We start from the raw sequence: 228,043 nt of genomic DNA, 5'->3' as shown, positions 1-228,043 counted from the left end.
CCCGTGCGCCCATGGCCTTGCCGATCTCCACCGCCGCCAGGCCGACGCCGCCGGAAGCGCCGAGTACCAGCAGGGTCTCGCCGGCCTTGAGGTTGGCGCGCTGCTTGAGGGCATGCATGGAGGTGCCGTAGGTCATGCCGAAGGCGGCGGCGGAATTGAAGTCGATACCCTTGGGAATCGGCATCACATTGTAGGCCGGTGCGGCCACCTGCTCGGCGAAGCTGCCCCAGCCGGTCAGTGCCATGACCCGGTCGCCCGGCTTCAGGTGGCTGACCTTCTCGCCCACGGCGGCGACGACGCCCGCTGCCTCGCCACCCGGGGAGAAGGGGAAGGGCGGCTTGAACTGGTACTTGCCCTCGATGATCAGGGTGTCGGGGAAGTTGACCGCGGCGGCGTGAACCTCGATCAGCACTTCGTTCTTCTTCGGTTCGGGGCTGGCCACCTCCTCCAGCACCAGGGTGTCGGCGGGACCGAAGGCTTTGCACAGGACGGCTTTCATCAGGGGACTCCTTGGCTGGGGCACCGGCCCCGGGCATCTGGCCTTGCAGTGTAGGTAGGGGGTGCTGTGGGTCAATCAGCATGGCTGTGCCTGATGGGCCTGCATAAACGCGGGTCTTGGGGACGGCCTCGGCTGTGGCTATGCTAGGCGCCATTCGAGTCGAGGATGATCCAGGTGAAAAGACTGACTGCGTTGTTGCTGGCCCTGACCCTGCCCCTGCTGGCCGTGGCCGAGGAGGAAACCAAGGAGGGCGAGGCGCCCAAGGTGGCCTACATCGACCTGGTGCCTTCGTTGGTGGGGAACTACGGCGCGGGCCCGCGCCTGAAGTACTTCAAGGCGGACATCTCGCTGAAGGTCACCGGCACCGAGGCCCAGGACAAGGTCACCCGCCACGAGCCGCTGATCCGCAATCAGTTGGTGATGCTCTTCTCCCAGCAGACCGATGACACCCTCGGCTCCTCGGAGGCCAAGGAAAAGCTCCGCCAGGAGGCGCTCAAGCAGGTGCAGCAGGCGCTGAACGGCGAGGAGGGCGCTGCGCTGGTGGACGATCTGCTCTTCAACAACCTGATCGTTCAGCCCTGACCGCGATCCCACTGGCAGGTGCGATTGCGTCCCTCGCGTTTGGCCCGATAGAGCGCGGCGTCGCTGCGTGACACCAGTTCGTCGGGCTGGTCCTCCCGGGCGGGCTCCGAGACGGCGATACCAATGCTCAGGGTGAGTCGGCCAAAGGGGCTGTCCGGGTGCTCCACCGCCATTTCCTCGACATTCGCCATCACGCGCCTGGCGACGTGCCAGGCGCCATCCTCACCGGTGTTGGCGAGGATGATGGCGAATTCCTCCCCGCCATAGCGGCAGGCCACGTCGCCCTCCCGCTGAAGGCTTTTCTGCAGCGCCCTGGCCAGTCGCCTCAGTGCGTCGTCGCCCGCCTGGTGGCCAAGGCGATCGTTGAATGCCTTGAAATGGTCGACATCCAGCATCAGCAGGGCCAGCGGGGCCCCCACGCGCCGCAGGCGGCGCCATTCGCCGTGCAACTGGCGGTCGAAGTAGCGCCTGTTGTAGAGGCCGGTCAGCCCGTCCAGCTGCGACAGGCGTTGCAACCGCGCTTCCAGTTCAAGTCGTTCTCGGTTGTCGCGGGAGACGCCGATCAGGTACTCGTTGTCGTTCAGTCGCACCAGTTGGGCATTGATTTCCGCCGCCTGGAAGCTGCCGTCGGCGCGGCGCATCTCCCGCTGGAAGATGCCTGACTCGCCCTCGAGCCGGGCCTGGCGCACCAGTTCCAGCCAGGTGTGGAACCCGGGCAGCAACCGCTCCGGGTCTTCCTTGAGCATCTGGCGGAAGGCGTCGGCGCTGTAGCCCAGGCTGGCGTGGGTGGCCTGGTTCATGTGGAGGATCTCGCGGCTGGCGAGATCGAAGATGAACAGCCCGTCCTGGCTGGAGTCGGTGAGGTCCAGTACCAGTTGCAGGCGCTGGCGACTGTCCCGCAGGTCCTGCTCCACATGCTCGCGCTGCGCGATCTCCTGATTGAGCCGTCGGTTACCGGCATGCAAGGCGCTGGCGCGTCGGGCGTTCTCCTGGGCGAGGTACAGCGCGGCCACCAGCAGCAGGCTGGTCAGCAGGCTGGCGCCGAGCACCACCTGGGGCAAGGGTGAGCTCAAGGCTTCCACCAGCGTTCGTGTGGGCGCGAGCTGCAGGGCGAAATGGCTGTTGTTCAACAGGTGCAGGGGGACGCGTTGGCTCAGCTCGGGCAGGCTGTCGGGTCGGTCCTGTCGGTAGATGGCCTGGTCGGACTCCAGCAGCACGACGCTGAAGTCGTGGCTGTCGAGGCTATCCAGCAAGTGGTCCATCAGGGCGTCGACGCGGAACACGCCTTGGAGAAAACCGTCGAAGGCGCGGGGGCGCTGGGCTGTAGCAATGTAGAGCGGGGTGTAGAGGATCAGGCCGCGCCCGCCCTGGACCAGGGGGAAACTGTTGGACAGGCGCGCCTCGCCACTGTCGCGGGCCTGCATCGCAAGTGGGTAGTTGGCGTGGGAGGGACTGAGACGGAAACCGATGGCCGCTTCGTTGCCCTTCTCCGGCCGCACCCAGCGCATGTGCAAGTCGGGCCCCATCCACTGGATGGACTGGTAGCCGAGGAAGTGCTGCAGGGCGAACTCGGCTTCCAGGTTCCATTCGTCCCTGGGCAGGCGGCCGCGGTGGTTCCACAGCAGGGCCAGCCGGCGCAGGCTTTCCACCTCGTCGGTCAGGTTGCTCTGCAGTTCGCCGGCCAGGGCGCGGGCCTGGAAGCTGACACGCTCCCGAACACGCTCCTGCTGGGCGTCATCGAGCTGTTTCCAGAGCAGCAGGCTGGTGCCGCAGAGCGTCAGGAACAGCAGGATGAGCGTCGACCGGACCAGCCAGGCGGGATGAGAGTGCGGCATGAATGCGCCCCGAGGGATTCGTTACCGTCATAGCACAGGGCCATGCGTGACTCAACGCAGGCCCAGCACGCCGGCCCATTCTTCCTCGGTCACCGGCATCACCGAGAGGCGACTGCCCTTCTGTACCAGGGGCATGCCGTGCAGAATCGCCTGGGCGCGGAGCACGGCCAGGGGGATGACCTTGGGAAAGGCTTCCACGAACTCCACATCCAGGGCGCTCCAGGGATTCTTCTCCGGCGTGGCCTTGGGATCGTGGTAGTGGCTCTGGGGGTCCAGGGCCGTGGGGTCCGGGTAGGTGTCGCCGACGATCCGGGCGATGCCGGCGATACCCGGCTCGGGGCAGCTGGAGTGATAGAAGAAGAACAGTTCCCCGGGCCGCATGGCGCGCATGAAGTTGCGCGCCTGGTAGTTGCGCACGCCATCCCAGCGCGCCGTGCCCAGGCGTTGCAGGTCATGGATGGAGAGTTCGTCGGGTTCGGATTTCATCAACCAGTAAGGCATGAACTTTGCTCCTGTATGTCCGTCCTTGAGTGGGGCATCCCAATATGTGGGCGGGCCGACGGCCGGTTGGCGTCATAAATTGCGTGTTCGCTCACGTTGCCGGAGAATGCCGCGCTTTATGCTGCTGCCGCCGTACGGTCCAAATCAGAACAACAATCCGCCATTCGGTCATCGCGCGAAGTTTGCCTGCAAGGGGGAGGCATTCGATGAAACGCAAGCCAGACATCCTCTGGGTATTGGTCATCATTTTCGGCCTGGGTGTGGTTACCACCGGTTACACCCAGAGCCTCTGGGAGCGCCAGAGCAGCGCGCCCGCCAACCTGACCCAACAGCCCTGATCCAGACGCTCGGTACCGCAGGGATCGCGGTGCCCTCGTCAGTCCCCGCGATACCAGCGCCTGTCCGTCACCGTTGCCTGCAGGGGAACGTCCCACGCGGCCAGTTCCAGCCTGTCCACTTTCTGGCATTCATGTGCCAGGCCGATCAGCGAGGGCGAGCGCCAGGTCTTCCGGCGTGCAAGATAGGCCAGGCTTCGGTCATAGAAGCCGCCTCCCATGCCGAGGCGTCCGCCGCACTCATCGAAGCCCACCAGGGGCAGCATGACCAGGTCCAGTGCCCAGATCTTGCGCTGCTGCGCTGCATTGGCGCGGGGCTCCAGGATACGGAAGCGATTTTTACGCAGGCGCTCACCCGGTAGCAGGCGCTGGAACACCATCTTCTCCCGCGGCCAGGCGTTGAGTACCGGCAGGTAGGTGCGCTTGCCACGGCGCTGGGCTTCTCGCAGGAGCGGACGCGGGTCGATTTCGCCATTGGCGGGCAGGTAGAGCGCCACATGTCGGGCGCGGCGATACAGCGGATGCTGGGCGAGCTGCCGGTAGAGGTTCCTGGCGGCTTGTTTCTGCTGTTGCGGGGTGAGTGCGCGGCGGGCCTGGCGAAGCAGGCGGCGCAGGCTCTGGCGGGAATGGGAACCGGCGCAGATCATGAAAAAAATAGACTCCCCGGTCGTGCCGCTGTCGGGTTAGCCCTTGAACCCTAAAGTTCAAGGTGGAGGTTGCAGGAGGCGTTAAGGCTTTCCGTCAGGCGGACATGCACACCGGCCTCAACTTGCAACCCCCGTGGTTGCATTTATCGGCTCAGGGACATCACCGACTGGCCAACACACCAGGGAGCTGGCGGCGAGTATACCCCAAGATCCGTTCCGGGAACTGCTATGCGTCGGCCCGGTTGGGACAAATCCGGACCTGGCGCGTCACATGTCCGCAGGCGTGGTCAGGCGTCGCGCGTCTCCGGGTCGGCGGCCAGGGCGCTGTCGACGCGCGCCAGCAGGTCGCGTACGCGCTCGCCGTTGGACGTGGCTTCCCTGTCCAGTCGTTGCTGCTTGTGCAGCAGGTCGTGGGTGATGTTGAGGGCCGCCATCACCGCGATGCGGTCGGCGCCGATGACCTTCCCGCTGGAGCGGATCTCGCGCATCTTGCCGTCCAGGTAGCGCGCGGCGCTTTCCAGGTTGGCGCGCTCGTCCGCCGGGCAGGCGATGCAGTATTCCTTGTCGAGGATTTGGACGGTGACGGTATTGGACTGGGTCATGAATCCTGCTCCAGGGCTTTAAGGCGCGAAATCATCGCTTCGACCTTGAGCCGGGCCATTTCGTTCTTTTCGATCAGATGAGCGCGCTCTTCACGCCAGGCCTTCTCGCTGGCAAGCAGGAGCCGGTTCTGGGCCTTGAGCTGCTCGACACGCTGGATCAGGAGCTCCAGCTTGGCTGTCAGTGCATGCAGGTCGGCATCTTCCATGGGCTGTCTACTTGTGGGGAGTGACCGGGACTATATAGGACCGTCGCCAAGTGGGGTCAAACCGGCCGGTGTCGGCATGTTGCACCGAACGGGCGTCGATGCTGCCTTCACCGCGCCGTGCTGCTAGGATACGAGGCCGTCATTCTAGTGATTGCGCCGCTTGGCGCCTAGCCACCCTATATGTCCAGTTCGAATTCCCCTTACAACGCTTTCGCCGCGCTTCTGGCCGCCTCCGGCCAGCCGGTCTCTCCCGCCGAATTGCATGGCCTGCTCCTCGGCCGCAGTTGCGCCGGGGCCGGCTTCGAGCCCGGCCCCTGGCTCGAGGACGCCGCCGAACTCCTGGGCGTCGAGCCCCAGGACAGCCTGCGCCAGGCGCTGATCGGTCTCCAGGAAATGGTCAAGGGCGAGCTGACCGGCAGCGAGATGGCCGTGATCCTGCTCCTGCCCGGCGACGATGCCCCCCTGGCCGAGCGCGCCACCGCCCTGGGCCAGTGGTGCCAGGGCTTCCTCGGCGGCTTCGGCATCACCGCCCGAGAGGGCGCGCTGTCCGGCGAAGCCGTGGAGGTCCTGCAGGACCTCGCGTCCATCGCCCAGGTGCAGAGTGCCCTGGAAGACTCCGACGACGGCGAGAGCGACTACATGGAGGTGATGGAGTACCTGCGCGTCGCCCCGCTGTTGCTGTTCGCCGAATGCGCCAGGCCCACCACCCCGGCTGCCGCCAAACCCTCGTTGCATTGAACCCGAGTGGCGGGCGCCCTGCCCGCCCTGAAGGAGCGCGCATGACCCGTATCCCGAAGGCCGAATACGCCCGCCGTCGCAAGGCCCTGATGGCGCAGATGGAAGCCAACAGCATCGCCATCCTGCCCGCCGCGCCCGTGCACATCCGCAACCGCGACGTCGAGCACGTCTACCGCCAGGACAGCGACTTCCAGTACCTCAGCGGCTTCCCGGAGCCGGACGCGGTGCTGGTGCTGATCCCCGGTCGCGAGCATGGCGAGTACGTGCTGTTCTGCCGTGAGCGCGATCCGGAGCGCGAACTCTGGGACGGCCTGCGTGCCGGCCAGGACGGTGCCATTCGCGACTTTGGCGCCGACGACGCCTTCCCCATCGGCGATATCGACGACATCCTCCCGGGCCTGATCGAGGGGCGTTCGCGCGTCTACTACTCCATCGGCACCAACCACGAGTTCGACCAGCACCTGATGGAGTGGGTCAACACCATCCGCTCCAAGGCCCGCCAGGGCGCCCAGCCGCCGAAGGAATTCGTCGCCCTGGACCACCTGCTGCACGACATGCGCCTGTACAAGTCGGCAGCGGAAGTGAAGGTCATGCGCGAGGCCGCCGAAGTCTCCGCCCGCGCCCATGTGCGGGCCATGCAGGCCGCGCGGCCGGGGCTCTTCGAGTATCACCTGGAGGCCGAGCTGGAATACGAGTTCCGCAAGGGCGGGGCGAAGATGCCGGCCTACGGCTCCATCGTCGCCGCCGGCAAGAACGCCTGCATCCTCCATTACCGCGAGAACGACGCCCCGCTGAAGGATGGCGACCTGGTGCTGATCGACGCCGCCTGCGAGCTGGACTGCTACGCCAGCGACATTACCCGCACCTTCCCGGTCAGCGGGCGATTCAGCCCCGAGCAGAAGGCCATCTACGAGCTGGTGCTCAAGTCCCAGGAGGCCGCATTCCTGGAGATCGCGCCGGGCAAGCACTGGAACGAGGCCCACGAGGCCACCGTGCGGGTCATCACCGCCGGCCTGGTGGAGCTGGGCCTGCTCAAGGGCGACCTGGACGAGCTGATCGCCAGCGAAGCCTACAAGCCCTTCTACATGCACCGTGCCGGCCACTGGCTGGGCATGGACGTGCATGACGTCGGCGAATACAAGGTGGGCGGCGAGTGGCGCGTGCTGGAGCCCGGCATGGCCATGACCGTCGAGCCCGGCATCTACATCGGCGCCGACAACCAGGACGTGCCGAAGAAGTGGCGCGGCATCGGCGTGCGTATCGAGGACGATGTGGTGGTGACCCGGACCGGCTGCGAGATCCTGACCGGCGGCGTGCCCAAGACCGTCGAGGAGATCGAGGCGCTGATGGCCGCCGCGCGGACCCAGGCCGCCTGACATGCATCGAAGCCAAGTCGCGATCATCGGCGGGGGGCTCGTCGGCGCCAGCCTCGCCCTGGCGCTGCAGGCCGGTGCCCGGGCCAGGGGCTGGAAGATCGTCCTGATCGAACCCTTCGCCCCCGGCGACAGCTTCCAGCCCAGTTACGACGCCCGTTCCTCGGCGCTGTCCTTCGGCAGCCGGCAGATCTACGAGCGCCTCGGGCTCTGGCCGTCCATTTCCCAGCGGGCCGAGCCCATCCTGCAGATCCATGTCTCCGACCGCGGCCGCTTCGGCGCCGCGCGCCTGGCGGCCCTGGAAGAGGGCGTCCCCGCCCTCGGCTACGTGGTGGAGAATGCCTGGCTCGGCCGGTGCCTCTGGCAGGCCCTGGACCGGGACGTGGTGAGCTGGCACTGCCCGGCGGAAGTGGTGGGCATGCAGGCCCTGGAAGGGGGCTACCGGCTGACCCTGGACGACGAGACCCAACTGGACTGCGACCTGGCGGTGCTGGCCGATGGCGGCCGATCCGGCCTGCGCGAGCAACTGGGTATCGGCGTGCGTCGCCGGGCATACGGCCAGAGCGCGCTGATCGCCAACGTCAGCCCGCTGGAGGCCCATCGCGGGCAGGCCTTCGAGCGCTTCACCGACGAAGGTCCCATGGCCCTGTTGCCGTTGCCGGAAAACCGCTGCGCCCTGATCTGGAGTCGCCCCGGCAACGATGCCGAACGCCTGGCACGCCTGGACGAGCGGCGCTTCCTCGACGAACTGCAGGAGACGTTCGGCTACCGCCTGGGCGCCTTCCAGCAGGTGGGCGCGCGGCATCTCTACCCGCTCGAACTGGTGGAAGCCGAGGAGCAGGTCCGCTCCAGCCTGGTGGTGCTGGGCAACGCCGCCCACAGCCTGCATCCCATCGCCGGCCAGGGCTACAACCTGTCCCTGCGCGACGCCCAGGCGCTCGCCGAGGGCCTGCTGGCCAGCGACAAGGCCATTGGGGATATCGCGACGCTCCAGGGCTACCTGCAGCGCCAGCGCCAGGACCAGCAGCTCACCGTGGGTTTTTCCGACCAGGTGACCCGACTCTTCTCCACTGCCGAGCCCTTGCTGGCCACCGGGCGCAACCTGGGCCTGCTGGGCCTCGACCTGCTGCCCCCGGCCAAGCGCTGGTTCGCCCGCCAGGCCATGGGCCTGGGAACCCGCCCGGACTGATGGGCATGCACCTCAACAGGGAGCCTCAAGGCTGATATGGAATTGCGCGCGGATCTGATCATCGTGGGAGCCGGCATGGTGGGGAGCGCCCTGGCACTGGCCCTCAAGGACAGCGGCCTGGACATCCTGCTGATCGATGGCAGCCCGCTTTCGGTCAAGCCCTTCGACCCGGCGTCCCCGTTCGAGCCCCGTGTCAGCGCCCTGTCCGCCGCCAGCCAGCGCATCCTCCTGCGCCTGGGCGCCTGGCCGGGCGTCCTCGCCCGCCGCAGCAGCCCCTATTCGGACATGAGGGTCTGGGACGGCACCGGGACCGGCAGCATCCACTTCGCCGCCGGCAGCGTGCATGCCGAGGTGCTGGGACACATCGTCGAGAACCGCGTGATCCAGGACGCCCTGCTGGAGCCCCTGCACGACAGCGGCATCGGCCTGCTGCCCGGGGCGCGCCTGGAGCGCCTGCGCCGTTCCGGCGACCACTGGCTGCTGACCCTGGTGGATGGCCGCGAACTGCGGGCGCCGCTCGTGGTGGCCGCCGACGGCGCCCATTCCGCCGTACGCCGCCTGGCCGGTTGCGCCACCCGCGAATGGGACTACCTGCACCACGCCATCGTCACCAGCGTGCGCTGCACCGAACCCCACCAGCGCACCGCCTGGCAGCGTTTCACCGATGACGGCCCCCTGGCGTTCCTGCCCCTGGATCGTGACGGTGAACACTGGTGCTCCATCGTCTGGTCCACCACGCCGGCCGAGGCCGAGCGCCTGATGGCCCTGGACGACGGGGCCTTCTGCGAGGCGCTGGGCCGAGCCTTCGAGTGGCGACTGGGCCCGATCCTGGGCGCCGACCCGCGCCTGTGCATCCCCCTGCGCCAGCGCCATGCCAAGCGCTACGTCGAGGAAGGGCTGGCGCTGATCGGCGACGCCGCCCATACCATCCACCCGCTGGCGGGGCAGGGCGTCAACCTGGGCTTCCTCGACGCGGCGGTGCTGGCGGAAGTCCTGCTGCATGCCGCCGGCCGGGGCGAGCGACTGGCCGACGAGCGCGTGCTGGGCCGTTTCGAACGCCGCCGCATGCCCCACAACCTGGCCATGATGGCCGCCATGGAGGGCTTCGAGCGCCTGTTCCAGGCCGATCCGTTGCCCCTGCGCTGGCTGCGCAACAGCGGCCTCAAGTGGGTGGACGGCATGCCCGAGGCCAAGGCGTTGTTCGTGCGCCAGGCACTCGGCCTGACCGGCGACCTGCCGAAGCTGGCCGAGGCCTGAGCGCCAGGCCGGAAAGCCGGAAAGCCGGAAGTAGCTGGCCATTTGATACACACGCCGACATAAAAAGCCTTAACGGATGTAACTGAGGTTGACTATCATTCAGGCCCTCTCCGTCATCAATGAGGCTCCAGCAATGCGGGTACGTCAGTCCCTTTTCGCGCTCCTCGCGCTGACCGCGGCCGCCACCTCGGCCCAGGCCGCCAATGAAGAAGTGGTCGTCTATTCCTCGCGGATCGACGAATTGATCAAGCCGGTCTTCGATGCCTACACCGCCAAGACCGGGGTGAAGATCAAGTTCATCACCGACAAGGAAGCGCCGCTGATGCAGCGCATCAAGGCCGAAGGCGACAACGGCGTGGCCGACCTGCTGCTGACCGTGGATGCCGGCAACCTCTGGCAGGCGGAACAGATGGGCATCCTGCAACCCTTCACCTCCCCGGTGATCGACGCCAACATCCCGCCGCAGTACCGCGCCGCCAGCCACGCCTGGACCGGCCTGTCCCTGCGCGCACGGACCATCATCTACTCCACCGAGCGGGTGAAGCCGGAAGAGCTGTCCACCTACGAGGCCCTGGCCGACAAGAACTGGGAAGGCCGCCTGTGCCTGCGGACCTCGAAGAAGGTCTACAACCAGTCCCTGACCGCCACCCTGATCGAGACCCATGGCGCGGCCAAGACCGAGGAAATCCTCAAGGGCTGGGTGAACAACCTGGCCACCGACGTGTTCGCCGACGACAACGCCGTGATCCAGGCCGTGGACGCCGGCCAGTGCGACGTGGGCATCGTCAATACCTACTACTACGGCCGCCTGCACAAGGAGAACCCGGACCTGAGGGTTAAGCTCTTCTGGCCGAACCAGGCGGATCGTGGCGTCCACGTGAACCTCTCCGGCATCGGCCTGACCCGGCACGCGCCGAATCCCGAGGCTGCCAAGGCCCTGGTGGAGTGGATGACCACCGACGAGGCCCAGGGCCTGTTCGCCGGCATCAACCAGGAGTTCCCGGCCAACCCGAAGGTCAAGCCGTCGGAAGAAGTGGCCGCCTGGGGCAGCTTCAAGGCCGACAGCATTCCGGTGGAAGTGGCCGGCAAGCGCCAGGCCGAAGCCATCAAGCTGATGGACCGCGTCGGCTGGAACTGATCCGCGCCGCCTGAGCCGCTGGAGGCTGAACGGGGCACCGGCTTGATGCCAGGTGCGTTTTCGTTCAGCCTTCGGCGCTTTCAGCGCTTTCCCACGAGGCTGTCGTGTCCCATCCCGTCCAGCGCCGCTGGTACCCCATCAGCTTTGCCGTCGCCATCCTGGTCCTGTTGCCCCTCAGCGTCCTGGTGCTGTCCTGGGGCGAGGTGGATGGCGAGATCTGGTCCCACCTGTGGGACACCCAGATGCCGCGCCTGCTGGGCAACACCCTGGTACTGGTGACGGGCGTATCGGTCGGTGTGACCCTGCTCGGCGTCAGCCTGGCCTGGCTCACCAGCCTCTGCGAGTTTCCCGGCCGGCGCTGGCTGGACTGGGCGCTGATGCTGCCCTTCGCCGTGCCGGCCTATGTGCTGGCCTTCGTCTTCATCGGCCTGTTCGATTTTTCCGGCCCCGTGCAGACCCTCCTGCGCGAATGGTTCGGCACGGGTCTGAGACTGCCCCGGGTACGCTCCACGGGCGGTGTGATCCTGGTGCTGGTGCTGGTCTTCTACCCCTATGTCTACCTGCTGGCGCGGGCGGCCTTCCTGGCCCAGGGCAAGGGCCTGATGGAAGCGGCGCGGGTGCTCGGCCAGTCGCCCTGGCAGGCCTTCTGGCGGGTGGCGCTGCCCATGGCGAGACCCGCCATCGGCGCCGGCCTGGCCCTGGCGATCATGGAAACCCTGGCGGATTTCGGCGCCGTCGCGGTGTTCAACTTCGACACCTTCACCACCGCCATCTACAAGACCTGGTACGGCTTCTTCAGCCTCTCCAGCGCCGCGCAACTGGCCAGTCTGCTGCTGCTGGGGGTATGCCTGGTGCTCTACGGCGAGCGCCGCGCCCGAGGCGCCAGCCGGCCGACCAGCGAGCGTCCCCGGGGCAAGGCCCTCTACCACCTGCATGGCATCAAGGCCCTCGCCGCCACCGCCTGGTGCTGCCTGGTGTTCGCCTGTGCGTTCGTCATTCCCATGCTGCAACTGCTGGTGTGGTTCTGGCAGCGTGGCCGCTACGACCTCGACGAGCGCTATGCCGGGCTTATCCTCCACACTCTTTACTTGGGCGGCATGGCAGCGTTGCTGACCATTTGCGTGGCGCTGCTGCTGGCCTTCGCCCGCCGCCTGGCTCCGACCCGCCCGGTGCGTGCGGCGGTGGCACTGGCCAACCTGGGCTATGCGCTGCCCGGCTCGGTGCTGGCGGTGTCGATCATGCTGGCTTTCAGCTACCTCGACAGCCACCTGGTGATACCCCTCTCGCACTGGCTGGGTGGTGCCGGCAAGCCCCTGCTGCTGGGCAGTCTCGGGGCGCTGTTGCTGGCCTACCTGGTGCGCTTCATGGCGGTGGCCTTCGGGCCGCTGGAGAACGGCCTGGCGCGCATCCGCCCGTCGCTGCCCGAGGCGTCCCGCAGCCTCGGCGTGGGGGGGCCGGCCCTGTTCTTCCGGGTCTACCTGCCGCTGCTGCTGCCGGGCACGCTGAGCGCCGCGTTGCTGGTGTTCGTCGACGTGCTCAAGGAGATGCCGGCCACCCTGCTGATGCGTCCGTTCGGCTGGGACACCCTGGCGGTTCGGATCTTCGAGATGACCAGCGAGGGCGAGTGGGCCCGCGCGGCGCTGCCGGCCCTGACCCTGGTGCTGGTGGGGCTGCTGCCGGTAATCGGCCTGATCCGCCGTTCCGCGCGTCGCGTCGGTCACTGAGCCAGTCGCCGCGACGCACCGGTCGGGATGTCGGAGGCGCCGCCCGGGCGGAGTGTCCAGTCTCCAACCTTGCGGCTACAATGCGCGCCATTCGTTGCGGCCCACCCCCATCCCGCCTGTGGATAACGTCCGCCGCATCTTCGCCAAGCCCGGAAGGAGAAACCCATGGGACAGCGCACTCCGTTGCATGACCAGCACCTGGCACTGGGAGCCAAGATGGTCGATTTCGGCGGCTGGGACATGCCGCTGCACTACGGCTCCCAGGTCGAGGAGCACCATCAGGTGCGCCGCGACTGCGGGGTCTTCGACGTCTCGCACATGACGGTGGTGGACCTGGCCGGAAGCCAGGCCAAGGCCTGGCTGCAAACCCTGCTGGCCAACGACGTCGCGCGCCTGCAGGCCCCCGGCAAGGCCCTGTACAGCGCCATGCTCAACGAGCGCGGCGGGATCATCGACGACCTGATCGTCTACCTCACCGAAAGCGGCTACCGCCTGGTGGTCAACGCCGCGACCCGGGAGAAGGACCTGGCCTGGATGCAGGCCCATGCCCAGGGTTTCGACGTGCGCCTGACCGAGCGTTCCGACCTCGCCATCCTCGCCATCCAGGGCCCCAGCGCCCGCGCCAGGGTGGCCGAGCTGGTAAGCACCGAACGTGCCGCCCTGATCCATGAGCTGAAACCCTTCCAGGGCCTGCCCGAGGGAGACTGGTTCATCGCCCGCACCGGCTACACCGGCGAGGATGGCCTGGAGCTGATGTTCCCCGCGGACCAGGCCCCCGGCTTCTTTACCGAACTGGTGGGTGCCGGCATCGCCCCCATCGGCCTGGGTGCCCGTGACACCCTGCGCCTGGAGGCCGGCATGAACCTCTACGGGCAGGACATGACCGAGGACGCGTCCCCGCTGGTCTCGAACATGGCCTGGACCATCGCCTGGGAGCCCGAATCCCGCGACTTCATCGGCCGCGAGGCCCTGGAGTCCGAACGGGCCGCCGGCGTCGCCAGCAAGCTGGTGGGCCTGGTGCTGGAAGAACGCGGTGTGCTGCGTGCCCACCAGGTGGTCCGGGTGGAGGGTGTTGGCGAGGGTGAAATCACCAGCGGCAGCTTCTCCCCGACCCTGAACAAATCCATCGCCATGGCACGGGTGCCGATGGCCACCGGCGAGCGCGCGGAAGTGGAAATCCGCGGTAAATGGTTCCCGGTGCGCGTCGTGCGACCAAACTTCGTGCGCAATGGCAAAGCCTTGATCTAAATTTTCAGGCGGGCCATCCGCCACCGTCTCTGAGGAACTCGACATGAGCAACATTCCCGCTGAACTGCGTTACGCCCCCAGCCACGAGTGGGCCCGACTGGAAGCCGACGGCACCGTGACCGTGGGCATCACCGACCACGCCCAGGAAGCGCTGGGAGACGTGGTGTTCGTCGAGCTGCCGGAAGTCGGCAAGACCCTGGCCGCCGGTCAGGAAGCCGGCGTAGTGGAGTCGGTCAAGGCCGCCTCCGACATCTACGCCCCCATCGGTGGTGAAGTGATCGCGGTGAACGACGCCGTCAGCGACGTCCCGGAAAGCGTCAACAGCGATCCCTATGGCGCCTGGTTCTTCAAGCTCAAGCCCAGCGACGTCGCCGAGCTGGACAAGCTGCTCGACGCCGGCGCCTACAAGGCCGCAGCCGACGCCGATAGCTGATTCACCCGCTATCCTTCAGAAAGCCTCGCTAGTCGAGGCTTTTTGTTTTTCTGCCGCGGCAAAATGAGGTCCTGCCATGTCCCAGATGCCCTCGCTGTCCCAGCTCCAACAGCCCGACGCCTTTCTCCGTCGCCACCTGGGCCCGGACGAGACCGAGCAGCAGGCGATGCTCCAGGCCCTGGGCCTGGCCAGTCGTGACGAGCTGATCGTGCAGACGGTGCCGCCGGCCATTCGCCTGAACCGGCCCCTGGACCTGCCGGAGGCCCTGGACGAGCAGCAGGCCCTGGCGAAGCTGCGTGGCTACGCCGAGCAGAACCAGCTCTGGACCAGCCTGATCGGCATGGGCTACTACGGCACCCACACGCCGACGGTGATCCTGCGCAACCTGCTGGAGAATCCCGGCTGGTACACCGCCTACACCCCCTACCAGCCGGAGATCGCCCAGGGCCGGCTGGAGGCGCTGCTGAACTTCCAGCAACTGACCATCGACCTCACGGGCCTTGACCTGGCCAGTGCCTCGCTGCTGGACGAGGCCACCGCCGCCGCCGAAGCCATGGCCCTGGCCAAGCGGGTGGCCAAGTCGAGGAGCAACCTCTTCTTCGTCGATGAGGACTGTCATCCACAGACCCTCTCGGTGGTACAGACCCGCGCCGAGGCGTTCGGCTTCGACCTGGTGGTGGGCCCGGTGGACAAGCTGGCGGAACACCAGGTGTTCGGTGCGCTGCTGCAGTATCCCGACACCCACGGCGAGATCCGCGACCTGCGGCCCCTGATCGAACACCTGCACGGCCAGCAGGCACTGGCCTGCGTCGGCACCGACCTGCTCGCCCTGCTGCTGCTCACGCCCCCCGGGGAACTGGGGGCGGACGTGGTGTTCGGCTCGGCTCAGCGCTTCGGCGTCCCCATGGGCTACGGCGGACCCCATGCGGCTTTCTTCGCCACCCGCGACGAATTCAAGCGCGCCATGCCGGGGCGCATCATCGGCGTGTCCAAGGACGCCCGGGGCAACGTCGCCCTGCGCATGGCGCTGCAGACCCGCGAGCAGCACATCCGCCGCGAGAAAGCCAACTCCAACATCTGCACCGCCCAGGTGCTGCTGGCCAACATCGCCAGCTGCTACGCCGTCTATCACGGCCCCGAGGGCCTGAAACGCATCGCCCAGCGGGTCCACCGCCTCACCGCCGTGCTTGCCGAAGGGCTGGCGCGACGGGGAATCCAGCGGGACAACGCGCATTTCTTCGACACCCTGACCCTGGACGTCGGCGGCAGCCAGACCGCCATCATCGAGTCGGCCAGGGCGGCCAGGGTCAACCTGCGCATCCTCGGTCGCGGCAAGCTGGGGGTGAGCCTGGACGAGACCTGCACGGCCGAGACCGTGGAGCGGCTGTTCTGCATCTTCCTCGGCGCCGACCACGGGCTGTCCGTCGCCGAGCTGGACGCGGGCGTCATAGTGCCCGGCATTCCCGCGGACCTCGTGCGCACCAGCGACTACCTGCGCCACCCGGTGTTCAATGCCCACCACAGCGAAACCGAGATGCTGCGCTACCTCAAGCAGCTGGAGAACAAGGACCTGGCCCTGAACCAGGCGATGATCCCCCTCGGTTCCTGCACCATGAAGCTCAACGCCACCAGCGAGATGATCCCCATCACCTGGCCGGAGTTCGCCAACCTGCACCCCTTCGTCCCCCTGGAACAGGCCCAGGGCTACCGGCTGATGATCGAGGAGCTGGAGTCCTGGCTCTGCGCCATCACCGGTTTCGACGCCATCTGCATGCAGCCCAACTCCGGCGCCCAGGGCGAGTACGCCGGGCTGCTGGCGATCCGGCGCTACCACGAGAGCCGGGGCGAGGGGCACCGCAACATCTGCCTGATCCCGGCCTCCGCCCACGGCACCAACCCCGCATCGGCGCAGATGGCCAGCATGCGGGTGGTGATCGTCGACTGCGACGAAGCCGGCAACGTCGACCTGGACGACCTCAAGCGCAAGGCGGCGGAGGCGGGTGGCCAGCTGTCCTGCCTGATGGCCACCTACCCCTCGACCCACGGCGTCTACGAAGAGGGCATCCGCGAGATCTGCGAGGTGATCCACAGCCAGGGTGGCCAGGTGTACATGGACGGTGCCAACCTCAACGCCCAGGTGGGCCTGGCGCGGCCGGCGGACATCGGCGCCGACGTCTCCCACATGAACCTGCACAAGACGTTCTGCATTCCCCACGGGGGCGGCGGGCCGGGCATGGGGCCCATCGGCGTGCGCGCGCACCTGGCCCCCTTCGTCGCCAACCATCCGGTCATCGAACTCAAGGGACCGAATCCGGAGAACGGCGCCGTCAGCGCGGCGCCCTGGGGCAGCGCCAGCATCCTGCCCATCAGCTGGATGTACATCGCCATGATGGGCCCGGAGCTGGCCGACGCCACCGAGGTAGCCATCCTCGGCGCCAACTACCTGGCCCAGGCCCTGGGCGGGGCCTTCCCGGTGCTCTACAGCGGGCGCAACGGCCGCGTGGCCCACGAGTGCATCCTCGATCTGCGGCCGCTCAAGGCGGAGACCGGGATCACCGAGGAGGACGTGGCCAAGCGCCTGATGGACTACGGCTTCCATGCGCCGACCATGAGCTTCCCGGTGCCGGGCACCCTGATGGTCGAACCCACGGAAAGTGAGAACAAGCACGAGCTGGACCGCTTCATCGAGGCGATGCTCAGCATCCGCGCGGAGATCGCCAAGGTCCAGGCCGGTGACTGGCCGCCGGAGGACAACCCGCTGAAGCGCGCTCCCCATACGCTGGCGGATGTGGTCGGAATCTGGGAGCGGCCCTACTCCATCGAGGAGGCGGTGGTGCCCACCTCCCACACCCGTGCCCACAAGTACTGGCCGACGGTGAACCGCGTGGACAACGTCTTCGGCGACCGCAACCTGTTCTGTGCCTGCGTGCCCGTGGATGACTATCGGGAGTGATGAGCGGCGCTGGGTAGGCGATCACCCGTCCGGCGTGGGGCTTTTTCGGAAGCCGGCTCCGCGCCGTTGACCTGCTGCGGGTGGCTGGCCATCGTAGGCCCCGCACTGTCCCCACGCCGGCGCTCCTCGGCCGGGACGTGCGTTCCACAGGCTACCAGTTGGGGGTAGCTGCTCCGTGAGCCCCGTCGCAATGACGGGGCTTTTTTAGTGCGCGCAGAAGCGCATTCATTGCCGACCGGTTTCAGCGTTCGCTGGCGAGGATGGCGCTGGCGAGCTCGGCGTCGCTGGCCTGCAGGTCGGGATGTTCATTGCGGATGCGCTGCAGCGCGGCTTCCAGGTAAGGGCCCCGGATCTCTCCATCGCTGGCGACGAAGCTGCTGGCATCGTCACGGGCGGCGACTATCAGCTTGTCGTCCTTGAAGGTGAGATAGGTGGAGGCGGTGGTGGCGCCTGACGAGATCACGTCGCGCCAGAAGTCGCTGTCGGCCAGGGCGGAGCCGGCCGGCAGGGCGATCATGACGAATGCAGCGGTGTACAGACGAGTGCGCATGGAATTGGCTCCGTTCGCGGTGGACCTGAATGATCAGATCAGACCGGTCCTGCCGGAGTTCCACCTCATTGCGCGCCGGCCGTCGATGCTACTCCCGTCGCAGTTCCGGATCGTCCGGGTTCTGTTGCTCCAGTTCCGCCAGCAAGGCCTGGACCTTCTGGATCTGGCCGGCTTCGCGCCAGTAGCTGATGAGGGCCAGGCGTGCCTCGCGGTTGGCCGGGTCCCGTTCCAGCAGCGCCTCCAGGCGATGACAGGCCGCTTCCAGTTGTCCGCTGTCATGCAATGCCACGGCGTAGCTGTAGTCGTAGACCTTGTTGCTCGGCTCCAGCTCCACGGCTTCGGCGAAGGCCCGCGTGGCCGCCGGCAGGTCACCCCGGCGCAGCAGCATCACGCCATTGGCGTGCCGCAGCAGGGCGGATCGCGGATGGCCGGCGAGGGCCTGCTCCAGCAGGGCGCGGCCCTCGTCCCAGCGGTAGTTGTTGTCCAGCCATTGCACCAGCGCCACCTGCGCTGGGAGGTGCTCGGGGTCCCGCTGCACGGCGGTGCGCAGGCGGCCCTCCACCGCATCGGCACGGCCGTTGGCCTGGTAGAGCTGGGCCAGCGCCAGGTTGGCTTCGGCGCGGTCCTGTTGGCTGAGCAGCGCGGCTTCGTACTCGCCGATGGCTTCGCTCCAGGCGCTCTCGTAGTTGCCCAGTCCCGTGGCTCGCAGCCCCAGCAGCTCGCGGGCCGCGCCTATGCGCACGGCGCGAATCGGGTCCGAGAGCAGGGGAGCCAGCAGGTTGCGTCGTTGCTCCGGCGGTACCAGCGCCGCCACCGCGCGGACCGCGCTTTCGCGTACCAGTGGTGCGGGGTGGTTGAGGTCCCGGGCCGCCGCCGCCAGGGCGCGCTCGCTGGGGTAGTGGGGCAGTTCCGCCAGCAGGGTGGCGCGGCGGATGGCGGGCAGCCCCTCGGACGCCAGTTGCTGGAACAGCGCCCGCGACGCTCCGGGGCGGCCGTTGCGGATCAACCAGAGGCTCTCGTCATAGCGTGGCGCGGCGGAGGGCACCTCGCCGTACCAGCGCCGGAACTGTTCGGCCAACAGGTCCCCGTTGCGCTCGGCATGGCAGCCCAGGCAAGCGTCCGTGGTGCCCAGGCGCAGCGCCCGGGCCGGATCGGGCAGGCTGAAGCCGTGGTCGTGGCGGTTGTCGATGCCCATGAAGCGGCGGGCCGGCATATGGCAATCGATGCACTGGGCGCCGGCCTGGCCTGGGCGGTGATGGTGGTGCGTCGGGCTGTCATAGTCCTTCGCCTTGAGTCCCTGGCCATCGACCCCGGCGATCCGCGCCTTGCCCTCGGGGTTGTGGCACTGCAGGCAGAGTCCGTTGCCCGTGACCTTCAGGTTGCCGCGATGGGGGTCGTGGCAGGTGCTGCAGCGCACGCCCTTGGCGAACATCCGGCTCTGGGCGAAGGGGCCGTACTGGTAGACGTCCTCCCGGGCCTTGCCGTCCAGTTCGTAGAGTTCCCGGGTCAGGGTACTGGGCAGGTAATCGTCCATCAGTCGCCGCCCCTGGGGTGGGCCATCGCCCAGCGGCGTACGGCGGGCATGGCAACGGGCGCAGGTCTCCAGGCTGGCGATGCGGTCGGCACGGGCCAGGTCGACGGCGAACCCGGCATTGCGCAGGCCGGACGTGTTCTCCAGCCATTGCAGGTGGCGCGAGGCCGGACCGTGACAGGCCTGGCAGCCCACGCCCAGGCTGCTCCAGTGGCTGTCGAAACGACCGCTGGCGGGGTCGAAGCCCCGCTGGAATCCGGTGCTGTGGCAGTCCATGCACTGGGCGTTGGCGTTCTGCTGCGGGCGCATCCAGTGCTCGGGGTCGTGAATCTCCATGCCCTGGCCAGGGTAGGGCTTGAACCAGGCGCCCCGCTCCAGATCCCAGGCCAGGGAGAAGGCCTGCAGGCGCCCTCCAGGCAGTTCGAGGAGGTATTGCTGCAAGGGCGCGACACCGATGACGTAGGCCACGCGGAAATCCGCCGGCTTGCCGTCCTCCCCCGGCGTGTTGACCCAGAAAGCACCGTCGCGGCGAAAGAAGCGGGACGCCTGCCCCTCGATCTGGACAGGGGCGTCGTCGAAGTCCGCCAGCACGCTGGTGTCGTCGGCCACGCGCAGGGCCAGTTGGTGATGGCTGCCCTGCCAGTCCTTCGCCTGCTGGCCGTGGCAGCCGGCGCAGGCGGCTTCGTCGACGAAGCGGGCGGGCTGTGGCTCGGCCCCTGGCGCTACGGCCTTCGACGGTGCGTCGGTGCCGGCCAGGTACAGCCAGAGGCCAAGGCCGGCCAGGAGCAGCAGGCCGGCCAGGACGGGAACGATGGGGCGGCGCCCGGGCGGGTTGGTGGGGTGAGGCTTGGACATGCAGACGTCCGCTGTGCTGGCAAGCGTGCTTCAGGGTGCCGTGCAGGTTCGATGAATGCCCCGGAGGCCGTCAAGGGTGGCGTCACCGCCTGGTCAGGCCGGCTCCACCCGGAGGAGCACGCCGTCCTGGCCGATGACGCGTACCTGGCTGCCGGCGGGCAGGTCGGGTCCGGTCACCAGCCAGAGGGAGTCGCCGGCGCGGATCTTGCCGCGGCCGCCGCTGATGGCTTCGTGCAGCGCGAACTGGCGACCGATGAACTCCTGGCCGCGCTGGTTCAGCCCCGGCTGGGCCGAGGGCTTGGCGGCGCTGCGCTGGCGGCGCCACCAGTAGACCGCGGTCACGATGGAGAGCACACCGAAGAGCAGGAACTGGATGGCCCAGTGCAGTTCCGGGGCGATGAAGGTGATCACCCCGACACAGGCCGCCGCCACGCCGATCCACAGCAGGTAGCCGCCCGCGCCGAAGACCTCGAGGATCAGCAGCAGTGTGCCGAGGGCCAGCCAGTCCCAATAGGTGAGGTTCTGCAGGTAGTTCCACATGGCCTCAACCCTTGCGGCCGTCGAAGGTGGCGCGGACGATCTCGCCGATGCCGCCCACGGCCCCGATCACCTGGCTGGCCTCCAGGGGCATCAGCACCACCTTGCTGTTGTCGGCGCTGGCCAGCTTGCCCAGGGCCTCGACGTATTTCTGCGCGACGAAGTAGTTGACCGCCTGCACATTGCCCTGGGCGATGGCCTCGGACACCACGCGGGTGGCCTCGGCTTCGGCCTGGGCGGCGCGCTCCCGCGCCTCGGCCTCGAGGAAGGCGGCCTGGCGCTGGCCCTCGGCCTTGAGGATCTGCGCCTGCTTCTCGCCCTCGGCGGTGAGGATCTCCGCCTGGCGACGGCCCTCGGCCTCGAGGATCTGGGCGCGCTTCAGGCGCTCGGCCTTCATCTGGCTGGCCATGGCTTCCACCAGGTCCGCCGGCGGGGTGATGTCCTTGATCTCGATGCGGGTGACCTTGATGCCCCAGGGCGCGGTGGCCTCGTCCACGGTGCGCAGCAGGCGCTCGTTGATGGCGTCCCGCTGGCTCAGCATGGCGTCCAGTTCCATGGAGCCGAGCACGGTGCGGATGTTGGTCATCACCAGGTTGCGGATGGCGTGCTCCAGGTCGTTGACCTCGTAGGCCGCCTGGGCGGCGTTGACCACCTGGAAGAAGCACACGGCGTCGATGGTGACGATGGCGTTGTCGGCGCTGATGGCTTCCTGGGGCGGAATGTCCAGCACGCTTTCCATCACGCTGAGCTTGCGACCGATGCGGTCCATCACCGGCACGATGATGTTCAGGCCGGGTTTCAGGGTGTTGGTGTAGCGGCCGAAGCGCTCCACCGTCCACTCGAAGCCCTGGGGCACCACCTTGAAGCCCATGAAGACGATGGCGATCGCCAGGGCGACGAAAAGGATGACGACACTGCCGATTTCCATGGGAATCACTCCGTTTGCTGGCTGTAGTTCTTCTGTCGGTCGGGGCCCCTCCGCCCCGACTGACAAGCATTTCATTTCTGTTCGCTTTGTGGCGTGACCCGCAGCACTTCTTCGATGGTCGTGAGTCCCGACGCCACCTTTTGCGCACCGGACAGGCGCAGGCTGCGCATGCCTTCCTTGAACGCCGCGCGGCGCAGGGCGATGAGGTCGGTGTCGGCGGTGATCAGCGGCTTGATGGCGTCGGACAGGAGCATGATCTCGTAGACGCCCGCGCGGCCCCGGTAGCCGGTATCACGGCATTCCAGGCAGCCCACGGCGCGGTGGGCGCCGGTGGGCAGCGGTGCGCTCCAGGGTTTGGTCAGGCCGTTCCAGTCGTCCTCCGACAGCGTCATGGGCGCCTTGCAGTGGGGGCAGAGGGTGCGCACCAGGCGCTGGGCCATGACCCCCAGCAGGGTGGCCCGCAACAGGTAGTAGGGCACGCCAAGCTCAAGCAGGCGGGTGATGGCGCTGGGGGCGTCGTTGGTGTGCAGGGTGGAGAGCACCAGGTGACCGGTGAGGGCGGCCTGGATGGCCATCTCGGCGGTTTCCAGGTCGCGGATCTCGCCCACCATGATGATGTCCGGGTCCTGCCGCATCAGGGCGCGCACGCCGCTGGCGAAGGTCAGGTCGATGTTGTGCTGCACCTGCATCTGGTTGAAGGCGCCCTCGATCATCTCAATGGGGTCTTCGATGGTGCAGACGTTCACCTCGCTGGTGGCCAGCTGCTTGAGGGTGGTGTAGAGCGTGGTGGTCTTGCCCGAGCCGGTGGGGCCGGTGACCAGGATGATGCCGTTGGGCTGGTTGGTCATGCTCTGCCAGCGGCGCAGGTCGTCGGCGGAGAAGCCCAACTGGTCGAAGCTTTTCAGCAGCACCTCGGGGTCGAAGATCCGCATCACCATCTTCTCGCCGAAGGCGGTGGGCAGCGTGGACAGGCGCAGCTCCACCTCGCCGCCGTCCGGGGTCTTGGTCTTGACCCGGCCGTCCTGGGGCTTGCGTTTCTCCGCCACGTTCATCCGTCCGAGGCTCTTCAGGCGGCTCACCACCGCCATGGTGACCTGGGGCGGGAACTGGTAGACGGTGTGCAGCACGCCGTCGATGCGGAAGCGCACCGTGCCCTGCTCGCGGCGGGGCTCGATGTGGATATCGCTGGCGCGTTGCTGGTAGGCGTACTGGAACAGCCAGTCGACGATGTTGACGATGTGGGCGTCGTTGGCGTCCGGCTCCTGGTCGCTGGAGCCCAGCTTGAGCAACTGCTCGAAGTTGCCCACGCCGCTGATCTTCTGGTCCGTGGCGCTGGCGCCGCTGACGGACTTGGCCAGGCGATAGAACTCCAGGGTGAACTTCTGGATGTCCACCGGGTTGGCCACCACGCGCTTGATGGGGCGCTTGAGCACATGGGTGAGGTTGGCCTCCCAGCCCTGCACGAAGGGCTGGGCGCTGGCGATGGTCACCGACTGGCTGTCGGCGGCCACGGCGAGGATCTTGTGGCGCTGGGCGAAGGCGTAGGACATCAGCGGCGTGATCGCGGCGACGTCGATCTTCAGCGGGTCGATGCGCAGGTAGGGCTGGCCGGCGTGTTCCGCCAGCCACTGGGTGAGGGTCTCCAGGTCGAGTTTCCGGCCCGGGCGGTGGAGGTCGTCCACCTGCTGGCTGGCCAGGAACTCCAGGGGATGCTGCTGGTTGTTCACCGCGCTACGGCGAATGGCCAGGCAATGCTCGGCCTGGTCCTGGCTCAGGCGGCCCTGGGCTACCAATTCGCGCATCAGGTCGTTGAGGTCCAGCCAACGGTCCTGGGCGGGTGAGGCAAAGGCGGACATGCAAGCTCCTCGGTCACGCTGCTCAGTCTGGAAGAGTAGTCAATCGCTCTTCCCATGGGACGGCAAGCATGCCCGAATCGCCACTGTCGAGCTAAGCGCTGGATCAAGGAACCGGCGCGCGTTCCAGCTCCACCGAGAACACGGACACCTGCGAGCGCATCTTCTGTGCGATCACCTCGGCGCGGTGGGGCGTCAGCCCGGGTTGGCGAAGCTGCACCAGCAGGTCGTTTCCCACCCGGTTCACTTCCAGCCAGCGCGGCACCAGCTGCAACTGGGCGAAGTAGGCGAGCAGGCGGCCGAGCACGTCCGCCTCGGCCTCGGCGAGGATGGCGAACTGCATTTCGCAGGCCTCATGCAGGGCGCGGCCGGGGTGCCAGTGGTCGTCGCGCAGAAGGGGGGCGGGCTGGAGGCTGAGCATGGGGAACTCCTCGTTGGGCGTGGCGATAGTTTTCCAGCACCGCCGAGGATTTTTCTGCCTGATTCGCGTGATTCGCGGCAGGCTTTGGATAGACTTTTCCGGTAATCACCTGATTGGGGAAAAATTATGTCCATCACCCTGGACGCCTACGACAAGCGCATCCTCGACCTGTTGCAGGAGGACGCGAGCCTTTCCACCGCCGAGATCGCCGAGCGCGTGGGGCTGTCCCAGTCGCCCTGCTGGCGGCGCATCCAGCGGCTGAGGGACGAGGGCGTGATCCGTCGCCAGGTGACCCTGCTCGACCGGCGCAAGGTGGGCCTGAACGCGCAGGTCTTCGCCCAGGTGAAGCTCAACGCCCACGGCCGCTCCAACCTCACCGAATTCGCCGAGGCCATGCGCGGGTTCCCCGAGGTGCTGGAGTGCCATGTGCTGATGGGGTCGGTGGATTTCATGCTGCGCATCGTCACCCGCGATATCGAGGCCTACGAGCGCTTCTTCTTCGAGAAGCTGTCCCTGGTGCCGGGCATCCAGGAGGTGAACTCCATCGTCGCCCTGTCGGAGATCAAGTCCACCACCCAGCTGCCGCTGGGGGCCTAGGTCGCTCAGTGGGTCAGGCCATACGTGATGAACCACGCGCAAGCGGTCCACCATCGAGGCGAGACATGGCGCAATTGGCGGGTGAAAAAGCGCCATCTACCTGCAGGTGGATATCAGTTGCTCGCCTGGGTGGAATCCTTTGCGGCCAAGGGCCTGATGGTCGTACACCACAACCCTGACTCGGGGGTGCCCTCGCCACTGAAAATGAACTGCGGCCGGCCGCTCGCCTGGATCGCCTGGGCTGCCACGGCGTACAGCCAGAAACGTCCAGGTTCCTGAGTCAGCATCTCGCTGCCCAGCCAAAGCGTCAGGCCCATGCCCAGCAGCAGTAAGAGCACCAGCAATCCGAACCACAACCAAGCGCGTGGCAGCGCGGGTCGCTGTGCGGGGGCGGGAATCTTGTCCAGTCTGACCGGCATGGCTAACGCACCTTCAGGTCTGTCAGGGAAGACAACGGCAGGTTGCCACGCGCGCAGCGGTGCTCATGAGAGGCCACTGGGACGTCGATACCACAAAAATCTGGATTGCCCTCGGCAATCTCCTTTAAGCCGCGATCCAATTCGTGTTCTCCCTTGAGCGCTCTGCCACCTGGAAGGACGCAAATGCCAGATATGTCCATCCGCCTGCAGTCCCATCCTCGGTGCCGCTTAGTTCACCCAGCAGAGCTGTTCGATTAGCTGCTTCTCCACCAGCCAGTTGCCGTGCAGTTGGGCCGTGGATGGGGTTCGGGCAACTGCCTGGGTGCTTATTCGGGTGGCGCCAATGCTACCGTTCATCATGTGCATGGAGCCGACACTAACGATGTCGATGAAGCGTGGAGTCTGTGCGCAAAAAATTTTGATTTAATTATTGGCCGAATAATGCAGGCCCTGTGTGAGCCAGCCGCAAGAAAGGGCTTGGGTTGTGCGAGTTCTTCCTAAGGTTGAATCGAGTTGAAGTAATTTTCTGCTTCTAAGTAGTTTTTGCTCATGCAGGTACTGTATTGAGAAATTTCTGCATCAGTTCCTTTTGATTCATATGTTTCAAGTTTGCATTTCTTTTCAATCATGCCCTGCCATGCAGTGTCAAGTTCAGTGATTAATTTCTGTTTTTCGGGGTTATCCTTGATTGACGTTGATATAGCCTTTTTTAATGAGGCATGTGCTGCACTCATCTGATCCAATGAAGCTCTATTAATATCTTCAAGCTGATTTATCTCAAGCTCGCTAAAGGTTGCACAGCTGAGGTTGGGGAGAAGTAAAAAAAAGGCAGCAGCTCTAATTTCGGCTTTCATAGTAATTAATTCTTCTCTGGAATCTTTCTTGTGGGACGTTAGGCCAGTGTGCTCGTTCGGATAGGGCTCTACCGAATGCTATTGCGTCGCCCAGATAGGCGGCACTTTGAATATGGGATCTAGCTGTAGGTGTGTAGTCGCCACGATATCGGAGGTCTATAAGTATTTCTTTTATGCGATCTGGAATATCACTCCACGCTTTCTCAGGGTCAATATTCGGATTTGCATGATAGGCGCGAATTGTTGCTGCTTTCTGGCATATCCGCTTCACGTCATCCTCTAGACGCTTGTATGTGGTTATGAATAAATTGTATTGCTGTTTTCTTGTTATTTGTATGAGTAGAATTTCACGACTTGCTGTTTCAAGTCTATTTTTGGCGGCTAAGGAAGTTAATCCCTGTGAATCAACCAGCCAGGTCTTTAATGGCTCAATTACTCCCGCCTGATCAAGATCAAGCTCAGAAGACATTTGCTGTCCTAAGTCATAACCCCGGCCTATAGTCACGCCCGACACTCCGCCAGGCCAATGCACCACGCGACTAAAATATCTGTGCAATGGATTTGACTCATCTTCTACATCATTACCTTCGGTATCAAAGGTCAATTGACCAAATGGAACTTTTAACCACCGCAGGTCGTTTTCGTCATTCCCGGCATTAAAGTGTCCCATCAATCCCACCGGATGCAGATGCCAGACATGCCCGTTTACCGGCAGCCCCAACCTCGGTGCCACTTCGTTCCACCAGCAGAGCTGTTGGATACGCTCTTTCTCCGCCAGCCAGTTGTGGTGTGGTGATGAGCTGCTATGGCCGAAGAGATCGTCCAGCGCATCCCACTTGCCCGGCCGCCAGTGCCATTCGCTTTCGCTGTAGATCGCCAGGCGGGAAATCGATTGCGCCAGCGCTGGCAAGTGGAGGGCCTGTTGCAATTCCTCGGCGGTCATCACCTCGTGGCGTTCGCGATCTACCAGGTCGAACAGTCGGCTGCGGATCGGGCCTTGGTCGGAGAGATCGGCCAGCCGTGCGGCGCGCGCCCGGTCCCGTTCGCTGGGCAGGATGCCTTGCACGTTCAGCGCATAGGCCTGGCAGCTTTCCAGGGAGTCACCGTTGAGGATGGCGGCGTAGCCGCTCCAGTCCCAGGGGCTGTGCCAGTGGGCGTGGTCATCCTCGACCTGGACCCAGCCTGCGAGTAACTGGCCTTCACTGCCGTGCAGCAGGTCGTCGAGGCGGTACCAGGTAAAGCCGGCGTGGCCGTCTCGAGCGGGAATGCGGATTTTGCTGTCGGCGCCCAGCCCCTCGAGCAGTTGCTTCGGCAGGTGCAGGTCGGCGCTGCTGGTCGGGGTGCCCGTATTCGCCCTGGGTGGGGTGGTGGCGCTGAAGTGCGTTTGATGCGGCACCACGGGAGTGCCCTGGGGCAGTTTCAACCAGGTCCGCGCACTGGCCGGCAGGTGTTGCGCCCAGGCGCGGCTGACGTCGAGGAAGGTCTGAACGCTTTCGCTGCTGAACATTTCCAAGTGCAATTGCCGCCGGGGCAGGGCGTCGCCGTGGTCTTGATAGGCGCCGAGGTGGCCGATCAGTTCGCCAGCGCGTATGGGTACCGGCAACTCGAGGACACAGATCTCGTTCAGGGCCTGGGGTTCGCGCTCGCCCAGCAGTGAGTCGAAGTGGACGTACTGATTGACCCACTCCAGCTTGCGGTAGTTGCCGGTGCCGCTGACGGCGACTTCGGTGCCGTTGGGCAGGGTCATCAACGGCTTGCCTTCGACGCTGGCGCTGGGACGGACGTTGAGCGTGCCATCGTCCCGCCAGGTGGCGATGCGGTAATCGCCTCTGGGCAGGGGTTCGAGAAAGCTGGAGTCGACATAGCCGAGCAGGGCGCCATCTTGCAGCAGTTGCCGAGGGCCGGGAATGTTCTCCAGCTTGCGGTAGCTGCCGGTGCCACTGAGGGTGACCTCGGTACCACGGGCCAGCCCGGAGATCACCGCACCACCATTTGGCCCGATGCGGCAGCGCAGCCAGTGGAGGCCCTCCAGTCCGGGCACGAAATCCTTTTCCGTGTCCTTGACCCGGCGGGTATTGCTTTCAGGCCAGAAGGCCGGTCGCTTCAGGGTCTGGTCCTGCCGATACGCCGCCCAGTCTTCCAGATGCATGTACAGGCTGTAGAGGGTCAGGCTTGGCGGGGCGCTGAGGCCAGAGATTTCCGGTGCCTGCAGGCGGTGTCGCACGAGGACGAAGTTCCGTGAGAAGGGACGCTCCACCTGCGCATCATCGAACAGGTAACGGGTGCTGGGAGACCGGGTATCGATACGGTAAGCGACCACCTCTCCGTCGGCCACACAGCGCACCTGGGACTGGTCCAGGATGCCGGCAGTGCCCGCATCGAAATGCACACCTAGGTGCCAGAAGCCGTTGCGCCCGAGGGGGTAGTAGCCGCGCTCGGCATTGGCCAGTAGGGTGAGCTGGCGCAGCGGGTTGCCTCGGTCGCCGAAGGGGTGGCTCCAGTGCTGGATGGCCGGCAGGTGGGCGCTGGCGGGATCGGTGACCCAGTAGTTGGGCAGCGGTAGACAGAGAGGCTCGGGGGTTTGCAGTCCTGCGTTCCGACGCTCTTCTGCCTTCCTGCTGGCATTGATTGCATTGGCAGCATCGACCATCCGCTGGGCCAGGCTCCGAGTGTCCATGTCAGATCCTCGTACGGTGTCCTTGACTGAAACGGAGGAGCTTGCGGTCCTGCTCGATAGCAGCGCTATCAGATAGGTCTGAAAAGGTGCATGAGAATGCGTTATTGGGTGTCAGGGGGTGAGCAAGAGTCGATTTGATGCGCGCTGGCCTTTAGGGCGAAGGGCAGTGATGGGGGCAGCTTGAGAGGCGATCTACGAAATCTGGTCGTCCTCGCTCACCACCGGCTCCTTCGCCTGCCGGCTTGCCTGTTGCGGGGGCGTGAGGCCCATTGAGAGGTAGATGCTGGTCAGGCCCTCCACGCCCATGTCCGCCGGGCGCAGCCACTCAACGGGGACGTAGATCAGCCCGCCGCCCACCGGGATGGGGGCGGTGGGAACCAGGATGGCGCAGTAGGGCCGGCCGTCGATCTCGACGGTGTCCGGATTCGGCTGCAGGGCCAGCACCGCCGCGCCGTCGCCGCCGAAGACGCACCAGACCGGGCTCATGGCGGCGATGTCGGCGTTCTTGCTGCGGTCCAGCAGGCCGACGAAACGATCGGCCAGGCTGTAGAGGCTGCCGATCAGCGGCGCCCGGCGCAGGGTCATGTCCAGCAGCCAGCCGAGGGGGCGGCGCAGACCCAGCTGCACCGCCAGTCCCAGGGGATAGAGACTGCCCAGCAGCACCAGGGTCCCCACCAGGTAGGCCAGCGCCGGGTTGCTGGCGAAGGGCTGGCCGAGGGCGCCCAGGAGCTGGCCGATCACCGTGGAGGGGCCCACCAGGGTGTTCAGCAGGCTCAGCAGCCAGGCCAGCAGCGCCAGGGTCAGCACCAGTGGCAGCAGGGCCAGCAGGCCGGTGAGCCAGGTGGTGACCAGGGATTGGACGCTTTGCCTGAACATCCCGCGACTCCTCGGTGATCGCTATCAGCGGGTCAGCGCTTTCCAGCCGCGCAGGCTGATCAGGGTCTGGGCCTGCTCGCTGCGGGCGGCCAGGACTTCGGCGTCCAGCGGCGCCGTGGCCAGTTCGGCGAGCTTGGCCAGCTCGCCGTAGGCGCGGTCGACCTCGAGGGTCTCCAGGACCTGCCGTGCCAGGCGCAGCCAGACCAGCAGGCGTTCCAGGCGCGGCAACTGCTCGGCCAGGTCTTCCGGCTGGCGCTTGTACAGCTCGGGCTTCAAGGCCTGGCCTTCCTCGGCGAGGAAACGCTGCAGCCAGTTGCCCAGCGCCGCCTGGCCCTGGCGGGTGCCACGGGCGTTGCGCTCGACGGTCCAGGCGCGGCCCAGCAGCCAGCGCGAGGCCTTGAGGGAGAACAGGCCCCAGCGGGTGCCGGCCAGTTCGTCGGCGAACTGCTGCGGCGCGGCGTGGCGGGCGGCTTCGTCGTGCTCGCCGGCCAGCAGGCGGGGGCGCCAGTCGGCCAGCAGGGCGTCCAGGGCTTCCCGCAGGTCGTGGCTGCTGGCGCGCGGCGCCGCCTGGCCGAGGCTGCCCAGCAGGGCCCGCAGGTCGGCCAGTTGCCGGACCCAGTCGGCCAGCAGTTTCCAGTGGCCATTGAAACGGTACTGCTCGGCCAGGCGCTGGCTGGCGCCCAGCAGGTGCCAGGCGAGGGCGGCGAAGGCGTCGTCCAGGGAGGTTTCGGCGGTCAGCTCCGGCAGCGGCAGGCCGAGGTGGTAGCTGTCGGCGTCATGCAGGCGGTAGCCGCGCTCGGCCTTGCTGATATCGCAGGGCATCAGCGGCAGCTCGGCGGCCAGTTCGGCGGCCAGTTCCAGCAGGGCGTCGGGCTCGCCCTGGCGCAGTTCCAGTTCCAGCTCGCAGATTTCTTCTTCCTGCTTGCCGGCGATCACCTTGCCCAGGTCCAGGGCGGCCTCGATCACCACCTTGGCCTTGCCCCGGCCCCAGGCGATCTCGGCGCGGTCACGGTGGAAGTCGGTGGTGAAGATCGGCCCCAGCTGTTTCTTGTCGAGCTCGGCGAGGCTGGCGGGCCAGCAGTCGTCGGTGAGTTTCTTCGGGTCCAGCTTGGCCTTGGTCAGGTACCAGTCCCACTCGTTGCGCTCGGACAGCCCGGCCACGCTCTGGCCACGGGTCTTCAGGGTCTGGATGAACTGGTCGCCGTCGCGACGCAGGCGCAGCGCCACCCGGGCGCGGGCCAGGTCGCGCTCGGGGGTGTCGTAATACTGGTTGAAGAGTTCACGGCGTTCCCAGCCGGACTTGTTGCGCTTCTTCAGCAGCGGATGGTTGCGCAGGGCTTCCAGTGTCTCGCGGCTGGCGCGAAGCTTGATTTCGGTCTCTTTGTTCATCGCCGGGATCTGTCAGTCGCAGCCGAGTTGGCTGCCGGGGCGGTGAAGTTTACAGGACAGGTCCGCCGCGCGCCGTAGCGGTTTCACCGGGCGTGGCCTTGTGCCTATGATGCTGTCTTGTCCGAGGAGGTCCCCGATGTCCGTTCCAGACCTGAAATCCCAGTTCGCCGCCCTGGTCGCCACCTCGTCGGTGAGCTGCACCCAGCCTGGCTGGGATCAGTCCAACCAGGCGGTGATCGACCTGCTGGCCGGCTGGCTCGATGACCTCGGCTTCCGTTGCGAGGTGCAGCAGGTCGCCCCCGGCAAGGCCAACCTGGTGGCCACTTTCGGCAGTGGCCCCGGCGGCCTGGTGCTGGCGGGCCACAGCGACACCGTGCCTTTCGACGCCGCCCTGTGGAAAACCGACCCGCTGAAACTCAGCGAAGTGGGGGACCGCTGGTACGGCCTTGGCAGCTGCGACATGAAGGGCTTCTTCCCCCTGGCCATCGAAGCGGCTCGCGGACTGCTGGACAAACCCTTCCGCCAGCCGCTGATCATCCTCGCCACCTGCGATGAGGAGAGCTCCATGGCCGGCGCCCGCGCCCTGGCGCAGGCCGGCAGGCCCCTCGGCCGCGCCGCGGTGATCGGCGAACCCACGGGCCTCAAGCCGATCCGCCTGCACAAGGGCGTGATGATGGAGCGCATCGATATCCTCGGGCAGAGCGGCCACTCCTCCGACCCCAGTCTCGGTCACAGCGCCCTGGAGGCCATGCACGCGGTGATGAGCGACCTGATCGCCCTGCGCGGCGACTGGCAGCGGGAGTTCCGCAACCCGCAGTTCAGCGTGCCCCATCCCACCCTGAACCTCGGTTGCATCCACGGGGGCGACAACCCCAACCGCATCTGCGGCCAGTGCAGCCTGGAGTTCGACCTGCGGCCGTTGCCGGGCATGGAGCCCGAGACCCTGCGGGCGGTGATCCGCCAGCGCCTGCGCCCGGTGGCCGAGCATTACCGGGTGAAGATTGACTACAAGCCGCTGTTCCCGGCCGTACCGCCCTTCGAGCAGACGCCGGAAAGTGATCTGGTACGCCTGGCCGAACGTCTTACCGGCCACAGTGCGCAAGCGGTGGCCTTCGGCACCGAAGCCCCGTATCTTCAGCAGCTCGGTTGCGAGACCCTGGTGCTCGGCCCCGGCGACATCGCCTGCGCCCACCAGCCGGACGAGCACCTCGAACTGTCACGGATCGAGCCTACCGTTGCGCTGTTGCGCCAGCTCATCCAGCATTACTGCCTGTGAACCATCCAGCCCCCGGAGGATGTCCGTCGATGTTCCTGCGACGACGATAACGCGCCGCTTCACCTTCGCTCCCCTGCGGAGCCGTACCCGTTATCTCGCACTTATCCACAGGCTCACGGAACCATGCCCGATTACGTCAACTGGCTGCGTCACGCGTCTCCCTATATCAACGCCCACCGGGACTGCACCTTCGTGGTCATGCTGCCCGGCGAAGGCGTCGCCCACCCGAATTTCGGCAACATCGTCCATGACCTGGTGCTGCTCCACAGCCTGGGCGTGCGCCTGGTGCTGGTACATGGTTCGCGCCCACAGATCGAGGCACGCCTCGCCGCGCGTGGCCTGACGCCCCATTTCCATCGCGACCTGCGGATTACCGACGGCCCCACCCTGGAGTGCGTGATCGATGCCGTGGGCCAGTTGCGCATCGCCATCGAGGCGCGCCTGTCCATGGACATGGCGGCCTCGCCCATGCAGGGCTCGCGGTTGCGGGTGAGCAGCGGCAACTTCGTCACCGCCCGGCCCATCGGCGTGGTGGATGGTGTGGATTACCACCACACCGGCGAAGTGCGCCGGGTGGACCGCAAGGGCATCGGTCGCTTGCTGGACGAGCGCACCATCGTGCTGCTGTCGCCCCTGGGCTACTCGCCCACCGGGGAGATCTTCAACCTGGCCTGCGAGGACGTGGCCACCCGCGCCGCCATCGACCTGGGCGCGGACAAGCTGGTGCTGTTCGGCAGCGAGCGGGGGCTGATCGACGAATCCGGCCGGCTGGTGCGCGAGCTGCGCCCGCAGCAGGTGCCGGCCCACCTGGCGCGACTCGGCAACCACTATCAGGCCGAGCTGCTGGATGCCGCCGCCCAGGCCTGCCGTGCCGGGGTCAAGCGCAGCCACCTGGTGAGCTACGCCGAGGACGGCTCCCTGCTCACCGAGTTGTTCACCCGGGACGGCGGCGGCACCCTGGTGGACCAGGAGCAGTTCGAGTCCCTGCGTGAAGCCACCATCGAGGACGTGGGCGGCCTGATCGACCTGATCACCCCGCTGGAGGAACAGGGCATCCTGGTGCGCCGTTCCCGCGAGGTGCTGGAGCGGGAGATCGAGCAGTTCACCATCGTCGAGCGCGACGGCCTGATCATCGCCTGCGCGGCGCTCTATCCCATCGCCGACTCCGAGGCCGGCGAGCTGGCCTGCCTGGCGGTGAACCCCGAGTACCGCCATGGCGGCCGTGGCGACGAGCTGCTGGAGCGTATCGAGGAGCGCGCACGGGCCATGGGCCTGAAGACCCTCTTCGTGCTCACCACCCGCACCGCCCACTGGTTCCGCGAGCGCGGCTTCCAGCCCAGCGGCGTCGAGCGCCTGCCGGCCGCGCGGGCATCGCTCTACAACTTCCAGCGCAATTCGCAGATTTTCGAGAAAGCGCTCTGAGCCCGGCCCGGATGCAGGGCGGGAGCGACGTCATTCGCGAATGAAATCGCTCCCGGCTAGGGCCTGCCCGGTCAGTGGCTGGCCAGCCCCAGGATGCTCGCCTGGTAGGCGGCGACGAAGGTGTCGAAGTCGACGTCCGGCTCGGCTTCCAGGCGCGCCTGCTCTGCCAGGGACTCCCGGGCCAGGGCTTCGAAGCGGGCCTGGTCCTCGGCGGCCAGGGGGTGGCTGCGGAAGTGGTCGGCGTGCTCGCGGCTCTTGCGCAGGGCGAACTGGCTGAAGCTCTCGCCGTTCTGGCGCAGTTCCGCCAGTACCCGGGCCGAGGGGGTCAGGTCCGGATCGGCCACCTTGGCGCGCTGGGCGGACAGGGCCGCAGCGTGCTCCTGGCTGCCCTGGGCCGCGTCCAGGACTTCGGCGGTCCGGGCGATGCGGTCCAGCAGGTCGTTGGCCCAGTCGGTGAGGCCGATGGCCTGGCCGTTGCGCAGCAGCGTCAGGCCGGGACGGCGGCCTTCCTTGACCACGCGCTGGAAGTTGTCGGTGGCGCTGCGGCACTCTTCACCGGCCATGGGCGGGCTGTCCTGCAGGGCGCAGAACAGCAGGAAGGCGTCGAGGAAGCGGGACTCCTCCAGGTCGATGCCCAGGGGCAGGTAGGGGTTGATGTCCAGGCAGCGCACCTCGACGTACTGCACGCCACGGGCCATCAGGGCCTGGATCGGGCGTTCGCCGGTGCAGGTGACGCGCTTGGGGCGGATCGACGAGTAGTACTCGTTCTCGATCTGGATGACGTTGGTGTTCAGCTGCACCCACTCGCCATTCTGCTTGGTGCCGATCTCGGCATAGGGCGGATAGGGGGTGGAGACCGCCTGGCGCAGGCTCGCCAGGTAGCTGTCGAGGCTGTTGTAGCAGGGGGTCAGCCCCGCCTGGGCATTGTTCTGGTAGCCCAGGTCGCTCATCCGCAGGCTGGTGGCCCAGGGCAGGTAGAGGGTCTCGGCGTCCAGCGTGTCGAGGTCGTGGGGCCGATCGCGCAGGAAGCTCCGGTCCAGGGCTGGCGCGGCACCGAAGAGGTACATCAGCAGCCAGCTGTAGCGACGGAAATTGCGGATCAGCGCGATGTAGCGCGCGGACTGGTAGTCGCGGTCGTCCTGGGGATCGCCTTCGGCCTGCTTGAGCAGGGGCCAGAGGGCGTCGGGCAGGGAGAAGTTGTAGTGGATGCCGGCGATGCACTGCATGGTCTTGCCGTAGCGAACGGCCAGGCCCTTGCGGTAGACGTACTTCAGCCGGCCGATGGGCGAGCTGCCGTAGCGGGCGATGGGGATCTCTTCCTCGCTCGGCAGGCGGCAGGGCATGGACGGGCTCCAGAGCAGCTCGTCGCCGAGCTTGCCGACGGTGAAACGGTGGATCTTGTCCAGGTCCGCCAGGGTCGTGGCGGGATCGGTCTCGGCGGGGGTGATGAACTCCAGCAGGGATTCCGAATAGTCCGTGGTGATCTGCCCATTGGTCAGGGCCGAGCCCAGGGCGCGGGGGTGCGGCGTCAACGCCAGCTGGCCATTGCCATCGACCCGCAGGCATTCACGTTCGATGCCGTGCAGGCAGCGGGTGAGCAGGGGCAGGTTGGCGCGCTCGCCGAGCAGGGCCAGGCGGCGGGAAAGAAGATCGCTCAATTTGGAATCCTTCACGCATCGGTCGCCCCAATATGGGGGTGGACCAAGCTGTCTACAAGAGGCGGACTACACCGCCGGAGGAAATACCTTTGCCACCGGCGGCGCATGCTGTCGTTTCGTCCAGAATAGAGCCTTGTCGTCCCCCGCCGTTACAGCTGAGCGAAGGTGCCTTGTCCCTTGGCGACCAGCCTGTCGTCCTGCAGCACATCGGCTTCCACCACCAGGGTGCGCTTGCCGGCGTGCAGCACCCGCGCCCGGCAGATCACCTCGCCTTCCGCCACCGGGCGGATGTAGTTGATCTTGCACTCCAGGGTGGCGCTGCGACGGTCGAAGCCGTGGGTGCTGGAGCAGGCCAGGCCCATGGCGATGTCCAGCAGGGAGAAGATCGCCCCGCCGTGCATCACCCCGCCGCGGTTGCGCAGGTGCTCGGCCATGGGCAGCCGGGCCTCGGCCACGCCCTCGCCCAGGCTCACCGCCTCGATGCCGAGGTGGTGGCTGTAGGCGCTGCCGGTCTGCAGGTCGGACAGGTCCATGGTCACTTCTTCTTCAGTTGCTTGGCGTTGGCGAACAGCGAGGCCATGGCGGCGTTGGCCGGCGGCGCGCTGTTGCGGGGCGCCTGCTGCTGGCGCTGCTGGCCACCCTGGCGGCCACCGCCGCGCGGGCCTTCGACCTTCTCGCCGGGGGTATCGCCCATGCGCATGGACAGGCCGACGCGATTACGCGGGATGTCCACTTCCATGACCTTGACCTTGACGATGTCGCCGGCCTTGACCACCTCGTACGGATCCTTGACGAACTTCTCCGACAGCGCGGAGATGTGTACCAGGCCGTCCTGGTGGACGCCGATGTCGACGAAGGCGCCGAAGTTGGTGACGTTGGTCACCACGCCTTCCAGCACCATGCCGGGCTTGAGGTCCTTGAGGCTCTCCACGCCCTCCTGGAACTCGGCGGTCTTGAACTCCGGGCGCGGGTCGCGGCCAGGCTTGTCCAGTTCCTTGAGGATGTCGGTGACGGTGGGCAGGCCGAAGGTCTCGTCGGTGAACCTGGCCGGGTCCAGGCGCTTGAGGAAGCCCGAGTCGCCGATCAGGGTGCGGATGTCGCGGCCGGTATCGGCGGCGATGCGCTGCACCAGCGGGTAGGTCTCCGGGTGCACCGCAGAGGCGTCCAGCGGGTTGTCGCCGTTCATCACGCGAAGGAAGCCGGCGGCCAGCACGTAGGTCTTCTCGCCCAGGCGGCTGACCTTCTTCAGCTCTTCGCGGGTCTTGAAGGCGCCGTTGGCGTCGCGGTGGGCGACGATGTTCTGCGCCAGGGTCGAATTGAGGCCGGAGATGCGCGCCAGAAGGGCGGCGGAAGCGGTGTTCACGTCCACGCCCACGGCGTTCACGCAGTCTTCCACCACGGCGTCCAGGCTGCGGGCCAGCTGCAGCTGGGACACGTCGTGCTGGTACTGGCCGACGCCGATGGATTTCGGGTCGATCTTCACCAGCTCGGCCAGCGGGTCCTGCAGGCGGCGGGCGATGGAGACGGCGCCGCGCAGGGACACGTCCAGCTCGGGGAACTCACGGGCCGCCAGCTCGGATGCGGAATACACCGAGGCGCCGGCTTCGCTGACCATGATCTTGGTGAGCTTGAGCTGGGGGAATTGCTTGATCAGGTCCAGGGCCAGCTTGTCGGTCTCGCGGCTGGCGGTGCCGTTGCCGATGGCGATCAGTTCGACGCCATGCTTGGCGCAGAGTCGGGCGAGGACGGCCAGGGTCTCGTCCCACTTGTTGTGGGGTACGTGGGGGTAGACGGTGGCGGTGTCCAGCAGCTTGCCGGTGGCATCCACCACGGCCACCTTGCAGCCGGTGCGCAGGCCCGGGTCCAGGCCCAGGGTGCAGCGCGGGCCGGCCGGCGCGGCCAGCAGCAGGTCGTGCAGGTTGCGGGCGAAGACGTTGATGGCCTCGGTCTCGGCGGCTTCGCGCAGCTCGCCCAGCAGGTCGGTTTCCAGGTGGGTGTAGAGCTTCACCTTCCAGGTCCAGCGCACCACTTCGGCGAGCCACTTGTCGGCGGCGCGGCCACGGTTTTCCAGGCCGAAGCGCTCGGCGATCATCAGCTCGCAGGGGTGCATCGTGCCCGGCAGCTCCTCGCCCACCTTGAGGGCGATGCTCAGCACGCCTTCGTTGCGGCCACGGAAGATGGCCAGGGCGCGGTGCGAGGGCACGCCCTTCAGGGGTTCGTCATGCTCGAAGTAGTCGCTGAACTTGGCGCCTTCCTGCTCCTTGCCGGCCACCAGGCGGGCGGCGAGGGTGGCGTTGTCCTTGAGGAAGCCGCGCAGGGTGGCCAGCAGGGTGGCGTCCTCGGCGAAGCGCTCCATGAGGATGTACTTCGCGCCTTCCAGCACCGCCTTGACGTCGGCGAAGCCTTTTTCGGCATCGATGAACCGCCCGGCTTCCACGTCCGGCGCCAGCTCGGGGTTGCCGAACAGGGCGTCCGCCAGTTCGCCGAGGCCGGCTTCCAGGGCGATCTGGCCCTTGGTCCGGCGCTTCTGCTTATAGGGGAGGTAGAGGTCTTCCAGGCGGGTCTTGGTGTCGGCCAGCTTGATTTCCCGCTCCAGCTCCGGGGTCAGCTTGCCCTGCTCGGCGATGCTGGAGAGGATCGCGGCACGGCGGTCCTCCATTTCGCGCAGGTAGCGCAGGCGCTCTTCCAGGGTACGCAACTGGGTGTCGTCGAGGCTGCCGGTGACTTCTTTCCGGTAGCGGGCGATGAAGGGCACGGTGGAACCCTCATCCAGCAGCGCCACGGCGGCGGCGACCTGTTGCGGGCGCACGCCCAGTTCTTCAGCGATGCGGTTGTTGATGCTGTCCATTGAAAACACCTGCATGGGCGGCAGCCCGGGCCGTGCCACGGCGGCTCCCGCGGGAGGAACGACCGGTGGCCCAGGGGCCGCCGGTGATGAAAGGCGCCGCATTATAAACACCGAGTTCCGAGGGGGAGGGCACCGTTCGGGGAAAAATCTGCTAACAATGGGCAGGCCGCCGTAGGACGCGCGGCGAGCGATAATGCGCGGCTTGCAGAACAGGAGAAATCATGAGCAGCAACCCCACCACCGAAGGCGAAAAGATCCTCATTGTCGATGACGACGCCCGCCTGCGGCGCCTGCTCGAACGCTTCCTCGACGAACAGGGCTACCGCGTGCGCGCGGTGGAAAACGTCGAGCAGATGGATCGTCTGCTGGCTCGCGAACTCTTCAACCTGGTGGTCCTGGACCTGATGCTGCCTGGCGAGGACGGCCTGTCCGCCTGCCGCCGCCTGCGTGCGTCCAACAACCAGGTGCCGATCATCATGCTCACCGCCAAGGGTGACGAAACCAGCCGTATCCAGGGCCTGGAGGTTGGCGCCGACGACTACCTGGCCAAACCCTTCAACCCCCGCGAGCTGCTGGCGCGGATCAAGGCCGTGCTGCGGCGTCAGGCGCCCCAGGTTCCGGGTGCCCCGGCCAGCGAGGACGAGACCGTCAGCTTCGGTGAGTACGAGCTGTCCCTGGCCACCCGCGAACTCAAGCGCGGCAATGAGGTGCAGATGCTCACCACCGGCGAATTCGCCGTGCTCAAGGCCCTGGTCAAGCATGCCCGCGAGCCGCTGACCCGTGACAAGCTGATGAACCTGGCCCGTGGCCGCGAGTGGGACGCCCTGGAGCGTTCCATCGACGTGCAGATTTCCCGTCTGCGCCGGCTGATCGAGCCCGACCCCTCCAAGCCGCGCTATATCCAGACCGTCTGGGGCGTCGGCTACGTGTTCGTGCCCGATGGCAACAAGTGAACGCGCGGCGGGCGTGACCGCCGCCGGGCAACCCAGGGCGGTGATCCGCACGCCCTACTGGTTCCCCCAGAGCTTCTTCTCCCGCACCCTCTGGCTGGTGCTCATCGTCGTGCTGTTCTCCAAGGCGCTGACCCTGGTCTACCTGATGATGAACGAGGACGTGCTGGTGGACCGTCAGTACAGCCACGGCGCGGCCCTGACCCTGCGCGCCTACTGGGCGGCCAGCGAGGAAGAGCGTGATGAGCTGGCCCGGGCCGCCGGCCTCAAGCGGGTGACCCGCGACGCCGTGCCCGCCAGCGAACAGCACTGGCCCTACAGCGAGATCTTCGAACGCCAGATGCAGGCCGAGCTCGGTCCCGACACCGAGGTGCGCCTGCGCGCCCAGAGCCCGCCGGCGCTCTGGGTCCACGCCCCCGAGCTGGGCCCGGACTGGGTGCGCATCCCCCTCTATCCCCATCCCCTGCGCGGCCAGCGCATCTGGAGCGTGCTGGGCTGGTTCCTCGGCATCGGCCTGTTGTCCACCGCCGCCGCCTGGATCTTCGTGCGCCAGTTGAACGCGCCGCTGAAACGGCTGGTGTTCGCCGCCCGCCAGATCGGCCAGGGCCGCAGCGTGCGCCTGCCGGTGAGCGACACGCCCAGCGAGATGGCCGAGGTGTACCGGGCCTTCAACCAGATGGCGGAGGACGTCGAACGGGGCGCCCGCGAGCGTGAGCTGATGCTGGCCGGCGTGTCCCATGACCTGCGGACGCCCCTCACGCGGTTGCGCCTGTCCCTGGAGCTGATGAGCAACGACTCGGAGCTGACCGAGGACATGGTGCGCGATATCGAGGACATGGACGCGATTCTCGACCAGTTCCTGGCCTTCATCCGCGACGGCCGTGACGAGCGGGTGGAAGAGCTGGACCTCAGCGAACTGGTGCGCGAAGTGGTGGCGCCCTACAACCAGCAGGAGGAGCGGGTGCGTCTGTGTCTGGAGCCCCTGCCGCCCTTCCCCTTGCGCCGGGTGTCGATGAAGCGCCTGCTGGCCAACCTCATCGAGAATGCCCTGCGCTACGGCGGCGGCGGCGGCGGCGGCGGCGGCGGTGTCGAGGTGGCGGCCTTCCTGGCCGGTGACAACGCGGCGCCCTACGTGGTGCTCAGCGTGCTGGACCGCGGCCAGGGCATCGACCCCGCGGAGCTCCAGGACATCTTCAACCCCTTCATCCGTGGCGACCGCGCCCGGGGCGGCAAGGGCACCGGACTGGGGTTGGCCATCGTCAAGCGCATCGCCGCCCAGCACGGCGGCAGCGTCGAGTTGCGCAACCGTTCCGGCGGCGGCCTGGAGGCGAGGGTCTGCCTGCCGCTGGGGCTCATGCTGCCGCGCGACGCCGTGTAGCGTTCCGACAAAACGGCCTGCGCCCCGGCGCGTTTTCCTGCGGAGCGGGCGTCGCCACTTCCGGGAAGTCCCTTCCGTCCCCGATTAGCGCCTGCCATCGGCGAAACGATGTCGTGCGGCACTTTTTTCGGGGTACGCTGAGCCGCCGCTGGGCTATCCTCAGCTTGCGCGCCGACATGAGGTCAGTATGCCCGCAGCTCCTTTTCGCCTCCCCCAATGGACCTGGTGGTTGCCGCTGCCGCTGCTGCACCTCGCCACCTGGGCGTCCCTGGGTATCCAGGCGTCCGGCGGCATCGCGGCCTGGTACCTGCCCTTCGCCCTGGGCCTGGTGTTCTGCCTCTGGTGGGGCGCCCGGGTCCTGCCTTCCCTTTATTTCAATACCCTGCTCAGCGCGCCCTTGTGGGGCCTGGACTGGCACTGGGCGCCCCTTTACGCGGTGCCGGAAACCCTCGCCGTCGCGGTGAGCTGCTGGGTGGTGCGCCGCGCCGGTTGCCATGCCGACCTGCGGGATTTTCCCGAGCTGCTGCGCTTCATGTTCTACGGCGTGCTGCTGCCGGTGAGCCTGCTGGTCTACGGCGGACAGCTGACCCTGCAACTGAGCGACAGCTCGATCCAGGGCGGCTGGAGCAACGCCGCGCTACTGGTCTGGCCGGGGGCCTGCCTGACCACCCTCTCGGTCAGCCTCCCGCTGCTCACCTACCTGACGCCGCTGCTGAGCCGCCGGGGCTGGGTGCCGGAGCCCGTGGCGGCGGTGCCGGACACCCTGCATCGCCTGCCGCCCTGGCCACTGTTGCTGGGCCTGGCGCTGCTCGTGCCCTGGCTGCTGACGCTGGTGCCCCTGGTGCTCACCCTGCCCACCATCGGCCTGGTGGTGCTCGGCCTGGCCCTGGCCTGGGGTTTTCCCGGCGCGCTCTGCGGGGCCGGCATCACCACCCTGACGGTGATATTCCTGCCGGCCCTGCGCCACGTGGCCGGCAGCCTGGCGGAGTCCCCCTGGGGGATGGAGCTGCACTTCAGTGTGCTGCTGCTGACCATGTCCACCCTGCTGGTGGGTCGTAGCCTGAGCGACCTGCGCCTGGCCCTTTCGCGTCGGGACGAGATACAGCAGGAGCTGGCCCTGACCAACCTCGCCCTGCGGGCCAGCCCGCTGGGCGTGACCATCGCCGATGCCCGCCAGCCGGAGCAGCCGCTGATCTACTGCAACCCCGCCTTCGAGCGGATGAGTGGCTATTCCCGGGACGAGGCCCTGGGCAACAACTGGCGATTCCTGCTCCACCACGACCGCAACCAGTCGGAGCTGCCGCGCCTGCAGGACGCCCTCCAGCGCGGCGAGCAGTGCAACCTGGTGCTGCGCAACTACCGCAAGGACGGCAGCCTGTTCTGGAACGAGATCACCGTGGCGCCCATGCGCGATGCCCAGGGGGTGAGCCACTTCGTCGCCCTGCAGCACGATGTCAGCCGACGGGAGATGCTCGCCGAGGAACTCGAGACCCGCCGGGACGAACTGCTGCGCCAGACCCACCTGCTGAACCAGACCGAGGCCATCGCCGATATCGGCAGCTGGGTGCTGGACATCACCACCCTGAAAATGTCCTGGAGCGAAGGCAGTTTCCGCATCTTCGAGCTGGAGCCGGGCGGCGGCGCACCGAGCCTGGGGCAGATGCTGAGCTTCCTCGACCCCGGCAGCCGCGCCCTGCTGGAGGACACCCTGGAGCAGTGCCTGCGCAGCGCCGAGCCCTTCGATGTCGAACTGCGCATGCAGAGTGCGCGCGGCGCCCCCCGCTGGCTGCGGCTCAAGGGCCTGGCCGAGCATGATGGCGAGCAGGTGATCCGGGTCTACGGCGCCATGCTCGACCTCACCGGGCAGAAGCGCGCCGAGCGCCTGCAGCGTGAGCGCGACAAGCACCTGCACCTGTTCTTCGAGGCGCCCCTGATCGGCATGGCCCTCTGTACGCCGGACCAGCGCTGGGAGGAAGTGAACTACAAGCTCTGCGGCATCCTGGGCCGCTCCCGCGAGCAGTTGCGCGGCGTCGACTGGATGAGCATGACCGTCGAGGAGGACCGTGCCGCCGAGGAGGCCCTGCTGGACGAGGTGCGTCGCGGCGAGCGGGACGGTTACGAGCTGGACAAGCGCTTCACCCGGGGCTCCGGCGGCACCGTCCATGCGCGGGTCAACGTGCGCGGCGTGCGCGACCTGGACGGCCAGCTCTACGCCCTGCTGGCGCTGGTGGAGGACATCAGCGCCCGGCGCGAGGCCGAGGCCCGCTACCGCACCCTGGTGGAGCACGCGCCCGAGGCCATCCTGGTGTTCGATCCCCAGCAGGGCATCGTCGACGCCAACGAGAATGCCGCGCGCCTCTTCGGGCTGCCCCGCGAACAGTTGCTCGGCCAGATGCCCACCAGTTTCAGCCCACCGCTCCAGGCCAACGGCAGCTCCTCGCGGGAGCTGGGGCACGCCTACACCCGCGCCGCCCTCAAGGGCGAGACGCCCACCTTCGACTGGCTGATGCGCGATGTGAACGGCCGGGTCCGCCCTTGCGAAGTACGGCTGGTGCGCCTGCCGGGCGAGGGACGCGCCCTGATCCGCCTGAGCATCACCGACATTTCCGAGCGCCAGCGCTACCAGCGCGAGATCGAACGTCTCGCCTACAGTGACGAACTCACCGGCCTGCCCAATCGTCGCCTGCTGCTGGATCGCCTGCAGCACGCCATGGTCCGCGAGCAGCGGGAGTCGCGTTTCGGGGCATTGCTGTTCATCGACCTGGACCACTTCAAGACCGTGAACGACAGCCTCGGCCACCCGGTGGGCGACGCCCTGCTGCGGGAAGTGACCGCGCGCCTGGCCGGCTGCCTGCGCAACGAGGACACCCTGGCGCGCCTGGGTGGCGACGAGTTCGTGGTGCTCCTGGAGGCCCTGGCCGAGGAGCCGGAGCTGGCCGGCAAGCTGGCCGCCGAAGTCGGCGACAAGCTGCTGCAGAGCCTGCACGGCAGCTACCGCATCGGCGAGCACGACCTGGCGGTCAGCGCCAGCATCGGCATCGCCCTGCACCCCTTCGACGGCCAGGCCGCCGCCGACGTGCTCAAGCAGGCGGACACCGCCATGTACCGGGCCAAGCATTCCGGCCGCAATGCCCTGCACTTCTTCGCGCCGGAGATGCAGGCGGCCATCGACCAGCGCCTGCAGTTGCAGAGCGAACTGCGCCAGGCCATCGACCGGGACCAGCTCAGCCTGGAGTTCCAGCCGCAACTGGCCCTCGCCGACGGCCGCGTGCTGGGCGCCGAGGCCTTGCTGCGCTGGCGCCACCCGACCCGAGGCGAGGTGCCGCCGTCCCAGTTCATTCCCCTGGCGGAGGAGACCGGGCTGATCCTCGAGCTGTCGGACTGGGTGCTGGAGCGCGCCTGCGGCTGCCTGGCCAGTTGGCAGGCGGAATGGCCCTGGCTGGTCCTGGCCATCAACGTCAGCCCGCGAGACCTGCGCAAACCGGGCTTCGCCGAGCGCATCAGCAGCGTCCTGCAACGCCACGGCGTGCCGCCGGGACGACTGGAGCTGGAGATCACCGAGGGCAGCCTGCTGGAGGACGTGCAGCAGTGCATCGTCGCCATGCAGGCCCTCAAGATTCTGGGAGTGCGTTTCGCCCTCGATGACTTCGGCACCGGCTACTCGTCGCTGGCATACCTCAAGCGTCTGCCCCTGGACCGCCTGAAGATCGACCGCAGTTTCGTCGATGGCCTGGACAATGACGCCAGTGATCGGGCCCTGGTGGAGACCATCCTCGCCATCGGCCGGAACCTCGGGCTGGAATGCGTCGCCGAGGGCATCGAGAACGAGGAGCAGGCGACCATGCTCCGCCAGCGGGGCTGCGAGCTGGGGCAGGGCTACCTCTTCAGCCGGCCGCTGGGCGAAGACGCCTTTGGCGACTGGCTCCGGGAGCGACGCGCTCGGCAGGTGCGGGAGCGGAGCCTGTGAGCGCATCCCGATCGCCAATGAATCCGTAGGAGCGGCCTCGCCCGCGAAACTGTCCGCGCATTCGCTGTAGGAGCGGCCTCGCCCGCGAACCGGTCCGCGCCATTCGCCGGCAAGCCGGCTCCTACGATGTCGAGGCGTCGACGTCCCTGTCGGGGCATCGGGTTTTCGGTGGAGCCCGGCCCGGCCATCCGTGGCCGGTCGTTCGCCGGGTCATCGCATGCGATGACTGATCCCGGCTCACCCCTTCCCGCGGGTGCGGGTGGAGTTGGGGCAGGCGTACTTTTCCAGGTGCTGGATGATGATCCCCGCCACGTCCTTGCCGGTGGTGGTCTCGATGCCTTCCAGGCCCGGCGAGGAGTTCACCTCCATCACCAGGGGACCATGGTGGGAGCGGAGGATGTCCACGCCCGCCACCGACAGGCCCATCACCTTGGCGGCGCGGATGGCGGTCATGCGTTCTTCCGGGGTGATCTTGATCAGGCTGGCGCTGCCGCCGCGGTGCAGGTTCGAGCGGAACTCGCCGGGCTTGGCCTGGCGCTTCATCGCCGCGATCACCTTGTCGCCCACCACGAAGCAGCGGATGTCGGCCCCGCCGGCTTCCTTGATGTACTCCTGCACCATGATGTCCTGCTTCAACCCCATGAAGGCCTCGATCACCGACTCGGCGGCCTTCTCCGTCTCGCAGAGCACCACGCCGATGCCCTGGGTGCCTTCCAGCACCTTGATCACCAGCGGCGCGCCGCCGACCATCTGGATCAGGTCCGGCACATCGTCGGGGGAGTGGGCGAAGCCGGTCACCGGCAGGCCGATGCCCTTGCGCGACAGCAGTTGCAGGGAGCGCAGCTTGTCCCGGGAGCGGGTGATGGCCACCGATTCGTTGAGTGGGAAGACCCCCATCATCTCGAACTGCCGCAGCACGGCGCAGCCGTAGAAGGTGACCGAGGCGCCGATGCGCGGGATCACCGCATCGAAGCCTTCCAGCGGCCGGCCGCGGTAGTGGATCTGGGGCTTGTGGCTGGCGATGTTCATGTAGGCCCGCAGGGTGTCGATCACCACCATCTCATGGCCGCGTTGATGGCCGGCCTCCACCAGGCGGCGCGTCGAATACAGGCGCGGATTGCGCGATAACACGGCGATTTTCATTGGGCACCCGGAAGGGAAAGGGTCGGTTTTTCCTGAACGTAGGCAAGCGCCGGGTTGACCACCAGCTGCCCCTGTACCAGGGCCTTGGAGCCCAGCAGTACGCGGTAGCGCATGGTCTTGCGGCAGGCCAGGGTGAACTCGATGGGCCAGGCCCGGTCACCCAGCGCGAGCAGGGTGCGGATGACGTAGCGGGTCTGGGCCAGGCCGTTGGAGCTCTTGATGGTCTTCACCGACACCACCTGGGCCTCGCACCGGTGCCGCCGCTGCACCAGGGTGCCGAGGTGCGCGGTGAACCGCACCCAGCGTTCGCCGTCCTTCTCGAACGGAACGATGTCGCTGGCGTGCAGGGTGGAGGTGCTGGCGCCGGTATCGATCTTCGCGCGCAGGCCGACCATGCCGAGTTCCGGCAGGGCGATCCACTCGCGGAGTCCGATCACGGAGAGGTGGTCGAAAGTCTTCAATACAGGCTTTCCGGTAAAGTTGGCGCATTCTAGTGGGCCCATGTGACAACTGCACCTGGACCCTGGCTGAGCTTAGACCGGGCTGACGAGCAGAGGGTCCGGTCCGTGAGGAATCCATCCATGAGCGGCAAAGACGACAAAGACGACGGCAAGGTGCGCCTGGACAAGTGGCTCTGGGCGGCGCGCTTCTACAAGACCCGGGCGCTGGCCAAGGAGGCCATCGAGGGCGGCAAGGTCCATCACCGGGGCGAGCGCTGCAAGCCGGGCAAGGAGCCCCGGGTGGGCGACGAGTACGTGATCCGCACCGGTTTCGACGAGCGCACCGTGGTGGTCCGCGCCCTGTCGGCGGTGCGTCGGGGCGCGCCCGAGGCCCAGCTGCTCTATGAGGAGACGGCCGAGAGCCGGACCCGGCGCGAGGACGCCGCCGCCCTGCGCAAGGCCGGCGCCCTGAGCATCCAGACCGATGGCCGGCCGACCAAGAAACAGCGGCGGCAGATCCATTTCCTCCGGGGCGGCCATGAATAGGGTTTCCCTATCGCGCCTATAGAAAATCCCTGCTCAAGGGATAGACAACCGGCCCTTGGTGTACCAGCGGATTTGCGCATAAAATCGCCAGCCTTTCGGCCAATCTGGCCCAAATGCAGCGAGTCCGGCATGTCCGATTTCACCCAACGTTTTCTGTTCGACGACACCGATGTGCGCGGCGAACTGGTTTCCCTTGGCGAGAGCTACGCCCACGTCCTGGCCAAGCATCCCTATCCGGAACCGGTCGCCCAGTTGCTCGGTGAAATGCTTGCCGCCGCGTCCCTGCTGGTCGGCACCCTCAAGTTCGACGGCCTGCTGGTGCTCCAGGCGCGTTCGTCCGGCGCGGTCCCCCTGCTGATGGTGGAATGCTCCAGCAATCGCGAAGTCCGTGGCATCGCCCGCTACGACGCCGATCAGGTCACCCCGGGCGCCGGCCTGCGGGACCTCATGCCCGAAGGCGTGCTGACCCTGACCGTGGACCCGGAGCAGGGCCAGCGCTACCAGGGTATCGTCGCCCTGGAAGGCGCCACCCTCGCCGAGTGCCTCTCGGCCTACTTCGACAACTCCCAGCAACTGCCCACGCGCTTCTGGCTCAACGCCGATGGCCGCCACGCCCGGGGCATGCTGCTCCAGGCCCTGCCCGCCGATCGCCTGAAGGATGTCGAGGCCCGTGAGGCCAACTGGCAGCACCTGACCACCCTGGGCGACACCCTTACCGCCGAGGAACTGCTGGGCCTGGACAACGAAACCCTGCTGCACCGCCTCTACCACGAGGAGACGGTGCGGCTGTTCGATCCCCAGTCCATCCAGTTCCGTTGCAGCTGTTCGCGTGAGCGTTCCGCCAATGCCCTGGTCAGCCTGGGCAAGGACGATGCCGAGACCCTGCTGGAGGAAACCGGCGGCACGGTGGTGATCGACTGCCAGTTCTGCAACCAGCGCTACAGCTTCGACGCGGCCGATGTCGCCCAGCTGTTCGCGGGTGGTGGCAGTACGGTGCCCTCGGAAACGCGTCACTGAAATATGTAGTGTGCCCATCGGGTCGCTGCGTGACCGGGGTGCGATTATCGGTCAGGAATATGCCCGGCTGACGGGAGGTTTCTACCCAAAGCGGGCTTTTCTGGCATAATCGCGCGCACTTTTTTCGCGGTAGGGGGTCGCAGTACCCACTACAAATCGTTTGGAGGACTCGGCTTTTCGCCGACGGGGAACCACATGACGCAAGCCAACAACGCCGTGTACACCGATATCAGCGCCGCGCAACTGGTCGAAGAGGCCATTCGGCGCGGCGAGGGCGAACTGGCCGCCAACGGTTCGTTGGTCGTGAAGACCGGCCACCGCACCGGTCGTTCTCCGGCTGATCGATTCATCGTCCAGGAGCCGAGCACCGAGGCCAAGATCGCCTGGGGCGCCATCAACCGTCCCTTCCCGGCGGACAAGTTCGATGCACTGTGGGCCCGTGTCGAAGCTTTTGTGACCGAGGGCGAGCGTTTCGTTTCGCACGTGCACGTCGGCGCCGATCCCGAGCACTACCTGGCCGTCAAGATGACCACCCAGACCGCCTGGCACAACCTGTTCGGCCGTTGCCTGTTCATCAACCCGGAACAGTACAACCCGCAGTCCCGCCAGGAGTGGCAGATCCTCAACGTGCCCGGCTTCGTCTGCGAACCCGAGCGTGACGGCACCAACTCCGATGGTTGCGTGATCCTCAACTTCGCCGCCAAGAAGGTGCTGATCGCCGGCATGCGCTACGCGGGCGAGATGAAGAAGGCCATGTTCTCCGTGCAGAACTTCCTGCTGCCGGAAAAGGACGTGCTGCCCATGCACTGTGCCGCCAACGTCGGCGAAGACGGCGACACCACCCTGTTCTTCGGCCTGTCCGGCACCGGCAAGACCACCCTGTCCGCCGACCCGAGCCGTTACCTGATCGGTGACGACGAACACGGCTGGGGCGTGGGCACCGTGTTCAACATCGAAGGCGGTTGCTATGCCAAGTGCATCGACCTGTCGGAGAAGAACGAGCCGGTGATCTGGAAAGCCATCCAGTTCGGCGCCGTGCTGGAAAACGTCGTGCTGAACCCGGAAACCCGCCTGCCCGACTACAGCGACGACAGCCTGACCCAGAACTCCCGTGCGGCCTACCCGCTGGAGCTGGTGGAGAAGCGCGTCGAGGCCAACCGTGCCGGCGAGCCGAACGCGGTGATCTTCCTGACCTGCGACCTGACCGGCGTGCTGCCGCCCGTGTCGATCCTGAACAACGAGCAGGCCGCCTATCACTTCCTGTCCGGCTACACCGCCCTGGTGGGTTCCACCGAGATGGGGTCCGGCGGCGGCATCAAGTCCACCTTCTCCACCTGCTTCGGCGCGCCCTTCTTCCCGCGTCCGGCGGGCGAGTACGCCGAGCTGCTGATCAAGCGCATCCAGGGCTTCGGCTCCAAGGTGTACCTGGTCAACACCGGCTGGACCGGCGGTGGCTACGGCGTCGGCAAGCGCTTCAGCATCCCCACCACCCGTGGCGTGATCGCCGCCATCCAGAGCGGCGCGCTGATCGGTGCCGAGACCGAGCACCTGGACATCATCAACCTGGACGTGCCGAAGGCCGTTCCGGGCGTCGAGACCGAGCTGCTCAACCCGCGCAACACCTGGGCTGACAAGGCCGCCTACGACGAGGCCGCCAAGGCCCTGGCCGAGAAGTTCGTCGAGAACTTCAAGAAGTTCGACGTCTCCGACGCCATCCGCAACGCCGGTCCGAAGCTGTAAGGGACCCGTTGTTCGACGAAGCCGCCTCCGGGCGGCTTTTTCATTGGTCGCCGCGGAAATTCCGGGTGCTTGGAGTCAAGGGTGGCGTAGGGTGGATGACGCTTTCCCATCCACCGGCGGCGCCTGAACCGGGCTGCGATGCCAGGACCGGGCGATGATGGGCTTCGCTGCGCTCTACGCCATCCTACGCAGGGTCCGGCCGGTGCCTTGCGCCGCCGCGGCGCGGGTGCGTTGCGCTTCGGGCCATGCTCGACAGCCCCCTCATACGGAGTCACGCCATGCCCCTCGCCACCCTCGTCCGCGTCTTCGGCCACGACCGCTTCCGCCCCGGCCAGGAGGCTGCCATCCGCGCCGTGCTGGCCGGGCGCTCGGCGGCGGCCATCTTCCCCACCGGCTCAGGCAAGTCGCTGTGCTACCAGTTGCCGGCGCTGCACCTGCCGCACCTGACCCTGGTGGTCTCGCCCCTGCTGGCGCTGATGCAGGACCAGCTGGCCTTCCTCCATGCCCACGGCATCGCCGCCGCCAGCATCGATTCGGCGCAGAGCCGCGAGGAGACCGCCGAGGTCATGACCCGCGCCCGATCCGGGGAGTTGAAGATCCTGATGATCTCGGTGGAGCGCCTGAAGAACGAGCGCTTCCGCCACTTCATCCGGCAGGTGCCGATTTCCCTGCTGGTGGTGGACGAGGCCCACTGCATTTCCGAGTGGGGCCACAATTTCCGCCCGGACTACCTCAAGCTGCCGGAGTACCAGCGCCAGTTCGGCATTCCCCAGGTCCTGCTGCTGACCGCCACGGCGACGCCCCGGGTGATCGCCGACATGCAGGCCAAGTTCGCCATCGCCGAGACCGACGTCATCACCACCGGCTTCTACCGGCCCAACCTCAACCTGCTGGTGGAGCCCGTGGCCAGTGCCGCCAAGGCCGAGCGCCTGGCCCGCTGGCTGGCCGAGCGGCCGGGACAGGCCGCCATCGTCTACGTCACCCTGCAGAAGACCGCCGAGGAGGTGGCCGAACGCCTGGGCGGCCAGGGCATCGTCGCCCGTGCCTACCACGCCGGCATGCCTTCCGAGGAGCGGGAAGCGCTGCAGCGCCGCTTCATGGCCGGGGAGATCAGGGTGATGGTGGCCACCATCGCCTTCGGCATGGGCATCGACAAGGCCGATATCCGCCAGGTGGTCCATTACGACCTGCCCAAGTCGGTGGAGAACTACAGCCAGGAGATCGGCCGTGCGGGCCGCGACGGCCAGCCTTCGGACTGCCTGGTGCTGGCCAACCGCGACAGCCTCAACGTGCTGGAGAACTTCGTCTATGGCGATACCCCGGAACTTGCCGGCATTCGCCTGGTGCTGGATGAACTGGCCGCGGCGGCACGCTCGGGGGATCGCTGGGAGCTGATGCTCGGTGCGCTCTCGGACCAGAGCAACATCCGCCCGCTGCCGCTCAAGACCCTGCTGGTGCAGCTGGAGCTGCGCGGCATCATCGCGCCGCTCTTCGCCTATTTCGCCGAGTACCGCTTCAAGTACCTGCTGGAGCCCGAGGCGCTGCTGGACCGGTTCGAGGGGGAGCGCCGGCAGTTCGTCCAGGCGCTGGTCAGTACCTCCGCCCGCGCCCGCACCTGGTGCACCGTGGATTTCGACCGGCTCCATCGCGAGCATGCCGCCGAGCGCGCGCGGGTGGTGAAGGCCCTGGATTTCTTCCAGGAGCGGGGCTGGATCGAGCTGGAGAGCAAGCAGATGACCGAGGTCTACGCCCTGCTGCAACCGCACTTCGATCCGGCGACGCTGGCGGCTGAGCTGCACGGCTACTTTCGGCGCCAGGAAGAGAGCGAGATCACCCGCATCCACGCCATGCTGGCGCTGTTCGCCAGCGAGGACTGCCTGAGCGCCCAGCTGGCCCGCTACTTCGGCGACCACGACGCCCCCGACCGTTGCGGCCACTGCTCCGTGTGCCAGGGGCGGGTGGCGCGACTGCCCGAGCCCCCGCCCCTGGCGCCCCTGCAGGGCAGGGACTTCCAGGGACTTTGCGGCGCCTTCATCGCGCGCTACCGGGAGCATCGGGGCGAGGAGCCGGGAGTGGATTGCCTGACCCGGATGCTCTGCGGCATCACGGCACCAGTGTTCACCCGTCTCAAGGCCCGCAGCCTGCCGGGCTTCGCCGCGCTGGACGCCTATCCCTACGCCGAGGTGCGCGACTGGGTCGCCGGGAACCTGGCTTCGGACTGAGGCCTGCAACTGAAATTTCGATGGAACCCATCACTAATCACTGTTGGTCCGGGGTGCTCCGCCTGCTTAGGATGGCGCCCCGGTCCATTGTTCATTGCCAGGAGTCTTGAATGCATATCGATGAAGCCATCCGCAGCCGCCGCGCCGTCAAGGGTTACGACACCGCGCACAGCCTCTCCCGCGAGGAGAAGGACGAGTTGCTGAGGCTGGCCCTGCTGGCCCCCACCGCCTTCAACCTGCAACACGTGCGCCTCGTGGAAGTCAGCGATCCCGAGCTGCGCCAGCGCCTCCGCGCCGTGGCCTGGGACCAGGCCCAGGTGACCGACGCCGCCATGCTGGTGGTGGTCTGCGCACGCCTCGACGCCTGGGAGAAGGACGCCGCCCGCGTCTGGGCCGAGGCCCCGCAGCCGGTGCAGGACTTCATGGCCGGCGCCATCGACACCTACTACCGCGACAAGCCCCGGGTGCAGCGCGACGAGACCATGCGCAGCTGCGGCCTGGTGGCCCAGACCCTGATGCTGGCGGCCCGTGGCCGGGGCCTGGACAGCTGCCCCATGGACGGCTTCGATTTCGACGCCGTGGCCGACCTGATCCGCCTGCCGGAAAACCATGTGATCGGCCTGATGGTGGCCGTGGGCAAGCAGGCCATCGAACCCAAGCCGCGCATCGGCAAGCTGGCCTTCGACGAAGCGGTGATCCGCGACCGCTTCTGACAGGGGGCGTAGGGTGGATGGCGCTTTTCCATCCACCAACAGTGCCCAGCCTGACGTCGATGCTGGACCGGTGAAGCGGGGTCGCGGGTATTCCGGTGCGCACGGCGCACCCTAACGGCCTACGCACCGACCTGGGGTCAGCTCCGTCCTATCGCCATCAGCCGCTCGATGAGCCACTGCAGCGCCTCGTCGTCCTCCCGCTGGGCCACGCTCACCAGGTCGAGGTGGAAGGGCCCCAGGGCGAAGGGCAGGGGATGCACCGCCAGGGGCAGCAGGCCGGCGAAGTGCTGGGCCAGCCGGGTCGGCAGCACCACGGTGAGGTCCGTTCCCACCACGATATGGGCCGCCTGCAGGTAGTTGGGGGTGGTGTAGACGATGTCCCGCGCCAGTCCCTGTTCACCCAGCCACTGATCCACCATGCCCCGGGTCTGGCCACCGTGGACCCAGAGATGGCGCAGCCTCAGGAAGGTCGCCAGGTCCGGCGCCTCCGCCAGGTGCGGATGGTCGCGACGGGCCACCAGGCGCAGGGTCTCGCTCATCCAGCGGCGGCTCGAGAAGCGCGTCGGGATGCCCTCGAAACGCCCCAGCACCAGGTCCAGCTCCCCCTGGTCCAGTGCCTCGGCCGGCAGGCTGGGGGAGAGGTGGCGGACGGCGATCTTCACCCCCGGTGCCTCGTCCGCCAGTTGCCGCAGCAAGGGCGGCATGCAGATCAGCTCCACGTAGTCGGTCACCGCGAGGGTGAAGCGCTGGCGGCTGCGCGCGGGATCGAAGCCCTCGCCCACTACCAGGCTCTGCTCGATCTGTCGCAGCGCCGCGCGGATCGGCGTTTCCAGGGCCAGGGCCCGGGGCGTGGGCTGCATGGCGCGGCCCACGCGGACCAGCAGCGGGTCGCCGAGCAGGTCCCGCAGGCGGTTCAGGGCATTGCTCACGGCCGGCTGGCTGAGGGCCAGGCGTTCGGCGGCGCGAGACACGTTGCGTTCCCGCAGGAGGGCGTCCAGTACCCGCAGGAGGTTGAGGTCGAAATTCGAGGTATTCACGTGGGGAATGCCGCTCATCACAAGACTAAATTTCAAAAATAGTACCGGCTTCCCTAAGGTGTCTGGCGATTTTCTCAACCCGGCGACAACACGAGGAGCGGGCATGGCCCAGAGCGATTTCAGCATCCGCCGCGTCGCCGTGGTCGGCGCCGGCACCATGGGCCGAGGCATCCTCATGAGCCTGGCCGATGCCGACCGGCGTTTCACCGATTTCCACCCGGAGGTTTGACCGTGAGCTACAAGGCCCCTTTGCGCGACATGCGCTTCGTACTCCATGAACTTTTCGACGTATCCGCCCACTGCGCGCTGCTGGGCAACGGTCTGGACCGTGAACTGATCGACGGTGTGCTGGAGGAAGGCGCGCGCTACGCCAGCGAGGTGGTGGCGCCGCTGAACCGCAATGGCGACGAGGAAGGCGTGCGCCTGGAGAACGGCGAGGTGACCACGCCCAGGGGCTTCCGCGACGCCTACCGGCAGTACTGCGACAACGGCTGGGCGAGCATGACCGGGCCCGTGGAGCAGGGTGGCCAGGGCTTCCCGCAGATGGTCGCCTGCAACTTCCACGAGATGCTGATGGGCGCCAACCTGTCCTTCCGGGTCTACTCGGGGCTCACCGAGGGGGCCGTGCTGGCGCTCCGCAAGCACGGCAGCGCGGCGCTCAAGCAGGCCTACCTGGACAAGCTGGTGAGCGGCCGGTGGGCCGGCACCATGTGCCTCACCGAGCCCCAGGCGGGGACCGACCTGGCCCTGCTGCGAAGCCGCGCCGAACCCCTGGCGGATGGCAGCTTCAAGGTCAGCGGCAGCAAGATCTTCATCAGCGGCGGCGAGCAGGACCTGTCGGAGAACATCGTCCATCTGGTGCTGGCGCGCCTGCCGGACGCCCCCGCCGGTGTGAAGGGCATCTCCCTGTTTCTGGTGCCCAAGTTCATCGCCAACGCCGATGGCACGCCGGGCGCGCGCAACGCCCTGTCGTGCGGGGCCATCGAGCACAAGATGGGCATCAGGGGCGCCGCCACCTGCGTGATGAATTTCGATGGCGCCACCGGCTGGCTCATCGGCGAGGCCAACCAGGGCCTGGCCTGCATGTTCACCATGATGAACGACGCCCGCTTCCAGGTCGGCCTGCAGGGCCTCGGTGTTGGCGAGCAGGCCTTTCAGGGCGCCCTGGCCTACGCCCGCGAGCGGCTGCAGTCCCGCGCCCTGAGCGGGCCCGCCATGCCCGACCGGCCGGCGGACGCCATCATCCACCACCCCGATGTGCGGCGCATGCTGCTGACCCAGAAGACCCTGGTGGAAGGCGGCCGCATGCTCGCGGCCTATTGCGCCCGCCAGCTGGACCTCGAACACGGCCATCCGGACGCCACCCAGCGCAAGGCCGCGGGCAAGCGCGCCGCCTTGCTGATCCCCATCGTCAAGGCCTTCCTCACCGACATGGGCCAGGAGGTGGCCAGCCTCGGCGTGCAGGTCTACGGCGGTCACGGGTTCATCCGTGAATGGGGCATGGAGCAGCTGATGCGCGACAGCCGCATCACCCAGCTGTACGAGGGCACCAACGGCATCCAGGCGCTGGACCTGATCCGTCGCAAGCTGATGGGCGACGGCGGCGCCGAGCTGGCCGCCCTGCAGGACGAGTTCGCCGCCCTGGCCGATGCCCAGGCGGGGCGGCCGGAGCTTGCGGAGCTGGCCGGCGCGGTGCTGGCGCGCCTGCAGGAGTGGCGCACCCTCAGCGCCACGCTGCTGGACCGGGTGCGGGAGAACCCCGAGGAGATCGGTGCCGCTTCGGTGGATTTCCTCCAGTACTCGGCCTATGTGTTGTTGGCGGGCTTCTGGTTGCAGGCGGCGGCGCGGGCCCAGGACGCCCTGGAGGCGGGGCGTTCCGAGGCCGACTTCTACCGGGCCAAGCTGCACAGTGCGCGCTTCTACCTGCGCCGCGTGCTGCCCCGTGCCAGCGGCCACCGCGAAGCCCTGCTGGGAGGCGCCGATTGTCTGATGGCGTTGCCCGAGGCGCATTTCGCCTTCTGATGTTCCAGACCGGTGCGCCCCGCCAGCGGGGCGTACCCCCTTACGGGAGGACGTCCCATGCAGCCTTTCAGCTTTGCCACTACCGCCCAGATCCTCTGCGAGTCCGGCGCCGCCCTGCGGCTGGCGGACCTCTGCTTAGAGCGCGGCGCCCGTCGTGTCCTGGTGGTCACCGATCCCGGCATCACCCGCCTCGGCATGCTCGACGACATCCTCGCCGGATTCGCCTCCTGTGCCTGCTCCGTGGCGGTCTTCGATCAGGTCCAGGCCGACCCGCCGGAGGCCGTGGTGCTGGAGGCCGTTGCCCTGGCGCGGGCCCTGGGCGCCGAACTGGTGGTGGGTTTCGGTGGTGGCAGCTCGATGGACGTGGCCAAGCTGGTGGCGCTACTGGCGCACCCGGAATGCCGCCAGGGCCTGGTCGACATCTATGGCGTTGGCAACGCACAGGGGCGACGCCTCCCGCTGGTGCAGGTGCCCACCACGGCGGGTACCGGCTCCGAGGTGACACCCATCGCCATCGTCACCACCGGCGAAACCACCAAGATGGGGGTGGTATCGCCGCTGCTGCTGCCGGACCTGGCGTTGCTGGACGCGGACCTCACCCTCGGCCTGCCGCCGGCGGTGACGGCCGCCACGGGCATCGACGCGATGGTCCATGCCATCGAGGCCTATACCAGCCGCCTGAAGAAGAACCCGCTGTCGGACCTGCTGGCCCGGGAGGCCCTGCGCCTCCTGGCCGGCAACCTCGACGCGGTGGTCGCCGACGGCCGCAACCGCGAAGCGCGGCAGGCGATGCTGCTGGGCGCCTGCCTGGCCGGACAGGCCTTCGCCAATGCCCCGGTGGCGGCGGTGCATGCCCTGGCCTATCCCCTGGGCGGGCACTTCCACATCCCCCACGGCCTCTCGAATGCGCTGGTGCTGCCCCATGTGCTGGGCTTCAACGCCGAGGTCGCCGCGCCGCTCTATGCGGAACTGGCGCCCCTGGTGCTGGGCCGCAAGTTGCGGCCGGGCGATGAGAGGCAGCTCAGCGAGCAGCTGATCGTCGAGCTGGCCGATTTCAGTCAACGCAATGGCCTGCCCACGCGGCTGCGCGATGCCGGCGTCGCCGAGGCGACGCTGCCGCAGCTGGCCCGCGACGCCATGCTGCAACAGCGGCTGCTGGTGAATAATCCCCGCGAGGTGAGCGAGGCCGACGCCCTGGCCATCTACCAGGCCGCTTTCTGACCTTCCTGCAGGAGCCAGCATGCTGGCGAATGCAGCCGTTCGCGAGCAAGCTCGCTCCCACATGACTCGATCCAACCGAACCCAGGGAACACCATGAGCCAACCCCGGCACCTGCGCGGCGACTACCTCCACTTCCAGCCCATCACCACCCGCTGGCACGACAACGATGTCTATGGCCACGTGAACAACGTCGTCTACTACGGCTATTTCGACAGCACGGTGAACGCCTACCTGATCGAGCGGGGCGGCCTGGATATCCACGACGGTGACGTGGTGGGCTTCGTGGTGAGCTCCGCCTGCGACTACTTCGCCTCCATCGCCTTTCCCGACCGCATCGAAGTGGGCTTGCGCGTCGGCAAGCTGGGCAACAGCTCGGTGCAGTACGAGCTGGCGGTGTTCAAGGCCGGCGAGGAGGAGGCCTGTGCGGCCGGGCGCTTCGTGCATGTCTTCGTGGACCGCGCGAGCAACCGGCCGGTGCCGATTCCCGAGTCGCTGCGGCAGGCCCTGGCGGCGCTGGTGGTGCAGGTGCCGGGCTGACGCCATTGGCACGCGGGAAACCCGGGTTCCGATCGGCAGGATGATGCGGGTCCCTCGGCGCCGCTCGGGGCCGGGGCAGCGCCGCCCCTGTGGACAACTTTCACCCAGTCGACCCTAAACGAACGGAATGGCGACATCCGGTGGGCCATTGAGCCCTTCGCACTACCCTTCAGGGGTGTGAATGCGCACAATGCGCGCCAAACTCGAATCGCCCTGTCCGGCTGCGCGGCATCTCGTCCCGCGGCGCGTTGCGCCTTTTCCCCTTGACCTGGGGCATGGCCGGCCGGGCGACATCGGGGTCCAATCTCCACCCGGGGCCGGCCCGTCGTGCGGCCCGAACGTTCAGCGGTACCTGCCATGACCCATGCAAACGGCTCCATCCTGCAACGCTTGAAAGGCACCAGCCTGGTGACCCGGATCATCTTCGGCCTGATCGCCGGCATCCTCCTGGCGGTGGTCTCGCCGGAGTACGCCAGCGCCGTTGGCCTCCTCGGCACGCTCTTCGTCACCGCCCTCAAGGCGGTGGCCCCGGTGCTGGTGTTCATCCTGGTGACCGCCGCCATCGCCAACCACAAGCCCGGCGAGCGCACCCATATCCGTCCGATCCTGGTGCTCTACCTGATCGGCACCTTCTCCGCCGCGGTCGTGGCGGTGCTGGCCTCCAGCCTCTTCCCCTCCAGCCTGACGCTGGCCAGCGCGGCCGCCGACGTGACGCCGCCCGCCGGGATCTCCCAGGTGTTGCTGAGCCTGCTCTCCAGCGCCGTGGCCAACCCGGTGACCGCGCTGATGCAGGCCAATTTCATCGGCATCCTGGTCTGGGCCGTCGGCCTGGGCATTGCCATCCGCCAGGGCAGCGAGACCACCCGCAATGTGTTCAGCGACCTGTCCCACGGCGTTTCCCTGATCGTCCGCGTGGTCATCAGCTTCGCGCCCCTGGGCATCTTCGGCCTGGTGGCGTCGACCCTGGCGGAGAACGGCCTCGGCGTGCTGGGCGGCTACGCCCACCTGCTGGCGGTGCTGCTGGGCTGCATGCTGTTCGTGGCGTTCGTGGTGAACCCGCTGATCGTCTTCGCCAAGATCCGCCGCAACCCCTATCCCCTGGTGTTCACCTGCCTGCGGGAAAGCGGCATCACGGCCTTCTTCACCCGCAGCTCGGCGGCCAACATCCCGGTCAACCTGCAACTGGCGGAAAAGCTCGGCCTGCACGAGGACACCTATTCGGTCTCCATTCCCCTGGGCGCGACCATCAACATGGCGGGTGCGGCCATCACCATCACCGTGCTGACCCTGGCGGCGGTGCATACCCTGGGGATCGCGGTGGACATGCCCACCGCCATCCTGCTCAGCGTGGTGGCGGCGGTCTGCGCCTGCGGCGCCTCGGGCGTGGCCGGTGGTTCCCTGCTGCTGATTCCCCTGGCCTGCAGCCTGTTCGGCATTCCCAGCGACGTGGCGATGCAAGTGGTGGCCGTGGGCTTCATCATCGGCATCCTCCAGGACGCCGCCGAGACCGCGCTGAACTCCTCCACCGACGTGCTCTTCACCGCCGCGGCCTGCATGGCGGCCGGCGAAGTGCGCGAGCCGGTCGCTCAGGCCAGGGTGTAGGAGCCCGCTCCTGCCGCCCTGGCACGCAAGCAAAAAAACGCCGCTTTCCTGTTGAGGGGAAAGCGGCGTCTTTCTGTGTGTGATCGGCGTTACCGGCCAAAGGCCGGCGCTTGCGATCAGTGGCGATGCTTGCGGTGCTTGCGATGGCCGTCGTGGTCATCCTTGCTGAGCTCGGTGGCGATGGCGCCGCCGGCCGCGCCGCCGAGGCCCGCGCCGATCACCGAGCCGGTGGAGCCGCCCAGGGCGCGACCGGCCACCGAGCCGCCCGCGGCGCCCAGGCCACCGCCGATGGCGGCTTCGGTCTTCTTGCCATTCTTCGCGGTCATGGCGCTGCCTGCCGCGCCGCCGAGGCCCGCGCCAATGGCCGCGCCGGTGCTGCCGCCCACGGCGCCGCCGACCACGTTGCCCAGGACACCGCCGAGGCCGCCACCGATGGCGTTGTTGGTGGTCTCACCGGCTACCACGGCCTGGGTGGCCAGCAGGCTGAGGGCGAGGGCGGTTACTGCTTTGCGCATTGCGTGTATCTCCATTTGAATGGGGCGCCTGGCGCCCATGCTGCAGCTCGAGTCGGCAGGGTTTCAGGTATCACAGGAAGAAGCCCGCGGGAGGCGGGCTTCTGTGGTCGAGCAGGGAATCAGTCGTCCCAGTGACGGTGCTTGTGCTTGTGCTTGCGATGGCCCCAGGCGTGTCCGCGGCCGGGATGATCGCGGTAGGAGCGGCGGTAATGGCGATGGTCATCATCCCAGTCGTCATCGTCGTAGCGGTTCTTGTCGCCATAGTGGTTGCCGAGGGCGCCACCCGCGCCACCGCCAAGGGCCGCGCCGATCAGGCCGCCAGTGGTACCGCCCACGGAGCGGCCGACTACCTGGCCGCCGGCGGCGCCCAGTCCGCCGCCGATGGCGGCTTCCGTACGATTGCGTTTCGGTGCCGCGACTGCGCCACCTGCGGCGCCGCCCACGCCGGCGCCGATGGCTGCGCCGGTGCTGCCGCCGACGGCATTGCCGACCACGGAACCCAGGACCCCGCCCAGCGCGCCACCAATACCGGCATCGGTATTGCCGCCGGCAAAGGCGCTGCCACTGGCGAGGCCAAGAGACAGGAGAAGGATCGAGGTGTACTTCATGGTGAGGATCGCCTCAGTGGTTTTGGTGAGGCGATATTTACTGTGGGATTTGTCTTACGCAAGTGTCTGACGACGAAAAACACGAACTTTTATTATTTTTTTTATTGGGCGATTCGACAGAAGAACTTTTTCCCTTCAGGGGAGTCAGAGGCTGGTTGAAACCCCCGCTCCATGCGCGTCTTGCGCTTTCTGGTACTGGCACTTCGCCTAATAAGTTCCCTTTGAAGTTGGAACTTTATATCTCGCTCAAACCCCTGTTTCAAATTATTTCGTGTGAATTAAGTCGCGCTCGAAATAGTTCCCTCTTTTCGTCTGGAAGTGTTCGTTTCCGGCTCTGTTCCCGATAGGCGGCATGACATCCCGAAGGGGAGCATGCGCCAGTCGGGAACGGCGGCCCGCTAGAGGATGCGACCGCTGTCGCGGGCGGCTTCCAGGCGGATGGCCACGAACTTGGAGGTGGGGGTGTAGCTGCCGTCCCCGTAGCTTTCCAGGGGCACCAGCGGATTGGTCTCCGGGTAGTAGGCGGCGGCCTGGCCGGCGGGGATGTCGAAGGCCAGAAGGCTGAAGCCCGATACCCGGCGTTCCACGCCATCGTCCCAGAGTCCCACCAGGTCCACCTTCTGCCCGGGTTCGAAGCCCAGGCGGCGGATGTCGGCCTCGTTGGCGAACACCACCTCGCGCTGGCCGCGCACGCCCCGGTAGCGGTCGTCCAGGCCGTAGATGGTGGTGTTGTACTGGTCGTGGGAGCGCAGGGTCTGGAGGATCAGGTGCGGCTCCTGCCCGGTGCTGCGGACCTTCTCGTGGACCAGATCGTCCGGCAGCCGGTGTGCGGCGAAGTTGGCCCGGCCGCTGGTGGTGTCCCATTGGCGGGCGCTGGCGCTGTTGCCCAGGTAGAAGCCGCCGGGATGCCGGAGGCGCGCATTGAAGTCGGCGAAGCCGGGAATGGTGTCGGCGATCAGCTCACGGATGCGGTCGTAGTGCGCCACCAGCGCCTCCCAGTCCACCGGATGGTCGCCCAGGGTGGCCTTGGCGATGCCGGCGATGATGGCCGGCTCCGAGCGCATTTCCCGTGAGGAAGGTTCCAGCTGACCGTAGGAGGCATGGATCATGCTGAAGGAATCTTCCACGGTGACCGCCTGCGGCCCCTCGGCCTGGCGGTCGATGTCGGTCCGGCCGAGGCAGGGCAGGATCAGCGCGTCCTCGCCGACGGTCAGGTGGCTGCGGTTGAGCTTGGTGCTGATCTGCACGGTCAGCGCGCAGTTTCCCAGGGCCGCATGGGTACGGGCGCTGTCGGGCGTGGCCTGGGCGAAGTTGCCGCCCAGGCCGATGAAGACCCGGGCCTCGCCGCGCAGCATGGCGTTGATCGCCTCCACGGTGTTGTGGCCGTCCTGCCGTGGGACCTTGAAGCCGAACCGCCCCTCGAGGGCGTCCAGCAGGGCCGCTGGCGGCCGGTCGTTGATGCCCATGGTGCGGTCGCCCTGCACGTTGCTGTGGCCGCGCACCGGGCAGAGGCCGGCACCGGGGCGGCCGACGTTGCCGCGCAGCAGTTGCAGGTTGACGATTTCCTGGATGGTGGGCACCGAGTGGCGGTGCTGGGTGATGCCCATGGCCCAGCAGATGATCACCTTGTCGGCGTTGCGGTAGAGGCGCGCGGCGGTCTCGATCTCGGCGAGGTCGAGGCCGGACTGCTGCTGGATCTGCGCCCAGGGCGTGGCATCCACCTCGGCCAGGTAGGCCTCGACGCCGTCGGTATGTTCCGCAATGAAGGCGTGGTCGAACACGGGGTCGGCGCCTTGCGCCCGGGCCTCGCGCTCCCACTGCAGGAGGAACTTGGCCATGCCCCGCAGGGCGGCCATGTCGCCGCCGAGGGCGGGGCGGAAGAAGGCGGTGTTCAAGGGGCGCGAGCCGTTGCTGAGCATCTCCAGCGCGTGCTGGGGATGCTGGAAGCGCTCCAGGCCGCGCTCTTTCAGGGGGTTGAAACAGACCACCTGGGCGCCGCGTTTCACCGCCTCGCGCAGCGGCTCGAGCATGCGCGGGTGGTTGGTGCCGGGGTTCTGGCCGAAGACGAAGATGGCGTCGGCGTGCTCGAAATCATGGAAGGTGACGCTGCCCTTGCCCACCCCGACGCTGAGTCCCAGGCCCACGCCGCTGGCTTCGTGGCACATGTTCGAGCAGTCGGGGAAGTTGTTGGTGCCGAAGGCGCGGACGAACAGCTGGTAGAGGTAGGCCGCCTCGTTGCTGGCGCGGCCGGAGGTGTAGAACTCGGCCTGGTGGGGGCTCTCCAGGGCGTTGAGGTGCCGGGCGACCAGGCTGAAGGCCTCGTCCCAGGACACCGGGACGTAGTGGTCGCTGGCGCGGTCATAGCGCATCGGCTGGGTCAGGCGGCCCTGGTACTCCAGCCAGTAGTCGCTCTGTTCGCGCAGCTGGGTGACGCTGTAGCGGGCGAAAAAGGCGGCGTCCACCCGACGCTTGGTGGCTTCCCAGTTGACCGCCTTGGCGCCGTTCTCGCAGAACTTGATGCGGCCGTCCTCGGGGGAGTCGCCCCAGGCGCATCCGGGGCAGTCGAAACCGCCGTTCTGGTTGGTCTTGAGCAGCGCGCGGAGGTTCTTGAACGGCTGTTTGCTGTCCAGCCAGAAGCGGGTGACGCTCTTCAGCGCGCCCCAGCCGGCGGCGGCGCCCTTGTAGGGTTTGTAGCGGGGATCGACGGGTTGCAGGCTCATGGGGTCGGGACTTCGCGTGGCGGCGCCGGGCTGTAGACCCGTGGGGCGCTGTGGTGGGGCAGGTGGATGAGGTTGAGGTGGTGACGGCGCGCCCATTCCACGGTGAGGGTGGTGGGTGCGGAGAGGCTGACCAGGGTGGAGAGGCCCGCGCGCACCGCCTTGTGGATAAGTTCCAGGCTGCAGCGGCTGGTGACCACGGCGAAACCCGCACGCGGGTCCAGGCGCTGGCGCAGCAGGGCGCCGACCAGCTTGTCCAGGGCGTTGTGGCGGCCGATGTCCTCGCGGCAGAGGCGCAGTTCGCCCTCGTCGTCGACGAACAGCGCGGCGTGCAGGGCGCCGCTGCGCCGCGCCAGTTCCTGGGCTTCGTTGATGCGCTGGCGCAGGTTCACGAAATGCCGGGCCGGTGGCAGGGGTGCCGGCTCCAGCGCCGGCAGCCGGGGCAGCGCCTGCTCCAGGGCTTCCACGCCACAGAGGCCGCAGCCGGTGGTGCCGGCGAGGTTGCGGCGCTGTTCCTTGAAGGACCAGAAGGCGCGATTGCCGATGTCCACCTCGGCGTGGAGGGCGATGCCTTCGCCTTCCAGCTGGATGTCATAGATCTCGTCGATGGATTGCACGACGGCGTTGCTGAGGCTGAAGCCGGCGACGAAATCCTCCAGGGATGTGGGGGAAACCATCATCACGGCGTAGCTGATGCCATTGTAGGAAATGGCCAGGGCGCACTCTTCGGCGAGGCTGGCCGTTTCCACCTGGCCCTCGCCGCCCAGTTCGACGAAGCGGTAGGTGGTGGCGTCGGAGGGTGCCTGCTCAGCGGTTTGGCGGTGCTTGGAGTCGGTGCTGGACATGGTGGTGTCGCTGCGGCGGATTGACTCAGCCATCCTAGGCCCCGCAGCGAGGGGCGTCTAATCGCTAGCACCGATGTGGTGATCGAGCGCGTTTATCAGGCCTTGCTGTCCAGGCCCAGCAAGGCCTTGGCTTCGGCGAAACAGGCGTCGGCCAGGGCGGAGCGGGGGGCGCTGCGGCGCAGGATCAGGCCCAGGGGCGCGAGGGTGCGGGCGTCCTCGATGGGCGTCAGGGCCAGGTGCTCGGTGAAGTCGTCCAGGCCGCTGTCCAGGGGCATGATGGCGCAACACAGGCCGGCGCTGACGGCCCGCAGCAACTGGTGGACGGCGTCGGTTTCCAGCTTCGGCTGGGGCGACAGGCCCCGGCTGCGGAAGCCGTGGTCGATGGACTGGCGAAAGTGCATGCCACCCGAGAGCAGGCCCAGGGGCAGGTCCACCAGGGTCTCCCAGGCCAGGGCCGGCGTCGCGAAGCTGAAGTGGCGGCGGTCGTGAAGCAGGCCCATGCGGGTCTGGGCCAGTTCCAGGCTTTCGAAGTGCGTGCGGTCCAGGCGGTCCAGGTAGGACAGGCCCAGGTCCAACTGGTTGCGCGCCAGGCCTTCGAGCACCTGCTCGGAACTCAGCGAGTGCAGTTGGAAGCGCAGGTTGGGGTGGGGCCCGGAAAAGGCTTCCACCAGCCGCATGGGGTCGAAACCGGCCAGGGGCACCATGCCCAGGCGCAGGGTGCCCACCAGTTGGCCACGGCAGGCCGCCGCCTCGGCGTAGAGGCCATCGTGGGCGGCCAGCAGCGTCCGGGCCCAGGCCAGCACGCGCTCGCCGGCGTCGGTGAAGCCTTCGAAGCGCTGGCCACGGATCACCAGTTCCAGGCCGAGCTCCTCCTCCAGGCTGCGCAGGCGCATGGACAGGGTCGGCTGGGTAACGTGGCAGCGGGCCGCCGCCTGGCCGAAATGGCGGGTCTCTTCGAGGGCGATGAGGAATTTCAGCTGCTTGATGTCCATGTCGCCTCCTGGGAATACCGGGCGATTCTAGCCTGTCGTCCAGCCACCGCGCCGATTCGCCAGCGCTGTCTAGACTTCAGGGTCCGGGCGCGCCGCGCCCTTCAAGGGAACGAGAGGAACCGTCATGAGCATCTTCGCCTTTGTCAAAGAAGCGGGTGTGAAACTCTGGGAATCACTGGTGGGCCAGGAAGCTCAGGCCGCCGAGTCGCTCAAGGAACACGTGGCCAAGGTCGGCCTGGGCAACCCGGCCATCCAGGTCGCGGTGGAGGGGGAGAAGGTGGTGGTCAGCGGCGAGGTCGCGTCCCAGGAGGAGAAGGAGAAGATCCTCCTGGCCCTGGGCAATGTCGAAGGCGTCGGCGAGGTGGAGGATCGCATCAGGGTTTCGGCGCCAGCGCCCGCCGCGCGCTTCGTCACGGTGAAAAAGGGCGACACCCTGAGCGCCATCGCCAAGGCCGAGTACGGCAATGCCAATGCCTATATGAAGATCTTCGAGGCCAACAAGCCGATGCTCAGCCACCCGGACAAGATCTACCCGGGGCAGGTGCTGCGCATTCCCGAGTAAGGCTCCCCGGGCTAGGGCGTCTGGAGGTCCTCGATCAGTGGCCGGTAGCTGTCCACCGCGGCGAACTCCTCGGTGTCCTTCGGCCCCTTGCGGCTGTCCGGTTCGCGCACCGCCAGCAGGTGGGCCACGCCGTAGCGCCCCGCGCTGCGCAGGATCGGCAGGCTGTCGTCGATGAACAGGCTGCGGGCCGGGTCGAAGCCGAAGTCGGCTTGCAGGGCGTGCCAGAACTGCTGGTCCTCCTTGGGGAAACCGTAGTCGTGGGAACTGATGAGGCGATCGAACCAGGAGGCCAGCTGGACCCGTTCCATCTTCAGCGACAGGGAGTCGCGGTGGGCGTTGGTGATCAGCGCCACGCGCTTGCCGGCCTCGCGCAGGGCGCCGAGGAAGCGTTCGGCTTCGGGGCGCAGGGCGATGAGGTGGGCCACCTCGCGCTTGAGGTCGCGGATCGACAGCTTCAACTCGCGGCTCCAGAAGTCCGTGCAGTACCAGTTCAACTGTCCGGCGTTGTCGCGGAACAGCGGCAGCAGTTCGGCGTCCGCCAGTTCGCGGCTGACGCCGTGGTGCTCGGCGTAGCGTTGCGGCAGGTACTCCATCCAGAAGTGGTTGTCGAAGTGCAGGTCGAGCAGCGTGCCGTCCATGTCCAGCAGGACGGTGTCGATTTCGCTCCAGGGCAGTCGCGGCATGTCGGGATAGGTTCCGGAAGAGGTGGCTGTCGCCCATGCGTCACGCGGGGTCGCCGCCGTGCAATCTCCGGCGGGGACAATGGGCAAAGGCGGGGTATGATAACCCGCCGGTCATGCCAAGGAGTCCCCCATGCGCCATAAGCCCACGGTGCTCGCTCGCGAAATCGTCGCCAGCAGCCGCCTGTTTCGTGTCGAGGAGCTGCAGCTGCGCTTCGCCAACGGCGTCGAGCGCACCTACGAACGCCTGGTGGGCAAGGGGGCAGGCTATGGCGCCGTGATGGTGGTGGCCATGGCGGACGACGCGCATGTGCTGCTGGTGGAGGAGTACTGCGCCGGCACCGACGATTACCAGTTGTCGCTGCCCAAGGGGCTGATCGAGCCGGGCGAGGACGTGCTCGCCGCCGCCAACCGCGAACTCAAGGAAGAGGCGGGGTTCGGTGCCCGGCGGCTGGAGTACATCACCGAGCTGTCCCTGTCCCCCGGCTACATGAGCCAGAAGATCCAGGTGGTGCTGGCCCGGGACCTCTACGAAGAGAGCCTGCCGGGCGACGAGCCGGAACCGCTGCGGGTCGACCGCATCAGCCTGCGGGAGCTGTCCAGCCTCGCCCAGCACCAGCAGTTCAGCGAGGGCCGCGCCCTGGCGGCGCTCTACCTGGTCCGCGATATCCTGACCCAGCGTGGGGAGTACCAGCCATGAGCCATCCCCTGCTTCCCGCCGTCGTCGACCTGGTGCGCCAGGCCGGCGCGGCGATCCTGCCTTACTGGCGCTCCGACCTCGCGGTGACCGAGAAGGCCGACGCCTCCCCCGTGACCGCAGCCGACCTGGCCGCCCACCAGGTGCTGGCGGTTGGCCTCGCGGCGCTGGACCCGACCATTCCGGTGCTGTCCGAGGAAGCCGCCGATATTCCCCTGAGCGAGCGCGCCGGCTGGCAGCGCTGGTGGCTGGTGGACCCCCTGGACGGTACCAAGGAGTTCATCGCCGGCAGCGAGGAGTTCACCGTCAACGTCGCCCTGGTGGAGGACGGCCGCGTGGTCTTCGGCGTGGTCGGCATGCCGGTGACCGGTCGCTGCTACTTCGGTGGTGCCGGCCTGGGGGCCTGGCGGGCGGAGGCGCGGGGCGAGGCGCAGGCGATCAGCGTACGCATCGCGCCGGACGAAGCCTTCACCCTGGTGGCCAGCAAGCGCCATTCGAGCCCGGCCCAGGAGCGGCTGCTGGCCGGACTGGGTGAGCGTTTCGGCGACCTCCAGCTGGCCAATATCGGCAGCTCGCTGAAGTTCTGCCTGCTGGCCGAGGGCGCCGCGGACTGCTACCCGCGCCTGGCGCCCACGTCCCAGTGGGACACGGCGGCGGCCCAGGGCGTGCTGGAGGGGGCCGGCGGCGAGGTGCTGGACCTGGCCGGAGAGCCCCTGGCCTACGAGGCCCGGGAAGGCTTCCTCAACCCGTCCTTCCTGGCGCTGCCGGTGGCGGCCGAGTGGCGTGCGGAGCTGATCCAGCTGGCGCGCGCGCTGGACTGATTCGCCTGCCATGCAAAAGGGCCCCGAGGGGCCCTTTTTCGTTAAGCCGGGTTTCCGGCTCAATCGAGCATGTCGGCGAAGCGCTCGTCCTTCCTGAAGCGCAGCGGCTGGCTGAAGCCGGGCACCTGGATGCCGTCGGTACCCAGTTCGATCTGCTGGTCGTCGATCAGGTCGTTGCCGAAGTTGTAGATGATGTCCAACTGGCCCAGCCGCGCGTTGCGGTCGTACTCCTCGGCGTTGGCGCGGGTCTGTTCGCGTTTGGCCAGGTAGGCGGCGAAGGCGGCCTCGCCGTGGCGTTTTTTCAGCATCTTCTCGGTCTGGCGCGGCGACAGGATGACGCCGGTGGCGTTGTTGCCGCCAAAGCCCTTGGAGTTGATGAAGCAGACATCCATCTGGCGGTCACCCAGCACCAGGTCGCGGGTGGACAGGGACAGGTGCTCGCGGAAGACGTCGTCGGCTACCCGGTCGATGGTCTTGATGCCCGGCAGGATGCCGTACTTGAAGGTGCCGAGGGCGGCGATCACCTGGTCGCCACTGGCGGTGGCCAGGGAGTGGCCGACGAAAGCCTTGACCGCCGCGATGGGCCAGCCCTCGATGCCGAAGGCGCCGGCGACGCGATCCAGCAGTTCGGACTCGGTGACGCGGTTGGCCGGGGTGCTGGAGCCGTGGGCGTGGACGAAGCTGCGCTCGCGCACACCCTCGATACCGACCAGCTGGCTGGCGGCGGCCACGGCCTTGGCCAGGGTCAGGTAGTTGCCCGGACCGGGGGCGGAGATGGATTTCTTGAAGCCGTCGGCGTTGATGAAGACGTCGGTGGCGGCGCCGTGGATATCGGCGCCCAGCTCCAGGGCCAGGGCGTCGTCCATCAGCACGATGTACTGGCTGGACTCGGCCAGGGTGAAGCCGCAGTTCTCGCCGAAGGGACGGCTGGCGCGGCGGAAGTCCACGTCCTCGCGGCCGCCGACCTGGCGCAGGCCTTCCTCGGTGGCCAGGGCGCCCATGGCGCCGTAGCCCTCGATGCACTCCTGGGTGATGGGGGCTTCGGCATTGCCCACCAGCACCACACGGGCGCGCCCGGAGGTGATGCACTCGATGCCTTTCTGCAGGTTGTAGAGGAAGGTGGCGCACGCGCCGGTGACGCTGCCGGTGGTGCCGACGCTGCCCAGCACGTAGGCGTTGATGAAGTCGGCGGGCATGGTGTTCAGGCCCAGGGGCAACTGCTTGGCGCTGACCCGGCCGCCCTTGAGGCGGGACTGCATCAGGCCGCCGAAGCCGTTTTCGTCCAGCTGGCTCATGATGCTGCCGGAGAACACCGCGATCTCATCGGGCTGGATGTGGTCGACGATGCTTTTCCAGGGCAGGCCGATGGAGCGGATGGCGTCGGTGGCGGCCACCACGGACATCTGCAGGCCGCGCGGGTGGAAGCGGGAGTTGTACAGCTCGCCCGGCTCGAAGCCGGTGGGCAGCTGGCCGGCGGACTTCACCGGCAGTTCGCGGTAGCTGTCGACGCGGACGTCGACGCCGCCTTCGAGGGTGACGCGGACTTCACCGTTGTCCAGGGGCTCGACGCTCCAGCTGGCCGGCAGCGGCTCGGGCAGTTGCTTGCGCGAGGTGACGAAGCCCAGCGGCTGGCCATCGACGCCGGCGAGGCTGAGGTTCTTCTGCCAGTAGGCGGCGTCCACGTCCAGATGCTGCTTCTCGATGCGGCGCACCAGGGTGCTGTCGAGGATTTCTCGGGCGTAGCGGGATTCGATCTCGGCGAGGGTCAGGGGCTCGCCCTCCGGGCTGCGGTACTGGCCGTCCACCACGGTGATCCGCTTCATCAGCACCGCGAGGCCGGCCAGGGTTTCCTGGCGGGACTGGGCGTCGAGGGTCTCGATCACGAGACGACGGAAACCGTGGTGGAACGAGCTTCGCCCGGCCGCGTTGTAGCCACCAAAACCCACAATCACTGGAAGTCGGGACATCTTTCGGGAACTCCTCAAATAGATCCGCTCAGGCGTCAGGCCCTCCCTCGCCGCGGGTGCCGCAGGTCGGGGCGGACAGGCGCAGGGACAAGGAAGACGGGCCAGGTGGCATGAGCCAGGTGGCAGCTCGAATGAAAAGGGATGTGTACCTGACGCAGAGCATGACTATCAAGTCACGCCTTTGGTCATTCGGCGGGCGAGCGGCGAGGGGCGCAGAGGACTTTCTCGGGGGCGAATGCACTCGCCCCCGAGGCGTGCTGACGGTCAGCGGTACTGGATACCGGCCTTGCGGGTGCTGACGCGGGTACCGGAGGTGCCCTGGGTGATGGCGACGATATTCTCCAGTGAGCCGATCACCGCGTCCTTGCCGGTGTTGCGGGCGAACTCGATGGCCGCCTGGACCTTGGGTCCCATGGAGCCGGCGGCGAAGCCGAGGCGCTCCAGTTCGTCCGGGTGCCCCTGGGCGATGGCCTTCTGGGTGGGTTTGCCCCAGTCGATGTAGGCCGCGTCCACGTCGGTGGCGATGATCAGCAGGTCCGCCTCCAGCTCCTGGGCCAGCAGGGAGGAGCAGAGGTCCTTGTCGATCACCGCCTCGACGCCGGACAGCACCTTGCCGGACGCGTCGTACATGGTCGGAATGCCGCCGCCGCCCGCGCAGATGACGATGGTGCCTTTCTCCAGCAGCCATTTCACCGGGCGGATCTCGAAGATGCGCTTGGGCCTCGGGCTGGCCACCACGCGGCGGAACTTGTCGCCGTCGGGGGCGATGCTCCAGCCCTTCTCCCTGGCCAGGGCCTCGGCCTCCTCTTTCGAGTAGACCGGCCCTATGGGCTTGGTGGGGTTCTTGAAGGCCGGGTCCTGCGCATCCACCTCCACCTGGGTCAGCAGGGTGGCGAAGGGCACTTCGAAGGGCAGCAGGTTGCCCATTTCCTGCTCGATCATGTAGCCGATCATGCCTTCGGTCTCGGCGCCCAGCACGTCCAGCGGATAGGGGGAAACCTGTTCATAGGCGGCCCCCTGCAGGGCCAGCAGGCCCACCTGGGGGCCATTGCCGTGGGCGATCACCAACTCGTTGCCAGGCGCCACCTTGGCGATCTGCTCGGCGGCGATGCGGACGTTGGCGCGCTGGTTGTCGGCGGTCATGGGTTCGCCACGGCGCAGCAGGGCGTTGCCGCCCAATGCGACGACTATTCGCATGGTTGTTCTCCTAGCATGGCGGAGGGCAAGGGCCGGGACCGTCCTCTCGACCCGTGCATCGAGCAGGCCGCTCGCGACCCTCACCCCCGGCCCCTCTCCCAGAGGGAGAGGGGAGGGTTGAGGTCAGACGTCGGCGAGGGTCGAGACAAGAATCGCCTTGATGGTGTGCATGCGGTTTTCCGCCTGCTCGAAGGCGATGTTGTAGGGGGACTCGAACACGTCCTCGGTGACTTCGATGCCGTTCTTCAGGTTCGGATACTGCTCGGCGATCTGCTTGCCGACCTTGGTTTCGCTGTTGTGGAACGCCGGCAGGCAGTGCATGAACTTGGTCCGGGGGTTACCGGTGGCCTTCATGATGTCCATGTTCACCTGGTAGGGCAGCAGTTCCTTGATGCGCTCGCCCCAGGCCTCCACCGGCTCGCCCATGGAAACCCAGACATCGGTGTGGACGAAGTCCACGCCCTTGACGGCTTCCTTCGGGTCTTCGGTGAGGGTGATGCGGGCACCGCTTTGTTCGGCGAACTTCCGGCAGGCGGCGACGTGCTCGTCGGAGGGCCAGAGGGCCTTGGGCGCGGCGATGCGCACGTCCATGCCGAGCTTGGCGCCGATCAGCAGCAGGGAATTGCCCATGTTGTTGCGGGCGTCGCCCAGGTAGGCATAGCTGATCTCGTGCAGGGCCTTGTCGCTGTGCTCGCGCATGGTCAGCACGTCGGCGAGCATCTGGGTCGGGTGGTACTCATCGGTGAGGCCGTTGAACACCGGGACGCCGGCGTAGCTGGCCAGTTCTTCGACGATCTCCTGCTTGAAACCGCGGTACTCGATGGCGTCGTACATGCGGCCGAGTACGCGGGCGGTGTCCTTCATGCTCTCCTTGTGGCCGATCTGCGAGGAGTTGGGGTCGATGTAGGTGACGTTGGCGCCCTGGTCGTAGGCGGCCACCTCGAAGGCGCAGCGGGTGCGGGTGGAGGTCTTCTCGAAGATCAGCGCGATGTTCTTGCGCTTCAGGTGCTGTTGCTCGGTGCCGGTGTATTTGGCGCGCTTCAGGTCGCGGGAAAGGTCCAGCAGGTAACGCAGCTCGCGGGTGCTGTGGTGCATCAGGCTGAGCAGGTTACGGTTGTGCATGTTGAAGGCCATGATTCTTTCTCCTTGTGGGCAGTTTGAAACCTGGCCCCGTCAGAACAGCTCGTGGCTGGCGGGGCGGCGGCTCCGGGTGGGAGCCGCCGTTGGGGATGGGATCAGTAGTCGATCGGATCGCGGAGGATCGGGCAGGTCATGCAGTGGCCACCGCCACGGCCGCGGCCGAGTTCGCTGGCGCTGATGGTCACCACCTCGACGCCGGCCTTGCGCAGCAGGGTGTTGGTGTAGGTGTTGCGGTCGTAGCCGACCACCACGCCGGGCTCCAGGCAGACCACGTTGTTGCCGTCGTCCCACTGCTCGCGCTCGGCTTCGAAGGCGTCACCGCCGGTCTGCACCACGCGCAGTTGCTTGAGGCCGAGGGATTCGGCCACCACCGAGATGAAGTCCTTCTCCTCGCGGCGGATGTCGATGCCGTAGGGGCGGCTCTCGTCCGGGCGCAGTACGAAGGGCACGATCTCGCTCACCACTTCCGGGAAGACGGTGACCAGGTCGCGGTCGCAGAAGGTGAACACGGTGTCCAGGTGCATGGCGGCGCGGGACTTGGGCAGCCCGGCGACCACGACCTTCTCGGCGGCACCCTTGGCGAACAGCGACTGGGCCAGTTGGCCGATGGCCTGGCGGGAGGTCCGCTCGCCCATGCCGATCAGCACCACGCCGTTGCCGATGGGCATCACGTCGCCCCCTTCCAGGGTGGACATGCCGTGGTCCTTGTCCGGGTCGCCGTACCAGACCTCGAACTCGGCCCCGGTGAAGACCGGGTGGAACTTGTAGATGGCGCTGGTGAGCAGGGTCTCCTGGCGTCGCGCCGGCCAGTACATCGGGTTCAGGGTCACGCCGCCGTAGATCCAGCAGGTGGTGTCGCGGGTGAACTGGGTATTGGGCAGCGGCGGCAGGATGAAGCTGGAGTGGCCCAGGTAGTCCCGGTACATCTTGATGGCGCTGACGCCTTCGCTTTCCGGCAGGTCGGACCCGGCGACGCCGCCGATGAGGAACTCGGCGATCTTGCGCGGCTCCAGCCCTTCGATCCAGGAGCGCACCTCATTGACGAGGCCGACACCCACCTGGTCGTTGGTGATCTTGCGATCGAGGATCCACTTCAGGGCGTCCTTGTTCTGCACGATGTCGGTGAGCAGGTTGTGCATCTCCAGGACATCGACACCACGCTCGCGCATCTTGGTGACGAAATCGAAATGATCGCGCTTGGCCTGGCTGACCCAGATCACGTCATCGAACAGCAACTCGTCGCAGTTGTTGGGGGTAAGGCGTGTGTGGGCGAGCCCCGGCGAGCAGACCATTACCTTATGCAATTTACCGGCTTCGGAATGAACGCCGAGTTTGACTTTGGACATGGCAGGTCTCCTTGGGGTTACAGGGTCAGGAAGCCGTCGTAGAGGCCATAGGCCGCCACGAGCGCGCCGATGACCACGGCGGCGAAGATCAGCTTCTCGACTGGGGTGAACACGGGTTGGCCGAGCTCCTTCTTGGCCTTGGCGAACAGGATCGCGCCCGGGGCGTAGAGCAGGGCGGAGAGCAGCAGGTACTGCACGCCCGCCGCGTAGACCAGCCAGACCGCATAGATCACGGCGACCAGGGCGATGACCAGGTCCTTGCCGCGTTCGCCGGGTGCCTGCTCGTAGGTTTCGTGGCGCCAGGCCAGCAGCAAGGCATAGGCCGCGGACCAGAAATAGGGCACCAGGATCATCGAGGTGGCCAGGTAGAGCAGGCTGAGGTAGGTGGAGGCGTTGAACAGGGTGACGATCAGGAACAGCTGGATCAGCCCATTGGAGAGCCACAGGGCGTTGGCCGGAACCCGGTTGGCGTTCTCCTTGCGCAGGAACTCCGGCATGGTGTGGTCGCGGGCGCTGGCGAAGAGGATTTCCGCGCAGAGCAGGGTCCAGGACAGCAGCGCACCAGCCAGGGAAACGATCAGCCCGACGCTGATCAGCACGGCGCCCCAGTGGCCGACCACGCTCTCCAGCACGCCGGCCATGGACGGGTTCTTCAGGCCGGCCAGCTGGGCCTGGGCCATGATGCCCTGGGACAGCACGTTGACCAGCACCAGGAGCAGCAACACGCCGACGAAGCCGACGACCGTGGCCTTGCCCACGTCGCTGCGCTTCTCCGCGCGGGCGGAGAAGATGCTCGCGCCCTCGATGCCGATGAAGACCCAGACGGTGACCAGCATCATGTTGCGCACCTGGTTCATCACAGTACCCAGGTCGCTGTTGCCGGCACCCCAGAAATCGGAGGTGAAGACGTCCAGCTTGAAGGCGATCGCGGCGATGACGATGAACAACGCCAGGGGCACCATCTTGGCGATGGTGGTCAGGGTGTTGATGAAGGCCGCTTCCTTGATCCCGCGCAGTACCAGGAAGTGCAGGAACCAGAGCAGCACCGAGGCGCAGATGATGGCCATCAGCGTGTTGCCTTCGCCGAAGACCGGGAAGAAGAAGCCCAGGGTGCTGAACAGCAGCACCATGTAGCTGACGTTGCCGATCCAGGCGCTGATCCAGTAGCCCCAGGCGGAAGAGAAACCCATGTAGTCGCCGAAGCCGGCCTTGGCGTAGGCGTAGACACCGCCGTCGAGCGTGGGCTTGCGATTGGCCAGGGTCTGGAACACGAAGGCCAGCATCAGCATGCCGACGCCGGTGATCAGCCAGCCGATCAGGGTCGCCCCTGCGCTGGCGCTGGCGGCGATGTTCTGTGGCAGCGAGAAAATACCCCCGCCCACCATGGAGCCGACGACGAGTGCGATCAGCGCGCCTAGTCGAAGTTTGTCAGACGATTCAGACATATTTACCTCCATCCGGAGTAGGAACTGCGCTTATTGAGCGCGTGGTCCAGTCACAGCGTTCTGATCTAGATCAATCGCGAGCTAAGGAGTCATGTGAGCAGTTTCCTTACTGTCGAGAGGTGGCGATGACTGCTGATGGCACCCAGGACGAGCAAGATAGAGGCATTGGCACGCCATCCCGGGCGACGCCTCTTTCACGCTAGCCGCTTTTGGAAAGGCTTCAAGTTGCAACTTGCATGGACGCTGCTGCGTGATGAGTCAGGTCATGGTGTCTGTAGGAAGTTACAAAAGGGCGATAGCGTATTTGGCGATAAAGGCGAACTTTTTAATCGGCAAATCTATTGGGAAAAAGATGGGGAAGTACGCCGTTAAAACTCGGGGAAGTTGCCATGAGAGGCTGTTCGAACTTCCGTGTGCAAGGGTTCGAGGGGGATTGGAGTCGGTGTTTGATCGTCGTCAGGACGATGCCGTCCTGAAGGTCCGTCCGGGTGTGACGGACAGCGCCTGCGGGAGGGCGATCCGCGCCGTTGGTTCAGGCGCGGATTCGGGGCGGGAACGAGGCTGCGCGGGTTCGCCAGCAAGCTGGCTCCTACACAGTCCGGGTAGGGGCTCCGGCCGTTCAGTCCTGCTCGTCGGCGGGATTGGCGCCGCTGAAGTTGAGGCCGTGCTTGCGCAGCTTGTCCGAGAGCGTCTTGCGCGGCAGGCCAAGGGCTTCCGCCACGCTGCGCAGGGAGTTGTGCGGGCGCGTCAGTTCGGCAGCGATCAGTGCGCGTTCGAAGGCCTCCACCTGTTCGCTGAGCCCGCCTTCGACCTGCGGCAGCTCCGCTGGCGTGTTGTCCAGCGCCAGGTCCAGGCCGAGGGCGAAGCGTTCGGCGGCGTTCTGCAGCTCGCGCACGTTACCCGGCCAGTTGTGGGTCAGCAGCAACGCGCGCTGGCCACTGTCCAGGCTGCGCATGGCCATGCCATGGCGCGTGCGGGCGGCGTCGGCGAAGTGCTCGAAGAGCGCCAGGACATCTTCGCCGCGCTCGCGCAGGGGCGGGATCCTCAGGCTGGCGACGTTCAGGCGGTAGTAGAGGTCGGCCCGGAAGCGGCCCTGGTCGGCGACCTGGCGCAGGTCTTCCTTGGTGGCTGCGATCACCCGGATATCCAGGGGGATCAGCTGGTTGGCGCCCAGGCGCTCCACCACCCGCTCCTGCAGGAGCCGCAGCAGCTTGACCTGCACATCCAGGCTCATGCTCTCGATCTCGTCGAGGAACACCGTGCCGCCATTGGCGAACTCGAACTTGCCGATGCGGCGCTTCTGGGCGCCGGTGAAGGCGCCCTGCTCGTGGCCGAACAGCTCGCTTTCCACCACGGATTCGGCCAGGGCGCCGGCGTTGATGGCGACGAAGGGGCCGTCGCGGCGCGCGGAGAGGTCGTGGAGGGCGCGGGCCACCACTTCCTTGCCGGCCCCGGTTTCTCCCAGGATCAGCACGTCGGCGCTGGTGGCGGCCAGGGCGCCGATCTGGTTGCGCAGGCGCTGCATGGCGGGTGACTGGCCCACCAGGCGCCCGCTGAGCTGCTGGCGATCGGAGAGCGCCAGGCGCAGGCTGCGGTTTTCCAGCACCAGCCGACGCAGGTCGAGGGCGCGGTGCACGCTGTCCAGCAACTGGTCGCTGGGGAAGGGCTTTTCAAGGAAGTCGTAGGCGCCGGCGCGCATGGCCTGGACCGCCAGGGGCACATCGCCGTGGCCGGTGATCAGCAGCACCGGCAGGTCGGGGTCGCGTTCGCGCAGCTGGCGCAGCAGCTCCAGGCCGTCGATCCCGGGCATGCGGATGTCGGTGACGACCACGCCGGCCCAATCCCTGTCGATACGCTCCGCGACGCCCTGGGCGTCGCCCAGGACCTGCACCTTGAGGCCGGCCAGGTCGAGGGTCTGGCTGAGGGCCTGGCGCAGGTGCGGGTCGTCGTCGATCAGCAGCACCTGGGTGCGGGCGTCAAGGGTGTCGGTCATGCGGTGAGGTCCTCGGGAGGCTGGGGGATGACGCCGGGGGCGGCATTGCGCAGGCGCAGGGTCAGCAGCGCGCCACCTTCCGGGTGGTTGGCGAAGACCAGTTCGCCGCCCAGGGCGCGCATCAGGCTATCGCAGATGGCCAGCCCCAGGCCAAGGCCCTGGGTGCTGGTCTTGGTGGTGAAGAAGGGCTCCCGGGCGCGGCGCAGGGCCTCTTCGGAGAAGCCGGGGCCGTTGTCCCGCAGGTGCAGCGCCACGCCGTCCCCGGTGGTTTCGGCGCTGATCCAGATGCGCCGTGGCTGGGGCCTTTCCGCGAGGGCGTCGAGGGCGTTGGCCAGCAGGTTGCCCAGTACCTGGCGGAGGCGGGTCTCCCCCGCCTGGACCCAGAGCGGGGCGTCCGGCAGGTCGCGGATCAGTTCCACGTCCATCGCCCGGCGGCGCTTGGCCAGCAGGGCCAGGGCGTCGTCCAGGGCGGGTTGCAGGGCCACGCTCTCCGGGGCGTGGCGATCACGCCGGGCGAAGGCGCGCAGGTGCGCGATGATGGACGCCATGCGCCCGGTGAGTTCGCTGATCTGCTGGAGGTTGCCCCGGGCGTCCCCGATGCGCTGGTGGTCCAGCAGCACGCCCGCGTTGTCGGCATAGCTGCGAATGGCCGCCAGGGGCTGGTTGAGTTCATGGCTGATGCTGGCGGACATGGTGCCGAGGGCCGACAGCTTGCCGGCCTGCACCAGTTCGTCCTGGGCGCGCACCAGTTCCTGCTGGGCCTGCTCCCGCTCCAGCACTTCGTCCTTCAGCCGGCTGTTCAGGGCTTCCAGGTCCTGGGTGCGCTCCAGCACGCGCATCTCCAGCTCGCGACGGGCCTGGGCGTCCAGGGCGATGCGGTCGAGGTAGTGGCGGCGGCGTTGCATCAGCAGGCCCAGCAGCAGGAGCAGGGCCAGCAGCACGGCACCGCCGATGGCCACCGTGGTGCTCACCTGGCGGTCGATCAACTGGCGCGGGGCGAGGATGCTGGCGGTGAGCCCGGTTTCCGTCAGCTCGCGGCTCTGGGTGATCCAGGCCCGCTCCTCCAGCGCGAGGGGCGGTGGCGCCTGCGTCGGATAGGGCTGGTTGGCGACTATGGCGGCTCGCTCGGCATTGTCCAGCGGGCGGGTGGCGTGGAAGCGCCAGTCGCTGCGGGAGGAGATGATCACCACGCCATTGGCGTCGGTCACCATCAACTGCTCCGGCGTCTTGCCCCAGAGGGTTTCGGCGTCGTCCAGGTCCACCTTGACCACCAGGATGCCGACGATGCGCTGGCCATCGCGCACCGGGCTGGCGAAGAAGTAACCCCGCTTGCGGGAGGTGGTGCCGAGACCGAAGAAGCGCCCCTGGTTACCCGCCAGTGCCTCGCGGAAGTACGGGCGATAGGCGAAGTTGCGGCCGACGAAGCTGTCGGGCTGGTCCCAGTTGGAGGAGCCCAGGGTGATTCCGGAGGGGCTCATCAGGTAGATGACGTCGGCGCCGGTGTCCTGGCGCACGGCGGCCAGCACCTGGTTGGCCGCCGCCTGCAATCCGCCGTCGCCGGGGTTGGCCAGCAGGGCCCGCAGGGGCGGCAGGTCGGCCAGGATCGGCGGCAGCACTTCGTAGCGGTGCAGGGTGCCCAGCAGGTTGGCGACGTAGAGGTCCAGGGTCTGGCGGTTCTGTTCCTCCAGGGACTGGCGGTAGTAGCGCTCGCTGAAATGCTGCAGCGGCCAGAGCAGGGGGAGCAGCAGCAGTCCCAGCACGACCAGGCTGCGCCAGCGGGGGCGAGGGGGGAGAGGGATGGTGCTCATGGGGTCACTGTGCGCTGGGGGATGGGCGCATTATGGCATCGGCATCGCAGGCCGTTATCGGGAAAATCCCGGTCCGGGCCTGCGGGCCAGGGATCAGCCCCGAGGACGGGTATCCGCCAGGCAGGCGTCCAGCGCGTCGCGCCAATCCGGCAAGCGCACCTGCCAGTCGCGGGCCAGCTTGCCGCAGTCCAGGCGCGAGTTGAGGGGGCGCCTGGCGGGCGTGGGGTACTCGCTGGAGGGAATGGGAACCAGGTGCGCGCAGCGCTTGCCCTCGGCCTTGAGGCGTTCGGCGATGGCGCTGGCGAAGCCGAACCAGGAGGTTTCCCCAGCGCAGCTCAGGTGGTAGAGCCCCCAGTGGCGATTGCCCGCCTGCCAGCCGTCCACCAGCCGCGCCGTCGCCTGGGCGATGCTGCCGGCCCAGGTGGGGGCGCCGACCTGGTCGTCCACCACCCTCAGCTCGTCGCGTTCCTGCAGCAGGCGCTGCATCGTGAGGAGAAAGTTGCGCCCGTGCAGGGCGTAGACCCACGAGGTGCGGAGGATCAGGTGTTCGCCGCCAACGGACTGGATGGCCCGTTCTCCGGCGAGCTTGCTGCGCCCATAGACGCCCAGCGGATGGGTGGGGTCCTCCTCGCCATAGGCCCCGGCTTTTTCGCCGTCGAAGACGTAGTCCGTGGAGTAGTGGACCAGTGGGATGCCCAGGTCCGCGGCCGCCTCGGCCAGCAGCCCGGGGGCGGTGGCGTTGAGGGCGAAGGCCGCTTCGGGCTCGCGCTCCGCCTGGTCCACGGCGGTATGGGCGGCGGCGTTGATCAGCAGGTCCGGCGCTTCGGCGCGGACGCGCTGACGAAGGGGCTCGGGGTGGCTCAGGTCCAGTTGCGCGCGACCCAGGTTCACCACGTCGGCCCGGTCAGCGAGGGCCAGTCCGAGCTCGCGGGCGAGCTGGCCGCTGCTGCCTGTCACGAGGATCTTCATGGGAACAGGTCCGCATCCTTGAAGGCGCTGCCGGCCTGGTCCTTGGCGGAGAGCTGCGGGGCGTCCTTGAGGGGCCAGTCGATGGCCAGGTCAGGATCGTTCCAGCGGATGCAGCGCTCATGCTCGGGGGCGTAGTAGTCGGTGGTCTTGTAGAGGCACTCGGCGGATTCGCTGAGCACCAGGAAACCGTGGGCGAAGCCTTCGGGAATCCATAGCTGGCGTTTGTTCTCGGCGGAGAGGTGGACGCCGACCCAGCGGCCGAAGGTCGGCGAGCTGCGGCGGATATCCACCGCCACATCGAAGACCTCGCCCTGGACCACGCGTACCAGCTTTCCCTGAGCGCTCTGGAGCTGATAGTGCAGGCCCCGGAGGACGCCACGCTGGGAGCGGGAGTGGTTGTCCTGGACGAAGTCGCGCTCGAGGCCCGTGGCCTCGGTGAAGGCGCGAGCGTTGAAGCTTTCGAAGAAAAAGCCGCGCTCATCGCCGAACACTCGGGGCTCGAGGACGATGACGTCGGGAATGGCCGTGGGTGTCGCTTTCACTCGTCTTCTCCAGCGATCTTGAACAGGTACTGGCCGTAGCCCGTCTTGCCGAAGGCCTTGGCTCGGGCGAGCAACTGAGGGGTGTCGATCCAGCCGTTCTGGAAGGCGATCTCTTCCAGGCACGCCACCTTGAGTCCCTGGCGGTGTTCGATGGTCTGCACGTACTGCGAAGCCTCCAGCAGGCTGTCGTGGGTGCCGGTGTCGAGCCAGGCGAAGCCCCGGCCGAAGCGTTCCACCCGGAGGTCGCCGCGTGCCAGGTAGGCATTGTTCACATCGGTGATTTCAAGTTCGCCACGGGCGGACGGTTTGACCGACCTGGCGATTCGGATCACGTCGTTGTCGTAGAAATACAGGCCGGTGACCGCGTAGCTGGACTTGGGTTTGGCCGGCTTCTCCTCGATGGAGAGGGCGTTGCCCTGGTCGTCGAAGTCCACCACGCCGAAGCGCTCCGGATCCTTGACCCAGTAACCGAAGACGGTGGCGCCGGAGGGGGCCTGGGCCGCGCGCTTCAGTTTTTCGGTGAAATGCTGGCCGTGGAAGATGTTGTCGCCGAGGATCAGGCACACCGAGTCGTCGCCGATGAAGTCCTCGCCGATCAGGAAGGCCTGGGCCAGGCCGTCCGGAGAGGGCTGCTCCGCATAGCTGAAGGTCACGCCGAACTGGCTGCCGTCGCCCAGCAGGCCCCGGTACTGGGGCAGGTCATGGGGGGTGGAGATCACCAGGATCTCGCGGATGCCGGCCAGCATCAGCACCGAGATCGGGTAGTAGATCATCGGCTTGTCGTAGATCGGCAGGAGTTGCTTGGACACGCCCAGGGTAATGGGGTGGAGACGGGTGCCGGAGCCTCCCGCCAGGACGATCCCTTTCATGCCGAGGCTCCCAGGCGTTCACCTTGATAGCTGCCGTCCTGCACATGACGGCACCATTCCCGGTTGTCCAGGTACCAGCGGACCGTCTTGCGCAGGCCCGTCTCGAAGGTCTCCCTCGGCGTCCAGCCCAGCTCGCGCTCGATCTTGCCGGCGTCGATGGCATAGCGCAGGTCGTGGCCGGGACGGTCCTGGACATAGGTGATCAGGTCTTCGTAGCGGGCGACGCCGGCAGGCTTCTCCGGCGCCAGTTCTTCCAGCAGGGCGCAGATGGCGCGCACCACGTCGAGGTTCTTCTGCTCGTTGTGCCCGCCGATGTTGTAGGTCTCGCCCAGCTTGCCGCGGGTCACCACTTCCATCAGGGCGCGAGCGTGGTCCTCGACGAAGAGCCAGTCGCGGATCTGCTGGCCATTGCCATAGACGGGCAGCGGCTTGCCGTCCAGGGCATTGAGGATCATCAGCGGGATCAGCTTCTCGGGGAAGTGATAGGGGCCGTAGTTGTTCGAGCAGTTGGTCAGCAGTACCGGCAGTCCGTAGGTGCGACTCCAGGCGCGGACCAGGTGGTCGGACGCCGCCTTGCTGGCGGAGTAGGGAGAGCTGGGCGCGTAGGGCGTGGTCTCGGTGAAGAGATCATCCGCGCCATGCAGGTCGCCGTACACCTCGTCGGTGGAGATGTGATGGAAGCGGAAGGCGGCCTTGCGCTCCTGATCCAGGCCCAGCCAGTAGGCACGCACGCTTTCCAGCAGGCTGTAGGTGCCGACGATGTTGGTCTGGATGAAGGCGCTGGGGCCGTCGATGGAGCGGTCCACGTGGGACTCGGCGGCCAGGTGCATCACGGCGTCGGGCTGGAAGTCGCGCAGGGCCTCGTCCATGGCCGCTCGGTCGCAGATGTCCGCTTGCAGGAAGCGGTAGCGCGGACTGGCCGCGACTGGAGCGAGGGACTCGAGGTTTCCGGCGTAGGTCAGTTTGTCGACGTTGAAAACTTCATGCTGGGTTTCGGTCAGCAGGTGGCGAACCAGCGCTGAGCCGATGAAGCCGGCTCCGCCGGTGACCAAAATACGCATAGCTCATTGTCCTGGCTGTTGCGGGAGGGGCATAGAGTGTTGGCAGTAAGTGCCTGATGCAAGACTGGATATTAGCCGTCTTTTGTATTCCTTTTCCCCATTGGAGTGTTTCAAGCGGGGCTTTGTGGTCGTCCAGAAATGCAAAAAGGCCTCGCATCGCCGGCGATTTTCAAGGTGGTTGTCGCGTGAGCATGTCACGCTGCCTTTGATGTTTGCTGCCCTGGGCGAGCATGTGGCGGCCGTCGGCCAGCGCATCAAGGAGCTTGCCGACTGGCATTGCTTCGACCTGCCCGGGCTGAATGCTCCGGAGATGGTCTTCATGTTCGTGCCGATCGAGTCCGCCTTCGTCAAGGCGCTCAAGGCGGATGAAACCCTGTTCCAGAAGGCCATCGAGCAGAACGTGCTGGTTGCCACGCCGACCACTCTCCTGACCAGCCTGAACATCGTGCGCCAACTGTGGCCATTCGAGGACCAGAACAAGCACACCGCCGAGCTGGCTGAGCGCGTAGCCAAGGTCTACGACAAGCTGCGCGCTTTCCTCGGCAGCATGGACGGCGTGGGCAAAAGCCTGGAAAAAGCCCAGGACGCCTACAGGAAGGCCTGCGACCAACTGGTGCAGGGCAAGGGCAACCTGGTCAAACAGGTCAGCGACTTCCGCCAGTTGGGCGTGGCAGTGAAAGGGGAGATCACCGAAGCGTGGGGCGACAGGGCTGATCTTGAGCTCAACCTGCTCGAACACGAGCCGGAGCCCGAGGAGGTATGAGATGCGCACGCTCGTCCTGCTGCTGGCCTTGACGCTCGGCGCATTCGTCCAGGCCGAAGACCGCGATCTGGACAAGGATGATCGCTGGGATGACTAGTTGATAAGTGGACGGATTCAGGGCACAGAACGCCCGTGCAAACGGCGTATTCCACAAGGATAATGCGGCATTCTTCGCTTTCTGGCGCCTCGGTCCAGGGAGTCTGAGGCGGTGCAGGCGTTTGATGCCCTGACCTGCCTGTGATTGACGAACCTTTCACCCGATAGACGTATTTTGAATGCTCAAGGCGCAGCCATTGCTGCGTACTGGTGATGGAGCAGTACATGACTGACCTCAACGACCTGCGCGCTGCCTTGCTCGCAGCGGTGCCGGTAGATGGCAACACCACTGGCAACCAATCCCTTCTGGAACGTGTGCGTGGGCAAATCCCGCAACTGACCGAGTACGTTTTCTGGGCGGCGCGTGACGGCCTGATCGAGGAAGGCGTGCTGGCCAAGGGGCGGGACCGGAGTGGTGCGGTCAGGTGTACCCAGGCTGGTGCTGATTTACCCCTATTGGTCGGGGCTGCAAAGGTCGTTGCCGGCTTTCGATTTCGGCGACGACATGAGCCTGTGGGTGTTGCCCTTTGACCTGGATGCGGACTCTCTGGTGGACGCAGAAACAGTGGGTCTTCCGCTAGGGTATCAAGCGAACCTTCAAGCCCCGATGGAGCTGAGTGCATGAAGCGCTACCAGCCGCCGTTGACCCTGACACCCCAGATGCTGGCTCTGGTCGCCGAGATCAGTGAACAGGTCGGGCGGCTGACTGCGCAGCGCAGTGAGGCGCTGACGCCGCAGCTGCGCCGGGGCAATCGCATTCGCACTATTCAGGCTTCGTTGGCCATCGAGAACAACACCCTGAGCGTCGAACAGGTCACGGCGGTGCTCGATGGCAAGCGGGTGCTGGGGCTGCCGCGAGAAATTCAGGAAGTGCGTAATGCCTTCGCTGCCTATGACGCCATGCCTGGCTGGCAGCAACAACGACAGGCCGATCTGCTGGCTGCTCATGCGCTGCTGATGCAGGGGCTGATTGATGACGCCGGACGTTATCGCCAGGGCGGTGTCGGTATCTACCGCGAGGGCCGTTTGCTGCACATGGCGCCGCCGGCCAGTCGAGTCGCCTCTTTGATGCGGGATCTGCTGCGCTGGCTCGGCGCCAGTGACTGGCATCCGCTGATCGCCAGTTGTGTGTTCCATTATGAGTTCGAATTCATCCACCCCTTCGCCGACGGTAACGGGCGCATGGGGCGTTTGTGGCAGACCCTGATCCTCAGCCAGTGGCGGCCGGTGCTGGCCTACCTGCCGGTGGAGACGGTGATCCGAGACCAGCAAGAGTCCTATTACACGGCGCTGGCGGCTGCTGACCAGGCGGCCGAAGCCACGCCGTTCGTGGAGTTCATGCTGGCTGCGTTGCGCCAAGCTCTGCAGGAGGCTGGTCAGAGCGATCAAGTAAACGAGCAAGTAACCGATCAAGTAGTCCGCCTGCTGCAGGCACTGCCACCCGGGGTGGCGCTCAAGTCCAGCGAGCTGATGCAGCGGCTGGGCTTGTCGCATCGCCCCACCTTTACCCAGAACTATCTCAAGCCGGCCTTGGCGGCTGGCTTGATCGAAATGACTGATCCCGCATCACCGCGAAGCCCGGTACAACAGTACCGGCGCAAATCGTTGTGATACCCACGCCAGGTAAGGCAGACGAATGACCGAAGACCAACTGGAACAGGAAACCCTCGGCTGGCTGGCTGAGCTGCAGCTCCCCGTATTTCACGGTGCGAAGTCGCGGGATCAACTTGGTGGGCGGTGCGCGCACCAGGAAGGCAAGGGCGACGACAGCTGCTGGCCAGGCCAGCGAACCGACTACTGAGGCGATGAACTGAAACCAATCCGTGGAGCACCTTCACGGTGGCTTGTTACGTGTAGCTTCCAAAAACAAAGGCCCGCATCTCTGCGGGCCTTTGTTTATATGGTGCCGGCACCAGGAATCGAACCCGGGACCTACTGATTACAAGTCAGTTGCTCTACCAGCTGAGCTATACCGGCATTGAGGCGCGCATTATAGCGATTGGGCAGGCAGAGTAAACCGTTCTGACGGGGTGATGGAGGCTTTCGCGCGCCACTGGCCCGGATGCTTATGCACAATGGATAGGATTGCCGGCACCTTCATGCCTCCGGTTTGTGCGCTGTGTCTCGGTATTGTGCAAACCCTTGATTTCATTGGTGGCGGGGCCGTTGAGCAAAAAATGTCCAGCCTTTCGAAAGCTGATGGGCAGTCCATTGCGGGAATCTGCCCAGATTTAATCAACAAAGTTATCCACAGCTTCTGTGGGTAACCTCAGCGCTCCGCCAGCAGCAGGATGTTTCGGGGAGTCAGGCGGACATCGCAGAAGCTGCCCAGCCTGACCTGGTAGCCCTGTTCTTCCAGAAAGAGGGCCCGGTCCAGGAGGAGCCAGAGTTCCAGCGGGCGGCGGAACAGGCTTCGGGGCAGCTCCAGGTTGCGCACCTGGGCCAGGCGATGCCAGCCGGCGGTTTCCAGTGCTTGCCAGTCCCGTTCGGCGGGGGCCGGCAGTTGCCTGAGTGCGCAGAGGTCCCGGCAATAGCGGGCGAATGGTTTGTCCAGCCAACTGCTGGCGAGCGAGGGAACAGGCAGGTAGCGGTCCTCTCCGGTCAACTCCCGTTGCAGTAGATCGAATGCCAGTCGCCGGGCCATGGACTGATCGCGCTGGCGGCGAACCCGGGCGCCGGCCGTGACGGTCTCGCTCAGGGGCAGGCGCAGGTCGGCCTGGCTGAGGCGCAGGGCCGAGCCTCCGGCCGCTGCGGAGAGCGGCTGGTAATGCGGCACCTGGATGCGGTTGTAGCAGCAGGGCGCCACGGCCAGTTGCCGGCAGCCGAGGGTGCTGGCCAACTGCATCAGGCGTACATGGAGATCGCCGCAGGCATGCAGGGCGACCGGCGTGTGCTCGGGACGGATCTGCGCGATGGCGTCGTCAGCCAGTGCGTCCTGCTGCCGGTGACGGGCGTCGAGGCCGAGGCGCAGGCTCAATGCCTGGCCGCTCTCCACCAGTTGCGGGTCCAGTTCGATGCAGGTGAGCGGGGTGCCGTCATGGGCCAGGCGCCGTCCCAGATGCCCCTTGCCGGAGCACCAGTCCAGCCAGTGGGCGGGGGGCTGCCGGAACGCGAGGCGACTGGCGAAGGCCTCGATCTGTTCCCACTTGCGGCCTGGGACATCGAGGGTGAATGCCGTGGGGATCGATTCGCTGCGCGCGACCGGCAGCGGCACCACTTCGCTCAAGCTGGCGGAGCGTTCCGCCAGTTGTGGATAAGGTGCCGGCGCCGGCAATCGCTCCGGGTGATTGTGAATGGCGTCCGCCTCCTCCAGGGAGCGGGCGCGCAGCCAGCGCGCCAGCTCCGGGTGGCGGGTTTCCCAGGGCAGTTCCAGCTCGGTGAACGGCGCGGGCCGCCAGAGGTACTGGTGCTGGAGAAGGAAACTGTCCAGGGCGTCGAATCGTTCCCGCAGTTGCGGGCCCTGGAGGGGGGGTGGGCTGATCATGCTGGTGGAGCGGCGGGGTGGAGGAGGGCGCCGATGATATCACCGGCGTCACCGCTCCTCACCTTGCCGGCGAGGAGCGGTGCGGGGCTCAGCGGCCTTGCAGGGCGTCCACCCGGAGCTTGCGCTCGAGCTGGCGGAAGGCCTGGACCAGTACGTAGGTCATCAGCAGGTAGAACAGGCCGGCGGCGAAGAAGATCTCCACCGGCAGGTAGGTGCGGGCAATGATGGTCCGGGCCATGCCGGTGAGCTCCAGCAGCGTCACGGTGCTGGCCAGGGCGCTGGCCTTGATCATCAGGATCACTTCGTTGCTGTAGGCCGGCAGGCCGATGCGCGCCGCGCGAGGCAGGATGATGTAGAACAGCGCCTGCGCGCGGGACATGCCCAGGGCGCGTGCGGCCTCGATCTCGCCCGGGGGGACGGCCTGGATGGCGCCCCGGAGGATCTCCGCGATGTAGGCCGCGGTGTGCAGCGTCATGGTGATGACCGCGCACCAGAAGGGGTCCCGCAGGTAGACCCAGAGCGGTCCCTTGCGCACGGCGTCGAACTGGGCCAGGCCGTAGTAGACCAGGAACAGCTGCACCAGCAGCGGCGTGCCGCGGAAGAAGAAGATGTAGCCGTAGGGCAGGGCGCGGACGTACCAGTGGCGCGAGGCGCGGGCGATGCCCATGGGCAGGGCCAGGATCAGGCCGGCGACGACGGCGATGGCGACCAGTTCCAGGGTGAGGATGGCGCCCTGCGCCAGTTGCGGCAGGTATTTGAGGATCACTTCCCAGTTCATGCTGCGCTCCGCTTGAAGCCACGGCCCGCGCGCTTCTCAAGCCAGTGCATGCCGATCATCGCGAGGATGGTCAGGCCCAGGTAGATGAAGGCGGCCACCATGTAGAAGGTGAAGGGTTCCTTGCTGGCGGTCACGGCGATCTGCGAGCGGCGCATGATCTCTTCGAGACCGATCACCGACACCAGCGCGGTGTCCTTCATCAGGATCATGAACAGGTTGCCGAGGCCCGGCAGGGCGATACGCCACATCTGCGGCAGGATCAGGCGCCAGAGGATGCGGCCTTTCGACAGGCCCAAGGCCATGCCGGCCTCCCGGTGCCCCTTGGGAATGGCGAGGATGGCGCCACGGAACACTTCGGTGGCGTAGGAGCCGAAGCACAGGCCGAGGGCGATGGTGCCGGCGGCGAAGGCGCTGAGTTCGAGGTCGGGTATGCCGAGCCACTCGCCCAGGGCGCGCATCATGTTCACCGTGCCGAAGTAGATCAGCAGGACCCAGAGCAGTTCGGGCACGCCGCGCACGATGGTGGAGTAGGTGCCGCCGAGCCACTGCAGCGGCTTGTAGGGCGACGTTCTGGCCAGTGCGCCGAGCAGGCCGAGCACCAGTCCCACCGCCAGCGCCGAAAGGGCCAGCTTGATGGTCATGAGGGTGCCCGCGGCCAGGGCCGGGCCGAATCCGTGGAGGTCTAGGGTCATGGGAGCTCAGGATCCGGTGCCGCCGTCGGGCGACACCGGATGGGCAGGTCAATAGATGCTGAAGGGGAAGTACTTGTCGTTGATCTTCTTGTAGGTACCGTCAGCAACGATTTCCTTCAGTGCGGTGTTCAGCCTCTCGCGCAGAGGATCGCCCTTGCGCACGGCGATGGCGATCTTGTCGTTGTCGAACACAGGGTCGCCCTTGAACTCGAAGTCCTTGCCGGCATCGCTCTTCAGCCATTCCCAGTTCACGAACTTGTCGGCCAGGACGCCATCGAGGCGGCCCGAGGACAGGTCGAGGTAGGCGTTCTCCTGGGTGTCGTAGAGCTTGATGTCCACCACGTCGGCCATGTTGTCTTCCAGCCAGGTGCCGGCGATGGTCGCACGCTGGGCGCCGATGACCTTGCCTTTCAGGCTGGCCTTGTCGGTCTTGAAGTCATTGCCCTTGGCGGAGATGAACTGCAGCTTGTTGGTGTAGTAGGGGTCGGTGAAGTCGACGGCCTGCTTGCGCTCCTCGGTGATGGACATGGAGGCGGCGAGGAAGTCGAACTTCTTGGCGTTCAGGGCGGGGATGATGCCGTCCCAGTCGGAGGTCACCACTTCGCATTCGGCCTTCATCTTGGCGCAGAGCGCCTGGGCGATCTCCACGTCGAAGCCGCCGACCTGGCCACTGGCGTCGATCAGGTTGAAGGGCGGGTAGGCGCCTTCGGTGCCGATCTTCAGCTTCTCGGCGGCGATGGCGCTGCTGCCGAAAGCCAGGGTGGCGGCCGCAGCCAGCAGAATCTTCTTGTAGTTCTTCATTGCGACATTGCTCCGTGTTTTAGCGATTGCTGGACATGAACTGTTTACAGCGCGCCGATTGCGGGTTGTCAAATACCTGGGCCGGCGGTCCCTGTTCCTCCACCAGCCCCTGGTGCAGGAACACCACTTCGCTGGAGACGTTGCGGGCGAAGTTCATTTCGTGGGTGACCAGCAGCATGGTGCGGCCTTCCTCGGCCAGCGCGCGGATCACGTTAAGCACTTCTTGTACCATTTCCGGGTCCAGCGCCGAGGTGGGCTCATCGAAGAGGATGACCTTGGGCTGCATGGCCAGGGTGCGGGCGATGGCCGCGCGCTGCTGCTGGCCACCGGAGAGCTGGGTCGGATAGACGTGGCGCTTGTCGGCGATGCCGACCTTGGCCAGCAGGGCTTCGGCGATCTCGGTGGCCTCGGCCTTGCTCTGGCCCAGCACGCGGCGTGGCGCTTCGATGATGTTGTCGAGCACCGACATGTGCGGCCAGAGGTTGAAGTTCTGGAAGACGAAGCCGATCTCGCTGCGCATGCGATTGATCTGCCGGTTGTCGGCTGCGACCAGTTCGCCGTTGCGGCTCTTCTTCAGCTTGAGTTCTTCACCTGCTACGAGGATCTGCCCTTCATGGGGGTTCTCCAGCAGGTTGATGCAGCGCAGGAAGGTGGACTTGCCGGAGCCGGAGGAGCCGAGGATCGAGATCACATCACCGTCTTTGGCGGTGAGGGAGATGCCCTTGAGCACTTCGAGTTCGCCGTAGCGTTTGTGAAGGTTGCGAATTTCAAGCGCTGGCGTGGCTTGGGCCATGGGGGATCCTCTTGTTTTTCGGGGCACTCTGGCGGTGGGGCGGCCTTCCTGGCGAGGGGGAAGCTAGCATAGCGCTTTGCCACGCGCCAAGCGTGGGGAGGCCCTTGGAGCGGCCCGGCGTGGCAGGTTGTCGCATCGCTACAGTTGCTTGTCGCGGTGGCTAAAAAGTCGCGGAAACAGGCTGCTCCGGCGTTTTTCCCGGTGGCGGTCGCCTGTATTGCGCTTTCTCTTTATGAATCAGCCGCTTAGTGTGAGAGGCCGATGGAGGGGGCAAATCGTGGTGCAGGGCCATGCGCTTTGTCCGGCGCCGCCTGCGAGCGCCGAAAACAAAAAGCCCCAGCGCTTGGCTGGGGCTTCTTGACGGTATTAGTGGTGCCCAGGGACGGAATCGAACCGCCGACACGGGGATTTTCAATCCCCTGCTCTACCGACTGAGCTACCTGGGCAACGGGGCGCTATTAGACGGATTTGCCGGCCCCTCGTCAACACCCTTCTGAAAAAAAATTTAGTTATTACGGGCGGTTACGCGCTTGGGGGCACATAGCCCTCGGCCTGGGCGTATTCCTCGCCGGAGAGGAACTTGTCCATTTCGGCCTGGAGGAACTTGCGGTCCTCGGCGTTCATCATGTTCAGGCGACGCTCGTTGATCAGCATGGTCTGGTGGCTCTGCCATTCATCCCAGGCTTTCTTCGAGACGTTGTTGAAGATGTCCTCGCCCTTGGCGCCCGGGTACGGCGGCCGCTCCAGGCCCGGCAGTTCCTCTTTGAATTTGCGGCACATCACGGTGCGGGTCATCACGAATCTCCTGCGTTCAATGCATCGGCCGCGCGCTTGAGCAATTTCTTCACCGGGGCGGCGAGCCCCAGGCGCGGCGGGGTGGCGAGGTTATACCAGAGCCAGTCGCCCTCGGTCACGGCGGGGGCTTCGCCCTCGACCTCCACCAGCCAGGGCTCGATGGCTAGCTGGAAGTGGCTGAAAGTATGGGTCAGCCCCGGCAGTTCGCGTCGCTCGCCCAGGCGCAGCCCACGTTGGCTGGCAAGCGGCGACAGGGCGTCGAGGTCATCCAGTTCCGGCAGGCTCCAGAGCCCGCCCCAGAGTCCGCTGGACGGGCGGCGATAGAGCAGGATGGCACCGTCGCGGCTGGCCAGCAGCGGCATCAGAGTGCGCTTCTGCGGCAGGGCCTTGCGCGGTTTCGGAGCGGGATAGGCGGTTTCCCGGCCAAGCTGGTGCGCCCGGCAACCGCTCTGCAAGGGGCAGAGCAGGCAGCTGGGCTTGCTGCGGGTACAGAGGGTGGCGCCCAGGTCCATCATCGCCTGGGTGTAGTGGTTGACCCGCACCTGGGGGGTGAAACGCTCGGCCACCTCCCAGAGTTGCCGGGCGACCCTGGGTTCTCCCGGGTAGCCCTCCTGGGCCACGTAACGGGCCAGCACGCGCTTGACGTTGCCGTCGAGGATGGGGGCGCGCAGGCCCATGGAGAGGCTGGCGATGGCGCCGGCGGTGGAGCGGCCGATGCCGGGCAGCTCGGCGAGCCGGTCGACGTCCCGGGGGAATTCGCCGCCGTATTCGGCCACCACCCGCTGCGCCGTCTTCTGCAGGTTGCGGGCCCGGGTGTAGTAGCCCAGGCCGGTCCACAGGTGAAGCACTTCGTCCTCGGGGGCGGCCGCCAGGTCCTGGACCCTGGGCAGGGCCTCCATGAAGCGGTCGAAGTAGCCGAGCACCGTGCTGACCTGGGTCTGCTGCAGCATGATCTCGGAGACCCAGACCCGGTACGGGGTGATGCCCTGTTGCCAGGGCAGGTCCTTGCGTCCGTGGTGGTCGTACCAGTCGAGGACGGCGCTTGAGAACTGCTCGGGCGTCATTGCTTGAACAGCCCTTTAAGCGCGTCCTTGAGTTCCGGGCTGACCTTGTCGCCGAGCTTCTCCTCGAGCTTTTCGCTGAGCTTGTCGCCGGCGAGCCTGGCGGCCACCTTGCCCATGCCGTCCTTGTCCAGGCGGCAGGCCTTGGCGCCCAGCTCCAGCGGGCCGCGGCAGCGCAGGGGCCATTCGATGCCCACGTAGCGCTCGTTCACCTGGCACGCCGGATCCGGCATGTCGCTCTTGTCCCCTTCGATGACGACTCCCAGCCGGTAGTCGAGGCCGAGTACGCGCAGGTCCACCGCACCGTCGCCCTTGACGCTGAGGCCGGGAATGCTGGCGCGCAGGTCCTGGTTGCTGGCGACGCCGTTGTTGAACACCAGGGAGCCCTTGAGCTCGCGGAAGGGGGTCTCGGCACTGCTGCGGGTGCTGGAGAGCGTCTTGCGGTTGAGGGTGGCGATGCCCTGGCAGAGCTGCTGCTCCAGGTTGGCATCCAGCAGCGCGCCATCGTTCAGGACGAAGCTGGCGGTGCCGTTGAGGCCGTCTACCCAGGCCTTCTGGCTGTTGCCGCTGGTGGTGATGTCGGCGGTCAGGTCCAGTTGGCCACGCACGGGCGGCTTCTGGCCCCGGGCCTGGAGGAGTTTCTCCACCGGTACCCGGTTGACGCGCTTCTGGGCCTTGAGCAGCGGAACAGCGGGTCGAACGTCGAGTTGGGCGCTGACGGTGAAGTTGCCGTCGAAGAGGTCGCCGCGCAGCTCCTCCAGCGTCAGCAGGCCGCCCTTGCCCAGGGCCTTGAGGCTGACATCCTCCATGGGCAGCTTGTCGACGCTGAACTGGCCGAGGTCGAGGGTGGCTTCCAGGTCCAGTTTGCGCAGCGGGTCGACCGGCAGCATGGGCGTTTCGCTCCAGGCCAGTTGGGTCGGGGCGTTGGGAAGCGGCGTGGTGCCCTGGCTGGCGGCGGCCACGGTGCCCTTCACTTCGGCCTGGCGAGCGCTCTGGGCGTCCTGCGAGGCCTTGGACTTGGGCGGCAGGTAGCGGTCCAGGTCCAGCTTGTCGCCTTTGAGCTGTATCCGCAGGGCGCGGCTGGCGAAGTCGGCCACGGCGATGCGTCCCGTGTAGGTGCTGCCGTCCAGCTTGAGGTTCAGGCCTTCCAGGGCAAGGCTGTCCGGGCTGCCGGCAAGCCGGGTCACCAGCTCGAACTTCTGCAGGGCGGTGGCGTCGCTCATGGGCGGTAGTTCCACGCCGAGGCCCGTGAGGAAGGCGCGCAGGTCCAGTTTGGCGATGGACAGGCCACCTTCGAGACGGGGCGTCTTGTCCAGATCGCGCAATTTGACGTCGCCCAGGGCGCGCAGCTCGTTGGCGGAGAGCTTCAGGCTGTTCCATTCGGCGACGTTGGCTGCCAGGTCCGCCAGCAACTGGCCCTGGGCGTTGAAGGCGAGGGTCTTGCCTTTGAGCGGTTCGCCGGAGGCTTCGCCGTTGAGCTTGAGGTCTTCCAGCTGGTAGCGCTTGAGCGCGCGCTCGAAGCGCAGGTTGGCGGTGAGCTCGGTCTTGGCGCGCATCACCGGCTGGTTGGTGCCGAAGAAGGCACTCAGTTTGAGGGGGATGCTGGCGCCTTCACGGATGGCGCCGGTGGTCAGTTCGATGCCTTCGGCGCTGAATTGCCGGCCGGACTTGGCGTCGCTGTAGTCGATACGTGCATTGCTCAGGGTCAGGCTGTCGATGTCCAGCTTGATCGGGCGCGCCGGTTCCTCCGCGCCAGTGGGGCGGGGTGCTGCGGTGGGTGCGGCCGAGCGGTTCTCCGGGCCGCCTTCGGGGGACTGGGGCGGGCGGCCGATGTCTTCCCAGTTGCCCTTGCCTTTCTCGTCGCGCTGCAGGTCGAGATTCAGGCCCACGACACGGATGTCGCTCATCTGCACTTCGCGGCGCAGCAGCGGCAGCACCCGCACCGACAGGCCGATCATGTCGAGATCGGCGAAGGGCTTCTCCGGCGTAGCGGGGCTGGCGAGGGTGGCTTGGTGCAGTTCGAGCCCGAGCCAGGGGAACAGGCTCCAGCCGATGTCGCCCTTGAGGGTCAGCTCGAGGTTGGCCTTGTCGCGGGCCAGTTGCTGGATCTCGTCCTTGTAGTCATTCGGGTCGAACAGGTGGGTCAGGGCAAAGCCCGCAGCCACGATGATCAGCAGCAGCCCGAGAAAGATGAGGCCCAGGATTTTTCCGAAGGCTTTCATTGGCCAGTCCTTGTGGTGGGTCGGGTGAATTTGAGGTGCCGAGTATAGCGCCGGGCCATCAGCCATGGCTGCCGCCGGGCGGGGTCGGCGCCTGGGTCAGGGTCTTTGGATGGCGTTTTTCGCCACGGGTTCAGCGCCTTGCGCGGGTGGCGCTCAGAGGCTGTCCAGCGGCAGGTGCAGGCGCGCGGCCAGGGCCTGGCTCTCCAGGTGGCCTGCGGGTGCCGCCAGGCGCAGGGTCGTACCGGCTTCACGGGCCAGGCGTGCGGTTTCTTCCACCAGGCGCCGGCCGACGCCGCGCTGGCGGGTGACCTGGCGCACGCAGAGATGGGACAGCCGCCAGCCCTCGTCGAGGCGCGCGACCAGGGCGGCGCCCAGCAGGCGATCGTTGAAGCGGCCAACCACCAGGCGCTCATCGGCCAGGCCCTGCTGAATCAGCTCGGCGGCGCTGGCATAGGGGGCCAGTAGCCAGTCCGGGGCGTCGGCGTAGATCTTCGCCAGGTCGGCGTGGTCCTGCTCGGAGGGGCTGGAGAGGATCTCGACGGCTACGGGCATGGTGGCTCCTGGTGGCGGTGCGGGCGCGGCCCGGCAGTGTAAACGTCGCCGACCGCCGTCGGTAGCCGCGCCGGGAGGGCGCAGCCTATAATGGCGCTCTTTTTTCGTGAGCCTTTTGTGGAGCTGGTGATGGCCGAACGTACGGCGTCCGTCGAACGCAATACCCTGGAAACCCAGATCAAGGTTTCGATCAACCTGGATGGCACTGGCAAGGCCCGCTTCGATATCGGCGTGCCCTTCCTCGAGCACATGCTTGACCAGATCGCCCGCCATGGCCTGATCGACCTGGACATCGAGTGCAAGGGCGATCTGCATATCGACGATCACCACACTGTGGAAGATGTCGGCATCACCCTCGGCCAGGCCTTCACCCAGGCCATCGGCGACAAGAAGGGCATCGTTCGCTACGGCCATTCCTATGTGCCCCTGGATGAAGCCCTGTCCCGCGTGGTGATCGACTTCTCCGGCCGCCCGGGCCTGCAGATGCATGTGCCCTTCACCCGTGCCACCGTCGGCGGTTTCGACGTGGACCTGTTCCAGGAATTCTTCCAGGGCTTCGTCAACCACGCCCTGGTGACCCTGCACATCGACAACCTGCGTGGTCACAACACCCACCACCAGATCGAGACCGTGTTCAAGGCCTTCGGCCGCGCGCTGCGCATGGCCATCGAGCGCGATCCGCGCATGGCCGGCCAGATGCCCTCCACCAAGGGCGTGCTCTGATGCAGACGGTCGCGGTCATCGATTACGGCATGGGCAACCTGCACTCGGTCGCCAAGGCCCTTGAGCATGTCGGCGCCGGCCGCGTGCTGGTCACCAGCGACGCCAGCGTGATCCGCGAGGCTGACCGCGTGGTCTTCCCCGGTGTAGGCGCCATCCGCGACTGCATGGCCGAGATCCGCCGCCTGGGCTTCGACGAGCTGGTGCGTGAGGTCAGCAAGGATCGTCCGTTCCTCGGCATCTGCGTCGGCATGCAGGCGCTGCTGGAGCACAGCGAGGAGAACGACGGCGTCGACTGCATCGGCCTGTTCCCCGGCCAGGTGCGCTTCTTCGGCAAGGACCTGGTGGAAGACGGCGAGCACCTGAAGGTGCCGCACATGGGCTGGAACGAGGTGCAGCAGAGCGTGGCCCATCCGCTCTGGCACAACATCCCCGACCTGGCGCGCTTCTACTTCGTGCACAGCTACTACATCGAGGCCGGCAATCCCAAGCAGGTGGTCGGTCGCGGCCATTACGGCAAGGACTTCGCCGCCGCGCTGGCCGAGGGCTCGCGCTTCGCCGTGCAGTTCCACCCGGAAAAGAGCCACACCCACGGGCTGCAACTGCTGCAGAACTTCGCCGCCTGGGACGGTCGCTGGTAAGCCCATGAGCCGCGGGAAGAAGGCCCCCAGCCTGCAGCTAGACGCCGCCCAGACCCAGGACGGCGTGCTGGCCATCAAGCGTTTCATGGCCGAGCGCTTCGAGCTGGAACTGGGCGCCTTCGAGGCCGAGGAAGTGCTGGATTTCTTCGCCCGCGAGTTCGCACCGCATTTCTACAACAAGGCGATCTCCGATGTGCAGGCGCACCTGAAGGACAGGTTCGACAGCATCGAGAACGACTTGTGGGCGCTCGAGAAAGCCTGAGCGCCACACCGAATCCACTGACTTCGAGCAGGTTGAACCGATGCTGATTATCCCCGCTATCGATCTGAAGGACGGCGCCTGCGTGCGCCTGCGCCAGGGCCGCATGGAAGACTCCACCGTGTTCTCCGACGACCCGGTGAGCATGGCCGCCAAGTGGGTGGAAGGTGGCTGCCGCCGCCTGCACCTGGTGGACCTCAACGGCGCCTTCGAGGGCAAGCCGGTGAACGGCGAGGTGGTCACCGCCATCGCCAGGCGCTACCCGAACCTGCCGATCCAGATCGGCGGCGGCATCCGTTCCCTGGAAACCATCGAGCACTACGTCAAGGCCGGCGTCAGCTACGTGATCATCGGCACCAAGGCGGTGAAGGAGCCCGAGTTCGTCACCGAGGCCTGCAAGGCCTTCCCGGGCAAGGTGATCGTCGGCCTGGACGCCAAGGACGGGTTCGTCGCCACCGACGGCTGGGCCGAGGTGAGCAGCGTGCAGGCGGTGGACCTGGCCCGCCGCTTCGAGGCCGACGGCGTGTCCGCCATCGTCTATACCGACATCGCCAAGGACGGGATGATGCAGGGCTGCAACGTCGAGGCCACCGCGGCCCTGGCGGCCGCCAGCCGCATCCCGGTGATCGCCTCCGGCGGCATTCACAACCTGGGCGATATCGAGAAGCTGCTGGCCGCCAAGGCCCCCGGCATCATCGGCGCCATCACCGGTCGCGCCATCTACGAAGGCACCCTGGATGTCGCCGAGGCCCAGGCCTTCTGCGACAGCTACAAGGGCTGAACGGGGCGTAGAGTGGGTTGGCCGCCTGGCGGCATGACCCACCGCATGGAGTCATCCGTTGGCGCAACGAGGGGTATCGCTGCGCTCAACCCATCCTACGAGAGCACTGTCATGGCACTGGCCAAACGCATCATCCCCTGCCTCGACGTGGACAACGGCCGCGTGGTGAAGGGCGTCAAGTTCGAGAACATCCGCGATGCCGGCGACCCGGTGGAGATCGCCCGCCGCTACGACGAGCAGGGCGCCGACGAGATCACCTTCCTCGACATCACCGCCAGCGTCGACGGCCGCGACACCACCCTGCACACCGTCGAGCGCATGGCCAGCCAGGTGTTCATCCCGCTGACCGTGGGCGGCGGCGTGCGCACCGTGCAGGACATCCGCAACCTGCTCAACGCCGGTGCCGACAAGGTCTCCATCAACACCGCCGCGGTGTTCACCCCCGAGTTCGTCGGCGAGGCCGCCTCGCGCTTCGGCTCCCAGTGCATCGTGGTGGCCATCGACGCCAAGAGGGTCTCCGCCCCGGGCGAAACCCCGCGCTGGGAGATCTTCACCCATGGCGGTCGCAAACCCACCGGCCTGGATGCCGTGGCCTGGGCGAAGAAGATGGAAGACCTGGGGGCCGGCGAGATCCTCCTCACCAGCATGGACCAGGACGGTGTGAAGAGCGGTTACGACCTGGGCGTTACCCGCGCCATCAGCGAAGCCGTCGGCATCCCGGTGATCGCCTCCGGCGGCGTCGGCAACCTGGAGCACCTGGCGGCCGGTATCCTCGAGGGCAAGGCTGACGCCGTCCTGGCGGCCAGCATCTTCCACTTCGGCGAGTACACCGTGCCGGAAGCCAAGGCCTACCTGGCCAGTCGCGGCATCCTGGTGCGCTGAGCACGATTCTTGCCTCCCCCTGTCCCGGGCTGCTCCGCGTGACGGAATTCGCAGCCTGGGCCGCTGATGTCCGAGCCTCGCGCTGGTGAGGGTAAGCTCAGCGCATTTCCCACGTACCTGGAAGGTAGTCGCCTATGTCGAAACGCCTGCTGCTGGCGCTGGCCGGTACTCTGATGGTGCTGGCCGGCGCCGCCCGCGCCGAAGTGGATGAGCACTACAGCGTGGTTCTCCTGACGGAAAACTTCCCCCCTTACAACATGTCGATCAACGGGAAGAACTTCGCCCAGGAAGACAATATCGACGGCATCGCCGTGGATATCGTCCGCGAAATGTTCAAGCGTGCCGGGGTCAAGTACAGCCTGACCCTGCGTTTCCCCTGGGATCGCATCTACAAGCTGGCGCTGGAAAAGCCCGGCTACGGCGTCTTCGTCACGGCCCGCCTGCCCGAGCGCGAACAATCCTTCAAGTGGGTCGGCCCCATCGGACCGGATGACTGGGTGATGCTGGCGCGGGCCGACAGTCCCATCAGCCTGTCCAGCCTGGACGATGCCCGCCAGTACAAGGTGGGTGCCTACAAGGGCGACGCCATCGCCGAGTACCTGATCCAGCAGAAGCTGGAGCCGGTCACGGCCCTGCGCGACCAGGAGAACGCGAAGAAGCTGGAGAAGGGGCAGATCGATCTCTGGGCCACTGGCGATCCGGCCGGTCGCTACCTGGCCCGGCAGGAAGGCGTCGGCGGCCTGAAGACCGTGCTGCGTTTCAACCAGGCCGAATTGTTCCTGGCGCTGAACAAGGATGTCCCCGATGAAGTGGTGAACAGGCTGCAGGCGTCGCTGGACCAGATGCGCGCCGAGGGCTTCGTCGACGAGATTCTCGACAGCTACCTCTAGGAAGACCCAGACGACCGGCCACGAGCCGGTCGTCCGTCGTGTGGGCGGGGAGCCCGCACGTGCAAGTCGCTTTGCCAAAACCACAAATCCAAGCGAGCGGAATGACCATGCAGAAGCTGATCCAACGTGCCCTCACCCTGGGCTTGATGTGCCTCGCCTTCACGGCTCGCGCCGAATTGCCGGCGGACTACAAGGTGGTGTTGCTCACCGAGAACTTCCCGCCGTTCAACATGGCGGTGGATGATAAGAACTTCGCCCGGGACGATGGCATCGACGGTATCAGCGCCGATATCGTCCGCGAGATGTTCAAGCGTGCCGACATCGGCTACAGCCTGACCCTGCGCTTCCCCTGGGACCGCCTCTACCGCCTGACCCTGGACAAACCCAGCTACGGCCTCTTCTCCACCACCTTCACCGCCGAACGGCAGCCCCTGTTCAAGTGGGTCGGCCCCATCGCCAGGACCGAGTGGGTGCTGCTCGCCGCGCCTGGCAACAACATCGCCGTCAGTGACCTGAAGAGCGCGTCCCAGTACCGCATAGGCGCCTACAAGAACGACGCCGTGAGCCAGCACCTGGAAAGCCAGGGCATGGCTCCGCAGAACGCCCTGCGCGACCAGGAGAACGTGAAGAAACTGATCAAGGGGCAGATCGACCTCTGGGCCACCACCGACCCCGTGGGCCGCTACCTGGCCAAGCAGGAAGGGGTGAGCGGCCTGCAGACCGTGCTGCGCTTCAACAGTGCCGAACTCTACCTGGCGTTCAACAAGGACACCCCTGACGAGGTGGTGGAGCGTCTGCAGAAGGCCCTGGACCAGATGCGTGCTGAAGGCATCGTCGACGAGATCACCCAGAACTACCTGTGAGGCCGGTCGGTCCGGCCCTGTGACTACGGTCCGGGGCCCCTCTCCCATCGGGAGAGGGATGCCGGCAGCGGCGTCATGTCCTGCTAGCGGTAGATCCCCGCCTTGCCATGGGCCGCCATGGCCCGGTTGCCACGCAGGGCGATCAGCATCTCCACGTCGATCAGCTCGAAACCCCGGGCCTTGAGGCGCGGCAGCTCCCGTTCCAGCAGCGCCAGGGTCGCGGGGTGCGGGTGACCGATCATCAGGGCGGAACCCTGCCGTCTGGCCAGTTCCAGGGCGGCATGGAACTGCTTCGCCACCGCAGCCGGGCTCTGGTCGTCATCCAGGAAGATGTCCCGCGACAGGCTCGCCAGGCCGATCTTCTGTGCCTCGGCGGCGGCCACGGTGGCGGCGCTGGTGCGGCTGTCGACGAAAAAGCGGTGGTCCCGCTGCAGGCGCCGCATAAGCCAGGCCATGGCCGGGCGCTGGGCGGTCATGCGGCTACCCATATGGTTGTTCAGCCCTCGGGCGAAAGGCACCCGGCGTAGCGCCGCATCCAGGCGACTTTCCAGCTCGCCTGTGGATAACCCGGGATGCCAGGCGTAGGGGCCACCGGCCGGGTCCATGGGCAAGTGCAGCATCACCGTCTTGCCGGCGGCGTGGGCGGCCACGGCCAATTCACGGGAATGGGGGACATCGGGAAGGATGGACAGGGCGACCGGGCCGGGTAGGCCGAGGACGCGCTGGTCACGGGCGGGCGTCCGGCCCAGGTCATCGATGATCAGCGCCAGGCGCGCGGGTGGCGAGGCCCAGGCACCGGCGGCCATCGCGCCCAGCAGGAGCGACAGCAGCCAGGTGCCCCACTTCACGGTCAGTTCTCGCGGGTGACGTTCAGGCCCTTCAGCAGGTTCAGGGCCTGGCTGAGCTGGAAGTCGTCATCCTGCGGGCGCGGCTCGGCGGCCTTGCGAGTGGCGCTGGGGCGGTCCTCGCCGCCATTGCCGTTGCCCAGGTGCCCGGCGAGGTCGGCTTCCTTGAAGCTCTCGGCATCCTGCTCGCGGGTGACCTTGGCCCGCGCCACCTCGATGTCCGGGACTATGCCCTGGGCCTGGATGGAGCGGCCGTTGGGGGTGTAGTACAGCGCGGTGGTGAGTTTCAGCGCGCGGTCGTTGTTCAGCGGCAGCACGGTCTGCACCGAACCCTTGCCGAAGCTGTCGGTGCCCATCAGCACGCCGCGCTTGTGGTCCTGCAGGGCGCCGGCGACGATCTCCGCCGCCGAGGCGCTGCCGCCGTTGATCAGCACCACCAGCGGAACGCCTTCGCTGGCGTCGGCCGGGTCGGCGGAGAAGCGCAGCTCGGAGTTGGCGATGCGGCCCTTGGTGTAGACGATGAGGCCTTTCCTGAGGAAGTGGTCGGATACCTCCACCGCGGCCTGCAGCACGCCGCCGGGGTTGTTGCGCAGGTCCAGCACCAGGCCGGCGAGCTTCTTGTCGCCGTTGTCCTTGCGCAGCTTGGCCAGGGCCTTGCCCACTTCCTCGCCGGTGTTCACCTGGAACTGGGTGATGCGCAGGTAGCCATAGCTTTTCTCCAGCAACTGGCTCTTCACGCTCTTGACCTTGATGGCGGCGCGCACCAGCTCCACGTCGAAGGGCTTGCCGCCCTCGCGCACCAGGGTCAGGGTGATCTTGCTACCGGCCTTGCCGCGCATCTTGTCCACGGCCTCCATCAGGGAGATGCCCTTGGTGGGCTGGCCGTCGATCTTCACGATCAGGTCGCCGGGCTGGATACCGGCCTTGGAGGCGGGGGTGTCGTCGATGGGCGACACGACCTTGACGAAGCCGTCCTCGGCGCCCACTTCGATCCCCAGGCCGCCGAACTCGCCGCTGGTGCTCTCCTGCAGCTCCTGGAAGTCTTCCGGCTCCAGATAGGCCGAGTGGGGATCGAGGTTGCTCAGCATGCCCTTGATGGCGTTTTCCAGCAGGGTCTTGTCGTCCACCGGCTCGACATAGGCCGACTTGATGCGGTCCAGCACCTCGGCGAAGGTCCGCAGCTCGTCCAGGGGCAGGGGCGCCTTGCCGCTGACCGTGGTGGCGGGGAGATTTGCCGGGTCCTCGGCGGCCAGCGACTGCGAGGCGCCGCCGAGCAGCGCCAGTGCCATGGCCAGGGAGGTGAGGCGGGACAGATGCGGCATGCGAATCAACTCCTAGGAAATGAAGTGGCGCCTATCCTTGGGCGCGGCACCACTGTGCCGGGTCGGTCGGTCGGCCTTGCTGGCGAATGGCGAAGTACAGTGCGGGCGTGTCCTGCCCGCCGCTGTTGCCGACCGTGGCGATGGACTCGCCCGCTTTCACGATATCGCCGGCGCTTTTCAACAGACGCTGGTTATGCCCGTAAAGGCTCAGGTAGCCATTGCCATGATCGAGAATGACCAGAAGCCCGGCGCCGCGCAACCAGTCGGCGAACACCACGCGGCCGCCATGCACGGCGCGAACGGTGGCGCCTTCCGGCGCGCCGATCAGCACGCCATCCCACTTGGCGCGGGAGTCGGTGCCGCGGGCGGAGCCGTAGCGGGCCACCAGGCGACCGTCCACCGGCCAGGGCAGACGCCCGCGGGCCTGGGCGAAGGGGCCGCCGAAGCCGCTGCCGGCGCTGGAGACCATCGGGCCGCTGGCGGCGCGGGCGGTGCCGGTGGCGGGACGGTTGTCCTGCTCGCGTAGCTGGCGCTGCTGCTCGGCCAGGGCGCGCTTGCGTGCTTCCTCGGCCTCGCGGGCTTCCCGCTCCTGGCGGGCCAGGGTTTCCTCGATGGTTTTCAGCACCTTGGCCAGTTGGGCCTGGTCCTGCTGGCGGCTCTTGAGCTTGCGGTCGCGGTCACCCAGGTCCTTGTTCAGCTTGGCCAGGGCCTGCTGGCGCTCGCGGCGCGCGGCGGCCAACTGTTCCCGGCGCTCATCGAGGCTGGCTTTCTGCTCGGTGAGCTGGGCGTTGTGCTCGCCGATCTCGCGTTCGACATTGGCCAGCTGGCGCAGGGTTTCATTGAAGGTGTTGAGCTGCTCGAGGCGAGCCTGGCTCAGGTAGTCGTAGTAGGTGAGGGTGCGGGCGAACTTCTCGGGGTGCTGCTGATTGAGCAGCAGCTTGAGGTATTCCTGCTGGCCGCTCTGGTAGGCGGCGCGTGCCTGGATGCCGATCAGGCGCTGTTGTTCAGCGCGCGCGTCCTGGAGTTTTTTTTTCTCCCCGTCGAGGCGCTGGATCTCGCTCTCGCTGTCTTTCAGCTCCTGCTCCAGGTCCTTGACCTGTTGTTCCAGGTCGCCCATCTCGGTCTCGGTCTTCTTCAGGTCGGCCTGGACGCCGGATTTCTCCTGCTGCAGTTGCTGCAGGAGCTTCTTCAGTTCGGTGATGTCCTTGGCGGCCTGATCCAGCTGCTGCCGGGTTTCGGCGCGCTGGTCGGCCATGACCGGGGTGATCAGGCTGGCGAGGAGGACGAGGGCGAGGGCGCGAAACATGGGGGCTTGGGGCACCGGGGGGAAGGACCGGCCTAGTATGCCCGTGGAGCGGGGCAAAAAAAACGCCCGGAACCTGAGGATCCGGGCGTTTACTGACGGGGCGCGCGGTTTTCCGCGCTGGACCGCTCCCTGGGGGCGGCCCGATGCCGTCATTTCAGCTCGACGATGGTCTTGCCGGTCATCTCCGCCGGTACCGGCAGACCCATCAGGGTCAGCAGGGTGGGGGCGACATCCGCCAGCACGCCACCCTCGCGGATGGTGGCCGGACGCTTGCCGACATAGATGAAGGGCACCGGCTCGCAGGTATGCGCGGTGTGGGCCTGGCCGGTGACTTCGTCTTCCATCTGCTCGACGTTGCCGTGGTCGGCGGTGATCAGGGCTTCGCCGCCCACCTTGTCCAGGGCTTCGACGATGCGGCCGACGCAGTGGTCCAGGCATTCCACCGCCTTCACCGCCGCCTCGAACACGCCGGTGTGGCCGACCATGTCACCGTTGGCGTAGTTGACGATGATCACGTCGTAGCGCTGGTTCTCGATGGCGTCGACGATGCGGTCGGTCACCTCGGGGGCGCTCATTTCGGGCTGCAGGTCATAGGTGGCGACCTTGGGCGAGGGGACCAGGATGCGCTCCTCGCCTTCGAAGGGTTCTTCGCGGCCGCCGGAGAAGAAGAAGGTCACGTGGGCGTACTTCTCGGTCTCGGCGATGCGCAGTTGGGTCTTGCCGTTCTTCGCCAGGTACTCGCCCAGCACATTGTCCAGGGACTCGGGCTTGAAGGCGCTGGGAGCGGGGATGCTGGCGGCGTACTGGGTCAGCATCACGTAGCCGGCCAGGGCGATCTCGCGGGCGCGGGCGAACTCCTTGAAGCCGGGCTCGACGAAGGCGCGGGACAGCTCGCGGGCGCGGTCGGCGCGGAAGTTCATGAACACCACCGCGTCGCCATCCTCGACCCTGACGGGCTCGCCGATGGTGGTGGCCTTGACGAACTCGTCGCTTTCGCCGCGCTCGTAGGCGGCCGCCAGGCCTTCCACGGCAGTGGCGGCGGCGAATTCACCCTGGCCTTCGGTGATCAGGTTGTAGGCGGCTTCGACGCGGTCCCAGCGATTGTCGCGGTCCATGGCGTAGTAGCGACCGATCAGGCTGGCGATGCGGCCCTTGCCGAGACGGGCGAAGGCGGCGTCCAGCAGCTCGATGGAGGGCTGGGCGCTTTTCGGCGGAGTGTCGCGGCCGTCGAGGAAGGCGTGCAGGTAGATCTTCTCGGCGCCGCGCTGGGCGGCCAGCTCGGCCATGGCGACCAGGTGGTCCTGGTGGCTGTGCACGCCGCCGTCGGAGAGCAGGCCCATGAAGTGCACGGCCTTGCCGGCGGCCACGGCCTTGTCCACGGCCTCGAGGATCACCGGGTTGGCGAAGAACTCGCCGTCACGGATGGCCTTGGTGACGCGGGTGAAGTCCTGGTAGACGACGCGGCCGGCGCCCAGGTTCATGTGGCCCACTTCGGAGTTGCCCATCTGTCCATCCGGCAGGCCCACGTCCATGCCGGAGCCGGAAATCAGGCCGTGGGGCTGGGTGGCGCGCAGGCGATCGTAGACCGGGGTCCTGGCCGCGTAGATAGCGTTGTACTCGGGGCTGTCACTGTGACCGAAGCCGTCCAGGATGATGAGGACCAGGGGTTTTGGCGTGGCTGTCATATCGTCCGACTCGCTGCGGCAGAAGGTGGAAAGTGGCGGGCAAGGCCCCGGAAAAAAGACGCGGCATTTTACGGTCTGGTTCCGTCGGCGTCACCGCTGTGCGGGGTTTGGCCGACCTGTGGGGCTGTGTATACTGGCCGGCATTTTACCGTCCCGGAACCCGACGATGCTCGCCCACCTGATTGAATTTGCCACTAACCACTATGTACTGAGTGGAACCTTCGTGGTGCTGCTGGCCCTGTTGCTGGCCCACGAACTGCGCCGCAGCGGTCGTGCCGTTTCCACCCGCGAGCTCACCGCTCTGGTCAACGGCGGCCAGGCCATCGTCCTGGACGTGCGGGCCAGCAAGGACTTCTCCAGCGGCCATATCGTCGACGCCCTGAACATCCCCTTCGAGAAGCTGGCCAGCCGCATCGCCGAGCTGGAGAAGCACAAGGAAAAATCCATCATCGTGGTCGACGCCATGGGCCAGCACGCCGGCACCGTCTGCCGTGACCTGAAGAAGGCCGGCTTCACCGCCCTCAAGCTGTCCGGCGGGATCGGCAGCTGGCGCGGCGACAACCTGCCGCTGGTGAAGTGAGATGACCGGCGTCGTCATCTACTCGAGCGCCTGGTGTCCTTTCTGCATCCGCGCCAAGCACCTGCTGGACAGCAAGGGCGTGCGCTACGAGGAAGTCAGCGTCGACGGCAAACCCGAAGTTCGCGCCGAGATGACCCGCAAGGCCGGGCGCACCTCGGTGCCGCAGATCTGGATCGGCCCGACCCACGTGGGCGGCTGTGACGACCTGTATGCCCTGGAGCGCGCCGGCAAGCTCGACGCCTTGCTCCAATCCAGCCCGCAAACGGAAACGCACTAGAACAAGGCAGAACCATGACCGAACAAACGAACAATGGCGCCGCCCAAGGCGCAGAAGCTCCCCAGTTTTCCCTGCAGCGCATCTACGTGCGCGATCTGTCCTTCGAAGCGCCGAAGAGCCCCGAGATCTTCCGCCAGCAGTGGAACCCGAGCGTTTCCCTGGACCTGAACACCCGCCAGAAGCAGCTGGACGGTGACTTCCACGAAGTGGTGCTGACCCTGTCCGTGACCGTGAAGAACGGCGAGGAAACCGCCTTCATCGCTGAAGTGCAGCAGGCCGGTATCTTCCTCATCAAGGGGCTGGACGCGGCCTCCATGAGCCACACCCTGGGTGCCTTCTGCCCGAACATCCTGTTCCCCTACGCCCGTGAAACCCTGGACAGCCTGGTTGTCCGCGGCTCCTTCCCGGCGCTGATGCTCTCCCCGGTGAACTTCGACGCCCTCTACGCCCAGGAACTGGCGCGTATCCAGGCGGGCGAAGCCCAGGCCTGAGTCATCCGGCCCCTTGAAAAAGCGCCCTTAGGGGCGCTTTTTTGTTGTCCGGGGAAAGGCGGCGGTCGCGTCAGTCCAGGCGGAAATCGTGCTGTCGCCAGGCCTCATAGACCGCCACGGCCACGGTGTTGGAGAGATTCAGGCTGCGGCAGTTGGGGCGCATGGGCAGGCGCAGGCGCTGTTCAGGGGGCAGGCTTTCGCGGATCTCCTGGGGCAGGCCACGGCTCTCCGGGCCGAAGAGGAAGGCGTCGCCCTTCTCGAACGCCACCTGATGGAACAGCTGCGTGCCCTTGGTGGTGAAGGCGAATACCCGAGGCCGGCCCAGGGCTTCCAGGCAGCTCTCCAGGTCCGGGTAGCGCTTGAGGGTGGCGTACTCGTGGTAGTCCAGCCCGGCGCGCCGCAGGCGCTTGTCGTCCAGTTCGAAGCCCAGGGGCTCGATCAGGTGCAGGTGGCAGCCGGAATTGGCGCACAGCCTGATAATGTTGCCGGTGTTCGGTGGAATTTCCGGTTGAAACAGGATGACGTGAAACATGGCTGGTCCCGAGCCCGAAGACGGGCGGCATTCTACTCCCGAAGACGATCCACGACCGAGCCTGTGGCCGCGCTTTTTATTCTCCCTGGCGCTGCTGGGCCTGCTGGTGGGCATGATGCTTGGCCGGCTGACGACCCCGGACCCGGTGCTTCTGGAACGCATCGAGGTGCGCCAGGACGGCCTGACGCTCTGGTTCGACCGGGAGCCGGACGTGCGCGCCGAAGCCCCGGAAGGCGCCTATGTCCTGCTGGTGGATGCGGTGGGGCGCAGTGCCGGTGGGCGTCTCAGCCTGGGCTCGGCACCGGTCAGCTGGAAGGTGTTGACGTCCGAAAGCGGGGTGATGGTGCGCTTCGTGGCGGCGCGCCCCTTGCACGGGGAGTGGCGGGGAGCCGAGGTGGATGGCCGCTGGCGGCTGGAGATCAGCCTGAGGGACGAGTAAGAGCGGGGATTCCCCGGCCTGCCTGTACCAAGGTCCCCGAAAGGGTGGGTCGCTCGGCTGCCGGCGACCGGATATCGATACGGGCTCTTGTGAGCCCCGGCGGCTGGAGTCCAGCGCGCCGTGGATAAAAGAGGGGATTCCCCGGCCTGCCTGTACCAAGGTCCCCGAAAGGGTGGGTCGCTCGGCTGCCGGCGACCGGATATCGATACGGGCTCTTGTGAGCCCAGGCGGCTGGAATCCAGCGCGCCGTGGATAAAAGAGGGGATTCCCCGGCCTGCCTGTACCAAGGTCCCCGAAAGGGTGGGTCGCTCGGCTGTCGGCGACCGTATATCGCTTCGGGCTCTTGTGAGCCCAGGCGGCTGGAGCCCAGCGCGCCTGTGGATAAAAGAGGGGATTCCCCGGCCTGCCTGTACCAAGGCCCCCTGAAACCTGGCCGCCCGGGGCGGCGCCGTCCTGCATGCAACCCCTCGGGGTCGTGGCGGCTGGGGTTCAGCCTGCCTGTGTAAGAGTGGGGATTCCCTGGCCTGCCTGTACCAGGGGCCCCAAAACCTGTGTTACTGGGGATATTGCAGAGGGCGTGCCAATTTCAAGATTTGTCACCGGGAAACCGCACTGCATGGCTGCAGGCCCCGTAAATACTGGCTTTCTAAGGAAGTCCTGGGGATTGGCCCGGGGCGCTCAGGCGGTTTTCAGGGGGCAGTCCCGGTCCGGGGGCGAGCACTTTTTTGAGGCGGGAACCCTATCCGGGCACCAGGGATGGACTTTTTCGGTGGGCGGACGGCCCCGTCTGGACGGGGCCTTCAGCGGGGTCAGGTCTTGTCGGGGTAGAGGTAGGATTCGGTGGACTGGCACCGCCTCAGTCGCTCCACCTTGAGGGAGAGGCTTCTGGGGGCTCGGATGCAGATACGTGACCGGCCGCCCTCCATTGGGCCCAGGATGATCTCGATGCCGTTGGAGCGGAGCATTCGTGCTACTTCGGCATCACTGAAACCGTCCATGGCTTTGAGTCTGACGACGTCTCCTTCCTTTCGTACGGCGATATGCAGCTGCATGGTCAGTTCCTGTCATTACTTCATGTCCAGGCAGCATCCCGCCGACGGAGTGCCGGGTCCACGGATGGGGAGGAAATCAGAATTTTCTTACGCTGGTGCTGGCGCGGGAGGAGGGATGTGATGGCGAAAGCGGACGGCTGTGTTGGGGAATCGGTGGCGAACGCCTTAGGAAGGGGGCTGGCGGGACCTGAGGGTCCCGCCGAAAAGGCTGTCAGGCGTCGTCTCCGTCATCGTCGTCGCCGCCATCCACCTTCATGCCCAGTTCCTTGATCTTGCGGGTGAGGGTGTTTCGACCCCAGCCCAGGAGCACGGCGGCATCCCGGCGGCGCCCGGCGGTGTGTTTCAAGGCGGTCTCGATCATGATCCGCTCGAAGGACGGCACGGCGGTGTCCAGCAGGCTGGACTGGCCGCGTGCCAGGGCCTGGTCCGCCCATTGGCGCAGGGCCTGTTCCCAGTTGGTCACCGGGGCCGCGTCCTGGGGCTGGGTCAGCAGCTCCGGCGGCAGGTCGTCCACATGGACTTCGCGCCCCGAGGCCATGACGGTGATCCAGCGGCAGGTGTTTTCCAGCTGGCGCACGTTGCCCGGCCAGGGCAGGTTCTTCAGGTAGTCCTCGGTTTCGCTCTTCAGCAGCTTGGGCTCGACCGCCAGCTCCTGGGCGGCGCGGGCGAGGAAGTGGCGGGCGAGCGCCGGGATGTCTTCGCGGCGATCCGACAGGCGCGGGATATGGATGCGGATGACATTGAGACGGTGGAACAGGTCCTCGCGGAACTTGCCGGCCTGCACCAGGTTTTCCAGGTTCTGGTGGGTGGCGGCGATGATGCGCACGTCCACCTTGACCGGTGTGTGGCCGCCGACCCGGTAGAACTCGCCGTCGGCCAGCACCCGCAGCAGGCGAGTCTGGGTGTCGGCGGGCATGTCGCCGATCTCGTCCAGGAACAGGGTGCCGCCGTCGGCCTGCTCGAAGCGGCCCCGGCGCTGGTTGGCCGCGCCGGTGAAGGCCCCTTTTTCATGGCCGAACAGCTCGGATTCCATCAGGTCCTTCGGGATCGCCGCCATGTTCAGGGCGATGAAGGGCGAGGCGGCGCGCGGGCTGTGGCGATGCAGGGCATGGGCCACCAGTTCCTTGCCGGTGCCGGACTCGCCATTGATGAGCACGGTGATGTTGGAGTGGCTCAGGCGACCGATGGCGCGGAAGACTTCCTGCATCGCCGGCGCCTCGCCGATGATCTCGGGGGTGCGCGCTTGGCTGGCCGGGGCTTCGAGGCCTTGCTGTTCCTGGGCATGCTGGAAGGCGCGCTTGACCAGGGAGACCGCCTCGTCCACGTCGAAGGGCTTGGGCAGGTACTCGAAGGCGCCGCCCTGGTAGGAGGCCACCGCGCTGTCCAGGTCGGAATGGGCGGTCATGATGATCACCGGCAGGCGCGGGTTCTGCTCGCGGATGCGGGCCAGCAGGTCCAGGCCGCTGGTGCCGGGCATGCGGATGTCGGAAATGATCACGTCCGGTTGTTGCCGGGCCAGGCGGCTGAGCAGGCTGTCGGCGCTCTCGAAGGCCTGGGTGGTCATGCCTTCCTGTTGCAGGGCCTTTTCCAGGACCCAGCGGATGGAGCGGTCGTCGTCGACGATCCAGACGGTTTCACTACGGCTCATGAGGAGGAAGCTCCTTGTTCCAGCGGCAGGAAGATCGAGAAGACGGTATGGCCGGGGTGGCTTTCGCACTCGATCAGGCCCTGGTGCTGACTGATGATGTTCTGGGCGATGGCCAGGCCGAGCCCGGTGCCGTCAGGGCGGCCACTGACCATGGGGTAGAAGATGGTTTCCTGGAGCTCGGCCGGAATGCCTGGGCCGTTGTCGATGATCTCCACCTTGGTCACCAGGCGGTGGCGGGTATGGCCGATGGTGAACTGGCGCAGGGTGCGGGTGCGCAGGGTGATGCGCCCCAGGCGCAGGTCGTTCTGTGCCGAAAGGGCCTGCATCGCGTTGCGCACGATGTTGAGCACGGCCTGGATCATCTGTTCCTTGTCGATGAAGACGTCCGGGATGCTCGGATCGTAGTCGCGCACCAGGTTGATGCCGCCCTGGCTCTCCGCTTCCACCAGGCTGCAGACGCGCTCCAGCACTTCGTGGACGTTGGTCATGGCCAGGGAGGGCAGTTTGTTGGAGCCGAGCATGCGGTCCACCAGGTTCCGCAGGCGGTCGGCCTCTTCGATGATGACGTTGGTGTAGTCCTTGAGGGACTCTTCCGGCAGCTCACGGGACAGCAGTTGGGCGGCGCCGCGAATGCCGCCCAACGGATTCTTGATCTCATGGGCCAGGCCCCTCACCAGCAGCTTGGTGGTTTCCTGCTTGGAGAGCTGGGCTTCTTCCTTGGTGATCCGCAGCAGGCGGTCGCGGGGATGGACTTCCAGCAGCAGCAGGGTCTCGCCGCGGTTGAGGATGGGCGTCACGGCGTAGTCCACGGTGATGGTCTGGCCGGACAGCGAGGTCAGCATGGCCTCGCGCTTGGTAAAGGGGTGCGCCTGCTCCACGGCCTGGCGCAGGGACGCCAGCGCCTCGGGGGACTCCGTGAAGAGTTCGCTGATGAACTGGCCATGGCTGCGCTGGCCGCTGACGGCCAGGAGCATCTCCGCCGCCGGGTTCATGTACTCGAGGCGCAGGTCGGCGTTGAGCAGGATCACCGCGGTGGTCAGGTTATCGAGCAGCAGTCGGTGCAAGGCGTCGTTGATGGTCATGGCTTCGGCGCTCGTGGCGATGACTGGAAAATGCAAGAAGCAAACCAAAGCCCTGAAAAGACTCGTGAAAACAGGATTTCCGCGTGTGGGGGCTGCTTTTCAGAGCAGAAGGTCCGGTCCGGGCGAACCAAAATGGGGAGAGTATAGAAAGCGGTGCAGTCGAATGCACCGAAGTGGTGCGAAGTGGGCGGCGAGGTCGTCATGCCCTCACCGCCAGATGACTCAGATGAACGGCAGGATGGCGATGTCGTCGTCTTCCTCTTCCGGTTTGTCCTTCAGCGGGCACTCGGGGCGGACGCCGTAGTCGTCCTTCTGGCAGGGGCGGGCCAGGCGCTTCTGGTGCAGCGAGGTGCGGATGATATGCACCGGCTGGCTGGGCGTGCGCTCCACCACGCGGCCCTGGCTGTCAACGATCTCCACGGCTAGCTGATGGGTGCCGCGATCCAGATTGGTCAGCGGAAAGACTGGGCTGCGCCCCGGTTCGCCGACGGACTGGCCGTCCAGCAGCAGGCGGTAGCTGTGGTTGGCCCTGAGGCCGGGTTCGCTGGTGGCGGTGACGATCAGGTTGCCCTCCAGGTCGCGGATCGAGGCGTCGGGCTCCGGCACCAGGATGCGCAGCAACTGGTAGCCCTGCTCGCGGGGAATGGGGGTGGGGTAGAGCGGCGGCGTCTGGATCGGCGCGGGCGTATTCATGCCGTTGGACGGGGCCAGTTCCAGGCGCTCGGCGTTGCCGGGCTTGGGCTGGTCGGTGAAGACGCGGTTACCGTCTTCGTCGATGTAGGTGTAGACCTCGGCCAGCACGGGCTGGCCGAGGAGCAGTAGGGCGAGAAGCAGGAGTCGGGTCATCGGTCAGTTGGCGGGGCGGGGAGTGGGGGCGGGCGGTCGCAGCGCCGGGCTGCTGGTATTGACCCGCTGGACGGTGAAGGAGACGGCGGCGCTGCTCTGCACCACCTTGGTGCCGGACAGGATGTCCACGGCCAGGCTGTGCTGGCCGCGTTCGACGTTGACCAGTTGCAGGTGCGGTACGTTGGTGGGCTGGCCGTAGGGCTGGCCGTCCAGGGTGAGGCGCAGGCTGTGGCCGGGCATCAGGCGTGGCACCAGGCGCACGCCGACGCTGAAGCTGCCGTTGTTGGCGCGCAGGGCCTCATCGCTGGGAATGCCGGTCAACTCCACCACTTCGTAGGGCGGTGCCTGGCGCTCGGCCGGCTGCGGCTCGGCGACCGGCGTGCTGGGCGGCTGGGCTTGCACCGCATTGGTCGGAGGCAGCTCCACCGCCTCGCTGGGCGTGCCGTCCGGCGGCTGGCTGGTGAACACCGTGTTGCCGTTGGCGTCGGTGTACTTGTAGATCTGGGCGACAGCGGGCAGGGCAAGTGCCAGCAGCAGGGCGGCGAGCAGGGGACGCATGGCGCGATCTCCATTCATGCAGTGCCGCTAAGCCTTGCACCGGCCGGGCCGGCTGGCAAGCGCGGCGCGGTGGGGTTGTGCGGCACTGCCGCAAAGGCTCCTGGCATCCGCGGGGCGAGTCCTGTTCGTGTCACCAGGCCGCTCTCCCTGGTCCTATCGGTTTCATCCGCGCGGCCCGAACGTTCGGATCGCCACAGACAGAGCGATTGACCCAAGACCGTCCTCAGGTCGCGGTTTCCCGGGCACTCAAATGAAAAAGGCCTCCCGAAGGAGGCCTCTCAATCATGCCGCTCGCGCGGTCATGGCTGGATCAGACGCTGTAGTACAGGTCGTATTCCAGCGGGTGCACGAAGGTGCGCACCTTGATCTCTTCTTCGCTCTTCAGCTCGATGTAGGCATCGATGAAGTCGTCGGAGAACACGCCGCCCTTGGTCAGGAAGGCGCGGCCCTTGTCCAGCTCTTCCAGGGCTTCCTTCAGGCTGCCGCAAACCTGCGGTATCTCTTTCGCCTCTTCCGGCGGCAGGTCGTACAGGTTCTTGTCGGCGGCATCGCCGGGGTGGATCTTGTTCTGGATGCCGTCCAGGCCGGCCATCAGCAGGGCTGCGAAGCACAGGTAGGGGTTGGCAGCCGGGTCCGGGAAGCGCGCTTCGATGCGGCGGGCTTTCGGGCTGTTGACGTACGGGATACGGATGGAAGCGGAACGGTTGCGGGCGGAGTAGGCCAGCATGACCGGGGCTTCGAAGCCGGGTACCAGACGCTTGTAGGAGTTGGTGGACGGGTTGGTGAAGCCGTTCAGGGCCTTGCCGTGCTTGATGATGCCGCCGATGAAGTACAGGGCGGTGTCGGACAGGCCGGCATAGCCTTCGCCCGCGAAGGTGTTCTTGCCATCTTTGGAGATGGACATGTGAACGTGCATGCCCGAGCCGTTGTCGCCGTACAGGGGCTTCGGCATGAAGGTCACGGTCTTGCCGTAGGCGTCGGCCACGTTGTGCACGCAGTACTTCAGGGTCTGAACTTCGTCAGCCTTGGCGACCAGGGTGTTGAACTTCACGCCGATCTCGTTCTGGCCGGCAGTCGCCACTTCGTGGTGGTGAACTTCGACCACCAGGCCCATTTCTTCCAGGGCGTTGCACATGGCGGTACGGATTTCGTGGTCGTGGTCGACCGGCGGTACCGGGAAGTAGCCGCCCTTCACGCCCGGACGGTGGCCCTTGTTGCCGCCTTCGATGTCGGCGTCGGTGTTCCAGGAAGCCTGTTCGGAGAAGATCTTGAACATGGAGCCGGAGATGTCGGACTTGAACTTCACTTCGTCGAAGATGAAGAACTCCGGCTCCGGACCGACGAACACGGTGTCACCGATACCGGTGGACTTCAGGTATTCCTCGGCGCGGCGGGCGATGGCGCGCGGGTCGCGGTCGTAGCCTTGCATGGTGCTCGGCTCGATGATGTCGCAGACCAGGATCAGGGTCGGCTCTTCGGTGAAGGGGTCCAGGACGGCGGTGCTGTCGTCCGGCAGCAGGATCATGTCGGAGGCTTCGATACCTTTCCAGCCGGCGATGGAGGAGCCGTCGAACATCTTGCCGTGCTCGAAGAAATCGTCATCGGCGTCACGGGCCGGCATGGTCACGTGCTGCTGCTTGCCCTTGGTGTCGGTGAAGCGCAGGTCAATCCACTTCACGTTGTGTTCTTTGATCAGTTGAAGCGACTTCGACATGTTGTCCTCCAGGTGGATGGGGGCAGGAACCTTGCCTCCCAAAAAAGTTCGGGGTGAAGCCGGAGCGGGATAGTCCGCCAGGGCGACCTGCCTCACAAGGGAGCAAATTGCGTGCCAGTGCCCCGGAATGGGCAGGAGCCCCAAAACTCAAGCCTGGCGGGGCCTCTGCTCCGATTGGGCGCAGATTTGCGCACCCTTTTCGTGCCTGTCGTGGCGCAGGTGAACCAATTTGGTGCGTTGCGCGATTCATTGAATGATTTTGGTCAAAGCTTGAACAATTTCCGCTATAATCCGCGCCCCTCTTTTTCGGCCGCTCCCGCAAGCGCTGTTTTCATGAAACTCATCGTCAAAGTCTTCCCGGAAATCACCATCAAGAGCCGGCCGGTGCGCAAGCACTTCATCCGCCAGCTCTCGAAGAACATCCGTTCGGTCCTCAAGGATCTTGATCCGGAACTCGAGGTGACCGGCGTCTGGGACAACCTGGAGGTCGAGACCCGCCAGGCCGACCCCAGGCTGTTGCGGGAAATGATCGAGCGCCTGGTCTGCACGCCGGGCATCGCGCACTTCCTCGAGGTGCACGAGTACCCCTTGGGGGACTTCGACGATGTGCTGGAGAAGTGCAAGCTGCATTACGCCGACCGCATTCCCGGCAAGATCTTCGCCGTGCGTTGCAAGCGTGCCGGCAAGCATGAATTCACCTCCATGGAGCTGGAACGTCATGTCGGCAGCCGCCTGCGCCAGGAGTGCAACGCCGCCGGCATCTCCCTGAAGAATCCGGAAGTGGAAGTGCGGATGGAGGTGCGCGACCAGCGCCTGTTCGTCATCCACCGCCAGCACGACGGCATGGGCGGTTATCCGCTGGGCTCCCTGGAGCAGACCCTGGTGCTGATGTCCGGTGGCTTCGACTCCACCGTCGCCGCCTACCAGATGATGCGTCGCGGCCTGATGACCCATTTCTGCTTCTTCAACCTGGGTGGCCGTGCACACGAACTGGGCGTGATGGAAGTCGCCCATTACCTCTGGGAGAAGTTCGGTCGTTCCCAGCGCGTGCTGTTCATCAGCGTGCCCTTCGAGGAAGTGGTGGGCGAGATCCTCAGCAAGGTGGACAACAGCCAGATGGGCGTCGTGCTCAAGCGCATGATGCTCCGTGCCTCCACCCACATGGCCCGCAAGCTGACCCTGGACGCGCTGGTCACCGGCGAGGCCATCTCCCAGGTGTCCAGCCAGACCCTGCCCAACCTCTCGGTGATCGATTCGGCCACCGACATGCTGGTGCTGCGCCCGCTGATCGCCAGCCACAAGCAGGACATCATCGATACCGCGACCCGCATCGGCACCGCCGAGTTCGCCAAGCACATGCCGGAGTACTGCGGCGTGATCTCGGTGAACCCGACCACCCGCGCCAAGCCCGGCCGCATCGAGCACGAGGAAGCGCAGTTCGACATGGCCATCCTCGAGCGCGCCCTGGAGCGCGCGCGCCTGGTGCCCATCGACCGGGTCATCGACGAACTCGGCCAGGACCTGAAGGTGGAGGAGGTGCGCGAAGCCCTGCCGGGCCAGATCGTCATCGACATCCGCCACCCCGACGCCCAGGAGGACGATCCCCTGGAGCTGCCGGGCATCGAGGTCCAGGCGCTGCCGTTCTATGCGGTCAACAGCCGCTTCAAGGACCTGGACGCCAACCGCCAGTACCTCCTGTACTGCGACAAGGGCGTCATGAGTCGCCTGCACGCCCATCACCTGCTGAGTGAGGGGCATGCCAACGTCCGGGTCTACCGACCCGAAAGCCTGAAGCCGGAAGCGGGACGCTCGAAGTGAAAAGAGCCTGCCCGATCAACCGAAACGTCATCTGGCGTAGCCATCCTCCCGACCGGACCGTGCCGCCACTTCCAGCTTTCAGCTTCAAGCCTCCCGCTTTCATCTAGGACCCAAGACTGTGATCGAAAAACTGAGAAACATCGCCATCATCGCCCACGTTGACCATGGCAAGACCACCCTCGTCGACAAGCTGCTGAAGCTCTCCGGCACCCTCGACCGCAAAGAAGCGGAAAACGAGCGCGTGATGGACTCCAACGACCAGGAGAAAGAGCGCGGCATCACCATCCTGGCGAAGAACACCGCCATCAAGTGGAACGGCTACAACATCAACATCGTGGACACCCCCGGCCACGCCGACTTCGGCGGTGAGGTGGAGCGCGTGATGTCCATGGTGGACTCCGTGCTGCTGGTGGTAGACGCCCAGGACGGCCCCATGCCGCAGACCCGCTTCGTGACCCAGAAGGCGTTCAAGGCCGGCCTGCGTCCCATCGTCGTGGTGAACAAGATCGACCGTCCGGGCGCGCGTCCCGACTGGGTCATCGACCAGATCTTCGACCTGTTCGACAACCTGGGCGCCACCGATGAGCAGCTCGACTTCCCGATCGTCTACGCCAGCGCCCTGAACGGCATCGCCGGCCTCGACCACGAGAACATGGACGACAACATGGACGCCCTGTTCCAGGCGATCATCGACCACGTCCCGGTTCCGGACGTCGACGTCGACGGCCCGTTCCAGATGCAGATCTCCCAGCTGGACTACAACAGCTTCCTCGGCGTGATCGGCATCGGCCGCATCGCCCGCGGCAAGATCAAGACCAACACCCCGGTGGTCGCCATCAGCGACGACGGCACCAAGCGCAACGGTCGCGTGCTGAAGATCATGGGCCACTCCGGCCTGCAGCGCGTCGAAGTGGCTGAAGCCGAAGCCGGCGACATCGTCTGCGTCAGCGGCATGGAAGAGCTGTTCATCTCCGACACCCTGTGCGACCCGCAGCACGTCGAGGCCCGCCCGCCGCTGACCGTCGACCAGCCGACCGTGAGCATGACCTTCCAGGTCAACGACTCGCCCTTCGCCGGCAAGGAAGGCAAGTTCGTCACCAGCCGCAACATCAAGGACCGCCTCGACAAGGAGCTGCTGCACAACGTCGCCCTGCGCGTCGAGGCTGGCGAGTCCGCCGAGAAGTTCAAGGTCTCCGGCCGTGGCGAGCTGCACCTCTCCGTACTGATCGAAACCATGCGCCGCGAAGGCTTCGAGATGGCCGTGGGCCGTCCGGAAGTGGTGATCATCGAGAAGGACGGCGAGAAGCAGGAGCCCTACGAGAACGTCACCATCGACATCGAAGAGCAGCACCAGGGCTCGGTGATGGAGCAGATGGGCCTGCGCAAGGGCGATCTGACCAACATGATCCCCGACGGCAAGGGCCGTGTGCGCCTGGAGTACACCATTCCGGCGCGTGGCCTGATCGGCTTCCGTAACAACTTCCTTACCCTGACCTCGGGCACCGGCATCCTGACCTCGACCTTCAGCCACTACGGCCCGATCAAGGCCGGCGAAGTCAGCAACCGTCAGAACGGCGTACTGGTCTCCATGGCCACCGGCACCGCCCTGACCTACTCGCTGGAAACCCTGCAGAGCCGCGGCAAGCTGTTCCTCGCCCCTGGCGACGAGATCTACGAAGGCCAGCTGTGCGGCATCAACAGCCGTGACAACGACCTGGTGATCAACCCCACCAAGGGCAAGAAGCTCGACAACATGCGCGCATCCGGCAAGGACGAGGTCATCGCCCTGGTTCCGCCGATCAAGTTCACCCTGGAACAGGCGCTGGAGTTCATCGCCGACGACGAACTGGTGGAAGTGACGCCGAAGTCCATCCGCCTGCGCAAGAAGCTGCTGAACGAGAACGACCGCAAGCGCTACGAGCGCAGCAAGGTCTGAGCCTCGCTCAGTGACTGAAAAGCCCCCGCCGGAGCGATCCGGCGGGGGCTTTTTCATGGGGGTAATTTTCTGATTCCACTGTGATCCGAGATTCAGCGCCTGCGGCGTGACGCAATATCCGTGGCCCTGCCGGTGCGCACCTATCCCGGGCGCCGGCCACCTCGTCGCTGCAAGGATGCTGTCATGCCCGTCTCTCGATTGTCCTGGATCTTTGGCCTTTGCCTGGTTGTCCCCCTGGTGGGGGCCGAGCCTCGGTTGACCCCGGGAGACCGAGACCTGATTCGGGACCGTCAGGACAGGTTGCTGCAGGAGCAGCAGCGGCGGCTCGAGGAGTTGCAGCAGTTGCCGGGTGAGGAGGCCCGCTCCGAGGAGACTGCCCCGGTCGACGAGGGGCACTGCATCGAGATCCGCCGCATTGATCTGCAGGGGGCCGCGCACCTTGCGGAGTCCCGCCGTGATGAGCTCCTGGCGCCCTTCCTGGGCCGCTGCCTGGGAACACCCCAGCTCAACGAGCTGCTCAGGGTCATAACCGGCGACTATCTGGATCGGGGCTACGTCACCAGCCGGGCCTACCTGCCGCAGCAGGACCTCGCCGATGGTCAGCTCGAGATCATCGTCATCGAGGGACGGCTTGAGGGGCTGGACAGCTCCGCGATGGCGACCGACCGGGAGCTCGCCATGGCCTTTCCCGGCAGCGTCGGCGATCTCCTTGACCTCCGGGAGCTGGAGCAACTGGTTGACCAGCTCAATCGCCTGCCATCCCGTCCTGCGCAACTGGAGCTGTTGCCGGGCGAGCATGTCGGCGGAAGCCGGGTGAGCGTGCAGGGGCAGCCGGAAAAGGCCTGGCGCGTGTCCGCCACCCGTCATAACGATGGCGACATCGGTACCGGTGAGCAGCAGATGGGGCTGGGGTTCGACTGGGACAGCCCCTTGGGGCTTGCGGACCAGTTCAGCCTGCGTACCAGCCAGGATGCGGTGACCGACCACTGGCGACACTCCGACAGCCAGAGCGCGAGCTACGGCCTGCCCTGGGGCTGGTGGACGTTCGCCTATCACTACAGCCAGAGCTACTACCGTATGCGTCACCAGGGCACCGGGTTCCCCTTCGTCTACGACGGCGGCAGCCGAACCCAGCAGTGGAGCGCCGAGCGCGTGCTACACCGCGACGGTCTCAGCAAGACAGGCGTCAGTCTCGCAATGAGCCATTACCGGACTCGCAACTATGTCGATGGCTCACTCATCGCAACCTCCAGCAATCGCCTGACCGAGCAGCAACTGGGCTTCAACCATGGGCGTCGAGTCGGCTCGGCCTTCGTCAACCTGGACATCGGCTGGCAGCGGGGTAGCGGTGCCCTCGACGCCCAGGCAGAAGGAAATCCCCACGGCAGCGAGTCCGTAGCGCGTTACAACAAATACAGCGCCACCCTGAGCTACCTGCAGCCTTTTCAGCTCTGGGAGGAACGCTTCAGCTTCGACAGCCTCGCCCATGGCCAGCGCAGCGAGGACGTGCTGTTCAGCCCTCAGCGCATCAGCCTCGGCGGCCTGAGCTCGGTGCGTGGTTTCAAGGACCAGAGCTTGTCGGGCGATACCGGCGGCTATTGGCGCAATCAGGTGCGTTGGCGTCGTCCCATCGCCGTGGAGTCGCTGCGGCCCTGGTTCCATGAGTTCGGCCTGGCTTTCGCCTACGACCTGGGCGTGATCCACGGAGGTCCTCACAACCCCGAGGTTCGCGGGCGCATGAGCGGCAATGCCTTCGAGTTAAGCCTGAGCGGCACTCATCTCGCTGCATCGGTCAGCTTCGCCCGCTCGCTGGAGCGGCCCGACATCATCGAGGACAGGGAACGCCCCATCTATTTCCGACTGGATGCCTTCTTCTGACCTGAAGTGAACATCGGACCGTTCCCAAAGCTTTCTCGGCCCAGCTTGGGCATGGACTCCATTAGCGTTTCTTCCTCATTCGCTGGTCGCCGGATAGGAACAGGTACATGGACGTTCGCAGCCCCCTCAACCAATGCATCGCGCTGGCGCTGGCCGGGATTCTCTTCCTCCAGCCCATCGTCGTCACCGCTGCGGAACTGGCCGTGGACCGCAACGCCGGGAGCAGCACCCAACTGGGTCAGGCGGGCAACGGCGTACCCATCGTCAATATCGCCACACCCAATGGCAGCGGCCTGTCCCATAACCGATTCACCGAGTACAACGTCGGCCAGCAGGGACTGATCCTCAACAACGCCACGGGCAAGACCCAATCGACCCAGCTCGGCGGCCTCATCGTCGGCAACCCCAACCTGCGCGGCCAGGCGGCCGGCACCATCCTCAACGAAGTCACCGGCAGCAACCGCAGCCGCCTGGCCGGCTACACCGAAGTCGCCGGGCAATCGGCTCGGGTCATAGTCGCCAACCCCCACGGCATCACCTGCAATGGTTGCGGCTTCATCAACACTCCGCGCGCCACCCTGACCACCGGCAAACCCGTGCTCCACGGCACTCGCTTGGATCGCTTCCAGGTGGAAGGGGGCGACATCCTGGTCGAGGGGGAGGGGCTCAATGCCGGTAACCTTGACCAGTTCGACCTGATCACCCGCAGTGCCCGGATCAACGCTGAACTGCATGCGCGGAAGCTGAACATCATCGCCGGCCGTAACGAGGTGAAGGCGGACTCCCTGGCTGTCACTCCGCTGGCGGAAAACCGAAGCAACCGACCGGAGCTCGCCATCGACAGTTCGGCGCTCGGCGGCATGTATGCCGGCGCCATCCATCTCGTGGGCACCGAAGCCGGGGTCGGCGTGAAGCTGGCCGGGAACCTGGCAGCCAGCGGTGGTGACATCCGCATCGATGCCAGCGGCAGGCTGAGCCTGGCGCAGGCGACCGCTACCGGCGATCTGCAGGTCAAGGCTGGGGCGGCCGAGCTCAAGGGAGACGCCTACGCGGGTGGTCGTGCGCTGCTGGAAACACAGGGCGACCTGACCCTGCGCCAGAACCTGGTGGCGAAGGACGCTGTGCGACTGAGCAGTGGCGGCGGCCTCCTCAACCAGGGCGTCGTCGAGGCGGGCGCCCGCCCGGGTGACCGGCAAAAAGGGCGTGGTGATATCCAGGTACGGGCGCAGGACCTGCGTAACAGCGGCAGTCTGGTGGCTGATCGTAACCTCGAGCTCCAGGTCGGGCAGTCCCTGGACAACCAGGGCGGAACCCTGAGTGCCCAAGGCTCGACCCGTGTTTCCGCCGACAGAGTGGATAACCGCCAGGGCCGGATGCTGTCCCATGGCGAACTGGCAGTCGAGGCGCGAACCCTGGACAACCGGCAATCCGGTCTTCTGGCCAGTGGCGGAAGGCTGGATGCCCGACTCGGACAGTTGGACAACCGCTCGGGTGAGATATCCGGCGGGACCCGCATCGATATCCGGGCCGAAGCAGTGGACAACCGGGCGGGCAAGGTCCTCGCAAAGCAGGCTCTCGACCTGGCGGCCGAGGGGGCGGTGAAGAACCAGGCGGGCATCCTTGGCGCCGGACGACAGCTGCAGCTCAAGGCCGGAGCCCTGGACAACAGCCAGCAGGGACAACTCGCCAGCCAAGGCGACCTGGAGGTAAAGGTTGTCGGCACGCTCGACAACCGCGCCGCCGGCCGGGTCAGTGCCGAGGGTGATGCCAAGGTCAGCGCCGGGACGCTGGACAATCGCCAGGGTGGGCAGCTCACCGCTAGCGCCGCCCTCGACCTGAGTGCGGGTCAGGTCGACAACGCCGATGCCGGCCGTATCGCCAGCAACGGCACGCTCACCGCCAGCGTCAGCGGCCTCGACCAGCGAGGCGGTGGCCAACTCTACAGCGGTGGCGATCTCAGCCTGGACCTCCACGATGGCCATCTGCAGAACAGCGGCGGCCTGATCCGGTCACCCGGTCAATTGCTGTTGCGCAACCTGGCCGACGTCACCAACCAGGGTGGGGAGATCTCCAGCGCCCACTCTTTCGATCTGGTTGCGCGGAGCCTGAACAACTCGGACGGCAAGTTGCTCAGCGAACAGTCGCTGACGCTGCGCATCGACGAGATGCTCGCCAACCTCAGAGGCCTGGTCGCTGCCAGGGGCCTCGAACTGACCGCAGCTCGCCTGGACAACCTGAGCGGCAGGATCGACGTCCGGGAGCCGCTCCTGCTCATGGTCAGTGGCGAGCTGGACAACCAGGGTGGCGAGATCGTTGCCACCGATGGCCGGCTGCAGGTTGGCTCACTGGACAACCGCAAGGGCGGAGTCTTCGGCGGTACACGTCTGGACATCGCCAGCTCGGGTGCCGTGAACAACCGAGAGGGGCGTTTAGCCAGCGCGGGCGGGCTCAACCTGATCGCGAGCAGCGTCGATAACACCCAGGGTGGCCGGGTGATGTCGAGCCAGGCCATGTCCATTGCGGGCCTGGAACTCGATAACCGTGGTGGGACGCTGTCCAGTCAGGGAAAGGCGACCCTGTCCGGTACCTTCCTGGACAACCGTGAAGGTGGCCAGGTGCTGGTGGAAGAGGACCTGCAACTGTTCTTCGACCGAATCGACAACAGCCTGAAGGGACTGCTGTCGAGCCAGGGAGACATGCGCCTGGAAGCCGCTCGGTTCATCAACGCGGAGGGGAGGGGGTACGCGCGGCAGGGCTTGTCGCTTCTCCTGAGCGCCCGCGCCTCGGACGCTCAGGGCGGCGTGCTGGATAATTCCCGGGGCTCGCTGCTGACGGATGGTGGACTGCTGCTCCAGGCCACCGCACTGGTCAACCAGGGTGGCGTCATTGCCAGTGCTGACGATGCGTCGGTCATCAGCGAAGGCGCCTTCGACAATCGTGGCGGCCAGCTGGTTGTAGACAAGCACCTGCGGTTGACGTCCGGCGGCCTGGATAACGGCCAGGCTGGACAGATAGACGCCAAGGGCGCGCTCAGCCTGGTCACGGGTGTGCTCGACAACCAGGAAGGTGGCCAGCTCACCAGCAGCGGCCAGCTCGACCTCAACGCGCAGCGGGTGATTAACGCAACGGGTGGCCGTATCGCCAGCAATGGCGCGCTCACCGCCAGCGTCAGTCGCCTCGACCAGCAAGGCGGCGGTCAGCTCTACAGTGGCAGCGAACTCAGCCTGGACCTCAATGGCGGCCACCTGCAGAACAGCGGGGGCCTGATCCATGCTCCGGGCCGGCTGCTGCTGAAGAACCTGAGCGATGTCAGCAACCGAGACGGAGAAATCTCCAGCCACACGGCCTTCGCCCTGACTGCACGCAGCCTCGACAATGCCAGCGGCAAGCTGCTCGGCGCCCAGGCGCTGTCGCTCCGAATCGAGCGTGCCTTGAACAATCTCAAGGGACAGATCGCCGCGAGCGCCCTCGACGTGCAGAGTGGAGCCCTGGATAACAGCGCAGGCTTGCTCTCCGGCAGCGGTGATCTGTCGCTGGCGGTCACCGACCTGGCCCGCAACCATGGCGGCGAGATCTCCGGCGGCGGTGTCGTTCGGTTGGAGGCAGCCGACCTGGACAACCAGCAGGGCGAGATCCTGGGTGACGAAGGCCTCGCCCTGAGCTTTCGCGGTGCGCTGGACAACCGGGGCGGGACGCTGGGCACCGGTCGAGACCTTGTCCTGCAGGCAGCCGGCGTGGATAACCGCCAAGGCACCCTGCTGGCGGATGGCACGCTGAGTGTCGAGGTGAGCGGGTTGCTCGACAACCAGCAGCAGGGGAGCCTGATCGCCAAGGGCGTCCTGGCTGTCGGCGCCCATCGCCTGGACAACCGGGGCGGCACAGTCAGCGGTCAGGGGCGGGTCGCGCTGCAGGGCAAGTACCTGGACAACCGTGGTGGCGCGCTGGCTGCCAATGGCCCGCTGGTGCTCAGGCTGGATCGGCTGGATAACCGCCATCAGGGCCTCATCACCAGCAAGACGGATTTCGTCTATCAGGGGCAACGCCTCGACAACCAGGGCGGTCGTATCACCTCGGCCGGCCCCTTGTTCCTCGAGGCTGAGGAGCTAAATAACGCCCAAGGGCGCATCGCCAGTCAGGGGGATCTGCACGCCAGACTGGAAACGCTGGCGCAGCAGGGGGGTGAACTGGTCGCCCAGGGGCGTCTGCGCCTCGAAGCCCGTGCCCTGGACAACCGCCAGGGCGGCCTGGTGGGCAGTACCGCGGCATTGACGCTCGAAGTCGGGGATATCGACAACCGTGGTGGCGAACTTTCAAGCCAGGCCAGCGTCGGCCTGGTCGGCCAGCGTCTGGATAACAGCGGTGGCAAGGTACTGGCCGGTGAGCGACTGATCCTCGCCGTGGACCGTGTGATCAACCAGGCCAAGGGCCTGATCTTCGGTCTCCATTCGGCCACCCTGACGGCACGGCAACTCGACAACAGTGGCGGCACGCTTTCCAGCGCCGCGACACTCGCCGTCACCCTCGCCGCCGGTGAAGACAAGCTGGACGGTGCCCTGCTCAATCACCAGGGCGTGATCAGCAGCGACGGAAGCCTGGCGGTCAGCGCCGGGCGCATCGAAAACCAGCGAGGTACGGTTTCAAGCGCCGACCGTCTCGTGCTCTCCAGTGCCGGCCAACTCGATAACCAGGGCGGCTTCATCGTCAGTGACGGCTCCCTTCACCTGTCCAGCGCGCGTCTGGACAACGGGCAGGCCGGTGAGATCAGTGCCCAGGGTGATGCGCGGCTCACCACGGGGACCTTTGACAACAGCCAGGGTGGCCAGTTGATCGCCGCCGGCACCCTGGAGCTGGAGGCCGGGCAGGTCGACAACAGCGGCAAGGCGCGTATCGCCAGTGGCGGCCCCCTCAGTGCCAGGCTCTCCGGCCTGGACCAGCACGATGGCGGCGAGCTGTTCAGCAAGGCCGATCTCAGCCTCGACCTGCAGCAAGGGCTGCTGAACAACGACAACGGCGGCCTGATCAACAGCCCCGGCCAACTCCTGCTGCGAAACCTGGGGCAGGTCAGCAACCGTGGCGGCGAAATCTCCAGCCAGCAGGGCTTTACCCTGGCCGCGGAGCAGCTGGACAATCAGGCCGGCAAGCTGCTCAGCAACCAGTCACTGGTCCTGCGCATCGCCCGGGCCCTGGACAACGTCAGGGGCACCATTCTGGCCAATGGCCTGGATCTCCATGCCAGCAGGCTCGACAGTCGAGAAGGCCTCATCAATAGTCGGGAACAGCTCGCCCTGGATGTGGCGGGCCATTTCGACAATCAGGGCGGCAGCCTCGTTGCGGTTGGCGAGCTCGTCCTGGCGGCTGCCACGCTGGACAACCGCGCCGGTGCAATCGCCGGCAGGACGGATGTCCAGTTGAAGGTCGGAACCCTCGACCAACGCGGTGGCCAACTGGTCGCCCTAGGGGCCCTGGAATTGTCGGGCCAGCGGCTCGACAACAGCGCCGATGGACTGATTGGGGCTACCCAGGGACTGAGCCTGGATGTCGACGAGATCGACAACCGCGCGGGTGAGATCTCCAGTCAGGGTGGCGTTACCCTCAAAGCCCGGAAGCTCGACAACGCCGAGGGTGGGCGCCTGCTGTCCGGCTCCCGGCTCGACCTGGTCGTCGAGCACCTGATCAACCGGGCTCGGGGCCTTATCTCCGGTACCACCGCAATCGAACTTCGCGGCACGCAACTGGACAACGAAGGTGGACGCCTGCTCAGCCAGCGGTCGGTGGCGATCAGCCTCGACGATGGCCTGACCAACGGCCAGGGCCTGATCAGCAGCGAAGGTCGGCTGGACCTCGACGTCGGTCGTCTCGACAACCAGGCGGGCAGCCTCTCCAGTGGCGACGCCATGGTCATCGCCAGCCGCGCGGGTCTGAGGAACGACAGCGGCCAGCTGGTTACCGACGGTGCCCTGTCGCTGGCCAGTGCCAGTCTCGAGAATCGCCAGGGTGTGCTCTCCGCCAAGGGGCCCGTCCAGATCGCCACCGGTACCCTCGACAACAGCCAGGGCAGCCTGACCAGCGCCAGTACCCTGCAACTCGACACCGGTCCCCTCATCAACAACGCCGGCCGTATCGGCAGTGGACAGGCGCTCGATGCCAGCGTCACGCGTCTGGAGCAACAGGGCGGCCAACTGTTCAGCAACGCCCAGCTCCGTCTCGATCTCAAAGGCGGCGATCTCGATAACCGCGAAGGCCTGATCAACACCCCTGGTCGACTGCTGCTGGAGAGCCTCGGCACTGTTGGCAACCAGGGGGGCGAGATATCCAGCCAGCAGGCCTTCACCCTTGCAGCACGCAGCATCGATAACCACAGCGGCAAGCTGCTCAGTGCAGAGGCGCTGACGCTTCGTATCGATCAGGCACTGGCCAGCCTCAAGGGCCTGATCGCCGGTTCGCGCATCGACCTGCGAGCCGCAAGCCTGGACAACACCGGCGGTACCCTGACCAGCCGCAGTGACACGCGGCTCCACGTCAGCGATGCGTTGGTCAACGGCGAGCTGGGGCTGATCAGCGCGGCACAGGCGCTCAGCGTCGAGACCGCCGCCCTCGATAACCGAGGCGCAAGCCTGCTGGCCGGCTCCTCGCTCGAGCTGCGAGCGCAGGGCATCGACAACCGCGATGGCGGCCTCATCAACAGCCAGGGTGGACTGGTCCTGCGGGCCCTCACGCTCGATTCGAGTCAGGATGGCGAAGTGTCCACCCTGGGCGCCATGGACCTCGGGCTCAGCCAATTGACCCAGCGTCAGGGCCGTCTGATCGGCAGCCTGGGGCTGCGCCTGGACCTCAAGGGTGGCGACCTGGATAACCGGGACGGCCTGATTCTCGCCCGGGGGCCGCTCAGCCTCGAGCGTCTTCGCGACCTTGCCAACCAGGGCGGCGAGATCAGCAGTCACCAGAGCTTCGACCTCAGTTTGCGCCACCTCGATAACACCGGTGGCAAGCTGATCAGCAGCGGCCAGTTGGGCCTGGCAGGAACGACGCTGCTCAACCAGGGTGGCCTGCTGTCCGGCTGGCAGGGCCTCGGCGTTCACGGCCAGAGCCTGGACAACCGCAACCTGGGCACCCTGTCCAGCCGTGATGGCGACCTCTCCGTCAGCCTGACCGGCGCCCTGCATAACGGCGCAGAGGGCGCACTGGCGAGCAAGGGGCATTTGAGCGTCAAGGCCGCCAGCCTCGACAACAGCGACCGGGGTGTCATTTCCAGTGCCGGTGGGCAAAGCCTCCAGATCGCCGAGGCCATCGACAATAGCGCGGGTGGCTCCATCGACAGCGGGGCAGGACTCGAACTGCGCACCGTCCAACTGAAGAACGCCGCTGGCCGCCTGCATGCCCAAGGTCCGCTTGACCTTGCCGCGCACCAACTCGACAACCAGGGCGGCAGCCTCACCGGCAGTGATGGGGTGACCCTCAACCTGCTCGGCACCTTCGGCAATGCCTCAGGCACATTGGCCAGTGCAGGGCCTCTTGTGCTGCAGGGTGTGACCCGCGTCGACAACCAGGGCGGGCAGATTATCAGCCAGGGCCTGTTGACCCTGCTGGGCGGTAGCCTGGACAACCGCAGTGGCGGAACCTTGGCCGCCAATGGCGCCCTGCTCCTGAGCACGACCGGCGCCGTACGGAACGACGAGGACGGCCTGATCTACAGCCGGGACGCTGGCGTACGCATCGATTCGGCCAACCTGACCAACAGCCACGGCAGTATCCAGTCCAAGGGTGACCTGGGCATCGTTACAGGCGATCTGGCCAACCAGGGTGGGCGTCTCCTCAGCCAGGACGGCAACCTGGACATCACCGCCGGCAACCTGGACAACCGCGGCGGTACCCTCGTCAGCCTTCAAGGCTGGGTGAACGCCCGCCTGAGCGGCTGGCTGAACAATGCCAGCGACGCCGACACGGCCGGCATCGTTCAGGGACGGGGCCTGGTCCTGGCGGCCAGCAGCCTCTCCAACCAGGGTGGACACCTCTCGGCCTTGGCTGGGGATGCGCAACTGACGGTCGGCCACCTGGATAACCGGCAGGGTGGCCTCTTCGCCGCCGGGTTGCTCAGGGTCAAGGGCGACAGCCTGACCAACGCGGGCCAGATGGCTGGCCAGCGGGTCGACTTCAGTCTGGCCGGCGCATTGAACAACCAGTTCGGCATCCTCGAAAGCGACAGCACCCTGAACCTGAAGGTGGCCAGCCTGGACAACCGAGGCGGCCAGCTGCGCGCCCTCGGTGACGGCGGGCGTACGCTATTGGCGGTGCAAGGTTTGCTGGACAACCGCAACGGCAAACTGGAAAGCGCCAACTTCGACTTCGGCCTCGCCGCCGGCAGCCTGCTGAACACAGGCGGTACCCTGCTGCACATCGGCAATGGCACCTTCGACATTTCCCTGCCGAACGTCGCCAACGCTGGCGGAAGCATCGTCACCCAGGGCGGCCTGACCCTCAACGCCGACAGTTGGACCAACAGCAGCACCATCCAGGCTGGCCGTCTGGCGGTAACCGTCGGCACCTTCCACCAGACCGCCAGCGGCCAGCTACTGGCCAGTCGCTCCTTCACCGGTTCCGGTGGCAATTGGCGCAACGATGGCCTGATTGCCAGCGACGGCGGGCTGGCCCTCAGCCTCGGCGGAACCTACGGCGGCAACGGCCGCCTGACCAGCCTGGGTGAGCTCGACCTGGCGGCCGCCCAGCTGACGCTGCCCACTACCGGGCGTATCACCGGAGGTGGCGATACCACCCTCAAGGTCGGGAGGCTGCTTACCAACCACGGCCTACTGACCTCCGCTGGCGGGCTGACGCTCGATGCCGGACAACTGGACAACCACGGCACCCTGGGCAGCGCGGAGAAACTGCGCCTGACGACGCCGACCTTGTTGAACGAGAACGGCCTGATATTCAGCGGCGACGATATCGTGTTGCGTGTCACCAACCTGAAGAACCGATTTGCCGATATCTATAGCCTGGGCTCATTGAACATAGCGGCCAACGACGCAGGCGCGCGCAGCAAGTTGCTGGAGAACATCTCCGCCACTCTCGAAAGTGCTCGCGATATGAAGTTGGCGGTAACGAGCATCGTTAATCGTAAGGATGTCTTCTCGGTTTCAGAACGGCTGATTGCCGGCTCCATCACCTTCCATTGTTACGACTGTAAAGGAAGGCACTTTGACTTCGACTATTTCGTAAGGGAAGAAATAGAGCGCACGGTTACCTCGGATTCTGCAGTCTCAAGTATCTCTGCTGGCGGAAATCTTAGGGTGTCTTCCGATAGCTTCAATAATCAACACAGCCTCGTCTCTGCTGCCGGCAACATCAGTATCGATACAGGCACTTTCAACAACACGGGAGCTGCCACTGAGAGCGTCATACGCAACCGCACCTTCCGTAAGACCGACGACACCGAACCCTCGCATGTATTCTTCGGATTTATCAATGGGTCATTAGCGAACTACAACAAATACAATTCGCGTTACGTCCATAGATATACCGAGACTTCTGGTGGTCGCGATCCATACACGCGCATTCTCCGCACTAATGAGCAGGTAACCAGCACCCCAAACCCGCACTTCAATCCCAGTTTCAATCACAAAATACCCGACCGCTTCTACAGCTACATCCTGGCTAGTTCGTCGGAAACCAGTCTTAATACTGGGGTAGCCGCTAGCGCCATCATCCAGGCCGGCGGCAACGTCACCATCAAGGCCTCCAGTAGTCTGGGAAATGGCGTCAGCCGTAGTAACGTTGCCTACACCGGAAGTGCCAGCAAGGTCTCCGACGCCTCTGTAGCCGCTAGTACGGGCGGCAATGTAGTACTGATCAACGCCCAACTCCCGCCTGATCTCGCCCAAAAGCAGGTCAACCCGCTTTCACTACCCGGCTTCAGCATCCCCAGCGGGCAGAATGGCCTGTTCCGACTGAGTTCCGCCGCCTCCACCGACTCCGAGGTGACCGCAGTCGACCAAGGGCCGCAAAGCTGGTCCATGGGCGGTGCCAGCATCAGCCTTGCCCAGCGCGAGCAACAGGTCGAGGTCAGTGGCAGTCGGTTCGAGGTACAGGTTGGCGACACGTTGGAGGCTGGTAGTCGGGAACTGACCCTCGGCCAGCATCAGTCTTCCGGTATCGGTGGCGCAGGTGTGATCCAGGTGAGCGCCGACGGTGCCTCGATCGGCCAGTCCCTGCCTGGTCGCAGTCAGGGCGATACCGTCGCCAGCGTCGCCGCGATTGTCCCCGAAGAGCAGCCGGATCGGATTGACCCGCCCGGTGTCGGGACCGGCAATGGCCTGAACGTCGAGGACATAGCGCCGAGCCAGCGCACGCCCATCGACCTGGGCGAATCCCCGACGGCGGTCCAATCAGTCCAGGTGCAGCCCCAGACGCCCGTCACCACCCAGGCCGTGGCGCGTGTCCAGGAGCTGCCCGCTGCTGGCAGTGAACCCAGGCCGCACAAGTACCTGATCGAAACCAACCCGGCACTCACCGACCTCAGGCAGTTCCTGAGCTCCGACTACATGCTGGGCCTGCTGGGCTATGACCCCGACAAGGCCCAGAAGCGCCTGGGGGATGGCCTCTACGAGCAGCGTCTGGTGCGCGAAGCCATCACCGCCCGCACAGGGCAGCGATTCCTGGCCGGTCTGCACAGCGATGAAGCGATGTTCCGCCACCTGATGGACAACGCCATTGCCAGCAAGCAGTCCCTCAACCTCGGCCTGGGCGTCAGCCTGACCGCCGCCCAGGTCGCGGCCCTGACCCACGACATCGTCTGGCTCGAAGAGCATGAGGTGAACGGCGAAAGGGTTCTGGTACCGGTGCTTTACCTGGCCCAGGCCAAGGGGCGCCTGGCGCCCAATGGTGCGCTGATCCAGGGACAGGACGTGGCACTCATCTCCGGAGGCGAACTCGTCAACCAGGGCACCCTGCGGGCCGGCAACGACCTCGCCGTCACCGCTGGCAATATCGCCAACAGCGGCCTGATGCAAGCGGGTAACCGGCTCGACCTGCTGGCGACCGACAGCATCCGCAACGCCCAGGGCGGCATCATCGCGGGTCGTGATATCAGCGCCATCGCCCTCAGGGGCGACATCATCAACGAGCGGAGTCAGGACACCCTGACGACTCAAGGCGGCGCATCCTTGATTCGTGACACCGTCATGAACAGCGCCGCCCGCATCGAAGCGGCCAACGACCTGAGCCTGTCCGCCGGCCGCGACCTGGCCAATGTCGGCAGCGTCATGAGTGCTGGAGGCGATGCCAGCCTGAATGCGGGGCGTGACCTTCTCATCGGCTCTGCCACCGAAGTCGACAGTGCCGAAGGTCAGGGCAAGAAATCCCGCTGGAGCGAGGCCAGCATCACCCAGCACGGCAGCGACCTGCACGTGAGGGGCAATCTCCAGGTCGAGGCCGGCCGTGACCTGTCGGTGATCGCCAGCCGGGTCGAAGCCGGTGGCGACATCGCCATGGCAGCAGGACGCGACCTCGATATCGCCTCGGCGGCCAATGAGAGTCACTACGAGTACCACGCCAAACGCAAGCGCAAAGGACTGGATATCGAGCGCGACAGCGTCCGGCAGCAGGGGAGCGAGATCGTCTCGGGAGGTGACCTCAAGCTGACGGCTGGCCACGACCTGAGCCTGACGGCCAGCCGCCTTGAGGCAAGCAATGACGCCTATCTCTATGCCGGTAATGACCTGGGTCTGCTGGCGGCCGAAGACAGCGACTACAGCCTCTACGACAAGAAGAAAAAGGGCAGCTTCGGCAGCAGGAAAAGCAAGCGCGATGAAGTCACCGACGTGCGCAACATCGGCAGTGACATCATCGCCGGCGGCGACCTCATCCTGGCCAGTGAGGGCGACCAGCGTTACCAGAAAGCCCGGCTGGAAGCCGGTGCCGGCCTGACCCTGGAAAGCGGCGGCGAGATTGTCTTCGAAGCCGTGAAGGACCTGCACCAGGAGAGCCATGAAAAGAGCGGGAGCAGCCTTGCCTGGCAGTCCCTCAAGGGCAAGGGGCAGACCGACGAAACCCTGCGCCAGAGCCAACTCATCGCCCGGGGTGAGATCGCCATCAAGGCGGTGGATGGCCTGAGAGTCGACCTCAAGGAGATAGACCAGAAGATCGTCAGCCAGACCATCGACGTCATGGTCAAGGCCGACCCCGGTCTTGCCTGGATCAAGGAGCTGGAGCAGCGCGGTGACGTGGACTGGCAGCGCGTGAGGGAGATTCATGACGCCTTCAGCTACAGCCATTCCGGTCTGGGGGCTGGTGCGCAGCTGGCGATTGCGATCGTCATGGCGGCGGTCGTAGGGCCGGCAGCGGGTGCGGCTGTTGGCGGTGGAGCAGGTGGTGCGGTTACAGGGGCAGTGGCGACCTCGGCAGCGACCAAGGGAACCATCAGCATCATCAACAACCGAGGCGACCTCGGCGCGGCACTCAAGGATGTCACCAGCAAGGAGAGCCTCAAGGACTACGCCGTTGCGGGTGTGACGGCAGGCTTGACCGCAAGCCTTTTCGACAAGCTGTTCGGTACCCGGACCAACCCCTTCACCGGGAAGGTGAACAACCTCGATCTGAGCACCCTGGAAGGCGTGGGCAACTTCGCCGGCAATCAGCTTGCCCAGAGCGCTACCGCTGCGGCGCTCAACGAGCTCATGGGGCGCGACGCATCGTTCAAGGAGGCCTTGCAGAACGCCCTTTATGACACGCTGGCTGCAGCCTCCTTCAATGCCGTAGGCGACTACACCGAAGGCAAATGGGTGGATGGCAGTCCGCAGAAGGTTGCGGTTCACGCAATAGTGGGTGGCTTGCTCAGCAAGGCCACGGGCGGCGACTTCGCGACCGGTGCCGTCGCGGCGGGTGCCAATGAAGCACTGGTGGTTCAGCTCGATGCGCTGGTGGGGAGTGATCCCGATCTACTGACGATGGCCTCGCAACTGGTGGGGCTGGTCGCGGCCGCTGCGGTGGACGGGGATATCGAGAAGGGCGCCTGGGTAGCGAAGAATGCCACGCAGTACAACTTCCTTGGTCATGGCGATTCGAAAGACTTCGAAGAGATGATGAAGGGGTGTGGGGATGATGAGGCGTGTCAGCAGAGATATTGGACTGATCCCAAAAATGGCTTGGACAAACTAAGCCTGGATAATTTCGACGAAGCACTGGCAACTGGCGGCGCCGCTTGGGCAAAGGACCAGATGGGGCAAATCGTCGCGGGTTTGGATGTTTTGAACTCCATGCGGTGCTCCACCTCCACCTGCGAGCACTACAAGTTCACCCTAGTGGATCGTGCCTTGACCAGTTACGCCAAACTGGCAGATGTTGTCGGCGCGTGGGAACCGGTGCTGGGTGTCATTGCTGGAGTGGCGGGTGGCGTTGCAGGCTCTCACACGAGTAGCGGCCGCCGCCCCGCGGGCAGTGAACCTGTACTCGGCTCGGCCCAGGTCCAGAAGTCGTATGAGTACTGGGCTAAGCTAAAGGCTGACGCTGGTGCAAAAGGGGGAGCGGTAAAAGGAACCGTTGCGATACCTGAAAGCCGTGTAGGCCATATTTTCAGAAAAGCTGATGGACATCTTCCAGATACCCCAGCTAATCGAGAATTACTCACAAACTTAGCAAACGATGGCAAAGCTGTTCTTGGCTCTGATCGTCATGGAACTACATGGTCTGCAAAAGTATTGCCGGATGGAAGTCAGGCATGGGTTCAAACACGAGGCGATCAAGTTATTAATGGTGGAATTAATAAAATACCAAAACCTTATGATCCTGAGAGAGGTTTAGCCTCTCTAAAGCCCAGAGGAAGTAAAAATGGAAAATAATAAAGTGCTGACTTTAGAACAGGCTTTTTGTGCCATGTTTTATTTTCTTGAGCATGAATATGCATTAACAAAGTCAGAAGATATAGCAATTATGCTTAGTTCTCTTGATTGGACTGTTTTGGCTGATAATTCTGGTCCACCAGATCCAGCGGCATGGGAAGACTGGTTAGATGCTGTGAAAAAAGCCCAAGAAGATAACCCCAGCTGGTAGCTGGGGTTATTCAACTTTCTACTCAGTCGTAATTATCAATCGTTTCAGGTCAACCTGAATCCTGATCTTCTGTTCGATACCGAACCCGGCCTGTTGTAACCAGTACCCACGTAGACGCAGCCAGGGCACGGGCCGCCAGTTTTGGCGGGGATCGCTTGGGTTCTTGCGTGGTGGATACCCATCGGCGGCGATGGTGGCAAAACGTTCAGTTTTGGGCAGGGCTACCCTATGATCGGCCTTAGCCATGATCAGCTCCTTATTAGCTGCTTGTGGTTAGCGGGCTGTTTGGGTTGCACCCCATTCGGCCCGCGCTCTTTTTAATCGCCGGATTTTGACCAGCGCGTTGCCTCGTATTTGATGATCATTCCGTCCAACAGTTCCTTGATAATGACTTTGTAAGCGCTCCATAAACCCCGTCTTCCTTTGACGAGTTGCCGTGATAATGATGTCAAATTCAAAGCGTCAATTGAGAAGGGTATGAGGAAGTATCTTGGAGAGTAGCCCTGTGAGATTAAATAGTAGAATGAGGTCTGAGATTTCTGGTTGTGATTTTTCTAAAATAATTATTCCTGATTCTCTATGGTTGATACTGGATGGTGGTTTCTTTTTAAAAGATGGATGTGTTTTTTTGAATGGGCTTTTTTCAGCTTCAGCATCTGTGGCGATCGGTGGTTTTTGCGATCGGACGGGTTTTGAATGTTTTGTTAACTCTCTCCATATTGATGATTTTGTTAGCGAAAATTATATTTGCCACGCAATCAATTTCTCAAGAGCCTTATTGCTGGCCTGGAAAAGGAATGGAGGTGGTGAGATTAGGATGATTGTGAGCGGGGATGATCTTGAGGCGGTTTGTAGATTTCATATGGTTAGAGTTGGAGAGAACTGGATTTCAGATGATTTGAATAGTTATGAAGAAGCCATAATGGTCATCGATTCAAGTCGGCTTGATGAGCTCGAAGAATTACTACACCTTGCCTGACAGAAAGGGGGTGATAGGCTGGCTGCGGGTTTGGCGGAAACTGGCTCTGAATTTATCCCGATCTACGGAGATGCCAAGTCATTCGCGGAGGCAGAGAGTGGATTCGATTATCTGATTGCAGTCCTAGGTATCGCTCCGGGTGTTGGAGACGCTGGCTCTCAGGTGCTCAAGAAGGCCAAGGCGCTCTATCATGAAGGAGAGGTTAAGGCAGCTGCTGATCTTGTAGAGTCGGTTGCTGCTGGCGCAAAAGAAACTGGTGGGGCAATAACTAAAATTTCGGATGAAATGAAGGCTAGTCCTTATCATCCAGACTGGCAGCGTTACACGAGTGATATTCCTAGAGACCTTGGTTCTGCTTTCAATAGTTCGGCTACTCCTGATGGTAAGCCTTTGACTACTCATGCATTTGAAAGCTTAAATCGTCATGGCTTTAAAGATCTTCAGCAAGTTGATAATATAATTAATAATGCGACACATAAAATTGTGCAGAGAGATGGTGCGACTGTCTTTGTACAGAAAACGGGTGTTGGTAGTAAGGCAAGATATAGTCTTGTTGTGGAAGGTGAAAAAGGAATTGTCACTGGTATGCGTAACTTCACAAAACAAGAAGTAAAAAATATGGCGCGTAACCAAGGTTGGGAGGATTTACCTTTTTAAATGAATAAGTTATTAGATATTTCGCTTAAAACAGAAGCTGGGGTCTTAATATTTTCACCTGTCGGGGTGCATAAAAGTGAGGGCGTATTTGACTTCAATATTGTCTGTGCCTTAGCTAAGAGGTTTTCTGGATTTTTGCCAGGAAGCTTTACGTGCAGATTATACCGCAGTGATATAGAAAGATTGGTTTCCTACTTTGATAGTCATGTACGAGGCTTGATGGTTGGAGAGCTGAAGGAGTCGCCTCCTTATGTACCTTTGGAAGGTGATATGCAAATAAAATGTTTGGATGGTGATGTGGTTGATTTGTCTGATGGGTACTTTTCGATAAGTGTATTATTTAATTGCGGTAAAGCTGGTGAGCTTTCTTCTAATACATATTTTGGGCTTGAGACTGTTGTTGATTTGACTGATTTAAATGAGTTTTGTGAGGGGCTGAAAATCTTAATTTTGTAGTGAAAGATAATCCCCCGGCTTTCGTCGGGGATTATTTTTATTGCTCCGCCGTAATTGCCAGGCATCCTTTCATTACTCGAACTTTAACGTTCTCGGTCACCTCATACCCTGAGCAAACGCGAGGATCTGCTGATCGCTTTTATCCGCTGGTGTGACGAACGTGGTTTGACTCTGCCGCAGGAGATTACTCGGCCGACTTTGGAGTGTTACTAGCGGCATCTTTTTGTGTATCAAGAAGCCGACGGCGAACCGCTGTCGGCCCGCGGCCAAACAGAACGAACCATGCCGATACGGGTGTGGTTTAAATGACTGACCAAGAGCAGTCGTCTGCTTTATAACCCCGCTGCCGACCTCGATCTGCCGAGGATGGAACAGCGCTTGCCGATACATATTCTGAGCAGCGACGAGGTGGACAAAATCTTCAACGTGCCGGACGTGGCCATCTTCACCGGCGTGTGTGACCGGACCATGTTGGAAACGCTTTACAGCACCGGCATGCGCCGCATGGAACTTATTAACTTGAGCTGGAGCAGCATTGATTACGAACGTGGGACGGTGATGATTCGCCAGGGAAAAGGCAAAAAAGACCGGATGATCACCCATCGGTGAACGTCTTGCCAGGATGTATTTCGATGACAGCATTCCGTCGCTGTTCAAGAAGGATCTGCATCGCTATCAACTGCAAAACACCAGCGCAATAAGCGCGCTGACTCAGGTCGGGACGCAGCTTTCTCTCGAAGGCAAAGGGCTTTCGGCAGAAAATGCGGGCTTACTCAGCAGCATACTGGCGGCAGCGGGCGGGCTATTTGGTCCAAAAGGAGTTCCAGAGCTTGTCGAAGGTGCTCATTCACTTGTAGGTGCCAATCGTGCGGTCATTGATCCGCGCAAGCTAACGGATTATGCATTGAATCCAGATCACCCCGTTGGTGGTAACAAGGCTCGTGTCTTTGAATCTGTGCTTGGATTTACGAAGGGTAACTCGGATCTGCTGATGAAGCAGCTTCAGGAAGGGGTAATGAAAAACACACCAATTCCAGGGAAGGTAGATCAATATGGTGCTCGTTTTACTGTCGACATTCCTGTTGCAGGGCCGAATGGAAGTGCGGTCGTTAGAAGTGGGTGGATTTATAAGCCCGGCTCAAATACTCCAGAGTTGACAACAATTTTTGTGAAGTGGTTTCTATGTCTCTAGAAATTAATGAAGTCGTACGCTTGTTGGAGGACATTCCTTCTGAGGGCCTTTGTAGTGGTAGTCTCGGGGTGATAGTTGCCGTCTTCTCGGAGCCAGAGGAAGCTTATGAAGTTGAATTTTGCGATGAGGAAGGTGTCACTGTTGCGCAGTTGGCACTGAGATCATCACAGTTTGAGGTTGTGAAGTAATCCCTTTGGTCCAAAAGGGACGGACTCTGCATCGAGTGTGGCTCTTTTCGAGAGGCAGCGAGCAGGTTATGCAGCCCAAGAGATAAGAAATGCACAACCGGTCTGAAGTGCACTTAAAGATGACCCTCTTCATCGTGCTCCGAGTTATGTGATTGACCAGATTCCAGAGAAAGGACGGCTTTTTACTATTCGTGGCGGGGATGGAAAGTCGTATAACCTTACCCAGATGAAGGGGGCTGTGGATGGCAAGTCGGGGATATTCGAGTGGCTCGTCAATTCGAAGGGTGAGTTGACAAATCAGAGGTTTATCCCCGGCGGAAGAATTACGGGCGTGCCCAACCAGGCTCCAGCTAGATTGCCAAGATAAGAGGTCAGGTATGCATATAGTCCTAGATGGTGGATTCTGCCTTTCAGAAGCGCCTTGGTTGAACTGGGCAGATATTAATTACGGATTGCATCGTGGTTTTTTAAGTTCGACAGGAGTTGTTGACTATGCCGCTAAAAGCCTTTCTGCTGAATCTCCTGCGGAGCAGTATGAGCTGGCCTGCCTGACTGGCGATGATGCCAATGATGTTCAGGAGTGCGTTAGTCGCCTCGCAGTTAAGGATGTGCAAGATGTCAAGGGCTCAGAGAAGGCGTGGATGTTCTTGATTTTTCTGTGGGTCTTTATGAATAAGGATAGATATCAAGATCCATTGGGGGTTGTTGAAGAGCTATATGCGGATTTTGAGTATCCGGAGTCTGTTGCTCCTATTGTCCGGTATATGCCGGCGGCGGACCCTTATTTGGAGGGTGAGGATCAACTTTATAAAAATTGGTCCAATATGTTGGAGTTATTTAGAAAGGAGCTTCAGGCTAGTCGCTCCGGATAATTTGGTGCAAAAGGTAGCGCCGGCGCAGAAAGCGCTATCAATCAGGGCTGGCTCAATTCTTAGCTCTTGGCTGAGGAGGTGGCGAGCGGCCATGCATTCCAGAAGCATGTAGTCGAACGGCAAGAGTTTGCTGATCTTGGCATCAGCACAAAAAGCCAATTCCAAAGTTTTGTAGAAAAAATCGCTTCCAATCCAGCAATTGAGCGCCGCCAAGCTGTTGATGGTACGGTCTACTATCTTGATAGTTCGCCGAAGACCATTGCTATTCGAGGGCAGAGAGGTGAGGCTTGGCACTCGTACAGGGTCATTGAGTGCAAGGGACTTGCAGGCTCTTGGCCTAAAGGATTTGTCGATTAAGCTGAGCGCTCAGGCAGGGCGTGAGGTTGATTTCATGATTTATGAATCCGCCGCAACAGCCTCAAGTCGTGCTCCAGGCGTGGTTTTGCCGAAATGACTATTGCATATGATCTATATGGTGCGAAAGGGTTATGCCTTTCTTCTGCGAGAGAACGTGTGGAGAGAGTGTTGGGTGTTGCTTTCGAGGAAAGAGACAGTTCTTATCAAGGGGCTTACTATATGTGGGGTGAAAGTAATTCAGAGCATATTGTTCTCAAGGTGAATGTTGATCCTTTTGATGGTGGCCCGGTAGAGCAAAGCTGCCCGGACTATACGATATTGCTCTATGTGAATGCTACGGAGCGATCTTCTTATATAGAGGAAGCCATTAGGCAGGGTGGGGGGTTTAAGTTTATTAGGCATGAAGTGTTTTAAGGTGAAATAGGGGTGAGAATATGGGGTAAAAAAGGGGCATGTTTATTTTTCTACTCTAAGAATGAGCTGCAGTCAGCTCACACATCTGTACGGGGTAGGCTATTGTTCCCAGGATTGGGCGAATGTTGTTACCAAACTATCCACGATCCCATCGTGCAGCGAGGTCACAACCGGCAGGTTGTGTTTGCGGAGGTGGCAGCCGTTCAACGCTACTTGGCTGACCCTCGCGAATTTTGGCATCGAGGCGTATGCCTGTTGCTTGATGACCAATCTGATACCTCTATTGCCGAGGCTCCCAGTGACCCGCTGGTGAGGCCCGAGGACGACTGACCAGCGTACCGCTCACGCCAACTCGATCATCATCTTCAGCACGATGGGCGCGAACATCGAGACGGTGCCCAGGCCCGTCAGCCATATGCCCCATTCCTTCTCCCGGTTGCTGAACCCTATCCCCAGCAGCAGAAAACCCGAGATCAGCAGCACGATCATGAGGTGAAGGTCGTCCATCGGGGACTCCTTGTCCTGTGAGTTCGCCTGAAGGTTAGACCCCGGACGGCGCCGGCGCGCTGATCTGTGGCAAGGGCGTGGGGGTGGTAGCAATTTTCTTGACGAAGTTTTCACATCTTCACGGTCATAGTCCGACCAATTTACCTGCCCGCAAGGGCGTGAGAGGGACGGAACTTGATGTCGTCGAACGCACCCCGGGCCGAGGGACGGCCAGTCGACTGGGCCGGGCTGGGCTGGCTCTTTCTCTTCTTCTGGTACTTCTCCGGCGTGACCCAGATGCTGATCCAGGTGACCGGCACCAGTGGTTTCACCGGGTTTCGCCAGGCCTTCCTGCTGAGTGCGGTGTGGCTGGTCCCCGTGCTGCTGTTCCCCTCGCGTACCCGCAGCATCGCCGGTGTCCTCGGCCTGTTGCTCTGGCTCGCATCGTTGCCGGCCTTCGGCTATTTCCTGGTCTACGGGCAGGAGTTCTCCCAGAGCGTCATCTTCATCCTGTTCGAGTCGAACGTGGCCGAGGGCTCGGAGTACCTTGCGCAGTATTTCGCCTGGTGGATGGTGCCGGTCTTCCTCGCCTACGCGGCGGGCGCCGTGCTGCTCTGGACTCGCATCCGCCCGGTCTACTTGCCGAAACGCCGCGCGCTATTGGCGAGCCTGGCGGTACTGGCCGCCACCGTCGGCTACCCGGCGGTGAAGCAGGGGCTGGAGAACCCCACGTTCGCCATGGCCCGGGACAGCTTCGAGAAGCGCATGGAGCCGGCGGTGCCCTGGCAGCTCGTGGTGGGCTACCGTCAGTACCGCCAGCAACTGGCCGAGATGCATGACCTGCTGGAAGGCAACAAGCGCATCGCGCCGCTGGCCAACCTCAAGGACGAGAATGCCGCTCAGCCGGCGACCCTGGTGCTGGTGATCGGCGAGTCCACCAATCGTCAGCGCATGAGCCTCTACGGCTACCCACGCCCGACCACGCCGAACCTCGACCGCATCCGCGACCAGCTGGATGTGTTCGACAACGTCATTACGCCGCGCCCCTACACCATCGAGGCGTTGCAGCAGGTGCTGACCTTCGCCGACGAGCAGAACCCCGACCTCTACCTGAGCAAGCCGTCCCTGGTGAACCTGATGAAGCAGGCCGGCTACAAGACCTACTGGATCACCAACCAGCAGACGCTCACCAAGCGCAATACCATGCTCACCACCTTCTCCAAGCAGGCGGATGAGCAGTTCTACCTGAACAACAACCGCAACCAGAATGCCCGCCAGTACGACGACGATGTGCTGCCGCCGTTCGAGAAGGTCCTGGCCGACCCGGCGCCGCGCAAGTTCATCGTGGTCCACCTGCTGGGCACCCACATGAGCTACCAGTACCGCTATCCGCCGGAGTACGAGCGTTTCACCGACCGCCAGGGCGTGCCGGCCAGCGTCACCGACGACCAACTGCCCACCTACAACAGCTACGACAACGCCGTGCTGTTCAACGATCAGGTTGTGTCGAGCCTGATCCAGCGTTTCTCCAGCCAGCAGTCCAACGGTTTCCTGCTCTACCTGTCGGATCATGGCGAGGCGGTGTTCGATCCGGAGCACCCGGAGGTGTTGGGCCGCAACGAGGCGGCACCGACCGCGCCCATGTACACCATTCCCTTCATGCTCTGGCGTTCGCCGCAGTGGCGCGAGAGCCATCCCCTGGACCTGTCCGCCAACCTGGGCCGACCCTACAGCAGCTCCAGCTTCATCCACACCTGGTCCGACCTGGCGGGCATCCGCTTCGATGGCTTCGACCCGAGTCGCAGCCTGGTCAACAACGGGTTCCAGGCACGTCCGCTGCTGATCGGCGACCCTTACCGGCCCAAGGCCCTGATCGATTTCAGCCTGATCAAGCCCAAGGCCAGGCCCGCCGATATCGAGGTGGTCAGCGGCGCCCTGCCCGGCAAGCGCCCCCAGGGGTGATCCCGAATCTCCCCGCCGCTCTCCGGCGACTGCCGCGTGTCGCTGTCAAAGCGGTCTCCGCGTCGGTCGCCTGAGCAGGGCATTGTGAGAAAGGGCGCCGGCCCGGGGTGATGGGTTGAAGTAATCCTCCACTCGTGTTGTGGTCCCCTCCTCGAGCATCGCGGCCTTGTCGGGCCGCCCTGGTAAGGAGGAGAGGCACATGAACCTGGAGAAGATTCGTCGGATCATCATCGAACCGGCCCTGGACCTGCTGCCGCCGGGGTTGGGCGGCAATCGTGCCGAGCTGATGTTGCTGGCCATCGGTCTTGAGGAAAGCGACTTCCTCGAACGACGCCCGGCATCGGGGCCCGAGCGTGGCTTCTGGCGCATGGGGCCGGAGGACGACATGGTCGGCGCCGTGTTGCGGCATCCGGGGACCGCGCCCCTGGCGGTGGCGGCCTGCGACCTTCGCAGCGTGCCGCCCATCGAGGAACGGGTATTCGCCGAGCTGGAGCATGACGACCTGCTGGCCGCGGTCTTCGCTCGCCTGCGATTGCATGTCGAGGGCGAGCGCCTGCCCGCCGTGGGGGAGGTGGCGGAAGCCTGGGACCTGTATTGCCGGGCCTGGTGCCCGGCGACCCGCGATCGGCGGGGGTGGGATCGACACTACGCGCGGGCCATGGATGCCCTCGGGGTGATCGCCTGAGGCCGAACCGAGGTGGAGCGGTCCGATTGGGGCCACGTCCAGGACGCCTCGCCGGGTTGACCGGCGGGGCGTTTTTGTCTGTAGTTCGCCTGCGCCGTCCAGCGCCTTTCCCATTCCCTCTGCAAGGACCCACCATGGCCGGAGCCAGCCTGCTGACCCTGATCGACGATATCGCGACCCTGCTCGATGACATTTCGGTGATGACCAAGGTCGCCGCCAAGAAGACCGCCGGGGTCCTGGGGGATGACCTGGCGTTGAACGCCCAGCAGGTCAGCGGCGTTCGGGCCGACCGGGAGTTGCCGGTGGTCTGGGCGGTGGCCAGGGGGTCGATGCTGAACAAGGCCATCCTGGTGCCCGCCGCATTGCTCATCAGTGCCTTCGCGCCCTGGGCTGTGGTGCCGCTGCTGATGTTGGGGGGCGCCTTCCTCTGTTTCGAGGGGTTCGAGAAGCTGGCCCACAAGTGGCTGCACAGCCGCGAGGAGGACGAGCACGCCCATGCGGCGAGAACCGAGGCCCTGGCCGACCCGGAACTGGACCTGGTGGCCATGGAGAAGGACAAGATCAAGGGGGCCATCCGCACCGACTTCATCCTGTCCGCCGAGATCATCGTCATCACCCTCGGCACCGTGTCCGCCGCGCCCTTCGGAACCCAGGTGGCGGTACTGGTGGGGATTGCCCTGATCATGACCGTCGGTGTCTACGGACTGGTCGCCGGTATCGTCAAGCTGGACGACCTGGGCTTCTACCTGGTGCGTCAGCAGGGCGATGCGGCGCGGACCCTGGGTCGCGGCATCCTCGCCGCCGCCCCCTGGATGATGAAGGGGCTCTCGGTGCTGGGTACCGCCGCCATGTTCCTGGTGGGCGGCAGCATCATCCTGCACGGCATTCCGGCCGCTCATCACCTCCTGGAGCCCCTGCTGGCGGCGGCCGGTGGCCTGTCCTGGCTGGTGCAGGTCCTGGTGGACGGCCTTGCCGGCATCCTCGCCGGGGCGCTGGTACTGGCGGCGGTGAGCCTGGCGAAGCGGGTGATCTCCGCCGCCAGGGGCTGATCCGGACTGCGGGCCGGGTTCCCCGGCTTCGAATGAATGCGCGTCCTTACGGCCCGTCATCGCCTGGACTAGTCTGAACATCCCGGACCCCAGGGTTAGCCAGCATGCTCGATGCGCCCCATGACGACGGATTCTGGCGGGATGCCACGCGGGACAAGGCGGAGGAGCCCGAGCTCCGGCCGGCGCTGGAGGCGCGGGCGCGTTGCGGCGTGCCGATGCAGGGGTTCTGCCTGAAGAAGTGCCGGCTGGCCGGGCTCGACCTGGTGCATCGCGGCAGCCATGCCGGCTATGACCTGTCCGGGAGCGATCTCTACCGGGCCGACCTGCGCGGGGCCCATCTCTTCGCCATCAACCTGCGGGGCGCCTCCCTGATGAAGGCCGACCTGCGGGATGCCAATCTCCATTGCGCCGACCTTCGGGACGCCAACCTGCTGGGGGTGAAGCTCACGGGTGCGCGCCTGGATAACGTGCGCTGGGGGGATCGGGTGCTGCAGGAACGTCAGGCCCGGGAGGCCCGCCGCAGCGGCCAGCCGGCCCTGGTGCTGGACCTGTTGCAGCAGGCCGAGGAGGTCTACCGCAACCTGCGCATCGAGTTGGAAAGGGCGGGGTTGTTCGAGGAGGCCGGCCGCTTCTTCTATCGCGAAATGGTCATGCGCCGCCTGCAGATGCCGCGCTGGTCGGGTCAGCGGCTGTTTTCCTGGCTGGTGGACCTGTTCTGCGGCTACGGCGAGCAACCGGTCAGGGTGGTGCTGTTCTCGCTCGGGTTCGTGCTGGTCTGCGCCTTGCTGTACTTCATGGTGGGCGTGTACCACGGCGAGGTACGCCTGGCCTTCTCGCTGGAGCAGGACCTGCGCACCAACCTGGAGGCACTGGGGGCCTGCATGTACTACAGCGTGGTGACCTTCACCACGCTCGGCTACGGGGACATCGTCCCTCTCGGGCTGGCGCGGCCGCTCGCCGCCTTCGAGGCCTTTGTCGGCAGCTTCACCATGGCGCTGTTCGTGGTGGTGTTCGTGAAGAAGATGACCCGCTGAGCGATGGGCCTTCAGTCCTTCGGCTTGAAGGCGCAGTAGCCGGGGCGCGGGCCGATGCGCGGGTGATTGCGGCAGGTGTCCGGGCGCTTGTCGTAGACGGTGCAGAGCCGGCTCTTGCGGTCGAGGAAGTAGCAGTCGTTGTTGCCCATGCGGGTCAGGGTGAAGATGCCGGTCTTCTGGTTGTAGCGCTCCACCACGCCATCCTTCATCAGCCGTTTCGCGATGTTCTTCGGCGGTTCGCCACGCTCGAACTCGGCCACCAGTTCCAGGCGGATCAGGTCGTTCAGGCGCGCTTCCACCGGCATGGTGCAGCAGCTGGAGACACAGGCGTGGCACATGGTCTTGTCGTACTTGATCCAGGTGTCCGTCCGGTCGAGGTCGGCACCGACGATCATCAGGGTCTTCATGGTCGGGAAACAGGCGTGGGGGAGGAGGGCGCGAATCATAGCGGTGCCGGTGAAAAAGTGAACAATTTTCCGCCGAGAAGTACGAAATTTCCCTTTGTCTTCTCGTATTTGCCCCGGCAACCAGGTGGCATGTAGGAATCTTCTGTGTCTGTGATCGATATGGCAGGCGTCTCTATTGGGACCGTGCTGCATCTCCTGTAGCGTCTGGTCCACACCGTGCCGCCATGGAGGCGAGCCGGGTCCTCACCTCTTCGAGATAACGCTGCATGCAATGGATCTTCATGCTGGTTGGCCTGGTGCTCGGCGCCGGGCTCGATGAAAGCGTCATCGGTACCCTGCTCGGCGGTCTGCTGGGCCTGGGCGTGGGACAAGCCATTCGCCTGCAGGGGCTGGCCCGGGAGAACGCCCTGTTGCGCAAGGCCCTGGAAGGCCTCGCCACTCGCTTCGACGCGACCACCCGAGGCCTCGACGGGCGCCTGCTCAAGCTGGAGCAGGGCCCATCCGATTCCTCGATGCGGCCTCAGGAGACGCCCGCTGTCGATACGGCGGCGGCGGAGGCACCCGCAACCCCGCCCGACGCCGAGGACGAGCTGGTCTGGGAGCTGCCGGCCGAGCTGCTGGATGAGCCCGCACCGACGGCACAGGTCCCGCCCCCGGTGGCGACGGCTCCCAATGCCGACGCCTGGGGCCGTGAAGGACAGGCCGCTTCGGCCCGCCCGCGACCGAGCGAACCGCCCAAGCCCCGCCAGCCGTCCCTGCTGGCGCGGGGCGTCGCTGTCGCCCGGGACTGGCTGCTGGGCGGCAACACCGTCCTGCGTGTCGGCGTGGTGTTGCTGTTCCTCGGCCTGGCGTTCCTGCTGCGTTATGCCACCGAAGGCATGGTGGTGCCGGTGGAGGTGCGATATGCCGGTGTGGCACTGGCCGCCATCGCCCTGCTGGGGCTCGGCTGGTGGCTGCGCCGACGCAATCCGAGTTACGGGCTGATGCTCCAAGGCGCGGGGATCGCCGTGCTCTACCTGACGGTATTCGCCGCCATGCGCCTGCATCCCTTGCTGGAGCCGGAAATGGCCTTCGCGCTGCTGGTGGCCGTCACCCTGTTCTCGGCCATCCTCGCCGTCGCCCAGGATGCCCTGGGCCTGGCCGCCGCAGCCGCGCTGGGCGGCTTCGCGGCGCCCATCCTCACCTCCAGCGGCAGCGGCGACCACGTGGCGCTGTTCAGCTATTTCGCGCTGCTGAACGCCGGCATCCTCGCCATCGCCTGGTTCAAGACCTGGCGGCTGCTGAACCTGATCGGCTTCGTCGGCACCTTCGGCATCGGCTTCGCCTGGGGACTGCGCGCCTATCGACCGGAGCTGTTCGCCACCACCGAACCTTTCCTGGTGCTGTTCTTCCTGATGTACGTGGGCATCGGCCTGCTCTTCGCCCGGCGCAAGCTGCTGGAGTCCTCCGACGCCCCGGAGGAGCGGGGCGAGTTGCTGCGCTGGTCGGCGCGCCAGGGCGATGGGGTGGATGGCACCGTGCTGTTCGGACCGCCCATCATCGGCTTCGGCCTGCAGGTGGCCCTGGTCCGTCCTTTCGAGTTCGGCGCCGCCTTCAGTGCGCTCGCCCTCGGCCTCTTCTACCTGGTGCTGGCGCGTACCCTGACGGGGCGGGTCGGCGGTCGGGCGCTGCTGCTGGTGGAAACCTGCCTGGCCCTGGGCGTGGTGTTCGGCAGCCTGGCCATTCCGCTGGGGCTGGATGCCCGCTGGACCTCGGCGGCCTGGGCGGTGGAGGGCGCCGGTATCTACTGGCTGGGGCTGCGTCAGGGCCGGCCGCTGGCCCGGGCCTTCGCCCTGCTGCTGCAACTGGGCGCGGCCCTGGCCTTCCTCGGCAGCCTGGATCCCGGTGTCGGCACCCTGTTGCAAGGCTCGCCGCTCGGGGCGCTGATGCTCGGTGCGGCGCTGCTCTTCGTCTTCTGGCAGGTCCGGGGTGCGCCGGAAGCGGCGGTCAAGCCGCTGGAGCGGCGATTCCACTGGGTCCCGGCCTGCCTCGGGCTGACCTTTCTCTACCTGATGGCGCCGCTGTCCCTGGCCGCCGAAGGCACCGCCATCGCCTGGGCCCTGGCGGGCCTGGCCACCCTGTACGCCGGCCTGCGGCTGGGTTCGCGCACCTTCCTCTTCAGCGCCTTCGCGGTGCAGTTGCTGGGTGGCGCGGTATTCCTGCTGGATCTGGAGGGCTCCGGGCTGGGCAGCGGCGCGGCGCCGGGCTGGCGCGGGTTGGTGGTGGCCTCGTTGATCGGTCTGGCGCTGATCGGCGGGATGCTGCTGGCCGCGCGACACCCCCTGGCGCGCGGCGACGTCCGTCTGTTGCGGGGCCTGTCCCTGGTGCTGCTGATCGGCCTGGCCTTCGTCAACCTGGCGGTGCTCTTCGTCCTGCCCTGGCGTTCGGCCGCCGCGGTCTGGGGCGGCAGCGGCCTGCTGATCCTCTGGCTCAGCCTGCGCCTGCAACAGCGCGCCGGGTTCTGGTTCGGGCTCTTCCTGCAACTGCTGGGCGGCCTGAGCTTCCTGGCCGTGAGCCCGCTGTTGCTGGGGCAACTGCCCAGCGAGGGATTGCGGCCACTGGCCCACGCCGGGTTCTGGACGCCCCTGGTGCTCGCTGTGGCGGCCTTCGTCGGCGCCTGGACGCTGCAGCGCGTGGCCCGTCATGCGCCAGACCTGGGGAACTTGAGCCTGAACGCCCTGGCCAGTCTGTTGCTGGCCTGGAGTACGGGCTGGTGGGGCCTGGCCTGGGTGTCGGAAATCGCCCGTTTCGCCGCGTCCGGCCAGGCGATTCCCCAGATCCTGCTTCTGGCGGCCGCCAGCGTCGCCTTCTGCACCTGGCTGGCCGGTCGCGAGTCCTGGCGGGCCTTGGCGCTGCTTTGCCTGTTGCTGGTCCCGGTGGGGCTGGTGGCGTTGCTGCTGGCCTGGGAGCCGCGTTATCACCCGGCGGCGAATCTCGGCTGGGCGGCCTGGGGTGCGTTGTTCGCGATCCATCTGCTGGCGCTGCGGCGCCTGGATGCCGTGTTGCCGAGCGGAGCGCGTTCGGCCGCCCATGTGCTGGGCTGCTGGTTGCTGCTCGGGGTGCTGGCGCTGGAGTTGCGCTACCTGTTGATGCTGCTGTCGGAGCAGTACAACGCCTGGCGCTGGCTCGGCTGGGCGCTGCTGCCGAGTGCCTGGCTGCTGCTGGTGGCGACCCGCCCGGGACTGCCCTGGCCCTTGTCGGCCTATCCGCGCGAGTACCGTTTCTGGGCTTCCCTGCCCCTGGCGGGGCTGATGCTCGCCTGGTTCTGGATCGCCAACGCCTGGAGCGACGGGCGCGCCGATCCGCTGCCCTATCTGCCCCTGGTCAACCCGTTGGAGCTGGGGCTGCTGTTCGCCCTGCTGGGCATCTGCCTCTGGGTTCGGGACTGCCTGCCGCGCTTCAACGGATGGGCGCTGCCGGGCTGGCTCCTGCCGGTGATGGGCGGGGCTTCGCTCTTCGCCCTGGCCACAGCGGCGGTGTTCCGTGGCGCCCACCACTGGGGCGGTGTGCCCTACGAACTCGATGCGCTGCTGGAGTCCATGCGGGTGCAGGCCGGACTGTCCATCGTCTGGACCAGCATCGCCCTCGGCCTGATGGTGGGCGGGCACCTGCGTTCCCGGCGCGAGCTCTGGCTGGTGGGGGCGGCGCTGATCGCGCTGGTGGTGGCCAAGCTGTTCTTCGTCGAACTGGGCAACCGCGGGGGGCTCGAGCGCATCGTGTCTTTCATCGGCGTCGGCGTCCTGCTGCTGGTCGTCGGCTATTTCGCGCCGCTGCCGCCCAGGCGCGAGGAACCTGAACAGGAACGGATCAACGCATGATCAGACGGCTCAATCCGGCGCGCTCCTGCCTCGCCCTGCTGGCGGGTCTCGCATTCGTCAGTCCTTCGACCCTGGCGGCCTTGCAGCCGGACGATTTCCCCACCCGCGTGGAGCTGCGCCTCGACGGGGAGGGCCCCTGGTACCGGCTCGACCTGCCCATGGCGCTGCATTTTTCCGCACGCCATGCCGATCTGCGTGACCTGCGGGTATTCAATGCCGAAGGTGAAACCCTGGCCTATGCCTTGACGCGCAGCGGTGCCGACGAGCGCCGGGCCCTGCAGGAGCACGCCCTGCGACGCTTTCCGCTGAAGGGCGCGGCGGAAGGCGGCGCGGTGCCCAGCGTGCGGGTGGAGCGCAGCACCACGGGCACCCTGGTCCAGGTGCTTCCGGAGGAGCCGGCGCCCATGGGCGAGCAGGTCCGGGGCTGGCTGCTGGACGCCAGCGGCGTGAAGGGTGTCCTGGAGTCCCTGAACCTCGACTGGAAGGGGGGCGGGGAGGGCTTCCAGCGTTTCCGCATCGAGGCCAGCGACGACCTGCAGCACTGGCAGTCCTGGGGGGAGGGGCAGGTGGCTCGGCTGGCCTTTGCCGACCAGCGTATCGATCAACGCGATGTCGACCTGCCTGGGCGGAGCGCCCGCTACCTGCGCCTGCTCTGGGAGAGCCCGTCGGTGGCGCCGGAGCTGACGGCCGCGGTGGTGCGTGCCAGCCGTGAAAGCCAGCCGACCGCCATGGCCTGGTCGGCTCCGCTGGAGCCTGTGAGTGTGGAGCCTGACCAGTATCGCTGGGAATTGCCCCTGGGCTTGCCCATCGAGCGCCTGCGCGTCGCCGTGGAGCGTCCGGGGAGTCTGCTGCCGGTCCGGGTGGAGGCCCGTCGTGAAGGGGCGCCACAGTGGCAGCCGCTGGCGTCCGGCCTGCTCTACCGGCTCCCCGAAGAGGGGCGGGAGGTGGCGCAGGAGTCCATCGACCTGCCAGGCTGGATGCCGGTGAAGGAGCTGCGCCTCAGCGTCGACCCGCGCGCCGGTGGATTCGGCCGGCAGGTGCCCCGGCTGGAGGTGGGGATGCACGTGACCCGGCTGGTGTTCCTCGCTCGCGGCACGCCGCCCTTCACCCTGGCCCTGGGCAACGCCGACGCGCGGCACGAGGCGCTGCCCCTGACAACCCTGGTGCCCGGATTCGAACCTGCGCGCCTGGACGCCATGGGACGGGCCGAGGTCGTGGACCTTCCACGCCAGGCCGGTGCGGGGGCGGCGAAGCACCCGGAGGGCGGGCGGGTTCCCTGGAAGCGCGTGGGGCTCTGGGCCGTGCTGCTGGCCGGCGTCGCCCTGCTGGGGGCCATGGCCTGGAGCCTGCTGCGCCGACCGGCGGAGGAGCGTTGAGGCGAGCGACGAGTTCCCGGCGGTGATGCTGGCTTTTTGATGTATCTTTGTCCCGTCAGTCAACCGGCCGCAACGCGGCCTACTTGCCAGGTCAGGAAGGCCGTGCCCAACCTCCAGCCGTTCGCATTCACGCTCGCCTGTCGTGCCGTCGGCCTCGCCGGAGGTCGGCGATGAACGCCTGCCTGGCCGGTGGCTGGAGCTTCAACGGCGCGGTCGCCCTGACCGTCCTGGTGGGGCTGGGGGTGATTCTCATGGCCCGCTGGGTGGCCCGGCAGCGGCATTTTCCCGGTCGCGAAAGCTTCATCGTCCTGCACGCGGGCATCTTCTGGTGGCTGGCCGCCGCAGGCCTCGAACTGGCCGCCCAGGCGCCCGACTGCAAGGTGTTCTGGGCGGGGATGGCCTGGCCCGGGATCATCGGCGTACCGACCTTCTGGGCGGTGTTCCTCTGGCAATACGTCAACAGCATCCGCGAACCGCTCCGTCTGCGGGGCTTCCTGCTCTTCAGCATCGGCCCAGTGCTGGCCTCGGCCCTGGCCTTGAGCAACCCCTGGCACCAGCTGTTCTACGGCCCCGGCACCCTGCCCGTCGACGACTCGCCCGGCGCGGCGATCCGCTACGACCACGGTCCGCTGTTCAATGCCGTAGCCATCTACGTCTATGTCTTCATGTTCTTCTGCCTGGCGGTCGTGACCCGCGCCGCCCTGGCCAGCCGTGACCTGCATCGCCGCCACCTCCTGGCCTTCGTGCTGGTCACCTGCGTGCCCTGGGGCGCCAACCTCGGCTACGTGGTCTTCGGCTGGACGCTGTTCGGCTTCGACCCCACGCCGTTCAGCTTCGCCTTCACCCTGGTGGCCTTCACCTGCCTGATCCTCGGCGTACGCCTGTTCGAACTGCTGCCGGTGGCGCGCCACCTGCTGCTGGAGGAGTTGCCGGACCCGGTGCTGGTGGTGGACCCCCAGCGACGGGTGATCGACGCCAACCCCGCCGCCCTCGCGCTGGCCGGCGGCCCCGGCAGTTGGCAGGGCAAGGCATTGGCCGCCTGGCCGATCTACGGTGAGCGGCTCGACGCCCTGCTGTCGGCGGGCGGGCATGAGATGTTGCTGATTCCCGGGGCGGCGCCGCGCTACTTCGAAGTGCGTAGCCGGGACATCGAGCGGGTCACCCGTGGCGGGACCTTCGTCCTCGGGCAGATGCTCTACCTGCGGGACATCACCGAGCGTCACTGCGGCGAACTCAAGCTGGCCGAGGCCCTGGCCACCAGCGAGGAGCGGCTGCGGACCATCACGCGGTTGCACGAACAGCTCCAGGAACAGGCCCTGCGCGATCCGCTCACCGGCCTCTACAACCGGCGCCACCTGGGTGAACTGTTCGCCCGAGAAGTCGCCCGCAGCCAGCGCGAGCGGTCGCCCATCGCCCTGGCGCTGATCGACCTGGACCATTTCAAGCAGCTCAACGACCGACACGGCCACCTGGCGGGCGACGATGTGCTGCGGGCGGTGGCCCTCCACCTCACCGGCAATCTGCGGGGCAGCGACGCGGTGTTCCGCATCGGTGGCGAGGAGTTCCTCCTGCTGCTGCCCGGCGCCACGGGTGAAATGGCCTATGCCAGGCTCCAGGCCCTGTGCCGGGAGCTGGCCGAAAAGGCGCTTCCCACCCGCGAAGGGCCGCTGACGGTGACCCTTTCCGCCGGCCTGGCGGTCTGGCCCGCCCAGGGCCAGACCCTGGAAGAGCTGATGCAGCTGGCCGACTCGGCCCTCTACGAGGCCAAGCGCAACGGACGCAACCGGGTGTGCCGGCTGGAGGCCTCGGCCGCCGACTGAAGACTGAACCTGCGTCGCCTGGCGACGTCAGATGATTCCGTACCGCTTCATGGGGTGACGCACCGGTCATTTCGGCGCCTTCCATCCCATGCAGAGGCAATGCGGACCGACTCGCGCTAAACTGCGCGCATTTTTCCACCCCTCGGAGCCATTCAATGTCCCGCGTTACCCTCAGTCGCTACCTGATCGAGCAGACCAGAAGCCACAACACCCCTGCCGATCTGCGCTTCCTCATCGAAGTCGTTGCACGCGCCTGCAAGGAGATCAGCCACGCGGTGTCCAAGGGCGCCCTGGGTGGCGTGCTCGGCAGCATGGGCACCGAGAACGTGCAGGGCGAAGTGCAGAAGAAGCTGGACGTGATGTCCAACGAGATCCTGCTGGAGGCCAACGAGTGGGGCGGCCACCTGGCCGGCATGGCCTCCGAGGAAATGGACAACGCGTACCAGATCCCGGGCCGCTACCCGAAAGGCGCCTACCTGCTGGTCTTCGACCCGCTGGATGGCTCCTCCAACATCGACGTGAACGTCTCCGTGGGCACCATCTTCTCGGTACTGCGCTGCCCCGATCAGCACCTGTCCCAGAACGACAGCCTGAACGAGCAGGCCTTCCTCCAGCCGGGCGCCCGGCAGGTGGCCGCCGGCTACGCCATCTACGGTCCCCAGACCATGCTGATGCTGACCCTGGGCGACGGCGTGAAGGGCTTCACCCTGGACCGCGAGCTGGGCTCCTTCGTGCTCACCCACGACAACATCCGTGTGCCGGAGACCACCGCCGAGTTCGCCATCAACATGTCCAACCAGCGCCACTGGGAAGCCCCGGTGAGCCGCTACGTCGGTGAGATGCTGGCCGGCAAGGATGGCCCCCTGGGCAAGAACTACAACATGCGCTGGATCGCCTCCATGGTGGCCGACGTGCACCGCATCCTGACCCGCGGCGGCATCTTCATGTACCCCTGGGACGCTCGTGAGCCCGAGAAGGCCGGCAAGCTGCGCCTGATGTACGAAGCCAATCCCATGTCCTTCATCATCGAGCAGGCCGGTGGCGCCGCCACCAATGGTCGCCAGCGCATCCTCGACATCCAGCCCGAGTCGCTGCACCAGCGCGTGCCGGTCTTCCTCGGTTCCAAGGAAGAAGTGGCCCGCGTCACCGGCTACCACCAGGAGTAAGGCATGCAGCCCTGGCAGCCGTTGCTGGACTGGTGGTTCGGCCCCGAGGCCCCCGCCACGGCCGTCGCGGCGGCTCGCCACGGGCTCTGGTTCGGCAAGAAGGCCAGCCAGGACCAGGACGCCCGCGAGCGCTTCGGCGCCCGGGTGGACGAGGCCCTGGACGGTGGCCTCGCGCACTGGGCCGATGACCCCGACGGCTGGTTGGCGCTGGTCCTGCTGCTGGATCAATTGCCACGCATGATCTTCCGTGACAACCCGCGCGCCTTCGCCGGCGACGCTCGCGCCCAGGCGCTGGTGGCCGACGGCCTGGCGCGTGGGCGGGAACGCGGCCTCGCGCCCATCCGCCAGGTGTTTCTCTACCTGGTGCTGGAGCACGCCGAGGACCTGGCCAGCCAGGAGCGGGCCCACTACCGTTTCGCCCGGTTGCTGGCCGCTGCCGCCGAGGATGAGCGCGCGCTGTTCGAGGGCTTCCTCGACTTCGCCGAACGCCACCGGCAGGTGATCGCTCGCTTCGGCCGTTTCCCCCATCGCAACGCGCTTCTCGGACGCGCTTCCAGCGACGAAGAAATCGCTTTCCTGCAGGAACCCGGCTCGCGCTTCTAGAATCGAAGGGGACGGCCGCGCGACCGTCTCGCGTCCCATCCCACCCCGGAGTGCTCCATGTCCTTGCGAACCCTTGCTCTCTTGTCCTGCTGCCTGGTGCTGGCCGCCTGCAACAAGCTCAACCAGGAAAACTACTCCAAGCTCAAGACCGGCATGACCAAGGCCGAAGTGGAACAATTGCTCGGCGCGCCCACCGAGTGTGCCGGCGCCGTCGGTTTCACCAGTTGCACCTGGGGTGACGAGAAGAGCTTCGTCAGCGTGCAGTACGGCGGCGACAAGGTACTGATGTTCTCCGGCAAGGGGCTCAAGTGATGCGCGCGCTGATCGGCGCGTTCCTGCTGGCGCTGCTGGCCGGCTGCGCCGGTCAGGGCCGAGAGGCGGCGCCGCCGCGTACGGTGGGGGCGGTCGACCTTGAGCGCTACCAGGGCACCTGGTACGAGCTGGCGCGCCTGCCCATGTTCTTCCAGCGCGACTGCGCCCAGTCCGAAGCCCACTACAGCCTGCAGGCCGACGGCAGCGTCGGGGTACTGAACCGTTGCCGCACCCTGGAAGGGGAGTGGAAGGAGGCGCGGGGCAATGCCGTGCCTCAGGTGGCCGGTCGGACCGACAGGCTCTGGGTCCGCTTCGACAACTGGATCACCCGGCTCCTGCCGGACAGGATCAAGGGCGACTACTGGGTCCTCTACCTGGACGACGGCTACCGCACCGCGCTCGTCGGCAACCCCAATCGCAAGTACCTCTGGTTGCTGTCGCGTACCCCGGTGGTGTCCGAAAAGACCCGCCAGCGCTTGCTGGAGACGGCGGAAGCGCAGGGGTATGACACCGACCGGCTGATCTGGCGGGTGGCGGACAGCGCCATCGCCGCGCCCTGAGCCCGGTCCGGGGTGCGCCTCAGCCCAGCAGGTCCCGCAGCACCCCGGTAAAGGCCCGTGCCGTTTCCTCTTCGGCGGCATGGCGTCCGTCCCGCACCACCCAGCGGCCCGCCACCATCACGTCCCGCACCTGGCGGTCCCCGCCGGCGAACAGCCAGCGGTTGAGCAGGGCGTCGCCTTCGGCGGTGGCCAGGTAAGGGTCCAGGCCGTCCAGCACGATCCAGTCGGCGCGCTTGCCCTCCGCCAGGGCGCCGATGTCCTGGCCGAGGGCCTGGGCACCGCCGGCCAGCGCGGCGTCGAACAGGGTGCGGCCCACCTGGGGCTGGTCCGCCCGGTAGAGGCGGTTGCGGCGCTGGTCGCGCAGGCGCTGGCCGTACTCCAGCCAGCGCAGCTCCTCCACTACGCTGACCGATACGTGACTGTCCGAGCCGATGCCCAGGCGACCGCCCCGGGCGAGGTAGTCCACCGCCGGGAAGATGCCGTCCCCCAGGTTGGCCTCGGTGGTCAGGCAGAGGCCGGCCACGGCCCCGCTCGCCGCCATGGCGGCCACTTCATCGGGTTCGGCATGGGTGGCGTGCACCAGGCACCAGCGCGGGTCCACCGGTGCGTTCTCGTAGAGCCATTGCAACGGGCGGCGGCCGCTCCAGGCGAGGCAGTCGTCCACTTCCTTGCGTTGCTCGGCGATGTGAATATGGATGGGCCGGGCGTCGCGCTCCGCCGCCAGCACCTCCGCCATTTGCTGCGGCGTCACGGCGCGCAGGGAGTGGAAGCAGAGGCCCAGTCGCTGGCTAGGCTGCCGGGCGATCTCGTTCTCCAGGCGCTCCTGCAGGGCCAGGTAGCTGTCGGTGGAGTGGATGAAGCGGCGCTGGCCCTCGTTGGGCGCCTGGCCGCCGAAGCCGGAGTGGCTGTAGAGCACCGGCAGCAGGGTAAGGCCGATGCCGGTGTCGCGCGCCGCGGCGCTGATGCGCAGGGCGAGTTCCGCCGGGTCCGCGTAGGGACGCCCGTCCCGGTCCTGATGCACGTAATGGAACTCGGCGACGCTGGTGTAGCCGGCCTTGAGCATCTCCACGTAGAGCTGGCGGGCGATGACCTCCATCTGCTCCGGGGTGAGCCGGCCCACCAGGCGATACATCAGGTCGCGCCAGGTCCAGAAGCTGTCGTTGGGGTTGCCCGCCACTTCCGCCAGGCCCGCCATGGCGCGCTGGAACGCATGGGAATGGAGGTTCGGCATCCCCGCCAGCGCCGGGCCGCGCAGGCGTTCGGCGCCTTCCGCCGAGGCATCGGGGCGGACCCTTTCGATCAGGCCGTTGGGGGCGATTTCGAAGCGGACGTTGCGCGCCCAGCCTTGAGGAAGCAGGGCGCGTTCAGCGAAGAAAGCGGACATGGCGAGGACCCTGGGATGGTTGGTTTTATTTGTATATACATATACAGACGTTATCGGTCGACGTAAACTGACCCCGGTCCCGTACTTGTCTGCTGTTGTCGAATCCGGTACATGCCGGAGGCGGGCTCCCCGATCCACACCGCGCTGTCCTGACCAGCGGCCCGCCTCTTCGCCGACAAGGAGTTTCCCGTGCTCAATCCGCCCTCCGCGCCTTCCTCCCTGGCCGCCCAGATGGGTGACGCTCCCGCGCCGCTCTATGCCCGGGTGAAGCAGATGATCAGCCAGCAGATCCAGAGCGGAGCCTGGCCGCCCCATTACCGTGTGCCATCGGAGAGCGAACTGGTCAGCGAGCTGGGTTTCAGCCGCATGACCATCAACCGCGCCTTGCGCGAGCTCACCGCCGAGGGCCTGCTGGTACGCATGCAGGGCGTGGGGACCTTCGTCGCCGAACCCAAGGGCCAGTCCGCGCTGTTCGAGGTGCACAACATCGCCGAGGAGATCGCCGCCCGTGGCCATCGCCATCACTGCGTCGTGGTCAGCCTGCAGGAAGAGGTGGCCGGCCCGGAGCGGGCCCTCGCCCTGGACATGCGCGAAGGCCAGCGCGTCTTCCATTCCCGCATCGTGCATTTCGAGAACGATGTGCCGGTGCAGATCGAGGACCGCTACGTGAATCCGGCGGTGGCCCCCGATTACCTGAAGCAGGATTTCACCGTCCAGACGCCCTACGCCTACCTCTCCCAGGTGGCGCCGCTGACCGAGGGCGAGCACGTGGTCGAAGCCATCCTGGCCGATGCCGATGAATGCACCCTGCTGCAGATCGAGCGCGGCGAGCCCTGCCTGCTGATTCGCCGCCGCACCTGGTCCGGGCGCAATACCGTCACCAGCGCGCGCCTTCTCTACCCCGGTTCCCGCTATCGCCTCGAAGGACGTTTCGGTTCATGACCTCATCCCGCCTGCTGCGCGCCGCCGACTACCCCCGTATGCCGTGGAAGAACGGCGCCGGTTCCACCCTGGAAATCGCCCGCGACGCAGGCGATGGCCTCGACGGTTTCGGCTGGCGGCTGTCCATTGCCGACGTCGGTGAATCCGGCGGCTTCTCCGCCTTCACCGGCTACCAGCGGGTGATCACCGTGCTGGAAGGCGCCGGCATGCGCCTGACGGTGGACGGGCGGCCCTCCCGGTGCCTCACCGCCCTGGACGCCTTCGCCTTCGACGGTGGGGCGGCGGTGAGCTGCGAACTGCTCGACGGCCCGATCCGCGACTTCAACCTGATCTATTCGCCGAAGCGCTATGCCGCGCGCCTGCAATGGCTGCGCGCCGAGGGCGAGGTCCGTCTCTTCTCCTCCGCCAGCACCTTGCTCCTGTTCGCCGCCGAGGCGGGCGTAGGGGTCGAGATCGACGGACAGTCCACCCAAGTAATGGGCCGGTATGACTGCCTGCACCTGGAAGCCGGCGGCGCGCTTGCCGAGGTGAAGCTCAATGGCGGTGCCTGCTGCCTGATCGAGCTGACGCCTCGCTAGTCAGGTGCCTGCGGGCAATCCGCAGGGCACGACCGCGCGTCAGGGTCTAAACCTAACCCTGTCGCCCGTCATGCCTACCGGAGTCGCCCATGCCTCGCCACAGCGTCCTCGCGGCCATCGTCCTGTCGCTCCTCCTGCCCGCATCGCGGGAGGCCGGGGCCGCCGAATGCCCCTATCCCCATCCCGTGGTGCTCGCCGGGCTGAACTGGGAAAGCGGCATGTTCACCACCGAAGTGCTGCGTCTGCTGCTGGAGAAGGGCTACGGCTGCCGGACCGACGTGCTGCCCGGCAACACCCTGACCATGGAGAACGCCCTGCGGCAGAACGACATCCAGGTGATCGCCGAGCAGTGGGCCGGGCGCAGCGAGCTGTGGCGCAAGGCCGAGGCGGCCGGCGAGGTCTTCGCCGTAGGCGAGCCGGTGCAGGGCGCGACCGAAGGCTGGTGGGTGCCTGAGTACCTGGTGAAAGGGGAGGACGCGCCGGCCGCCGGCCCGCGTTCGGTCAGCGACCTGCCGCGCTTCAAGGCCCTGTTCCAGGACCCGGAGGAAAGGGCCAAGGGGCGCTTCTACAACTGCCCCAGCGGCTGGACCTGCGAGGGTGTGAACAGCCAGAAGCTCAAGGCCTATGGCCTGGAAGACAGCTACGTGAACTTCCGCACCGGAACCGGGCCCGCGCTGGATGCGGCGATCACGGCGGCGATCCGCCAGCGGCGGCCGATCCTCTTCTACTACTGGTCGCCGACACCGCTCATGGGACGCTACCCGCTGGTGCAACTGGAGGAGCCCCCCTTCGACCAGAAGGCCTGGGAAACCCTGATCGACCCCGATCACCCCAATCCCGTCGGCACCCGTTCGCTGCCGGCGAAGATCTCCATCGGCGTGTCCCGTGACCTGCATGAGCAGGCGCCCGAACTGGTGCGCCTGTTCGAAAAGGTGAGGATCCCGTTGCCGCTGTTCAACGGCATCCTCGCGCGGATGGCCGAGGAGCGCGCCGAGGCGGCGCCCACCGCGGAGGCTTTCTTCCGCCAGCACCGGGACATCTGGTCGGCCTGGGTGACCCCGGAGGTCGCCGGAAAGCTCGATGCATCCCTGAGATGACTGTTACCTAGGGCCCCATGTTCGTGCGCGCCCGCTGCAAAGGCGGGCACTTTCTGCACGCGGTAACAGTGACTCCACCTCTCTTTTCTATACTTGTCTATACAGGATAAGGGGCTGTCGCGCCCGTGTGGCAAGGCTTGCGGGGATGTTCCCGGGTCCGGGGCCGAATATTGGCCCTCTGCTTGCATATGCTTGTATGTACAAGTAGAGATGTGTGTCGTCGACCATCCAAGTCCACCTCGCCCGCCCTCGGAGAGACGCGATGCCTGAAGAACTGACAGCGACTGCCCAACCCGCCCGGAGTCTCGCCCTGTTTCGCCTGATCGGCTACAGCCTGGTCGGCCTGGTGCTGTTCTTCGTTCCGTTCGAGATCGGCGGGCGCTCCACCATCCTCCTCGACCACGCGGCTTCCGCCCTGCAACTCCATGCCCGTCCCCTGGTGATCGGGCTTGCCCTGCTGTTCATGCTCTACGGTGCCATCGAGCCCTGGCGCAGCGGCAGCTGGCGCCGCAGTGCCACCCATACGGCGTTCAGCGTGCTCAAGGTGGTCGGCCTGTTCGTCGGTGTCGCCTACCTGTTCCGTGTCGGGCCCGAGGCCATCTACCAGCCGGGGATGCTGCCGTTCCTCTTCGAGAAGCTGGTGCTCAGCCTGGCCCTGATCGTGCCGCTGGGCGCGCTGGCGCTGGTGTTCCTCATCGGTTTCGGCCTGCTGGAACTGGTTGGCGTGCTGATGCAGCCGGTGATGCGTCCCATCTGGCGCACCCCGGGCAAGTCCGCCATCGATGCCGTGGCCTCCTTCGTCGGCAGCTATTCCGTCGGGCTGCTCATCACCGACCGCATGTACCAGCAGGGGCACTACAGCGTCCGTGAGGCGGCGATCATCGCCACCGGCTTCTCCACGGTGTCGGCACCCTTCATGGTGATCATCGCCAAGACCCTCGGACTGATGGAGCAGTGGAACCTCTACTTCTGGGGCGCCATGCTGGTGACCTTCTCCGTGACCGCCGTCAGCGCCCGTATCTATCCGCTGTCGCGCCTGCCGTCGGAGAGCCGTTCCGAGGCGCCGCTCGCCCCCGGCGCGAGCCGCCTGCGCAGCGCCTGGAACGCCGGCGTGGCCCAGGCCGCCAGCGCCCCCTCGCTGCTCTCGGCCCTGCGTGAAACCTTCATCGATGGCCTGCGCATGACCGCCGCCATCCTGCCGAGCATCCTCGCCGTCGGCCTCCTCGGCTTGCTGGCGGCCAAGTACACCCCGCTGTTCGACGCCGTCGGCCTGCTGCTCTACCCCTTCACCTGGTTGCTCGGCCTCACCGAGCCCATGGAGGTGGCCCGCGCCCTGTCCTCCGGCCTGGCCGAGATGTTCCTGCCGGCCATGCTGCTGAAGGATGCCGACGCCCTGGTGCGTTTCGTCACGGCCATCGTCTCGGTGAGCAGCGTGCTGTTCCTTTCCGCCTCGATTCCCTGCGTGCTGGCCACGCGGATCCCGCTGAGCCTGCGGGACCTGCTGGTGGTCTGGCTGCAGCGCACGGTTCTCAGCCTGGTGTTCAGCGTACCGCTGGCCTACCTGGCGCAATTCCTGGGCTGGCTGTGAACGCCGCCCGAACGGACCCATCCATTCTCCTGGAGACTGTCATGACCAAATTCCGCGATGTCGAAATACGTGCCCCCCGCGGCAACACGCTGAACGCCAAGAGCTGGCTGACCGAAGCGCCGCTGCGCATGCTGATGAACAACCTGGACCCGGAAGTGGCCGAGAACCCCAAGGAACTGGTGGTGTACGGCGGCATCGGCCGCGCCGCGCGCAACTGGGAGTGCTACGACAAGATCGTCGAGACCCTCAAGGAACTGAACGACGACGAGACGCTGCTGGTGCAGTCCGGCAAGCCGGTGGGCGTGTTCAAGACCCACGCCAACGCCCCGCGCGTGCTGATCGCCAACTCCAACCTGGTGCCCCACTGGGCGACCTGGGAACACTTCAACGAGCTGGATGCCAAGGGCCTGGCCATGTACGGCCAGATGACCGCCGGCAGCTGGATCTACATCGGCAGCCAGGGCATCGTCCAGGGCACCTATGAAACCTTCGTCGAGGCCGGCCGCCAGCACTACAACGGCGACCTGAAGGGCAAGTGGGTCCTCACCGCCGGCCTTGGCGGCATGGGCGGCGCCCAGCCCCTGGCCGCGACCCTGGCCGGCGCCTGCTCGCTGAACATCGAGTGCCAGCAGAGCCGCATCGACTTCCGCCTGAAGACCCGCTACGTGGATGAGCAGGCCAAGGACCTGGACGACGCCCTGGCGCGCATCGCGAAGTACACCGCCGAAGGCCGCGCCATCTCCATCGCCCTGCACGGCAACGCCGCCGAGATCCTCCCGGAACTGGTGCGCCGTGGCGTGCGCCCGGACATGGTCACCGACCAGACCAGCGCCCACGACCCGCTGAACGGTTACCTGCCCGCCGGCTGGACCTGGGAGCAGTACCGCGACCGTGCGCAGACCGAGCCGGCCGCCGTGGTCAAGGCCGCCAAGCAGTCCATGGCCGTGCACGTGCGCGCCATGCTGGACTTCCAGAAGCAGGGCATCCCCACCTTCGACTACGGCAACAACATCCGCCAGATGGCCAAGGAAGAGGGCGTGGACAACGCCTTCGACTTCCCCGGCTTCGTCCCGGCCTACATCCGCCCTTTGTTCTGCCGGGGCATCGGCCCCTTCCGCTGGGCCGCGCTGTCGGGCGACCCGCAGGACATCTACAAGACCGACGCCAAGGTGAAGGAGCTGATCCCGGACGACGCCCACCTGCACCGCTGGCTGGACATGGCCCGCGAGCGCATCGCCTTCCAGGGCCTGCCGGCACGCATCTGCTGGGTCGGCCTGGGCCAGCGCGCGAAACTGGGCCTGGCCTTCAACGAAATGGTCCGCAGCGGCGAGCTGTCGGCCCCCATCGTCATCGGCCGTGACCACCTGGACTCCGGCTCGGTGTCCAGCCCGAACCGCGAAACCGAAGCCATGGCCGACGGTTCCGACGCCGTGTCCGACTGGCCGCTGCTCAACGCCCTGCTGAACACCGCCAGCGGCGCCACCTGGGTGTCCCTGCACCACGGCGGTGGCGTGGGCATGGGCTTCTCCCAGCATTCGGGCATGGTCATCGTCTGCGACGGCACCGATGAGGCCGCCGCGCGCATCGCCCGCGTGCTGACCAACGACCCGGGCACCGGCGTGATGCGCCATGCCGATGCGGGTTACCCGATCGCCATAGACTGTGCTCGTGAGCAGGGCCTGAACCTGCCGATGATCGGCAAAGGAGCCTGAGTGTGAACGCACTGAACCTGAAACCCGGAACCCTGACCCTGGCGCAGTTGCGCCAGGCGTTCCACGCCCCCGTGCAGATCCGCCTGGAGGCGGCTGCCGGTGCGGCCATCGACGCCAGCGTCGCCTGCGTCGAGGGCATCATCGCCGAGGGGCGCACCGCCTACGGCATCAACACCGGCTTCGGCCTGCTGGCCTCCACCCGCATCGCCCCCCATGACCTGGAGAAGCTCCAGCGCTCGCTGGTGCTGTCCCACGCGGCTGGCGTCGGCGAAGCCCTGGACGACGCCATGGTGCGGTTGATCATGCTGCTCAAGGTGAACAGCCTGGCGCGCGGCTTCTCCGGTATCCGTCGCAAGGTGATCGACGCCCTGGTGGCGCTGGTGAACGCCGAGGTCTACCCGCACATCCCGCTGAAAGGCTCCGTGGGTGCCTCCGGGGACCTGGCCCCGCTGGCGCACATGTCCCTGCTGCTGCTGGGCGAAAGCAAGGCCCGCCACAAGGGCCAGTGGCTGCCGGCCACCGAGGCCCTGGCGATCGCCGGGCTGGAGCCGCTGACCCTGGCCGCCAAGGAGGGACTGGCCCTGCTCAACGGCACCCAGGTGTCCACCGCCTACGCCCTGCAGGGCCTGTTCGAAGCCGAGGACCTCTTCGCCGGCGCCACCGTCTGCGGCGGCCTGAGCGTCGAGGCCATGCTCGGCTCCCGCGCGCCCTTCGATGCCCGCATCCATGCCGCCCGTGGCCAGCGCGGCCAGATCGACGTCGCCGCCGCCTACCGCGAGTTGCTCACCGCCAGCAGCGAGATCGCCCAGTCCCACGAGAAGTGCGACAAGGTGCAGGACCCCTATTCCCTGCGGTGCCAGCCCCAGGTCATGGGCGCCTGCCTGACGCAACTGCGCCAGGCCGCCGAGGTGCTGGAGATCGAATCCAACGCCGTTTCCGACAACCCCCTGGTGTTCGCCGAAGAGGGCGACGTGATCTCCGGCGGCAACTTCCACGCCGAGCCGGTGGCCATGGCCGCCGACAACATCGCCCTGGCCATCGCCGAGATCGGCGCCCTGTCGGAACGGCGCATCTCGCTGATGATGGACATGCACATGTCCCAGCTGCCGCCCTTCCTGGTGGAGAACGGCGGAGTCAACTCCGGCTTCATGATCGCCCAGGTCACCGCCGCCGCCCTGGCCAGCGAAAACAAGGCCCTGGCCCACCCGGCCAGCGTCGACAGTCTGCCCACCTCGGCCAACCAGGAGGACCACGTGTCCATGGCGCCCAACGCCGGCAAGCGCCTCTGGGCCATGGCCGAGAACGTGCGCGGCATCCTCGCCATCGAGTGGCTGGGGGCCTGCCAGGGCCTGGACTTCCGCACTGGCCTGAAAAGCTCGCCGAAGCTGGAACAGGCCCGTGGCCTGCTCCGTACCCGTGTTCCCTATTACAAGGAGGACCGCTTCTTCGCCCCGGACATCGAGGCCGCCAGCGAACTGCTGGCCAGCGGCTGCCTCAACGAGCTGATCCCCGGAGGCCTGCTGCCGAGCCTGTGAAGCGGACGTTGGAGCGGCATGCGCGGGCTCCGGCCCGCCACGGTCAGGACGACCGCCGTTCGTGCATAACAACAAACGCCAGCCAATGGCGAGGGAACCGGCTCCGGCCGGTTTCCGGCACTGATCGAACTGCCCTAACCCCTATCCAGTTTCAGGAGCGTCGGAACATGCAATTCAAGAAGCGAGTGTTGGGCCTGATGTGTGCGGCGGGCCTGCTGGCCGGGGCGGCGTCCGCCCAGGCGGCGGGCTGGTGTGAGTCGGGCAAGCCGGTGAAGTTCGCCGGGCTCAACTGGGAAAGCGGCATGTTGCTCACCGACCTGTTGCAGTTCGTGCTGAAGAACGGCTACGGCTGTGAGACCGACAGCCTGCCGGGCAACTCCATCACCATGGAACAGGCCCTGGGCAACAACGACATCCAGGTGTTCGCCGAGGAGTGGATCGGCCGCAGCGACGCCTGGAACAAGGCCGCTACCGCCGGCAAGGTGGTGGGCGTGGGCGCACCGATCGTCGGCGCCACCGAAGGCTGGTACGTGCCGCGCTATGTGATCGAGGGCGACGCCAAGCGCGGCATCGAGGCCAAAGCGCCGCAGCTCAAGGCCATCGCCGACCTCGGCCAGTACGCCGAGCTGTTCCGTGATCCGGAAGAGCCGGGCAAGGGGCGCTTCTACAACTGCCCGGCCGGCTGGACCTGCGAGCTGGACAACAGCGAGATGCTCAAGCGCTACGGCCTGGAGGACAAGTTCACCAACTTCCGTCCCGGCACCGGGCCGGCCCTGGATGCGGCCGTGCTGTCGAGCTATCGCCGTGGCGAGCCTATCCTTTTCTATTACTGGTCGCCGACGCCGCTGATGGGCCAGGCGGACCTGGTCAAGCTGGAGGAGCAGGCCGGCGTGGACAAGAGCGTGACCATCCAGGTCGGCCTGTCCAGGACCTTCCATGACGAGGCCCCGGAGCTGGTGGCGGTGCTGGAGAAGGTCAACCTGCCCATCGACCTGCTCAACCAGAACCTGGCGAAGATGGCCAAGGAAAAGATGGACTCGGCCGACCTGGCCAAGGCCTTCCTGAAAGAGCACCCGGACCTGTGGCGCGCCTGGGTCAGCGAGGACGCGGCGAAGAAGATCGAAGCCGCACTCTGAGGCTGACCCCCTGATACCGGCCTTCCCGTCGGGGAAGGCCCCACATGACCGGAGCACCCTATGTTTCCCGAACGCTTCACCTTCTCCATCGCCGATTGGGTCAACAACTGGGTCGACAGCCTGGTGACCCACTACGGCGACGTGTTCCGCCACATCTCCGACACCCTGCTCTACGCCATCGTCTACCTCGAGGGCCTGCTGCGCTCCGCGCCCTGGTGGCTGGTGCTGCTGGTGGTCGCCGGCATCGCCTGGCACGCCACCCGCCGCGTCCTGCCCACCCTGGTGATCACCGGCCTGCTGTTCCTGGTGGGGGCCGTCGGCCTGTGGGACAAGTTGATGCAGACGGTCGCGCTGATGCTGGTGGCCACCTTCATCTCGGTGCTGATCGGCATTCCCCTGGGCATCCTCGCCGCCCGCAGCGACCGCCTGCGCGCGGTGCTGATGCCGCTGCTGGACATCATGCAGACCATGCCCAGCTTCGTGTACCTGATCCCGGTGCTGATGCTTTTCGGCCTGGGCAAGGTGCCGGCCATCTTCGCCACGGTGATCTACGCGGCGCCGCCGCTGATCCGCCTTACCGACCTCGGTATCCGCCAGGTCGACAAGGAAGTGATGGAGGCGGTGAACGCCTTCGGCGCCAACCGCTGGCAACAGCTGTTCGGCGTGCAGTTGCCACTGGCCCTGCCGAGCATCATGGCCGGCATCAACCAGACCACCATGATGGCCCTGTCGATGGTGGTGATCGCCTCCATGATCGGCGCCCGGGGGCTGGGCGAGGACGTGCTGGTGGGCATCCAGACCCTCAACGTCGGCAAGGGCCTGGAAGCGGGCCTGGCCATCGTCATCCTGGCCGTGGTCTTCGACCGCATCACCCAGGCCTACGGCCGTCCACGGCACGCAGCCAGCAAATGAGTGGCGAGAACATGAGCAAGATCGTCGTCAAGAACGTATTCAAGATCTTCGGCCAGCGCGCCGACGAGGCCCTGGCGCTGATCCAGCAGGGCAAGGGCAAGGCCGAGGTGTTGGCCGACACCGGTTGCGTGGTGGGGGTCAATGACCTGTCGCTGTCCATCGGCGCCGGCGAGATCTTCGTGATCATGGGCCTGTCCGGCTCCGGCAAGTCCACCCTGGTGCGCCACTTCAACCGCCTGATCGATCCCACCAGCGGGCAGATCCTGGTGGATGGCGAGGACATCCTGCGCTACGACATGGACGCGCTGCGGGAATTCCGTCGCAAGAAGATCAGCATGGTGTTCCAGAGCTTCGGCCTGCTGCCCCACAAGACCGTGCTGGATAACGTCGCCTACGGCCTCAAGGTGCGCGGCGAGACCAAGGCCACCTGCCTGGAGCGTGCCCAGCACTGGATTACCACGGTCGGCCTGAAGGGCTACGAGAAGTCCTATCCCCACCAGTTGTCCGGCGGCATGCGCCAGCGCGTGGGACTGGCCCGGGCGCTGGCCTCCGACACCGACATCATCCTCATGGACGAAGCCTTCAGCGCCCTCGACCCGCTGATCCGCGCCGACATGCAGGAGCAATTGCTGGAGCTGCAGAAAACCCTGCAGAAGACCATCGTGTTCATCACCCACGACCTCGACGAGGCGGTCCGCATCGGCAACCGCATCGCCATCCTCAAGGACGGCCAGCTGATCCAGGTGGGCACGCCCCGGGAAATCCTCCACCAGCCGGCGGACGACTACGTCGACCGTTTCGTCCAGCGCCGCGTGGCGAACCTGTAAGGAGCCGCCGAGATGCCGTTTCCCGAGAGAGTCCTGTTGGGCGATGCGCCGCTGACCTGGCGCCAGGTGGTGGCGGTGGCCCGCCACGGCGCCGCCCTGGAGCTGGCGCCGTCGGCCTGGGCGCGTATCGACAACGCCCGCGCCATCGTCGAGCGCATCGTGGCCCGTGGCGAACGGGCCTATGGCATCAGCACCGGCCTCGGCGCCCTGAGCGAGGTGGTGCTGGACACCGAGCAGTTCGCCGCGCTGTCGCGCAACACGCTGCTCAGCCATGCCTGCGGCGTGGGCCCTGCGCTGGCCGACGAGCAGGTGCGGGCCATCATCTGCTGCGCCATCGGCAACTACAGCCACGGCCGCTCCGGCCTGCAGCGGCAGGTGGTGGAGGCGCTGCTGGCCCTGCTGGCGCGAGGCATCACGCCACGGGTGCCGTCCCAGGGGTCGGTGGGCTACCTGACCCACATGGCCCATGTGGGCGTTGCGTTGCTGGGAGTGGGGGAGGTGAGTTATCGCGGTCGTGTCGTGCCGGCCGCCGAGGCGCTGGCCGCCGAAGGCCTGGAGCCGGTTCGCCTGGGGGCCAAGGACGGGCTCTGCCTGGTCAATGGCCTGCCGTGCATGACCGGCCTGGCCTGCCTGGCCCTGGACGACGCGGAGTGCCTGATGCGCTGGGCCGACGTGATCGGCGCCATGAGTTTCGAGGCCCTGCGCGGGCAGATCGCCGCCTTCGACCCGGACATCATCGCCCTCAAGCCGCACCCCGGCATGCAGGAGGTGGGGCGCAACCTGCTGGCGCTGCTGGCCGGCAGCGAGGTGGTGGCCGCCAGCCGGGGTGTTCGCACTCAGGACGCCCTCAGCATCCGTTCCATCCCGCAGGTGCACGGCGCCTGCCGCGACCAGTGGGCCCATGCCGCGCGCCAGGTGGATACCGAGCTGGCCTCGGCCAACGACAACCCGCTGCTGCTGGGGACCCCGGACGACTACAAGGTGGTGTCCCAGGCCAATCCCCATGGAGAGTCCGTGGCCATGGCGGCGGACCTGCTGGCCATCGCGGTGGCCGAGCTGGGCGGTATCGCCGAGCGTCGCCTGGATCGCCTGGTCAACCCGCTGGTCAGCGGTCTCCCGGCGTTCCTGGTGAGCCAGCCCGGCGTCAACTCGGGGATGATGATCGCCCAGTACGTCGCCGCCGCCCTGGCCGGCGAGAACCGCCAGCTGGCGCAGCCGGCGGTGGTGGACAACTTCGTCACCTCCGGCCTGCAGGAGGACCACCTGAGCCTCGGCACCAGTGCCGCCCTCAAGCTGGGCAAGGCGCTGGAGAACTGCCGGCGCATCCTCGCCATCGAATACCTGCTGGCCGCCCAGGCCTTCGAGTTCCACAGGCCCACGCGCTTCGGTGCGGGCACCGGCGCGGCCTGGGAAACCCTTCGCGAGCGGGTGCCCGCCTATGACCAGGACCGCTGGCTGGCACCGGACGTCGCCCGCGCCGCCGACCTGATCGGCGACCGGGCCGCGCTGGAAGGAGTCGCCGCGCGCATCGGCGGCCTGCGATGAAGCGCCCGGTCACCCCAGTCGACGCCATCCCGGTCCCTGACACGAGGGCCGTGGGCCCGACCGAGCACCCGCGCGGCATCCTCGCCATCGAATGGCTGGGCCTGCCGTGCCCCCGTTTTCCCACCTGCAAGGAGGACCCGCGCCATGCACCCGGATAGGGGGTTGCCCGCCGACGAAGCGGCTGCCGCGCCTATCGACCCATGACACTCAGGCGGGCCGTACGGGGCCGGTCCGCCATGGACGACAAGAACAAGGAGTCTTTTCTATGAATGCGATCATCCTGGCCGTGCTGGTCATGGTTGCGCTTTGCATGCTGAGGGTATCGGTGGTCTTCGCCCTGATCGCCTCGGCGCTGGTCGGGGGGCTCGTCGCGGGCCTGCCCATGGAAACGGTGGTCAAGTCCTTCAACGAGGGCCTGGGCGGTGGCGCCCCGGTGGCCCTGGCGTACGCGACCCTGGGGGCCTTCGCCATCGCGCTGTCGCGCACCGGCCTGTCCCAGCGGTTGTCGGCGAACCTCACGACGCGCCTTGGGGAAGGCGGCGGTCGCCTCATCAAGTGGGCCATCCTGTTGTCCATGGTGCTGGCGGGCTTCGCCTCGCAGACCGTGGTGCCCGTGCACATCGCCTTCATCCCCCTGCTGGTCCCGCCGCTGCTGCACGTGATGAACCGGCTGCAGCTGGATCGCCGGGCGGTGGCCTGCGCCATCACCTTCGCCATCACCACCACCTACATGGCGCTGCCCCTGGGCTTCGGGGCGATCTTCCTCAACGACATCCTGGTGGCCAATATCAACGCCGCCGGCAATGGCGAGCTGGTCACCCGCCAGATGGCCCCGGTGGCCATGCTGATCCCGGCCCTGGGCATGGTCTTCGGGCTGGGGCTGGCGCTGTTGTTCAGCTATCGCCGTCCGCGCGTCTACGCCGACCAGCCGGTCGCCGGCGAGGAGGCCGGGGCGCTGCCCGAACGCCTGTCCCGGCGCCAGCTGTCCATGGTGGTGCTGGCCCTGGTGTCGGCCCTGGTGGTGCAGCTCTGGACCGGTTCCATGGTCTTCGGCGGGCTGGTGGGCTTTTCCCTGGTGTCCATGAGCGGTGTGATGCGCTGGAACGAGCAGGATGGCGTCTTCCTCCAGGGCGTGCGGCTGATGGCCCTGGTGGGCTTCATCATGATCGCCGCGTCCGGCTTCGCCGGGGTGATGAAGGCTACCGGGGAGGTCCAGACCCTGGTGGCGCAATCCGCCGAACTGGTGGGAGACAGTCGCGCGCTGGCGGCCTTCATGATGCTGCTGGTGGGGCTCCTGATCACCATGGGCATCGGCTCGTCCTTCTCCACCGTGCCCATCATCGCGGTGATCTACGTGCCCCTGGCGATCGGCTTCGGCTTCTCGCCCCTGGCCACCCTGTCGCTGGTGGGGACCGCCGCGGCCCTGGGCGACGCCGGATCGCCCGCGTCCGATTCCACCCTGGGCCCCACCGCCGGCCTGGCCGCCGACGGCCAGCACGACCATATCTGGGGCACCGTGGTCCCGACCTTCCTGCATTTCAACCTGCCGCTGATGGCGTTCGGCTGGGTCGCGGCGATGGTGCTGTAATCAGGAAAGGGATTGTCATTCACTTGAGGCCAGGCCCATCGAGGGCCTGGCGTTGTTATGAGGCCCGATATGAAACACCTCTGGCACAACTGCCACGCCGCCACGATGCAGGGCGGCCGGTACGGCGTCATCGAGGACGCCGTGCTGCTCACCTACGCCGGACGCATCGAGTGGATAGGCCCGCGCGATGCGCTGCCGGCCATTCCCTACGATGTCGAGGTGGACCTGGGCGGCGCCTGGGTCACGCCCGGCCTGGTGGACTGCCACACCCACCTGGTATTCGGCGGCGACCGCAGCCGCGAGTTCGAGCAGCGCCTTGAAGGCGTCAGCTACGCCGAGATCGCCGCCCAGGGCGGCGGCATCGCCAGCACCGTGCGGGCCACCCGCGGGGCCAGCGAGGACGCCTTGCTGGAAAGCGCCGTGCGGCGTGCCCGCCAGTTGCTCCGCGAGGGTGTCACCACCCTGGAGGTGAAGTCCGGCTACGGCCTCGACCTGGCCAGCGAGCGCAAGATGCTGCGGGTCGCCCGGCGCCTCGGCGAGGTGTTGCCGATCACCGTCAGGGCCACCTGCCTGGCCGCCCACGCGCTGCCGCCGGAATACGCCGGCCGCGCCGACGACTACATCGATCTGGTCTGCCGGGATATCCTCCCGGCCCTGGCTGCGGACGGGCTGGTGGACGCGGTGGACGCCTTCTGCGAGCACCTGGCCTTTTCTCCCTCGCAGGTGGAGCGGGTGTTCAAGGCCGCCCGCGAGCTGGGCCTGCCGGTGAAGCTGCATGCCGAGCAGTTGTCGTCGCTGCATGGCTCCAGCCTGGCGGCCCGCTATCAGGCGCTGTCGGCGGACCACCTGGAGTACATGACCGAGGACGACGCCATCGCCATGGCCGCCGCCGGCACCGTGGCGGTGCTGTTGCCGGGGGCCTTCTACCTGCTGCGGGAGACCCGGTTGCCGCCCATCGACGCCCTGCGCAAGCACGGCGTGGCCATGGCGGTGGCCAGCGACCTCAACCCGGGCACCTCGCCGGCGTTGTCCCTGCGCCTGATGCTGAACATGGCCTGCACCTCCTTTCGCCTGACGCCGGAGGAGGCCCTGGCCGGGGCCACCCTGCAGGGTGCGAGGGCCCTGGGCCTGGCCCACAGCCACGGCAGCCTGGAGGTGGGCAAGGTGGCCGACTTCGTCGCCTGGGACATCCAGCGCCCGGCGGAGCTCGCCTATTGGCTGGGGGGCGACCTGCCCAAGCGGGTGATTCGACACGGACAGGAGATCGATTGTGGATAACGTACTGTGCTTCAACCGGGGCACCGCCCCCCTGCTGATCAGCATGCCGCACCCCGGCACCCTGCTCACCCCGGCGGTGGAAGCGGGCCTGGTGGAGGCCGGCTGGGACCTCACCGACACCGACTGGCATATCCCGCGCCTCTACGACTTCGCCGCCGACCTGGGGGCCAGCACCCTGGCGGCGCAGTATTCGCGCTTCGTCATCGACCTCAATCGCCCGGCGGACGACACGCCGCTCTACGCCACCGCCACCACCGGGCTCTTCCCGGAGACGCTGTTCGATGGCGAGCCGTTGTACCGGGAGGGCGAGACACCTTCGGCGGCGGAGCGGGCGCGCTACCTGGCCGAGATCTGGACGCCCTATCACCGCAGCCTCCGCGAAGAACTGGACCGAATACGCGCGGAGTTCGGCTACGCGCTGCTGTTCGACGCCCACTCCATCCGTTCCTTCGTTCCCCGCCTGTTCGACGGTCGCCTGCCGGACTTCAACCTGGGCACCAACGCCGGGGCCAGTTGCGATCCGGCCCTGGCCGAGGCGCTGGTGGCCGTCTGCGCCGACGCCAGGGACTACAGCCACGTGCTGAACGGCCGCTTCAAAGGCGGCTACATCACCCGTCACTACGGTGAGCCGGACCGCGACATCCATGCGGTGCAGCTGGAGCTGGCGCAGTGCACCTACATGGACGAGCAGGTGCCCTTCGACTACCGCGAGGACCTGGCCGCCCCGACCCAGGTGGTACTGCGCAAGCTGCTGCAGGCGATGCTGGAGTGGGGGCGGGAAACCTACGGGCGCTGAGTCCGGGGTGAATCCGTCGTTACCGGTGCGGATTCACCCGTGAAGAACCCGCGCTCTGGCGGAACGCCGCCCGCATCCTCCTGCGGGCCGGTCGCCTCCATGGCGTTGCGCTCATTTCCAGTCCAGCCTGGCCAGCTTCCACTCGCCGCCTTCCCACCACCACTCCAGCTTTACGCCATAGTGCCGGGCGCTGTCCGGGATCAGTCCCTCGGCGCCGGTGAGGGCCACCTGCGCCTCGGTGTAGCCCTTCTCGCCGTAGGTGGGGTCCAGGTAGCTGGCCTTGCTCAGGGCGAGGACGGCGACGTTCCTGTGACGCAGGAAGAGCAGCGTCATGGTGCGCCTGGCCCAGTCACGGTCGTCCTGCTGGCGGGCGAGGAACTCCGGGTGCAGTTGCTCCAGCACGGCGGCGGTCTTCTTCGCCTCCAGGTTGTCCTGCAGTCGCTGCACGGCGGCGTCCAGCGCGGCGGCCGGGTCGTCACGCCCACAACCGGCTAGCATTGCCAGGAGGCCGAGCATCGGTAGCACCCACATCCTTGAAAGCATGTTCAACTCCATTTTTTCCTCGTTATGATGCCGGACAGTTCAGAAGGCCTGACCCGATGGGGGATCGAGCCTGTACTCAGTTTCGGGAGCGCAGCATGCAGACTTTGTATCCGGAGATAAAACCCTACGCCCGGCACGAACTGGCGGTGGACGCCCCCCACGTGCTCTACGTGGACGAGAGTGGTTCGCCGGACGGTTTGCCCGTGGTGTTCATCCACGGCGGCCCGGGGGCCGGCTGCGACGCCATGAGCCGGCGTTTCTTCGATCCGAACCTGTATCGCATCGTCACCTTCGACCAGCGCGGCTGCGGCCGCTCCACGCCCCATGCCAGCCTGGAGAACAACACCACCTGGGACCTGGTGGCGGACCTGGAGCGCATTCGCGAACACCTGGGCATCGAGAAGTGGGTGCTGTTCGGCGGCTCCTGGGGCTCCACCCTGTCCCTGGCCTATGCCCAGACCCACCCCGAGCGAGTGCTCGGCCTGATCCTGCGGGGCATCTTCCTCTGCCGCCCGCAGGACTTCCACTGGTTCTACCAGGAGGGCTGCAGCCGGCTGTTCCCGGATTACTGGGAGGATTACCTGGCGCCCATTCCGCCGGAGGAGCAGGGCGACCTGATGCAGGCCTTCCACAAGCGACTCACCGGGCCGGACCAGATCGCCCAGATGCACGCCGCCAAGGCCTGGTCCACCTGGGAAGGCCGCACCGCCACCCTGCGTCCCAGCGCGCCGGTGGTGGAGCGCTTCAGCGAGCCGATGCGGGCCCTGTCCATCGCCCGCATCGAGTGCCACTACTTCGTCAACAACGCCTTCCTCCAGCCTGACCAGTTGCTCCGCGACATGCCGCGCATCGCCCACCTGCCGGGGGTGATAGTGCATGGCCGCTATGACGCGATCTGCCCGCTGGACAACGCCTGGGCGCTTCACAAGGCCTGGCCCAACAGCGAGCTGCAGATCGTCCGGGATGCCGGCCACGCGGCCTCCGAAGCCGGGATCACCGATGCCCTGGTGCGCGCCTCCAGCCAGATGGCCCGCCGCCTGCTGGAGCTGCCGCCGGAGGAAGACGCCTGATGAAGGCCCTGCTGCAACGGGTCAGCGCGGCCCGGGTGGAGGTGGCGGGCGAGGTGGTCGGCGCCATCGACCATGGCCTGCTGGTGCTGGTGGGCGTCGAGCCCGAAGACACCGAGGCGAGCGCCGACAAGCTCCTGCACAAGCTGCTCAACTACCGGGTGTTCGCCGACGCCGAGGGCAAGATGAACCTCTCGGTCGGCGCGGTGGAAGGGGGGCTTTTGCTGGTCTCGCAATTCACCCTGGCGGCCGACACCAGGAGCGGTCTGCGCCCGAGTTTTTCCACTGCGGCGCCCCCGTCCAAGGGGGAGGCGCTGTTCGAGTATCTGGTGCGGCAGGCCCGGCAGAAGCACCACCCGGTGGCGACCGGCCGCTTCGGCGCCAACATGCAGGTGCACCTGGTCAATGACGGCCCGGTGACCTTCCTCCTCGAAAGCTGAACGTCACGATCCCGGTATTTTTGCGACTCGCCATCCACGTTTCCGGCGGTTAGCATGCGCGCCATGCCCCGTCATCCGTGGGCTCGCACAAGAACAACGTCTGCCCCTACCAGGAGAAAGAATGAAGAAGTTTCTCGCGTCCCTGCTGTTCGCCGCCAGCGCCCTGACCGGCCTGGCCCATGCCGGCATGGTGGACGACGCCGTCAAGCGCGGCACCCTGCGCGTCGGCATGGACCCGACCTACATGCCCTTCGAGATGACCAACAAGCGCGGTGAAATCATCGGCTTCGAGGTGGACCTGCTCAAGGCGATGGCCAAGGCCATGGGCGTGAAGCTGGAGCTGGTCTCCACCAGCTACGACGGCATCATCCCGGCCCTGCTGACCGACAAGTTCGACATGATCGGTTCCGGCATGACCCTGACCCAGGAGCGCAACCTGCGCATCAACTTCTCCGAACCCTTCATCGTGGTCGGCCAGACCCTGCTGATCCGCAAGGAGCTGCAAGGCGAGATCAAGTCCTACAAGGACCTGAACGATGCCAAGTACCGCATCACCTCCAAGATCGGCACCACCGGCGAGATGGTGGCCAGGAAGCTGATCTCCAAGGCCCAGTACAACGGCTTCGACAACGAGCAGGAAGCGGTGATGGATGTGGTCAACGGCAAGGCCGACGCCTTCATCTACGACGCGCCCTACAACGTGGTCGCGGTGAACAAGGCCGGTGCCGGCAAGCTGGTGTTCCTGGAGGAGCCCTTCACCTTCGAGCCGCTCGCCTTCGGCCTGAAGAAGGGTGACTACGACAGCCTCAACTGGATCAACAACTGGCTGAACCAGATCCGCCACGACGGCACCTACGATCGCATCCACACCAAGTGGTTCAAGAAGAACGACTGGCTGAAAGAGATGGAGTAAGCCCGCCGTCCGATCTTCGACGCAGGCTCCCGCAGGCCCGGCCCACAAGGCCGGGCCTGCCTTTTGTTCCCCGCCATGAGCGAGATTCCCCGTGACTAGCAAACATCGCCGCACCTGGCCCTGGCACCTTCTGACCGGCCTGATCCTGGTCCTGACGGGCTGGGGCCTCTGGTATTCCACTTCGCTGATTTCCTACGAGTGGCGCTGGAATCGCGTGCCCCAGTACTTCGCCTACCAGGCGGAGGAGGGCCAGCGCGCCGCCGACTACGGAACCGTCAGCGCCATCACCGAGTCCGGCGACAGGGCCCGAGTCACCCTCACCGCCGAGGGGGGCGAGGAGCAGGTGCTGGAGGTGGCCCTCGACAGCCTGCAGGTGAGCCGGGGCGATGAGGTTTCCGAAGGCGACCTGGTGGGCGTGACCCGTCACTGGGCCGCCGGCCCGCTGCTCTGGGGCCTCTGGACGACCCTGTGGATCTCCGTGGCGTCCGGCGCACTGGGTCTTGCGATCGGCCTCTTCACCGGCCTCTGCCGGCTGTCCGCCAATCCGACCCTGCGCGACCTGTCCACCCTCTACGTGGAGCTGGTGCGGGGCACGCCGCTGCTGGTGCAGATCTTCATCTTCTACTTCTTCATCGGCACCGTGCTGGACCTCTCCCGGGAGTTCGCCGGTGTCGCCGCGCTGGCGCTGTTCACCGGGGCCTACGTCGGCGAGATCGTCCGTGCCGGCGTGCAGTCCATCGCCCGGGGCCAGAACGAGGCGGCGCGCTCCCTCGGCCTGACCGCCGGCCAGTCCATGCGCCACGTGATCCTGCCCCAGGCCTTCAAGCGGGTGCTGCCGCCCCTGGCCGGCCAGTTCATCAGCCTGGTGAAGGACACGTCGCTGGTGTCGGTCATCGCCATCACCGAACTGACCAAGAGCGGTCGCGAAGCCATCACCACGTCCTTCTCCACCTTCGAGATCTGGTTCTGCGTGGCCGCCCTCTACCTCGTCATCAACCTGCCGCTGTCGCAAATCGCCAGCCGCCTGGAGCGGAGGCTCGGGAAAAGTGATTGAAGTCCGCAACCTGCTGAAAGTCTTCGATGCCCGTGGCCATGAGGTGCGGGCCGTGGATAACGTCTCCACCTCCGTGAAGCGTGGCGAGGTGGTGGTGGTGATCGGACCCTCCGGCTCCGGCAAGTCCACCTTCCTGCGCTGCCTCAACGGCCTGGAGGAACTGGATTCCGGCTCGGTGAGCATCGACGGCCTCGACCTCGCGAATCCGAAGACCGATATCAACGCCTACCGCCGCGAGGTGGGCATGGTGTTCCAGCATTTCAACCTGTTCCCCCATATGACGGTGCTGGAGAACCTCTGCCTGGCGCAGAAGGTCGTGCGCAAGCGCGGCAAGGCCGAGCGCGAGGCCAAGGCCCAGGCGCTGCTGGCCAAGGTGGGGATCGCCCAGAAGGCCAACGAGTACCCTTCGCGCCTCTCCGGCGGTCAGCAGCAGCGGGTCGCCATCGCCCGCGCCCTGTGCATGGATCCCAAGGTGATGCTGTTCGACGAGCCGACATCGGCGCTGGACCCGGAGATGGTGGGCGAGGTGCTGGATGTGATGAAACAGTTGGCCCAGGAAGGCATGACCATGGTCTGCGTCACCCATGAGATGGGCTTTGCCCGCGAGGTGGCCGACCGGGTGCTGTTCTTCGATCACGGCAAGCTGCTGGAGGACGCGCCGCCCGCGCAGTTCTTCGACGCGCCCCGCGACCCGCGTGCGCAGAGCTTCCTGCGCCAGGTGCTCTGAGCGGAGCCCGTTTCGCAGGTTGTGGCTGAGCGGAGCGAAGGCCGGCCGCTTGGGCCGCGCTGCGCCTGGCCCAAGCGGCTGGATGATGCGGGGATCGGTATGCCCCGCAAGGTTTCAGTGCAAGGGCGTCGCCGGCTTGAGTTCGTTCTCTTCCAGCCAGTCCTGGGCCAGCTCCCGCAGGCGCGCGGCTTCGAACTGGTGCCAGGCCTCCAGTAGCACGGGGTACTCCATCAGGATGTGTCGGAAGGTACGGGCCGGCTTGCGCCCGGCCAGGGCCTGCTCCAGGGCGGAAAAGGCGTGGGGATGGACCACTTCGTGGAGGAACTCCTGCATCAGCCGGAGCTCGTCGCCCTGGCTCAGGGGCTCCACCAGCAGGAAGCGCTCGGGCTCCTCCCGCAGCAGGGTCTCCAGTTCGGGGTCGGCGTCTTCTTCGGGAATCAGCAGCACCTTGCCGCTCAGCAGGTCCAGGTAGTGGTCCAGTCCGGCGGTGTTGAGGGCGAAGGCGAGCTGGTCGAGGTCGATGGTCAGCGGGCGCATGGCGGGATCCTCGGCCTTGGGTTCAGGAAAAGCCTACGCCAGCCCGGGGCCTCAGAACAATCGGGCAAGCAGGGCTGTGACGGCGGTCTCTACCCGAAGGATGCGCTCCCCCAGTTGCACCGGCTGCAGGCCGGCTGCTTGCAGCTTCTCCACCTCGTAGGGAATCCAGCCTCCTTCGGGGCCGATGGCCAGGGTCACGGGCCGTTCCACGGCGCGCGGGCAGGCGGGAAAGTCGCCGGGGTGGCCCACCAGCCCCAGGGTGTCGGCGGCAAGGGCGGGCAGGCGGTCTTCGACGAAGGGCTTGAAGCGCTTTTCGATCAGCACGTCGGGGAGTCGGGTGTCCCGCGCCTGCTCGAGTCCCAGGATCAGTTGTTCGCGGATGGCCTCGGGTTCGAGGAAGGGGGTCTGCCAGAAGCTCTTTTCCACCCGGTAGCTGTTCAGCAGCACCAGGCGCGGCACGCCCATGGCGGCGACGGTCTGGAGCACGCGACGGAGCATCTTCGGCCGTGGCAGGGCCAGCAGCAGGGTGAGGGGCAGCTTGGCCGGCGGCGGCTGGTCGAGGGTCACCTCCAGCTCGGCCATGTCCGCGTCCAGGCGCAGCAGGTGGCCCTGGCCCATCGACCCGCCGAGGCGGCCGACCCGAAGGGTGTCGCCGGCCTCGGCGCGGTGGACCTCATGCAGGTGCTTCAGACGACGGCCTTCCAGGCGCGCCCGGTTCGCCGCGATGAAGTCGGCGTCCTCGAGGAGCAGCAGGTTCAAGACAGCGGCGCGGGCGGTTGTGGCGGCTCGCTGGAGTCGCCGGCCTCGTCCTCGGGGTGGTCGCCGCGCTTGCGGATCATGCTGCCGAACAGCAGGCCCACCTCGAACAGCAGCCACATCGGCACCGCCAGCAGCGTCTGGGAGAAGATGTCCGGCGGGGTGAGGATCATGCCCACGACGAAGCAGCCGATGATGACGTAGGGGCGGATGCGCTTCAGGTACTCGACGTTCACCACGCCGATCCAGATCAGCAGCACCACCGCCACGGGAATCTCGAAGGCGACGCCGAAGGCGAAGAACAGCGTCATCACGAAGTCGAGGTAGCTGCTGATGTCGGTCATCATCGACACGCCTTCGGGGGTGACGCTGGCGAAGAAGTGGAAGATCAGCGGGAACACCAGGAAGTAGGCGAAGGCCATGCCGGCGTAGAACAGCAGGATGCTGGACACCAGCAGGGGCATGGCGATGCGCTTCTCGTGCTTGTACAGGCCGGGGGCGATGAAGCCCCAGACCTGATGCAGGATCACCGGCATGGCGAGAAAGAGCGCGACCACCATGGTCAGCTTGAAGGGGGTCAGGAAGGGCGAGGCCACGTCGGTGGCGATCATGGTGGCGCCTTCCGGCAGGTACTGGCGCAGGGGCGCCGAGACCAGGGTGTAGATCTTCTGGGCGAAGTAGAACAGGCAGGCGAAGATCAGGAAGATCGCTGCGACGCAGCGCAACAGCCGCGTACGCAGTTCGGTGAGGTGCGAGACCAGGGGCATTTCCTGGTCCAGTTCCGGCTTCTGGTCGCTCATGGGGTGCGGGACGGCTGTGGCGGTTCTACAGGGACCTGCGGTGCGGCACCGCTGGCCGGGGCGTTCGCCGCGGGCGCTGGCGCCTGGGCGGGTGTGCCCTGGCCGGTCGATTGGGGGGCAGCCGGCGCGCTCGGCGCAGGTGCGGCGGTGGCCGGCTGTGCCGGTGCCGGGCTGGCCGCAGCGGGTGCCGTGGCGGCCGGGGCCGGGCTGGTCGGCGCTGCGGCAGGGGCGTCGGCCTCGGGCTCGCCGTCGGAGAGCAGGGATTCCATCGTCGGCGGGACGATGCTGTCCTTGATCTGTTTCTCCAGCGCCATGATGTGTTCGTTATGCAGCTGGCGGCGAATCTCGTCCGCGCCGATCTCGCGCTCCACTTCCGTCTTGATGGTGTTGAAGCTGCGCTTGAGACGACCGATCCACAGCCCGGCCGTGCGCGCCGCGCCTGGCAGCCGCTCCGGCCCGAGCACCAGGAGGGCGATCAGGCCGATCAGCAGCAATTCACCGAAGCTGATACCGAACATGGTGCATCAGTCCTTGCGGGTCACGGGGTCCTGCACCTTCTGCGCCTGGCCGTCGATGGTGTGCGGCTGGTTCAGCGGGGCGCCGGTCTGCTGGGCGGTGGTGGACGGTTGCTCGGGAGTCTTGTCGCCTTCCTCGGTGTTCATGGCCTTGCGGAAGCCCTTGATGGCTTCGCCGACGTCGGAACCGAGGTTCTTCAGGCGCTTGGTGCCGAAGACCAGTACGACGACGATGAGAATGACCAGCCAGTGTTTCCAGTCGAAAATACCCATGGTGTGTTCCTCTTGATTGTCTTTGTCAGGCGGAGGGCTGGCGGGCGGCCTTCTCGGCGTGCCCGGACAGGCCGAAGCGACGATCCAGTTCATCCAGGACGGCCTGGGGGTGCTGGCCGAGGGCGGCGAGCATGACCAGGCTGTGGAACCAGAGATCGGCGGTTTCGTAGATGACGTCGCTGGCGTCGCCACCCGCGGCGGCGTCCTTGGCGGCGATGATGGTTTCCACGGCTTCCTCGCCGACCTTCTCCAGGATCTTGTTCAGGCCCTTGTGGTACAGGCTGGCGACGTAGGAGCTGTCCGGCGCGGCATTCTTGCGCTCTTCCAGCACCTCGGCCAGGCGGGCGAGGGTGTCACTCATGGTGGTGTCCTGCGGCGTAGATGGCATGGGGATCCTTGAGCACGGCGTCGACGGTCTTCCAGCCGCCGTCCTCGAAAACGCGGTAGAAGCAGCTTTCCCGGCCAGTATGGCAGGCGATGCCGCCCAACTGCTCCACCATCAGGATGATGACGTCGGCGTCGCAGTCCAGGCGCAGCTCGTGGAGGCGCTGCACATGACCGGACTCCTCGCCCTTGCGCCAGAGCTTGCCACGGGAGCGTGACCAGTAGATGGCGCGGTTCTCGGCGACGGTGAGCGCGAGGGATTCGCGGTTCATCCAGGCCATCATCAGAACGCGGCCCGTCTTGTGGTCCTGGGCGATCGCCGGCACCAGGCCATCGGCGTTCCAGTTGATCTCTTCCAGCCAGTCTTTCATCGGGTTTTCCACTGCGTGGCCGGTCGTGGGGGACCGGCGCTCGGATTCGAACTAGTGTGCCAGCGTGATTTCGGGCTGGCTATCGGCGTAGCACCAGATAGAGACCGCCGGCCAGCATCAGCCAGCTCGGCCAGGTCTCGGCGGTGGGCGCGAGGTCCTGCGCGGCGGCGCCGGCGACCAGCAGGGCGCCCAGCAGGCGAGCCGGCCATTCGACGGTTTTCGCGGGTTCCGCCTGCTTCGCCATGGCGCCGGGCTGGGTCAGGCGCTCCAGGGTTTCCCGGGCCATCTGCGACAGGTGGGGCACCTGCTCGGCTTGTTGCTGGAGATTTCGCAGCAGGTGCAGGGGGCTGACCCGCTCGCGCATCCAGCGCTCGAGGAAGGGCTGGGCGGTGGACCAGAGGTCGAGGTCCGGGTAGAGCTGGCGGCCCAGGCCCTCGATGTTCAGCAGGGTCTTCTGCAGCAGCACCAGTTGGGGCTGCACCTCCATGTTGAATCGGCGGGCGGTCTGGAACAGGCGCAGCAGCAACTGGCCGAAGGAGATGTCCTTCAGCGGCTTCTCGAAGATGGGCTCGCAGACGGTGCGGATGGCCGCTTCGAAGTCGTTCACCCGGGTTTCCGGCGGCACCCAGCCGGAGTCGATGTGCAGTTGGGCGACGCGGCGGTAGTCGCGCTTGAAGAAGGCGATCAGGTTGCGCGCCAGGTAGTCCTGGTCCTCGGGGGTGAGGCTGCCGATGATGCCGCAGTCGATGGCGATGTATTGCGGGTTCCAGGGCTGGCGGGTGCTGACGAAGATGTTCCCCGGGTGCATGTCGGCGTGGAAGAAGCTGTCGCGGAACACCTGGGTGAAGAAGATCTCCACGCCGCGCTCGGCCAGCAGCTTCATGTCGGTGCGCTGGTCGGCCAGGGTGGCCAGGTCGGTCACCGGGATGCCGTAGATACGCTCCATCACCAGCACCTTGGGGCGGCAGAGGTCCCAGTAGACCTGGGGCACGTAGAGCAGCGGCGAGCCGTCGAAGTTGCGCCTGAGCTGGCTGGCGTTGGCCGCCTCGCGCAGCAGGTCGAGCTCGTCGTAGATGGTCTTGGCGTAGTCGTCCACCACTTCCACCGGGCGCAGGCGGCGGGCGTCGGCGGAGGCGCGTTCGGCGAGGCGGGCGAGGAGGAACAGCCAGGCGAGGTCCTGGCGGATGATCGGCCGCAGGTTGGGGCGGATCACCTTCACCACCACTTCTTCACCGCTCTTGAGCTGGGCGGCATGGACCTGGGCCACCGAAGCGGAGGCCAGGGGCGCGACGTCGAAACGGGCGAAGAGGTCGCCGACCGATGCGCCGAGTTCTTCCTCGATGCGCGCCACGGCCTTCTCGGGGGAGAAGGGCGGCACCTGGTCCTGCAGGCGGGCCAGCTCATCGGCGATGTCCGGCGGCATCAGGTCGCGGCGGGTGGACAGCAACTGGCCGAACTTGATGAAGATCGGTCCCAGGTCCTCCAGGGCCAGGCGCAGGCGCGCACCACGGGACAGGTCCAGCGTCTTGCGCGGCAGCCAGCGCCAGGGCAGGACATAGGCCAGCGCCCGCAGGAACCAGGGCAGCGGCAGTTCGAACAGCAGGTCATCGAGGCGGTAGCGGATGACGACCTGCTGGATGCGCAGCAGGCGGCGGGCGGCGAGCAGCTTCATGCGTTGGGGGTGCTTCTCTGGTTCAGGCGCTCGACGCGGGCATCGAGGCGGTCGAGGGCAAGCTTGAGGCGGTCCAGCTCGGCGAAGCGGGCTTCGGCCTCGCGGCGCCCAACCAGGGTGCGGGACTCCTCGGCCAGGTAGTCGGCGAGGTTCTGCCTGAGGCTGTCCAGGCCCTGGCCGGCCCAACTGGCGCGGCTTTTCAGGTGGCCGGCGAGCAACTGGGTGCCCACGGGGCCGAGCCAGCGGGAGAGTTCGTACTCCCAGTCCAGCTCCAGGTCCTGGAGGATGGCGGCCAGCTCCAGCAGCACGGCGCTGTCGCCGTCGAGGCTGACGTCCGGGCTGTGCAACACGGCGGTCTTGTCCTGGCTGATGGCGAGTTTCAGCAGGCTCCCGGCGGGGGCGCGCAGACGGCAATCGGCGGGGACGGACCAGTGGGCCGAGAGCTTGAGTCCGTCACCGCCGGGGAGCAGGAAGAGGGTCAGCGCGGGGCTCTGGCAGTCCACTTCGATGACGCTGCCTTCCAGGGCGGACAGGCGCGGCAAGGCGGTGCTGTCCAGGGCCAGCACCCGGTTCAGGCCGAGCTCGATTCCGGCCAGCAGCGCCTGGGTCAGCATCAGGGCTTGATGCCGCGGTGCAGGGCGACGATGCCGCCGGTCATGTTGTGGTAGGTGGTCCGCTCGAAGCCGGCCTCCACCATCATGGCCTTCAGGGTTTCCTGGTCGGGGTGCATGCGGATCGACTCGGCCAGGTAGCGGTAGCTCTCGGCGTCGTTGGTGATCAGCTTGCCCATCAGCGGCAGCAGGCTGAAGGAGTAGGCGTCGTAGGCCTTGGACAGCAGGCCGCTGGTGGGTTTGGAGAACTCCAGCACCAGCAGGCGGCCGCCGGGCTTGAGGACCCGCAGCATGGAGCGCAGCGCCTCGTCCTTGTGGGTGACGTTGCGCAGGCCGAAGGCGATGGTGACCACATCGAAGTGATTGTCGGGGAAGGGCAGCTTCTCGGCGTCGGCCTGGACGAAGCTGACGTTGCCGGCGACGCCGCTGTCCAGCAGCTTGTCGCGGCCCACCTTGAGCATGGAGGCGTTGATGTCGGCGAGCACCACCTCGCCGGTCGCGCCCACCAGGCGGGAGAACTGGCGGGTGAGGTCGCCGGTACCGCCGGCGATGTCCAGCACGCGGTTGCCCGGTCGCACGCCGGACAGCTCGATGGTGAAACGCTTCCACAAACGGTGCACGCCGCCCGACATCAGGTCGTTCATCAGGTCGTACTTGGCCGCCACCGAGTGGAACACCTCGGCGACCTTTTCGGCCTTCTGGCTTTCGGGAACCTGCTTGTAGCCGAAATGCGTCGTGGGTTCGGCGTCGTTGCCTTTGCGCTGGTCGTTCATGTCGCTGCCACCGGATTTGAGTGGCGGCCATTCTAATGCCGGCGCCCGCCTTTGTCTTGGCAACGGCGTGCGACGCCCCCCGCCCTCGCGCTATAGTCGCGCGACCGAAAGTCGCAGTCAGGAGTAGCGCAATGGCCCGTATCCACGTCGAACGTCCCCACCACCTCGGCCGCGAGGCGGTGCGCGAGAAAGCCGAGAAACTGGCCGAGCGCCTCGCCCGGGAGTACGACGTGCGCTATCAGTGGCGTGGCGACACCCTGGAGTTCAAGCGCAGCGGCGCTGACGGTGAAATCGAGGTGAATGACGCCAAGGTGCGCGTCGAGGTGAAGCTGGGCCTGTTGCTCTCGGCCATGAGCGGCAGCATCAAGCGCGAGATCGAGAAGGCGCTGGACGAATACCTGGCCTGAGCCGGCCCCTCTGCTGGGGGCGCTTCGCGGATGAGTTCGCTCCCACCGGTGCCCCGCTCGGGGCGCCTTTGCCGCGGCTAGTATGCGGTTTCTAATTTTCCCCGATACCTTGCGCTCAAGCCCTGAGAAAGGGCGAGACATCTACCATTTCGCGTGAGGTGCACCATGGCTAAAGTTGCCGTCAAGAAGAAGGTCGAGAAAGTCGAAAGCAAGCCCACCGTGCTGGCCGACGTGAAGCTCTACGCTCGCAAGATCTGGCTGGCGGGCCTGGGGGCCTACGCCAAGGCGGGGGCCGAGGGCGTCGACTATTTCAAGGAGCTGGTGAAGGCCGGCGAAGGCGTCGAGAAGCAGGGCAAGAAGCTCGTCGAGGAGCAGGTGGAAGCCGCCAACAGCCAGTTCGATGCGGTCAAGAGCAGCGTCACTGGTGTCAAGGAGAAGGTCGAGGTGAAACTCGACAAGATCGAGAAGGCGTTCGACGCCCGCGTGGCGAGCGCACTCAACCGCATCGGTATTCCCTCCCGGCAGGACGTTGAGGCACTCTCTGCTAAGCTTGATGAGCTGAGCGCGTTGCTCGAGCACGTCGCGCGAACCAAATAAGGAGAGCAGGATGGCTGGCAAGAAAAAAACCGATAAAGACACCAACTCCTGGATCGGCGAGATCGAGAAATACTCGCGCCAGATCTGGTTGGCTGGCTTGGGGGCCTACTCGAAGATCAGCAACGACGGCTCCAAGCTGTTCGATACGCTGGTCAAGGATGGCGAGAAGGCCGAGAAGCAGGCCAAGACCGAGGTGGACAAGCAGGTAGATGCGGTCAAGTCGAAGGTCGGCACCCGTGTCGACACCGCCAAGTCCAAGGTCGAAGAGGTCAAGGGCAAGGCGATCGGCAAGTGGAGCGAGCTGGAGGAGGCTTTCGACAAGCGTCTGAACAGCGCCATTTCCCGTCTCGGCGTGCCCAGCCGCTCTGAGGTGAAGGATCTGCAAGGCAAGGTGGATGCCCTGACCAAGCAGCTCGAGAAGCTCACCGGCGTATCGGCCAAGGCGGTCAAGCCCGCCGCCAAGGTTGCCGCCAAACCGGCACCCAAGGCTGCCGCGAAACCCGCTGCCAAGCCAGCCGCCAAACCTGCTGCCAAGACCGCTGCTGCCAAGCCGGCACCGAAGGCTGCTGCTGCGAAACCCGCCGCAGCAGCCAAGCCGGCCGCCGCCGCGAAGCCCGCCACGGCCGCCAAACCGGCCGCCAAGGCAGCGGCTAAACCGGCGGCCAAACCGGCTGCAGCCAAGCCCGCCGTAGCGAAAGCCGCTGCCAAGCCGGCTGCGGCTGCCAAGCCCGCCGCGGCGAAACCGGCAGCAGCGAAGAAGCCGGCCGCCAGGAAGCCCGCAGCAGCCAAGGCCGCCAAGCCCGCAGCCCCGACCCCGGCGGCGACTCCGGCACCCGTGGCCGCACCGGTCGCGGCTGCTCCGGTTCCGGCTGCAGCCCCCACCTCCGCTCCCGCCGCACCCGCTACACCGCCGGCCAGCCAGTCCTGAGGCCTGTCGGCATGACGCAAACGCCCGGCTTGTCCGGGCGTTTGCGTTTCAGGCCTCCAGGTAGCGCCGTGCGAGACTCTCCGCCGCGTGCCGGGAGTCCGGGCGCAGGTGTGGCGCCACCAGCATCATGACCTGATAGACCACCAGGCGGATCTCTCCCTCGTTGCCCAGCACCCGCTGGTAATCCAGTGAGAACAGCAGGGTCAGGGTGATCTGCTCCACCAGTTGACCGAGGGACGTCGTGTCGCTCACCAGTTGGTCCTCGGCCTTGAGTCGCGCCAGCAGGGCGGCGAGGGTGCGCTTGAGGTGGTTCAGCCAGTTGCGCATGCCCCGTGCCAGCTTCGGCAGGCGTCCGGCGAGGTTGGACAGGTCCTGGAAGAGGAAGCGGTAGCGGGCCAGCCGCTCGACGATCAGGTGCAGGAACAGCCAGTAATCCTCGGCGTCCAGGCGGGCATCGTCGGGCGGGTCGAGGAGCGGCGCCAGTTCCTCCTGGAAGCGCTCGAACAGCGCCATCACCAAGGGCTCCTTGCCGTGGAAGTGGTAGTAGAGGTTGCCGGGGCTGATGCCCAATTCGGTGGCGATTTCCAGGGTGGTGACGTTGGGTTCGCCGTTGCGGTTGAACAGGTCGAGGGCGCATTCGAGAATGCGGTCGCGGGTCTTCATCCAGGTTACTTGCCAGGCATTCCGAAAAGGTGGGACCGGCCGGACGCATCCGGCCGGCCGAGGGACTGTTCAGCGCACATGCACGTAGGTGCCGGGCGCGGCTTCCATGGGGGGATGGTCCTGGTTGCCCAGGGCCATGATGGTTTCCCGCTGCTCACCGGAGCGTTCCTGTACCCAGTCCAGCCATTCGGACCACCAGCTGCCCTGGATGTGCCTGGCGTCGTAGTACCAGGCGCGGGGGTCCGAGGTGAGCTTGCCGTTCTCGTAGTAGTTGGCCTTGGGGTTGCCGGGCGGGTTGAGGATGCTCTGGACATGCCCGCGGTTGGACAGCACGAAACGGCTGTCCCCGCCCAGCAGCAGGGCGGAGCGGTAGACCGCGTCCCAGGGGGTGATGTGATCGTTGATGCCGGCCACGCTGAAGCTGTCGACGGTGACCTTCTGCAGGTCGATGGCGGTGCCGCAGATCTCCAGGCCGCCGGGGCGCGTCAAGGGGTTGTGCTTGAAGAAGTCGAGCATGTCGCCGTGCAGTGCGGCGGGCAGCCGGGTGTTGTCGTTGTTCCAGTAGAGGATGTCGAAGGCGGGCGGTTCCTTGCCCAGCAGGTAGTTGTTGACGAAGTAGTTCCATACCAGGTCGTTGGGTCGCATCCAGGCGAAGACCTTGGCCATGTCCTTGCCGTCGAGAACGCCCGCCTGGTAGGAGCGGCGCTTGGCGGCTTCCAGGGTCTGCTCATCGGCGAAGAGCACTGCCGGGCTGTCCACCTGGCTGTCCAGCAGGCTCACCAGGTAGGTGGCCGAGTTGACCTTGCGCAGCTGCCGGCGTGCCTGCAGGTGGCCCTGGAGGGCGGCGATGGTGAGGCCGCCGGCGCAGGCACCGACCAGGTTCACGTCCTTGCTGCCGGAGATGGCGCGGCAGGCGTCGAGGGCTTCCTCCAGGGCCTGCACATAGGTGGACAGGCCCCATTCCCGATGGCGGGCGTCCGGGTTGCGCCAACTGACCATGAACACCTGCAGATTGTTCTTCAGGGCGTACTGGACGAAGCTCTTTTCCGGTGCGAGGTCGAAGATGTAGTACTTGTTGATCTGCGGCGGCACCACCAGCACGGGGCGCAGGTACTGCTTCTCGCTCATGGGCTTGTACTGGATCAGCTCCAGCAGCTCGTTGCGGAAGACCACGGCGCCGGGCGTGTTGGCCAGGTTGCGGCCGATCTCGAAGGCGTGCCGGCTGACCTGGCGCGGCATGCCGTCGTTGTGCAGGAGGTCATCCACCAACTGGCTGAAGCCCTTGATCAGGCTGAGGCCGCCGGTGTTCAGCAGTTCCTTCACCGCCAGTGGATTGAGCAGGCTGTTGGTGGGGGACAGGGCGTCGCTCAACTGGGCCAGGACGAAGCGGGCGCGGGCGCGGTCGTCGTCGCTGAGGTCGCTTTCCTCGATCCAGGCGGCCAGTTGCTTCTGCCAGGCGAGGTACAGCTGCAGGCCCCGGCGATAGAAGGGGTTGAGCTGCCAGGAAGGATCGGCGAAGCGGCTGTCGTGGGGATTGGGCTGGTGCAGGGTGTCGCCCAGCAGCACGCGTCCCACCTGGCCACCGAAGGCGAGCACGTGGCGTGCGCTGTTCAGCGGATGCCGCAATCCATGCAGCGCCAGGTTGCGTACGGTGGAAAACAGATCCTTGCCGCGCAGGCCGACAATGGCGTTCTGCGCGTTCATGAAGGCGGTGGGTACCGGCAAGGTGCCCGGGATTTGTTTTTCTCGCATGGGGCAGCGCTCCGTATTCGGTCCGTGGTTCAGGAGGTCTACAGCAAGGCTTGTACCATCTGGAGTCCGAAGTGCATTCCAGACTATCGCGGGCAGAATTCAAGTTCGTGACAGGGCGCACCGCTCTGGTTCGGCCGCCCGGCCGCCGCCCCAGGAGGGAGCGGGTGGTTCGTCAGCCACTGCGCAAGGGCACGGCCTGGGGGTGGATTACCGCCCGGCGGCGCTCTTCGGCGAGGAACTTCATGATGATTGGCGCCACGGTCTCGGCGCGGGTCACCAGGAACAGGTGGCCATCGTCGATCACGTGCAGTTCCGCGTTGGGGATGCGCCAGGCCAGCAGCCGCATGTTCACCAGGGGGATGATCGGGTCGTCGTCGCCGGCCAGCACCAGGGTGGGCTGGCGGATGCGGTGCAGCCAGTGGATGCTGGTCCAGCCGAGGCCGGCGAACAGTTGCCAGTAGTAGCCCATCTTTCCGGACGAGCGCACCTTGCTGGCGTGGGCCAGGGCGAGGCTGGGGTCGCGACGGAAGGCGCCGCCATAGATATCCGGGGCGATGTGCACGCCGTAGGAGGGCTGGATGTAGCGCCGGGGACTGGCCATGCGCCAGAGCACCTTGGGCTTGCCTGGGACCATGATGGCGCCGGCCGAGGTGGCGGCGAGGATGAGTTTCTTGCAGCGCTCCGGGTAGTCATGGGCGAACTGCTGGGCCAGGGCGCCTCCCCAGGACACGCCGATGGCGCTGACCTGGCCGTAGTCGAGGTAGTCCAGCATGCGTGCCGCGAGCTTGGCCAGGCCGGAGAAGCGGTAGGGCGTGCTCGGCGTGGAGGAACCGCCGACACCGGGGACGTCGAAGGCGATCACCTCCAGGTCCGGGTCCAGGGCCTGGACGAAGGGGAACACCAGTTCGAGGTTGGCGCCGATGCCGTTGAAGATCAGCAGCGGTGTCATGTGCGACTGACCGGGGCGGACGGCTGTGCGGATGGTCTGGCCGTCCAGCTCGATGGTGCGGAAGACGAAAGGTAGCGGCATGCGCAGGGCCCTATTGATTGGAAAGCCGGGGGGAGCCTTGGGCTCCCCCCGAATCTGCCAGGCGACGCCTGGGCAGCGCCGCCGGCACTGGCCGGCGGCGCGCGGGGCACGTCCTGGTGCCATGGGCAGTGGTGCGCAGGGCGCAGTGGCTCATCGCTCGTGTACGTAAGTGCCGGGGGCCGCTTCGCCGGCCGGGAAGGCCTTGTTGCCCAGGGTGAAGCTGGCCTTCTTGGTCTTGCCGGATCGCTCGGTGATCCACTGCTGCCAGTGCAGCCACCAGGAGTCGGCGTGCTTGGTGGCGTTCTCCAGCCAGGCCTTGGGATCGGCGGGCATGTCGCTGCTGGTGGAGAAGCGCGCCTTGGGGTTGCCGGGTGGGTTGAGGATGCTCTGGATGTGGCCGCTGTTGGACAGCACGAACTCGCACTTGCCCCCCAAGAGGCGCGCCGAGCGGTAGCAGGCTTCCCAGGGCGTGATGTGGTCGGTGGTGCCGGCCACGCAGTAGAAGTCGCAGGTGACCTGCTTGAGGTCGATGGGGGTGCCGCAGACTTCCAGGGCGTTGGGGCGGGTCAGCGGGTTGGTCTTGAACATCTCCACCAGCTCGCCGTGGAAGGCCGCGGGTAGCCGGGTGGTGTCGTTGTTCCAGTAGAGGATGTCGAAGGCCGGCGGCTCGTTGCCCAGCAGGTAGTTGTTGACCCAGTAGTTCCAGATCAGGTCGTTGGGGCGCATCCAGGCGAAGACCTTGGCCATGTCCTTGCCTTCCAGGACGCCGGCCTGGTAGGAGCGGCGCTTGGCGGCTTCCAGGGTCTGCTCGTCGGCGAACAGGGCTACCTGGGTCTCCAGGTTGAAGTCCAGCACGCTGACCATCTGGGTGAAGGCGTTGACCTTGTTCTCGCCGATGGCCTGGTAGTGGCCCAGCAGGGCGACCGTCGTGATGCCGCCGGAGCAGGCCCCGAGCATGTTCAGGTCCTTGGCGCCGGTGATCTTGAGGATGACGTCGATGGTCTCCTTCAGCGCCTCGATATAGGTGGACAGGCCCCACTCGCGCTGCGCCTTGGTGGGGTTGCGCCAGCTGACGATGAAGGTCTGCAGGCCGTTGCGCAGGCAGAAGCGCGCCAGGCTCTTCTCCGGCGAGAGGTCGAAGACGTAGAACTTGTTGATCTGCGGCGGCACCACCAGCAGCGGGCGCTCATGCACGCTTTCGGTGATGGGCTTGTACTGGATCAGCTCCAGCACGTCATTGCGGTACACCACCGCGCCCTCGGTGGTGGCGAGGTTCTGGCCGACCTCGAAGGCATCCATGTTCACCTGGCTCGGCATCCCGCCGTTGTTCACCAGGTCCTTGGCCAGGTGGGACAGACCGTCCAGCAGGCTCTTGCCGCCGGTTTCGAAGAAACGTTTGACCGCGGCCGGGTTGGCCATGCTGTTGGTGGGCGCCATGGCTTCGGTCATCAGGTTGATGACGAAGTGGCCGCGGCTGGTGTCCTGTTCCGAGAGGTTGCTTTCCTCGATCCAGTTGTGCAGCTCCTTGCGCCAGGCCAGGTAGGTCTGCAGGTAGCGTCTGTACAGCGGGTTCTGGCTCCAGGCCGGGTCGTTGAAGCGGCGATCGTCGGCCTCCGGTTGCAATCCGGACTGGCCCAGCAGCACGTTCTTCAGTTCCAGGCCGAAATGAGCGACGTGCCTGGCGCTGTGGAAGGGTTGCTTGATGGCCTGAAGCAGCACCATCCGCGCGGAAGACAACAGGTCCTTGCCACGGATCCCTATCACCGGATTGAGGTTCAGGGTGTTCTCCGTGGCCTGCCGCTGCAGGTCTTCGTTGTTCTTGTTGCTCATCTACGACGCTCCATTGTCCTGAGTCGAACAGCGCCCTGTTGGATCAGCGCGCTGACAGGCTCGGGTTACCGGGAAGGCGAAGCGAACTTCGCGTATTTCTCTGCATCTGGCAGTGCCAAATGCATGGAACCTGCCAGAAATTGGTTACCCGAGTTTGTCAGTTTGCGCAAGCTGAACGCAGAGAGGTCGCTGCAACGGGAGTATGTCGCGGCACTTTAGAAAATGCGCCCTAACCTTGGGCGGCTCGGGCGCTGGTGGGGCGGGGTGCGCACCGATTCAGAGCATCAGTTTGACGACGGATTCGTTGGGGTCGCGGGAGCGCCCGGCGGCCTCCAGCTCCTGCAGATAGTCGCTCCAGAGCGTTTCCTGACGGGTGGCGAGCTGATAGAGGTAGTCCCAGGTGAAGAGGCCGCTGTCGTGGCCGTCGTCGAAGGTCAATTTCAGGGCATAGTTGCCGGCCGGCTCCAGGCCTGTGAGACCGACATTGAGCTTGCCGTACTGGAGGATCGGCTTGCCGTGCCCCTGGACCTCGGCGGAAGGGGAGTGCACCCGCAGGAATTCGGCGCTGAGCTGGTAGCGCTCGTCCGGGCCGTAGTGCAGCTCCAGGATGCGGGAAGCCTTGTGGAGTTTGATCGCGGTGGGGGTACGCATGGTCTTGAAAGCCGATTTGAGGGCTGGAGGCCCAAGGCTGAACGCGGATCGCTCTTTCGTCCAGCCTCCAGCCTCCAGCGGTTCCGTCACTTAGAGGATATACCTCGACAGGTCCTCGTCCTGGGCCAGTTCGCCCAGGTGGCCGTTGACGTAGGCGGCGTCGATCAGGATCGGTTTCTCGTCATGCTGGGCGGCCAGGTCCCCGGCGCTGAAGGACACTTCTTCCAACAGGCGTTCGAGCAGGGTGTGCAAGCGGCGCGCACCGATGTTCTCGGTCTTCTCGTTCACCTGCCAGGCGATCTCCGCCAGGCGCTTGATGCCGTCCTGGGCGAACTCGATGTTCAGGCCCTCGGTCTTCAGCAGCGCGCTGTACTGCTCGGTCAGCGAGGCGTGGGGTTCGGTGAGGATGCGCTCGAAGTCCTCGGGGGAGAGGGCCTTGAGTTCCACGCGGATCGGCAGGCGGCCCTGCAGCTCGGGTACCAGGTCGCTGGGCTTGGCCAGGTGGAAGGCGCCGGAGGCGATGAACAGGATGTGGTCGGTCTTGACCATGCCCAGCTTGGTGTTGACGGTGCAGCCCTCGATCAGCGGCAGCAGGTCACGCTGCACGCCTTCGCGGGAGACGTCGGCGCCGCTGGTGTTGCCGCGCTTGGCCACCTTGTCGATCTCGTCGATGAAGACGATGCCGTTCTGCTCCACCGCTTCCAGGGCGGCGGCCTTGAGCTCTTCCTCGTTGACCAGGCGCGCGGCTTCCTCGTCGCGCACCAGCTTCAGGGCTTCCTTGACTTTCAGCTTGCGGCTCTTGCGTTTGCCCTTGCCGAGGTTGGAGAACAGGCTCTGCAGCTGGTTGGTCATTTCCTCCATGCCCGGCGGGGCCATGATTTCCACGCCGGCCGGGGATTCGGCCACCTCGATCTCGATTTCCTTGTCGTCCAGTTGGCCTTCGCGCAGGCGCTTGCGGAACAGCTGGCGGGTGTTCGAGTCCTCGCGGGGCTGTTCGTCGCCGAAGCCGCTGCGGGCCGGCGGCAGCAGGGCGTCGAGGATGCGATCCTCGGCGGCGTCCTCGGCGCGGTAGCGGACGCGGTGCATTTCCTGTTCGCGCATCATCTTCACGGCGGCGTCCGCCAGGTCGCGGATGATGGACTCGACGTCGCGGCCGACGTAGCCCACTTCGGTGAACTTGGTGGCTTCCACCTTGATGAAGGGAGCGTTGGCCAGCTTGGCCAGGCGCCGGGCGATCTCGGTCTTGCCGACGCCGGTGGGGCCGATCATCAGGATGTTCTTCGGGGTGACTTCGGCACGCAGCTCGGCGGGCAGCTGCATGCGCCGCCAGCGGTTGCGCAGTGCAATGGCGACGGCGCGCTTGGCGTCATCCTGGCCCACGATGTGGCGGTTGAGTTCGTGGACGATTTCGCGGGGCGTCATGGACATGAAAAGTGCTCCAGTTCCGGACGGCGGCCTCACTCGGCGCTGTCCAGCTCCTCGATGGTCAGGTTCTGGTTGGTGAACACGCAGATGGAGCCTGCGATGTTCAGGGCGGTCTCGGTGATTTCCCGGGCCGACAGGTCGGTACGTTGCAGCAGGGCGGTGGCCGCCGCCTGGGCGAAGCCGCCGCCGGAACCCATGGCGATCAGGCCCTGTTCCGGTTCGACCACGTCGCCGTTGCCGGTGATGATCAGCGAGGCGTCCTTGTTGGCGACGGCGAGCATGGCCTCCAGGCGGCTCAGCGAGCGGTCGGTACGCCAGTCCTTGGCCAGTTCCACGGCGGCGCGCACCAGGTGGCCCTGGTGCTTCTCCAGCTGGCCCTCGAAACGCTCGAACAGGGTGAAGGCATCGGCGGTGGCGCCGGCGAATCCAGCCAGCACCTGGCCGTGGTACAGGCGACGTACCTTCTTGGCGTTGCCTTTCATGACGGTGTTGCCGAGGGAAACCTGGCCGTCGCCGCCCATGACGACTTTGCCGTTGCGGCGGACTGAAACGATGGTGGTCAAGGGGAGAGTCTCCACGCAGCGGGGCGATATGCCCGGATGAAGACTAGAGATGGGGGCCTTGCCCGGGTTTTCAACCGGGCAAGGCCACCGGCCGCTCAGCGGCTCTGCCGTTGCTGTAACAACAGGTTGCTGAAGCCGTTGCCGGCCAGCTGCTTTTGGGCGGAAGAGAGCTGCTCGCGGTTGGCGAAGGGGCCGACCAGCACGCGGTACCAGGTTTCCTCGCGGACGGTTCCGGATTCCACCGTCACGTTCTGCCCCAGCAGGATGATCTGGGCGCGCACGCGGTCGGCGTCATCCCGCTTGCGGAAGGACCCCGCCTGGAGGAAGAACTGGTTGGTGACCGGCGCCTTGGCCACCACCGGCGGAGGGGGTACTTCCTCGCCGTTGAGGGCGGCCTGGGCCCGCGCGGCGTCAAGCTTGGCGGCCTCTTCCGGCGTCACCGGCTTCTGCGGCTGGACCGGAGGCGGCGTCTCCTTCGGCACCGCTTCCGGCGGCACTATGACCTCGGATTCCGGCAGCAGGGTGTAGAAGTCGTACTTCGGCTTCACCGGTTCCTGGGGGGGCGGCGTGGTGGGCTTGGCCTGGGGCTTGCCGCCGTTGGTGCCAGTGCCGGTCGCCTGCTCGGGCTTGGTTCGGCGAACCTCGTCACGGCCGGGCTCCAGCTGGTTCAGGAAGACCACGAAGCCACCGATCACCAGGCCGATGGCCAGCCAAACCCAGCCGGGCACCGGCTTCTTCGCCGGCGCCTGGTAGCGGCTCGCGCCGCGCTTGGGTGCGGGTTTTTTCTTCGCCATAGTCCGTTACATGCGTTCCAGGGTGTGCAGGCCGAGCAGTTCCAGGCCTTGCTTGAGGGTGCGGCCGGTCAACGCGGCCAGGCGCAGGCGGCTCTTCTGGGTGGCCTCGTCTTCGGCGGCCAGGATCGGGCAGTTCTCGTAGAAGCTGGAGAACAGGCCGGCGAGGTCGTAGAGGTAGGCGCAGAGGATGTGGGGCACGCCTTTCTCGGCGACATTGCCGAGGGTGTCGGCGAACTGGGCCAGCTTGGCCGCCAGGGCCTGCTCCTGCTCGGCCACCAGTTCGATCCGGCCGTCCACTTCGCTGAAGTCCTTGCCGAGCTTGCGGAACACGCTGGCAACGCGGGTGTAGGCGTAGAGCAGGTAGGGCGCGGTGTTGCCCTCGAAGCTCAGCATCAGGTCGAAGTTGAAGCTGTAGTCGCTGGTGCGGTGCTTGGACAGGTCGGCGTACTTGACCGCGCTGATGCCCACGGCGCGGGCGATCTGGCGCAGCTCGGCGTCGTCGAGGTCGGGGTTCTTGCCTTTCACCAGTTCGAAGGCGCGCTGTTCGGCTTCGTCCAGCAGGTCGATCAGCTTCACGGTGCCGCCGTCGCGGGTCTTGAAGGGACGACCGTCGGCGCCGTTCATGGTGCCGAAGCCCATGTGTTCCATTTCGAAGTCGGGGCGCACGAAGCCGGCCAGGCGGGCGGCGGCGAAGACCATCTGGAAATGCAGGGCCTGGCGTTGGTCGACGAAGTAGAGTGCGCGGTCGGCCTTGAGTACGCCGCTGCGGTAGCGGGTGGCGGCCAGGTCGGTGGTGGCGTAGAGGTAGCCACCGCCGGCCTTCTGCACGATCAGCGGCAGCGGATTGCCTTCGGCGTTCTTGAACTCGTCCATGAAGACGCAGAGGGCGCCATCGCTTTCGGTCAGCAGGCCCTTGGCGCGCAGGTCCTCGACCACCTGGGGCAGGTCGTCGTTGTAGGCGCTCTCGCCCTTGACGTCGGCCATGGTGAGCTTGACGCCGAGGCGGTCGTAGACGGCCTGGCAGTGGCTCAGGGAGATGTCGTTGAAGCGGGTCCAGAGACTCAGGCATTCGGGGTCGCCGGCCTGCAGCTTGACCACCAGCTCGCGGGCGCGGTCGGCGAATTCGCCGGACTCGTCGAAGCGCTTCTTGGCCGCGCGATAGAACCCTTCCAGGTCGGCCAGCTCGGCGTCGCTGCCCACCGGCTGCTCCTGCATGTAGGCCAGCAGCATGCCGAACTGGGTGCCCCAGTCGCCGACGTGGTTCTGGCGGATCACGCGGTCGCCGAGGAACTCGAGAACCCGTGCCACGGCGTCGCCGATGATGGTGGAGCGCAGGTGGCCGACGTGCATTTCCTTGGCGAGGTTCGGGGCGGAAAGGTCCACCACCACGCACTGCTGCGGGCCGTTCTTGCGCACGCCGAGGCGGTCGTCGGCCAGCGCGGACTCGAGGCGCTGGGCCAGAGCGTGGCTGTTCTGGAAGAAGTTGAGGAAACCGGGGCCGGCGATCTCCACCTTGGCCACCTGGTCGTCCTGGGGCAGGGCGTTGATGAGCTTCTCGGCCAGGTCGCGCGGTTTCAGCCCGGCGGGCTTGGCCAGCATCATGGCGATGTTGCTGGCGAAATCGCCGTGGCTCTTGTCCTTGGTGTTCTCCACCTGGATGGCCGGGCTGAGGCCTTCGGGGAGCACGCCCTCCTGGGTGAGGCGGGTCAGGGCTTGCTGGATCAGCTGGCGAATGGTGTCTTTCATCTTCTGCGCTTCCGGCCGCCCCGGAACGGGGCTGGCGCTGGTTGAAAACTGTGCATTATCCGCGTGCTGCGCCCGCCGCTTCAAGTTTTAAGCTGCAAGCTGCGCGGCGCAGATGCAGTTGGCGGTCCTAGAACAGGTCGATCGGGTCCACGTCCAGGGACCAGCGCACCGCACGGCCGCCCGGGAGTTGTTCGAGGGCCTGTGTCCAGGGTGTCAGGAGGCGATGCAGGGGTGCCCGGGCGTTGGCCTGGAGCAGGAGTTGCGCGCGATAGCGCCCGGCGCGGCGTTCCATGGGGGCGGGCACCGGCCCCAGCAGCTCGACGCCGCTGATGCCCAGCTCCGCCAGTTGCAGTTCGGCTTCGGCGCAGGCGTGGTCGAGGAACTCCTCCGCCTGGCCCGGCTTGTGGGCCTCGGCGCGGAGCAGGGCGAGGTGGGCGAAGGGCGGCAGTCCGGCGGCGCGGCGCTCGGACAGGGCCTGTTCGGCGAAGGCGAAGTAGCCCTGCTCGGTCAGTTGCACCAGCAGCGGGTGATCGGCGAGGTGGGTCTGGATGATCACCCGGCCCGGTTCCTCGGCCCGTCCGGCGCGGCCCGCCACCTGGACGATGAGCTGGGCCATGCGTTCGCTGGCTCGGAAATCCGCGGAGAACAGGCCGCCATCGGCATCGAGGATGGCCACCAGGGTCACCCGGGGGAAGTGGTGGCCCTTGGCGAGCATCTGGGTGCCCACCAGGATGCAGGGTTCGCCCCGCTGGATGGTGGCGAAGAGCTTGTCCATGGCGTCCTTGCGCGCCGTGCTGTCGCGGTCGATGCGCAACACGGGCGTTTTCGGGAAAAGGATCGCCAGCCGCTCTTCGGCGCGTTCGGTGCCGGCGCCCACGGGGCGCAGGTCCACTCGTCCGCAATCAGGGCAGTTGGCCGGCTGGCGCTGGCTGTGGCCGCAGTGGTGACAGCGCAGTTCGTTGTGGCGCTGGTGCAGGGTCATGCGCGCGTCGCAGCGGGGGCACTGGCTGATCCAGCCGCAGTCGTGGCAGAGCAGGGTGGGGGCGAAGCCACGACGGTTGAGGAACACCAGAACCTGCTGGCCTGCGGCGAGGGTCTGGGTGATCGCCTGCTGGAGGGGCATGGAAATGCCGGAGTCCAGCGGCAGGCTCTTCACGTCCAGGCGCAGGAAGCGCGGCTGGCGGGCGCCGCCGGCCCGCTGGGTGAGGCGGAGCAGGCCGTATCGCCCGGCGTGGGCATTCTGCAGGCTTTCCAGCGAGGGTGTCGCCGAGCCGAGGAGAATCGGGATGTTTTCCTGGCGCGCGCGCACCAGGGCGAGGTCGCGGGCGTGGTAGCGCAGGCCTTCCTGCTGTTTATAGGAAGCGTCGTGCTCCTCGTCGATGATGATCAGCCCGGGACGCTTCATCGGCGTGAACAGTGCCGAGCGGGTGCCGATGATGATATCGGCCTCGCCGTCCCGCGCCGCGAGCCAGGCATCCAGGCGCTCGCGGTCGTTCACGGCCGAGTGCAGCAGGGCGATACGGGCGTTGAAGCGGCGCGAGAAACGTTCGAGGGTCTGGGGGCCGAGGTTGATCTCGGGGATTAGCACCAGTGCCTGCTTGCCGGCTTCCAGGGCCTGGCGGATCAACTGCAGGTAGACCTCGGTCTTGCCGCTGCCGGTGACGCCCGCCAGGAGCAGGGCATTGAAGCGGCCGAAGGATGCGTGGACCGCGTCGAAGGCTGCGCGCTGCTCGGGGTTCAGGGGCAGTTCCGGCTGGGCCAGCAGCGGGCCGTGGCGCTCGCTGGGGGCGTGGCGACGCACCTCCACCCGGACCAGCCCCTTGTCCAGCAGGATGTCCAGGCTGTCCTTGTTCAGCTGCAGCTGGCTGAGCAGTTGATGGGCGACACCGTGGGGATGCTGGGCGAGGGTGGACAGGGCCTGTCGCTGGCGCGGCGCCCGGGCCAGGCGCGGGTCGTCGGGGCTGGCGCCCGGCGCGATGTGCCAGAAGCGCTCCTGCCGCGCCTCGGCGGGCTCGCCCTGGCGCAGCAGTACCGGCAATGCCCAGCTCAGGGTGTCGCCCAGGCTGTGCTGGTAGTACTGGGCGGTCCAGAGGCACAGCTTGAACAGCGATGGGGGCAGCGGAGGGTGCGGGTCGAGCAGCGCCAATGCAGGCTTCAGCTTGTCCTTCGGTACCTCGCTGTTCTCGGCCAGCTCCACCAGCACGCCGATGATCTCGCGGCGGCCGAAGGGTACTCGCAGGCGCACGCCGGGCTGCAGGGCGGTGCGGGGCACGCCGGCAGGCGCCAGGTAGTCGAACAGGCGGCGCAAGGGAGAGGGTAGGGCGAGGCGCAGGATGGGGGCGTCGGACACGGGCGGGTCCCGGCTCAAAAGCCGCGATCTTAGCATGGCTCCCAGCGACGGCCGGCGCGGCTTGCGTGTTGCATCGGGCTTTCACTCTGGTATCATCCGCCGCCTGTTTCCGTGCGGTGCTCGACATAGGGTCGGGTGGCGGCACGCCAGACCTGAGGATCAAGCGATGAAACCGGAAATCCATCCCGAATACGTAGCGATCGAAGCCACCTGCAGCTGCGGCAACGTCATCAAGACCCGCTCCACCCTGGGCAAGAACATCAGCCTGGACGTGTGCTCCGAGTGCCACCCGTTCTACACCGGCAAGCAGAAGGTGCTGGACACCGGCGGCCGTATCGATCGCTTCAAGCAGCGTTTCGGTGTGTTCGGCGCCAAGTAAGGGCCCGAATAGACCGGGAAAGGCCCATGGCCGGATCCCCGCTGACGAAGAAGGCGCCTTTGACAGGCGCCTTTTTCTTTTTCTGGCTCATCAGTTTTTCCTTACAGGCCGCTTGCCCGATTCCGGGCAAGCTTCCGACCTACAACGTGCGCAAGGTGGTGGATGGCGACACCCTGCGCCTGGTGGATGGTCGCAGTGTCCGCCTGATCGGCCTGAACGCGCCTGAGCTGGCCCGCAAGGGGCGGCCGGCGGAGCCCTACGCACGCGAGGCCCGCGAGCGACTGGAGCAGTTGGTTCGGGGCAGCGGCGGGCGGGTGGCGCTGAGGGTCGGGCGAGAGCCCCGCGATCGCTACGGGCGTACCCTGGCTCACCTCTATGATCGTCACGGGCGCAACCTGGAAGCTCGGCTGCTGGCTGAAGGGCTCGGGTTTCATATCGCCTTCACGCCCAATGATGCCCTGGTGAGCTGTCATGCCGCAGCCGAGCGGACGGCGCGTCGCGCGGGACGAGGCTTGTGGCGTCGTCCGCCCCAGCGCTCCGCGTGGCAGGTTGGCCGGTCCGGCTTTGCCCTGGTGCAGGGGCGGGTGATCCGGGTTGAGCGGAATCAGGGCGGCGCCTGGCTGCAGTTGGATGGCCCCCTGGTGTTGCGCATCGAAAGGAGGCGGCTGCGCAGCTTCGACGCTCGGGCGCTGGACCGGCTGATCGGGCGGCGCGTGGAGGCCAGGGGCTGGGTGATTGACCGTGGGCCTGGGCGCGGCGTAAATAGCGCGAATTCCCGCTGGATGCTCCCCCTTACCCACGACGGAATGATCGAGGTGATTCGATGAGTCCCCCTGCGCTCGTGCTGGCGCTGCTGCTCGCTGTTTTCCTGATGTCGGGTTGCGCAGTCAACCCGGCCACCGGCAAGACCAATTTCGTGATGATGAGCGAGCAGCAGGAGCTGGATCTAGGCCGTCGCTACAACCAGGAAATCGCCAGGCAGAACCCGCGTTATGCCGACGAGAAACTGCAGGCCTATGTGCAGCAGGTGGGGCAGAGGGTCGCCCGTCACAGTCATCGCAATGACATCACCTACCAGTTCACCCTGGTGGACTCGCCTGACATCAATGCCTTCGCCCTGCCGGGTGGCTACATCTATATCCATCGTGGGCTCCTGGCCTACCTGAACTCCGAGGCCGAGCTGGCGGCGGTGCTCGCCCATGAGGTAGGGCATGTCACGGCGCGGCACAGTGTGCAGCAGCAGAGCCAGTCCACGGCCTGGAATATCCTGGGGCAGGCCGTCGCGATCGGGACGGGTGTCGGCGCGGCGGCGGATCTGACCAATGTGCTCGGCACCGCCTTCGTGCGGGGCTACGGTCGCGACATGGAGCTGGAGGCGGATGGCCTGGGGGCCCAGTACCTCGCGCGCAGTGGCTACGATCCGCAGGCCATGATCGAGGTGGTCAAGGTATTGGGGAATCAGGAAGCCTTCGCCCGCGCCGAGGCCCGGCGGTTGGGCAAGGAGGCGCCGCCTTCGGGTTATCACGGCGTGTTCGACACCCATCCGGACAACGATACCCGCCTGCAACAGGTGGTGGGCCCGGCCAGGGCCCTGGCTGTCGGCAACCAGGCGACCAATCGAGAGGTGTTCCTCCGGCACCTGGAGGGACTGGCTTTCGGTGATTCGGCGGAGAGCGGGGTGCGTCGTGGTCAGGACTTCTACCATGCCGAACTGGGCTTCACGCTGCATTTCCCCGAGGGCTGGGGGCTGGTGAATCGTCCGGACGCGGTGATCGTCCATAGTGCCGACCAGCAGGCTTTCGTTGCCATGACCCTGGACGGTCGAAAGCCGGCGGTCTCGCCGGCGGACTACCTGCGGCAGAAGGCGGGTGGACAGCGCCTGTCCATGGAGGAGAGCCTGAAGGCGGGCGATCTGCCTGGGGCGACGGCGATATTGCCTGGCACTCCCGCACGACGTGCGGCAGTGCTTTACAAGGACGACAAGGCCTATCTTTTTGTAGGAGTGATCCGTGGCGGGGCGTCCCTGGAAAGTGAGGATGACAAATTCCTTTCCGTCATCCGTAGCTTCCGTCCCATGAAGAAGGAAGAGTTTGCTCTGGCCCAACCGTTGCGCCTTCACCTGATCCAGGTGAAGCCCGGTCAGACGATCGCCAGCCTGGCTCGGGAGAGCAAGTTGCCTGGTGTCGAAATGGATCTGGAAAATCGTATCCGATTACTTAATAATTTGTATCCAATCGGCGAGCCGAAGCCTGGGGATTGGCTAAAAGTCGTACGTTAGAGGGCTTGACGTAGAGTGACTGAACGGTCTTGTTAGCCCCCGGCATCTTGCGTATCCTCGCCCGTCACGTCTGTCACAGCAAAAAAGCGGAAATGCCAAAATGTCTGATCTGAAAACGGCCGCTCTCGAATACCATGCCCAACCCCGCCCCGGGAAACTCAGTGTCGAGTTGACCAAGCCGACTGCCACCGCCCGCGATCTTTCGCTGGCCTACAGCCCGGGCGTCGCCGAGCCGGTACGCGAAATCGCGCGTGATCCTGAACTGGCCTTCAAGTACACCGGCAAGGGCAACCTGGTAGCGGTCATTTCCGATGGCACCGCGATTCTCGGTCTTGGCAATCTCGGTCCGCTGGCCTCCAAGCCGGTCATGGAAGGCAAGGGCGTGCTGTTCAAGCGCTTCGCTGGCATCGACGTGTTCGACATCGAGGTCGATGCCGAGAGCCCGCAGGCCTTCATCGACACCGTCAAGCGCATTTCCATCACCTTCGGTGGTATCAACCTCGAAGACATCAAGGCGCCCGAGTGCTTCGAGATCGAGCGTACCCTGATCGAGCAGTGCGACATTCCCGTTTTCCACGATGACCAGCACGGCACCGCGATCGTGACCGCCGCCGGTATGCTCAATGCCCTGGAAATCGCCGGCAAGTCCCTGCCGGAAGCCAAGATCGTCTGCCTGGGCGCCGGCGCTGCTGCCATTTCCTGCATGAAGCTGCTGGTGAGCATGGGTGCCCAGGTCGAGAACATCTTCATGATCGACCGCAAAGGCGTTGTCCATGCCGGTCGTGACGACCTGAACCAGTACAAGGCGGTGTTCGCCCACGAGACCGACAAGCGCACCCTGTCCGAGGCTCTGGACGGTGCGGACGTGTTCGTCGGTCTGTCCGGCGCCAACCTGCTGAGCCCTGAAGACCTCAAGCGCATGGCGGCCAACCCGATCGTGTTCGCCTGCTCCAACCCGGATCCGGAAATCAAGCCGGAACTGGCCCACGAGACCCGCAATGACGTGATCATGGCGACTGGCCGCTCCGACTACCCGAACCAGGTCAACAACGTGCTGGGCTTCCCCTTCATTTTCCGGGGTGCCCTGGACGTTCGTGCCACCCGCATCAACGAGGAAATGAAGATCGCCGCCGCCCTGGCCCTGCGTGACCTGGCCAAGCTGCCGGTACCGAAGGATGTCTGCGACGCCTATGGTGTCGAGTCCCTGGAGTTCGGCCGTGAGTACATCATTCCGAAGCCGATGGACAAGCGTCTGATCACCGTTGTCTCCGATGCCGTGGCCAAGGCCGCCATCGAGTCCGGCGTCGCGACCCTGCCCTATCCGAAGCACTACCCGCTGACTTCGGTGGACGAGGTTTTCAACGGCTGAGCCGGCTTCGCCCAATAAAAAAAAACCCCGCTGATCGCGGGGTTTTTTATTGGGCGTTTGAAACCTAGAACAGGTCGATGGGGGCCGCTTCGTCGGCGGGCAGTGGGCTGCCGGGGATGGCGAGGCCGGGTTCGAACTCGCTCATGGGCGGAGGCGTGTCCTCGCTCTTGAACAGCTCGAAGAAGGCGTCCGGCATGCCGGGGCTTGCTGCGCGGCCACTCAGTGAGTCGATGCGCAGGGTCAGGAGACCGGCGGGCTCGGCCTGGACATGAGGTGGCTTGTCCTTGAGCGCGGCGCTCATGTAGTTCATCCAGATCGGCAAGGCTACGGTGCCCCCGTATTCGTGACGACCCAGGCTTTCCGGTTGATCGAAGCCTGCCCAGACGGTCGTGACGAGGTCGGCGTTGTAGCCGGAGAACCAGCTGTCCTTCGACTCGTTGGTGGTGCCGGTCTTGCCCGCGATGTCGGTGCGGCCCATGGCCAGCGCGCGGCGTCCGGTACCCCGCTTGATGACGTCCTGCAGCATGCTGTTGAGGATGTAGGTGGTGCGTGGGTCGACGATGCGCTCCGCGACGGCAGGGGATTGAGATTGGGGAGTCGAGGTATCGACCGAGGCCAGCAGGGTGTCCGGCGCCGCACTGCTCTGGGCTGTGGTTTCGGGCTGTTCTTCGCCCTGGGGAACCCGGGGCGGATTGGCGACGAACAGCGACTTGCCATCCCGGCTCTCGATACGCTCGATCAGGTAGGGCTGGACCTTGTAGCCACCATTGGCGAAGACGCTCCAGCCACCCGCGATTTCCAGGGGTGTCAGGTTGGCGGTACCCAGGGCCAGGGACAGGTTGCGTGGCAGGTCATCCTTGTTGAAGCCGAAGCGGCTGACGTAGTTCAGGGCGTAGTCGATACCGACGGCCTGCAGGACGCGGATCGACACCAGGTTGCGCGACTTGTAGAGGGCCTCTCGCAGGCGGATGGGGCCCAGGAAGGTGTTGTTGTCGTTCTTCGGGCGCCAGGCTTCTTCCATGCCCGCCTCCTGGAAGACGATAGGGGCGTCGTTTACCAGGCTCGCGGCGGTGAAACCGTTGTCCAGGGCGGCGGCATAAAGGAAGGGTTTGAAGCTGGATCCCGGCTGGCGCTTGGCCTGTGCGGCACGGTTGTAGTTGCTTTGCTCGAAGGAGAAACCGCCCACCAGCGCGCGGATGGCGCCATTCTCCGGATCGAGGGAGACCAGGGCGCTCTGGGCCGCGGGCAACTGGACGAAGCGCAGGCTGCCATCGGGCTGGCGCTGCACGCGGACCAGGTCGCCTACCTGGGTGACGTCGGCCGGCTGCTGCGGCCGAGGGCCCAGGCTGTTGGTGTTGAGGAAGGGACGCGCCCATTTCATGGTGTCCCAGCCCACCGCCTCTTCCTGGCCGTTGCGGGTCAATACCAGGATGCCGCTCTTCTCTACCTGGGTCACGATCGCAGGCTCCAGGCCTCCGAGGGATTTCTGCTTGGCCAGCTCCTGTAGCCAGGTTTCCCGTGTCATGCCGGGAAGGCGGGTTTCCGGTCCGCGATAGCCATGGCGCTGGTCGTACTCGATCAGGCCTTCCCGCAGGGCCGTATTGGCGGCTTCCTGCAGATTGCTGGGCACGGTGGTCGTGACGCGGAAGCCTTCGGTGTAGGCGTCGCTGCCGTAACGGCCGACCATTTCGGCGCGGGCCATCTCGGCAACGTAGGGGGCGGCCAGTTCCGGGGTGGGGACGTGGTAGCTCGCGTCGATGGGTTCGTTGATCGCCAGTTGATAACGGGCCTCGTCGATGCGGCCCAGCTTGTACATGCGACCGAGGATCCAGTCCCTGCGCTCCTTGCTGCGGGTCGGGTTGACCAGAGGGTTGAAGCGCGAGGGGGCTTTGGGCAGGCCGGCAATCATGGCCATCTGCGCCAGGCTGAGTTCGCGAATGGACTTGCCGTAATAGACCTGCGCGGCAGCCTCGATACCGTAAGCACGATTCCCGAGGTAGATCTTGTTCACATAAAGTTCAAGGATCTCGTTCTTGCTGAGTTCCCGTTCAATCTGCAGGGCCAGCAGTATTTCATTGATCTTGCGAGAGAAACTTCTTTCGCTGGTGAGGAAGTAGTTCTTCGCCACCTGCATGGTGATGGTGCTGCCGCCTGTCTGGATGTGGCCGGTCTTCAATAATTGCGTGGCAGCGCGCATCAGGCTGGTAAGGTCGACGCCATAATGATTTGCGAAATTGTCATCCTCGGCGGCCAGCAGTGCCTGGATGAAATCCGGCGGGATGTCGGCGAAACGCACCGGGGAGCGGCGCATTTCGCCGAACTCCGCGATCAGCTTGCCGTCGCTGCTGTAGACCCTCAGGGGGATCTGCAGCTGGATCCGGCGCAGTGAGTCGACGGACGGAAGGGTGGGGCTAAGATAGAGGTACGCACCGCTGAAACTGAGCAGCAGGCCACAGAAAACAGCAACGAAGGACCACCAGAAAAACTTCAGCAGACGTATCAAGGCTTGTGGATTTCCAGGCAAAAGAACGGGTTAAGCGGAAGGTGATGATAAAAGGCAAAAGCCGATCACATTATAAGCGTTTTTTTTCCGGGGGAGCCATTTGCGCTTCTGTCAAGACTGCTATTTAATGTGGAAAAACATAAATCGTCCGTAAGTCTCGGACGCTGATAGGAAATCGGTCGTGCTAGGGCTCTTCAATAAGAAAGCGAATTCGCTGTTGGGGATCGACATAAGCTCGACCTCAGTCAAGCTCCTTGAATTGAGTCGCTCGGGAACCCGCTACAAGGTGGAGTCCTACGCCGTCGAGCCGCTCCCGCCAAACGCAGTGGTCGAGAAGAACATTGCCGAACTGGAGGGGGTAGGGCAGGCGATTTCCCGGGTGATCACCAAGGCCCGCACCGGCGTCAAGGCCGCAGCGGTGGCCGTTGCCGGTTCGGCGGTGATCACCAAGACCATCGAGATGGAAGCCGGGCTCTCCGATGATGACATGGAGAACCAGCTGAAGATCGAGGCCGATCAGTACATCCCCTATCCGCTGGAGGAGGTGGCCATCGATTTCGAGGTCCAGGGCCCTTCCGCGCGCAACCCTGATCGTGTCGACGTGCTGCTGGCCGCCTGTCGGAAGGAGAACGTCGAGGTCCGCGAGGCCGCCCTTGCGCTGGCCGGACTCAATGCAAAGGTGGTGGATGTCGAGGCCTATGCCCTTGAGCGCGCCTACTCCCTGCTTTCTGCGCAGTTGGGCGACGCCCATGATGGGCTGACGGTGGCCGTCGTCGACATCGGCGCCACCATGACTACGCTCAGCGTCCTGCACAACGGTCGAACCATCTATACCCGCGAGCAGCTTTTCGGTGGCCGCCAGCTCACCGAGGAAATACAGCGCCGCTATGGGCTGTCGGTGGAGGAGGCCGGCCTCGCCAAGAAGCAGGGCGGTCTTCCGGATGACTACGACAGCGAGGTGTTGCAACCGTTCAAGGATGCCGTCGTCCAGCAGGTTTCCCGTTCCCTCCAGTTCTTCTTCGCCGCAGGCCAGTTCAACGATGTGGACTACATCCTGCTGGCGGGGGGCACGGCATCGATTCCCGACCTGGATCGTCTGATCCAGCAGCGAATCGGCACGCCGACCTTGGTAGCCAATCCCTTCGCCGACATGGCGTTGAGCAGCAAGGTCAACGCCGGTGCGCTGGCCAGTGATGCGCCGGCACTGATGATTGCCTGCGGTCTGGCCATGAGGAGTTTCGACTGATGGCACGCATCAACCTACTCCCTTGGCGCGAGCAGTTACGCGAAGAACGCAAGCAGCGTTTTCTGGTGGCCCTGGGTGCGATCCTGGCCATCGGCGCTGGTGCGGTGTTCCTGGGTGACCAGTACCTGAACAACGCCATCGAGAACCAGCAGGCACGCAATGATTATGTGCGCAAGGAAATTGCCGTTCTGGATGCGCGAATCAAGGAGATCAGCGAGCTCAAGACCCGCCGTCAGCAACTCCTTGAGCGGATGAAGATCATCCAGGACCTGCAGGGCAACCGTCCGATCATCGGTCGCGTGTTCGACCAGTTGGTGCGGACCCTGCCCGATGGCGTCTTCTTCACCGGCCTGAAAATGACCGGCAAGAGCATCGCCATCGTGGGGGCGGCGGAGTCGAACAATCGGGTTTCCAACCTCATGCGCAACCTGGATGCGTCCGAGTGGTTGACCTCGCCCAACCTCACCGAAGTGAAGGCCGTCACAGCCGGGGCGGTGGATCAGGCCAACGTCTTCCAGCTCACCGTGCAGCAGACCCAGCCGGGGGTCGAAGAGGAAGAGGCCCTCAAGAAATCCGCCGCCAAGCCTGCGGCCGTCAAGGCAGGAGCCACGAAAAAATGAGCCTGTCCGAATCCATCGAAAACCTGCGCAAGATCGATCTGGCCGATCTTGACCTGAATAACCTGGGTTCCTGGCCGCTGGCGGTCAAGGTGATCACCTGCATCCTGCTGCTCGTTCTGGTACTGGCGCTGGGGTACAACTTCCACCTCAAGGACCTGGAGAGCCAGCTGGACTCGAAGCGTGCCGAGGAGGCGACCCTCAAGCAGCAGTTCGCCACCAAGGCGTTCCAGGCGGCCAACCTGGAGGCCTACAAGGATCAGATGAAGGAGATGGAAACCTCCTTCGGCGCGTTGTTGCGCCAACTGCCGAGTGACACCGAAGTGCCTGGGCTGCTGGAGGACATTACCCGTACCGGTCTGGGCAGTGGCCTGGAGTTCGAAGAGATCAAGCTGCTGCCCGAGGCCACGCAGCAGTTCTACATCGAGCTGCCGATCCGGATCTCCGTGGTCGGTGGCTATCACGATCTGGCCACCTTCGTCAGCGGTGTGTCGAGCCTGCCGCGGATCGTCACCCTGCATGACTTCGAGATCAAGCCGCTGGATCAGGCGGGTGGTTCCAAGCTGCGCATGTCGATCCTGGCCAAGACCTATCGCTACAACGACAAGGGGCTGCAGAAATGAGTAGTGCCCGCGCCCGCCTGGCGCTCTGCGCCCTGATGTTCGCCACCTTGTCCGGCTGTGGTGTCGGCAACGATTTCGGCGACCTGCAAGCCTACATGGACGAGGTGCGCGCCCGTCCCAAGGGTTCCATCGAGCCCCTGCCGAAGTTCCAGCCCTACGAGGCCTTCACCTACAGTGCTGCAGCATTGCGCAGCCCCTTCCAGCCGCCGATCAAGATTGACCTGACGCAGCAGCAGAAGGGATCGAAGGACATCCGTCCGGACGAAACGCGGGTGAAGCAGTTCCTCGAGGGCTTCAATATCGAGTCCTTCCAGATGGTGGGCACCTTGTCCAACACGGGGGGGCGCTTCGCCCTGATCAGTGGTGCGGGAGGGGTGCACCGAGTCAAGGTGGGGGATTACCTGGGGCGCAACCACGGCCGCATCGTCGCGATCGACGAAGCCAAGGTGGATGTGGTGGAAATTGTCCCGGACGGGGAGGGCGGATGGCTGGAACGTCCGCGTACCCTCGCGCTGAGGGAGCGCTCTTCTTGAGTGCGAGGTGAACCGATGAAGAATAATGACCGGTCTGCACAACGGAATCCGATGATGAAAAGCTCGCTATCGCGCCTTGGTATCACGCTCTTGGCCGCCCTGCTGTCGCCGGCGCTGCTGGCGGCTGACTTGCAGTCCCTGGATGTCGCGGCCCTGCCGGGCGACAGGGTCGAACTCAAGCTGGCCTTCGACGAGCCGGTGGTGGCGCCGCGCGGATACACCATCGAGCAGCCGGCGCGCATAGCCCTGGACCTGCCTGGGGTGTCCAACAAGCTGGGCACGAAGAACCGCGAACTGGGCGTTGGCAATGCCCGCAGCCTGACCGTGGTGGAGGCCAAGGATCGCACTCGACTGATCATCAACCTGTCCACACTCGTGCCTTACAGTACGCGCGTGGAGGGTCGTAACCTCTATGTGCTGGTGGGTGAGTCCGCCTCGGCTCCGGCGGCGCCCGCCGCACCACGTCCCGTCGCCGCCGCGCCGGCGCCCGTGGCTGCGCCCCTGAGCGCCGCGCAGCCGGCCAAGAGCTATGCCCGCGTCGGACGTACCATCGAGAACATCGATTTCCAGCGTGGAGAGCAGGGTGAGGGCAATGTAGTCATCACCCTGTCCGATCCGAGCGTGAGCCCGGACATCCAGGAGCAGGGCGGTCGCATCCGCCTCAACTTCGCCAAGACCCAGTTGCCGGAACCCTTGCGTGTCCGTCTGGATGTGAAGGACTTCGCCACCCCGGTGCAGTTCGTCAGTGCCGCCGGTTCGGGCAATGACGCCAGCATCAGCATCGAGCCCACCGGCTTCTACGATTACCTGGCGTACCAGACCGACAACAAGCTGACCGTCAGCATCAAGCCGCTGACCCAGGATGACGTCGAGAAGCGCAAGGCCGAGCGTTTCGCCTACTCGGGTGAAAAGCTCTCCCTGAACTTCCAGGATATCGACGTTCGCTCGGTGCTTCAGCTGATCGCCGATTTCACTGACCTGAACCTGGTGGCGTCCGATACAGTGCAGGGCAATATCACCCTGCGGCTGCAGAACGTGCCCTGGGATCAGGCGCTGGACCTGGTGCTGAAGACCAAGGGCCTGGACAAGCGCAAGGTGGGCAATGTGCTCCTGGTGGCGCCGGCTGACGAGATCGCGGCCCGCGAGCGCCAGGAACTGGAATCGCAGAAGCAGATCGCAGAACTGGCTCCCCTGCGCCGTGAGCTGATTCAGGTGAACTATGCCAAGGCGGCTGACATCGCCAAGCTGTTCCAGTCGGTCACCAGTGGCGATCCGAGTGCCGCCGGCACCGATGAGCGCGGCTCCATCACCGTGGATGACCGGACCAACAGCATCATCGCCTACCAGACCCAGGACAAGCTGGACGAGCTGCGCCGTATCGTCACCCAACTGGATATTCCCGTCCGCCAGGTGATGATCGAGGCCCGCATCGTCGAGGCCAACGTGGACTACGACAAGGCGCTGGGCGTGAATTGGCGCGGTGCCAGCGTCGGTGACAACAACTTCGTGATCGGCGGCGGCGGCAATGGCCGTCCGGCGGCGGGTAACGCCAACAACCCGCTGCTGGCCAACGCCCCGTTCGTCGACCTGGGTGCCACCGGGGCCACTTCCAGCATCGGTATCGGCTTCATCACCGACAACACCATCCTTGACCTTGAACTGTCGGCGATGGAGAAAACCGGTAATGGCGAGATCGTTTCTCAGCCCAAGGTGGTCACTTCCGACAAGGAGACTGCAAAGATCCTGAAGGGCGCCGAGATTCCCTACCAGGAGGCGAGCTCCAGTGGCGCCACCAGCACCTCCTTCAAGGAAGCCGCGCTGTCCCTGGAGGTCACTCCGCAGATCACGCCGGACAACCGCATCATCATGGAAGTGAAGGTCACCAAGGATGCGCCGGACTTCGGCAACGCCCTGAACGGTGTACCGCCCATCAACAAGAACGAGGTTAACGCCAAGGTACTGGTGAACGATGGTGAAACCATCGTGATAGGTGGGGTATTCTCCAACACCCAAACCAAGGCGGTGGACAAGGTGCCCTTCCTCGGCGACCTGCCCTTCCTCGGCCGCATGTTCCGTCGCGACGTGGTTCAGGACAAGAAATCCGAGCTCCTGGTATTCCTCACCCCCCGCATCATGAATAACCAGGCCATTGCGGTGAGTCGCTGATATCGGTGCGAAATCTGATCCTTATTGGCCCGATGGGAGCTGGAAAAAGCACCATCGGGCGTTTGCTTGCTAAAGAACTGCGTCTTCCCTTCAAGGACTCCGATAAGGAAATCGAACAGCGTACCGGTGCCGATATCCCCTGGATATTCGATGTCGAGGGCGAACAGGGATTCAGGGACCGCGAACAGGCGATGATCGAGGAGATCTGTGAAGAGGACGGTGTCGTCCTCGCCACAGGCGGTGGCGCGGTTTTGCGCCCGGCCAATCGCCAGGCCCTGCGTGCCGGCGGGCGCGTCGTCTATCTGCACACTTCGGTGGAGCAGCAGATCGAGCGTACCGCGAGGGACCGCAATCGACCGCTGTTGCGGACCGCTGATCCGGGCAAGGTCCTGCGTGATCTGATGGCGATTCGTGATCCGCTCTATCGCGAGATCGCCGATATCATCATCGAGACGGATGAGCGGCCGCCGCGTCTGGTGGTGCAGGAAATCCTGGCGCGATTGCAGAAACTGCCGCCCCGTTAAAGCGAGGGCGGAACTGCGCTATTCTTTAGCCCTTTTGAAATCGGGGGCCCCATGCGAACACTTCAGGTCGATCTCGGCGAGCGTAGCTATCCCATCCACATCGGTTCCGGATTGCTGTCGCGGTCGGAGCTCTTCGCGCCCCATATCGCTGGCCGGCAGGTGGCCATCGTCACCAATGAAACGGTCGCTCCGCTCTATCTGGAGACCTTGACCCGTACGCTCCAGGGCTATTCGGTGCTGCCTGTGGTCCTGCCCGATGGCGAGGCCCACAAGAACTGGGAAACCCTGCAACTGATCTTCGACGCCCTGTTGGGCGCGCGCCATGATCGCCGCACCACTATCATCGCCCTGGGTGGCGGCGTGATCGGCGACATGGCTGGATTCGCCGCGGCCTGCTACCAGCGCGGCGTCGACTTCATCCAGGTGCCGACCACGCTGCTGTCCCAGGTCGACTCCTCGGTGGGCGGCAAGACCGGGATCAACCACCCGCTGGGCAAGAACATGGTCGGTGCCTTCTACCAGCCCAAGGCCGTGATCATCGACACCGACAGCCTGAAGACCCTGCCGGGGCGCGAGCTGTCCGCCGGGCTGGCCGAGGTCATCAAGTACGGCCTGATCTGCGACGTCTCCTTCCTGCCCTGGCTGGAAGAGCGGATGCCCGCCCTGCGCGGGCTGGACGCCAACGCGCTGACCGAAGCCATCGAACGCTCCTGTGCCGCCAAGGCCCGTGTGGTCGGGGCGGACGAGCGAGAATCCGGCCTGCGCGCCATTCTCAACCTGGGCCATACCTTCGGACACGCCATCGAAACCCACATGGGCTATGGCGCATGGCTGCACGGTGAAGCGGTATCGGCCGGCACCGTCATGGCCCTGGAGATGTCCAGTCGACTGGGGTGGATTTCCGCTGAAGAGCGCGATGCCGCGATCCGCCTGTTGCGAGATGCCGGCCTTCCGGTCGTACCGCCGGCGGAGATGACGGCGGAACATTTCCTCCAGCACATGGCCGTAGACAAGAAGGTGCTCGATGGTCAACTGCGCCTGGTGCTGCTGCGCCAGGTCGGGGACGCCGTCGTCACCGCCGATTATCCGCGGGAAATTCTGGAGGCCACCCTCGCCACCGACTACCGCGCCCTGGCCGAACAGCCCGGAGAATAAGGGATTAGCATGAGCAGCCTGCACGCCGACGAGGCCTATCTCGGCCACTATCAGTTCACCCATGACCCCTTTGCCGCGCGGGTGCCCGGCTTCAAGTTCTTCCCTGCCCAGCGCAAGCCGGTGCTGGGCCAGCTTCATCATCTGGCGCGTTATAGCCAACTGATGCTGGTGGTCAGCGGCCCCCACGGGAGTGGCAAGACCCTGCTGCGCCAGGCCCTGGTGGCCAGCACCAACAAACAGGCGGTACAGAGCCTGGTGGTGTCGGCACGCAACTCGGCGGAGGTGGGGGGGCTGCTCCGGCAGATCGCCCAGGGATTGAATATCGCCCAGGCCGATGTACGTTCGGTGCTGGCCCAGATCGCCCAGTTGTCCATCACCGGCCAGGAGGTCTACCTGCTGGTGGATGACGCCGAGGAATTGGACGACGCCTCCCTCGAGAACCTGTTGACTCTGTCCCAGGGCAATGTCGAGGCCCGCGCCCATGTCTTCCTGTTCGGCGAAGATTCGCTTCTGGAACGCCTGGATACGCTAAACGAAGGCGAAGAGCGCTTCCATGTCATCGAATTGCAGCCCTACAGCCCGGAAGAAACCCGCGAGTACCTCGCCCAGCGCCTCGAAGGCGCGGGGCGTGAGATCGATCTCCTCAGTGATGAGCAGGTTGAGGATATCCACCTGCAGTCCGGCGGTTGGCCGGGCGCCATCAATCAGGTGGCGCGCGATCTCTTGATCGAGGCGATGCTCGCCCAGCGTGGCGCCGCCCGTAAATCACCAGGTGGATTCAGTCTGCCGAAGAAGCACCTGTTGGCCCTCGCCGTCGTCGGCATCGGGGTCGTCGCCGCCTGGATGATGCAGGGCCGCAACGAACCGGCGCCCGACAGCGCCCCGGCCACCGCCGAAGCCCAGGTTGACGGAGAGGCGGGCTCGCCCGCCGTCGAATTCGCCGGCTCTTCGCAGCCGCTGCCGTTGCCGTTGGTAGGGGAGGCGCAGCCGGTCATCCGTGAGCCGCTGGCCCAGGCTGCCGGTCAGGGAGAGATGGAAGACGCTCCGGCCCAGGAGGGCGCTTCCAATGTGCCGCCCACCGTGACCACCACGGCGCCTCCCGTAGGTGTGCCGGCTGGTCCGGCGCCTGCCGCGCCCGTGCAGCCCATCGCCTCTGCCCAGCCTCTGCCTGTGCCCTCCAAGCCAATCGCAGTGGCCCCCGCGACGCCTGTCGCGCCAGCACCAGTGCCAGCGGCATCGGCGCCAGAGCCCAAGCCCGCAGCGCCTGCTGCACCAGTGGCCAAGCCTGCTGCCACGCAAGCAGTGGTCAAGCCCGCCGAGAAGCCGGTCGCAGCGCCTGCCGCGCCCGTGGGTGCCGGAAGTGCGGGCGGCGCCTGGTACCGTGGCCAGTCCGGCAGCCATTTCGCGCTGCAGGTGCTTGGCACGAGTTCCGAGAGCAATGCCAAGGCCTTCGTCCAGCAGAATGGGGGGCAGTATCGTTACTTCAAGAAGCTGCACCAGGGCAAGGCGCTCTATGTGGTGACCTACGGCAGCTTCTCCAGCCGCTCCGCCGCCCAGGCCGCGATCAAGTCGCTGCCCGCCAAGGTCCAGGCCGGCAAGCCCTGGCCCAAGACCTTCGCCAGCATCCAGCAGGAGATGGCTCGCTAGTATCCAGCGAGCCTGATCCCCCGCCTTGTGACCAGGCGGTCGTTAGCACGGCCGCCTGGTCTATTCATTCATTTTTGCGACATCCACTTTCACTTGTTGGTCGTTAAGATTTGTGGTCGACCAGCCTGCTATGTACAATGACCTCCCTTTGCCCTACGTAAAAGCTGGCGCCAAGTCCGGTGCGTACGGTAAGGAGTTGAATTACAAAGCAATTCTGCCTCTTTTCGGAGGCAGCCCTGGTGAGAGTTCCCCTATGAAAGCAGGTCTGTACCATCCTGATCAGTTCAAGGATAACTGCGGTTTCGGCTTGATCGCCCACATGCAAGGTGAGGCGAGTCACGACCTCCTGAACACCGCCATCGAAGCCCTGACCTGCATGACCCATCGCGGCGGCATCAACGCCGACGGCAAGACGGGTGATGGTTGTGGTCTGCTGATTCAAAAACCTGACCTTTTCCTGCGTGCGATCGCCCAGGAGACCTTTGGCGTCTCGCTGCCCGATCAGTACGCTGTCGGCATGGTGTTCTTCAATCAGGACCCGGTGCGTGCCGAAGCCGCTCGCGAGAACATGAACCGCGAGATCGCCAAGGCCGGCCTGCAGCTGATCGGCTGGCGCAAGGTCCCGGTGGATACCAGCGTCCTCGGCCGCCTGGCCCTGGAGCGCCTGCCGCAGATCGAGCAGGTCTTCATCGGTGGCGCCGGCCTGTCCGACCAGGAAATGGCGGTCAAGCTGTTCAGCGCCCGTCGCCGCTCCTCCGTGGCCAACGCCGAGGACAGCGACCACTACATCTGCAGCTTCTCCAACAGGACCATCATCTACAAAGGCCTGATGATGCCGGCGGACCTGCAGCAGTTCTACCCGGACCTGGGTGACGAGCGCCTGCAGACCGCCATCTGCGTCTTCCACCAGCGCTTCTCCACCAACACCCTGCCGAAGTGGCCGCTGGCGCAGCCCTTCCGCTTCCTCGCCCACAACGGCGAGATCAACACCATCACCGGCAACCGCAACTGGGCGGTCGCCCGCCGCACCAAGTTCGCCAACGACCAGTTGCCCGACATCGACGAGCTGGGCCCGCTGGTCAACCGCGTCGGCTCCGACTCCTCCAGCATGGACAACATGCTGGAACTGATGGTCACCGGCGGTATCGACCTGTTCCGTGGCGTGCGCATGATCATTCCGCCGGCCTGGCAGAACATGGAGACCATGGATGCCGACCTGCGCGCCTTCTACGAATACAACTCCATGCACATGGAGCCCTGGGATGGCCCCGCCGGCGTCGTACTGACCGACGGCCGCTACGCCGCCTGCCTGCTGGATCGCAACGGCCTGCGTCCGGCCCGCTGGGTCACCACCCGGAACGGCTACATCACCCTGGCCTCCGAAATCGGCGTGTGGGACTACAAGCCCGAGGACGTCATCGCCAAGGGCCGCGTCGGCCCGGGCCAGATCCTCGCCGTCGACACCGAGACCGGCCAGATCCTCAACACCGAGGACATCGACAACCGCCTGAAGTCGCGTCACCCCTACAAGCAGTGGCTGCGCCAGAGCGCCGTGCGCATCCAGGCCAAGCTCGACGACGACCATGGCGCCGCCAGCTACGACAGCGACCAGCTGAAGCAGTACATGAAGATGTTCCAGGTCACCTTCGAGGAGCGTGACCAGGTGCTGCGCCCGTTGGCCGAGCAGGGCCAGGAGGCCGTCGGCTCCATGGGCGACGACACTCCCATGGCCGTGCTGTCCCAGCGCATCCGTTCGACCTACGACTACTTCCGCCAGCAGTTCGCGCAGGTGACCAACCCGCCGATCGACCCGCTGCGCGAAGCCATCGTCATGTCCCTGGAGATCTGCCTGGGCGCCGAGCGCAACATCTTCAGCGAGTCCCCGGACCACGCCACCCGCGTGATCCTCAGCAGCCCGGTGATTTCCCCGGCCAAGTGGCACGCGCTGATGAGCCTGGAACGTCCGGGCTTCGAGCGCCAGATCATCGACCTGAACTACGACGAGTCCCTCGGGCTCGAGGCCGCCGTGCGCAACATGGCCGACCAGGCCGAGGAAGCCGTGCGCGCCGGCAAGGTCCTGCTGGTGCTGACCGACCGCCACATCGCGCCCGGCAAGCTGCCGGCCCACGCATCCCTGGCCGTTGGCGCCGTGCACCATCGCCTGGTGGAGAAGGGCCTGCGTTGCGACTGCAACATCCTGGTGGAAACCGCTACCGCCCGTGACCCGCACCATTTCGCGGTGCTGGTGGGTTTCGGCGCCTCCGCCGTGTACCCCTTCCTCGCCTACGAAGTGCTGGCCGACCTGATCCGCACCGGCGAGGTGCTGGGCGACCTGTACGAAGTCTTCAAGCACTACCGCAAGGGCATCTCCAAGGGCCTGCTGAAGATCCTCTCGAAGATGGGGATCTCCACCATCGCCTCCTACCGCGGCGCCCAGTTGTTCGAAGCCGTGGGCCTGGCCGATGAAGTGGTCGACCTCAGCTTCCGCGGCGTCGCCAGTCGCATCCAGGGTGCCCGTTTCGTCGACATCGAGGCCGAGCAGAAGCTGCTGGCCCAGGAAGCCTGGAACAACCGTCGTCCGATCCAGCAGGGCGGCCTGCTGAAGTTCGTCTACGGTGGCGAGTACCACGCCTACAACCCCGACGTGGTCAACGCCCTGCAGGCGGCGGTGAAGGAAGGCAACTACGAGAAGTACAAGGAATACACCGCCCTGGTGGACCAGCGCCCGGTGTCCATGATCCGCGACCTGCTCAAGGTCAAGGAGGCCGCCCAGCCGCTGTCCCTGGATGAGGTCGAGCCGGTCGAGGACATCCTCAAGCGCTTCGACTCCGCAGGCATCTCCCTCGGCGCGCTGTCTCCGGAGGCCCATGAAGCCATCGCTGAGGCCATGAACCGCCTGGGTGCGCGCTCCAACTCCGGTGAGGGCGGCGAAGACCCGGCCCGCTACGGCACCCTGCGCAGCTCCAAGATCAAGCAGGTGGCCACCGGCCGCTTCGGTGTCACCCCCGAGTACCTGGTCAACGCCGAAGTGCTGCAGATCAAGGTGGCTCAGGGCGCCAAGCCCGGCGAGGGCGGCCAGCTGCCCGGCGGCAAGGTCAACGGCCTGATCGCCCGCCTGCGCTACGCAGTGCCCGGCGTGACCCTGATCTCGCCTCCGCCGCACCACGACATCTACTCCATCGAGGACCTGGCGCAGCTGATCTATGACCTCAAGCAGGTCAACCCGCAGGCGCTGGTGTCGGTGAAGCTGGTGGCCGAGCCCGGCGTCGGCACCATCGCCGCCGGCGTGGCCAAGGCCTACGCCGACCTGATCACCATTTCCGGCTACGACGGCGGCACCGGAGCGTCTCCGCTGACCTCCATCAAGTACGCCGGCAGCCCCTGGGAGCTGGGCCTCTCCGAGGCGCACCAGACCCTGCGGGGCAACGACCTGCGCGGCAAGGTCCGGGTGCAGACCGACGGTGGCCTGAAGACCGGCCTCGACGTGATCAAGGCGGCCATCCTCGGCGCCGAGAGCTTCGGCTTCGGCACCGCGCCCATGGTCGCCCTGGGTTGCAAGTACCTGCGCATCTGCCACCTGAACAACTGCGCCACCGGTGTTGCCACCCAGAACGACAAGCTGCGCAAGGATCATTTCATCGGCACTGTCGAGATGGTGATGAACTTCTTCACCTACATCGCCGAGGAAACCCGCGAGTGGCTGGCCAGGGTCGGTGTGCGCAGCCTCGGTGAGCTGATCGGCCGTACCGACCTGCTGGATATCCTGCCGGGCGAGACCGCCAAGCAGGGCAACCTGGACCTGACTCCCTTGCTGGGCAGCGACCTGATCCCGGCCGACAAGCCGCAGTTCTGCCAGGTCGAGAAGAACCCGCCGTTCGACCAGGGCCTGCTGGCCGAGAAAATGTGGGCAATCGCCCAGGCTGCCGTGGAGAACAAGACCGGTGGCTGCTACGACCTGGAAATCGGCAACTGCGACCGTTCCATCGGCGCGCGTGTCTCCGGCGAGATCGCCCGTCGCCACGGCAACCAGGGCATGAAGGACAAGCCGGTGACCTTCCGCTTCAAGGGCACCGCCGGCCAGAGCTTCGGCGTCTGGAACGCCGGCGGCCTGCACCTGTACCTGGAAGGCGACGCCAACGACTACGTGGGCAAGGGCATGACCGGTGGCAAGCTGGTGATCACCCCGCCGAAGGTCAGCCCGTTCAAGAGCCAGGAGTCGGCGATCGTCGGCAACACCTGCCTCTACGGCGCCACCGGTGGCAAGCTGTTTGCCGCGGGTACCGCCGGTGAGCGTTTCGCCGTGCGCAACTCCGGTGCTCACGCCGTGGTGGAAGGCACCGGCGACCACTGCTGCGAGTACATGACCGGCGGTTTCGTCTGCGTGCTCGGCAAGACCGGCTACAACTTCGGTTCCGGCATGACCGGCGGCTTCGCCTACGTGCTCGACCTGGACAACAGCTTCGTCGACCGGGTGAACCACGAACTGGTGGAGATCCAGCGCATCAGCAACGAGTCCATGGAGGCCTACCGCAGCCACCTGCACAGCGTGCTGGTGGAGTACGTCAAGGAAACCTCCAGCGACTGGGGTGCCCACCTGCTGGAGAACCTGGACGATTACCTGCGCAAGTTCTGGCTGGTCAAGCCGAAAGCCGCGAGCCTGGGCTCGCTGCTCTCCAGCACCCGTGCCAACCCGCAATGACAACAGCGCCTGAAGTGGTTTGATGAGGTTTTATTAATGACTGAACGTCTGAACAACGACTTCCAGTTCATCGAGGTCGGGCGCAAGGATCCGAAGAAGAAACTGCTGCGCCAGCGCAAGAAGGAATTCGTCGAGATCCACGACCTGTTCAAGCCCCAGCAGGCTTCCGAGCAGGCCCACCGCTGCCTCGGCTGCGGCAACCCCTATTGCGAGTGGAAGTGCCCGGTGCACAACTTCATTCCGAACTGGCTGAAGCTGGTCTCGGAAGGCAACATCCTGGCCGCCGCCGAACTGTCCCACCAGACCAATACCCTGCCGGAAGTCTGCGGCCGGGTCTGCCCCCAGGACCGCCTGTGCGAGGGTGCCTGCACCCTGAACGACGGTTTCGGCGCGGTGACCATCGGCTCGGTGGAGAAGTACATCACCGACACCGCCTTCGCCATGGGCTGGCGCCCTGACATGTCCAAGGTCAAGCCCACCGGCAAGCGTGTCGCCGTCATCGGCGCGGGCCCGGCCGGCCTGGGCTGCGCCGACGTGCTGGTGCGCAATGGCGTGACCCCGGTGGTGTTCGACAAGAACCCCGAGATCGGTGGCCTGCTGACCTTCGGCATTCCCGAATTCAAGCTGGAGAAGCATGTCCTCAGTCGTCGCCGCGAAGTCTTCGGCGGCATGGGCGTGGAGTTCCGCCTGAACACCGAAGTGGGCAAGGACATCACCATGGATCAGCTGCTCGAGGAATTCGACGCGGTGTTCATGGGCATGGGGACCTACACCTACATGAAGGGCGGCTTCCCGGGCGAGGACCTGCCGGGCGTGCATGACGCGCTGGACTTCCTGATCGCCAACGTCAACCGCAACCTCGGCTTCGAGAAGTCCCCCGAGGACTTCATCGACATGAAGGGCAAGCGCGTGGTGGTCCTGGGCGGTGGCGACACCGCGATGGACTGCAACCGCACCTCCATCCGCCAGGGCGCCAAGGCCGTGACCTGTGCCTATCGCCGTGACGAAGAGAACATGCCCGGCTCGCGCAAAGAGGTGAAGAACGCCAAGGAAGAAGGCGTGAAGTTCCTCTTCAACCGCCAGCCCATCGCCATCGTCGGCGAGGACAAGGTGGAAGGCGTGAAGGTGGTCGAGACCCGCCTCGGCGAACCCGATGCCCGTGGCCGCCGCAGCCCCGAGCCGATCCCGGGCTCCGAGGAGATCATCCCGGCCGAGGCCGTGCTGATCGCCTTCGGTTTCCGCCCGAGCCCGGCCCCCTGGTTCGACCAGTTCGACATCCGCATCGACAGCCAGGGCCGCGTGGTGGCGCCGGCCCAGGCGCAGTTCAAGCACCAGACCAGCAACCCGAAGGTATTCGCCGGTGGTGACATGGTCCGGGGTTCCGACCTGGTGGTGACGGCGATCTTCGAGGGGCGCACCGCCGCCGAAGGCATCCTGGACTACCTGGGCGTCTAAGCCACTGCGCTTGGAGAGCTGCGGTTCGCGTCATTTCGTCGCGATGGACAAAAGGCACGGCACCCGCCGTGCCTTTTGCGTTGGGCTTTGCGAGAATGCCCGCACTTTTTTCTTGGGAACCTGCCATGACCGCCCTGAAGAACGACCGTTTCCTTCGTGCCCTGCTCAAGCAGCCCGTCGATGTCACGCCCGTCTGGATGATGCGCCAGGCCGGTCGCTACCTGCCCGAGTACCGTGCCACCCGCGCCAAGGCCGGTGACTTCATGAGCCTGTGCATGAACCCGGAGCTGGCCTGCGAGGTCACCCTGCAGCCGCTGGATCGCTATCCGCAGCTGGACGCGGCGATCCTCTTCTCCGACATCCTCACCATCCCCGACGCCATGGGGCAGGGCCTGTTCTTCGAGACCGGCGAGGGGCCGCGCTTCAGGAAGGTGGTCAGCAGCCAGGCCGATATCGACGCCCTGCCGATCCCTGATGCGGATAAGGACCTGGGCTATGTGATGGACGCCGTGCGGACCATCCGTCGCGAGCTGAATGGTCGCGTACCGCTGATCGGCTTCTCCGGCAGTCCCTGGACCCTGGCCACCTACATGGTCGAGGGCGGTTCCAGCCGCGACTTCCGCAAGTCCAAGGCCATGCTCTACAACGACCCCCAGGCCATGCATGCCCTGCTGGACAAGCTGGCCCAGTCGGTCACCGCCTACCTCAACGGCCAGATCCGCGCCGGCGCCCAGGCCGTGCAGATCTTCGACTCCTGGGGCGGCGCGCTCTCCGCTGCGGCCTACCAGGAGTTCTCCCTGGCCTACATGCGGAAGATCGTCGACGGCCTGATCCGCGAGCACGACGGCCGTCGCGTGCCGGTCATCCTCTTCACCAAGGGCGGCGGCCTCTGGCTGGAGTCCATGGCCGACACCGGCGCCGAGGCCCTGGGCCTGGACTGGACCTGCGACATCGGCAGCGCCCGCGCCCGCGTCGGCGACAAGGTCGCCCTGCAGGGCAACATGGACCCCTCGGTGCTCTACGCCAGCCCGGCCGCGATCCGTGCCGAGGTGGACCGTATCCTCGCCGCCTACGGCCCAGGCTCCGGCCATGTGTTCAACCTGGGCCACGGCATCACCCCGGAAGTGGACCCGGCCCATGCCGGCGCCTTCTTCGAGGCGGTGCACGAGCTGTCGGCGCAGTATCACGTCTGACCCACGGGGCCCGCGATCGCGGGCCTCGTGCTTTTCGCGGCGGACCTCGCCCTTGTCACGGGCATTGCATAGAATCCGCTACCTATACGGCTCAGGGAGGTGTGCGATGCGGCGAGTGGTGTTCAATCAGAAAGGTGGAGTGGGCAAGTCCAGCATTGCCTGCAACCTGGCTGCGGTGAGTGCATCCCAGGGGTACCGCACCCTGCTGATCGACCTGGATGCCCAGGCCAATTCCACCCATTACCTCACTGGGCTCACCGGCGAGGACATACCGGTCGGGATCGCCGATTTCTTCAAGCAGACCCTGTCGCCCACCGCCTTCCGCAAGGGCAAGGTGGACATCTACGAGACGCCTTTCGACAACCTGCACGTGGTGACCGCCACGGCGGAATTGGCCGACCTGCAGCCCAAGCTGGAGGCCAAGCACAAGATCAACAAGCTGCGGAAACTGCTGGAAGACCTGGCCGAGGACTATGACAGGATCTACCTGGATACGCCGCCAGCCCTCAACTTCTACACGGTTTCCGCACTGATCGCCGCCGATCGCTGCCTGATACCCTTCGATTGCGACAGCTTCTCCCGCAATGCCCTGTACGGCCTGCTGGCGGAGATCGAGGAGCTGAAGGAGGACCACAACGAAGGACTCGAAGTGGAAGGCATAGTGGTCAATCAGTTCCAGCCCCGCGCGTCGCTGCCCCAGCAGCTGCTGGACGAACTGGTTGAGGAGGGGCTGCCGGTGCTGCCCGTGAACCTGATGATGTCGGTGAAGATGCGCGAATCCCACCAGGCCTGCAAACCCCTGATCTACCTGGAACCCCGTCACAAGCTCACCCAGCAGTTCGTCGAGCTGCACGACCTTTTGGAAAGCTGAGAGCGCTACCCGCCGGGGCGGGGAGCGGTCATTTCACCAGCAGCAGGTCGCAGGGGGGATTCTGCAGGTAGCGCAACGCCAGGCTGCCCAGCAGGGCCTGGGTGATCAGGCTCCGACCGTGGCTGCCGACGGCCAGCAACTGTGGCCGGTGGGTGCCGATGGCGTCATCCATGGCTTTGGGCAGGGCCCCCCTGATCACGTCAAGCGCCACGCTTGGCACGGGTCCTTCCAGGCTGCCCAGCTCGTCTTCCAGCAGCTTGCCCAGCAGTTCTCGCTGGGTTGTGAGGAACTCCTCGGAGTTGCCGCCTTTCGAGAGCAGCCGTCCACCCAGTTCCATCACGTTAAGCGCCGTCATGCGCGCGCCTTCCGGCAGCAGGATGCAGGCTGTGCGCAGTGCGTCACAGGCGCACAGGGAAAAGTCCAGCGTGACGGCGGCATGCTGGTAGGGCTGTTCGGGGGCATCGCCCACCACCAGCAGCAGGGGCGAATTCAGGTGCCGGGCGACCCGCTCCAGGGTGGTGCCGATGAACAGTTCCGGTGCGTTGTGGTGGTGCCGGCCGATGACCAGCAGATCGGCCTGGCTGTCCGCCATTTCCTCGAGAATCTGCTGTGCCGGGCGCCCCTTGCGCAGGAGCACCTGGCAATCCGTCGCCCCCAGCTGTTCCAGCCGTTCGGCGAAGTGCCGCTGGGTGGCGTCCCGCAGGCTGCCTTGCACGGCATTGGGCAGGTGGTCCTCCAGGACATGCAGCAGCGACAGCCGCGCGCGATGCTGGCGGGCGAGTTGCACGGCGCGGCGCAGCGCGACGTCGGCCTCATGGCTGAGGTCGTGGGCGACCAGGATGTGTTCGATCATGGTGTAGGTCTCCTCGGAGGAAGTCACAGTCTGCGGCCTCCGCCGGAGCGACGAATTGATCCAGGGCAAGGCCGCTCAATGGGCCCGCAACTGGTAGAGCCCACGACTTTCCGCCACCACCTCGCCACTCGCGTCGATCAGTTGCAGTTCCAGCCAGTAGTCGGCCTTGCCCCTGTCCTCCGCCTCCTGTCGGATGCGCTGGATCTCGTCGCTGCCAAGGCGGGCGTCCACGCTGATATCGCCCCTGGCGGGGCGGCGGAAGCGCAGGTTGAGTTCCTTGACGATGGGGTAGAAGCGGCGGGCATCGAAACTGGTGAGGAAGAGCGCGCCCCCGGGAACCTCGGCCAGGGTGAAGAGGGCGCCGGCATAGAGGGTGCCGATATGGTTCTGGTTGCCCTCGAAAGGCATGCGCAGGCGCACATGGCCGGGCTCCAGTATCTCGGCCTTGAGGCCGCTGCGTTTGACGAAGGCGATCTGTTCCTCGGTCAGCTGGCGAACCAGTTCGATGGGCAAGGGCATGGCGGGCTCCTGGAAGGGGACTCCCAGAGCCTAGCCAGCGCCCGGCCATGGGCAATGACCAGGTCGGCCAGCCAGGCTGACTGAATCGCTCAGACGCCCTGGGTGCCCAGCCAGGCCAGCAACTGCGGCAGGGGCAGGGCGCCGCTCTGGCGCGCCACCTCCTGGCCATTCCTGAACAGGATGAGGGTCGGGATGGAGCGGATGCCCAGCTGCCCGGCCAGTTGCCGATTGGCTTCACTGTCCAGCTTGCCCAGCCGGCAGCGTCCCTGGAGCTTGGCAGCCGCTTGCTGGTAGACGGGGGCGAAAGCCTTGCAGGGGCCGCACCAGTCGGCCCAGACATCCACCAGCAGCGGCAGGTCGCCGCGCAGTTGCCGGGCGAAGGTGGTTTCGTCGAGGTCGAAGGGCACAGCGGGCAATACGGCGGATTTGCAGTGACCGCAGCGGGGCGAGTCGCCCAGCCGCGCGGCGGGAATGCGATTGAGGCCGGCGCATTGGGCGCAGGGTACGAGCAGGGGATCGGTCATGGAGGGCTCCAGGTCGGGAATGACACTGATCTGGAGCCGGGAGAGGAATAAATCAAGCCGTGGTCATTGCAGCGGCCAGATCCGCGGGATGACCAGCATCGCCACGCCCACCATCAGGATGTTCAGCGGGATGCCGATGCGCATGAAGTCGCTGAAGCGATAACCGCCGGCGTTGTAGACGAAGGTATTGGTCTGGTAGCCGATCGGGGTGGCGAAGCTGACGCTGGCGGCGAACATCACGGCCACCACGAAGGGGCGCGGATCGAGGCCGAGGCTCTGGGCGATGCCGATGGCGATGGGTGTCACCAGGACCGCCACGGCATTGTTGGAGAGGATCTCGGTGAGGATGGTGGTCAGCAGGTACACGAAGCCCAGCATCAGCAGGGGGCTGGCGTTGGGAATCGCCGCCATGGTCTTGTCCACCACCAGGTCGATCAGGCCGACCCTGTCCATGGCGATGCTGATGGCGAGCATGCCGAAGATCAGGCTGAGCACCTTCCAGTCCACCGCCTTGTAGGCGTCTTCCACATCCAGGCAGCGCGTGGCCAGAACCGTCGCGCAAGCGATTATCGCCAGTCCTTCGATGGGCATGAAGCTGAATGCCGAGAGGATGACCACTGCCAGAGTGGCGAGGATGGCGATGGGGGCCTTGTCCCGGCGATAGGCGCGTTCCTGGACGGCGTTGAGGCTGATCAGGTCGCCGTTGTCGGCGAAACGCTTGATCTGGGCCGGGGTGCCCTCCACCAGCATCACGTCGCCGAACTGCAGCTGGAAGTCGTCCAGGTTGCCCTGCACGTTCTCGTCCTGTCGATGCACGGCGAGCACGGCGATGCCGTATCGCGCGGTGAGGTCCAGGTCGCGCATGGGGCGGTGGCTGTAGCGTGAGTTCCGGCCGACGATGGCCTCGGCGACTATCACGTCATGGCTGCTGACGGTCTCGAAGGCCTCGCCCCGGTTGAAGCTGAGCTTGTTGCTTTCCCGCAGGTCCACCACGTCCTTGACCTGGCCGTGGAGCACCAGCAGGTCGCCCGAGGCGAGCACGGTGTCGTGGCCGGGCTCGGTGATTTCCTCCTCGTCGCGGAAGATCTTCAGGACTTTCAGGCCGCTGCCCCCGTTCAGGTTGGCTTCACCGATGGTGCGACCGATCACCGGGGAGTCACGGGGTACCAGCAACTCGCTCATGAAGGTACGGCCGAGGTCCGGACGCAGTTGCTTGGAGAGGGTCTCGCGATCCGGCAGGAGGCGACGGCTGAAGAGCATCAGGTAGATGAAGCCGACGGCGCAGAAGGCGAGGGCGGCCGGGGTGATCTCGAACATGCCGAAAGGCTCGAGTCCGGCCTTGCGGGCCACGCCATCCACCAGGATGTTGGTGGAGGTGCCGATCATGGTCAGCATGCCGCCCAGCACGGTGGCGTAGGACAGCGGGATGAGCAGTTTGGAGGGAGAGCTGCTGGCGCGCTTGGCCAGGGCGATGGCCACCGGCGTGAGGATGGCGACCACCGGCGTGTTGTTGAGGAAGGCGGACACGATCAGCGCGGTCAGCATCAGGCCGGCCAGCACGCGCGTCGGGCTGTCACCCACCAGGTCACCCAGCCAGTTGCCCAGTGCATCGATGCAGCCGGTACGCTCCAGGGCGGCGGAAAGCACGAACATGCAGGCGATGGTGACGGGTGCCGAGTTGGACAGCACGCCGAGCACGTCATGGGGCGTCAGCTGCTGGGCGGCCAGCAGCGCGGCGACGGCAATGGCCACCACCACATCCGGGCTCCACTTCTCACGCACGAAGGCGTAGAGAACCCAGACCAGCAGGGCAGACACGAAGAAGAGCGGGAAAGCGTCCCAGGACGGCATGGGGTTCCTTAAAAGGGCGTGCGAATCTCGTATGAGGTATCGGGCTCGCCTTCGAGGCACCCGCGCAAGGCCGCCAATTTAGTGGGGTTTTTTTAGAGAGTCTAAGATAATTTCTGAAGGTTTATATGCCTTTAGGTTATGAGCGGGAGGCTGTACCCGGGACTCTTCCGGAAGCTGTACCGCTGTCCGCGCGCGCGCCTCGTCTAGGCTCGGGTTTTACCTTTCCGGAGAACGATGAGATGCGGATGCTGGGTGTATTGGGCGGCATGAGCTGGGAGTCCACCCTGACCTACTACCAACTGCTGAATCGCGGTGTGCGGGACCGCCTGGGTGGCCTGCACTCCGCGTCCCTGCTGCTGCATTCGGTGGACTTCGCGCCGATCGCCGCCCAGCAGAAGGCCGGCGAATGGGCGGCCGCCGGAGCGGTGCTGGCCGAGGCGGCCCGCGGTCTGCAGGGGGCCGGCGCCACGGCGCTGCTGCTGGCCACCAACACCATGCACAAGGTGGCCGAGGCCATCGAGGCTGCGGTAGACATTCCCCTGTTGCACATCGGAGACGCCGTAGGTACGGCGTTGCAGGCCGGCGGGGTGACGCGGGCGGCCTTGCTGGGGACGCGCTTCACCATGCAGGAAGACTTCTATCGCGAGCGCCTGCGGCAACGCTTCGGCATCCAGGTCCTCACTCCGGACCCCGAGGCCATGGCGGAAGTCGACCGGGTGATCTTCCAGGAGCTGTGCCTGGGCCGTTTCCTGCCGGAGGCGCGGGATTTCTACCTGGCTGAACTGGAGCGGCTGAAGGTGCGGGGCGCGGAGGCGGCGATCCTCGGTTGCACCGAAATCGGCCTGCTGCTGGAGGGCTGCGATGCGCCGCTGCCGCTGGTGGACAGCGGCGAGCGGCATGTGGCGCTGGGGTTGGAGTGGATGCTTGAGGAGCCTACGAGGAGCAACTGATTTCCAGGTGCCTGCCCCATTCCGGTGGGCGTTCGGCATAGGCCTCCATGCCGGGCTGCTCGTCGAAGGGGCGTGACAGCACGGCGTGGAGACGGCGGACCTCCTCGTAGTCGCCCTGTTCCGCCGCCTCGATGGCACGCTGGGCCAGGTAATTGCGCAGGATGTAGCAGGGGTTCAGGCCATGCATGCGGGCCCGGCGGGCGTCCTGGTCCTCGCCTTCGCGAGCGGTGCGGGCCTTGTATTGGGCGCCCCAGGCATCGAAGCCGGCGAGGTCGATGAAGTCTTCACGCAGCCGGGCCAGCGCCGCGTCCACTTCCTGGTCGCCCAGGCGGCGGAAGAACTGGGTGTAGTCCACCGCGCTGCCCTGCATCAGCTTCAGCAGTGCCTGCACCAGGGCCTCGTCCCCATCCTCGGCCTGGGTGAAGCCCAGGCGGCGGCGCATCAGGTCCAGCCACTGGGCCTGGTAGAGCGGGAGGAAGAGACCGAGGCATTCCCGGAGATCGTCCACCTCGACGAAGGGGGTCAGTGCCTGGGCCAGGGCCGCCAGGTTCCAGTGGGCGATGGGCACCTGGTTGCTGAAGCTGTAGCGACCCGAGTCGTCGGAATGGTTGCAGATGTGGTTGGCGTCGAAATCATCGAGGAAGGCGTAGGGGCCGTAGTCGAAGGTGATGCCCAGGATCGACATGTTGTCGGTGTTCATCACGCCGTGGCAGAAGCCATAGGCCTGCCAGCGGGCGATCAGCTCGGCGTTGCGTTCCACCAGGGTGCGGAACATCGCCAGCCAGGGCTTCTCGGCGGCGAGGCAGTCGGGGAAGTGGCAGGCCAGCACATGTTCGCCAAGGACCTTCAACTGCTCATGCTGGCGGGTGTAGTAGAAGTATTCGAAATGGCCGAAGCGCACATGGCTCGGGGCCAGACGCATGACCATGGCGCCGGTTTCACGCTTCTCGCGGTACACCGGCGTGCTCGACCCGATGACGCAGAGGGCGCGGCTGGTGGGGATGCCCAGGGCGTGCAGGTGCTCGCTGGCGAGGAACTCGCGGATGGAGCTGCGCAGCACGGCGCGGCCGTCGCCCATGCGCGAGTAGGGGGTCTGCCCGGCGCCCTTGAGGTGCAGGTCCCAGTGCTCCCCGGCCTCGTTCACCACCTCCCCCAGCAGCAGGCCGCGGCCATCCCCCAGGCGTGGGTTGTAGGCGCCGAACTGGTGCCCGGAATAGACCATGGCCCTGGGCTGGGCGTCGGACCAGAGCTTGTGCCCGGAGAACAGCTCGGCGAACAGGGTCGACTCCGCCTCGGTCGGGTCCAGGTCGAGCAGGGCCAGGGCGGCGGGGCTGGCCACCACCAGGCGCGGTTCGTCCAGGGGCTCGGGCAGCACCTCGGTGGAGAAGGCATCGCCCAGGCGGGCGAAGCGGTTGTCGAAAGTAAGGGTGTCGAGGGTCTTCATGGGCTCAGCTTGTCATGCCGTGATCGGGCCGGGAAGCGGCGTCGGCATCGTCGTTGGGCGCGGACTCGGGCTGCATCGCCTTGCGGCTGAGGGTGATGTCCATCTTCGGCACGCTGGAGGTGTTGATGCCATGTTCCTCGAACAACTGGTCGATACGCCGGTTCAGTTCGTCGGTGGCCAGGCCGCGATCCCCCAGCTCCCGCACGTAGATCTTCAGCTCGTGCTCCAGGGTGCTGGCGCCGTAGGTCTTCAACTGGACGCTGGGTGCCGGGTCGCGCAACACGCGGCTGTTCTCCTGGGTGGCCTGCAGCAGCAGCTTGCGCACCAGTTCCAGGTCGGCGCCCCGGTTGACGTTGTAGACCAGCACGATGCGGGTGACGGTGTCGGTCAGGGTCCAGTTGATCAGTTGGCTGGTGAGGAAGGTCTGGTTGGGCACTATCACCTCCTTGCGGTCGCTGTCGGTGATGTGGGTGGCGCGGATGCGGATCCGGTTCACCGTGCCGGTGACGGTGCCGATGGTGACCAGGTCGCCGATGCGCACGGGACGCTCGAACAGCAGGATCAGGCCGGAGATGAAGTTGGCGAAGATCGCCTGCATGCCGAAGCCGATGCCCACCGAGAGCGCGGCCACCAGCCATTGCAGCTTGTCCCAGCTGACGCCGAGCGTGGACAGCGCGGTGACGAAGCCCAGGCCGGCGATGGCGTAGGAGAGCAGGGTGGTGGTGGCATAGGCGCTTCCTTGGGCGAGCCTGAGCCGTGACAGCACCAGAACTTCCAGCAGGCCCGGCAGGTTGCGCGCCAGGGCGATGGTGATGCCGGCGATGATCAGCGCCCCGAGGACGTCCAGCAGGCTGATGGGCACCAGAGTGGCGGCCGCGCCGGTGCCGCTGGTGTACTGGTACAGGGTGACCTGGTCGAGGTAGGCGAACACCGAGATCAGGTCGGCCCAGACCAGGTAGAGGCAGGCGATGAAGACGCCCAGCAGCGCCAGGCGGATCAGCCGCAGGGACTGCTGGTTGATCTGCTCGATATCCAGGGTGGGCTCTTCCACCACCACTTCGTCGCCCTCGGCATTCTCCTTGGGCTGGGCCTGGCGTTTGGCGAGCACCCGTTGATAGGCGAGGCGTCGGGCCGCGACGCCCAGGCCGCGGACGAACGCGGCCTCCACCAGCAGCACGAGGATCAGCAGGTAGAGGGTGTTGATCAGCCGGTCGGTGAGCTTCAGGGAGGTGTAGTAGTAGCCGAAGCCCACGGCGACGATGAAGGCCAGGGGCAGCAGGGTGAAGGCCACGCCGATCAGCAGGCGGAAGGGCGAGGTCTGCTCGCGCATCGGCTCGGCCAGCAGCAGGTTGCTCAGCACCAGGGCCATCAGGGCGTAGCAACTGAGCACCACGAGCACGCCGATGATGTCGTCGGCCAGTGCGGCAGGCTGGTGCTCGGCGACCGTGACGATGGCCACCAGGGCCATGACGATGCCGCCCAGGCGACGGATCTGGCCACGCAGGAAGGCCACTTGCGGACGGTCCCAGTGGAAGTGCAGTTCGGCGATGCCGCCGGGGGCGAGGATGCGGTAGAGGGTGTAGAACACCATCCAGGCCTGGGCCATTTCCATCAGGGCGGCGCCCAGGGTGGCATTCTGGCCCCGGGCGTCGATCTGCAGGGCGAAGCCGCACAGCGCCAGGAACAGGCTGACCGGCAGGGCCAGGAGCACGGTGATGAGCAGGGCCAGCGGCGTATGCAGCTGGCTATCGCGCCTGAAGTGCCCCACGTCCTGGTTGAGGGCGTCGAGGCGGGCGTAGAGGTAGCGGCGCTTCCACAGCAGGCTGCCGATCACCAGCAACAGCGGCAGGAACAGCCAGGGACGGTCCACCAGGCCTTCGCCCAGTTCGACCAGGCCAGAGCCCCAGGGCATTTCCGCCAGTTGGCGCTCCAACTGCTGGGGCGCCGATTTCAGCCAGTTCAGGTCCAGCGGCTTGTTGCTGGGGATCCAGAACATCTGCTCTTCGAGCGTCTTGCGCAGGGCGGTCGAAGTTTCCTGGAGCTGCTTCTGGTTCAGTTGCAGGGTGATGGATTCGTTGAGCAGGTTGTTCAGTTCGCGGCCGAGGCGATCCAGGAGTTCGCCCCGGGTCGAGACCAGGTCCGTCAGCGTGGCGCGCAGCTCCGGGGTCACCTGTTCCGACGGCTGCTGGGCCAGCAGGCTGTCGACGTAGTCCTGGGAATTGCTCAGTTTTTCCCGCTGCTGGTTCAGCTCGAACTGGTACAGGCGGATATCAGCGATTTCGTCCGCCAGGTTGTTGTCCAGCTTCAGTTGCGGAAGGGCCTGCTTCTGCTGGTAGAGGATCTTGGCCAGCAGCAGGCTGCCTCTCAGTACGCTGATCTGCTCTTCCAGCGCCTGGTCGGCCTGACTCAGGTTGTCCAGTTGCTGGCGGGTCTGCAGGTTGCGCTGGGTCAGCTCGTTGAGCCGGTCGGTGGTCCGTAGCAGGTAGTCGGACATCTTCAGGTTGATGGCGCTTTCCTTGGCCACCAGGCTGTCGGGGGTGGCCTCGCCGGCCTCCCGGTTCAGCTGCGCCACCGTCTGCTCCGAGCTTTCCCGGCGCATGTCGTTGATCAGCGATTGCAGGTCGAGGGTCACCTGCTCCAGCCGGCGGATGCGCTCCATCAACAGGTCGCGCTGGGCGTTGCCCAGGTCCTGCAGCAGGCTGTTGCCGGCCAGCTCTTCGCGGCGCAGCTCGGTCTG

The 228,043-nt window shown here is 65.9% G+C and carries 199 protein-coding genes, 2 tRNA genes, 1 other RNA gene and 1 pseudogene (2 of these 203 running past the window's edge); 108 read left to right on the top strand and 95 right to left on the bottom strand.

Annotated elements, in window-relative coordinates:
- A protein-coding gene (locus tag KF707C_RS27435; RefSeq protein ID WP_003457519.1) for an NADPH:quinone oxidoreductase family protein crosses the window boundary here: on the bottom strand, positions 1–499 show its 5' portion. 479 nt of this gene lie to the left of the window's left edge; only the first 499 of its 978 coding nucleotides appear in the window; it begins with the start codon at positions 497–499; the stop codon falls past the left edge of the window.
- 165 nt (positions 500–664) lie between these two features.
- Between KF707C_RS27435 and KF707C_RS27430 the strand changes: the two genes are divergently transcribed.
- A complete protein-coding gene (locus KF707C_RS27430; protein ID WP_003457517.1) occupies positions 665–1,081 on the top strand; it encodes a flagellar basal body-associated FliL family protein in 417 nt (138 codons plus the stop codon).
- On the opposite strand, the gene KF707C_RS27425 is transcribed toward KF707C_RS27430, so the two are convergent.
- Positions 1,072–2,916, bottom strand: coding sequence for a sensor domain-containing diguanylate cyclase (locus KF707C_RS27425; protein WP_003457515.1), 1,845 nt, complete (start codon positions 2,914–2,916; stop codon positions 1,072–1,074). The genes KF707C_RS27430 and KF707C_RS27425 overlap by 10 nt on opposite strands.
- A 51-nt stretch (positions 2,917–2,967) precedes the next feature.
- Positions 2,968–3,417: an EVE domain-containing protein gene (locus tag KF707C_RS27420; protein WP_003457514.1), complete on the bottom strand. Its 450-nt coding sequence runs from the start codon at positions 3,415–3,417 to the stop codon at positions 2,968–2,970.
- Between the two features lie 206 nt (positions 3,418–3,623).
- Between KF707C_RS27420 and KF707C_RS29990 the strand changes: the two genes are divergently transcribed.
- Positions 3,624–3,755: a hypothetical protein gene (locus KF707C_RS29990; protein WP_003457513.1), complete on the top strand. Its 132-nt coding sequence runs from the start codon at positions 3,624–3,626 to the stop codon at positions 3,753–3,755.
- Between the two features lie 38 nt (positions 3,756–3,793).
- Here KF707C_RS29990 and KF707C_RS27415 read toward each other — a convergent pair whose 3' ends face one another.
- The 4 genes from KF707C_RS27415 to KF707C_RS27400 all read right to left on the bottom strand — a co-directional run bounded on the left by KF707C_RS27415 (position 3,794) and on the right by KF707C_RS27400 (position 5,207).
- Positions 3,794–4,399, bottom strand: a complete 606-nt coding sequence (locus KF707C_RS27415; RefSeq protein ID WP_003457509.1) for a 5-formyltetrahydrofolate cyclo-ligase — start codon at positions 4,397–4,399, stop codon at positions 3,794–3,796.
- Between the two features lie 9 nt (positions 4,400–4,408).
- A non-coding RNA gene (ssrS, locus tag KF707C_RS27410) (6S RNA) lies at positions 4,409–4,588 on the bottom strand.
- Positions 4,589–4,686: 98 nt separating this feature from the next.
- Positions 4,687–5,001, bottom strand: coding sequence for a cell division protein ZapA (locus KF707C_RS27405; RefSeq protein WP_003457489.1), 315 nt, complete (start codon positions 4,999–5,001; stop codon positions 4,687–4,689).
- Complete coding sequence (locus tag KF707C_RS27400; protein WP_003457486.1) at positions 4,998–5,207, bottom strand: TIGR02449 family protein; 210 nt, start codon at positions 5,205–5,207, stop codon at positions 4,998–5,000. The genes KF707C_RS27405 and KF707C_RS27400 overlap by 4 nt, the downstream gene beginning before the upstream one ends.
- A gap of 180 nt (positions 5,208–5,387) precedes the next feature.
- Between KF707C_RS27400 and KF707C_RS27395 the strand changes: the two genes are divergently transcribed.
- The 9 genes from KF707C_RS27395 to gcvP all read left to right on the top strand — a co-directional run bounded on the left by KF707C_RS27395 (position 5,388) and on the right by gcvP (position 17,260).
- Complete coding sequence (locus KF707C_RS27395) at positions 5,388–5,945, top strand: YecA/YgfB family protein (protein ID WP_003457484.1); 558 nt, start codon at positions 5,388–5,390, stop codon at positions 5,943–5,945.
- A 41-nt stretch (positions 5,946–5,986) separates the two neighbouring features.
- Positions 5,987–7,321 carry a Xaa-Pro aminopeptidase gene (gene pepP / locus KF707C_RS27390; protein WP_003457482.1) on the top strand — a complete coding sequence of 445 codons (1,335 nt, stop codon included), beginning with the start codon at positions 5,987–5,989 and terminating at the stop codon, positions 7,319–7,321.
- 1 nt (position 7,322) lies between these two features.
- Complete coding sequence (gene ubiH, locus KF707C_RS27385; protein WP_003457480.1) at positions 7,323–8,507, top strand: 2-octaprenyl-6-methoxyphenyl hydroxylase; 1,185 nt, start codon at positions 7,323–7,325, stop codon at positions 8,505–8,507.
- A 36-nt stretch (positions 8,508–8,543) separates the two neighbouring features.
- Positions 8,544–9,764, top strand: a complete 1,221-nt coding sequence (locus KF707C_RS27380; RefSeq protein ID WP_003457478.1) for a 2-octaprenyl-3-methyl-6-methoxy-1,4-benzoquinol hydroxylase — start codon at positions 8,544–8,546, stop codon at positions 9,762–9,764.
- Between the two features lie 133 nt (positions 9,765–9,897).
- Positions 9,898–10,902: an extracellular solute-binding protein gene (locus KF707C_RS27375; RefSeq protein ID WP_003457474.1), complete on the top strand. Its 1,005-nt coding sequence runs from the start codon at positions 9,898–9,900 to the stop codon at positions 10,900–10,902.
- A 104-nt stretch (positions 10,903–11,006) separates the two neighbouring features.
- Positions 11,007–12,626 (top strand): ABC transporter permease, encoded by a 1,620-nt coding sequence (locus tag KF707C_RS27370; protein WP_003457472.1) that lies wholly within the window; start codon positions 11,007–11,009, stop codon positions 12,624–12,626.
- Between the two features lie 165 nt (positions 12,627–12,791).
- Positions 12,792–13,874, top strand: coding sequence for a glycine cleavage system aminomethyltransferase GcvT (gcvT, locus tag KF707C_RS27365; protein WP_003457471.1), 1,083 nt, complete (start codon positions 12,792–12,794; stop codon positions 13,872–13,874).
- 43 nt (positions 13,875–13,917) lie between these two features.
- Entirely contained in the window at positions 13,918–14,307 is a 390-nt protein-coding gene (gene gcvH, locus KF707C_RS27360) for a glycine cleavage system protein GcvH (protein ID WP_003457468.1), read from the top strand.
- 76 nt (positions 14,308–14,383) lie between these two features.
- Entirely contained in the window at positions 14,384–17,260 is a 2,877-nt protein-coding gene (gene gcvP, locus KF707C_RS27355) for an aminomethyl-transferring glycine dehydrogenase (protein ID WP_003457463.1), read from the top strand.
- Positions 17,261–17,501: 241 nt separating this feature from the next.
- Here gcvP and KF707C_RS27350 read toward each other — a convergent pair whose 3' ends face one another.
- The 6 genes from KF707C_RS27350 to KF707C_RS27325 all read right to left on the bottom strand — a co-directional run bounded on the left by KF707C_RS27350 (position 17,502) and on the right by KF707C_RS27325 (position 23,935).
- Entirely contained in the window at positions 17,502–17,810 is a 309-nt protein-coding gene (locus tag KF707C_RS27350) for a DUF2388 domain-containing protein (RefSeq protein ID WP_003457459.1), read from the bottom strand.
- A gap of 88 nt (positions 17,811–17,898) precedes the next feature.
- Complete coding sequence (locus KF707C_RS27345) at positions 17,899–20,196, bottom strand: tetratricopeptide repeat protein (RefSeq protein ID WP_003457457.1); 2,298 nt, start codon at positions 20,194–20,196, stop codon at positions 17,899–17,901.
- A 93-nt stretch (positions 20,197–20,289) separates the two neighbouring features.
- On the bottom strand, positions 20,290–20,736 hold the full coding sequence (locus KF707C_RS27340) for an NfeD family protein (protein ID WP_003457454.1): 447 nt from the start codon (positions 20,734–20,736) through the stop codon (positions 20,290–20,292).
- 4 nt (positions 20,737–20,740) lie between these two features.
- Positions 20,741–21,661 (bottom strand): SPFH domain-containing protein, encoded by a 921-nt coding sequence (locus KF707C_RS27335; RefSeq protein ID WP_003457453.1) that lies wholly within the window; start codon positions 21,659–21,661, stop codon positions 20,741–20,743.
- A gap of 71 nt (positions 21,662–21,732) precedes the next feature.
- Positions 21,733–23,517, bottom strand: coding sequence for a GspE/PulE family protein (locus KF707C_RS27330; protein WP_003457452.1), 1,785 nt, complete (start codon positions 23,515–23,517; stop codon positions 21,733–21,735).
- A gap of 103 nt (positions 23,518–23,620) precedes the next feature.
- Positions 23,621–23,935 carry a hypothetical protein gene (locus KF707C_RS27325; protein WP_003457451.1) on the bottom strand — a complete coding sequence of 105 codons (315 nt, stop codon included), beginning with the start codon at positions 23,933–23,935 and terminating at the stop codon, positions 23,621–23,623.
- 126 nt (positions 23,936–24,061) lie between these two features.
- On the opposite strand from KF707C_RS27325, the gene KF707C_RS27320 reads away from it, so the two are divergent.
- A complete protein-coding gene (locus tag KF707C_RS27320) occupies positions 24,062–24,532 on the top strand; it encodes an Lrp/AsnC family transcriptional regulator (protein ID WP_003457450.1) in 471 nt (156 codons plus the stop codon).
- Positions 24,533–24,645: 113 nt separating this feature from the next.
- On the opposite strand, the gene KF707C_RS27315 is transcribed toward KF707C_RS27320, so the two are convergent.
- The 5 genes from KF707C_RS27315 to KF707C_RS27300 all read right to left on the bottom strand — a co-directional run bounded on the left by KF707C_RS27315 (position 24,646) and on the right by KF707C_RS27300 (position 30,747).
- Positions 24,646–24,951, bottom strand: coding sequence for a hypothetical protein (locus tag KF707C_RS27315; protein ID WP_036994512.1), 306 nt, complete (start codon positions 24,949–24,951; stop codon positions 24,646–24,648).
- 497 nt (positions 24,952–25,448) lie between these two features.
- Positions 25,449–25,805, bottom strand: a complete 357-nt coding sequence (locus KF707C_RS29245; RefSeq protein ID WP_131679705.1) for a hypothetical protein — start codon at positions 25,803–25,805, stop codon at positions 25,449–25,451.
- Positions 25,789–28,482 carry a lysozyme family protein gene (locus KF707C_RS27310; RefSeq protein ID WP_003457443.1) on the bottom strand — a complete coding sequence of 898 codons (2,694 nt, stop codon included), beginning with the start codon at positions 28,480–28,482 and terminating at the stop codon, positions 25,789–25,791. Before KF707C_RS27310 ends, KF707C_RS29245 begins: the two co-directional genes overlap by 17 nt.
- 192 nt (positions 28,483–28,674) lie before the next feature.
- The gene (locus KF707C_RS27305; protein WP_003457442.1) at positions 28,675–29,358 is read right to left on the bottom strand and encodes a DUF502 domain-containing protein; all 684 of its coding nucleotides are present in this window, start codon (positions 29,356–29,358) and stop codon (positions 28,675–28,677) included.
- A 24-nt stretch (positions 29,359–29,382) separates the two neighbouring features.
- A complete protein-coding gene (locus tag KF707C_RS27300; protein WP_003457441.1) occupies positions 29,383–30,747 on the bottom strand; it encodes a CYTH domain-containing protein in 1,365 nt (454 codons plus the stop codon).
- A 136-nt stretch (positions 30,748–30,883) separates the two neighbouring features.
- On the opposite strand from KF707C_RS27300, the gene argE reads away from it, so the two are divergent.
- Positions 30,884–32,023: an acetylornithine deacetylase gene (gene argE / locus KF707C_RS27295; protein ID WP_003457440.1), complete on the top strand. Its 1,140-nt coding sequence runs from the start codon at positions 30,884–30,886 to the stop codon at positions 32,021–32,023.
- A gap of 123 nt (positions 32,024–32,146) precedes the next feature.
- On the top strand, positions 32,147–33,445 hold the full coding sequence (argA, locus tag KF707C_RS27290) for an amino-acid N-acetyltransferase (protein WP_003457439.1): 1,299 nt from the start codon (positions 32,147–32,149) through the stop codon (positions 33,443–33,445).
- Between the two features lie 71 nt (positions 33,446–33,516).
- Here argA and gshA read toward each other — a convergent pair whose 3' ends face one another.
- From gshA to KF707C_RS27275, 3 genes are all read right to left on the bottom strand, one after another.
- The gene (gshA, locus tag KF707C_RS27285; protein ID WP_003457438.1) at positions 33,517–35,103 is read right to left on the bottom strand and encodes a glutamate--cysteine ligase; all 1,587 of its coding nucleotides are present in this window, start codon (positions 35,101–35,103) and stop codon (positions 33,517–33,519) included.
- Between the two features lie 149 nt (positions 35,104–35,252).
- Positions 35,253–35,636: a PaaI family thioesterase gene (locus KF707C_RS27280; protein ID WP_003457437.1), complete on the bottom strand. Its 384-nt coding sequence runs from the start codon at positions 35,634–35,636 to the stop codon at positions 35,253–35,255.
- A gap of 2 nt (positions 35,637–35,638) precedes the next feature.
- Complete coding sequence (locus KF707C_RS27275) at positions 35,639–37,951, bottom strand: Tex family protein (protein ID WP_003457436.1); 2,313 nt, start codon at positions 37,949–37,951, stop codon at positions 35,639–35,641.
- A 221-nt stretch (positions 37,952–38,172) separates the two neighbouring features.
- On the opposite strand from KF707C_RS27275, the gene ompR reads away from it, so the two are divergent.
- From ompR to KF707C_RS27260, 3 genes are all read left to right on the top strand, one after another.
- On the top strand, positions 38,173–38,904 hold the full coding sequence (ompR, locus tag KF707C_RS27270) for an osmolarity response regulator transcription factor OmpR (RefSeq protein ID WP_003457435.1): 732 nt from the start codon (positions 38,173–38,175) through the stop codon (positions 38,902–38,904).
- Between the two features lie 43 nt (positions 38,905–38,947).
- Positions 38,948–40,279, top strand: coding sequence for an ATP-binding protein (locus KF707C_RS27265; protein ID WP_036994681.1), 1,332 nt, complete (start codon positions 38,948–38,950; stop codon positions 40,277–40,279).
- Positions 40,280–40,466: 187 nt separating this feature from the next.
- Positions 40,467–44,246 (top strand): sensor domain-containing protein, encoded by a 3,780-nt coding sequence (locus tag KF707C_RS27260; protein ID WP_036994509.1) that lies wholly within the window; start codon positions 40,467–40,469, stop codon positions 44,244–44,246.
- A 237-nt stretch (positions 44,247–44,483) separates the two neighbouring features.
- Here the strand turns inward: KF707C_RS27260 and rimK are convergent, their stop codons facing one another.
- Positions 44,484–45,389: a 30S ribosomal protein S6--L-glutamate ligase gene (gene rimK, locus KF707C_RS27255; RefSeq protein ID WP_036994507.1), complete on the bottom strand. Its 906-nt coding sequence runs from the start codon at positions 45,387–45,389 to the stop codon at positions 44,484–44,486.
- Positions 45,386–45,850, bottom strand: a complete 465-nt coding sequence (gene rimB / locus KF707C_RS27250) for a retropepsin-like aspartic endopeptidase RimB (protein ID WP_003457431.1) — start codon at positions 45,848–45,850, stop codon at positions 45,386–45,388. Before rimB ends, rimK begins: the two co-directional genes overlap by 4 nt.
- A gap of 120 nt (positions 45,851–45,970) precedes the next feature.
- On the opposite strand from rimB, the gene KF707C_RS27245 reads away from it, so the two are divergent.
- The 5 genes from KF707C_RS27245 to KF707C_RS27225 all read left to right on the top strand — a co-directional run bounded on the left by KF707C_RS27245 (position 45,971) and on the right by KF707C_RS27225 (position 52,067).
- Positions 45,971–46,375: an RNA-binding S4 domain-containing protein gene (locus KF707C_RS27245; protein ID WP_003457424.1), complete on the top strand. Its 405-nt coding sequence runs from the start codon at positions 45,971–45,973 to the stop codon at positions 46,373–46,375.
- 129 nt (positions 46,376–46,504) lie between these two features.
- Positions 46,505–47,392 carry an Hsp33 family molecular chaperone HslO gene (gene hslO, locus KF707C_RS27240; RefSeq protein WP_003457422.1) on the top strand — a complete coding sequence of 296 codons (888 nt, stop codon included), beginning with the start codon at positions 46,505–46,507 and terminating at the stop codon, positions 47,390–47,392.
- A gap of 195 nt (positions 47,393–47,587) precedes the next feature.
- Positions 47,588–49,132 (top strand): phosphoenolpyruvate carboxykinase, encoded by a 1,545-nt coding sequence (locus KF707C_RS27235; RefSeq protein WP_003457413.1) that lies wholly within the window; start codon positions 47,588–47,590, stop codon positions 49,130–49,132.
- 278 nt (positions 49,133–49,410) lie between these two features.
- Positions 49,411–51,354 carry a RecQ family ATP-dependent DNA helicase gene (locus KF707C_RS27230; RefSeq protein WP_003457412.1) on the top strand — a complete coding sequence of 648 codons (1,944 nt, stop codon included), beginning with the start codon at positions 49,411–49,413 and terminating at the stop codon, positions 51,352–51,354.
- 110 nt (positions 51,355–51,464) lie between these two features.
- Positions 51,465–52,067 (top strand): nitroreductase family protein, encoded by a 603-nt coding sequence (locus KF707C_RS27225; protein ID WP_003457409.1) that lies wholly within the window; start codon positions 51,465–51,467, stop codon positions 52,065–52,067.
- 137 nt (positions 52,068–52,204) lie between these two features.
- Here KF707C_RS27225 and KF707C_RS27220 read toward each other — a convergent pair whose 3' ends face one another.
- The gene (locus KF707C_RS27220; RefSeq protein WP_036994679.1) at positions 52,205–53,104 is read right to left on the bottom strand and encodes a LysR family transcriptional regulator; all 900 of its coding nucleotides are present in this window, start codon (positions 53,102–53,104) and stop codon (positions 52,205–52,207) included.
- Positions 53,105–53,207: 103 nt separating this feature from the next.
- Here KF707C_RS27220 and KF707C_RS29985 point away from each other — a divergent pair, with 103 nt between their 5' ends.
- From KF707C_RS29985 to sstT, 5 genes are all read left to right on the top strand, one after another.
- Positions 53,208–53,333 carry a hypothetical protein gene (locus KF707C_RS29985; RefSeq protein WP_003457405.1) on the top strand — a complete coding sequence of 42 codons (126 nt, stop codon included), beginning with the start codon at positions 53,208–53,210 and terminating at the stop codon, positions 53,331–53,333.
- 2 nt (positions 53,334–53,335) lie between these two features.
- Positions 53,336–55,126 (top strand): acyl-CoA dehydrogenase C-terminal domain-containing protein, encoded by a 1,791-nt coding sequence (locus KF707C_RS27215; protein ID WP_003457403.1) that lies wholly within the window; start codon positions 53,336–53,338, stop codon positions 55,124–55,126.
- A 57-nt stretch (positions 55,127–55,183) separates the two neighbouring features.
- Positions 55,184–56,347: an iron-containing alcohol dehydrogenase gene (locus tag KF707C_RS27210; protein WP_003457400.1), complete on the top strand. Its 1,164-nt coding sequence runs from the start codon at positions 55,184–55,186 to the stop codon at positions 56,345–56,347.
- A gap of 93 nt (positions 56,348–56,440) precedes the next feature.
- Positions 56,441–56,884 (top strand): acyl-CoA thioesterase, encoded by a 444-nt coding sequence (locus KF707C_RS27205; protein WP_003457397.1) that lies wholly within the window; start codon positions 56,441–56,443, stop codon positions 56,882–56,884.
- 357 nt (positions 56,885–57,241) lie between these two features.
- Positions 57,242–58,486, top strand: coding sequence for a serine/threonine transporter SstT (gene sstT / locus KF707C_RS27200; protein WP_003457396.1), 1,245 nt, complete (start codon positions 57,242–57,244; stop codon positions 58,484–58,486).
- Between the two features lie 116 nt (positions 58,487–58,602).
- On the opposite strand, the gene KF707C_RS27195 is transcribed toward sstT, so the two are convergent.
- The 5 genes from KF707C_RS27195 to KF707C_RS27175 all read right to left on the bottom strand — a co-directional run bounded on the left by KF707C_RS27195 (position 58,603) and on the right by KF707C_RS27175 (position 64,163).
- Entirely contained in the window at positions 58,603–59,001 is a 399-nt protein-coding gene (locus KF707C_RS27195; protein WP_096368067.1) for a glycine zipper domain-containing protein, read from the bottom strand.
- A gap of 119 nt (positions 59,002–59,120) precedes the next feature.
- Complete coding sequence (locus KF707C_RS27190) at positions 59,121–59,609, bottom strand: glycine zipper domain-containing protein (protein ID WP_003451720.1); 489 nt, start codon at positions 59,607–59,609, stop codon at positions 59,121–59,123.
- Positions 59,610–60,007: 398 nt separating this feature from the next.
- A complete protein-coding gene (locus KF707C_RS27185) occupies positions 60,008–62,329 on the bottom strand; it encodes an FdhF/YdeP family oxidoreductase (RefSeq protein ID WP_003451721.1) in 2,322 nt (773 codons plus the stop codon).
- The gene (fdhD, locus tag KF707C_RS27180) at positions 62,326–63,171 is read right to left on the bottom strand and encodes a formate dehydrogenase accessory sulfurtransferase FdhD (protein WP_036992718.1); all 846 of its coding nucleotides are present in this window, start codon (positions 63,169–63,171) and stop codon (positions 62,326–62,328) included. Before fdhD ends, KF707C_RS27185 begins: the two co-directional genes overlap by 4 nt.
- Before the next feature lie 95 nt (positions 63,172–63,266).
- Positions 63,267–64,163: a LysR family transcriptional regulator gene (locus KF707C_RS27175; protein ID WP_003451723.1), complete on the bottom strand. Its 897-nt coding sequence runs from the start codon at positions 64,161–64,163 to the stop codon at positions 63,267–63,269.
- Positions 64,164–64,287: 124 nt separating this feature from the next.
- Between KF707C_RS27175 and lysM the strand changes: the two genes are divergently transcribed.
- Positions 64,288–64,725, top strand: a complete 438-nt coding sequence (gene lysM, locus KF707C_RS27170) for a peptidoglycan-binding protein LysM (RefSeq protein ID WP_003451724.1) — start codon at positions 64,288–64,290, stop codon at positions 64,723–64,725.
- Positions 64,726–64,736: 11 nt separating this feature from the next.
- Here the strand turns inward: lysM and yrfG are convergent, their stop codons facing one another.
- The gene (gene yrfG / locus KF707C_RS27165; RefSeq protein ID WP_003451725.1) at positions 64,737–65,408 is read right to left on the bottom strand and encodes a GMP/IMP nucleotidase; all 672 of its coding nucleotides are present in this window, start codon (positions 65,406–65,408) and stop codon (positions 64,737–64,739) included.
- Between the two features lie 130 nt (positions 65,409–65,538).
- Here yrfG and nudE point away from each other — a divergent pair, with 130 nt between their 5' ends.
- The gene (gene nudE, locus KF707C_RS27160) at positions 65,539–66,105 is read left to right on the top strand and encodes an ADP compounds hydrolase NudE (RefSeq protein WP_003451726.1); all 567 of its coding nucleotides are present in this window, start codon (positions 65,539–65,541) and stop codon (positions 66,103–66,105) included.
- Positions 66,102–66,923, top strand: a complete 822-nt coding sequence (gene cysQ, locus KF707C_RS27155) for a 3'(2'),5'-bisphosphate nucleotidase CysQ (protein WP_003451727.1) — start codon at positions 66,102–66,104, stop codon at positions 66,921–66,923. The genes nudE and cysQ overlap by 4 nt, the downstream gene beginning before the upstream one ends.
- 59 nt (positions 66,924–66,982) lie before the next feature.
- On the opposite strand, the gene KF707C_RS27150 is transcribed toward cysQ, so the two are convergent.
- The 11 genes from KF707C_RS27150 to rfbB all read right to left on the bottom strand — a co-directional run bounded on the left by KF707C_RS27150 (position 66,983) and on the right by rfbB (position 81,260).
- Entirely contained in the window at positions 66,983–68,890 is a 1,908-nt protein-coding gene (locus tag KF707C_RS27150; protein WP_036992719.1) for a beta-ketoacyl synthase, read from the bottom strand.
- Between the two features lie 264 nt (positions 68,891–69,154).
- Entirely contained in the window at positions 69,155–70,087 is a 933-nt protein-coding gene (arcC, locus tag KF707C_RS27145) for a carbamate kinase (protein ID WP_003451730.1), read from the bottom strand.
- Positions 70,088–70,210: 123 nt separating this feature from the next.
- Positions 70,211–71,221, bottom strand: a complete 1,011-nt coding sequence (locus tag KF707C_RS27140; protein ID WP_003451731.1) for an ornithine carbamoyltransferase — start codon at positions 71,219–71,221, stop codon at positions 70,211–70,213.
- Between the two features lie 101 nt (positions 71,222–71,322).
- A complete protein-coding gene (gene arcA, locus KF707C_RS27135; protein ID WP_003451732.1) occupies positions 71,323–72,573 on the bottom strand; it encodes an arginine deiminase in 1,251 nt (416 codons plus the stop codon).
- A 17-nt stretch (positions 72,574–72,590) separates the two neighbouring features.
- Positions 72,591–74,018 (bottom strand): arginine-ornithine antiporter, encoded by a 1,428-nt coding sequence (arcD, locus tag KF707C_RS27130; RefSeq protein ID WP_003451733.1) that lies wholly within the window; start codon positions 74,016–74,018, stop codon positions 72,591–72,593.
- Positions 74,019–74,637: 619 nt separating this feature from the next.
- On the bottom strand, positions 74,638–76,011 hold the full coding sequence (locus KF707C_RS27125; RefSeq protein WP_003453408.1) for a sigma-54-dependent transcriptional regulator: 1,374 nt from the start codon (positions 76,009–76,011) through the stop codon (positions 74,638–74,640).
- A complete protein-coding gene (locus KF707C_RS27120) occupies positions 76,008–77,819 on the bottom strand; it encodes a sensor histidine kinase (RefSeq protein WP_036993269.1) in 1,812 nt (603 codons plus the stop codon). The genes KF707C_RS27125 and KF707C_RS27120 overlap by 4 nt, the downstream gene beginning before the upstream one ends.
- A gap of 93 nt (positions 77,820–77,912) precedes the next feature.
- Positions 77,913–78,788, bottom strand: coding sequence for a dTDP-4-dehydrorhamnose reductase (gene rfbD, locus KF707C_RS27115; RefSeq protein WP_003453406.1), 876 nt, complete (start codon positions 78,786–78,788; stop codon positions 77,913–77,915).
- Positions 78,785–79,330 carry a dTDP-4-dehydrorhamnose 3,5-epimerase gene (rfbC, locus tag KF707C_RS27110; protein ID WP_003453405.1) on the bottom strand — a complete coding sequence of 182 codons (546 nt, stop codon included), beginning with the start codon at positions 79,328–79,330 and terminating at the stop codon, positions 78,785–78,787. The genes rfbD and rfbC overlap by 4 nt, the downstream gene beginning before the upstream one ends.
- Positions 79,327–80,199: a glucose-1-phosphate thymidylyltransferase RfbA gene (rfbA, locus tag KF707C_RS27105; RefSeq protein WP_003453403.1), complete on the bottom strand. Its 873-nt coding sequence runs from the start codon at positions 80,197–80,199 to the stop codon at positions 79,327–79,329. The genes rfbC and rfbA overlap by 4 nt, the downstream gene beginning before the upstream one ends.
- The gene (rfbB, locus tag KF707C_RS27100) at positions 80,196–81,260 is read right to left on the bottom strand and encodes a dTDP-glucose 4,6-dehydratase (RefSeq protein WP_036993267.1); all 1,065 of its coding nucleotides are present in this window, start codon (positions 81,258–81,260) and stop codon (positions 80,196–80,198) included. The genes rfbA and rfbB overlap by 4 nt, the downstream gene beginning before the upstream one ends.
- Positions 81,261–81,468: 208 nt before the next feature.
- Here rfbB and rmuC point away from each other — a divergent pair, with 208 nt between their 5' ends.
- The 4 genes from rmuC to KF707C_RS29385 all read left to right on the top strand — a co-directional run bounded on the left by rmuC (position 81,469) and on the right by KF707C_RS29385 (position 83,920).
- Positions 81,469–82,023 carry a DNA recombination protein RmuC gene (gene rmuC / locus KF707C_RS27095; RefSeq protein WP_003453399.1) on the top strand — a complete coding sequence of 185 codons (555 nt, stop codon included), beginning with the start codon at positions 81,469–81,471 and terminating at the stop codon, positions 82,021–82,023.
- Positions 82,024–82,344: 321 nt separating this feature from the next.
- Complete coding sequence (locus tag KF707C_RS29390; RefSeq protein ID WP_036993265.1) at positions 82,345–82,650, top strand: hypothetical protein; 306 nt, start codon at positions 82,345–82,347, stop codon at positions 82,648–82,650.
- Between the two features lie 90 nt (positions 82,651–82,740).
- On the top strand, positions 82,741–83,730 hold the full coding sequence (locus KF707C_RS27085; protein ID WP_003453397.1) for a Fic family protein: 990 nt from the start codon (positions 82,741–82,743) through the stop codon (positions 83,728–83,730).
- A 25-nt stretch (positions 83,731–83,755) separates the two neighbouring features.
- Positions 83,756–83,920, top strand: a complete 165-nt coding sequence (locus tag KF707C_RS29385; protein ID WP_003453394.1) for a hypothetical protein — start codon at positions 83,756–83,758, stop codon at positions 83,918–83,920.
- A 100-nt stretch (positions 83,921–84,020) separates the two neighbouring features.
- On the opposite strand, the gene KF707C_RS27080 is transcribed toward KF707C_RS29385, so the two are convergent.
- The 11 genes from KF707C_RS27080 to panM form a co-directional block, all read right to left on the bottom strand.
- Positions 84,021–84,096 (bottom strand) — tRNA-Thr (locus tag KF707C_RS27080).
- 292 nt (positions 84,097–84,388) lie between these two features.
- Complete coding sequence (locus tag KF707C_RS27075; protein WP_003453392.1) at positions 84,389–85,603, bottom strand: methyltransferase; 1,215 nt, start codon at positions 85,601–85,603, stop codon at positions 84,389–84,391.
- Between the two features lie 88 nt (positions 85,604–85,691).
- Positions 85,692–86,381: an ABC transporter permease gene (locus KF707C_RS27070; protein ID WP_003453390.1), complete on the bottom strand. Its 690-nt coding sequence runs from the start codon at positions 86,379–86,381 to the stop codon at positions 85,692–85,694.
- On the bottom strand, positions 86,378–87,073 hold the full coding sequence (locus KF707C_RS27065; protein WP_003453388.1) for an ABC transporter permease: 696 nt from the start codon (positions 87,071–87,073) through the stop codon (positions 86,378–86,380). Before KF707C_RS27065 ends, KF707C_RS27070 begins: the two co-directional genes overlap by 4 nt.
- Positions 87,074–87,121: 48 nt before the next feature.
- Positions 87,122–87,874 (bottom strand): ABC transporter substrate-binding protein, encoded by a 753-nt coding sequence (locus KF707C_RS27060; RefSeq protein ID WP_003453386.1) that lies wholly within the window; start codon positions 87,872–87,874, stop codon positions 87,122–87,124.
- A gap of 19 nt (positions 87,875–87,893) precedes the next feature.
- Positions 87,894–88,667 (bottom strand): ABC transporter ATP-binding protein, encoded by a 774-nt coding sequence (locus tag KF707C_RS27055; RefSeq protein ID WP_003453384.1) that lies wholly within the window; start codon positions 88,665–88,667, stop codon positions 87,894–87,896.
- 370 nt (positions 88,668–89,037) lie between these two features.
- Positions 89,038–89,113: transfer RNA gene (locus tag KF707C_RS27050), tRNA-Phe, on the bottom strand.
- 76 nt (positions 89,114–89,189) lie between these two features.
- A complete protein-coding gene (locus tag KF707C_RS27045) occupies positions 89,190–89,462 on the bottom strand; it encodes an oxidative damage protection protein (RefSeq protein ID WP_003453382.1) in 273 nt (90 codons plus the stop codon).
- Entirely contained in the window at positions 89,462–90,526 is a 1,065-nt protein-coding gene (mutY, locus tag KF707C_RS27040) for an A/G-specific adenine glycosylase (RefSeq protein WP_003453380.1), read from the bottom strand. Before mutY ends, KF707C_RS27045 begins: the two co-directional genes overlap by 1 nt.
- Positions 90,523–92,745, bottom strand: a complete 2,223-nt coding sequence (locus KF707C_RS27035) for an AsmA family protein (protein WP_003453378.1) — start codon at positions 92,743–92,745, stop codon at positions 90,523–90,525. Before KF707C_RS27035 ends, mutY begins: the two co-directional genes overlap by 4 nt.
- 153 nt (positions 92,746–92,898) lie before the next feature.
- Positions 92,899–93,297 (bottom strand): aspartate 1-decarboxylase autocleavage activator PanM, encoded by a 399-nt coding sequence (gene panM / locus KF707C_RS27030; protein WP_003453376.1) that lies wholly within the window; start codon positions 93,295–93,297, stop codon positions 92,899–92,901.
- Positions 93,298–93,426: 129 nt separating this feature from the next.
- On the opposite strand from panM, the gene hisB reads away from it, so the two are divergent.
- The 7 genes from hisB to KF707C_RS26995 all read left to right on the top strand — a co-directional run bounded on the left by hisB (position 93,427) and on the right by KF707C_RS26995 (position 98,333).
- Positions 93,427–94,020: an imidazoleglycerol-phosphate dehydratase HisB gene (gene hisB / locus KF707C_RS27025; protein ID WP_036993252.1), complete on the top strand. Its 594-nt coding sequence runs from the start codon at positions 93,427–93,429 to the stop codon at positions 94,018–94,020.
- Positions 94,020–94,658, top strand: a complete 639-nt coding sequence (gene hisH / locus KF707C_RS27020) for an imidazole glycerol phosphate synthase subunit HisH (RefSeq protein WP_003453372.1) — start codon at positions 94,020–94,022, stop codon at positions 94,656–94,658. Before hisB ends, hisH begins: the two co-directional genes overlap by 1 nt.
- Positions 94,659–94,662: 4 nt before the next feature.
- Entirely contained in the window at positions 94,663–94,920 is a 258-nt protein-coding gene (locus KF707C_RS27015; RefSeq protein WP_003453371.1) for a DUF2164 domain-containing protein, read from the top strand.
- Between the two features lie 40 nt (positions 94,921–94,960).
- On the top strand, positions 94,961–95,698 hold the full coding sequence (gene hisA / locus KF707C_RS27010) for a 1-(5-phosphoribosyl)-5-[(5-phosphoribosylamino)methylideneamino]imidazole-4-carboxamide isomerase (RefSeq protein WP_003453369.1): 738 nt from the start codon (positions 94,961–94,963) through the stop codon (positions 95,696–95,698).
- Between the two features lie 111 nt (positions 95,699–95,809).
- Positions 95,810–96,580, top strand: a complete 771-nt coding sequence (gene hisF / locus KF707C_RS27005; protein WP_003453367.1) for an imidazole glycerol phosphate synthase subunit HisF — start codon at positions 95,810–95,812, stop codon at positions 96,578–96,580.
- Positions 96,581–96,714: 134 nt separating this feature from the next.
- On the top strand, positions 96,715–97,470 hold the full coding sequence (locus KF707C_RS27000; protein ID WP_003453364.1) for a substrate-binding periplasmic protein: 756 nt from the start codon (positions 96,715–96,717) through the stop codon (positions 97,468–97,470).
- Positions 97,471–97,577: 107 nt separating this feature from the next.
- Positions 97,578–98,333, top strand: a complete 756-nt coding sequence (locus KF707C_RS26995) for a substrate-binding periplasmic protein (RefSeq protein WP_036993250.1) — start codon at positions 97,578–97,580, stop codon at positions 98,331–98,333.
- Between the two features lie 83 nt (positions 98,334–98,416).
- Here the strand turns inward: KF707C_RS26995 and KF707C_RS26990 are convergent, their stop codons facing one another.
- From KF707C_RS26990 to gpmI, 4 genes are all read right to left on the bottom strand, one after another.
- Positions 98,417–99,139, bottom strand: a complete 723-nt coding sequence (locus KF707C_RS26990; RefSeq protein WP_051050747.1) for a divergent polysaccharide deacetylase family protein — start codon at positions 99,137–99,139, stop codon at positions 98,417–98,419.
- Between the two features lie 44 nt (positions 99,140–99,183).
- Positions 99,184–100,500 carry a S41 family peptidase gene (locus KF707C_RS26985; RefSeq protein ID WP_003453359.1) on the bottom strand — a complete coding sequence of 439 codons (1,317 nt, stop codon included), beginning with the start codon at positions 100,498–100,500 and terminating at the stop codon, positions 99,184–99,186.
- A gap of 31 nt (positions 100,501–100,531) precedes the next feature.
- Positions 100,532–101,806 carry a murein hydrolase activator EnvC family protein gene (locus KF707C_RS26980; protein ID WP_003453357.1) on the bottom strand — a complete coding sequence of 425 codons (1,275 nt, stop codon included), beginning with the start codon at positions 101,804–101,806 and terminating at the stop codon, positions 100,532–100,534.
- Between the two features lie 149 nt (positions 101,807–101,955).
- On the bottom strand, positions 101,956–103,491 hold the full coding sequence (gpmI, locus tag KF707C_RS26975) for a 2,3-bisphosphoglycerate-independent phosphoglycerate mutase (protein WP_003453355.1): 1,536 nt from the start codon (positions 103,489–103,491) through the stop codon (positions 101,956–101,958).
- A gap of 166 nt (positions 103,492–103,657) precedes the next feature.
- Here gpmI and KF707C_RS26970 point away from each other — a divergent pair, with 166 nt between their 5' ends.
- The 3 genes from KF707C_RS26970 to secB are packed head-to-tail and all read left to right on the top strand — an operon-like array spanning position 103,658 to position 104,839.
- A complete protein-coding gene (locus tag KF707C_RS26970) occupies positions 103,658–104,071 on the top strand; it encodes a rhodanese-like domain-containing protein (protein WP_003453353.1) in 414 nt (137 codons plus the stop codon).
- 1 nt (position 104,072) lies between these two features.
- Positions 104,073–104,348 (top strand): glutaredoxin 3, encoded by a 276-nt coding sequence (gene grxC, locus KF707C_RS26965; RefSeq protein ID WP_003453351.1) that lies wholly within the window; start codon positions 104,073–104,075, stop codon positions 104,346–104,348.
- A 14-nt stretch (positions 104,349–104,362) separates the two neighbouring features.
- Complete coding sequence (gene secB / locus KF707C_RS26960; RefSeq protein WP_003453349.1) at positions 104,363–104,839, top strand: protein-export chaperone SecB; 477 nt, start codon at positions 104,363–104,365, stop codon at positions 104,837–104,839.
- A gap of 70 nt (positions 104,840–104,909) precedes the next feature.
- Here the strand turns inward: secB and trmL are convergent, their stop codons facing one another.
- Positions 104,910–105,371 carry a tRNA (uridine(34)/cytosine(34)/5-carboxymethylaminomethyluridine(34)-2'-O)-methyltransferase TrmL gene (trmL, locus tag KF707C_RS26955; protein WP_003453347.1) on the bottom strand — a complete coding sequence of 154 codons (462 nt, stop codon included), beginning with the start codon at positions 105,369–105,371 and terminating at the stop codon, positions 104,910–104,912.
- Here trmL and KF707C_RS26950 point away from each other — a divergent pair.
- Positions 105,370–105,810 carry a hypothetical protein gene (locus KF707C_RS26950; RefSeq protein WP_003453346.1) on the top strand — a complete coding sequence of 147 codons (441 nt, stop codon included), beginning with the start codon at positions 105,370–105,372 and terminating at the stop codon, positions 105,808–105,810. The genes trmL and KF707C_RS26950 overlap by 2 nt on opposite strands.
- 809 nt (positions 105,811–106,619) lie before the next feature.
- On the opposite strand, the gene KF707C_RS26945 is transcribed toward KF707C_RS26950, so the two are convergent.
- The 6 genes from KF707C_RS26945 to glnA form a co-directional block, all read right to left on the bottom strand.
- Complete coding sequence (locus tag KF707C_RS26945) at positions 106,620–106,862, bottom strand: hypothetical protein (RefSeq protein WP_003453344.1); 243 nt, start codon at positions 106,860–106,862, stop codon at positions 106,620–106,622.
- Positions 106,863–107,073: 211 nt separating this feature from the next.
- Positions 107,074–108,510, bottom strand: coding sequence for a nitrogen regulation protein NR(I) (gene ntrC / locus KF707C_RS26940; RefSeq protein WP_003453342.1), 1,437 nt, complete (start codon positions 108,508–108,510; stop codon positions 107,074–107,076).
- On the bottom strand, positions 108,507–109,592 hold the full coding sequence (glnL, locus tag KF707C_RS26935; protein WP_003453335.1) for a nitrogen regulation protein NR(II): 1,086 nt from the start codon (positions 109,590–109,592) through the stop codon (positions 108,507–108,509). The genes ntrC and glnL overlap by 4 nt, the downstream gene beginning before the upstream one ends.
- 222 nt (positions 109,593–109,814) lie before the next feature.
- The gene (locus tag KF707C_RS26930; protein ID WP_003453334.1) at positions 109,815–110,438 is read right to left on the bottom strand and encodes a DUF4124 domain-containing protein; all 624 of its coding nucleotides are present in this window, start codon (positions 110,436–110,438) and stop codon (positions 109,815–109,817) included.
- Positions 110,439–110,441: 3 nt separating this feature from the next.
- Positions 110,442–110,996, bottom strand: a complete 555-nt coding sequence (locus tag KF707C_RS26925) for a DUF4124 domain-containing protein (protein ID WP_003453332.1) — start codon at positions 110,994–110,996, stop codon at positions 110,442–110,444.
- Between the two features lie 310 nt (positions 110,997–111,306).
- Positions 111,307–112,710 carry a glutamate--ammonia ligase gene (gene glnA / locus KF707C_RS26920; RefSeq protein WP_003453330.1) on the bottom strand — a complete coding sequence of 468 codons (1,404 nt, stop codon included), beginning with the start codon at positions 112,708–112,710 and terminating at the stop codon, positions 111,307–111,309.
- Between the two features lie 333 nt (positions 112,711–113,043).
- Between glnA and thiI the strand changes: the two genes are divergently transcribed.
- From thiI to KF707C_RS26895, 5 genes are all read left to right on the top strand, one after another.
- Complete coding sequence (gene thiI, locus KF707C_RS26915) at positions 113,044–114,528, top strand: tRNA uracil 4-sulfurtransferase ThiI (protein ID WP_003453328.1); 1,485 nt, start codon at positions 113,044–113,046, stop codon at positions 114,526–114,528.
- Positions 114,529–114,646: 118 nt separating this feature from the next.
- Entirely contained in the window at positions 114,647–116,464 is a 1,818-nt protein-coding gene (gene typA, locus KF707C_RS26910) for a translational GTPase TypA (RefSeq protein ID WP_003453325.1), read from the top strand.
- Positions 116,465–116,647: 183 nt separating this feature from the next.
- On the top strand, positions 116,648–118,342 hold the full coding sequence (locus tag KF707C_RS26905; RefSeq protein ID WP_003453319.1) for a ShlB/FhaC/HecB family hemolysin secretion/activation protein: 1,695 nt from the start codon (positions 116,648–116,650) through the stop codon (positions 118,340–118,342).
- 107 nt (positions 118,343–118,449) lie between these two features.
- Entirely contained in the window at positions 118,450–132,174 is a 13,725-nt protein-coding gene (locus KF707C_RS26900; protein ID WP_003453318.1) for a two-partner secretion domain-containing protein, read from the top strand.
- Positions 132,164–132,385 carry a hypothetical protein gene (locus KF707C_RS26895; protein WP_081608097.1) on the top strand — a complete coding sequence of 74 codons (222 nt, stop codon included), beginning with the start codon at positions 132,164–132,166 and terminating at the stop codon, positions 132,383–132,385. Before KF707C_RS26900 ends, KF707C_RS26895 begins: the two co-directional genes overlap by 11 nt.
- Before the next feature lie 18 nt (positions 132,386–132,403).
- Here KF707C_RS26895 and KF707C_RS26890 read toward each other — a convergent pair whose 3' ends face one another.
- Complete coding sequence (locus tag KF707C_RS26890) at positions 132,404–132,631, bottom strand: SymE family type I addiction module toxin (protein ID WP_036993244.1); 228 nt, start codon at positions 132,629–132,631, stop codon at positions 132,404–132,406.
- A gap of 244 nt (positions 132,632–132,875) precedes the next feature.
- On the opposite strand from KF707C_RS26890, the gene KF707C_RS29240 reads away from it, so the two are divergent.
- The 9 genes and pseudogenes from KF707C_RS29240 to KF707C_RS29880 all read left to right on the top strand — a co-directional run.
- Positions 132,876–133,364 carry a hypothetical protein gene (locus tag KF707C_RS29240; protein ID WP_131679685.1) on the top strand — a complete coding sequence of 163 codons (489 nt, stop codon included), beginning with the start codon at positions 132,876–132,878 and terminating at the stop codon, positions 133,362–133,364.
- A 162-nt stretch (positions 133,365–133,526) separates the two neighbouring features.
- The gene (locus tag KF707C_RS29235) at positions 133,527–134,021 is read left to right on the top strand and encodes a hypothetical protein (RefSeq protein ID WP_131679684.1); all 495 of its coding nucleotides are present in this window, start codon (positions 133,527–133,529) and stop codon (positions 134,019–134,021) included.
- Positions 134,022–134,477, top strand: coding sequence for a hypothetical protein (locus KF707C_RS29230; RefSeq protein WP_131679683.1), 456 nt, complete (start codon positions 134,022–134,024; stop codon positions 134,475–134,477).
- Positions 134,478–134,843: 366 nt separating this feature from the next.
- Complete coding sequence (locus KF707C_RS26885; RefSeq protein WP_003453316.1) at positions 134,844–135,086, top strand: tyrosine-type recombinase/integrase; 243 nt, start codon at positions 134,844–134,846, stop codon at positions 135,084–135,086.
- A gap of 13 nt (positions 135,087–135,099) precedes the next feature.
- Complete coding sequence (locus KF707C_RS29225; RefSeq protein WP_131679682.1) at positions 135,100–135,669, top strand: DUF6883 domain-containing protein; 570 nt, start codon at positions 135,100–135,102, stop codon at positions 135,667–135,669.
- Complete coding sequence (locus KF707C_RS30195; RefSeq protein ID WP_081608096.1) at positions 135,660–135,857, top strand: DUF4926 domain-containing protein; 198 nt, start codon at positions 135,660–135,662, stop codon at positions 135,855–135,857. The genes KF707C_RS29225 and KF707C_RS30195 overlap by 10 nt, the downstream gene beginning before the upstream one ends.
- A 377-nt stretch (positions 135,858–136,234) precedes the next feature.
- Positions 136,235–136,729 carry a DUF2247 family protein gene (locus tag KF707C_RS26875; RefSeq protein ID WP_081608095.1) on the top strand — a complete coding sequence of 165 codons (495 nt, stop codon included), beginning with the start codon at positions 136,235–136,237 and terminating at the stop codon, positions 136,727–136,729.
- A 450-nt stretch (positions 136,730–137,179) separates the two neighbouring features.
- Positions 137,180–137,500 (top strand): hypothetical protein, encoded by a 321-nt coding sequence (locus KF707C_RS26870; RefSeq protein WP_081608094.1) that lies wholly within the window; start codon positions 137,180–137,182, stop codon positions 137,498–137,500.
- A 122-nt stretch (positions 137,501–137,622) separates the two neighbouring features.
- A pseudogene (locus KF707C_RS29880) lies at positions 137,623–137,786 on the top strand (transposase); the annotation flags it as partial.
- Positions 137,787–137,842: 56 nt separating this feature from the next.
- On the opposite strand, the gene KF707C_RS29505 reads toward KF707C_RS29880, so the two are convergent.
- Positions 137,843–138,007, bottom strand: coding sequence for a hypothetical protein (locus KF707C_RS29505; protein WP_003453314.1), 165 nt, complete (start codon positions 138,005–138,007; stop codon positions 137,843–137,845).
- 177 nt (positions 138,008–138,184) lie between these two features.
- On the opposite strand from KF707C_RS29505, the gene cptA reads away from it, so the two are divergent.
- The 4 genes from cptA (at position 138,185) to KF707C_RS26850 (ending at position 142,716) form a co-directional block, all read left to right on the top strand.
- Positions 138,185–139,948 (top strand): phosphoethanolamine transferase CptA, encoded by a 1,764-nt coding sequence (cptA, locus tag KF707C_RS26865; RefSeq protein WP_003453312.1) that lies wholly within the window; start codon positions 138,185–138,187, stop codon positions 139,946–139,948.
- A gap of 199 nt (positions 139,949–140,147) precedes the next feature.
- Positions 140,148–140,633 (top strand): hypothetical protein, encoded by a 486-nt coding sequence (locus tag KF707C_RS29875; protein WP_003453310.1) that lies wholly within the window; start codon positions 140,148–140,150, stop codon positions 140,631–140,633.
- Positions 140,634–140,767: 134 nt separating this feature from the next.
- Positions 140,768–141,682: a DUF808 domain-containing protein gene (locus KF707C_RS26855; protein WP_003453308.1), complete on the top strand. Its 915-nt coding sequence runs from the start codon at positions 140,768–140,770 to the stop codon at positions 141,680–141,682.
- Between the two features lie 104 nt (positions 141,683–141,786).
- A complete protein-coding gene (locus KF707C_RS26850) occupies positions 141,787–142,716 on the top strand; it encodes a pentapeptide repeat-containing protein (protein WP_003453306.1) in 930 nt (309 codons plus the stop codon).
- An 11-nt stretch (positions 142,717–142,727) separates the two neighbouring features.
- Here the strand turns inward: KF707C_RS26850 and KF707C_RS26845 are convergent, their stop codons facing one another.
- On the bottom strand, positions 142,728–143,123 hold the full coding sequence (locus KF707C_RS26845) for a YkgJ family cysteine cluster protein (protein ID WP_036993297.1): 396 nt from the start codon (positions 143,121–143,123) through the stop codon (positions 142,728–142,730).
- A 266-nt stretch (positions 143,124–143,389) separates the two neighbouring features.
- Here KF707C_RS26845 and KF707C_RS26840 point away from each other — a divergent pair, with 266 nt between their 5' ends.
- From KF707C_RS26840 to KF707C_RS26810, 7 genes are all read left to right on the top strand, one after another.
- Positions 143,390–146,980 carry a DUF2339 domain-containing protein gene (locus tag KF707C_RS26840; protein WP_036993232.1) on the top strand — a complete coding sequence of 1,197 codons (3,591 nt, stop codon included), beginning with the start codon at positions 143,390–143,392 and terminating at the stop codon, positions 146,978–146,980.
- On the top strand, positions 146,977–148,356 hold the full coding sequence (locus KF707C_RS26835; RefSeq protein ID WP_003453297.1) for a DUF3999 domain-containing protein: 1,380 nt from the start codon (positions 146,977–146,979) through the stop codon (positions 148,354–148,356). The genes KF707C_RS26840 and KF707C_RS26835 overlap by 4 nt, the downstream gene beginning before the upstream one ends.
- A 170-nt stretch (positions 148,357–148,526) precedes the next feature.
- The gene (locus tag KF707C_RS26830; RefSeq protein WP_003453295.1) at positions 148,527–150,176 is read left to right on the top strand and encodes a histidine kinase N-terminal 7TM domain-containing diguanylate cyclase; all 1,650 of its coding nucleotides are present in this window, start codon (positions 148,527–148,529) and stop codon (positions 150,174–150,176) included.
- Positions 150,177–150,331: 155 nt separating this feature from the next.
- Positions 150,332–151,342, top strand: a complete 1,011-nt coding sequence (locus KF707C_RS26825; protein WP_003453293.1) for a class 1 fructose-bisphosphatase — start codon at positions 150,332–150,334, stop codon at positions 151,340–151,342.
- Between the two features lie 3 nt (positions 151,343–151,345).
- Positions 151,346–151,945, top strand: a complete 600-nt coding sequence (locus KF707C_RS26820) for a DUF924 family protein (RefSeq protein ID WP_003453291.1) — start codon at positions 151,346–151,348, stop codon at positions 151,943–151,945.
- A gap of 57 nt (positions 151,946–152,002) precedes the next feature.
- Positions 152,003–152,257 (top strand): outer membrane protein assembly factor BamE domain-containing protein, encoded by a 255-nt coding sequence (gene bamE, locus KF707C_RS26815; RefSeq protein ID WP_003453289.1) that lies wholly within the window; start codon positions 152,003–152,005, stop codon positions 152,255–152,257.
- A complete protein-coding gene (locus tag KF707C_RS26810; RefSeq protein ID WP_003453287.1) occupies positions 152,257–152,817 on the top strand; it encodes a lipocalin family protein in 561 nt (186 codons plus the stop codon). Before bamE ends, KF707C_RS26810 begins: the two co-directional genes overlap by 1 nt.
- Before the next feature lie 19 nt (positions 152,818–152,836).
- Here KF707C_RS26810 and KF707C_RS26805 read toward each other — a convergent pair whose 3' ends face one another.
- The gene (locus KF707C_RS26805; protein ID WP_003453285.1) at positions 152,837–154,201 is read right to left on the bottom strand and encodes a formimidoylglutamate deiminase; all 1,365 of its coding nucleotides are present in this window, start codon (positions 154,199–154,201) and stop codon (positions 152,837–152,839) included.
- Positions 154,202–154,432: 231 nt separating this feature from the next.
- Here KF707C_RS26805 and hutC point away from each other — a divergent pair, with 231 nt between their 5' ends.
- The 13 genes from hutC (at position 154,433) to hutG (ending at position 169,735) form a co-directional block, all read left to right on the top strand.
- On the top strand, positions 154,433–155,143 hold the full coding sequence (hutC, locus tag KF707C_RS26800) for a histidine utilization repressor (RefSeq protein WP_051050746.1): 711 nt from the start codon (positions 154,433–154,435) through the stop codon (positions 155,141–155,143).
- Entirely contained in the window at positions 155,140–155,721 is a 582-nt protein-coding gene (locus KF707C_RS26795) for a HutD/Ves family protein (RefSeq protein ID WP_003453282.1), read from the top strand. The genes hutC and KF707C_RS26795 overlap by 4 nt, the downstream gene beginning before the upstream one ends.
- 89 nt (positions 155,722–155,810) lie before the next feature.
- Positions 155,811–156,818, top strand: coding sequence for an ABC transporter substrate-binding protein (locus KF707C_RS26790; protein WP_003453280.1), 1,008 nt, complete (start codon positions 155,811–155,813; stop codon positions 156,816–156,818).
- 262 nt (positions 156,819–157,080) lie between these two features.
- Positions 157,081–158,406, top strand: coding sequence for a YjiH family protein (locus KF707C_RS26785; RefSeq protein WP_003453276.1), 1,326 nt, complete (start codon positions 157,081–157,083; stop codon positions 158,404–158,406).
- A 41-nt stretch (positions 158,407–158,447) separates the two neighbouring features.
- Positions 158,448–160,118, top strand: coding sequence for a urocanate hydratase (gene hutU / locus KF707C_RS26780; protein ID WP_003453274.1), 1,671 nt, complete (start codon positions 158,448–158,450; stop codon positions 160,116–160,118).
- On the top strand, positions 160,115–161,653 hold the full coding sequence (hutH, locus tag KF707C_RS26775; RefSeq protein WP_231992360.1) for a histidine ammonia-lyase: 1,539 nt from the start codon (positions 160,115–160,117) through the stop codon (positions 161,651–161,653). The genes hutU and hutH overlap by 4 nt, the downstream gene beginning before the upstream one ends.
- Before the next feature lie 167 nt (positions 161,654–161,820).
- Positions 161,821–162,789 (top strand): ABC transporter substrate-binding protein, encoded by a 969-nt coding sequence (locus KF707C_RS26770; protein WP_003453270.1) that lies wholly within the window; start codon positions 161,821–161,823, stop codon positions 162,787–162,789.
- A 60-nt stretch (positions 162,790–162,849) separates the two neighbouring features.
- Entirely contained in the window at positions 162,850–163,701 is an 852-nt protein-coding gene (locus KF707C_RS26765) for an ABC transporter permease (RefSeq protein WP_003453268.1), read from the top strand.
- A complete protein-coding gene (locus tag KF707C_RS26760) occupies positions 163,698–164,528 on the top strand; it encodes a quaternary amine ABC transporter ATP-binding protein (protein WP_003453266.1) in 831 nt (276 codons plus the stop codon). Before KF707C_RS26765 ends, KF707C_RS26760 begins: the two co-directional genes overlap by 4 nt.
- Positions 164,529–164,540: 12 nt before the next feature.
- On the top strand, positions 164,541–166,073 hold the full coding sequence (locus KF707C_RS26755; RefSeq protein ID WP_003453265.1) for an HAL/PAL/TAL family ammonia-lyase: 1,533 nt from the start codon (positions 164,541–164,543) through the stop codon (positions 166,071–166,073).
- A gap of 265 nt (positions 166,074–166,338) precedes the next feature.
- Positions 166,339–167,661: a Na+/H+ antiporter family protein gene (locus KF707C_RS26750; protein WP_003453261.1), complete on the top strand. Its 1,323-nt coding sequence runs from the start codon at positions 166,339–166,341 to the stop codon at positions 167,659–167,661.
- 69 nt (positions 167,662–167,730) lie between these two features.
- Positions 167,731–168,939 carry an imidazolonepropionase gene (gene hutI, locus KF707C_RS26745; protein ID WP_003453259.1) on the top strand — a complete coding sequence of 403 codons (1,209 nt, stop codon included), beginning with the start codon at positions 167,731–167,733 and terminating at the stop codon, positions 168,937–168,939.
- The gene (hutG, locus tag KF707C_RS26740; RefSeq protein WP_003453257.1) at positions 168,932–169,735 is read left to right on the top strand and encodes an N-formylglutamate deformylase; all 804 of its coding nucleotides are present in this window, start codon (positions 168,932–168,934) and stop codon (positions 169,733–169,735) included. Before hutI ends, hutG begins: the two co-directional genes overlap by 8 nt.
- 111 nt (positions 169,736–169,846) lie before the next feature.
- Here hutG and KF707C_RS26735 read toward each other — a convergent pair whose 3' ends face one another.
- Complete coding sequence (locus KF707C_RS26735) at positions 169,847–170,278, bottom strand: hypothetical protein (protein ID WP_085986668.1); 432 nt, start codon at positions 170,276–170,278, stop codon at positions 169,847–169,849.
- Between the two features lie 95 nt (positions 170,279–170,373).
- Here KF707C_RS26735 and pip point away from each other — a divergent pair, with 95 nt between their 5' ends.
- The 5 genes from pip to KF707C_RS26710 all read left to right on the top strand — a co-directional run bounded on the left by pip (position 170,374) and on the right by KF707C_RS26710 (position 174,479).
- Entirely contained in the window at positions 170,374–171,348 is a 975-nt protein-coding gene (gene pip, locus KF707C_RS26730; protein WP_003453253.1) for a prolyl aminopeptidase, read from the top strand.
- Positions 171,348–171,785 carry a D-aminoacyl-tRNA deacylase gene (gene dtd, locus KF707C_RS26725; RefSeq protein WP_003453251.1) on the top strand — a complete coding sequence of 146 codons (438 nt, stop codon included), beginning with the start codon at positions 171,348–171,350 and terminating at the stop codon, positions 171,783–171,785. Before pip ends, dtd begins: the two co-directional genes overlap by 1 nt.
- A gap of 121 nt (positions 171,786–171,906) precedes the next feature.
- Positions 171,907–172,698, top strand: coding sequence for a transporter substrate-binding domain-containing protein (locus KF707C_RS26720; protein ID WP_003453249.1), 792 nt, complete (start codon positions 171,907–171,909; stop codon positions 172,696–172,698).
- Positions 172,699–172,789: 91 nt separating this feature from the next.
- Positions 172,790–173,752 (top strand): amino acid ABC transporter permease, encoded by a 963-nt coding sequence (locus KF707C_RS26715; RefSeq protein WP_003453245.1) that lies wholly within the window; start codon positions 172,790–172,792, stop codon positions 173,750–173,752.
- Entirely contained in the window at positions 173,745–174,479 is a 735-nt protein-coding gene (locus KF707C_RS26710) for an amino acid ABC transporter ATP-binding protein (protein WP_003453244.1), read from the top strand. Before KF707C_RS26715 ends, KF707C_RS26710 begins: the two co-directional genes overlap by 8 nt.
- 114 nt (positions 174,480–174,593) lie before the next feature.
- On the opposite strand, the gene KF707C_RS26705 is transcribed toward KF707C_RS26710, so the two are convergent.
- From KF707C_RS26705 to ubiE, 10 genes are all read right to left on the bottom strand, one after another.
- Positions 174,594–175,016: a UPF0158 family protein gene (locus KF707C_RS26705; protein ID WP_003453242.1), complete on the bottom strand. Its 423-nt coding sequence runs from the start codon at positions 175,014–175,016 to the stop codon at positions 174,594–174,596.
- Positions 175,017–175,067: 51 nt separating this feature from the next.
- Positions 175,068–175,775 (bottom strand): 16S rRNA (uracil(1498)-N(3))-methyltransferase, encoded by a 708-nt coding sequence (locus KF707C_RS26700; protein ID WP_003453240.1) that lies wholly within the window; start codon positions 175,773–175,775, stop codon positions 175,068–175,070.
- Positions 175,772–176,572, bottom strand: coding sequence for a twin-arginine translocase subunit TatC (gene tatC, locus KF707C_RS26695; protein WP_003453239.1), 801 nt, complete (start codon positions 176,570–176,572; stop codon positions 175,772–175,774). Before tatC ends, KF707C_RS26700 begins: the two co-directional genes overlap by 4 nt.
- On the bottom strand, positions 176,569–177,090 hold the full coding sequence (gene tatB / locus KF707C_RS26690; RefSeq protein ID WP_003453237.1) for a Sec-independent protein translocase protein TatB: 522 nt from the start codon (positions 177,088–177,090) through the stop codon (positions 176,569–176,571). Before tatB ends, tatC begins: the two co-directional genes overlap by 4 nt.
- Positions 177,091–177,096: 6 nt before the next feature.
- Positions 177,097–177,360, bottom strand: a complete 264-nt coding sequence (locus KF707C_RS26685; protein ID WP_003453235.1) for a twin-arginine translocase TatA/TatE family subunit — start codon at positions 177,358–177,360, stop codon at positions 177,097–177,099.
- Positions 177,361–177,385: 25 nt separating this feature from the next.
- Positions 177,386–177,721, bottom strand: a complete 336-nt coding sequence (locus tag KF707C_RS26680) for a phosphoribosyl-ATP diphosphatase (protein ID WP_036993227.1) — start codon at positions 177,719–177,721, stop codon at positions 177,386–177,388.
- Positions 177,714–178,115 carry a phosphoribosyl-AMP cyclohydrolase gene (gene hisI, locus KF707C_RS26675; RefSeq protein ID WP_003453231.1) on the bottom strand — a complete coding sequence of 134 codons (402 nt, stop codon included), beginning with the start codon at positions 178,113–178,115 and terminating at the stop codon, positions 177,714–177,716. Before hisI ends, KF707C_RS26680 begins: the two co-directional genes overlap by 8 nt.
- Positions 178,116–178,194: 79 nt before the next feature.
- Positions 178,195–179,787 carry a ubiquinone biosynthesis regulatory protein kinase UbiB gene (ubiB, locus tag KF707C_RS26670; RefSeq protein WP_003453229.1) on the bottom strand — a complete coding sequence of 531 codons (1,593 nt, stop codon included), beginning with the start codon at positions 179,785–179,787 and terminating at the stop codon, positions 178,195–178,197.
- A complete protein-coding gene (locus KF707C_RS26665; protein WP_003453227.1) occupies positions 179,784–180,401 on the bottom strand; it encodes a ubiquinone biosynthesis accessory factor UbiJ in 618 nt (205 codons plus the stop codon). Before KF707C_RS26665 ends, ubiB begins: the two co-directional genes overlap by 4 nt.
- On the bottom strand, positions 180,401–181,171 hold the full coding sequence (gene ubiE, locus KF707C_RS26660) for a bifunctional demethylmenaquinone methyltransferase/2-methoxy-6-polyprenyl-1,4-benzoquinol methylase UbiE (protein ID WP_003453225.1): 771 nt from the start codon (positions 181,169–181,171) through the stop codon (positions 180,401–180,403). The genes KF707C_RS26665 and ubiE overlap by 1 nt, the downstream gene beginning before the upstream one ends.
- A 131-nt stretch (positions 181,172–181,302) precedes the next feature.
- Between ubiE and KF707C_RS26655 the strand changes: the two genes are divergently transcribed.
- The 3 genes from KF707C_RS26655 to KF707C_RS26645 all read left to right on the top strand — a co-directional run bounded on the left by KF707C_RS26655 (position 181,303) and on the right by KF707C_RS26645 (position 183,103).
- Positions 181,303–181,578: a polyhydroxyalkanoic acid system family protein gene (locus KF707C_RS26655; protein ID WP_003453223.1), complete on the top strand. Its 276-nt coding sequence runs from the start codon at positions 181,303–181,305 to the stop codon at positions 181,576–181,578.
- Between the two features lie 165 nt (positions 181,579–181,743).
- A complete protein-coding gene (locus tag KF707C_RS26650) occupies positions 181,744–182,175 on the top strand; it encodes a phasin family protein (protein WP_003453221.1) in 432 nt (143 codons plus the stop codon).
- A gap of 10 nt (positions 182,176–182,185) precedes the next feature.
- Positions 182,186–183,103 carry a phasin family protein gene (locus tag KF707C_RS26645; protein WP_003453219.1) on the top strand — a complete coding sequence of 306 codons (918 nt, stop codon included), beginning with the start codon at positions 182,186–182,188 and terminating at the stop codon, positions 183,101–183,103.
- A gap of 48 nt (positions 183,104–183,151) precedes the next feature.
- Here the strand turns inward: KF707C_RS26645 and KF707C_RS26640 are convergent, their stop codons facing one another.
- The 10 genes from KF707C_RS26640 to KF707C_RS26595 form a co-directional block, all read right to left on the bottom strand.
- On the bottom strand, positions 183,152–183,766 hold the full coding sequence (locus KF707C_RS26640; RefSeq protein WP_003453217.1) for a TetR/AcrR family transcriptional regulator: 615 nt from the start codon (positions 183,764–183,766) through the stop codon (positions 183,152–183,154).
- A gap of 69 nt (positions 183,767–183,835) precedes the next feature.
- Positions 183,836–185,518: a class II poly(R)-hydroxyalkanoic acid synthase gene (gene phaC / locus KF707C_RS26635; protein WP_003453215.1), complete on the bottom strand. Its 1,683-nt coding sequence runs from the start codon at positions 185,516–185,518 to the stop codon at positions 183,836–183,838.
- Between the two features lie 172 nt (positions 185,519–185,690).
- Positions 185,691–186,548 carry a poly(3-hydroxyalkanoate) depolymerase gene (phaZ, locus tag KF707C_RS26630; protein WP_003453211.1) on the bottom strand — a complete coding sequence of 286 codons (858 nt, stop codon included), beginning with the start codon at positions 186,546–186,548 and terminating at the stop codon, positions 185,691–185,693.
- A 150-nt stretch (positions 186,549–186,698) separates the two neighbouring features.
- The gene (phaC, locus tag KF707C_RS26625; RefSeq protein WP_003453210.1) at positions 186,699–188,378 is read right to left on the bottom strand and encodes a class II poly(R)-hydroxyalkanoic acid synthase; all 1,680 of its coding nucleotides are present in this window, start codon (positions 188,376–188,378) and stop codon (positions 186,699–186,701) included.
- 276 nt (positions 188,379–188,654) lie between these two features.
- A complete protein-coding gene (locus tag KF707C_RS26620) occupies positions 188,655–189,029 on the bottom strand; it encodes a gamma-butyrobetaine hydroxylase-like domain-containing protein (protein WP_003453209.1) in 375 nt (124 codons plus the stop codon).
- A gap of 90 nt (positions 189,030–189,119) precedes the next feature.
- Positions 189,120–190,457 carry an HslU--HslV peptidase ATPase subunit gene (gene hslU, locus KF707C_RS26615; protein ID WP_003453207.1) on the bottom strand — a complete coding sequence of 446 codons (1,338 nt, stop codon included), beginning with the start codon at positions 190,455–190,457 and terminating at the stop codon, positions 189,120–189,122.
- Between the two features lie 29 nt (positions 190,458–190,486).
- Positions 190,487–191,017 carry an ATP-dependent protease subunit HslV gene (hslV, locus tag KF707C_RS26610; RefSeq protein ID WP_003453205.1) on the bottom strand — a complete coding sequence of 177 codons (531 nt, stop codon included), beginning with the start codon at positions 191,015–191,017 and terminating at the stop codon, positions 190,487–190,489.
- Positions 191,018–191,112: 95 nt separating this feature from the next.
- A complete protein-coding gene (locus KF707C_RS26605) occupies positions 191,113–191,811 on the bottom strand; it encodes an SPOR domain-containing protein (RefSeq protein ID WP_003453203.1) in 699 nt (232 codons plus the stop codon).
- A 6-nt stretch (positions 191,812–191,817) separates the two neighbouring features.
- Complete coding sequence (gene argS / locus KF707C_RS26600) at positions 191,818–193,557, bottom strand: arginine--tRNA ligase (RefSeq protein WP_003453202.1); 1,740 nt, start codon at positions 193,555–193,557, stop codon at positions 191,818–191,820.
- Positions 193,558–193,684: 127 nt separating this feature from the next.
- Positions 193,685–195,907, bottom strand: coding sequence for a primosomal protein N' (locus KF707C_RS26595; protein ID WP_003453201.1), 2,223 nt, complete (start codon positions 195,905–195,907; stop codon positions 193,685–193,687).
- A gap of 166 nt (positions 195,908–196,073) precedes the next feature.
- Between KF707C_RS26595 and rpmE the strand changes: the two genes are divergently transcribed.
- The 4 genes from rpmE to KF707C_RS26575 all read left to right on the top strand — a co-directional run bounded on the left by rpmE (position 196,074) and on the right by KF707C_RS26575 (position 199,933).
- A complete protein-coding gene (rpmE, locus tag KF707C_RS26590; protein WP_003453200.1) occupies positions 196,074–196,286 on the top strand; it encodes a 50S ribosomal protein L31 in 213 nt (70 codons plus the stop codon).
- Between the two features lie 26 nt (positions 196,287–196,312).
- A complete protein-coding gene (locus tag KF707C_RS26585) occupies positions 196,313–197,113 on the top strand; it encodes a thermonuclease family protein (RefSeq protein ID WP_003453199.1) in 801 nt (266 codons plus the stop codon).
- Positions 197,110–198,564 carry a M48 family metalloprotease gene (locus KF707C_RS26580; RefSeq protein ID WP_036993222.1) on the top strand — a complete coding sequence of 485 codons (1,455 nt, stop codon included), beginning with the start codon at positions 197,110–197,112 and terminating at the stop codon, positions 198,562–198,564. Before KF707C_RS26585 ends, KF707C_RS26580 begins: the two co-directional genes overlap by 4 nt.
- A 100-nt stretch (positions 198,565–198,664) precedes the next feature.
- Positions 198,665–199,933: a malic enzyme-like NAD(P)-binding protein gene (locus KF707C_RS26575; protein ID WP_003453197.1), complete on the top strand. Its 1,269-nt coding sequence runs from the start codon at positions 198,665–198,667 to the stop codon at positions 199,931–199,933.
- Between the two features lie 64 nt (positions 199,934–199,997).
- Here the strand turns inward: KF707C_RS26575 and KF707C_RS26570 are convergent, their stop codons facing one another.
- Positions 199,998–202,244 carry a penicillin-binding protein 1A gene (locus KF707C_RS26570; RefSeq protein ID WP_394296134.1) on the bottom strand — a complete coding sequence of 749 codons (2,247 nt, stop codon included), beginning with the start codon at positions 202,242–202,244 and terminating at the stop codon, positions 199,998–200,000.
- 373 nt (positions 202,245–202,617) lie between these two features.
- Here KF707C_RS26570 and KF707C_RS26565 point away from each other — a divergent pair, with 373 nt between their 5' ends.
- The 12 genes from KF707C_RS26565 to KF707C_RS26510 all read left to right on the top strand — a co-directional run bounded on the left by KF707C_RS26565 (position 202,618) and on the right by KF707C_RS26510 (position 219,165).
- The gene (locus KF707C_RS26565) at positions 202,618–203,682 is read left to right on the top strand and encodes a pilus assembly protein PilM (RefSeq protein WP_036993220.1); all 1,065 of its coding nucleotides are present in this window, start codon (positions 202,618–202,620) and stop codon (positions 203,680–203,682) included.
- Entirely contained in the window at positions 203,682–204,302 is a 621-nt protein-coding gene (gene pilN, locus KF707C_RS26560) for a type 4a pilus biogenesis protein PilN (protein WP_003453194.1), read from the top strand. Before KF707C_RS26565 ends, pilN begins: the two co-directional genes overlap by 1 nt.
- Positions 204,299–204,922 (top strand): type 4a pilus biogenesis protein PilO, encoded by a 624-nt coding sequence (gene pilO, locus KF707C_RS26555; protein ID WP_003453193.1) that lies wholly within the window; start codon positions 204,299–204,301, stop codon positions 204,920–204,922. The genes pilN and pilO overlap by 4 nt, the downstream gene beginning before the upstream one ends.
- Positions 204,919–205,455, top strand: coding sequence for a type 4a pilus biogenesis lipoprotein PilP (gene pilP / locus KF707C_RS26550; protein WP_003453191.1), 537 nt, complete (start codon positions 204,919–204,921; stop codon positions 205,453–205,455). Before pilO ends, pilP begins: the two co-directional genes overlap by 4 nt.
- A 54-nt stretch (positions 205,456–205,509) precedes the next feature.
- The gene (gene pilQ, locus KF707C_RS26545) at positions 205,510–207,621 is read left to right on the top strand and encodes a type IV pilus secretin PilQ family protein (RefSeq protein WP_036993218.1); all 2,112 of its coding nucleotides are present in this window, start codon (positions 205,510–205,512) and stop codon (positions 207,619–207,621) included.
- 5 nt (positions 207,622–207,626) lie between these two features.
- A complete protein-coding gene (gene aroK, locus KF707C_RS26540; RefSeq protein ID WP_081608093.1) occupies positions 207,627–208,145 on the top strand; it encodes a shikimate kinase AroK in 519 nt (172 codons plus the stop codon).
- Positions 208,146–208,196: 51 nt separating this feature from the next.
- The gene (gene aroB, locus KF707C_RS26535; protein WP_003453184.1) at positions 208,197–209,300 is read left to right on the top strand and encodes a 3-dehydroquinate synthase; all 1,104 of its coding nucleotides are present in this window, start codon (positions 208,197–208,199) and stop codon (positions 209,298–209,300) included.
- 9 nt (positions 209,301–209,309) lie between these two features.
- On the top strand, positions 209,310–210,947 hold the full coding sequence (locus KF707C_RS26530) for an AAA family ATPase (protein ID WP_003453183.1): 1,638 nt from the start codon (positions 209,310–209,312) through the stop codon (positions 210,945–210,947).
- 253 nt (positions 210,948–211,200) lie between these two features.
- Positions 211,201–215,646, top strand: a complete 4,446-nt coding sequence (gene gltB / locus KF707C_RS26525; protein WP_003453181.1) for a glutamate synthase large subunit — start codon at positions 211,201–211,203, stop codon at positions 215,644–215,646.
- Positions 215,647–215,682: 36 nt separating this feature from the next.
- Positions 215,683–217,101, top strand: coding sequence for an FAD-dependent oxidoreductase (locus KF707C_RS26520; RefSeq protein WP_003453180.1), 1,419 nt, complete (start codon positions 215,683–215,685; stop codon positions 217,099–217,101).
- Positions 217,102–217,226: 125 nt separating this feature from the next.
- Positions 217,227–218,294, top strand: a complete 1,068-nt coding sequence (gene hemE, locus KF707C_RS26515) for a uroporphyrinogen decarboxylase (protein WP_003453178.1) — start codon at positions 217,227–217,229, stop codon at positions 218,292–218,294.
- A 106-nt stretch (positions 218,295–218,400) separates the two neighbouring features.
- Complete coding sequence (locus KF707C_RS26510; RefSeq protein WP_003453177.1) at positions 218,401–219,165, top strand: ParA family protein; 765 nt, start codon at positions 218,401–218,403, stop codon at positions 219,163–219,165.
- 28 nt (positions 219,166–219,193) lie between these two features.
- Here the strand turns inward: KF707C_RS26510 and KF707C_RS26505 are convergent, their stop codons facing one another.
- From KF707C_RS26505 to KF707C_RS26490, 4 genes are all read right to left on the bottom strand, one after another.
- On the bottom strand, positions 219,194–220,018 hold the full coding sequence (locus tag KF707C_RS26505; RefSeq protein ID WP_003453176.1) for a universal stress protein: 825 nt from the start codon (positions 220,016–220,018) through the stop codon (positions 219,194–219,196).
- Positions 220,019–220,093: 75 nt separating this feature from the next.
- Entirely contained in the window at positions 220,094–220,537 is a 444-nt protein-coding gene (locus tag KF707C_RS26500; protein ID WP_003453175.1) for a PaaI family thioesterase, read from the bottom strand.
- A gap of 89 nt (positions 220,538–220,626) precedes the next feature.
- Positions 220,627–221,061: a thioredoxin TrxC gene (gene trxC / locus KF707C_RS26495; RefSeq protein WP_003453174.1), complete on the bottom strand. Its 435-nt coding sequence runs from the start codon at positions 221,059–221,061 to the stop codon at positions 220,627–220,629.
- Between the two features lie 63 nt (positions 221,062–221,124).
- Positions 221,125–222,912: an SLC13 family permease gene (locus tag KF707C_RS26490; protein ID WP_003453172.1), complete on the bottom strand. Its 1,788-nt coding sequence runs from the start codon at positions 222,910–222,912 to the stop codon at positions 221,125–221,127.
- Positions 222,913–223,151: 239 nt separating this feature from the next.
- Here KF707C_RS26490 and KF707C_RS26485 point away from each other — a divergent pair, with 239 nt between their 5' ends.
- Positions 223,152–223,862, top strand: coding sequence for an aspartate/glutamate racemase family protein (locus KF707C_RS26485; protein WP_036993214.1), 711 nt, complete (start codon positions 223,152–223,154; stop codon positions 223,860–223,862).
- Here the strand turns inward: KF707C_RS26485 and selO are convergent.
- Both selO and mscK read right to left on the bottom strand, forming a co-directional pair.
- Positions 223,846–225,306 carry a protein adenylyltransferase SelO gene (gene selO / locus KF707C_RS26480; protein ID WP_003453168.1) on the bottom strand — a complete coding sequence of 487 codons (1,461 nt, stop codon included), beginning with the start codon at positions 225,304–225,306 and terminating at the stop codon, positions 223,846–223,848. The two genes, KF707C_RS26485 and selO, sit on opposite strands and share 17 nt — an antisense overlap.
- Before the next feature lie 4 nt (positions 225,307–225,310).
- A protein-coding gene (mscK, locus tag KF707C_RS26475; RefSeq protein WP_003453166.1) for a mechanosensitive channel MscK crosses the window boundary here: on the bottom strand, positions 225,311–228,043 show its 3' portion. Its footprint extends 588 nt past the window's final position; only the last 2,733 of its 3,321 coding nucleotides appear in the window; the start codon falls outside the window, past its right edge; it ends in the stop codon at positions 225,311–225,313.

Origin of the sequence: Pseudomonas furukawaii (assembly GCF_002355475.1) — a bacterium.
GTDB classification, from domain to species: Bacteria; Pseudomonadota; Gammaproteobacteria; order Pseudomonadales; family Pseudomonadaceae; genus Metapseudomonas; species Metapseudomonas furukawaii.
Note: the sequence above shows the minus strand (reverse complement) of the source record. Positions and strands in the feature narration are given on the sequence as shown.

Bases quoted from the DNA above. Each gene is read 5' to 3' on its own strand.
- KF707C_RS26790 (WP_003453280.1), top strand. From the start codon at position 155,811: ATGCCTCGCCACAGCGTCCTCGCGGCCATCGTCCTGTCGCTCCTCCTG.
- KF707C_RS26995 (WP_036993250.1), top strand. From the start codon at position 97,578: ATGCAGAAGCTGATCCAACGTGCCCTCACCCTGGGCTTGATGTGCCTC.
- KF707C_RS26500 (WP_003453175.1), bottom strand. From the start codon at position 220,537: ATGCCCTTGCCCATCGAACTGGTTCGCCAGCTGACCGAGGAACAGATC.
- KF707C_RS27045 (WP_003453382.1), bottom strand. From the start codon at position 89,462: ATGACCCGCACCGTGATGTGCCGCAAATTCAAAGAGGAACTGCCGGGC.
- rimK (WP_036994507.1), bottom strand. From the start codon at position 45,389: ATGAAAATCGCCGTGTTATCGCGCAATCCGCGCCTGTATTCGACGCGC.
- KF707C_RS27310 (WP_003457443.1), bottom strand. From the start codon at position 28,482: ATGGACACTCGGAGCCTGGCCCAGCGGATGGTCGATGCTGCCAATGCA.
- gcvT (WP_003457471.1), top strand. From the start codon at position 12,792: ATGGGACAGCGCACTCCGTTGCATGACCAGCACCTGGCACTGGGAGCC.
- KF707C_RS29875 (WP_003453310.1), top strand. From the start codon at position 140,148: ATGAACCTGGAGAAGATTCGTCGGATCATCATCGAACCGGCCCTGGAC.
- hisI (WP_003453231.1), bottom strand. From the start codon at position 178,115: ATGAAAGACTGGCTGGAAGAGATCAACTGGAACGCCGATGGCCTGGTG.
- KF707C_RS27120 (WP_036993269.1), bottom strand. From the start codon at position 77,819: ATGAGCACCATCCCTCTCCCCCCTCGCCCCCGCTGGCGCAGCCTGGTC.
- KF707C_RS26490 (WP_003453172.1), bottom strand. From the start codon at position 222,912: ATGCCGTCCTGGGACGCTTTCCCGCTCTTCTTCGTGTCTGCCCTGCTG.
- KF707C_RS26505 (WP_003453176.1), bottom strand. From the start codon at position 220,018: ATGATCGAACACATCCTGGTCGCCCACGACCTCAGCCATGAGGCCGAC.
- KF707C_RS26885 (WP_003453316.1), top strand. From the start codon at position 134,844: ATGGAACAGCGCTTGCCGATACATATTCTGAGCAGCGACGAGGTGGAC.
- ubiE (WP_003453225.1), bottom strand. From the start codon at position 181,171: ATGAACGACCAGCGCAAAGGCAACGACGCCGAACCCACGACGCATTTC.
- KF707C_RS27335 (WP_003457453.1), bottom strand. From the start codon at position 21,661: ATGGAAATCGGCAGTGTCGTCATCCTTTTCGTCGCCCTGGCGATCGCC.
- KF707C_RS27055 (WP_003453384.1), bottom strand. From the start codon at position 88,667: ATGGCCCAAGCCACGCCAGCGCTTGAAATTCGCAACCTTCACAAACGC.
- KF707C_RS26980 (WP_003453357.1), bottom strand. From the start codon at position 101,806: ATGTTTCGCGCCCTCGCCCTCGTCCTCCTCGCCAGCCTGATCACCCCG.
- ubiH (WP_003457480.1), top strand. From the start codon at position 7,323: ATGCATCGAAGCCAAGTCGCGATCATCGGCGGGGGGCTCGTCGGCGCC.
- KF707C_RS27260 (WP_036994509.1), top strand. From the start codon at position 40,467: ATGCCCGCAGCTCCTTTTCGCCTCCCCCAATGGACCTGGTGGTTGCCG.
- KF707C_RS26825 (WP_003453293.1), top strand. From the start codon at position 150,332: ATGTCCCGCGTTACCCTCAGTCGCTACCTGATCGAGCAGACCAGAAGC.
- glnL (WP_003453335.1), bottom strand. From the start codon at position 109,592: ATGACCATCAACGACGCCTTGCACCGACTGCTGCTCGATAACCTGACC.
- KF707C_RS27375 (WP_003457474.1), top strand. From the start codon at position 9,898: ATGCGGGTACGTCAGTCCCTTTTCGCGCTCCTCGCGCTGACCGCGGCC.
- KF707C_RS26680 (WP_036993227.1), bottom strand. From the start codon at position 177,721: ATGAGTGACACCCTCGCCCGCCTGGCCGAGGTGCTGGAAGAGCGCAAG.
- KF707C_RS27060 (WP_003453386.1), bottom strand. From the start codon at position 87,874: ATGAAGAACTACAAGAAGATTCTGCTGGCTGCGGCCGCCACCCTGGCT.
- hutC (WP_051050746.1), top strand. From the start codon at position 154,433: ATGGGTGACGCTCCCGCGCCGCTCTATGCCCGGGTGAAGCAGATGATC.
- KF707C_RS26765 (WP_003453268.1), top strand. From the start codon at position 162,850: ATGTTTCCCGAACGCTTCACCTTCTCCATCGCCGATTGGGTCAACAAC.
- KF707C_RS26985 (WP_003453359.1), bottom strand. From the start codon at position 100,500: ATGCCGCATCTGTCCCGCCTCACCTCCCTGGCCATGGCACTGGCGCTG.
- KF707C_RS26755 (WP_003453265.1), top strand. From the start codon at position 164,541: ATGCCGTTTCCCGAGAGAGTCCTGTTGGGCGATGCGCCGCTGACCTGG.
- hutU (WP_003453274.1), top strand. From the start codon at position 158,448: ATGACCAAATTCCGCGATGTCGAAATACGTGCCCCCCGCGGCAACACG.
- KF707C_RS27325 (WP_003457451.1), bottom strand. From the start codon at position 23,935: ATGCTCAGCCTCCAGCCCGCCCCCCTTCTGCGCGACGACCACTGGCAC.
- KF707C_RS26830 (WP_003453295.1), top strand. From the start codon at position 148,527: ATGAACGCCTGCCTGGCCGGTGGCTGGAGCTTCAACGGCGCGGTCGCC.
- pip (WP_003453253.1), top strand. From the start codon at position 170,374: ATGCAGACTTTGTATCCGGAGATAAAACCCTACGCCCGGCACGAACTG.
- KF707C_RS26645 (WP_003453219.1), top strand. From the start codon at position 182,186: ATGGCTGGCAAGAAAAAAACCGATAAAGACACCAACTCCTGGATCGGC.
- KF707C_RS26875 (WP_081608095.1), top strand. From the start codon at position 136,235: ATGCATATAGTCCTAGATGGTGGATTCTGCCTTTCAGAAGCGCCTTGG.
- KF707C_RS26530 (WP_003453183.1), top strand. From the start codon at position 209,310: ATGAGCAGCCTGCACGCCGACGAGGCCTATCTCGGCCACTATCAGTTC.
- KF707C_RS27205 (WP_003457397.1), top strand. From the start codon at position 56,441: ATGAGCCAACCCCGGCACCTGCGCGGCGACTACCTCCACTTCCAGCCC.
- glnA (WP_003453330.1), bottom strand. From the start codon at position 112,710: ATGTCGAAGTCGCTTCAACTGATCAAAGAACACAACGTGAAGTGGATT.
- KF707C_RS27150 (WP_036992719.1), bottom strand. From the start codon at position 68,890: ATGTCCCGACTTCCAGTGATTGTGGGTTTTGGTGGCTACAACGCGGCC.
- KF707C_RS27300 (WP_003457441.1), bottom strand. From the start codon at position 30,747: ATGAACAAAGAGACCGAAATCAAGCTTCGCGCCAGCCGCGAGACACTG.
- KF707C_RS26640 (WP_003453217.1), bottom strand. From the start codon at position 183,766: ATGAAGACCCGCGACCGCATTCTCGAATGCGCCCTCGACCTGTTCAAC.
- KF707C_RS27235 (WP_003457413.1), top strand. From the start codon at position 47,588: ATGACGCAAGCCAACAACGCCGTGTACACCGATATCAGCGCCGCGCAA.
- pepP (WP_003457482.1), top strand. From the start codon at position 5,987: ATGACCCGTATCCCGAAGGCCGAATACGCCCGCCGTCGCAAGGCCCTG.
- KF707C_RS27070 (WP_003453390.1), bottom strand. From the start codon at position 86,381: ATGAACTGGGAAGTGATCCTCAAATACCTGCCGCAACTGGCGCAGGGC.
- panM (WP_003453376.1), bottom strand. From the start codon at position 93,297: ATGCCCGTAGCCGTCGAGATCCTCTCCAGCCCCTCCGAGCAGGACCAC.
- KF707C_RS26575 (WP_003453197.1), top strand. From the start codon at position 198,665: ATGTCTGATCTGAAAACGGCCGCTCTCGAATACCATGCCCAACCCCGC.
- KF707C_RS26620 (WP_003453209.1), bottom strand. From the start codon at position 189,029: ATGCGTACCCCCACCGCGATCAAACTCCACAAGGCTTCCCGCATCCTG.
- KF707C_RS26735 (WP_085986668.1), bottom strand. From the start codon at position 170,278: ATGCTTTCAAGGATGTGGGTGCTACCGATGCTCGGCCTCCTGGCAATG.
- hisA (WP_003453369.1), top strand. From the start codon at position 94,961: ATGCTGATTATCCCCGCTATCGATCTGAAGGACGGCGCCTGCGTGCGC.
- yrfG (WP_003451725.1), bottom strand. From the start codon at position 65,408: ATGCCGCGACTGCCCTGGAGCGAAATCGACACCGTCCTGCTGGACATG.
- KF707C_RS27210 (WP_003457400.1), top strand. From the start codon at position 55,184: ATGCAGCCTTTCAGCTTTGCCACTACCGCCCAGATCCTCTGCGAGTCC.
- KF707C_RS27195 (WP_096368067.1), bottom strand. From the start codon at position 59,001: ATGCGCAAAGCAGTAACCGCCCTCGCCCTCAGCCTGCTGGCCACCCAG.
- arcD (WP_003451733.1), bottom strand. From the start codon at position 74,018: ATGTCTGAATCGTCTGACAAACTTCGACTAGGCGCGCTGATCGCACTC.
- KF707C_RS26585 (WP_003453199.1), top strand. From the start codon at position 196,313: ATGGCCGGATCCCCGCTGACGAAGAAGGCGCCTTTGACAGGCGCCTTT.
- KF707C_RS26840 (WP_036993232.1), top strand. From the start codon at position 143,390: ATGCAATGGATCTTCATGCTGGTTGGCCTGGTGCTCGGCGCCGGGCTC.
- KF707C_RS26835 (WP_003453297.1), top strand. From the start codon at position 146,977: ATGATCAGACGGCTCAATCCGGCGCGCTCCTGCCTCGCCCTGCTGGCG.
- KF707C_RS26925 (WP_003453332.1), bottom strand. From the start codon at position 110,996: ATGCGTCCCCTGCTCGCCGCCCTGCTGCTGGCACTTGCCCTGCCCGCT.
- KF707C_RS26785 (WP_003453276.1), top strand. From the start codon at position 157,081: ATGCCTGAAGAACTGACAGCGACTGCCCAACCCGCCCGGAGTCTCGCC.
- KF707C_RS27075 (WP_003453392.1), bottom strand. From the start codon at position 85,603: ATGATCAGCCCACCCCCCCTCCAGGGCCCGCAACTGCGGGAACGATTC.
- KF707C_RS26810 (WP_003453287.1), top strand. From the start codon at position 152,257: ATGCGCGCGCTGATCGGCGCGTTCCTGCTGGCGCTGCTGGCCGGCTGC.
- ubiB (WP_003453229.1), bottom strand. From the start codon at position 179,787: ATGAAGCTGCTCGCCGCCCGCCGCCTGCTGCGCATCCAGCAGGTCGTC.
- KF707C_RS26520 (WP_003453180.1), top strand. From the start codon at position 215,683: ATGACTGAACGTCTGAACAACGACTTCCAGTTCATCGAGGTCGGGCGC.
- KF707C_RS27035 (WP_003453378.1), bottom strand. From the start codon at position 92,745: ATGAAAGCCTTCGGAAAAATCCTGGGCCTCATCTTTCTCGGGCTGCTG.
- KF707C_RS26945 (WP_003453344.1), bottom strand. From the start codon at position 106,862: ATGCAGCTGCATATCGCCGTACGAAAGGAAGGAGACGTCGTCAGACTC.
- cptA (WP_003453312.1), top strand. From the start codon at position 138,185: ATGTCGTCGAACGCACCCCGGGCCGAGGGACGGCCAGTCGACTGGGCC.
- KF707C_RS27415 (WP_003457509.1), bottom strand. From the start codon at position 4,399: ATGATCTGCGCCGGTTCCCATTCCCGCCAGAGCCTGCGCCGCCTGCTT.
- KF707C_RS27280 (WP_003457437.1), bottom strand. From the start codon at position 35,636: ATGGACCTGTCCGACCTGCAGACCGGCAGCGCCTACAGCCACCACCTC.
- rfbD (WP_003453406.1), bottom strand. From the start codon at position 78,788: ATGAAGATCCTCGTGACAGGCAGCAGCGGCCAGCTCGCCCGCGAGCTC.
- KF707C_RS26795 (WP_003453282.1), top strand. From the start codon at position 155,140: ATGACCTCATCCCGCCTGCTGCGCGCCGCCGACTACCCCCGTATGCCG.
- KF707C_RS26685 (WP_003453235.1), bottom strand. From the start codon at position 177,360: ATGGGTATTTTCGACTGGAAACACTGGCTGGTCATTCTCATCGTCGTC.
- mutY (WP_003453380.1), bottom strand. From the start codon at position 90,526: ATGACGCCCGAGCAGTTCTCAAGCGCCGTCCTCGACTGGTACGACCAC.
- hslU (WP_003453207.1), bottom strand. From the start codon at position 190,457: ATGTCCATGACGCCCCGCGAAATCGTCCACGAACTCAACCGCCACATC.
- KF707C_RS27405 (WP_003457489.1), bottom strand. From the start codon at position 5,001: ATGACCCAGTCCAATACCGTCACCGTCCAAATCCTCGACAAGGAATAC.
- KF707C_RS26850 (WP_003453306.1), top strand. From the start codon at position 141,787: ATGCTCGATGCGCCCCATGACGACGGATTCTGGCGGGATGCCACGCGG.
- tatC (WP_003453239.1), bottom strand. From the start codon at position 176,572: ATGAGCGACCAGAAGCCGGAACTGGACCAGGAAATGCCCCTGGTCTCG.
- KF707C_RS26760 (WP_003453266.1), top strand. From the start codon at position 163,698: ATGAGTGGCGAGAACATGAGCAAGATCGTCGTCAAGAACGTATTCAAG.
- KF707C_RS27305 (WP_003457442.1), bottom strand. From the start codon at position 29,358: ATGTTCAGGCAAAGCGTCCAATCCCTGGTCACCACCTGGCTCACCGGC.
- KF707C_RS27430 (WP_003457517.1), top strand. From the start codon at position 665: ATGATCCAGGTGAAAAGACTGACTGCGTTGTTGCTGGCCCTGACCCTG.
- KF707C_RS27065 (WP_003453388.1), bottom strand. From the start codon at position 87,073: ATGACCCTAGACCTCCACGGATTCGGCCCGGCCCTGGCCGCGGGCACC.
- pilO (WP_003453193.1), top strand. From the start codon at position 204,299: ATGAGCCTGTCCGAATCCATCGAAAACCTGCGCAAGATCGATCTGGCC.
- KF707C_RS27000 (WP_003453364.1), top strand. From the start codon at position 96,715: ATGTCGAAACGCCTGCTGCTGGCGCTGGCCGGTACTCTGATGGTGCTG.
- KF707C_RS27380 (WP_003457478.1), top strand. From the start codon at position 8,544: ATGGAATTGCGCGCGGATCTGATCATCGTGGGAGCCGGCATGGTGGGG.
- argS (WP_003453202.1), bottom strand. From the start codon at position 193,557: ATGAAAGACACCATTCGCCAGCTGATCCAGCAAGCCCTGACCCGCCTC.
- KF707C_RS30195 (WP_081608096.1), top strand. From the start codon at position 135,660: ATGTCTCTAGAAATTAATGAAGTCGTACGCTTGTTGGAGGACATTCCT.
- KF707C_RS27015 (WP_003453371.1), top strand. From the start codon at position 94,663: ATGAGCCGCGGGAAGAAGGCCCCCAGCCTGCAGCTAGACGCCGCCCAG.
- KF707C_RS27085 (WP_003453397.1), top strand. From the start codon at position 82,741: ATGAAGCGCTACCAGCCGCCGTTGACCCTGACACCCCAGATGCTGGCT.
- gcvP (WP_003457463.1), top strand. From the start codon at position 14,384: ATGTCCCAGATGCCCTCGCTGTCCCAGCTCCAACAGCCCGACGCCTTT.
- argE (WP_003457440.1), top strand. From the start codon at position 30,884: ATGTCCGTTCCAGACCTGAAATCCCAGTTCGCCGCCCTGGTCGCCACC.
- KF707C_RS27340 (WP_003457454.1), bottom strand. From the start codon at position 20,736: ATGTGGAACTACCTGCAGAACCTCACCTATTGGGACTGGCTGGCCCTC.
- KF707C_RS26705 (WP_003453242.1), bottom strand. From the start codon at position 175,016: ATGCGCCCGCTGACCATCGACCTCGACCAGCTCGCCTTCGCCCTCAAC.
- ntrC (WP_003453342.1), bottom strand. From the start codon at position 108,510: ATGAGCCGTAGTGAAACCGTCTGGATCGTCGACGACGACCGCTCCATC.
- KF707C_RS27185 (WP_003451721.1), bottom strand. From the start codon at position 62,329: ATGAGCCTGCAACCCGTCGATCCCCGCTACAAACCCTACAAGGGCGCC.
- selO (WP_003453168.1), bottom strand. From the start codon at position 225,306: ATGAAGACCCTCGACACCCTTACTTTCGACAACCGCTTCGCCCGCCTG.
- KF707C_RS29390 (WP_036993265.1), top strand. From the start codon at position 82,345: ATGACTGACCTCAACGACCTGCGCGCTGCCTTGCTCGCAGCGGTGCCG.
- KF707C_RS29990 (WP_003457513.1), top strand. From the start codon at position 3,624: ATGAAACGCAAGCCAGACATCCTCTGGGTATTGGTCATCATTTTCGGC.
- pilQ (WP_036993218.1), top strand. From the start codon at position 205,510: ATGAAAAGCTCGCTATCGCGCCTTGGTATCACGCTCTTGGCCGCCCTG.
- phaC (WP_003453210.1), bottom strand. From the start codon at position 188,378: ATGAGCAACAAGAACAACGAAGACCTGCAGCGGCAGGCCACGGAGAAC.
- gltB (WP_003453181.1), top strand. From the start codon at position 211,201: ATGAAAGCAGGTCTGTACCATCCTGATCAGTTCAAGGATAACTGCGGT.
- KF707C_RS26720 (WP_003453249.1), top strand. From the start codon at position 171,907: ATGAAGAAGTTTCTCGCGTCCCTGCTGTTCGCCGCCAGCGCCCTGACC.
- KF707C_RS26510 (WP_003453177.1), top strand. From the start codon at position 218,401: ATGCGGCGAGTGGTGTTCAATCAGAAAGGTGGAGTGGGCAAGTCCAGC.
- sstT (WP_003457396.1), top strand. From the start codon at position 57,242: ATGACCCATGCAAACGGCTCCATCCTGCAACGCTTGAAAGGCACCAGC.
- lysM (WP_003451724.1), top strand. From the start codon at position 64,288: ATGAGCATCTTCGCCTTTGTCAAAGAAGCGGGTGTGAAACTCTGGGAA.
- KF707C_RS26845 (WP_036993297.1), bottom strand. From the start codon at position 143,123: ATGAAGACCCTGATGATCGTCGGTGCCGACCTCGACCGGACGGACACC.
- rfbA (WP_003453403.1), bottom strand. From the start codon at position 80,199: ATGAAAGGGATCGTCCTGGCGGGAGGCTCCGGCACCCGTCTCCACCCC.
- KF707C_RS27420 (WP_003457514.1), bottom strand. From the start codon at position 3,417: ATGCCTTACTGGTTGATGAAATCCGAACCCGACGAACTCTCCATCCAT.
- ompR (WP_003457435.1), top strand. From the start codon at position 38,173: ATGAGCAGCAACCCCACCACCGAAGGCGAAAAGATCCTCATTGTCGAT.
- KF707C_RS26970 (WP_003453353.1), top strand. From the start codon at position 103,658: ATGCTCGCCCACCTGATTGAATTTGCCACTAACCACTATGTACTGAGT.
- trxC (WP_003453174.1), bottom strand. From the start codon at position 221,061: ATGACCGATCCCCTGCTCGTACCCTGCGCCCAATGCGCCGGCCTCAAT.
- KF707C_RS26930 (WP_003453334.1), bottom strand. From the start codon at position 110,438: ATGACCCGACTCCTGCTTCTCGCCCTACTGCTCCTCGGCCAGCCCGTG.
- KF707C_RS27425 (WP_003457515.1), bottom strand. From the start codon at position 2,916: ATGCCGCACTCTCATCCCGCCTGGCTGGTCCGGTCGACGCTCATCCTG.
- KF707C_RS26990 (WP_051050747.1), bottom strand. From the start codon at position 99,139: ATGGCCGCCGGTGCCTGGGCCTCGCCACCCGCGCGCCTGGCGCTGATC.
- KF707C_RS26870 (WP_081608094.1), top strand. From the start codon at position 137,180: ATGACTATTGCATATGATCTATATGGTGCGAAAGGGTTATGCCTTTCT.
- arcC (WP_003451730.1), bottom strand. From the start codon at position 70,087: ATGCGAATAGTCGTCGCATTGGGCGGCAACGCCCTGCTGCGCCGTGGC.
- KF707C_RS29245 (WP_131679705.1), bottom strand. From the start codon at position 25,805: ATGAAAGCCGAAATTAGAGCTGCTGCCTTTTTTTTACTTCTCCCCAAC.
- KF707C_RS27140 (WP_003451731.1), bottom strand. From the start codon at position 71,221: ATGGCCTTCAACATGCACAACCGTAACCTGCTCAGCCTGATGCACCAC.
- nudE (WP_003451726.1), top strand. From the start codon at position 65,539: ATGCGCCATAAGCCCACGGTGCTCGCTCGCGAAATCGTCGCCAGCAGC.
- KF707C_RS27400 (WP_003457486.1), bottom strand. From the start codon at position 5,207: ATGGAAGATGCCGACCTGCATGCACTGACAGCCAAGCTGGAGCTCCTG.
- KF707C_RS26665 (WP_003453227.1), bottom strand. From the start codon at position 180,401: ATGCTGACCCAGGCGCTGCTGGCCGGAATCGAGCTCGGCCTGAACCGG.
- rpmE (WP_003453200.1), top strand. From the start codon at position 196,074: ATGAAACCGGAAATCCATCCCGAATACGTAGCGATCGAAGCCACCTGC.
- KF707C_RS29985 (WP_003457405.1), top strand. From the start codon at position 53,208: ATGGCCCAGAGCGATTTCAGCATCCGCCGCGTCGCCGTGGTCGGCGCC.
- KF707C_RS26905 (WP_003453319.1), top strand. From the start codon at position 116,648: ATGCCCGTCTCTCGATTGTCCTGGATCTTTGGCCTTTGCCTGGTTGTC.
- KF707C_RS27190 (WP_003451720.1), bottom strand. From the start codon at position 59,609: ATGAAGTACACCTCGATCCTTCTCCTGTCTCTTGGCCTCGCCAGTGGC.
- KF707C_RS26950 (WP_003453346.1), top strand. From the start codon at position 105,370: ATGGCTGGTCCCGAGCCCGAAGACGGGCGGCATTCTACTCCCGAAGAC.
- arcA (WP_003451732.1), bottom strand. From the start codon at position 72,573: ATGTCCAAAGTCAAACTCGGCGTTCATTCCGAAGCCGGTAAATTGCAT.
- aroB (WP_003453184.1), top strand. From the start codon at position 208,197: ATGCGAACACTTCAGGTCGATCTCGGCGAGCGTAGCTATCCCATCCAC.
- KF707C_RS26655 (WP_003453223.1), top strand. From the start codon at position 181,303: ATGGCCCGTATCCACGTCGAACGTCCCCACCACCTCGGCCGCGAGGCG.
- KF707C_RS29225 (WP_131679682.1), top strand. From the start codon at position 135,100: ATGTATTTCGATGACAGCATTCCGTCGCTGTTCAAGAAGGATCTGCAT.
- fdhD (WP_036992718.1), bottom strand. From the start codon at position 63,171: ATGTCCAGCACCGACTCCAAGCACCGCCAAACCGCTGAGCAGGCACCC.
- KF707C_RS26605 (WP_003453203.1), bottom strand. From the start codon at position 191,811: ATGGCGAAGAAAAAACCCGCACCCAAGCGCGGCGCGAGCCGCTACCAG.
- KF707C_RS26820 (WP_003453291.1), top strand. From the start codon at position 151,346: ATGCAGCCCTGGCAGCCGTTGCTGGACTGGTGGTTCGGCCCCGAGGCC.
- KF707C_RS29505 (WP_003453314.1), bottom strand. From the start codon at position 138,007: ATGGACGACCTTCACCTCATGATCGTGCTGCTGATCTCGGGTTTTCTG.
- KF707C_RS27175 (WP_003451723.1), bottom strand. From the start codon at position 64,163: ATGGACATCAAGCAGCTGAAATTCCTCATCGCCCTCGAAGAGACCCGC.
- KF707C_RS26900 (WP_003453318.1), top strand. From the start codon at position 118,450: ATGGACGTTCGCAGCCCCCTCAACCAATGCATCGCGCTGGCGCTGGCC.
- dtd (WP_003453251.1), top strand. From the start codon at position 171,348: ATGAAGGCCCTGCTGCAACGGGTCAGCGCGGCCCGGGTGGAGGTGGCG.
- gpmI (WP_003453355.1), bottom strand. From the start codon at position 103,491: ATGACAGCCACGCCAAAACCCCTGGTCCTCATCATCCTGGACGGCTTC.
- KF707C_RS26570 (WP_394296134.1), bottom strand. From the start codon at position 202,244: ATGCGCCGCTCCCCGGTGCGTTTCGCCGACATCCCGCCGGATTTCATC.
- hslO (WP_003457422.1), top strand. From the start codon at position 46,505: ATGTCCGATTTCACCCAACGTTTTCTGTTCGACGACACCGATGTGCGC.
- KF707C_RS26805 (WP_003453285.1), bottom strand. From the start codon at position 154,201: ATGTCCGCTTTCTTCGCTGAACGCGCCCTGCTTCCTCAAGGCTGGGCG.
- phaZ (WP_003453211.1), bottom strand. From the start codon at position 186,548: ATGCCGCTACCTTTCGTCTTCCGCACCATCGAGCTGGACGGCCAGACC.
- KF707C_RS27395 (WP_003457484.1), top strand. From the start codon at position 5,388: ATGTCCAGTTCGAATTCCCCTTACAACGCTTTCGCCGCGCTTCTGGCC.
- KF707C_RS27330 (WP_003457452.1), bottom strand. From the start codon at position 23,517: ATGTCCGCCTTTGCCTCACCCGCCCAGGACCGTTGGCTGGACCTCAAC.
- KF707C_RS29230 (WP_131679683.1), top strand. From the start codon at position 134,022: ATGAATAAGTTATTAGATATTTCGCTTAAAACAGAAGCTGGGGTCTTA.
- KF707C_RS26770 (WP_003453270.1), top strand. From the start codon at position 161,821: ATGCAATTCAAGAAGCGAGTGTTGGGCCTGATGTGTGCGGCGGGCCTG.
- phaC (WP_003453215.1), bottom strand. From the start codon at position 185,518: ATGCGAGAAAAACAAATCCCGGGCACCTTGCCGGTACCCACCGCCTTC.
- KF707C_RS27345 (WP_003457457.1), bottom strand. From the start codon at position 20,196: ATGTCCAAGCCTCACCCCACCAACCCGCCCGGGCGCCGCCCCATCGTT.
- pilN (WP_003453194.1), top strand. From the start codon at position 203,682: ATGGCACGCATCAACCTACTCCCTTGGCGCGAGCAGTTACGCGAAGAA.
- grxC (WP_003453351.1), top strand. From the start codon at position 104,073: ATGACCGGCGTCGTCATCTACTCGAGCGCCTGGTGTCCTTTCTGCATC.
- KF707C_RS26750 (WP_003453261.1), top strand. From the start codon at position 166,339: ATGAATGCGATCATCCTGGCCGTGCTGGTCATGGTTGCGCTTTGCATG.
- KF707C_RS26895 (WP_081608097.1), top strand. From the start codon at position 132,164: ATGGAAAATAATAAAGTGCTGACTTTAGAACAGGCTTTTTGTGCCATG.
- hisH (WP_003453372.1), top strand. From the start codon at position 94,020: ATGCAGACGGTCGCGGTCATCGATTACGGCATGGGCAACCTGCACTCG.
- hemE (WP_003453178.1), top strand. From the start codon at position 217,227: ATGACCGCCCTGAAGAACGACCGTTTCCTTCGTGCCCTGCTCAAGCAG.
- trmL (WP_003453347.1), bottom strand. From the start codon at position 105,371: ATGTTTCACGTCATCCTGTTTCAACCGGAAATTCCACCGAACACCGGC.
- rfbB (WP_036993267.1), bottom strand. From the start codon at position 81,260: ATGCGTATTTTGGTCACCGGCGGAGCCGGCTTCATCGGCTCAGCGCTG.
- KF707C_RS27320 (WP_003457450.1), top strand. From the start codon at position 24,062: ATGTCCATCACCCTGGACGCCTACGACAAGCGCATCCTCGACCTGTTG.
- bamE (WP_003453289.1), top strand. From the start codon at position 152,003: ATGTCCTTGCGAACCCTTGCTCTCTTGTCCTGCTGCCTGGTGCTGGCC.
- KF707C_RS29385 (WP_003453394.1), top strand. From the start codon at position 83,756: ATGACCGAAGACCAACTGGAACAGGAAACCCTCGGCTGGCTGGCTGAG.
- secB (WP_003453349.1), top strand. From the start codon at position 104,363: ATGACCGAACAAACGAACAATGGCGCCGCCCAAGGCGCAGAAGCTCCC.
- thiI (WP_003453328.1), top strand. From the start codon at position 113,044: ATGAAACTCATCGTCAAAGTCTTCCCGGAAATCACCATCAAGAGCCGG.
- rmuC (WP_003453399.1), top strand. From the start codon at position 81,469: ATGTTTGCTGCCCTGGGCGAGCATGTGGCGGCCGTCGGCCAGCGCATC.
- KF707C_RS26580 (WP_036993222.1), top strand. From the start codon at position 197,110: ATGAGTCCCCCTGCGCTCGTGCTGGCGCTGCTGCTCGCTGTTTTCCTG.
- KF707C_RS27230 (WP_003457412.1), top strand. From the start codon at position 49,411: ATGCCCCTCGCCACCCTCGTCCGCGTCTTCGGCCACGACCGCTTCCGC.
- KF707C_RS27315 (WP_036994512.1), bottom strand. From the start codon at position 24,951: ATGCCGGTCAGACTGGACAAGATTCCCGCCCCCGCACAGCGACCCGCG.
- pilP (WP_003453191.1), top strand. From the start codon at position 204,919: ATGAGTAGTGCCCGCGCCCGCCTGGCGCTCTGCGCCCTGATGTTCGCC.
- KF707C_RS26855 (WP_003453308.1), top strand. From the start codon at position 140,768: ATGGCCGGAGCCAGCCTGCTGACCCTGATCGACGATATCGCGACCCTG.
- KF707C_RS26650 (WP_003453221.1), top strand. From the start codon at position 181,744: ATGGCTAAAGTTGCCGTCAAGAAGAAGGTCGAGAAAGTCGAAAGCAAG.
- hutI (WP_003453259.1), top strand. From the start codon at position 167,731: ATGAAACACCTCTGGCACAACTGCCACGCCGCCACGATGCAGGGCGGC.
- hisF (WP_003453367.1), top strand. From the start codon at position 95,810: ATGGCACTGGCCAAACGCATCATCCCCTGCCTCGACGTGGACAACGGC.
- KF707C_RS27350 (WP_003457459.1), bottom strand. From the start codon at position 17,810: ATGCGCACTCGTCTGTACACCGCTGCATTCGTCATGATCGCCCTGCCG.
- gcvH (WP_003457468.1), top strand. From the start codon at position 13,918: ATGAGCAACATTCCCGCTGAACTGCGTTACGCCCCCAGCCACGAGTGG.
- KF707C_RS26890 (WP_036993244.1), bottom strand. From the start codon at position 132,631: ATGGCTAAGGCCGATCATAGGGTAGCCCTGCCCAAAACTGAACGTTTT.
- hisB (WP_036993252.1), top strand. From the start codon at position 93,427: ATGGCCGAACGTACGGCGTCCGTCGAACGCAATACCCTGGAAACCCAG.
- KF707C_RS27275 (WP_003457436.1), bottom strand. From the start codon at position 37,951: ATGGACAGCATCAACAACCGCATCGCTGAAGAACTGGGCGTGCGCCCG.
- KF707C_RS27125 (WP_003453408.1), bottom strand. From the start codon at position 76,011: ATGACCGACACCCTTGACGCCCGCACCCAGGTGCTGCTGATCGACGAC.
- KF707C_RS26485 (WP_036993214.1), top strand. From the start codon at position 223,152: ATGCGGATGCTGGGTGTATTGGGCGGCATGAGCTGGGAGTCCACCCTG.
- cysQ (WP_003451727.1), top strand. From the start codon at position 66,102: ATGAGCCATCCCCTGCTTCCCGCCGTCGTCGACCTGGTGCGCCAGGCC.
- KF707C_RS27245 (WP_003457424.1), top strand. From the start codon at position 45,971: ATGAGCGGCAAAGACGACAAAGACGACGGCAAGGTGCGCCTGGACAAG.
- tatB (WP_003453237.1), bottom strand. From the start codon at position 177,090: ATGTTCGGTATCAGCTTCGGTGAATTGCTGCTGATCGGCCTGATCGCC.
- argA (WP_003457439.1), top strand. From the start codon at position 32,147: ATGCCCGATTACGTCAACTGGCTGCGTCACGCGTCTCCCTATATCAAC.
- KF707C_RS27225 (WP_003457409.1), top strand. From the start codon at position 51,465: ATGCATATCGATGAAGCCATCCGCAGCCGCCGCGCCGTCAAGGGTTAC.